General features: G+C 67.6%; 204 protein-coding genes, 1 tRNA gene and 1 pseudogene (2 of these 206 cut by a window edge). 99 read left to right on the plus strand and 107 right to left on the minus strand.

Annotated elements, in window-relative coordinates; genetic code table 11:
- From PcP3B5_RS26625 to PcP3B5_RS26660, 8 genes are all read left to right on the plus strand, one after another.
- On the plus strand, nt 1-1,113 hold the 3' portion of the coding sequence (locus PcP3B5_RS26625) for an FAD-dependent oxidoreductase (RefSeq protein ID WP_061562830.1). It extends 168 nt beyond the left edge of the window; only the last 1,113 of its 1,281 coding nucleotides appear in the window; the start codon falls outside the window, past its left edge; it ends in the stop codon at nt 1,111-1,113.
- The gene (locus PcP3B5_RS26630) at nt 1,110-1,550 is read left to right on the plus strand and encodes a flavodoxin domain-containing protein (RefSeq protein ID WP_043318658.1); all 441 of its coding nucleotides are present in this window, start codon (nt 1,110-1,112) and stop codon (nt 1,548-1,550) included. Before PcP3B5_RS26625 ends, PcP3B5_RS26630 begins: the two co-directional genes overlap by 4 nt.
- Before the next feature lie 10 nt (nt 1,551-1,560).
- Nucleotides 1,561-2,283 carry a type 1 glutamine amidotransferase gene (locus tag PcP3B5_RS26635; protein ID WP_061562831.1) on the plus strand — a complete coding sequence of 241 codons (723 nt, stop codon included), beginning with the start codon at nt 1,561-1,563 and terminating at the stop codon, nt 2,281-2,283.
- Nucleotides 2,284-2,404: 121 nt separating this feature from the next.
- A complete protein-coding gene (locus PcP3B5_RS26640) occupies nt 2,405-3,778 on the plus strand; it encodes a glutamine synthetase family protein (protein WP_061562832.1) in 1,374 nt (457 codons plus the stop codon).
- Nucleotides 3,775-4,467: a substrate-binding periplasmic protein gene (locus PcP3B5_RS26645; protein ID WP_061562833.1), complete on the plus strand. Its 693-nt coding sequence runs from the start codon at nt 3,775-3,777 to the stop codon at nt 4,465-4,467. The genes PcP3B5_RS26640 and PcP3B5_RS26645 overlap by 4 nt, the downstream gene beginning before the upstream one ends.
- Before the next feature lie 153 nt (nt 4,468-4,620).
- Entirely contained in the window at nt 4,621-5,370 is a 750-nt protein-coding gene (locus PcP3B5_RS26650) for a FadR/GntR family transcriptional regulator (protein WP_061562834.1), read from the plus strand.
- 336 nt (nt 5,371-5,706) lie between these two features.
- Nucleotides 5,707-6,450 (plus strand): cache domain-containing protein, encoded by a 744-nt coding sequence (locus PcP3B5_RS26655; protein WP_009613135.1) that lies wholly within the window; start codon nt 5,707-5,709, stop codon nt 6,448-6,450.
- Nucleotides 6,451-6,800: 350 nt separating this feature from the next.
- Nucleotides 6,801-8,288 carry an APC family permease gene (locus PcP3B5_RS26660; RefSeq protein WP_061562835.1) on the plus strand — a complete coding sequence of 496 codons (1,488 nt, stop codon included), beginning with the start codon at nt 6,801-6,803 and terminating at the stop codon, nt 8,286-8,288.
- Between the two features lie 255 nt (nt 8,289-8,543).
- On the opposite strand, the gene yjiA is transcribed toward PcP3B5_RS26660, so the two are convergent.
- From yjiA to PcP3B5_RS26675, 3 genes are all read right to left on the minus strand, one after another.
- Entirely contained in the window at nt 8,544-9,524 is a 981-nt protein-coding gene (gene yjiA, locus PcP3B5_RS26665) for a GTPase (protein ID WP_043268876.1), read from the minus strand.
- A 75-nt stretch (nt 9,525-9,599) separates the two neighbouring features.
- Nucleotides 9,600-9,803, minus strand: a complete 204-nt coding sequence (locus tag PcP3B5_RS26670; protein WP_009613138.1) for a YbdD/YjiX family protein — start codon at nt 9,801-9,803, stop codon at nt 9,600-9,602.
- A 15-nt stretch (nt 9,804-9,818) separates the two neighbouring features.
- Entirely contained in the window at nt 9,819-11,885 is a 2,067-nt protein-coding gene (locus PcP3B5_RS26675; protein ID WP_058070081.1) for a carbon starvation CstA family protein, read from the minus strand.
- A 412-nt stretch (nt 11,886-12,297) separates the two neighbouring features.
- On the opposite strand from PcP3B5_RS26675, the gene PcP3B5_RS26680 reads away from it, so the two are divergent.
- The gene (locus PcP3B5_RS26680; protein ID WP_009613140.1) at nt 12,298-12,669 is read left to right on the plus strand and encodes a PilZ domain-containing protein; all 372 of its coding nucleotides are present in this window, start codon (nt 12,298-12,300) and stop codon (nt 12,667-12,669) included.
- A gap of 557 nt (nt 12,670-13,226) precedes the next feature.
- On the opposite strand, the gene radA is transcribed toward PcP3B5_RS26680, so the two are convergent.
- The 3 genes from radA to PcP3B5_RS26695 form a co-directional block, all read right to left on the minus strand.
- A complete protein-coding gene (radA, locus tag PcP3B5_RS26685; RefSeq protein ID WP_058070082.1) occupies nt 13,227-14,600 on the minus strand; it encodes a DNA repair protein RadA in 1,374 nt (457 codons plus the stop codon).
- Between the two features lie 95 nt (nt 14,601-14,695).
- Nucleotides 14,696-14,938, minus strand: a complete 243-nt coding sequence (locus PcP3B5_RS26690) for a hypothetical protein (RefSeq protein WP_043268874.1) — start codon at nt 14,936-14,938, stop codon at nt 14,696-14,698.
- 77 nt (nt 14,939-15,015) lie between these two features.
- Nucleotides 15,016-15,258, minus strand: coding sequence for an HP1242/YdcH family protein (locus PcP3B5_RS26695; RefSeq protein WP_009613144.1), 243 nt, complete (start codon nt 15,256-15,258; stop codon nt 15,016-15,018).
- Between the two features lie 190 nt (nt 15,259-15,448).
- Between PcP3B5_RS26695 and mscL the strand changes: the two genes are divergently transcribed.
- Nucleotides 15,449-15,862, plus strand: a complete 414-nt coding sequence (gene mscL, locus PcP3B5_RS26700; RefSeq protein ID WP_043268871.1) for a large-conductance mechanosensitive channel protein MscL — start codon at nt 15,449-15,451, stop codon at nt 15,860-15,862.
- 17 nt (nt 15,863-15,879) lie between these two features.
- Here mscL and PcP3B5_RS26705 read toward each other — a convergent pair whose 3' ends face one another.
- On the minus strand, nt 15,880-17,433 hold the full coding sequence (locus PcP3B5_RS26705) for a TerC family protein (protein ID WP_058070083.1): 1,554 nt from the start codon (nt 17,431-17,433) through the stop codon (nt 15,880-15,882).
- Nucleotides 17,434-17,624: 191 nt separating this feature from the next.
- Nucleotides 17,625-18,401: a ferredoxin--NADP reductase gene (locus PcP3B5_RS26710; RefSeq protein ID WP_061562836.1), complete on the minus strand. Its 777-nt coding sequence runs from the start codon at nt 18,399-18,401 to the stop codon at nt 17,625-17,627.
- A gap of 128 nt (nt 18,402-18,529) precedes the next feature.
- Here PcP3B5_RS26710 and PcP3B5_RS26715 point away from each other — a divergent pair, with 128 nt between their 5' ends.
- The 3 genes from PcP3B5_RS26715 (at nt 18,530) to PcP3B5_RS26725 (ending at nt 20,404) form a co-directional block, all read left to right on the plus strand.
- A complete protein-coding gene (locus PcP3B5_RS26715) occupies nt 18,530-19,654 on the plus strand; it encodes a methyltransferase (protein ID WP_061563339.1) in 1,125 nt (374 codons plus the stop codon).
- A gap of 82 nt (nt 19,655-19,736) precedes the next feature.
- Nucleotides 19,737-19,997 (plus strand): antitoxin, encoded by a 261-nt coding sequence (locus tag PcP3B5_RS26720; protein WP_009613156.1) that lies wholly within the window; start codon nt 19,737-19,739, stop codon nt 19,995-19,997.
- The gene (locus PcP3B5_RS26725; RefSeq protein ID WP_061562837.1) at nt 19,994-20,404 is read left to right on the plus strand and encodes a type II toxin-antitoxin system VapC family toxin; all 411 of its coding nucleotides are present in this window, start codon (nt 19,994-19,996) and stop codon (nt 20,402-20,404) included. The genes PcP3B5_RS26720 and PcP3B5_RS26725 overlap by 4 nt, the downstream gene beginning before the upstream one ends.
- A gap of 609 nt (nt 20,405-21,013) precedes the next feature.
- Here PcP3B5_RS26725 and PcP3B5_RS26730 read toward each other — a convergent pair.
- From PcP3B5_RS26730 to PcP3B5_RS26750, 5 genes are read right to left on the minus strand one after another with little or no spacing between them, the layout of a single operon-like run.
- Entirely contained in the window at nt 21,014-21,589 is a 576-nt protein-coding gene (locus tag PcP3B5_RS26730; RefSeq protein WP_061562838.1) for a nucleotidyltransferase family protein, read from the minus strand.
- Nucleotides 21,586-22,554, minus strand: a complete 969-nt coding sequence (locus PcP3B5_RS26735) for an XdhC family protein (RefSeq protein WP_061562839.1) — start codon at nt 22,552-22,554, stop codon at nt 21,586-21,588. Before PcP3B5_RS26735 ends, PcP3B5_RS26730 begins: the two co-directional genes overlap by 4 nt.
- Before the next feature lies 1 nt (nt 22,555).
- Nucleotides 22,556-23,791, minus strand: a complete 1,236-nt coding sequence (locus PcP3B5_RS26740) for a c-type cytochrome (protein ID WP_061562840.1) — start codon at nt 23,789-23,791, stop codon at nt 22,556-22,558.
- Nucleotides 23,792-23,793: 2 nt separating this feature from the next.
- The gene (locus tag PcP3B5_RS26745; protein ID WP_009613171.1) at nt 23,794-24,327 is read right to left on the minus strand and encodes a (2Fe-2S)-binding protein; all 534 of its coding nucleotides are present in this window, start codon (nt 24,325-24,327) and stop codon (nt 23,794-23,796) included.
- Nucleotides 24,320-27,151 (minus strand): xanthine dehydrogenase family protein molybdopterin-binding subunit, encoded by a 2,832-nt coding sequence (locus tag PcP3B5_RS26750; protein ID WP_061562841.1) that lies wholly within the window; start codon nt 27,149-27,151, stop codon nt 24,320-24,322. The genes PcP3B5_RS26745 and PcP3B5_RS26750 overlap by 8 nt, the downstream gene beginning before the upstream one ends.
- Before the next feature lie 301 nt (nt 27,152-27,452).
- On the opposite strand from PcP3B5_RS26750, the gene PcP3B5_RS26755 reads away from it, so the two are divergent.
- Nucleotides 27,453-28,664, plus strand: a complete 1,212-nt coding sequence (locus PcP3B5_RS26755) for an MFS transporter (RefSeq protein ID WP_061562842.1) — start codon at nt 27,453-27,455, stop codon at nt 28,662-28,664.
- A 376-nt stretch (nt 28,665-29,040) separates the two neighbouring features.
- Here PcP3B5_RS26755 and PcP3B5_RS26760 read toward each other — a convergent pair whose 3' ends face one another.
- From PcP3B5_RS26760 to PcP3B5_RS26770, 3 genes are read right to left on the minus strand one after another with little or no spacing between them, the layout of a single operon-like run.
- Entirely contained in the window at nt 29,041-29,187 is a 147-nt protein-coding gene (locus PcP3B5_RS26760) for a DUF2474 domain-containing protein (RefSeq protein WP_009613174.1), read from the minus strand.
- Nucleotides 29,188-29,197: 10 nt separating this feature from the next.
- Entirely contained in the window at nt 29,198-30,205 is a 1,008-nt protein-coding gene (gene cydB / locus PcP3B5_RS26765) for a cytochrome d ubiquinol oxidase subunit II (RefSeq protein WP_043318694.1), read from the minus strand.
- A gap of 2 nt (nt 30,206-30,207) precedes the next feature.
- Entirely contained in the window at nt 30,208-31,644 is a 1,437-nt protein-coding gene (locus PcP3B5_RS26770; RefSeq protein ID WP_058488316.1) for a cytochrome ubiquinol oxidase subunit I, read from the minus strand.
- A gap of 426 nt (nt 31,645-32,070) precedes the next feature.
- On the opposite strand from PcP3B5_RS26770, the gene PcP3B5_RS26775 reads away from it, so the two are divergent.
- The 9 genes from PcP3B5_RS26775 to PcP3B5_RS26815 all read left to right on the plus strand — a co-directional run bounded on the left by PcP3B5_RS26775 (nt 32,071) and on the right by PcP3B5_RS26815 (nt 42,718).
- On the plus strand, nt 32,071-32,850 hold the full coding sequence (locus PcP3B5_RS26775; protein ID WP_061562843.1) for a MetQ/NlpA family ABC transporter substrate-binding protein: 780 nt from the start codon (nt 32,071-32,073) through the stop codon (nt 32,848-32,850).
- A gap of 90 nt (nt 32,851-32,940) precedes the next feature.
- On the plus strand, nt 32,941-33,837 hold the full coding sequence (locus PcP3B5_RS26780) for a sigma 54-interacting transcriptional regulator (RefSeq protein ID WP_061562844.1): 897 nt from the start codon (nt 32,941-32,943) through the stop codon (nt 33,835-33,837).
- 755 nt (nt 33,838-34,592) lie between these two features.
- A complete protein-coding gene (gene betT, locus PcP3B5_RS26785; protein WP_058073012.1) occupies nt 34,593-36,548 on the plus strand; it encodes a choline BCCT transporter BetT in 1,956 nt (651 codons plus the stop codon).
- Nucleotides 36,549-36,676: 128 nt separating this feature from the next.
- On the plus strand, nt 36,677-37,183 hold the full coding sequence (locus tag PcP3B5_RS26790; RefSeq protein WP_043268844.1) for a sigma-70 family RNA polymerase sigma factor: 507 nt from the start codon (nt 36,677-36,679) through the stop codon (nt 37,181-37,183).
- On the plus strand, nt 37,180-38,148 hold the full coding sequence (locus PcP3B5_RS26795) for a FecR domain-containing protein (RefSeq protein ID WP_061562845.1): 969 nt from the start codon (nt 37,180-37,182) through the stop codon (nt 38,146-38,148). The genes PcP3B5_RS26790 and PcP3B5_RS26795 overlap by 4 nt, the downstream gene beginning before the upstream one ends.
- Nucleotides 38,149-38,249: 101 nt before the next feature.
- The gene (locus PcP3B5_RS26800) at nt 38,250-40,661 is read left to right on the plus strand and encodes a TonB-dependent receptor (RefSeq protein ID WP_061562846.1); all 2,412 of its coding nucleotides are present in this window, start codon (nt 38,250-38,252) and stop codon (nt 40,659-40,661) included.
- A 7-nt stretch (nt 40,662-40,668) separates the two neighbouring features.
- Nucleotides 40,669-41,817, plus strand: a complete 1,149-nt coding sequence (locus PcP3B5_RS26805; RefSeq protein ID WP_061562847.1) for a PepSY-associated TM helix domain-containing protein — start codon at nt 40,669-40,671, stop codon at nt 41,815-41,817.
- A complete protein-coding gene (locus PcP3B5_RS26810) occupies nt 41,814-41,996 on the plus strand; it encodes a hypothetical protein (protein WP_061562848.1) in 183 nt (60 codons plus the stop codon). Before PcP3B5_RS26805 ends, PcP3B5_RS26810 begins: the two co-directional genes overlap by 4 nt.
- Entirely contained in the window at nt 41,993-42,718 is a 726-nt protein-coding gene (locus PcP3B5_RS26815; protein ID WP_061562849.1) for a DUF6796 family protein, read from the plus strand. The genes PcP3B5_RS26810 and PcP3B5_RS26815 overlap by 4 nt, the downstream gene beginning before the upstream one ends.
- On the opposite strand, the gene PcP3B5_RS26820 is transcribed toward PcP3B5_RS26815, so the two are convergent.
- From PcP3B5_RS26820 to PcP3B5_RS26895, 16 genes are all read right to left on the minus strand, one after another.
- Nucleotides 42,706-43,071: a type II toxin-antitoxin system VapC family toxin gene (locus PcP3B5_RS26820; RefSeq protein WP_043268833.1), complete on the minus strand. Its 366-nt coding sequence runs from the start codon at nt 43,069-43,071 to the stop codon at nt 42,706-42,708. The genes PcP3B5_RS26815 and PcP3B5_RS26820 overlap by 13 nt on opposite strands.
- Nucleotides 43,065-43,280 carry a ribbon-helix-helix domain-containing protein gene (locus PcP3B5_RS26825; RefSeq protein WP_009613188.1) on the minus strand — a complete coding sequence of 72 codons (216 nt, stop codon included), beginning with the start codon at nt 43,278-43,280 and terminating at the stop codon, nt 43,065-43,067. The genes PcP3B5_RS26820 and PcP3B5_RS26825 overlap by 7 nt, the downstream gene beginning before the upstream one ends.
- A gap of 68 nt (nt 43,281-43,348) precedes the next feature.
- The gene (locus PcP3B5_RS26830; protein WP_061562850.1) at nt 43,349-45,373 is read right to left on the minus strand and encodes an OPT family oligopeptide transporter; all 2,025 of its coding nucleotides are present in this window, start codon (nt 45,371-45,373) and stop codon (nt 43,349-43,351) included.
- Nucleotides 45,374-45,498: 125 nt separating this feature from the next.
- Nucleotides 45,499-46,335 carry a taurine dioxygenase gene (gene tauD / locus PcP3B5_RS26835; protein WP_043268829.1) on the minus strand — a complete coding sequence of 279 codons (837 nt, stop codon included), beginning with the start codon at nt 46,333-46,335 and terminating at the stop codon, nt 45,499-45,501.
- Nucleotides 46,336-46,522: 187 nt separating this feature from the next.
- The gene (locus PcP3B5_RS26840; protein WP_061562851.1) at nt 46,523-47,341 is read right to left on the minus strand and encodes an ABC transporter permease subunit; all 819 of its coding nucleotides are present in this window, start codon (nt 47,339-47,341) and stop codon (nt 46,523-46,525) included.
- Nucleotides 47,331-48,122, minus strand: coding sequence for a taurine ABC transporter ATP-binding protein (locus PcP3B5_RS26845; protein WP_043318713.1), 792 nt, complete (start codon nt 48,120-48,122; stop codon nt 47,331-47,333). Before PcP3B5_RS26845 ends, PcP3B5_RS26840 begins: the two co-directional genes overlap by 11 nt.
- A gap of 191 nt (nt 48,123-48,313) precedes the next feature.
- Complete coding sequence (gene tauA / locus PcP3B5_RS26850) at nt 48,314-49,324, minus strand: taurine ABC transporter substrate-binding protein (RefSeq protein ID WP_061562852.1); 1,011 nt, start codon at nt 49,322-49,324, stop codon at nt 48,314-48,316.
- Nucleotides 49,325-49,404: 80 nt separating this feature from the next.
- Nucleotides 49,405-50,376: an aliphatic sulfonate ABC transporter substrate-binding protein gene (locus PcP3B5_RS26855; RefSeq protein ID WP_009613194.1), complete on the minus strand. Its 972-nt coding sequence runs from the start codon at nt 50,374-50,376 to the stop codon at nt 49,405-49,407.
- A gap of 176 nt (nt 50,377-50,552) precedes the next feature.
- The gene (locus PcP3B5_RS26860) at nt 50,553-51,455 is read right to left on the minus strand and encodes an acyl-CoA dehydrogenase family protein (protein WP_061562853.1); all 903 of its coding nucleotides are present in this window, start codon (nt 51,453-51,455) and stop codon (nt 50,553-50,555) included.
- Between the two features lie 177 nt (nt 51,456-51,632).
- Nucleotides 51,633-52,595 carry an ABC transporter substrate-binding protein gene (locus tag PcP3B5_RS26865; RefSeq protein WP_061562854.1) on the minus strand — a complete coding sequence of 321 codons (963 nt, stop codon included), beginning with the start codon at nt 52,593-52,595 and terminating at the stop codon, nt 51,633-51,635.
- An 11-nt stretch (nt 52,596-52,606) separates the two neighbouring features.
- The gene (locus tag PcP3B5_RS26870; protein WP_009613198.1) at nt 52,607-53,593 is read right to left on the minus strand and encodes an aliphatic sulfonate ABC transporter substrate-binding protein; all 987 of its coding nucleotides are present in this window, start codon (nt 53,591-53,593) and stop codon (nt 52,607-52,609) included.
- A 112-nt stretch (nt 53,594-53,705) separates the two neighbouring features.
- Nucleotides 53,706-54,857 carry an acyl-CoA dehydrogenase family protein gene (locus PcP3B5_RS26875; protein ID WP_061562855.1) on the minus strand — a complete coding sequence of 384 codons (1,152 nt, stop codon included), beginning with the start codon at nt 54,855-54,857 and terminating at the stop codon, nt 53,706-53,708.
- A gap of 4 nt (nt 54,858-54,861) precedes the next feature.
- Nucleotides 54,862-55,944 carry an LLM class flavin-dependent oxidoreductase gene (locus PcP3B5_RS26880; protein ID WP_058488300.1) on the minus strand — a complete coding sequence of 361 codons (1,083 nt, stop codon included), beginning with the start codon at nt 55,942-55,944 and terminating at the stop codon, nt 54,862-54,864.
- A gap of 17 nt (nt 55,945-55,961) precedes the next feature.
- Complete coding sequence (locus PcP3B5_RS26885) at nt 55,962-56,906, minus strand: ABC transporter substrate-binding protein (protein WP_061562856.1); 945 nt, start codon at nt 56,904-56,906, stop codon at nt 55,962-55,964.
- 12 nt (nt 56,907-56,918) lie between these two features.
- Entirely contained in the window at nt 56,919-57,986 is a 1,068-nt protein-coding gene (locus PcP3B5_RS26890) for an LLM class flavin-dependent oxidoreductase (protein ID WP_082816421.1), read from the minus strand.
- A gap of 531 nt (nt 57,987-58,517) precedes the next feature.
- The gene (locus PcP3B5_RS26895) at nt 58,518-59,414 is read right to left on the minus strand and encodes a LysR family transcriptional regulator (protein ID WP_061562858.1); all 897 of its coding nucleotides are present in this window, start codon (nt 59,412-59,414) and stop codon (nt 58,518-58,520) included.
- 113 nt (nt 59,415-59,527) lie between these two features.
- On the opposite strand from PcP3B5_RS26895, the gene PcP3B5_RS26900 reads away from it, so the two are divergent.
- From PcP3B5_RS26900 to PcP3B5_RS26910, 3 genes are all read left to right on the plus strand, one after another.
- On the plus strand, nt 59,528-60,133 hold the full coding sequence (locus PcP3B5_RS26900) for a 3-mercaptopropionate dioxygenase (protein WP_061562859.1): 606 nt from the start codon (nt 59,528-59,530) through the stop codon (nt 60,131-60,133).
- Nucleotides 60,130-61,713 carry a rhodanese-related sulfurtransferase gene (locus PcP3B5_RS26905; protein WP_061562860.1) on the plus strand — a complete coding sequence of 528 codons (1,584 nt, stop codon included), beginning with the start codon at nt 60,130-60,132 and terminating at the stop codon, nt 61,711-61,713. The genes PcP3B5_RS26900 and PcP3B5_RS26905 overlap by 4 nt, the downstream gene beginning before the upstream one ends.
- A 120-nt stretch (nt 61,714-61,833) precedes the next feature.
- Nucleotides 61,834-62,085 carry a hypothetical protein gene (locus tag PcP3B5_RS26910; protein WP_061562861.1) on the plus strand — a complete coding sequence of 84 codons (252 nt, stop codon included), beginning with the start codon at nt 61,834-61,836 and terminating at the stop codon, nt 62,083-62,085.
- A gap of 6 nt (nt 62,086-62,091) precedes the next feature.
- On the opposite strand, the gene yedA is transcribed toward PcP3B5_RS26910, so the two are convergent.
- Nucleotides 62,092-62,979, minus strand: coding sequence for a drug/metabolite exporter YedA (gene yedA, locus PcP3B5_RS26915; RefSeq protein WP_061563340.1), 888 nt, complete (start codon nt 62,977-62,979; stop codon nt 62,092-62,094).
- A gap of 167 nt (nt 62,980-63,146) precedes the next feature.
- Between yedA and PcP3B5_RS26920 the strand changes: the two genes are divergently transcribed.
- Nucleotides 63,147-63,593 (plus strand): Lrp/AsnC family transcriptional regulator, encoded by a 447-nt coding sequence (locus PcP3B5_RS26920; protein ID WP_009613218.1) that lies wholly within the window; start codon nt 63,147-63,149, stop codon nt 63,591-63,593.
- A gap of 437 nt (nt 63,594-64,030) precedes the next feature.
- Here PcP3B5_RS26920 and PcP3B5_RS26925 read toward each other — a convergent pair whose 3' ends face one another.
- Nucleotides 64,031-65,311 (minus strand): acetyl-CoA C-acetyltransferase, encoded by a 1,281-nt coding sequence (locus PcP3B5_RS26925; RefSeq protein WP_061562862.1) that lies wholly within the window; start codon nt 65,309-65,311, stop codon nt 64,031-64,033.
- A 167-nt stretch (nt 65,312-65,478) separates the two neighbouring features.
- Here PcP3B5_RS26925 and PcP3B5_RS26930 point away from each other — a divergent pair, with 167 nt between their 5' ends.
- The gene (locus PcP3B5_RS26930) at nt 65,479-66,834 is read left to right on the plus strand and encodes a 3-oxoacyl-ACP reductase (protein ID WP_061562863.1); all 1,356 of its coding nucleotides are present in this window, start codon (nt 65,479-65,481) and stop codon (nt 66,832-66,834) included.
- Nucleotides 66,835-67,172: 338 nt separating this feature from the next.
- Here PcP3B5_RS26930 and PcP3B5_RS26935 read toward each other — a convergent pair whose 3' ends face one another.
- Complete coding sequence (locus PcP3B5_RS26935) at nt 67,173-68,165, minus strand: AraC family transcriptional regulator (protein WP_043268798.1); 993 nt, start codon at nt 68,163-68,165, stop codon at nt 67,173-67,175.
- 212 nt (nt 68,166-68,377) lie between these two features.
- On the opposite strand from PcP3B5_RS26935, the gene PcP3B5_RS26940 reads away from it, so the two are divergent.
- The 9 genes from PcP3B5_RS26940 to PcP3B5_RS26980 all read left to right on the plus strand — a co-directional run bounded on the left by PcP3B5_RS26940 (nt 68,378) and on the right by PcP3B5_RS26980 (nt 73,253).
- A complete protein-coding gene (locus tag PcP3B5_RS26940) occupies nt 68,378-69,235 on the plus strand; it encodes a MaoC family dehydratase (RefSeq protein WP_061562864.1) in 858 nt (285 codons plus the stop codon).
- Between the two features lie 48 nt (nt 69,236-69,283).
- The gene (locus PcP3B5_RS26945) at nt 69,284-69,592 is read left to right on the plus strand and encodes a MazG-like family protein (protein WP_061562865.1); all 309 of its coding nucleotides are present in this window, start codon (nt 69,284-69,286) and stop codon (nt 69,590-69,592) included.
- Nucleotides 69,585-70,337, plus strand: a complete 753-nt coding sequence (locus tag PcP3B5_RS26950; RefSeq protein WP_061562866.1) for a methyltransferase — start codon at nt 69,585-69,587, stop codon at nt 70,335-70,337. Before PcP3B5_RS26945 ends, PcP3B5_RS26950 begins: the two co-directional genes overlap by 8 nt.
- 58 nt (nt 70,338-70,395) lie before the next feature.
- Nucleotides 70,396-70,986 (plus strand): DUF4136 domain-containing protein, encoded by a 591-nt coding sequence (locus PcP3B5_RS26955; protein WP_061562867.1) that lies wholly within the window; start codon nt 70,396-70,398, stop codon nt 70,984-70,986.
- A gap of 120 nt (nt 70,987-71,106) precedes the next feature.
- Nucleotides 71,107-71,670, plus strand: a complete 564-nt coding sequence (locus PcP3B5_RS26960) for a DUF4136 domain-containing protein (protein ID WP_061563341.1) — start codon at nt 71,107-71,109, stop codon at nt 71,668-71,670.
- Entirely contained in the window at nt 71,667-72,152 is a 486-nt protein-coding gene (locus PcP3B5_RS26965; RefSeq protein ID WP_061562868.1) for a GNAT family N-acetyltransferase, read from the plus strand. Before PcP3B5_RS26960 ends, PcP3B5_RS26965 begins: the two co-directional genes overlap by 4 nt.
- Nucleotides 72,139-72,513, plus strand: coding sequence for a DsrE family protein (locus tag PcP3B5_RS26970; protein ID WP_043268786.1), 375 nt, complete (start codon nt 72,139-72,141; stop codon nt 72,511-72,513). Before PcP3B5_RS26965 ends, PcP3B5_RS26970 begins: the two co-directional genes overlap by 14 nt.
- A complete protein-coding gene (locus tag PcP3B5_RS26975) occupies nt 72,510-72,974 on the plus strand; it encodes a glycine cleavage system protein H (RefSeq protein ID WP_061562869.1) in 465 nt (154 codons plus the stop codon). Before PcP3B5_RS26970 ends, PcP3B5_RS26975 begins: the two co-directional genes overlap by 4 nt.
- Nucleotides 72,975-73,046: 72 nt before the next feature.
- Nucleotides 73,047-73,253 (plus strand): hypothetical protein, encoded by a 207-nt coding sequence (locus PcP3B5_RS26980; protein WP_009613244.1) that lies wholly within the window; start codon nt 73,047-73,049, stop codon nt 73,251-73,253.
- Between the two features lie 7 nt (nt 73,254-73,260).
- On the opposite strand, the gene PcP3B5_RS26985 is transcribed toward PcP3B5_RS26980, so the two are convergent.
- Nucleotides 73,261-74,886, minus strand: a complete 1,626-nt coding sequence (locus tag PcP3B5_RS26985) for a methyl-accepting chemotaxis protein (protein WP_009613245.1) — start codon at nt 74,884-74,886, stop codon at nt 73,261-73,263.
- 191 nt (nt 74,887-75,077) lie between these two features.
- Here PcP3B5_RS26985 and PcP3B5_RS26990 point away from each other — a divergent pair, with 191 nt between their 5' ends.
- From PcP3B5_RS26990 to PcP3B5_RS31220, 4 genes are all read left to right on the plus strand, one after another.
- Nucleotides 75,078-75,752 (plus strand): M15 family metallopeptidase, encoded by a 675-nt coding sequence (locus PcP3B5_RS26990; protein ID WP_061562870.1) that lies wholly within the window; start codon nt 75,078-75,080, stop codon nt 75,750-75,752.
- A 171-nt stretch (nt 75,753-75,923) separates the two neighbouring features.
- Nucleotides 75,924-76,100 (plus strand): hypothetical protein, encoded by a 177-nt coding sequence (locus tag PcP3B5_RS31900; RefSeq protein ID WP_160336950.1) that lies wholly within the window; start codon nt 75,924-75,926, stop codon nt 76,098-76,100.
- A gap of 64 nt (nt 76,101-76,164) precedes the next feature.
- Nucleotides 76,165-76,761 (plus strand): GrpB family protein, encoded by a 597-nt coding sequence (locus tag PcP3B5_RS26995; protein ID WP_061562871.1) that lies wholly within the window; start codon nt 76,165-76,167, stop codon nt 76,759-76,761.
- A gap of 131 nt (nt 76,762-76,892) precedes the next feature.
- Nucleotides 76,893-77,222, plus strand: coding sequence for an excalibur calcium-binding domain-containing protein (locus PcP3B5_RS31220; protein ID WP_082816422.1), 330 nt, complete (start codon nt 76,893-76,895; stop codon nt 77,220-77,222).
- A 125-nt stretch (nt 77,223-77,347) separates the two neighbouring features.
- Here the strand turns inward: PcP3B5_RS31220 and PcP3B5_RS27005 are convergent, their stop codons facing one another.
- Nucleotides 77,348-77,644: a hypothetical protein gene (locus tag PcP3B5_RS27005; RefSeq protein ID WP_061562873.1), complete on the minus strand. Its 297-nt coding sequence runs from the start codon at nt 77,642-77,644 to the stop codon at nt 77,348-77,350.
- Nucleotides 77,645-77,824: 180 nt separating this feature from the next.
- On the opposite strand from PcP3B5_RS27005, the gene PcP3B5_RS27010 reads away from it, so the two are divergent.
- Nucleotides 77,825-78,082 (plus strand): hypothetical protein, encoded by a 258-nt coding sequence (locus tag PcP3B5_RS27010; RefSeq protein ID WP_024128108.1) that lies wholly within the window; start codon nt 77,825-77,827, stop codon nt 78,080-78,082.
- Nucleotides 78,083-78,116: 34 nt separating this feature from the next.
- Here the strand turns inward: PcP3B5_RS27010 and PcP3B5_RS27015 are convergent.
- From PcP3B5_RS27015 to PcP3B5_RS27055, 8 genes are all read right to left on the minus strand, one after another.
- Nucleotides 78,117-78,212 (minus strand) — tRNA-Sec (locus PcP3B5_RS27015).
- Between the two features lie 82 nt (nt 78,213-78,294).
- The gene (gene selB, locus PcP3B5_RS27020; protein ID WP_061562874.1) at nt 78,295-80,220 is read right to left on the minus strand and encodes a selenocysteine-specific translation elongation factor; all 1,926 of its coding nucleotides are present in this window, start codon (nt 80,218-80,220) and stop codon (nt 78,295-78,297) included.
- Nucleotides 80,217-81,623: an L-seryl-tRNA(Sec) selenium transferase gene (selA, locus tag PcP3B5_RS27025; protein WP_061562875.1), complete on the minus strand. Its 1,407-nt coding sequence runs from the start codon at nt 81,621-81,623 to the stop codon at nt 80,217-80,219. Before selA ends, selB begins: the two co-directional genes overlap by 4 nt.
- A 95-nt stretch (nt 81,624-81,718) precedes the next feature.
- Nucleotides 81,719-82,651, minus strand: coding sequence for a formate dehydrogenase accessory protein FdhE (gene fdhE, locus PcP3B5_RS27030; protein WP_061562876.1), 933 nt, complete (start codon nt 82,649-82,651; stop codon nt 81,719-81,721).
- A gap of 185 nt (nt 82,652-82,836) precedes the next feature.
- Complete coding sequence (locus PcP3B5_RS27035; protein ID WP_009613255.1) at nt 82,837-83,463, minus strand: formate dehydrogenase subunit gamma; 627 nt, start codon at nt 83,461-83,463, stop codon at nt 82,837-82,839.
- 81 nt (nt 83,464-83,544) lie between these two features.
- Entirely contained in the window at nt 83,545-84,477 is a 933-nt protein-coding gene (fdxH, locus tag PcP3B5_RS27040) for a formate dehydrogenase subunit beta (RefSeq protein WP_043318779.1), read from the minus strand.
- Entirely contained in the window at nt 84,474-87,569 is a 3,096-nt protein-coding gene (gene fdnG, locus PcP3B5_RS27045) for a formate dehydrogenase-N subunit alpha (protein ID WP_145923950.1), read from the minus strand. The genes fdxH and fdnG overlap by 4 nt, the downstream gene beginning before the upstream one ends.
- A gap of 170 nt (nt 87,570-87,739) precedes the next feature.
- Nucleotides 87,740-87,934 (minus strand): hypothetical protein, encoded by a 195-nt coding sequence (locus PcP3B5_RS27055; RefSeq protein ID WP_043318783.1) that lies wholly within the window; start codon nt 87,932-87,934, stop codon nt 87,740-87,742.
- A gap of 198 nt (nt 87,935-88,132) precedes the next feature.
- Between PcP3B5_RS27055 and PcP3B5_RS27060 the strand changes: the two genes are divergently transcribed.
- From PcP3B5_RS27060 to PcP3B5_RS27070, 3 genes are all read left to right on the plus strand, one after another.
- Complete coding sequence (locus tag PcP3B5_RS27060) at nt 88,133-90,160, plus strand: NADPH-dependent 2,4-dienoyl-CoA reductase (protein WP_061562878.1); 2,028 nt, start codon at nt 88,133-88,135, stop codon at nt 90,158-90,160.
- Nucleotides 90,161-90,497: 337 nt separating this feature from the next.
- Nucleotides 90,498-90,776: a type II toxin-antitoxin system RelE/ParE family toxin gene (locus PcP3B5_RS27065; RefSeq protein WP_061562879.1), complete on the plus strand. Its 279-nt coding sequence runs from the start codon at nt 90,498-90,500 to the stop codon at nt 90,774-90,776.
- 14 nt (nt 90,777-90,790) lie between these two features.
- Nucleotides 90,791-91,078 (plus strand): HigA family addiction module antitoxin, encoded by a 288-nt coding sequence (locus tag PcP3B5_RS27070; protein WP_009613269.1) that lies wholly within the window; start codon nt 90,791-90,793, stop codon nt 91,076-91,078.
- Between the two features lie 248 nt (nt 91,079-91,326).
- Here PcP3B5_RS27070 and PcP3B5_RS27075 read toward each other — a convergent pair whose 3' ends face one another.
- Nucleotides 91,327-91,761 carry an SRPBCC family protein gene (locus PcP3B5_RS27075; protein ID WP_058071708.1) on the minus strand — a complete coding sequence of 145 codons (435 nt, stop codon included), beginning with the start codon at nt 91,759-91,761 and terminating at the stop codon, nt 91,327-91,329.
- An 89-nt stretch (nt 91,762-91,850) separates the two neighbouring features.
- On the opposite strand from PcP3B5_RS27075, the gene PcP3B5_RS27080 reads away from it, so the two are divergent.
- The 5 genes from PcP3B5_RS27080 to PcP3B5_RS27100 all read left to right on the plus strand — a co-directional run bounded on the left by PcP3B5_RS27080 (nt 91,851) and on the right by PcP3B5_RS27100 (nt 96,158).
- Nucleotides 91,851-92,300, plus strand: a complete 450-nt coding sequence (locus PcP3B5_RS27080) for a DMT family transporter (RefSeq protein WP_009613271.1) — start codon at nt 91,851-91,853, stop codon at nt 92,298-92,300.
- Nucleotides 92,301-92,455: 155 nt separating this feature from the next.
- The gene (locus PcP3B5_RS27085) at nt 92,456-93,700 is read left to right on the plus strand and encodes a DUF1835 domain-containing protein (RefSeq protein ID WP_061562880.1); all 1,245 of its coding nucleotides are present in this window, start codon (nt 92,456-92,458) and stop codon (nt 93,698-93,700) included.
- Nucleotides 93,701-93,783: 83 nt separating this feature from the next.
- On the plus strand, nt 93,784-94,185 hold the full coding sequence (locus PcP3B5_RS27090) for a YkgJ family cysteine cluster protein (RefSeq protein WP_024128110.1): 402 nt from the start codon (nt 93,784-93,786) through the stop codon (nt 94,183-94,185).
- Between the two features lie 52 nt (nt 94,186-94,237).
- Nucleotides 94,238-95,587, plus strand: coding sequence for an MATE family efflux transporter (locus PcP3B5_RS27095; protein ID WP_061562881.1), 1,350 nt, complete (start codon nt 94,238-94,240; stop codon nt 95,585-95,587).
- Nucleotides 95,588-95,699: 112 nt separating this feature from the next.
- Nucleotides 95,700-96,158, plus strand: a complete 459-nt coding sequence (locus PcP3B5_RS27100) for a DUF2214 family protein (protein WP_043268746.1) — start codon at nt 95,700-95,702, stop codon at nt 96,156-96,158.
- Here PcP3B5_RS27100 and PcP3B5_RS27105 read toward each other — a convergent pair.
- Nucleotides 96,155-96,988, minus strand: coding sequence for an arylamine N-acetyltransferase family protein (locus tag PcP3B5_RS27105; RefSeq protein ID WP_061562882.1), 834 nt, complete (start codon nt 96,986-96,988; stop codon nt 96,155-96,157). The genes PcP3B5_RS27100 and PcP3B5_RS27105 overlap by 4 nt on opposite strands.
- The gene (locus PcP3B5_RS27110; protein WP_043318800.1) at nt 96,985-97,728 is read right to left on the minus strand and encodes an NAD-dependent epimerase/dehydratase family protein; all 744 of its coding nucleotides are present in this window, start codon (nt 97,726-97,728) and stop codon (nt 96,985-96,987) included. Before PcP3B5_RS27110 ends, PcP3B5_RS27105 begins: the two co-directional genes overlap by 4 nt.
- A gap of 185 nt (nt 97,729-97,913) precedes the next feature.
- Between PcP3B5_RS27110 and PcP3B5_RS27115 the strand changes: the two genes are divergently transcribed.
- Nucleotides 97,914-98,474: an NADPH-dependent FMN reductase gene (locus tag PcP3B5_RS27115; RefSeq protein WP_061562883.1), complete on the plus strand. Its 561-nt coding sequence runs from the start codon at nt 97,914-97,916 to the stop codon at nt 98,472-98,474.
- Between the two features lie 653 nt (nt 98,475-99,127).
- Here the strand turns inward: PcP3B5_RS27115 and PcP3B5_RS27120 are convergent.
- Nucleotides 99,128-99,430, minus strand: a complete 303-nt coding sequence (locus tag PcP3B5_RS27120) for a chaperone modulator CbpM (protein ID WP_061562884.1) — start codon at nt 99,428-99,430, stop codon at nt 99,128-99,130.
- The gene (gene cbpA / locus PcP3B5_RS27125) at nt 99,427-100,377 is read right to left on the minus strand and encodes a curved DNA-binding protein (RefSeq protein ID WP_061562885.1); all 951 of its coding nucleotides are present in this window, start codon (nt 100,375-100,377) and stop codon (nt 99,427-99,429) included. The genes PcP3B5_RS27120 and cbpA overlap by 4 nt, the downstream gene beginning before the upstream one ends.
- Before the next feature lie 124 nt (nt 100,378-100,501).
- Here cbpA and pdxR point away from each other — a divergent pair, with 124 nt between their 5' ends.
- The gene (gene pdxR / locus PcP3B5_RS27130) at nt 100,502-101,920 is read left to right on the plus strand and encodes a MocR-like pyridoxine biosynthesis transcription factor PdxR (protein WP_061562886.1); all 1,419 of its coding nucleotides are present in this window, start codon (nt 100,502-100,504) and stop codon (nt 101,918-101,920) included.
- 144 nt (nt 101,921-102,064) lie between these two features.
- Here the strand turns inward: pdxR and speA are convergent, their stop codons facing one another.
- The 4 genes from speA to PcP3B5_RS27150 form a co-directional block, all read right to left on the minus strand.
- Entirely contained in the window at nt 102,065-103,978 is a 1,914-nt protein-coding gene (gene speA, locus PcP3B5_RS27135; RefSeq protein ID WP_043318807.1) for an arginine decarboxylase, read from the minus strand.
- A 229-nt stretch (nt 103,979-104,207) separates the two neighbouring features.
- A complete protein-coding gene (locus PcP3B5_RS27140) occupies nt 104,208-104,579 on the minus strand; it encodes a translation initiation factor Sui1 (RefSeq protein WP_043268734.1) in 372 nt (123 codons plus the stop codon).
- A 512-nt stretch (nt 104,580-105,091) separates the two neighbouring features.
- Complete coding sequence (locus PcP3B5_RS27145) at nt 105,092-105,631, minus strand: NUDIX hydrolase (protein ID WP_061562887.1); 540 nt, start codon at nt 105,629-105,631, stop codon at nt 105,092-105,094.
- Entirely contained in the window at nt 105,631-106,698 is a 1,068-nt protein-coding gene (locus tag PcP3B5_RS27150) for a DUF2333 family protein (protein ID WP_061562888.1), read from the minus strand. Before PcP3B5_RS27150 ends, PcP3B5_RS27145 begins: the two co-directional genes overlap by 1 nt.
- A gap of 249 nt (nt 106,699-106,947) precedes the next feature.
- On the opposite strand from PcP3B5_RS27150, the gene PcP3B5_RS27155 reads away from it, so the two are divergent.
- The gene (locus PcP3B5_RS27155; protein WP_061562889.1) at nt 106,948-108,561 is read left to right on the plus strand and encodes a GGDEF domain-containing response regulator; all 1,614 of its coding nucleotides are present in this window, start codon (nt 106,948-106,950) and stop codon (nt 108,559-108,561) included.
- A 187-nt stretch (nt 108,562-108,748) separates the two neighbouring features.
- On the opposite strand, the gene speB is transcribed toward PcP3B5_RS27155, so the two are convergent.
- Nucleotides 108,749-109,711, minus strand: coding sequence for an agmatinase (speB, locus tag PcP3B5_RS27160; protein WP_061562890.1), 963 nt, complete (start codon nt 109,709-109,711; stop codon nt 108,749-108,751).
- Between the two features lie 67 nt (nt 109,712-109,778).
- Nucleotides 109,779-110,876, minus strand: coding sequence for a polyamine ABC transporter substrate-binding protein (locus tag PcP3B5_RS27165; protein WP_082816424.1), 1,098 nt, complete (start codon nt 110,874-110,876; stop codon nt 109,779-109,781).
- A 109-nt stretch (nt 110,877-110,985) separates the two neighbouring features.
- Here PcP3B5_RS27165 and PcP3B5_RS27170 point away from each other — a divergent pair, with 109 nt between their 5' ends.
- The 24 genes from PcP3B5_RS27170 (at nt 110,986) to PcP3B5_RS27285 (ending at nt 140,297) form a co-directional block, all read left to right on the plus strand.
- A complete protein-coding gene (locus PcP3B5_RS27170) occupies nt 110,986-111,894 on the plus strand; it encodes a LysR family transcriptional regulator (protein WP_061562891.1) in 909 nt (302 codons plus the stop codon).
- A gap of 133 nt (nt 111,895-112,027) precedes the next feature.
- Entirely contained in the window at nt 112,028-113,884 is a 1,857-nt protein-coding gene (locus PcP3B5_RS27175) for a protein-disulfide reductase DsbD (RefSeq protein WP_061562892.1), read from the plus strand.
- Between the two features lie 141 nt (nt 113,885-114,025).
- Complete coding sequence (aroQ, locus tag PcP3B5_RS27180; protein ID WP_009613296.1) at nt 114,026-114,469, plus strand: type II 3-dehydroquinate dehydratase; 444 nt, start codon at nt 114,026-114,028, stop codon at nt 114,467-114,469.
- 25 nt (nt 114,470-114,494) lie between these two features.
- Nucleotides 114,495-114,965 (plus strand): acetyl-CoA carboxylase biotin carboxyl carrier protein, encoded by a 471-nt coding sequence (gene accB / locus PcP3B5_RS27185; protein ID WP_009613297.1) that lies wholly within the window; start codon nt 114,495-114,497, stop codon nt 114,963-114,965.
- 17 nt (nt 114,966-114,982) lie between these two features.
- On the plus strand, nt 114,983-116,329 hold the full coding sequence (gene accC, locus PcP3B5_RS27190) for an acetyl-CoA carboxylase biotin carboxylase subunit (RefSeq protein ID WP_009613299.1): 1,347 nt from the start codon (nt 114,983-114,985) through the stop codon (nt 116,327-116,329).
- Between the two features lie 108 nt (nt 116,330-116,437).
- Complete coding sequence (gene prmA / locus PcP3B5_RS27195; protein ID WP_058073233.1) at nt 116,438-117,316, plus strand: 50S ribosomal protein L11 methyltransferase; 879 nt, start codon at nt 116,438-116,440, stop codon at nt 117,314-117,316.
- 75 nt (nt 117,317-117,391) lie between these two features.
- Nucleotides 117,392-118,888 carry a DUF3426 domain-containing protein gene (locus PcP3B5_RS27200; protein WP_061562893.1) on the plus strand — a complete coding sequence of 499 codons (1,497 nt, stop codon included), beginning with the start codon at nt 117,392-117,394 and terminating at the stop codon, nt 118,886-118,888.
- Nucleotides 118,889-119,115: 227 nt separating this feature from the next.
- On the plus strand, nt 119,116-120,114 hold the full coding sequence (gene dusB / locus PcP3B5_RS27205; protein WP_009613304.1) for a tRNA dihydrouridine synthase DusB: 999 nt from the start codon (nt 119,116-119,118) through the stop codon (nt 120,112-120,114).
- Nucleotides 120,111-120,431 (plus strand): DNA-binding transcriptional regulator Fis, encoded by a 321-nt coding sequence (gene fis, locus PcP3B5_RS27210; protein WP_009613305.1) that lies wholly within the window; start codon nt 120,111-120,113, stop codon nt 120,429-120,431. Before dusB ends, fis begins: the two co-directional genes overlap by 4 nt.
- A gap of 97 nt (nt 120,432-120,528) precedes the next feature.
- Nucleotides 120,529-122,136 carry a bifunctional phosphoribosylaminoimidazolecarboxamide formyltransferase/IMP cyclohydrolase gene (gene purH / locus PcP3B5_RS27215; RefSeq protein WP_061562894.1) on the plus strand — a complete coding sequence of 536 codons (1,608 nt, stop codon included), beginning with the start codon at nt 120,529-120,531 and terminating at the stop codon, nt 122,134-122,136.
- Nucleotides 122,137-122,226: 90 nt separating this feature from the next.
- Entirely contained in the window at nt 122,227-123,516 is a 1,290-nt protein-coding gene (gene purD, locus PcP3B5_RS27220) for a phosphoribosylamine--glycine ligase (RefSeq protein ID WP_061562895.1), read from the plus strand.
- Nucleotides 123,517-123,663: 147 nt separating this feature from the next.
- A complete protein-coding gene (locus PcP3B5_RS27225; protein ID WP_058488258.1) occupies nt 123,664-126,468 on the plus strand; it encodes a hybrid sensor histidine kinase/response regulator in 2,805 nt (934 codons plus the stop codon).
- A gap of 516 nt (nt 126,469-126,984) precedes the next feature.
- Nucleotides 126,985-127,581: a MarC family protein gene (locus tag PcP3B5_RS27230; RefSeq protein ID WP_061562896.1), complete on the plus strand. Its 597-nt coding sequence runs from the start codon at nt 126,985-126,987 to the stop codon at nt 127,579-127,581.
- A 273-nt stretch (nt 127,582-127,854) separates the two neighbouring features.
- Nucleotides 127,855-129,105, plus strand: a complete 1,251-nt coding sequence (gene urtA / locus PcP3B5_RS27235; protein ID WP_061562897.1) for an urea ABC transporter substrate-binding protein — start codon at nt 127,855-127,857, stop codon at nt 129,103-129,105.
- A 138-nt stretch (nt 129,106-129,243) separates the two neighbouring features.
- Entirely contained in the window at nt 129,244-130,833 is a 1,590-nt protein-coding gene (gene urtB / locus PcP3B5_RS27240; RefSeq protein WP_061562898.1) for an urea ABC transporter permease subunit UrtB, read from the plus strand.
- A gap of 121 nt (nt 130,834-130,954) precedes the next feature.
- Nucleotides 130,955-132,034, plus strand: a complete 1,080-nt coding sequence (gene urtC, locus PcP3B5_RS27245; RefSeq protein ID WP_061562899.1) for an urea ABC transporter permease subunit UrtC — start codon at nt 130,955-130,957, stop codon at nt 132,032-132,034.
- Complete coding sequence (gene urtD, locus PcP3B5_RS27250) at nt 132,031-132,876, plus strand: urea ABC transporter ATP-binding protein UrtD (RefSeq protein ID WP_145923951.1); 846 nt, start codon at nt 132,031-132,033, stop codon at nt 132,874-132,876. The genes urtC and urtD overlap by 4 nt, the downstream gene beginning before the upstream one ends.
- 90 nt (nt 132,877-132,966) lie before the next feature.
- Entirely contained in the window at nt 132,967-133,665 is a 699-nt protein-coding gene (gene urtE / locus PcP3B5_RS27255; RefSeq protein WP_061562901.1) for an urea ABC transporter ATP-binding subunit UrtE, read from the plus strand.
- Nucleotides 133,666-133,985: 320 nt separating this feature from the next.
- Nucleotides 133,986-134,819 (plus strand): urease accessory protein UreD, encoded by an 834-nt coding sequence (locus tag PcP3B5_RS27260; protein WP_061562902.1) that lies wholly within the window; start codon nt 133,986-133,988, stop codon nt 134,817-134,819.
- A 1-nt stretch (nt 134,820) separates the two neighbouring features.
- Nucleotides 134,821-135,123: an urease subunit gamma gene (locus tag PcP3B5_RS27265; protein WP_043268703.1), complete on the plus strand. Its 303-nt coding sequence runs from the start codon at nt 134,821-134,823 to the stop codon at nt 135,121-135,123.
- Nucleotides 135,124-135,166: 43 nt separating this feature from the next.
- A complete protein-coding gene (locus PcP3B5_RS27270; protein WP_061562903.1) occupies nt 135,167-135,673 on the plus strand; it encodes a GNAT family N-acetyltransferase in 507 nt (168 codons plus the stop codon).
- A 149-nt stretch (nt 135,674-135,822) separates the two neighbouring features.
- Nucleotides 135,823-136,128 (plus strand): urease subunit beta, encoded by a 306-nt coding sequence (locus tag PcP3B5_RS27275; RefSeq protein ID WP_061562904.1) that lies wholly within the window; start codon nt 135,823-135,825, stop codon nt 136,126-136,128.
- Nucleotides 136,129-136,333: 205 nt separating this feature from the next.
- Nucleotides 136,334-138,034, plus strand: coding sequence for an urease subunit alpha (ureC, locus tag PcP3B5_RS27280; protein ID WP_061562905.1), 1,701 nt, complete (start codon nt 136,334-136,336; stop codon nt 138,032-138,034).
- Nucleotides 138,035-139,049: 1,015 nt separating this feature from the next.
- On the plus strand, nt 139,050-140,297 hold the full coding sequence (locus PcP3B5_RS27285) for a substrate-binding protein (protein ID WP_061562906.1): 1,248 nt from the start codon (nt 139,050-139,052) through the stop codon (nt 140,295-140,297).
- Nucleotides 140,298-140,303: 6 nt separating this feature from the next.
- On the opposite strand, the gene PcP3B5_RS27290 is transcribed toward PcP3B5_RS27285, so the two are convergent.
- Nucleotides 140,304-140,567, minus strand: a complete 264-nt coding sequence (locus tag PcP3B5_RS27290; protein ID WP_009613342.1) for a DksA/TraR family C4-type zinc finger protein — start codon at nt 140,565-140,567, stop codon at nt 140,304-140,306.
- Nucleotides 140,568-140,723: 156 nt separating this feature from the next.
- Here PcP3B5_RS27290 and PcP3B5_RS27295 point away from each other — a divergent pair, with 156 nt between their 5' ends.
- A complete protein-coding gene (locus tag PcP3B5_RS27295) occupies nt 140,724-141,395 on the plus strand; it encodes a hypothetical protein (RefSeq protein ID WP_061562907.1) in 672 nt (223 codons plus the stop codon).
- 99 nt (nt 141,396-141,494) lie between these two features.
- Entirely contained in the window at nt 141,495-142,151 is a 657-nt protein-coding gene (locus tag PcP3B5_RS27300; protein ID WP_009613345.1) for a hypothetical protein, read from the plus strand.
- 6 nt (nt 142,152-142,157) lie between these two features.
- On the opposite strand, the gene PcP3B5_RS27305 is transcribed toward PcP3B5_RS27300, so the two are convergent.
- Nucleotides 142,158-143,021, minus strand: a complete 864-nt coding sequence (locus PcP3B5_RS27305) for an isocitrate lyase/PEP mutase family protein (RefSeq protein ID WP_009613347.1) — start codon at nt 143,019-143,021, stop codon at nt 142,158-142,160.
- 217 nt (nt 143,022-143,238) lie between these two features.
- On the opposite strand from PcP3B5_RS27305, the gene PcP3B5_RS27310 reads away from it, so the two are divergent.
- Complete coding sequence (locus tag PcP3B5_RS27310; RefSeq protein ID WP_061562908.1) at nt 143,239-144,504, plus strand: Hsp70 family protein; 1,266 nt, start codon at nt 143,239-143,241, stop codon at nt 144,502-144,504.
- Between the two features lie 1,297 nt (nt 144,505-145,801).
- Nucleotides 145,802-146,152 (plus strand): osmotically-inducible lipoprotein OsmE, encoded by a 351-nt coding sequence (gene osmE, locus PcP3B5_RS27315; protein ID WP_061562909.1) that lies wholly within the window; start codon nt 145,802-145,804, stop codon nt 146,150-146,152.
- A 16-nt stretch (nt 146,153-146,168) separates the two neighbouring features.
- Here the strand turns inward: osmE and PcP3B5_RS27320 are convergent, their stop codons facing one another.
- On the minus strand, nt 146,169-146,423 hold the full coding sequence (locus PcP3B5_RS27320; protein ID WP_043268683.1) for a hypothetical protein: 255 nt from the start codon (nt 146,421-146,423) through the stop codon (nt 146,169-146,171).
- A gap of 112 nt (nt 146,424-146,535) precedes the next feature.
- Here PcP3B5_RS27320 and PcP3B5_RS27325 point away from each other — a divergent pair, with 112 nt between their 5' ends.
- Entirely contained in the window at nt 146,536-146,991 is a 456-nt protein-coding gene (locus PcP3B5_RS27325; RefSeq protein ID WP_061562910.1) for a GyrI-like domain-containing protein, read from the plus strand.
- A 1-nt stretch (nt 146,992) separates the two neighbouring features.
- Here PcP3B5_RS27325 and PcP3B5_RS27330 read toward each other — a convergent pair whose 3' ends face one another.
- Nucleotides 146,993-149,065, minus strand: a complete 2,073-nt coding sequence (locus PcP3B5_RS27330; protein ID WP_061562911.1) for an AsmA family protein — start codon at nt 149,063-149,065, stop codon at nt 146,993-146,995.
- Between the two features lie 497 nt (nt 149,066-149,562).
- Here PcP3B5_RS27330 and PcP3B5_RS27335 point away from each other — a divergent pair, with 497 nt between their 5' ends.
- Nucleotides 149,563-150,069: a hypothetical protein gene (locus PcP3B5_RS27335; protein WP_058071143.1), complete on the plus strand. Its 507-nt coding sequence runs from the start codon at nt 149,563-149,565 to the stop codon at nt 150,067-150,069.
- A gap of 69 nt (nt 150,070-150,138) precedes the next feature.
- Here PcP3B5_RS27335 and PcP3B5_RS27340 read toward each other — a convergent pair whose 3' ends face one another.
- Nucleotides 150,139-151,440 (minus strand): MFS transporter, encoded by a 1,302-nt coding sequence (locus tag PcP3B5_RS27340; protein WP_009613359.1) that lies wholly within the window; start codon nt 151,438-151,440, stop codon nt 150,139-150,141.
- A 252-nt stretch (nt 151,441-151,692) separates the two neighbouring features.
- Here PcP3B5_RS27340 and PcP3B5_RS27345 point away from each other — a divergent pair, with 252 nt between their 5' ends.
- The 3 genes and pseudogenes from PcP3B5_RS27345 to PcP3B5_RS32685 all read left to right on the plus strand — a co-directional run bounded on the left by PcP3B5_RS27345 (nt 151,693) and on the right by PcP3B5_RS32685 (nt 154,030).
- Nucleotides 151,693-151,938, plus strand: a complete 246-nt coding sequence (locus PcP3B5_RS27345) for a DUF6868 family protein (protein ID WP_009613362.1) — start codon at nt 151,693-151,695, stop codon at nt 151,936-151,938.
- 307 nt (nt 151,939-152,245) lie between these two features.
- A pseudogene (locus tag PcP3B5_RS32680) lies at nt 152,246-153,175 on the plus strand (methyl-accepting chemotaxis protein); the annotation flags it as partial.
- Nucleotides 153,167-154,030, plus strand: coding sequence for a methyl-accepting chemotaxis protein (locus tag PcP3B5_RS32685; protein ID WP_372242282.1), 864 nt, complete (start codon nt 153,167-153,169; stop codon nt 154,028-154,030). The pseudogene PcP3B5_RS32680 and the gene PcP3B5_RS32685, both read left to right, overlap by 9 nt.
- A gap of 112 nt (nt 154,031-154,142) precedes the next feature.
- On the opposite strand, the gene PcP3B5_RS27355 is transcribed toward PcP3B5_RS32685, so the two are convergent.
- The 3 genes from PcP3B5_RS27355 to PcP3B5_RS27365 are packed head-to-tail and all read right to left on the minus strand — an operon-like array spanning nt 154,143 to nt 155,881.
- Nucleotides 154,143-154,802: a DUF799 domain-containing protein gene (locus PcP3B5_RS27355; RefSeq protein WP_009613365.1), complete on the minus strand. Its 660-nt coding sequence runs from the start codon at nt 154,800-154,802 to the stop codon at nt 154,143-154,145.
- Entirely contained in the window at nt 154,802-155,173 is a 372-nt protein-coding gene (locus tag PcP3B5_RS27360; protein WP_061563343.1) for a DUF4810 domain-containing protein, read from the minus strand. The genes PcP3B5_RS27355 and PcP3B5_RS27360 overlap by 1 nt, the downstream gene beginning before the upstream one ends.
- A 30-nt stretch (nt 155,174-155,203) precedes the next feature.
- A complete protein-coding gene (locus tag PcP3B5_RS27365; RefSeq protein WP_009613369.1) occupies nt 155,204-155,881 on the minus strand; it encodes a CsgG/HfaB family protein in 678 nt (225 codons plus the stop codon).
- A 577-nt stretch (nt 155,882-156,458) separates the two neighbouring features.
- Between PcP3B5_RS27365 and PcP3B5_RS27370 the strand changes: the two genes are divergently transcribed.
- Together PcP3B5_RS27370 and PcP3B5_RS27375 are read left to right on the plus strand one after the other, a co-directional pair.
- Nucleotides 156,459-157,994, plus strand: coding sequence for a hypothetical protein (locus PcP3B5_RS27370; RefSeq protein WP_061562913.1), 1,536 nt, complete (start codon nt 156,459-156,461; stop codon nt 157,992-157,994).
- 350 nt (nt 157,995-158,344) lie between these two features.
- A complete protein-coding gene (locus PcP3B5_RS27375) occupies nt 158,345-158,797 on the plus strand; it encodes a BRO-N domain-containing protein (RefSeq protein ID WP_061562914.1) in 453 nt (150 codons plus the stop codon).
- A 102-nt stretch (nt 158,798-158,899) separates the two neighbouring features.
- On the opposite strand, the gene imm45 is transcribed toward PcP3B5_RS27375, so the two are convergent.
- The 17 genes from imm45 to PcP3B5_RS27420 all read right to left on the minus strand — a co-directional run bounded on the left by imm45 (nt 158,900) and on the right by PcP3B5_RS27420 (nt 183,021).
- Nucleotides 158,900-159,229, minus strand: a complete 330-nt coding sequence (gene imm45 / locus PcP3B5_RS31720) for an Imm45 family immunity protein (protein WP_070065543.1) — start codon at nt 159,227-159,229, stop codon at nt 158,900-158,902.
- A 137-nt stretch (nt 159,230-159,366) separates the two neighbouring features.
- Nucleotides 159,367-160,239 (minus strand): PoNe immunity protein domain-containing protein, encoded by an 873-nt coding sequence (locus PcP3B5_RS31225; protein WP_082816425.1) that lies wholly within the window; start codon nt 160,237-160,239, stop codon nt 159,367-159,369.
- A gap of 153 nt (nt 160,240-160,392) precedes the next feature.
- Nucleotides 160,393-160,749 carry a hypothetical protein gene (locus PcP3B5_RS27380; protein ID WP_061562915.1) on the minus strand — a complete coding sequence of 119 codons (357 nt, stop codon included), beginning with the start codon at nt 160,747-160,749 and terminating at the stop codon, nt 160,393-160,395.
- 107 nt (nt 160,750-160,856) lie between these two features.
- Nucleotides 160,857-161,423 carry a hypothetical protein gene (locus PcP3B5_RS31725; RefSeq protein ID WP_141766015.1) on the minus strand — a complete coding sequence of 189 codons (567 nt, stop codon included), beginning with the start codon at nt 161,421-161,423 and terminating at the stop codon, nt 160,857-160,859.
- 199 nt (nt 161,424-161,622) lie between these two features.
- Nucleotides 161,623-162,126, minus strand: a complete 504-nt coding sequence (locus tag PcP3B5_RS31730; protein WP_145923953.1) for a hypothetical protein — start codon at nt 162,124-162,126, stop codon at nt 161,623-161,625.
- Nucleotides 162,127-162,312: 186 nt separating this feature from the next.
- The gene (locus tag PcP3B5_RS31735; RefSeq protein ID WP_070065517.1) at nt 162,313-162,657 is read right to left on the minus strand and encodes a hypothetical protein; all 345 of its coding nucleotides are present in this window, start codon (nt 162,655-162,657) and stop codon (nt 162,313-162,315) included.
- 358 nt (nt 162,658-163,015) lie between these two features.
- Nucleotides 163,016-163,423, minus strand: coding sequence for a hypothetical protein (locus PcP3B5_RS31740; protein WP_145923954.1), 408 nt, complete (start codon nt 163,421-163,423; stop codon nt 163,016-163,018).
- A gap of 817 nt (nt 163,424-164,240) precedes the next feature.
- Nucleotides 164,241-165,653 (minus strand): hypothetical protein, encoded by a 1,413-nt coding sequence (locus PcP3B5_RS27390; RefSeq protein WP_061562916.1) that lies wholly within the window; start codon nt 165,651-165,653, stop codon nt 164,241-164,243.
- 164 nt (nt 165,654-165,817) lie between these two features.
- Nucleotides 165,818-166,297 (minus strand): hypothetical protein, encoded by a 480-nt coding sequence (locus PcP3B5_RS27395; protein WP_061562917.1) that lies wholly within the window; start codon nt 166,295-166,297, stop codon nt 165,818-165,820.
- Between the two features lie 603 nt (nt 166,298-166,900).
- Nucleotides 166,901-167,164 (minus strand): globin family protein, encoded by a 264-nt coding sequence (locus tag PcP3B5_RS27400; RefSeq protein WP_061562918.1) that lies wholly within the window; start codon nt 167,162-167,164, stop codon nt 166,901-166,903.
- Nucleotides 167,165-167,968: 804 nt separating this feature from the next.
- Nucleotides 167,969-168,403 carry a WapI family immunity protein gene (locus tag PcP3B5_RS31745; RefSeq protein ID WP_418338182.1) on the minus strand — a complete coding sequence of 145 codons (435 nt, stop codon included), beginning with the start codon at nt 168,401-168,403 and terminating at the stop codon, nt 167,969-167,971.
- Nucleotides 168,404-168,566: 163 nt separating this feature from the next.
- A complete protein-coding gene (locus PcP3B5_RS31235; RefSeq protein WP_082816427.1) occupies nt 168,567-168,887 on the minus strand; it encodes a colicin immunity protein in 321 nt (106 codons plus the stop codon).
- Between the two features lie 669 nt (nt 168,888-169,556).
- Nucleotides 169,557-170,117 (minus strand): hypothetical protein, encoded by a 561-nt coding sequence (locus tag PcP3B5_RS31750; protein WP_145923956.1) that lies wholly within the window; start codon nt 170,115-170,117, stop codon nt 169,557-169,559.
- Entirely contained in the window at nt 170,086-179,001 is an 8,916-nt protein-coding gene (locus PcP3B5_RS27405) for a two-partner secretion domain-containing protein (RefSeq protein ID WP_061562919.1), read from the minus strand. Before PcP3B5_RS27405 ends, PcP3B5_RS31750 begins: the two co-directional genes overlap by 32 nt.
- A gap of 28 nt (nt 179,002-179,029) precedes the next feature.
- Nucleotides 179,030-180,727 (minus strand): ShlB/FhaC/HecB family hemolysin secretion/activation protein, encoded by a 1,698-nt coding sequence (locus PcP3B5_RS27410; protein WP_061562920.1) that lies wholly within the window; start codon nt 180,725-180,727, stop codon nt 179,030-179,032.
- 113 nt (nt 180,728-180,840) lie between these two features.
- Entirely contained in the window at nt 180,841-181,905 is a 1,065-nt protein-coding gene (locus PcP3B5_RS27415; protein WP_061562921.1) for a fatty acid desaturase family protein, read from the minus strand.
- An 18-nt stretch (nt 181,906-181,923) separates the two neighbouring features.
- Nucleotides 181,924-183,021, minus strand: a complete 1,098-nt coding sequence (locus PcP3B5_RS27420; RefSeq protein ID WP_061562922.1) for a flavin reductase family protein — start codon at nt 183,019-183,021, stop codon at nt 181,924-181,926.
- 147 nt (nt 183,022-183,168) lie between these two features.
- Between PcP3B5_RS27420 and PcP3B5_RS27425 the strand changes: the two genes are divergently transcribed.
- The 5 genes from PcP3B5_RS27425 (at nt 183,169) to PcP3B5_RS27445 (ending at nt 186,690) form a co-directional block, all read left to right on the plus strand.
- Nucleotides 183,169-183,804, plus strand: coding sequence for a TetR family transcriptional regulator (locus PcP3B5_RS27425; protein ID WP_043316582.1), 636 nt, complete (start codon nt 183,169-183,171; stop codon nt 183,802-183,804).
- A gap of 491 nt (nt 183,805-184,295) precedes the next feature.
- On the plus strand, nt 184,296-184,796 hold the full coding sequence (ureE, locus tag PcP3B5_RS27430; RefSeq protein ID WP_058488236.1) for an urease accessory protein UreE: 501 nt from the start codon (nt 184,296-184,298) through the stop codon (nt 184,794-184,796).
- A complete protein-coding gene (locus tag PcP3B5_RS27435) occupies nt 184,793-185,467 on the plus strand; it encodes an urease accessory protein UreF (protein ID WP_061562923.1) in 675 nt (224 codons plus the stop codon). The genes ureE and PcP3B5_RS27435 overlap by 4 nt, the downstream gene beginning before the upstream one ends.
- An 11-nt stretch (nt 185,468-185,478) precedes the next feature.
- Nucleotides 185,479-186,093, plus strand: coding sequence for an urease accessory protein UreG (gene ureG / locus PcP3B5_RS27440; RefSeq protein WP_061562924.1), 615 nt, complete (start codon nt 185,479-185,481; stop codon nt 186,091-186,093).
- A gap of 24 nt (nt 186,094-186,117) precedes the next feature.
- A complete protein-coding gene (locus tag PcP3B5_RS27445; protein ID WP_061562925.1) occupies nt 186,118-186,690 on the plus strand; it encodes a HupE/UreJ family protein in 573 nt (190 codons plus the stop codon).
- Between the two features lie 254 nt (nt 186,691-186,944).
- Here the strand turns inward: PcP3B5_RS27445 and PcP3B5_RS27450 are convergent, their stop codons facing one another.
- The 5 genes from PcP3B5_RS27450 to mdlC form a co-directional block, all read right to left on the minus strand.
- Nucleotides 186,945-188,195: an OprD family porin gene (locus tag PcP3B5_RS27450; RefSeq protein ID WP_061562926.1), complete on the minus strand. Its 1,251-nt coding sequence runs from the start codon at nt 188,193-188,195 to the stop codon at nt 186,945-186,947.
- A gap of 96 nt (nt 188,196-188,291) precedes the next feature.
- Complete coding sequence (locus tag PcP3B5_RS27455) at nt 188,292-189,767, minus strand: aldehyde dehydrogenase family protein (RefSeq protein ID WP_061562927.1); 1,476 nt, start codon at nt 189,765-189,767, stop codon at nt 188,292-188,294.
- 25 nt (nt 189,768-189,792) lie between these two features.
- Entirely contained in the window at nt 189,793-190,761 is a 969-nt protein-coding gene (locus PcP3B5_RS27460; RefSeq protein ID WP_061562928.1) for a ketopantoate reductase family protein, read from the minus strand.
- 28 nt (nt 190,762-190,789) lie between these two features.
- Entirely contained in the window at nt 190,790-192,181 is a 1,392-nt protein-coding gene (locus tag PcP3B5_RS27465) for an MFS transporter (protein WP_061562929.1), read from the minus strand.
- 59 nt (nt 192,182-192,240) lie between these two features.
- On the minus strand, nt 192,241-193,827 hold the full coding sequence (gene mdlC, locus PcP3B5_RS27470; RefSeq protein WP_061562930.1) for a benzoylformate decarboxylase: 1,587 nt from the start codon (nt 193,825-193,827) through the stop codon (nt 192,241-192,243).
- 109 nt (nt 193,828-193,936) lie between these two features.
- On the opposite strand from mdlC, the gene PcP3B5_RS27475 reads away from it, so the two are divergent.
- Nucleotides 193,937-194,833, plus strand: coding sequence for a LysR family transcriptional regulator (locus tag PcP3B5_RS27475; RefSeq protein WP_061562931.1), 897 nt, complete (start codon nt 193,937-193,939; stop codon nt 194,831-194,833).
- 7 nt (nt 194,834-194,840) lie between these two features.
- Here PcP3B5_RS27475 and PcP3B5_RS27480 read toward each other — a convergent pair whose 3' ends face one another.
- Nucleotides 194,841-196,166 (minus strand): MFS transporter, encoded by a 1,326-nt coding sequence (locus PcP3B5_RS27480; protein ID WP_061562932.1) that lies wholly within the window; start codon nt 196,164-196,166, stop codon nt 194,841-194,843.
- A 336-nt stretch (nt 196,167-196,502) separates the two neighbouring features.
- Here PcP3B5_RS27480 and PcP3B5_RS27485 point away from each other — a divergent pair, with 336 nt between their 5' ends.
- Together PcP3B5_RS27485 and PcP3B5_RS27490 are read left to right on the plus strand one after the other, a co-directional pair.
- Complete coding sequence (locus PcP3B5_RS27485) at nt 196,503-197,561, plus strand: aromatic ring-hydroxylating oxygenase subunit alpha (RefSeq protein WP_061562933.1); 1,059 nt, start codon at nt 196,503-196,505, stop codon at nt 197,559-197,561.
- A 51-nt stretch (nt 197,562-197,612) separates the two neighbouring features.
- The gene (locus PcP3B5_RS27490; protein ID WP_061562934.1) at nt 197,613-198,557 is read left to right on the plus strand and encodes a PDR/VanB family oxidoreductase; all 945 of its coding nucleotides are present in this window, start codon (nt 197,613-197,615) and stop codon (nt 198,555-198,557) included.
- 303 nt (nt 198,558-198,860) lie between these two features.
- Here the strand turns inward: PcP3B5_RS27490 and PcP3B5_RS27495 are convergent, their stop codons facing one another.
- From PcP3B5_RS27495 to amaB, 10 genes are all read right to left on the minus strand, one after another.
- Nucleotides 198,861-199,589, minus strand: coding sequence for a GntR family transcriptional regulator (locus PcP3B5_RS27495; RefSeq protein WP_061562935.1), 729 nt, complete (start codon nt 199,587-199,589; stop codon nt 198,861-198,863).
- 388 nt (nt 199,590-199,977) lie between these two features.
- Nucleotides 199,978-200,739, minus strand: a complete 762-nt coding sequence (locus tag PcP3B5_RS27500) for an SDR family oxidoreductase (protein ID WP_061562936.1) — start codon at nt 200,737-200,739, stop codon at nt 199,978-199,980.
- 357 nt (nt 200,740-201,096) lie between these two features.
- On the minus strand, nt 201,097-202,029 hold the full coding sequence (gene lhpI, locus PcP3B5_RS27505) for a bifunctional Delta(1)-pyrroline-2-carboxylate/Delta(1)-piperideine-2-carboxylate reductase (RefSeq protein ID WP_061562937.1): 933 nt from the start codon (nt 202,027-202,029) through the stop codon (nt 201,097-201,099).
- Between the two features lie 78 nt (nt 202,030-202,107).
- The gene (locus tag PcP3B5_RS27510) at nt 202,108-202,824 is read right to left on the minus strand and encodes an ABC transporter ATP-binding protein (protein WP_058071166.1); all 717 of its coding nucleotides are present in this window, start codon (nt 202,822-202,824) and stop codon (nt 202,108-202,110) included.
- Nucleotides 202,821-203,693 carry an ATP-binding cassette domain-containing protein gene (locus PcP3B5_RS27515; protein WP_009613407.1) on the minus strand — a complete coding sequence of 291 codons (873 nt, stop codon included), beginning with the start codon at nt 203,691-203,693 and terminating at the stop codon, nt 202,821-202,823. The genes PcP3B5_RS27510 and PcP3B5_RS27515 overlap by 4 nt, the downstream gene beginning before the upstream one ends.
- A complete protein-coding gene (gene livM / locus PcP3B5_RS27520) occupies nt 203,690-204,979 on the minus strand; it encodes a high-affinity branched-chain amino acid ABC transporter permease LivM (RefSeq protein ID WP_061562938.1) in 1,290 nt (429 codons plus the stop codon). The genes PcP3B5_RS27515 and livM overlap by 4 nt, the downstream gene beginning before the upstream one ends.
- 2 nt (nt 204,980-204,981) lie before the next feature.
- Nucleotides 204,982-205,896: an ABC transporter permease subunit gene (locus tag PcP3B5_RS27525; protein ID WP_009613409.1), complete on the minus strand. Its 915-nt coding sequence runs from the start codon at nt 205,894-205,896 to the stop codon at nt 204,982-204,984.
- A 143-nt stretch (nt 205,897-206,039) separates the two neighbouring features.
- Nucleotides 206,040-207,176 (minus strand): branched-chain amino acid ABC transporter substrate-binding protein, encoded by a 1,137-nt coding sequence (locus tag PcP3B5_RS27530; protein ID WP_009613410.1) that lies wholly within the window; start codon nt 207,174-207,176, stop codon nt 206,040-206,042.
- A 387-nt stretch (nt 207,177-207,563) separates the two neighbouring features.
- Entirely contained in the window at nt 207,564-208,847 is a 1,284-nt protein-coding gene (amaA, locus tag PcP3B5_RS27535) for an L-pipecolate oxidase (RefSeq protein WP_061562939.1), read from the minus strand.
- A 156-nt stretch (nt 208,848-209,003) separates the two neighbouring features.
- Entirely contained in the window at nt 209,004-210,494 is a 1,491-nt protein-coding gene (amaB, locus tag PcP3B5_RS27540; RefSeq protein ID WP_061562940.1) for an L-piperidine-6-carboxylate dehydrogenase, read from the minus strand.
- Between the two features lie 170 nt (nt 210,495-210,664).
- Between amaB and PcP3B5_RS27545 the strand changes: the two genes are divergently transcribed.
- On the plus strand, nt 210,665-211,561 hold the full coding sequence (locus tag PcP3B5_RS27545; RefSeq protein WP_061562941.1) for a LysR family transcriptional regulator: 897 nt from the start codon (nt 210,665-210,667) through the stop codon (nt 211,559-211,561).
- 99 nt (nt 211,562-211,660) lie between these two features.
- A complete protein-coding gene (nadE, locus tag PcP3B5_RS27550) occupies nt 211,661-212,488 on the plus strand; it encodes an ammonia-dependent NAD(+) synthetase (protein WP_009613414.1) in 828 nt (275 codons plus the stop codon).
- 1,007 nt (nt 212,489-213,495) lie between these two features.
- On the opposite strand, the gene trhA is transcribed toward nadE, so the two are convergent.
- Together trhA and azu are read right to left on the minus strand one after the other, a co-directional pair.
- Complete coding sequence (gene trhA / locus PcP3B5_RS27555) at nt 213,496-214,128, minus strand: PAQR family membrane homeostasis protein TrhA (protein ID WP_043268620.1); 633 nt, start codon at nt 214,126-214,128, stop codon at nt 213,496-213,498.
- 104 nt (nt 214,129-214,232) lie between these two features.
- On the minus strand, nt 214,233-214,679 hold the full coding sequence (gene azu / locus PcP3B5_RS27560) for an azurin (RefSeq protein ID WP_009613416.1): 447 nt from the start codon (nt 214,677-214,679) through the stop codon (nt 214,233-214,235).
- 374 nt (nt 214,680-215,053) lie between these two features.
- Here azu and PcP3B5_RS27565 point away from each other — a divergent pair, with 374 nt between their 5' ends.
- Nucleotides 215,054-215,641: an LOG family protein gene (locus tag PcP3B5_RS27565; protein ID WP_009613417.1), complete on the plus strand. Its 588-nt coding sequence runs from the start codon at nt 215,054-215,056 to the stop codon at nt 215,639-215,641.
- Here the strand turns inward: PcP3B5_RS27565 and PcP3B5_RS27570 are convergent.
- From PcP3B5_RS27570 to PcP3B5_RS27605, 8 genes are all read right to left on the minus strand, one after another.
- Entirely contained in the window at nt 215,638-216,033 is a 396-nt protein-coding gene (locus PcP3B5_RS27570) for a type IV pilin protein (RefSeq protein ID WP_058488217.1), read from the minus strand. The genes PcP3B5_RS27565 and PcP3B5_RS27570 overlap by 4 nt on opposite strands.
- Nucleotides 216,030-219,689 carry a pilus assembly protein gene (locus tag PcP3B5_RS27575; RefSeq protein ID WP_061562942.1) on the minus strand — a complete coding sequence of 1,220 codons (3,660 nt, stop codon included), beginning with the start codon at nt 219,687-219,689 and terminating at the stop codon, nt 216,030-216,032. The genes PcP3B5_RS27570 and PcP3B5_RS27575 overlap by 4 nt, the downstream gene beginning before the upstream one ends.
- 9 nt (nt 219,690-219,698) lie before the next feature.
- A complete protein-coding gene (locus PcP3B5_RS27580) occupies nt 219,699-220,283 on the minus strand; it encodes a pilus assembly PilX family protein (protein WP_058488215.1) in 585 nt (194 codons plus the stop codon).
- Nucleotides 220,280-221,038, minus strand: coding sequence for a PilW family protein (locus PcP3B5_RS27585; RefSeq protein WP_009613424.1), 759 nt, complete (start codon nt 221,036-221,038; stop codon nt 220,280-220,282). The genes PcP3B5_RS27580 and PcP3B5_RS27585 overlap by 4 nt, the downstream gene beginning before the upstream one ends.
- A 1-nt stretch (nt 221,039) precedes the next feature.
- A complete protein-coding gene (gene pilV, locus PcP3B5_RS27590) occupies nt 221,040-221,573 on the minus strand; it encodes a type IV pilus modification protein PilV (RefSeq protein ID WP_061562943.1) in 534 nt (177 codons plus the stop codon).
- Nucleotides 221,570-222,034 carry a GspH/FimT family pseudopilin gene (locus PcP3B5_RS27595; protein WP_061562944.1) on the minus strand — a complete coding sequence of 155 codons (465 nt, stop codon included), beginning with the start codon at nt 222,032-222,034 and terminating at the stop codon, nt 221,570-221,572. Before PcP3B5_RS27595 ends, pilV begins: the two co-directional genes overlap by 4 nt.
- Before the next feature lie 277 nt (nt 222,035-222,311).
- The gene (locus tag PcP3B5_RS27600; protein ID WP_009613430.1) at nt 222,312-223,163 is read right to left on the minus strand and encodes a mechanosensitive ion channel family protein; all 852 of its coding nucleotides are present in this window, start codon (nt 223,161-223,163) and stop codon (nt 222,312-222,314) included.
- Nucleotides 223,164-223,927: 764 nt separating this feature from the next.
- On the minus strand, nt 223,928-224,444 hold the 3' portion of the coding sequence (locus PcP3B5_RS27605; protein ID WP_145923957.1) for a transglutaminase family protein. It continues 413 nt past the right edge of the window; the window shows 517 of its 930 coding nt (coding positions 414-930); its start codon lies off the right edge, out of view; the stop codon is at nt 223,928-223,930.

The following is a 224,444-nucleotide window of genomic DNA, read 5'->3' on the forward strand; positions in this document are numbered from 1 at the left end:
GCGGTGTGCCGGCAGTTCGAGCGGCTGTTCGAGCGCGAAGGCGTGGCATTCCTCGGCAACCTGGAGATCGGCCGCGACCTGTCCCTGGAGCAATTGCGCGAGGCCTTCGACCTGGTGGTGCTCGCCACCGGCCTGTACGGCGACCGCCGCCTGGGCATCCCCGGCGACGAGCTGCCCGGCGTCTACGGCTCCGGCCGCGTCACCCGGCTGTTCAACGGCCACCCGGACGAACAGGGCTTCGCCCCGGCGTTCGGCCGCCGCGTGGCCATCGTCGGCAACGGCAACGTGGCCATCGACGTGCTGCGCCTGCTGGCCAAGTCGGCCGAGGACTTCGCCGGCTCCGACATCGCCGAGGCGCCGCTGCAGGCGCTGCTGGCCGAAGGCGTGGAGCGCATCGACATCCTCGGCCGCTCGCCCGCCGCCCAGGCCCGCTTCGACCCGGTGATGCTGCGCGAGCTGGGCAAGCTGGCCGGGGTGCGCATCCGCATCGAGGACCTGCCGCCGGCAGACGCCCCCTGTGCCGACGCCACCGAGCAGGCGCGCCTGGACGTGCTGCGCGCGCTGGCCGCCCAGGAGCAGCCGGCAGCCGGCCGCGAACTGGTCTTCCACTTCGGTTGGACACCCCAGGCCATCCACGGCGCCGCAAGCGTCGAAGCCCTGGAACTGCGCCACGCCGACGGCCGCGAACTGCGCCTGGAGGTGGACAGCCTGGTCAGCGCCATCGGCTTCGAGGAAGCGGCCGAGGGTCTGCTGCAACGCGACGCCCTGCTGGGCGCCAGCGCCGACCTCGAACGTGGCCGCCTGGACCACGGCCTCTACTGCGTCGGCTGGCTGCGCCGCGGCCCGCGCGGGACCATCCCGGAAAACCGCCAGGACGCCCGCCTGGTCGCCGAGGCCATGGTCGCCGACCAGCAGGCCGCGCCGCGCAGCGGCCGCCCCGGCCTCGCCGCCCTGCCCGCCGGGCTGCGCGAACGTGCCGTCGGCTACCCGCAGTGGCAGCGCATCGACCACGCCGAAACCCGGGCCGCCGCCCCCGGCCGCGTGCGCCGCAAGATCACCGACCGCGCCGGCATGCTCGCCATCGCCCGCAGCCCCCAGGAGAACCCCGCATGAACATCCTCATCCTCTTCGGCACCGAGACCGGCAACGCCGAGATGGTCGCCGACGACCTCGCCGACGCCCTGGGCGCCGACTACCCCACCCAGGTCCGCGACATGGCCGCCTTCGACCCGGCCACGCTGAACCCGCAGGACTTCCACGTCATCGTCTGCTCCACCTACGGCGACGGCGAGCTACCCAACAGCGCCCAGCCCTTCCACGCCGCGCTGCAGGGCCAGCGCCCGGACCTGGCCGGCCTGCGCTTCGCCACCTTCGGCCTGGGCGACAGCTTCTACGAGACCTTCAACCGCGGCAGCCGGATCATCGCCGACGCCCTGGTGGAGCTGGGCGCGCAGCAGGTCGGCGAACACGGCCAGCACGACGCCTCCAGCGGCGAGCTGCCCGGCGACGCGGCGCTGGCCTGGGCCAAGGGCCTGCTCGGGCAGATCTGAGGAGAACGCCATGCGCCTGTGCATCATCGAAAACGGTGTGATCCCCGAGGACCTGCAGGCCGAGTTCGGCAGCTACCCGGCGATGATCGAAAGCTGGCTGGCCCCGGCGCTGCCCGAGGCGGACTTCACCTACGTCTCGGCGGTGCGCGGCGAGCCGCTGCCCGAGGCCACCGCCTTCGACGGCTACCTGCTGACCGGCTCGCGCCATAGCTGCTACGAACACAGCCCCTGGATGCTGCATCTGGTCGCCCTGCTGCGGCGCCTACGCAGCCTGCGCCGGCCGGTGTTCGGCATCTGCTTCGGGCACCAGATCATGGCCGACGCCTTCGACGGCCGCACCACCCGCGCCGAGGTCGGCTGGGGCGTCGGCGCCCAGGCCTACCGGTACGACGCCGAGGGCCTGGAGGACGCGGCCACCCTGGTGTTCCATCAGGACCAGGTCAGCAGCCTGCCGCCGCAGGCGCGGGTGGCCGGCGGCTCCGCGCATTGCCCGCACGGCGTGCTGGAGTACGCCTTCCCGGCGCGCTCGGTGCAGTTCCACCCGGAGTTCACCGCCGGCTACCTGGCCGCCCTGCTCGACCGCTACGGCAACGGCCTGCTGCCGGCGGACGTCACCGCGCGGGCCTGGGAATCGCTGCGGCAGCTGAGCCCGGACAACCGGCAGATCGCCCGCTGGGCTGCCGCCTTCTTCCGCGAACACGCCCGCCCGGTCTGTTCCCCGTTCATCCCCTAGCCCGGCGCTTCGCAGAGAGGTTCCGTTCTTCGCCACAAAACATATAAACACAGTTTACAAATTTAAATTCATCCGCCATCGCAGCGTGCCTTGCCTGCCGCTGCCCGAGGAGAACCCCGAAATGACAGCGCTCGATCTACACAAGGAATACAACACCAGCTCCGCCGTCGCCCAGGACCTCGCCGCGCGCATCCGCGAATCCGGCGTGGAGTACCTGTACTACCAGGTGGTCACCCTCAGCGGCCGCGTGCTGGCCAAGGTGGTGCCGGCCAAGCACCTGCTGCGCAACCTGGAGAAGGGCGTGCAGTTCCACCGCACCGCGCTCTCCGACCTGCAGAGCACCCGCGCCGGCGTGCTGCTCGGTGGCGGCGCCCAGGCCGCGGAATTCACCGCCATCCCCGACGTCAGCAGCTTCAACGTGCTGCCCTGGGACAAGTCCATCGGCAGCTTCTTCTGCCGTCTGTACGAGCCCGACCACCGCCAGGAAGTGGCCGGCCAGGTGCTCGCCACCGACGCCCGCGGCCTGCTGATCGACAGCCACAAGGCCTTCACCGCCGACACCGGGCTGAGCCTGAAGACCGGCTGCGAGCCGGAGATGACCTGGTTCGGCGACAAGCTGGAGGTCAAGGTGCGCCCCGGCGCCAGCCCGGCCTACCACCTGGGCAACCTGGAGACCATGCGGCCGATCTTCCAGCGCGTGATGCAGTACGCCGGCGCCATGGGCCTGGACATGATCGAGGGCGACTACGAGGACCCGGGCCAGCTCGAACTGAACTGGATGTTCGACGACTGCCACCTCACCGCCGACCGCCTGGTGACCTACCGCCTGATCTGCCGCCAGGTGGCCAACGAGTTCGGCGTGCGCGCCAGCTTCATGCCCAAGCCCACCACCGGCAGCATGGGCAGCGGCTGCCACCACAACTTCAGCCTGTGGCGCGGCGAGCAGAACGTGCTGGCCGAAGCCGGCCGCCGCGAACTGCACCTGACCGACACCGGCCGCCACGCCCTCGGTGGCCTGCTGGCCCACGCCCCCGGCTCGATGCTGGTGATGGCCTCCACCGTGAACTCCTACAAGCGCTTCTGGGACGCCGGCCTGTTCGCCCCCAACCGCCTGAACTGGGGCATGGACAACAAGACCTGCACCGTGCGCCTGTCGGCCAACGGCCGCCTGGAATACAAGCTGCCCGACGCCAGCGTGAACCCCTACCTGTCGCACACCCTGCTGCTGGCCGGCATCCGCGACGGCCTGGAAAACCGCACCGACCCGGGCGCCCCGGACAACAGCGACAGCATCCCCGTGGCCCGCGAGAACGTGCGCATGCCGATGACCCTCGGCGAAGCCGTGCAGGCCTTCGACGAAGACGCCGTGGTGCGCGGCGCGCTGCCGCCGGCGATGGCCGAGCTGTACCGCGACCTCAAGGCCGACGAATGGGCGCGCTATTGCTCCATCGTCACCGAGTGGGAAGCCAAGATGTACATGGACTACCTGCCATGAGCGGCGTACTGCGCGTTCTCTGCGCCGACCTGCCGGCCCCGCCGCTGTTCCACAAGGACGCCGAGGGCTACCGCCACGGCTACGAGTCCGACGTCGCCCGCGCCCTGGCCAGGCGCCTGGGCCGCGAAGCGCAGTTCGTCTACCGCAACTGGGCGGACTTCTACCCGGCGCTGCAGGCCGGCGACGCCGATATCCTGCTGTGCGGCCAGGGCATCTCCAACTACCGCCTGACCCTCGCCGACTTCACCGCGCCCTACGCGGTGTTCGACGAGGCCGTGATGGTGCTGCGCGGCAGCCTGGTGCGCAGCCCGGCGGACCTGGTCGGCAAGCGCGTCGGGGCGATCGCCAACAGCCTCAACATGGCCCTGGCGGAAACCTTCGAAGGCTGCATCACCGTGCCCTTCGGCGGCGACACCGACGACGTGCTCGGCGACATGGTCCGGGCCCTGCGCGAAGGCCATATCGACGCCCTGGTGGACGACGACGTGGCGCTGGTGCCGCTGGCCGAGGAGCCCGACCTGGCCATCGGATTCAGCGTGCCCACCCACAACCGCTGGGGCATCGCGGTGAAGCGCGGCCAGGGGCCGTGGCTGGACGAGGTGGACAGCGCCCTGGCGGCGCTGAAGGCAGACGGCGAACTGCAACGCATCTGGCAACGGTGGATGCCGAGCCTGGCCTACCCGTTCTGACACAACTCGCGGCAATCGGCCGCCCCTTTGGGGCGGCCGCTTTCTACATTGAACTCTGAGTATGAGGTTATACTGCGCCAGCCCCTCACCCCCTCCGGCCCTTACAGGAGTTCTGGCTCCGGCGCCCAGCACCCGCCGCGGCTGCAACGCAGTATGAATGGATCCTCACCCACCGCTCCCGGCCCGTTCATCCGCCTGCGCCAGGAAGGCCGCACCGAAGAGGTCGTGCGCCGGCTGATGGACGCCATCGACCTCGGCCTGTTCGCCGAGGGCCAGCAACTGCCCAGCGAGACCGAGTTGGCCATGCAGTTCGGCGTGGCCACCGTGACCCTCCGCGAAGCCCTGGCCTACCTGCGCCAGCGCGGCGTCATCGAGACCCGCCGCGGGCGCAACGGCGGCAGCTTCATCCGCGCCATCGAGGAAATCCCCGCCGAGATCGTCTTGAGCCGCCTCGACGAGCTGAGCACCATCGACCTGCGCGACCTCTGCGACGAACACATCGCCATTTCCGGCACCGCCGCCCGCCTGGCCGCCCGCCGCGCCTCCCGCGAGCACCACCAGCACCTGGCGCAGTACATAGAGACCCTGGGCAAGGCCGGTACCCGCCACGAACGCCGCCGCGCCGACGCGCGCTTCCACATCGAGATAGCGGTGGCCTCGCAGTCGGTGCGCCTCACCCACGCGGAAATCCGCCTGCAGGCGGAGATCGGCGAGCTGCTCTGGCTACCGGTGCCCGGCGCGCCCGGCGTGGAAACCATCCAGCAGGAGCACACGGCGATCCGCGAGGCGATAGTCGCCGGCGACCCGAACCTGGCCGGCGCCCTGGTCGAGGCCCACGTCAACCGCGGCATCAAGCGCCTGATCGACATGAAGCTGGAACTCCTGGCCCAGGAAGCGCCCTAGGCCGAACGGCCCCACGCAGGAGCGCGCCCTGCGCGTGTATCGCGGACAAGGTCCGCTCCTACGGTTCCAGGAAACACGGCTTTTCGTAGGATGGTGTTGAGCGAAGCGATACCCATCGCCAAGGCAGCATTCACAGCTCAACCCACCCTACGTGGAAGTCGACTGCGTACACCTGTAAGCGGGCCCTGCCCGCGATTCGCGCGCAGGGCGCGCTCCTACAGGTGGATTCGGAGCCAATTGGCACAACCCTTGCCCTGTTTTTCCCGTGCAAACCTCTGATTTAGGATTTTTATCCGCCGGAGGTCCGTTTCCCCTTAGAACAAGAGACTCCAGGCCATGGCGAGCGCAGTGTGTGAAACCCCGTTGGACGAGTGCGCCCAGCGCATCGACGTGTCGATCAGTAACATCTTTGCCCAGATCGACACCCTGGCCAACGCCATCGACAGCATCTGGCGCGAGGCCGACGGCAGGCCCGTGGATTCCGCCGACCTGGCCAGCCTGCGGCCGCTGATCGAAGGCTGCCTGACGCAGCCCGGCGCCTGCCTGCAGGGCTGTGGCGTGGTGCTGCAGCCGGGCGTGCTGCGCGACAAGGAGATGTACCTGGAGTGGCGCCAGCTGGGCGCCGGCGGGCGCACCGTGCCGCTGAGCCTGAACTTCAACCGGCGCAGCGAGAACTTCTACGACTACTGCGCCATGCCCTGGTTCGCCATCCCGCGCGACAGCGGGCGCAGCAGCGTGGTCGGTCCCTACGTCGACCTCTACGGCCAGGACATGTACATCCTCACCTTCTCCCGCCCGCTGCTGCTGGAGGGGCGCTTCCTCGGCGTGGCCGCCGCGGACATCGCGCTGAACCGCTTCGAGCGGGTGGTCACCGCCAAGCTCATGCGCCTGGAGCACGAGGCGCTGATCCTCAGCGGCGAGGGCCGGGTGGTGGCGGCCAACACCGCCAATTTCATCGCCGGCGAGATAGCCAGCCTGGGGCTGGCCAGCGATACCCGCTGCCAGCGCGCCAACCTGGCCGAGCAGTCCGCGCACTGGACCCTGGTGCAACTGCCGGAGAAGCGCCACCGCGCAGCCTGAGCCCGCCAGTGCTCCCGAAGGGAGCAATGCGGCGTTACTCCGCCCCATTTTCGTCCCCCGCCGGGGCGCTGCGCTGCCCTGGCGGCCCCGTCGCCCGGGCCGTTGCGCGCAAGAGCCCGCCGCTCTAGCTCCAGCCTTCCCCCCCTCCAGCGCAGAGCGCCCAACAAAACATTTTAAATCATATGTAATATGGCATAGGCTGTGCTTGCTCCACGCAGGCGGCTGCCGCTGTTACCCAGGCACGGCCGCCCCGGTTTTCACCGCTGCCGCCACACGCCGTGGGCAGCGGGCTCCCAGTCCCGATCCATCTGTTCAATGCCGACGTGCATAGCCATACAGGAACAATAACGATGAACAGTCCGATCCAACCCGGCATCGCCCCGGTCGACCGCGACGCGGAACAGCTCCGCGCGCTGGGCTATTCCTCCAACTTCGAACGCAGCATGAGCCTGTGGCAGAACTTCGCCCTGGGCTTCACCTACCTGTCGCCGGTGGTCGGCGTGTACAGCATCTTCGGCCTGTGCCTGGCCGCCGGCGGGCCGCCGATGTTCTGGTCGTACCTGCTGGTGGGCCTGGGGCAGATGCTGGTGTGCCTGATCTTCTGCGAAGTGGTCTCGCAGTTCCCGATCTCCGGCGGCGTGTACCCCTGGGCCCGACGCCTGGTGGGCAAGCGCTGGGCGTGGATGGTCGGCTGGATCTACTCGGTGTCGCTGTGCGTGACCATCGCCGCGGTGGCCCTGGGCGCCGGCCCCTACGTCGCCACGCTGCTCGGCTTCGAGGCCGACCCGGCGACCAACACCCTGATCGGCCTGAGCCTGACGCTGGTCGCCACCCTGCTCAACCTCAGCGGCACCAGGCTGCTGGCGCGGGTGGCCATGTTCGGCTTCCTCTGCGAGCTGATCGGCGCCATCGTCATCGGCGGCTACCTGCTGATCTTCGAACGCCACCAGCCGATCTCGGTGCTGTTCAACACCTTCGACATCCGCATCGACGGCGCCTACTGGCCGGCGTTCCTCACCGCCTCCCTGGCCGGCATGTTCCTCTACTACGGCTTCGAGGCCTGCGGCGACGTCGCCGAGGAAACCCCGAACCCCAGCCGGCGCATTCCCAAGGCCATGCGCATGACCATCTGGATCGGCGGCGGCGCCTCGATGTTCGCTGCCCTGGCGCTGATCCTCGCGGTGCCGGACATCGGCGCGGTGATCTCCGGCGCCGACAAGGACCCGATGAGCACCATCTTCGACGGCGCCTTCGGCCCGCTCGGCGCGCGCCTGGTGATGCTGGTGATCCTGGTGTCGTTCGTCTCCTGCGTGCTCAGCCTGCAGGCCGCCGCCAGCCGCCTGCTGTACTCCTACGCCCGCGACGAGATGGTCATGGGCAGCCGCCTGCTGCAGCGCCTGTCGCCCAACACCCACGTGCCCACCGCGGCCCTGGTGGTGTGCGGGGTGATTCCGGCGATCATCGTGTGCATCGGCTTCTACCTGCAGAACGCCATCGGCACCGTGGTCAGCTTCGCCGCCATCGGCATCTACCTGGCCTTCCAGATGATCGTCGGCGCCGCCCTGTTCGCCCGCCTGCGCGGCTGGAAGCCCAGCGGCGCCTTCACCCTGGGCAAGTGGGGCTGGCCGGTGAACATCGCCGCCCAGGTCTACGGCCTGCTGGCGATCATCAACATGTCCTGGCCGCGCACGCCGGACGCGCCCTGGTACATCAACTACGGGATCATCCTGGTGGGCAGCATCGTGATCGCCGTGGGGCTGGTGTACATGACGGTGTTCAAGCCCTACGACAAGGGCACGGCGCCGGCTGGGGACGCCTGGAAGCTGGCTCGGCATTGAGGCCTGGCCTGAAGAAGAACGCCCGGTGAATGCCGGGCGTTTCTTTTTGAAGAGGGGTCAAGGGCTGGGGAGAGGGAGCAACTGTCTGCGCCGAGGCGTTTTTCGTAGGATGGGTTGAGCTTGCGAAACCCATGCGGTTGCGCTGATGGGTATCGCTTCGCTCAACGCCATCCTACGAAAAGCCATGCTCGCTCATGCGGTAGGAGACTTTGTCCGCGATTGGGCCCACCGGCCACGCCGGATGCGCCCCGCCGCTCACCCCACGATCGCCTCGAACCCCTGGCGGATCTGCTCCTCCGGCAGGTTGTCGCCGATGAACACGATCACGCTCTCGCGCGCGTCATCGCCCCAGGGCGTGTCCCAGTCGAAGCCGTACAGCCGCAGCACGCCCTGGAACACCAGGCGGCGCTCCTCGCCCTGGATGTTCAGCACGCCCTTGTAGCGCAACAGCGAGTTGCCGTGCCATTGCAGCAGGTCGTCCATGAACTCGCTCAGGCGCTCGATGTTCAGCGGCTTGTCGCTGCGCAGCACCAGGGTGCGGATGCGGTCGTCGCTGGCCGCCACCGGGCGCAGCGGCTGCAGCGGGCGCAGGCCGAGGTCGGCGTTGAGGTTGAAGCCGCGCACGTCGAGCAGGCGTTCCAGTTCGATGCGGCCGTGGTCCACCGGGTACAGCTCGGCGCGCCGGTTGATGCGCTGCAGGCGCTCGGCCAGGGCCTGGTACTGCTCGGCGCTGACCAGGTCGCGCTTGCTCACCAGGATGCGGTCGCCGAAGCCGACCTGGGCCTGGGCGATGGCTTCCTGCAGGTGGCGGTCGGCGTTGGCGGCATCCACCAGGGTGATGATGCCGTCGAGCAGGTAGCGCTCGCGCAGCGTCTCGTCGACGAAGAAGGTCTGCGCCACCGGCGCCGGGTCGGCCAGGCCCGTGCATTCGATCACCAGGCGGTCGAAGGCGATCTCGCCGCTGTCGCGCTGCTCCAGCAGCAGGTACAGCGAACGCTCCAGGTCGTTGTTGATGGTGCAGCAGACGCAGCCGTTGGACAGCGTCATGACCTGCGCCGGGGCATCGCCCAGCAGCTGGCCGTCGATGGGGGCGTCGCTGAATTCGTTCTCGATCACCGCGATCTTCAGGCCGTGCTCGGCCTGCAGGATGTGGCGCAACAGGGTGGTCTTGCCGGCGCCGAGGAAGCCGGTGAGCACAGTCACCGGAATCTGCGCGGGCACTACGGAATCACTCATGGGAACCATCCGGGCAGGAAAATGAAAACGGGCCGCTCGCTGGCGGCCCGTCCGTTTATACACCCATCCGCGGCTTCAGCAGCAACGGATCGGTCGCCCCTTGCCGCCGCCGTAGCGTGCCTCCTGGCGTTCGCGGAAGAACTCCTTGTAGCTCATCACCGGCTTGTCCGGGTGCTTGTTGCGCATGTGCTCGACATAGGTGTCGTAGTCGGGCATGCCCACCAGCATCCTGGCGGCCTGCCCGAGGTACTTGCCCATGCGGCTGAGGTCATTGAACACGTGTCACCTCCTGCCTCAGGCCTCGGGAATGGGCTGGAACGGCGCTTCCTTGTCGGTGCGCTCCTTCTTGGTCCAGGCCTTGGCGCCGACCTTGATGGAGTACACCAGCACGCTGAACACCACCAGCAGGAACAGCACGGTGAGGCCGGCGTTGATGTAGGCGTTGAGCATCACCGTCTTGACCTGGGCGAGGTCCTTGGCCGGGGCCAGGACCTGGCCGGCGTCCAGCGCGGCGCCGTACTTCTGCGCCAGGGCGACGAAGCCCACCGCCGGGTTGCCGTCGAAGATCTTGATCAGGCCCGCGGCGCTGGTGCAGATCAGCAGCCAGGCCGCCGGCAGCGCGGTGACCCACACGTACTGCTGGCGCTTCATCTTGATCAGCACCACGGTGGCGAGCATCAGGGCGATGCCGGCGAGCATCTGGTTGGAGATGCCGAACAGCGGCCACAGGGTGTTGATGCCGCCCAGCGGGTCGACCACGCCCTGGTACAGCAGCCAGCCCCACAGCGCCACGCAGCCGCCGGTGCCGACGATGTTGGCGCCCCAGGAGTCGGTCTTCTTCAGCGACGGGACGAAGTTGCCCAGCAGGTCCTGCAGCATGAAGCGCCCGGCGCGGGTGCCGGCGTCCACCGCGGTGAGGATGAACAGCGCCTCGAAGAGGATCGCGAAGTGGTACCAGAAGGCCATGGTGTTCTCGCCCGGCAGCACCTGGTGGAGGATGTGGGCGATGCCCACGGCCAGGGTCGGGGCGCCGCCGGCGCGGGCCAGGATGGTGGTCTCGCCGATGTCCTTGGCGGTCTGGGTGAGTATTTCCGGGGTGATGGCGAAGCCCCAGCCGCTGACGGTCGCGGCCACCGCGGCGACGTCGGTGCCGACCACCGCCGGCGGGCTGTTCATGGCGAAGTAGATGCCCGGCTCGATCACCGAGGCGGCGACCATGGCCATGATCGCCACGAAGGATTCCATCAGCATGCCGCCGTAGCCGATGTAGCGGGCGTCGGGCTCGCGGTTGAGCAGCTTGGGCGTGGTGCCCGAGGAGATCAGCGCGTGGAAGCCGGACACGGCGCCACAGGCGATGGTGATGAACAGGAAGGGGAACAGGCTGCCCTTCCACACCGGGCCGGTGCCGTCGGTGAACTGCGTCAGAGCCGGCATCTTCAGCTCCGGCATGACGATCAGGATGCCGATGGCCAGGGCGACGATGGTGCCGATCTTCAGGAAGGTCGACAGGTAGTCGCGCGGGGCCAGCAGCAGCCACACCGGCAGCACCGAGGCGATGGCGCCGTAGCCGATCAGCATCCAGACGATCTGCACGCCGTGGAAGGTGAACACCGGCGCCCATTCGGGGCTGGCCGCGACCTGCCCGCCGAGCCAGATGGAGCCCAGCAGCAGGGCCACGCCGACCACCGAGATCTCGCCGATGCGGCCCGGGCGGATGTAGCGCATGTACACGCCCATGAGGATCGCGATCGGGATGGTGGCCATCACCGTGAACATGCCCCAGGGGCTTTCCGCCAGGGCTTTCACCACGATCAGGGCAAGCACCGCGAGGATGATGATCATGATCAGGAACGCGCCGAACAGGGCGATGGTCCCCGCCACCTGCCCCATTTCCTCGCGCACCAGTTCACCCAGCGAGCGCCCGTTGCGGCGGCTGGAGATGAACAGGATCATGAAGTCCTGCACCGCGCCGGCCAGGACCACCCCGGCGATCAGCCAGAGGGTGCCGGGCAGGTAGCCCATCTGCGCGGCGAGCACCGGGCCCACCAGCGGGCCGGCGCCGGCGATGGCGGCGAAGTGGTGACCGAAGAGGATGTGCTTGTTGGTCGGGACGTAGTCCAGGCCGTCGTTGTTGAGCACCGCGGGGGTGGCTCGGTTGGGGTCCAGTTGCATCACCTTCTCGGCGATGAACAGGCTGTAGTAGCGGTAGGCGACCAGGTAGATGGCGACCGCCGCTACCACGATCCACAGGGCATTGATGGCTTCGCCGCGGCGAAGCGCCACGACTCCTAAGGCACATGCTCCGACTATCGCCACGATCGCCCAGGCGATGTGACGTAGCAGGCTGTTGTTATTGTTCATGGCGATGCTTCCGACTGTTGAAGGGCGAGAATTCGCAGGAAAAATTCTAGTCCTTTCCGGCGAGTCATTCATACGACCTTAGTCTAGAGCCGTTGCAACGATATTGCTGCCTGAAAAGGGGCGGTCTGGTGTCGCGGCCAGCGCCGCGCAGACCGCTCTGCGTCGAGGGTTTGCGCGCGGGCCGGCGCGGGCTGGGAAGCTCAGGCGGGTTGCTTGGTGTAACGCGCCAGAACTCCGAGCCCCTTTCCCGGAATCTTGTTGTCCATGCTCCGCTGCGCCTTGGTTTGATGGGGAACCGCCCTAGCAGCTTTGGCGACGCCCGGACGGCTGTCAAACCGCCGGCCGGCGATGCGACGGGCGACAGGGGCTTGGCTATAGTGAGGCGAACGCAAATCGGCCGGAGAGCCCACCCATGAGTGACGATCACGCTGAACGACGGCGCTTCAGCCGCATCGCCTTCGACGCCAGCACCGAGGTCGCCCAGGACGGCCAGCGCTGGAAGGCCGAATTGCAAGACCTGTCGCTGCAGGGCCTGCTGGTGACCCGCCCGCCGGGCTGGAACGGCGACCCGGGCAAGCCCTTCGAGGTGCGCATCTACCTGGGCTTCGACGCCAACATCTACATGGAGGCGGACCTGGCCTGGGAACGCGAGGGCCTGCTGGGCTTCATCTGCCGGCACATCGACCTGGACTCCATCAGCCACCTGCGCCGCCTGGTGGAACTCAACCTGGGCGACGCGAGCCTGCTGGAGCGCGAGCTGACGGCGCTGGGGGAACAGGCGTAGGGCGTACAACCGTTCGCGGTTGTACGCCGTTTGACCCAGGGTATGGCCCGCGCCCAGGTCAGCCTCGGGGCTGCCGGGAATCACGGTTAACCGGCGGATAACGTCGAACGTTATCCGCCCTACGCCGCCCCACCCACGCCATTCCAATGTAGGAGCGCGCCCTACGCGCGATTCGCGGGCAGGGCCCGCTCCTACAAGGTTGCCGGGGAGCACGGCATTCCTCCCCCGTAGGAGCGGACCTTGTCCGCGATAGCCGGAACTATCGGCGCGATTCGCGGATGAGATCCGCTCCTACGCCGCCCCACCCACGCCATTCCCCTGTAGGAGCGCGCCCTGCGCGCGAATCGCGGGCAGGGCCCGCTCCTACAGGTTGCCGGGGAGCACGGCATTCCTCCCCCGTAGGAGCGGACCTTGTCCGCGATAGCCGGAACTATCGGCGCGATTCGCGGATGAGATCCGCCTACGCTGCCCCACCTGCGCCATTCCCCTGTAGGAGCGCGCCCTGCGCGCGAATCGCGGGCAGGGCCCGCTCCTACCGTATGGGCGGGCGGTGCGCGCTATTCGAACAACGCATCCAGCGCCTGCTCCAGGCGCGTCACCGGGATCACCTGCAGTCCCGGCGGGGCCTCCTTCGGGGCGTTGCCCTGGGGCACGATGGCGCGCTTGAAGCCGTGCTTGGCGGCTTCCTTCAGGCGTTCCTGGCCGCTGGGCACCGGGCGCACCTCGCCGGACAGGCCGACCTCGCCGAACACCAGCAGCTGGTGATCCAGCGGCCGGTTGCGCAGGCTGGACATCACCGCCGCCATCAGCGCCAGGTCCGACGCGGTTTCCAGCACCTTCACCCCGCCCACCACGTTGAGGAACACGTCCTGGTCGTAGGTGGGGATGCCGCCGTGGCGGTGCAGCACCGCCAGCAGCATGGCCAGGCGGTTCTGGTCCAGGCCCAGGGTGACGCGCCGCGGGTTGGCCAGGTGGCTGGTGTCGACCAGCGCCTGCACCTCCACCAGCATCGGCCGCGAGCCTTCCCAGGTGGCCATGACCACGCTGCCGGGCACCGATTCCTGGGCGCGGGTGAGGAAGATCGCCGAAGGGTTGGAGACCTCCTTCAGGCCACGGTCGGTCATGGCGAACACGCCCAGTTCGTTGACCGCGCCGAAGCGGTTCTTCACCGCCCGCAGCAGGCGCAGGCGGCCGTCGGACTCGCCCTCGAAATACAGCACGGTGTCAACCATGTGCTCCAGCACCCGCGGGCCGGCCAGGGCGCCTTCCTTGGTGACGTGGCCGACCAGGAAGATCGCCGTGCCGCTCTGCTTGGCGAAGCGCACCAGCAACGCGGCGCTCTCGCGCACCTGGGCGACGCCGCCGGGGGCCGATTGCAGCTGTTCGGTGAAGATGGTCTGGATGGAGTCGATCACCATCACCTTGGGCTGCTCGTGGCGAGCAGTGGCGATGATGCTTTCTATGCAGGTCTCGGTCATGACCTTGAGCTTGTCTTCCGGCAGGCCCAGGCGCCGCGCGCGCATGGCCACCTGCTGCTGCGACTCTTCGCCGGTGACGTAGAGCGCGGGCATGCGGTTGGCGATGCTGCACAGAGTCTGCAGGAGGATGGTCGACTTGCCGATGCCGGGGTCGCCGCCGATGAGCACCACGGAGCCGTCCACCAGGCCGCCGCCGAGGACGCGGTCGAGTTCGTTGGAGGCGGTGCTGAAGCGCGGCATCTCCTCGACGCTGACTTCCGCCAGGGTCTTGATGTTGGCCTGCTGCCCGGCCCAGCCGCCGCGTCCGGAACTGCCGGAGCCGCCGGTAGGCGTGGTGTCGAGAACGGTCTCCACCAGGGTGTTCCAGGCGCCGCAGTCGGCGCACTGGCCGGCCCATTTGGGGAAGGTGGCGCCGCACTCGGTGCAGCCGTACATGCGCTTGGCCTTGGCCATGGGCGGACTCCGTCGAAGACAAAGCCCGCATCATAGCGGTTCGCGCCTGGCGCTTCAGCCCGCTGCGACAGTGGCCGACGGATACGGCCGAAGGATCAGCCCGCCAGCAGGCGGTACTGGCTCTCCATGTCGTAGCGCAGGCCTTCGCGGCGCATGATCAGCGCGGCCAGGGTGCCGTCCGGACGCTCGATGCCCTCCTCCACCCGGCTGATGCGCTGGTCCAGCAATTCGTACTGCAGTTTCAGACGTACCAGACGCTCCTGGGCCCGGTGCGGATCGAACGAGGTCTTGGCCTGCTTGCGGAGGGTCTTGCCGAGGGGACGCTGCTCTTTACGCATGGCTGATCACCAGCAGTAGAAAAAGTTGTCCGAAGACTACGCCCGACCTCGGCGAGCTCCCTTGATATCGATCAAGCTCAGCTTGAACGCTGCAGCAGCTCGGCGATCTCGTCCTTCAGGGCGACGCGCTGCAGCTTGAGGTTGTTCAGGGCCAGGTCATCCAGCGGCTCGCGGCCGTCCTCGATGTCGTAGATGCGCCGGTCCAGCTCCTCGTAGGTGCCGGCCAGGCGGGTGAAATGGCTGTTCTCGCCGATGAGCTTGGCGATCTTGGCGCGCTGATCGGGAAACTCACGGGCCAGGGGATGGTGCTCCAGCGGCATGGCGGTCCTCCTTACTGCGTGGGTGGATGATTCCCTTCAGCCTAGACCACCACCGAATTTCGCCCAGCGCCGCCGGTCATGCCGGAACTTTTGCGCTGGCGGCTGTCCATGCCGGCTCGGGGGAGTGTTCAACACCGGCGCGGCCGCTAAACTCCCCCCTGTCCCCTCTATCCCTACAAGGAGTCTGTGCATGAGTCTGCTTAGCGAGTTCAAGGCCTTTGCCGTCAAAGGCAACGTGGTCGACATGGCCGTCGGTATCATCATCGGCGCCGCCTTCGGCAAGATCGTCTCGTCCTTCGTCGGCGACGTGATCATGCCGCCGATCGGCCTGCTGATCGGCGGGGTCGACTTCTCCGACCTGGCCATCACCCTCAAGGCCGCCCAGGGCGACGCTCCGGCGGTGGTGCTGGCCTACGGCAAATTCATCCAGACCTGCCTGGACTTCCTGATCGTCGCCTTCGCCATCTTCATGGGCGTGAAGGCCATCAACCGGCTCAAGCGCGAAGAGGCCGCCGCCCCCGAGGCACCGCCGGCGCCGACGCCCCAGGAAGTGCTGCTGACCGAGATCCGCGACCTGCTGAAGAACCAGCAGAACCGCAGCTGAGCCGGCCCCGCGCGCCGTCAGGCGGCGCGCGGCGGCTGCAGCAGCAGGCGCTCGACGCGCCGCTCCTTCACCTCCAGCACCCGCAGGCGCCAGCCGCGGTGCTCCAGTTCGTCACCGGCCGCTGGCAGGCGGTCCAGCAGGTGCAGCGCCAGGCCGCCCAGGGTGCGGCAATCCTCCGGCGCCTGGCCGCGGAAGCCGATGCGTTCGGCCAGCAGCGCCAGGGTGGTGGCGCCGCGCACGCGCCAGCCATCGCTGCCCTTCTCGATGTCCGGGCCGGTCATCTCGCTGGCGTCCGGCAGTTCGCCGGCGATCGCCTGGAGGATGTCGGTCAGCGTCAGCAGGCCCTCGAAACCGCCGAACTCGTTGACCACGAAAGCCACGTGGGTCGAGGCCTGGCGCATCTGCTCCAGGGCGCCGAGCACGCTGCAGCTGTCCGGCAGGTTCAGCGGCGCCCGCAGCAGCGGCTCGATGTCCGGCTGGCGGCCGGCGAGGATGGCCTTCAGCAGTTCCTTCTTGTGCACGTAGCCCAGCGGCTCGTCGACCTGGCCGGCGCGGATCACCAGCAGGCGCGAGTAGGGCGAATCCAGCAGCACCTGGCGCGTCTGAGCGGCATCGGCGTCCAGGTCGATGCGGTGTACCTCGGTGCGTTCGGTCATCACCGAGCGGATGGAACGCTCGGCCAGCTCCAGCACGCCGCTGATGAGCACCCGCTCGCGGCGGTCGAAGGGCGCGTCGGCCGGCTCTTCGCCCAGCATGTCGGCGATTTCCTCGCCCACCTCGTCGGCCTCCACCTTGCCGCCCAGCAGGCGCAGCACCGCGTAGCGCGTGCGCTCGCGCGGGCCGCGGCTGCCCTGCAGGCTGCGCCGGCGGCGCCAGCGCACCGCCTGGTTGGCCAGCTCGATGAGGATCGAGAAGCCGATGGCGGCGTACAGGTAGCCCTTCGGGATGTGCAAGCCCAGGCCCTCGGCGGTGAGGCTGAAGCCGATCATCATGAGGAAGCCCAGGCACAGCATGATCACCGTGGGGTGGGCGTTGACGAAGGCGGTCAGCGGCTTGCTGGCGACCATCATCAGGGCCATGGAGAAGACCACCGCGATCATCATCACTTCCAGTTGCTCGACCATGCCCACGGCGGTGATCACCGCGTCCAGGGAGAACACCGCGTCGAGCACCACGATCTGCGCCACCACCGGCCAGAACGCGGCGTAGACGCGCGGGCCGCCAGCCTTGTGCACGCGGCCTTCCAGGCGCTCGTGCAGTTCCAGGGTGGCCTTGAACAGCAGGAACAGGCCACCGAACAGCATGATCAGGTCACGCCCGGAGAAGGCCTTGTCGAACACCTCGAACAGCGGTTCGGTGAGGGTCACCAGCCAGGAGATGCTGGCCAGCAGGCCCAGGCGCATCAGCAGCGCCAGCGACAGGCCGATCAGCCGGGCGCGGTCGCGCAGCTGCGGCGGCAGCTTGTCGGCGAGGATGGCGATGAACACCAGGTTGTCGATGCCCAGCACCAGCTCCAGCAGGATCAGGGTGAGCAGGCCGAGCCAGGCCGTAGGGTCCAGGAGCCACTCCATGGTCAGCTCCAGGGCGCGCGCAGGGGCGCGGCGAGGGTGTGGGGGAAGAAGGTATTACCGAAGGGGTCGTCGGCCGCCGGGGGCGGCTCGCTCGTGTGGCAGTCCATGGGGGTCCAGGGGCTATGGATGGACGGCCATCCTAAGGGCAAAGACGCCCGCCCCTTAAGCGGGCAATCTTTTCCAAATCTTGCCTACCAGTAGTTCTCCACGGCGATCTGCCCGGGCTTGCGCGTCAGCGCCAGGCTCATGCCGCGGGTCTTCAGCGCCGTGCGGGTGTCCTCGATCATCTGCGGGTTGCCGCAGAGCATCACCCGCGAATGCTCGGGGGTGAGTTCCAGGCCGGCGGCGCGTTCCAGCTCGCCGTTCTCGATCAGCGTGGTGATGCGCGCGCCCAGGCAACCGGGCACCTGCTCGCGGGTCACCACCGGGATGAACTGCAGCTTGTGCGCGTGCTCGGCCAGGTAGTCGCGCCCGGCCAGGCCGGCGATCAGCTCGCGGTACGCCAGCTCCTTTTCCTCGCGGGCGCTGTAGACCAGCTTGATGGTCTCGAAGCGCTCCCACACCTCGAAGTCCTGGAGGATCGACAGGAAGGGCGCAAGCCCGGTGCCGGTGGCCAGCAGCCAGAGGTCGCGGCCGTCGGGGAAGCGGTCGAGGGTGAGGAAGCCGAAGGCCTGGCGGTCGACCAGCAGCTGGTCGCCCTCGCGCAGGCGGCTCAGCTCGCTGGTGAACTCCCCGCCCGGCACCACGATGGAGAAGAACTCCAGGTGCTCGTCGTGGGGCGCCGAGACCATCGAATAGGCGCGCCAGACGATGCTGCCGCTGGGCTTGTACACGCCCAGGCGGGCGAACTGCCCGGCGCGGAAGCGAAAGCCCGCGTCGCGGGTGGTGCGCAGGGTGAACAGGCTGGGGGTCAGCGTCTGCACGTCGAGCAGCGTCTGACGGGTGAACTTCTCTTCGCTGGCGGTCATACTCCGCTCCCGATCCAATCTCTGCCTACAGTTTCTCCCATCGCAAGAGCGAGAAACACCGTCAGATATCAGGGCCTTTGCCGCAAACCGCGGCGGGCCTGACCTGGCGCAACGAAAAAGCGATGCCCATGCCGACCTTCCACACGCCCTTCGCCGAACTCGACCTGATCCGCCAGCCGGAGCAACGCAACGACCCGCTGCAAGCCTTCGACGCCGCCGACGAATACCTGCTGCGCCAGGTGGCCGCCGACGGCCTGGCCGGCGATTGCCGGGTGCTGGTGCTCAACGATGCCTTCGGCGCCCTGGCCGCGGGCCTGGCCGGGCACGCGCAGGTGACCAGCAGCGGCGACTCCTTCCTCGCCGCCCTGGCCCTGGGCAAGAACCTGGCGCGCAACGGCCTGGCGGAGGACGCGGTGGCCTTCGTGCCGGCCAGCGAAACCCCGGCGGGCCCCTTCGACCTGGTGCTGCTGCGGGTGCCCAAGACCCTGGCCCTGCTGGAGGAACAGCTGATCCGCCTGCACGGCCGCCTGGCGCCGGGCGCGCGGGTGATCGCCGGGGCCATGGTCAAGCACCTGCCGCGCGCCGCCGGCGACCTGCTGGAGAAATACATCGGCCCGGTGCAGGCCTCGCTGGCCGAAAAGAAGGCCCGCCTGCTATTCGCCACGCCTGTGGATAAAGCTCCGGTCGCCTCGCCCTACCCCACCCGCTACACGCTGGACGAGCCGAAGCTGGAACTGCTCAACCACGCCAACGTGTTCTGCCGCGAAGGCCTGGACATCGGCACCCGCGCCTTCCTCCCGCACCTGCCGCGCGGCCTGGGCCACGCGCGGGTGGCGGACCTGGGCTGCGGCAACGGCGTGCTCGCCATCGCCAGCGCCCTGGCCAACCCGGAGGCCCACTACAGCCTGGTGGACGAATCCTTCATGGCTGTGCAGTCGGCCCGCGAGAACTGGCGCGCTGCCCTGGGCGAACGCGAGGCGGAATTCCGCGCCGCCGACGGCCTGGCCGGGCAGCCGGCGGACTCGCTGGACGTGGTGCTGTGCAACCCGCCCTTCCACCAGCAGCAGGTGGTCGGCGACTTCCTCGCCTGGCGCATGTTCCAGCAGGCCCGCCACGCGCTGGTCAGCGGCGGCCAGCTGTGGATAGTCGGCAATCGCCACCTGGGCTACCACGCCAAGCTCAAGCGCCTGTTCCGCGGCGTCGAACAGGTGGCGGCGAACCCGAAGTTCGTGGTGCTCAAAGCGAGCAAGTAGGACCGACGGTCATTGCCTTCCGCAGGGCGACGGCGCAGGATACACACATAGCTGTACACACATATCTGTGGAGGCCCTTGCCATGTCTTCGCCCACACTCCCCAGCCGCGTCTTCATGAACGGCAACAGCCAGGCGGTGCGCATTCCCCAGGAGTTCCGCCTGGACGCCAGCCGCGTGGAAATCCGCCGCCAGGCCAATGGCGACCTGGTCATCCACCCGCTGCCCGAGGACCGCGGCGAGGCGTTGCTGCAGGCGCTGTCCGGCTTCGACGACGAGTTCATCGAAGCACTGGAAGAAGGGCAGCGCGAACAGCCGCCGATGCAGGAGCGGGAAGAGCTGTGAAATACCTGCTCGACACCAACATCCTCATCTACCTGCTGAAGAACCGCCCGGAATCCGTGGCCCGACGGGTCAACGCCCTGCCCGCCGACGCCGGCCTGTGCATGTCCTTCTTCACCTACGCCGAACTGCTCAAGGGCGCCGAACGCAGCACCCGGCGCAGCGAGGTCCTGCGCCAGCTGGAGCGCCTGACGCGCCAGGTGACGGTGGTCTACGACGGCACTCCGCGCCTGTGCGAGCACTACGCGACGCAGTTCACCCGCCTAAAGCTGGCCGGCACGCCGATCGGCGCCAACGACCTGAGGATCGCCTGCCACGCCCTGGCGCTGGAGGCGACCCTGGTGACGCACAACACTCGCGAGTTCGAACGCATCGACGGGCTGAGCCTGGAAGATTGGGCGGCCGAGTAGGGCATCGCGGATGGAGTCCGCTGCTACGCGGCCCCAACCGCGCCGCTCCCCTGTAGGAGCGCGCCCTGCGCGCGAATCGCGGGCAGGGCCCGCTACAAGTTACCGGGAGGCACGGTATTCCTCCCCCGTAGGGACCTTGTCCGCGATAGCCGGACGTATCGGCGCGTTTCGCGGATGAGATCCGCTCCTACGCTGCCCCAGCCGCGCCATTCCCCTGTAGGAGCGCGCCCTGCGCGCGAATCGCGGGCAGGGCCCGCTCCTACAAGTTGCCGGGGAGCACGGTATGCCCCCGTAGCGGACCTTGTCCGCGATAGCCGGACGTATCGGCGCGGATCGCGGATGAGATCCGCCTACGCCGCCCCACCCGCGCCACGCCCCTGTAGGAGCGCGCCCTGCGCGCGAATCGCGGGCAGGGCCCGCTACAAGTTGCCGGGGAGCACGGTATGCCTCCCCCGTAGGAGCGGACCTTGTCCGCGATAGCCGGACGTATCGGCGCGGTTCGCGGATGAGATCCGCTCCTACGCTGCCCCAGCTGCGGCATTCCCTTGTAGGAGCGAGCTTGCTCGCGAACCATGCCGTGCCTGTAGCGGTTCGCGAGCAAGCTCGCTCCTACGAAGAGCCGGGTGTTAGGGCCGCGGGGGTGTCTACGTCGCGCAGGACGCCGGGGTCGTTCACGTCGATGGGTTGCCAGGCTTCGCAGTGGGCTTGCAGCACCGCGCGGGCGCCTTCGTCGCCTTGCAGGGCGCGGAGTTCCGGCCAGAAGGCTCGGCCGAAGAGGACCGGGTGGCCGCGTTGGCCTTGGTGCTGGGGGAAGACGATGCGCTGTTCGCTGGCCTGCGAAGCCAGCAGGCGCAGGGTTTGCGGGGCTATCCAGGGCATGTCGGCGAGCAGGATCGCGACGCTGGTGGCCGGGTTGTCGGCCAGCGCGGCGACGCCGGCGGCGAGGCTGTGGCCCAGGCCGGATTCCGCCTCCGCGCAGCGCACGATGGAGATATCCACAGGTACGCCAAGCGCCGCCGCATCATCCTCCGGGCGCAGCACCACGCAGACCTCGTCGAACGCCTCGCAGGCATTGGCCAGGCTAGCCGCCAGCAAACCACGGCCATCGGCCAGGCGCGCCTGGCGCTTGTCGGCGCCGAAGCGCCGGCCGAAGCCGGCCGCCAGCAGCAGCGCGACGGTCGTCACAGGCTTTCGCGCTCGATGCCGCTGCGGGTGCGGAGGATGTCGGCGAGCACCGCCAGGGCGATTTCCGCCGGGGTCTTGCTGCCCAGGTTGAGGCCGATGGGCGCGTGGATGCGCGCCAGCTCCGTCTCGCCCAGGCCGCCGACGCGCTCCAGGCGTTCCATGCGCCTGGCCGAGGTGGTGCGCGAGCCCATCACGCCGATGTAGAAGGCCTCGGTGCGCACCGCTTCGAGCATCGCCAGGTCGTCGATCTTCGGGTCGTGGGTCAGCGCCACCACCGCCGTGTCCGCATGGCAGCCGCCGTTGGCGATGAAGATCGACGGCAGCTCGCGGCGAATCTCGATGCCGTCCAGCTCCACGCCATCCAGCGCTTCCTCGCGCGGATCGCAGAGGATCACTTCAAAGCCCAGGCCCTTGCCGAACTCGGCGCAGGCATGGGCCACGCTGGAATAGCCGGCCAGCAGCAGGCGCTGGGCCGCGCCGACGCGCAGCTGCACCGTGCCGGCGTCGCGTTCCACCCGGGGGCCGTGGCTGTGGTCGTCGTTCAGGCTGCGCGCGCCGCTGGCCAGGTCCACCCGGCGCAGCAGGCGGCGCTGGCCGAGCAGCGCCGCTTCCAGTTCGCGCAGGTGCGCCTGGACTTCGCAGTCCGGCGCCAGGTTTTCCACCAGCACGTCGAGGATGCCGCCGCAGGGCAGGCGGATGTTGCTGCGCTCGTCGCCTTCGCCGTAGCGCACCACCTTCACCGGCTCGGCGAACTCCCCGGCGGCCACGCGCTCGAGGAAGTCATCCTCGACGCAGCCGCCGGACAGCGAGCCCACCCACTGCCCGCCCTGGTTCACCGCCAGCAGCGAGCCCGGCGCGCGCGGCGCCGAGCCGTAGGTGAAGAGCACGGTGCAGAGCCAGACACGCTGGCCCTCGCGGGACCAGCGCAGCGCCTGGCGGATCACTTGCAGATCGAGATGTTGCACTTCACATCGCCTTGCCGGCATGGACCGGCACACCATCGGACTTCAGTTGCGCAACCGCCTTGGCGTCGAGGTCGCCAGGCAGACCACCCCAGCTTTGACGCAGGTAGTTGAGCAGATCGGTGAGTTGCGCGTCATCCAGTTTATCCGCGAAGCCGGGCATCGGCTGCATGCGTTCGAAGCCGCCGAACTGCTGTTCGCCGATGCCGTCGACGATCACCCGCAGCAGGTTGCGCGAGTCGGCCAGGCGCAGGGTGGTGTTGCCCTGCATGGCCACGGCGATGTGCGGCTTGCCCTCGCCTTCGGTGCCGTGGCAGCCGGCGCAGACGTTGAGGTACTGCTGGCGGCCGCGCTTGGCGCTGGCGGACAGCTGTGGATAAGCCACCGCCTGCACCGCCCTGGCCGCCGGCGGCTGGTCGCCCAGCAGGTAGCTGGCCATGGCCTGCAGGTCGGCGCTGTCCAGGTGCTGGGTGCTGTGGTGCAGCACCGGGAACATCTCGTTGAACATGCTGCCCTGGGCGCTCATGCCGTGCTCCAGGAAGGCCGACAGATCGGCGTGATTCCAGCCGCGCGCGGCCAGGTCCCCGGGCAGCAGGCTGGGCGCCAGGTAGCCGTTGAGCAGGGCGCCGGACAGGCGCTTGTCCTGCTGCAGCGCGCCGATGGCGTTGCGCGGGGTGTGGCATTCGCCGCAGTGGCCGAGCACTTCCACCAGGTACTGGCCGCGCTGCCAGGGCTCGCTCTTGCCCTCGGCGCTCTGCAGCTGGACGCTCTTGCCGTACAGCAGGTTCCAGCCCGAGAGCCCCGCGCGCACGTTGAACGGGAAGCTCAGCGCGGTCTCGGGCGCGGCGCGGTGCACCGGCTCGACGGTCATCAGGTAGGCGTGGATGGCGTCGGAATCCTCGCGCCTGATCAGGTGGTACGAGGTGTAGGGCATCGCCGGGTAAAGGTTGGCGCCGTCCTTGCGCTTGCCCTCGGTGAGGGCGGCGAAGAAGTCGTCGGCGCTGTAGTTGCCGATGCCGTAGTCCTTGTCCGGGGTGATGTTGCTGCCGTAGATGGTGCCGAACGGCGAGGCGATCGGCAGGCCGCCGGCGAAGGGCGCGCCGCCCGCCGCGGTGTGGCAGGCCATGCAGTCGGCGGCGCGGGCCAGGTACTCGCCGCGCTTGACCAGGTCGGCGTTGGCGGCCTGGGCGCCGGCGACCAGGCCCGCACTCAGCAGCAGGCCGGTTAGCAGTCGAGCCATGCTCAGCCCTCCTTGACCAGGCCGAGGTCGCTGAGGACCTCGGCGGTGGCGTTGTAGTAGCGCACGTAACCGGTACAGCGGCAGATGTGGTGGCCGAGGCTGGCCTCGATCGCCGACTCCAGCTCGCTTTTCTTCAGCGGCTGGCGCTGGGCCTTTTCCACCAGCACGGTGGCGGCGTTGACGAAGCCCGGCGCGCAGTAGCTGCACTGGAAGGCGAAGCGCTCGACGAACTTCTGCTGGATCGGGTTCAGCTCGCTCACCTGGCCCTGCGCATCGCGCTTGGCGTGGCCTTCGATGGTGCGCACCTTCTTGCCGTCGAACCAGTTGGCGCCGGTGATGCAGGTGCGCACTTCCTCGCTGGTGCCGTCGGGGTTGTCGACGATCACCACGCAGGCGTGGCAGATGCCCTGGCCGCAGCCCAGGCGCGAGCCGGTGAGGTTCTGGTATTCGTGCAGGTAGTCGATCATCGGCAGGTCTTCGGGGACCTCGACCGGGCCGACGCCTTGACCGTTGAGGGTCAGCTGGAGCTTAGCCATTGAGGGCCTCCTTGATGCGGGCGGGGGTGGCGGGCAGGTCGCGGACGCGCTTGCCGATGGCGTGGGCGATGGCGTTGCCCACGGCGCCGGCGATGGGGATCATCACCACTTCGGCGATGCCCTTGGACGGGTCGCTGGGCGACAGCGGCGGGAGGATCTCCGAGGTCTGCTGCCACACCGCCACGTCCTTGGCGTGCGGCAGGCGGTAGCGGTTGAAGTTCCAGTCGCCCTCGGCCGGGCCGCCCTCGTGCAGCGGCATTTCCTCCAGCAGCGCGTGGCCCAGACCCATGGCGGTGCCGCCCTCGATCTGGCCCTTGACCAGCTCCGGCACCAGCACCCGGCCGCACTCGACCCAGGAGTGGTGGTTGAGCACCTGCACCTCGTGGCTGCCCTTGTTGACCTTCAGCTCCACCAGGGTGGCCACCGGGCTGTAGTAGGTGACCGCGGCGTTGTTCAGCTGCACCGGCGGGTAGTTCACGTTCCTGCGGTCCAGCAGGTGGAAACCGGCGCTGGTCATCTGCGCCTTCTTCGCCTGCGGCGCGCCGTCGCCGTACTTCACCGCCAGGCCGTCCAGCGGCAGGCGCTCGCTGACGCCGTCGATGCTGAACTCGCACTCGGCCCAGCTCCAGCGGTTGAAGGCGTGCACCGTGGCGCCGGTGACCAGGCCGCGCTCGTGGGCGCGTTTGGCCAGCACGGCGAAGGGCAGCGGCTGCATGCCGTTGGCGGTGAGTTCGCCGTTCACCCAGTGGGCGTCCTCGCGGCGCACCACGTAGGGGTTGGCCTGGCCGCCGTAGGGGCCCTGGCGCCAGATTTCCAGGGCCGCCGGCCACAGGCCGTGGTTGAACAGCACGCGCGCCGCCTCGCGGGTGGCGTGGCTGAAGTAGTAGGCCGAGTTGGTGGCCGAGGACGCCGAGGCGTACTTGCCCACCCAGCGCGGGTTGCGCAGCTTCTCGTCCTGGGTGGCCTGACTCATGGTGTAGGGGTCTTCGCCGCTGAGCAGCTGCAGCTCCGGCCACTGCGTCTCGGCGGTCTTCACCTCGTCCGCCGGGCGGCCGAGGAAGTCGGCGGCCACCAGGGCCTGGGAGGTGGACATGCCGGTGCCGATCTCGATGCCGATGTGGCGCAGCTGGATGCGCCCTTCGGCGTCGAACTCCAGGCTGGCCATGGGCGCCTCGGAGCCGGTGCCGAAGTCCTTCTGGCAGATGGCGAAGCCGACGCCGTACCAGTTGTCCGGGTCCTGCGCGTCGAACTGCTGCTTGCGCTCGGCGCGGTTCTTCCACACCTCGTGGGCGGCGGCCTTGTCGAGGATCTCGTGCAGGCGCAGGGCGCCGGCGGGCACCGCGCCCTGGGTGTTCTTCATGCCCGAGACCAGCGCGTTGCGCCGGCGCAGTTCGATGGGGTCGACGCCCAGGCGCTCGGCGATCTCGTCCACCATCATCTCGGTGGAAGCCATGCTCTGCAGGGTGCCGTAGCCGCGCATGGAGCCGGCCTCGACGCCGCGCGAATGGTAGGCGGTGGCCTGCAGGTCGCTCTGCGGCATGTAGTAGATGGACTGCGCGGCGGTGGCGCCCACGGCGGCCACCGAGGCGCTGTAGTTGGCGCGGCCGCCGCCGTCCAGGCTCATCTCGGCGCGGAAGATGCGGAAGCCCAGGTCCTTCTTGTCCACCGCCAGTTGGTAATGGATGTCGAAGGCGTGGCGCTTGATGCCGCTCTGGAACTGCTCGTAGCGGTCGTTGGCCAGGCGCACTGGCACGCCTTCGCCGTACAGCGCGGCGAGGGCCGCGTAGTAGACGAAGATGTTGTGGTCCTTGGAGCCGTAGCCGACGGTGTAGCCGGGGTGGATGTTCAGCGTGGCCAGGCCGAAGCGCGACGGCGCGATCATGTGCACCGTCTCGTAGGCGGCCTCGAACGGGCACTGGCTGGCGACCACGAAGTGCAGGGTCTTGCTGGCCGGGTCGTACCAGCCGTTGCCGTTGTCCGGTTCCAGCGCGGCGGGCTCGATGGACGGCGTCCTGTAGCGCTCGTCGAAGACCAGCCAGTCGGCCGGCGGGTTGTCCACCTGGTCCTTGATCTTCTGCGCGTAGAACAGGCCCTGCTCGGTGAGGTTGCCGTGCTGGCTGGGCTGCTGGTCCCACACCGGCTTGCGGTTGCGGATCATCGGGAAGAGGATCGAGGCCTTGAGGCTGGAGAACTCGTCCTCGTCGGCCGAGGTCTTCCCGCCCACCCGCACGTAGCGGAAGCTGCCGTAGGGGTCGCCCTGGTACAGCGGCGCCTGGGCGCCGTAGCGGATAGCCTTGTCGTTGAACTTCAGCTTGAGCTTGGCCCGGCGGAAGCGCTCGAAGTCATGCCAGATGAGGATGGCCACCGGGTGGCCGATGAACATCGGCACCTTGCCGGTAGGCAGCAGCGGGTCCGGCCCGTGGGCCTCGGGGAAGGCGATGCCGTCTTTGGCCAGGTCCTCGGCGGTGACGATGCGGTCCGGCTGCAGGTCGTCGCCCAGCCAGGCGAGGTCGTAGCCTTCGTAGATACGGTCGGCCTTGAGCGTCTTCAGCAGCATGGCGTGGCCCTGCTGCTGCGGCCAGCCGGGCATGTCTTTCGCGCGGATGTCACGGGCGAACACCTTGTTGCCGCAGACCTTGGAAATGGCGTCGTTGCGCAAGCGCACCTTGCCGTCATGGCCGAGCCACTGCTCGGCCGGCACCGTCACGCTCTTCTCCATCAAGGCAGCGAAAGCCCGGCTGCCCAGCGGCGCCAGGGTGACGCTCACGCCGGCGATCAGACCGCCCTGGAGGAAGGCGCGCCGGGAGATATCACGGTTGGACATGGATCATCCTCTGGGCGGTGCACTACCCGCCCATGTCGTTATGGAGTTCTGGAACCGGCGGAACCGAGGCGTGGAACGGCGCGACGACGGCGTTGCGGGCCGCGTCGTCCTACGGAAAATCCTGACCGATACGTCAACTTTACCCAAATCGCACGCCTCAGGCAAAAGTTAAGCAGGGCGGTCAGCGAACCGAATGCGCCGTGGCCGTCCACTCGTCTGAAGGAAAATGCCTACCGAATTTGTTACGGCGTGCTACGCTCACCGGCCTTTGCTTAGCTCCCTAACCAGTCGTCCGCGCACCATGTCCGCCGAAGCCACCTCGCTGCTCCGCCACCGTCCCTTCCTCGCCTTCTGGCTCGCCCGCGTGTGCACCGCCAGTGGTTTCCAGATGCTTACCGTGGCCATCGGCTGGCACATGTACGAGCTGACCCACAACGTGCTCGACCTCGGCCTGGTGGGCCTGGTGGAGTTCCTGCCGCGGGTGCTGTTCATGCTGCACACCGGGCACGTCGCCGACCGCTACGACCGGCGCAAGGTCGCCGCCCTGTGCCAGGTGGCCCAGGGCCTGGTGGCGCTGGCCCTGGTGCTGGGCGCCAGCACCGGCAGCGTGACCCGCGAGATGATCTTCGTGCTGGCCTTCCTGCTCGGCAGCGCGCGCTCCTTCGAGATGCCGACCACCCAGGCCCTGCTGCCGAACATCGTGCCCAGCGCCCTCTTCCCCCGCGCGGTGGCGGCCTCGGCCTCGGCCATGCAGGCGGCGACCATCGCCGCGCCGGCCCTGGGCGGCCTGCTCTACGCCTTCGGCGCCTTCTGGGTGTACGCGCCGACCACGCTGCTGTACTTCATGGCCTGCGCGCTGTCGCTGAGCCTGCAGGTGCGCCGGCAGAACGGCATCCAGGGCAAGGCCAGCCTGGCCTCGCTGATGGCCGGCATCCATTTCATCCGCAGCCGCCCGGACATCTTCGGCGCCATCTCCCTGGACCTGTTCGCCGTGCTGCTGGGCGGCGCCACCGCGCTGCTGCCGGTGTTCGCCAAGGACATCCTGCTCACCGGCCCCTGGGGCCTGGGCCTGCTGCGCTCGGCACCGGCGCTGGGCGCGCTGCTGATGTCGTTCTGGCTGGCGCGCTTCCCCATCGAGCGCAACGTCGGGCGCATCATGTTCCTGGCGGTGGGCATCTTCGGCGTGGCGACCATCGCCTTCGGCCTGTCCACCTCCTTCTGGCTGTCCCTGGGCGTGCTGGTGGTGCTGGGCGCGGCGGACATGATCAGCATGGTGATCCGCGGCGCCTTCGTGCAGCTGGAAACCCCGGACGAGATGCGCGGCCGCGTCAGCGCGGTGAACGGGCTGTTCATCGGCGCCAGCAACCAGCTCGGCGAGTTCGAGTCGGGGCTGACGGCGCATTGGTTCGGCACGGTGCCGGCGGTGGTCATCGGCGGCGTGGGGACGCTGGTTGTGACCGGGGCGTGGATGAGGCTGTTTCCGACGTTGGCGAAGAGGGACAAGCTGCACTGAGGCGCTCTTCGTAGGAGCGAGCTTGCTCGCGAACGGCGTTTCCCTGTCGCTACAGCGCCTGAGGTTGACTCCGCTCCCTCTCCCTAACCCTCTCCCTGAAGGGAGAGGGGACCGTTGGGCAGAGTCGGGCGTTCTGGAGTTAGCCGGCAGGTATGGTGTTTCCGGCGGAAACCATATCGTTCTCGGCACGGACTAGCCCCCTCTCCCTTCAGGGAGAGGGCTGGGAAGAGGGCGCTCTGAAACCCGAACTCCAGAATCGCCGGGGAACTCTGTTCGCGAGCAAGCTCGCTCCTACGAAAAGCCCAAAAGCCCCCCAATAAAAAAGCCCCCGCCAAAGCGAGGGCTACAGGCGCCCGAAGGCGCCCAAGTGGGAGTCTCAGTGCGGCGTCCCCAACCCCGCCGCATTCATCAACAGGCGCATCAGCCACGCCGCCACGCCCAGCGCAGCGACGCTGCCCGCCCAGATCAGCACCAGCCAGCCCAGGCGCTTGTACAGCGGTGCCTTCACGGTTTGCGGTTTCATCGCCCGGCCCTCAGTGGTAGCCATCGCCGTGCTTCACCTTGCCGCGGAACACGTAGTAGCTCCAGGCGGTGTAGCCGAGGATGAAGGGGATGATGAACAGCGCGCCCACCAGCATGAAGCCCTGGCTCTGCGGCGGCGCCGAGGCGGCCTGGATGCTCACCCCCGGCGGGATGATGTTCGGCCACAGGCTGATGCCCAGGCCGCTGTAGCCGAGGAAGATCAGCACCAGGGTGAGCACGAAGGGCAGCGCGTTGTCGTTGCGCGCCACCGAGCGCAGCAGGGCGTAGAAGGTCAGCAGCACCAGCAGCGGCACCGGGGCGAACCAGAACAGGTTGGGCAGGCTGAACCAGCGCTGGGCGATCTCGGCGTGGGCCAGCGGCGTCCACAGGCTGACGATGCCGATCACCGCCAGCAGCACCAGCGCCAATGGCCGCGCCAGGTCGTGCATGCGTTCCTGCAGCTTGCCCTCGGTCTTCATGATCAGCCAGGTGCAGCCCAGCAGGCTGTAGGCCACGATCAGGCCCAGGCCGCAGAACAGCGGGAAGGGCGCCAGCCAGGCCAGCGAGTCGCCGGCGTACTGCCCGTCGACCACCGGCAGGCCCTCGATGAAGGCGCCCAGCGCCACACCCTGGAAGAAGGTCGCCGCCAGCGAGCCGCCGATGAAGGCCTTGTCCCAGATGTGCCGCTTGTGCGCCTTGGCCTTGAAGCGGAACTCGAAGGCCACGCCGCGGAAGATCAGCCCCACCAGCATCAGCACCAGCGGCAGGTACAGCGCCGAGAGCACCACCGAATAGGCCATCGGGAAGGCGCCGAACAGCCCCGCGCCGCCCAGCACCAGCCAGGTCTCGTTGCCGTCCCACACCGGCGCCACCGTGTTCATCATCACGTCGCGGTCGCGCTCGTCCTTGAAGAACGGGTAGAGCATGCCGATGCCGAGGTCGAAGCCGTCCATCACCACGTACATCATCACGCCGAAGATGATGATCACCGCCCAGATCAGCGGAAGGTCGATACCCATGCTCAGTTCCTCCCCGCCGGGTGGTCGTCATCCTCGTCGAAGCCCTCGGCGGTGGCCGACAGCGGCCGCGCCGCGGTGCGCTGGCGACCGGCGCCGCCCTCGTTGTGCTCGCGGCCCTCGTCGGTGACCGGGCCCTTGCGCACCAGGCGCATCATGTAGCCGATGCCCACGCCGAACAGCGAGAAATACACCAGCACGAACATCACCAGGGTCAGGCTCATCTGCAGGGTGCTGTGGTTGGACACGCCGTCGGCGGTGCGCATCAGCCCGTAGACCACCCAGGGCTGGCGGCCGACCTCGGTGGTGAACCAGCCGGCGAGCAGCGCCAGCAGCCCCGAGGGGCCCATCCACAGCACCAGGCGCAGGAAGGCGCGGTTGCGGTACAGCCCCTCGCGCCAGCGCAGCCACAGGCTCCAGACGCCGACCAGGATCATCAGCATGCCCAGGCCGGCCATGATGCGGAACGACCAGAAGACGATGGTGGAGTTGGGCCGGTCCTCGCGCGGGAAGTCCTTCAGCGCCGGGATCGGCTCGGTCAGGCTGTGGCGCAGGATCAGGCTGCCGAGCACCGGGATCTCGACCTTGAAGCGGGTTTCCTCGCGCTGCATGTCCGGCCAGCCGAACAGGATCAGCGGCGTCGGGCCGCCTTCGGCGTTGTCCCAGTGGCCTTCGATGGCGGCGATCTTCGCCGGCTGGTGCTCCAGGGTGTTCAGCCCGTGGGCGTCGCCGATCATGGCCTGGATGGGCGCTACCAGCAGCGCCATCCACATGGCCATGGAGAGCATCTTGCGGATCGCCGGGTTGTCGCGCCCGCGCAGCAGGTGCCAGGCCGCCGAGGCGCCGACGAAGAAGGCGGTGGCGAGGAAGGCGGCTATGGACATGTGCAGCAGGCGGTAGGGGAAGGACGGGTTGAAGATCACCGCCAGCCAGTCCACCGGGATCACCCGCCCGTCGACGATCTCGAAGCCCTGCGGGGTCTGCATCCAGCTGTTGGAGGCGAGAATCCAGAAGGTCGACATCAGCGTGCCCAGGGCCACCATCACCGTGGCGAAGAAGTGCAGGCCCGGGCCGACGCGGTTCCAGCCGAACAGCATCACGCCGAGAAAGCCCGCCTCGAGGAAGAACGCGGTGAGCACCTCGTAGGTCAGCAAGGGCCCGGTGATGCTCCCGGCGTAGGCAGAGAAATGGCTCCAGTTGGTGCCGAACTGGTAGGCCATCACCAACCCGGAGACCACGCCCATGCCGAAGTTCACCGCGAATATCTTCGACCAGAAGTGATAGAGGTCGCGGTAGACCTCCTGGCCGCTCTTCAGCCACAGCCCTTCGAGCACGGCCAGGTAACTGGCCAGACCGATGGTGATGGCGGGGAAGATGATGTGGAAGGAGACGGTAAAGGCGAACTGCATACGCGCCAGTTCCAACGCCTCTAGACCCAACATGACGTTTCCTCTTCAGGGTGACGCCCGTCGTCGCACGCAGCGGGCAACTCGCCGGCCCACGGGAGCCGACAGTTTCAGTGGTGATCCTGGAATCGGATTCTTGTTCGGGCCGGCGGACCTGTGGTCGCGGCGGTACGCCAAGCAAAGACTAGCAGGGCGTGCATTGACGCAGCTCAAGAAAGCCCGTCGATGGTACCCCCGCCCCCGGAAAATGCCGCCGTGGCGGGTTGCCGCGCGGCAGCTTGCCTCAGTCTGAATATGAATTTCAGTCATATAAAAATGAATAAATAATATTTTAATGGAATAAAAAATCCCGGTAGCTTTCGCTCCAACGGCGCCCGCAGAGGCGCCGGAGCCAACCCCCGCCGCCCGCGTCGCCGCCACGAGCGCGACCTGCCCGGCACGCTGCCCTACAAGGACGCCGTCATGAAGAAACTGCTGCTCATCACTGCCCTCGCCGCCGCCTTCAGCGCCTCGGTCAACGCCAACGAGAAACTGGTGGTGGCCGCCACTCCGGTGCCCCACGCGGAAATCCTCGAGCTGATCAAGCCGACCCTGGCCAAGGAAGGGGTGGACCTGGAGGTCAAGGTCTTCACCGACTACGTGCAGCCCAACGTGCAGGTGGCCGAGAAGCGCCTGGACGCCAACTACTTCCAGACCAAGCCGTACCTGGACAACTTCAACAAGGGCAAGGGCACCAACCTGGTCACCGTGACCGGCGTGCACGTCGAGCCCTTCGGCGGCTACTCGAAGAAGTACAAGTCCCTGGCCGAGCTGCCCGACGGCGCCACCGTGGCCCTGCCCAACGAGGGCAGCAACAGCGGCCGCGCCCTGCTCCTGCTGCAGAAGGCCGGCGTCATCAAGCTGAAGGACCCGCACAACGCCCTGGCCACGCCGAAAGACATCGCCGAGAACCCCAGGCACCTGAAGTTCAAGGAGCTGGAATCGGCCCTGCTGCCGCGCGTGCTGGACCAGGTCGACCTGGACCTGATCAACACCAACTACGCCCTGGAAGCCAAGCTCAACCCGGTGAAGGACGCCCTGATCCTCGAAGACCGCAACTCGCCCTACGTGAACTACCTGGTGGCGCGCCCGGACAACAAGGACAGCGACGCCCTGAAGAAACTCTCCGCGGCCCTGACCAGCCCGGAAGTGAAGGCCTTCATCGAGAAGAAATACGACGGCGCGGTGATCCCCGCCTTCTGATCGATGCCCAGCCGGCGGCGCCGCGCAGCGCCGCCCATCCCCCACGCCGGTGAGCATCCGCACCGGCGTTTTCATTTCGAGATCGCGCAGATGAAAGTCCCCCAACCGCTGCTGACCTTCCCCGACGCCGACAAGAGCCCGCTGAGCATCCGCGCCAAGGCGCTGGTGTTCTTCGACCCGCGTTCGCACCAGGTGCGCGACGAGGTCGAGCGCCTGGCCCCGGGCCTGCAGCCGGTGCTGATCCGCGGCGAGACCGGCACCGGCAAGGAACTGCTGGCCCGGCACATCCACCGCGCCAGCGAGCGCCCCGGGCTGTTCGTCGCGGTCAGCTGCAGCGCGCTGAGCCGCAACTTCGCCGAGGCCGAGCTGTTCGGCTACGCCCCCGGCGCCCACAACGGCCCGGTGGGCAGCCGCGCCGGCTGGCTGGGCTCGGCCAACGGCGGCACCCTGTACCTGGACGAGATCGCCGACCTGCCGCTGGCCTTGCAGGAAAAACTCCTGCGCGTGCTGCAGGAACGCGAAGTGCTGCGCGTCGGCGCCCGCGAGCCGATCCCGGTGGACGTGCGCCTGGTGGTGGCCACCAGCATCGACCTGGGCCAGGCGGTGGCGGCCGGCAAGTTCCTAGAGCCGCTGCGGCAATACCTGGTGGACGGCGACCTGGAACTGCCGCCGCTGCGCCAGCGCATCGGCGACATCCTGCCATTGGCCGAATACTTCCTCGGCATCCACGCCCAGCGCCTGGACCTGCCGGTGCCGCACATCGGCGAAGCGACCCAGGCGGCGCTGGAAGCCTACCCCTGGCCGGGCAACATCCGCGAGCTGGAGAACGTCATCCACTTCGCCCTGCTGGTCAGCCCGGGCGCGGAAATCCAGCCGCAGCACCTGAACCTGCCCGAAGCCGCGCCGGCGGACCTGCGCCAGCTGCTGCGCCGGCCCGGCGTGCGCGAACAGTTGCGCGCGTTATTGGAAGAAGACCCGCTCCCGTAACACCGAGCTGCTCTTCTGCTCGCCTGCAATGTAGGAGCAACTGTCTTGCAAGCCGCACCAGAGTGCTTTTCGTAGGATGGGTTGAGCTTGCGAAACCCATGCGGTTGCGCTGATGGGTATCGCTTCGCTCAACACCATCCTACGAAAAGCCATGCGCGCTCCTGCAAGGAGCTCGGCCCCCGCGAAAAATCGGCCCCGCGCCCCGAACATCCGCGAAAAGCGACGAATGGTCGCAGTGAAACGATTCGCCTACCCCGCCGCCGGCAGCAGGGAATCCTGATGGAAAGGTCAAAAACAGGAATTTCTCTGACATTTACATAAAAAAGCAGCCTCATCGACCACACCGATACCGATCATCAGGCGCATCAACTTCTTTTTGTCATGAAGATCAGGGAAAATGGCTGTCAGGCAGTCGGGACCCAATTTCCCCGGCGCCTTTGGAGACTATCGTGACCAGCTTTGCCGCTCTTGCCAGCTTTTTCGCCGCCACCGCTTTCCTCAACGTACCTCAGCAGGTCGATCCGGAACGCCGTGAAGTCCGCCGCGTGAAGCGCCGCCGCAAGTAAAGCAGTACCCGCTCCGCTCGGCCCCCGCACGGGGCCGGCGGCGGGACCATCGGTCCCGAGGATTGGCCCTGGCCCGGCCTTTCGTGTTTATATTGATTGGTTGATCAATTAAAAACACGAGGAACCCCGCCCGTTTTGTCCGCCGTTCCCTCCCCCTCCGTCACCGCGCCACCCATCCCCGCCATGCGCATGAACCCACCGGTCTTCTACGGTGCGGCAGCGCTGATCCTGTTGTTCGTCGCCCTGGTCATCGGCTTTCCCGCCGAGGCCGGCCAATGGCTGCTCGACGCCCAGGCCTGGGCCGCCGCCAACGTCGGCTGGTACTACCTGCTGGCGATGACGCTGTACCTGATCTTCGTGGTGGTCACCGCGCTTTCCGGCTACGGGAAGATCAAGCTCGGTGCCGACCACGACGAGCCGGAATTCAGCTACCTGTCCTGGGCCGGCATGCTGTTCGCCGCGGGCATCAGCATCACCCTGTTCTTCTTCTGCGTGTCCGAGCCGCTGACGCACTTCCTGCAGCCGCCCCAGGGCGCGGCCGGCGGCGCCGAGGCCGCGCGCCAGGCCATGCAGCTGCTGTTCCTGCACTGGGGCCTGCACGGCTGGGGCGTGTTCGCCCTGGTGGCCATGGCCTTGGCCTACTTCGCCTACCGCCACAACCTGCCGCTGGCGCTGCGCTCGGCGCTGTACCCGCTGATCGGCAAGCGCATCAACGGGCCCATCGGCTACACCGTGGACTGCTTCGGCATCGTCGCCACCGTGTTCGGCCTGGGTGCGGACATGGGCTTCGGCGTGCTGCAGCTCAACGCCGGGCTCGACTACCTGTTCGGCGTGGCCCACAGCCACCCGGTGCAGATGACGCTGATCGCCCTGATGATGGGCGCAGCCATCGCCGTGGCGGTGTCCGGCGTGGACAAGGGCATCCGCCTGCTGTCCGACATCAACATGCTGCTGGCCTGCGGCCTGCTGCTGTTCGTGCTGTTCGCCGGGCCCACCCAGCACCTGCTCAACACCCTGGTGCAGAACATCGGCGACTACCTGGGCGCGTTGCCGACCAAGAGCTTCGACCTCTACGCCTATGGCGAGGGCGGCGACTGGCTGGGCGGCTGGACGGTGTTCTACTGGGCCTGGTGGATCGCCTGGGCGCCCTTCGTCGGCCTGTTCATCGCGCGCATCTCCCGCGGGCGGACCATCCGCGAATTCGTCTTCGGCGTGCTGTTCATCCCCCTGGGCTTCACCCTGGCGTGGATGTCGATCTTCGGCAACAGCGCCCTGGACCAGGTGCTCAACCACGGCGCCGTCGAACTCGGCCGGGTGGCCGTGGCGGAGCCGCAGATGGCGCTCTACCAGCTGCTGCAGGACTACCCCGGCAGCCGCGCGCTGATCGCCGTGACCGTGCTGGTCAGCTTCGTGTTCTTCGTCACCTCGGCCGACTCCGGCACCGTGGTGCTCTCCACCCTCTCCGCCCGCGGCGGCAGCGCCGACGACGACGGGCCCAAGTGGCTGCGGGTGTTCTGGGGCCTGGCCACCGCGCTGGTCACCGGCGGCCTGCTGTTCGCCGGCAGCATCGACGCGCTCAAATCAGCGGTGGTGCTCACCTCGCTGCCCTTCTCGCTGATCCTGCTGCTGATGATGTGGGGCCTGCACAAGGCCTTCTACCTCGAATCCCAGCGCCAGCGCGCGCGCAGCCACTCCCTGGCGCCGCCGCTGGCGGCCAAGGCCGGCGGCTGGAAGCGGCGCATCTCCCAGGCCGTGCACTTCCCCACCCGCGACGAGGTGTACCGCTTCCTGGCGGACGTGGTCAGCCCGGCGATGGCCGAGGTCGCGGAGGTGTTCCGCGACAAGGGTCTGCAGGTGGACGCCGACCTCGACCCGGGCAACCTGGAGCTGAGCCTGGAGATCGGCCACGGCGAGCAGCACCCGTTCTACTACCAGGTATCGATGCGCGGCTACTTCACGCCGTCCTTCGCCCGCGCCGGCATGGGCGGCCTGCACCTGAAGAACCGCCGCTACTTCCGCGCCGAGGTGCACCTGGCCGAGGGCAGCCAGGACTACGACCTGATGGGCTACGGCAAGGAGCAGATCATCAACGACATGCTCGACCAGTACGAGCGGCATCTGCAGTTCCTGCATCTGGTCCGCTGAGAAGCCGTCTACGATCCGCCATGCGTCGGCATGGCTGCGTAGACAGTTTCCAGACGCGACCAAGGGAGGCCTGGAAATAGGCAATTGATAGTGATTATCATTGGCCATTATTTTTCCAGGCCATTCCCATGTCGGCGACCGTCCTCGACCCACAGCACGCCCTGCGCGACCTCTACAGCGAGCACCACGGCTGGCTGCACGGCTGGCTGCGGCGCCGCCTGGGCAACGCCTGCGATGCCGCCGACCTGGCCCAGGACACCTTCGTCCGCGTGCTGCGCGCGCGCAACGCCAGCGAAATCCGCGAGCCGCGCGACTACCTGGCCACCGTCGCCCGCGGCCTGATGGTCGACCACTTTCGCCGCCGCGCGCTGGAACAGGCCTACCTGGAAGCCCTGGCCAGCCTGCCGGAAGACGAGCAGCCCTCGCCGGAGACCCAGGCCCTGCTGTTCGAGGCGCTGATGGAGATCGACCGCCTGCTCGACGGCCTGGGCGCCAAGGTCAAGCGCAGCTTCCTGCTGGCCCAGGTGGAAGGCCTGACCTACGCCGAGATCGCCGAGCGCCAGGGCATTTCCCTGCGCACGGTGAACAACCACATGGCCAAGGCCATGGAACACTGCTGCCTGATGCTGCCATGAGCACCGCCACTCCCAGCGAGACCGAGCGCCAGGCCATCCGCGCCGCGGCCCAGTGGTACGCGCGCCTCTACTCCGGCCAGGCCAGCGATGCCGACCGCAACGCCTGGCAGCACTGGTACGCCGCCAGCGCCGAACACCAGCACGCCTGGGCCCGGGTGGAGCAGGTGCGCCAGCAGTTCGCCCGGGTGCCGGGGCAACTGGCCGGGCCGACGCTGGGCGCCCGCGCGCTGTCGCGCCGGCAGATGCTCGGCGGCCTGGGCAGCCTCGCCCTGGGCCTGCCCCTGGCCTGGCTGGCCTGGCGCGACACGCCCTGGCAGGCCTGGCTGGCCGACTACCGCAGCGCAGTCGGTGAACGCCACGAAGTCACCCTGGCCGACGGCTCCTCGCTGACGCTCAACACCGACAGCGCGGTGGACGTGCTCTTCGACCCCCGACAACGCCTGCTGCGCCTGTTGCGCGGGGAAATCTTCGTCAGCACCGCGCCGGACCCCAGCGGCAGCGCGCGGCCCTTCCGCGTGGAGACGCCGCAGGGGCGCATCCTCGCCCTGGGCACCCGCTTCAGCGTGCGCCTGCTCGACGGCCGCACCCGCGTCGCCGTGCTCGACAAGGCCGTGGAAGTCCGCCCCCAGGCCGCGCCGCAGCGCAGCCGCATCCTGCACGGCGGCGAGCAGCTCGACCTCGACGCGCTGGAACTCGGCCAATTGCGGCACAACGACGCCAACACCGCGGCCTGGCTGGCCGGCAGCCTGATCGCAGTGGACCGCCCGCTGGGCGAGCTGCTGGAGGAACTCTCGCGCTACCGCAACGGCGTGCTGCATTGTGACCCGCAGGTGGCCGGCCTGAAGGTCTCCGGCAACTTCCCCATCGGCGACACCGACCTGGCCCTGGCCGCTCTGGAATCCGGCTTCGACCTGCGCATCGTGCGCCATACGCGCTTCTGGATCAGCGTGCAGCCACGCGCCTGAACGCCGGGGGCGAAAAAAATCCGCCCGCCCTTGCACTTTTTTCCGCCCTCGCCCGGCCCCCTCTTATTCCGGGCCATCTGGCCCAACTTGGGGGAGCTTGCATGAACCGCTACACCGCCCCGGCGCCGACCACCGGCAGCCGCTCGTTGCACAAACCGCTGGCCCTGGCCATCGCCCTGGCCCTGGGCGCCGGCGCGCTCGCCGCCACCACGGCCCAAGCCGCGGAAGCCGCGCGCTACGACATCGCCGCCGGCCCGCTGGCCGAGGTGCTCGGGCGCTTCGCCAGCGCCGCCGGGGTGGCCCTGTCGTTCGACGCCGCGCAACTGCGCGGCCGCCAGTCCACTGGCCTGCACGGCAGCTACGACGTCACCGGCGGCTTCAGCGCGCTGCTCGCCGGCAGCGGCCTGGAAGCCGAGCCCCAGGCCAACGGCAGCTACGTGCTGCGGCCACTGCCCACCGACGGCGCCGTGGCCCTGTCGGCCAGCACCATCACCGCCAGCCTCGGCGCCGAGACGCTGCCGCCCGCCTATGCCGGCGGCCAGGTGGCCAGCGGCGCGCGCCTGGGCATGCTGGGCAACGCCGACCTCATGGACACGCCCTTCAGCGTCACCAGCTACACCGCGCAGACCATCGAGGCGCAGCAGGCGCGCAGCGTCGCCGACCTGCTGGTGGCCAACGACCCGTCGGTGCGGGTGGTCGGCGGCCGCGGCGACCTGGTGGACACCTACGTCATCCGCGGCTTCAACGTGAACAACGCCGACGTCGCCCTCAACGGCCTGTACGGCGTGCTGCCCTACTGGCGGGTGCCGATCGAGTTCGCCGAGCGCGTCGAAGTGCTCAAGGGCCCCACCGCCCTGCTCGGCGGCATGTCCCCCGGCGGCAGCGTCGGCGGCACCATCAACCTGGTGCCCAAGCGCGCCGAGGACCAGCCGCTGAACCGCGTCAGCCTGGACTGGACCGACCGCTCCCAGGTCGGCACCCACCTGGACATCGGCCGCCGCTTCGGCGAGGGCAACGCCTTCGGCGTGCGCTTCAACGGCGTGTACCGCAACGGCGACACCGCCATCGACCACCAGAGCCGCGAGTTCCCGCTGATGTCCCTGGCCCTGGACTTCCGCGGCGAGCGCCTGCGCCTGTCCAGCGACCTGCTGTACCAGAAGGAAAGCCTGGAAGGCGTGGTGCGCCCGGTGATCACCGGCACCGCCACCAGCATCCCCCACGCGCCGGACTCCAAGACGCGCTTCGGCCTGCGCGATTCCTACCTGGACCAGGAGGACTACTCCCTGGTCAACCGCGGCGAGTACGACCTCAGCGACCACCTCACCGCCTTCGCCAGCGTCGGCGGACGGCAGAGCAACTACGAGACCATCGCCGCCAACAGCATCCTCAACGGCAACCAGGGCGACATCATCAACGGCCTGGCGCGCCAGCGCGCCGACCGCCGCACCTACTCCGGCGAGGCCGGCCTGCGCGGCGACTTCGACACCGGCGCGGTGCGCCACGACTGGACCTTCAGCGCCAACCGCCTGCACGAGCGCGTGGGCATGGTCTACGTGTTCACCGGCATACAGCCGGGCAGCCTCTACGAGACCTCGCCGCACACGCCGATCCCGGACTTCTCCAGCCTCGACGGCGGCATCCCCAAGACCAACGAAACCGACCTTTCCGGCGTGGCCCTGGCCGACAAGCTGTCGATCCTCGACGAGCGCGTGCAGTTCACCGCCGGCGTGCGCCGGCAGACGGTGCAGTCCAAGGACTACGACCCGTCCAGCGGGGCGCGCACCAACAAGTACGACGAGCACGCCTGGACGCCGATGTTCAGCCTGCTGGTCAAGCCGCTGGACGAGCTGTCGCTGTACGCCAACTACATCCAGGGCCTGAGCCAGGGCGACACCCCGCCCTCCACCGCGGCCAACGCCGGCCAGGCGCTGGCGCCGTACAAGGCCGAGCAGTACGAGGTCGGCGCCAAGTACGAACTGGGCAGCTTCACCACCACCCTGGCGCTGTTCGAGATCAAGAAGCCCAACGCCTTCCTCGACGCCGACAACGTGTTCCGCGCCGACGGCGAGCAGCGCAACCGCGGCATCGAGCTGAGCCTGTTCGGCGAACTGACCGACAACCTGCGCGTGCTGGCCGGCGCCACCTACATCAAGGCCGAGCAGAGCAAGACCGCCAACCCCGCCAGCGAAGGCCAGGACGCCCCCGGCGTGCCGCGGCGCCAGGCCAACCTGGGGCTGAGCTGGGACACCCCGTTCGTCCGGGGGCTGACCCTCGACGGCCGCTGGATCTATACCGGCGCGGCCTACCTGGACACCACCAACGACCTCAAGGTCCCGCACTGGAACCGCGTCGACGTCGGCGCCAGCTATGCCTTCCAGGTCGCCGGCAAGCCGCTGGTGGCGCGGGCCAACCTTGAGAACCTGCTGGCCAAGGACTACTGGACCGCGTCCAACGGCTACATGACCGTCAGCTCGCCGCGCACCCTGTCGCTGTCGCTGACCGCGGACTTCTGAGGCGCCCATGACCGCGAAAGCCCTGCGCACCTGGTACCTGGTGCACAAGTGGACCAGCCTGGTGTCCACGCTGTTCCTCCTGCTGCTGTGCCTGACCGGCCTGCCGCTGATCTTCCACGAGGAGATCGAGCACTACCTGGAACCGCACCCGGAGCTCAAGCCGCTGACCGCCGAGTCGCCGCGCATCGACTACGACGACGTGGTGGCCCGCGCCCTGGCCGCGCGCCCGGGCGAGGTGGTGCGCTTCGTGGTGTTCGACCCCGACGAGCCGCTGGGCGCGGTGATCACCGCGCCCAGCCTGGTGCCGCCGCCTGAGATCGGCCACGTACAGCCGTTCGACGCGCGCACCGGCGAGTTCTTCGACCCGGAGCCGCCGCCCGGCGGCTTCATGTACCTGATGCTCAAGCTGCACACCGACCTGTTCATGGGCCTGCCCGGCTACCTGTTCCTCGGCTTCATGGGGCTGCTGCTGGTGGCCTCGCTGGTATCCGGGGTGGTGGTCTACACGCCCTTCATGCGCAAGCTCGACTTCGCCGCGGTGCGCACCAGGCGCAGCCGCCGGGTGAAGTGGCTGGACCTGCACAACATGCTGGGCATCGTCACCCTGGCCTGGGTGCTGGTGGTGGGCGCCACCGGGGTGATCAACACCCTGGCGCTGCCGATCCTCATGCTCTGGCGCAGCGACCAGCTGGCCGACATGACCGCGCCCTACCGCGACGCGCCGCCCATGGCCGACAACGGCTCGCTGCACAAGGCGCTGCAGACCGCCCAGGCGGCGGCACCGGACATGACCATGAGCTTCATCGGCTTCCCCGGCACCCAGTTCAGCAGCCAGCACCACTACGCGGTGTTCATGCACGGCGCCACGCCGCTGACCAAGCGCCTACTCAAGCCGGCCCTGGTGGACGCGCAGACCGGCGAGCTGACCGACATCCGCGAGATGCCGCTGTACGTGAAGACGCTGTTCCTCTCGCAGCCGCTGCACTTCGGCGACTACGGCGGGCTGCCGCTGAAGATCGTCTGGACGCTGCTCGACCTGGTGGCCATCGTCGTGCTCGGCAGCGGCCTGTACCTGTGGTTCGCCCGGCGCAAGACCCAGGAGAAACGCCTGGCCGACCTGCAGGCCGGGCACCTGGCCGCGGAGGGCGAGGCATGAAGCGCAACCTGTGGAGGGTGTTCCGCTGGCCCCTGGCGCTGGCCGTGCTCAGCCTGGTGGGGCTGATTTCCGCGCTGGTCGGCGACGGCCCCTGGGACGCGCTGTCCTGGTTCGCCCTGGGCATTCCCCTGGCGGTGATCCTGGCGGCGCTGGCCCGCGCCCGCAGGCCGTCGCCATGAACCCGATCTATGGCGACCGCGCCCTGCGCCTGTGCGGCTACGCCGGACTGCTGGCCGCGGTGTTCTGGATGATCGGCGACGCCGGCCTGCTCGGCGCCCGGGCCAACCTCGCCGACTACCCGCCGCTGCAGGGCTACCTGGCGCGGATCAGCTTCGAAGGCCTGGACTACATGCTGCCCAACAGCGAGCCGCGCCTGGCCTTCGGCGCCCTGGTGGCGGTGCTGGCCATGCCGCTGTACCTGCTCGGCGCCTGGCACTGGTTCCTGGTCGCCCGCGGCCGGGGCTGGATGGCCTGGACGCTGTTCGCCCTGCTGGTCTGCGGCAACGCCTACTCGCCGCTGGGCCACGCCGCCTTCTACCACCTGGGGATGGTCTACAAGACCCTCCTGCTGGTGCCGGCGGACGCCCACCCGGCGCTGCTGGCGCTGGGCGAGCAGTTCCACCGCCTGCTGATGATCGCCTGGGTGGCGGCAGTGGGCGGTCTGGTGGCCGGGCTGGGCGTGCTCACCCTGGCCATCGCCTGCGGGCGCACGCGCCTGCCGCGCAGCAGCGCGCTGCTGCTCAACCCGCTGAGCCTGGGGGTGCTGGGCCACTTCGTCCCCGCCGTGCTACCGGAGCCGCTGGGCACCTGGCTGCGCGGCGCCGGCATCAACATCGGCTGGTTCGTCGCCTACGCCTTCTCCAGCCTGTGGTTCGCCCGGCGCGGGGCTCAGAGCCGGTAGGGCAGGCGCACGCCGGCGTCGTCGACGGGGAAGTCCCTGGTGTTGCGGGTGACCAGCAGGCGCCCCTGCACTTCGGCGCTGGCCTTGATGATGGCGTCCGGCAGCTTCACCCGCAGCGCCTGGCGCACCGCCACGGCGCGCTCGGCGACGGGCGCGTCGAGCGGCACCAGGGCGAAGCTGTCGAGGAAGGCGCGGGTGGCCGCGGCGGTGGCGGGCGTGGCGCCGATCATCACCTCCATCCAGGTGACGATGCTGATGGCGGGGTCATCGTAGCGGCGCAACTCGTCGCGGGCCTGCTCGTGGCCGTTGAGGTAGTCGATGAGGATGTTGGTGTCGAACAGCGCCTTCACCATTCCTCGCGCACCTTCTCCTGGTAGGCCAGGCCGTCGCCGGCGCTGCCGTTCCACAGGCCGAAGGCGGCCTCGGCATCCTGTCGGCGGTGCCGGACCAGATACTCGGCGACCGCCTCGCGGATCAGCGCGGCGCGCGATTGCTGCTGTTGCTCGCCCAGGGCATTGAGCGCTTCGAGATGTTCGGCGGGGATGTCGACCAGGGTACGCATGGCGCCCTCCATATGTGATATCGATAACATATATCACACATCCCCGATCGACCAAGCCTGCGTTTGTATCAGCGTTTGCCCAGCACCTGGCGGTGGAACAGCACGCAGACCACCACGAACACCAGCAGCCCCAGCCACTGCGCGCTGTCCTCGAAGCCGGCGCCGACCAGCGCCAGGGGCGCGTCCTTGCCGCTGGTGCCGATCAGCGCGGCGAGCAGGATGCCCATCAGGCTCTCGCCGACGATCAGCCCCGAAGCCAGCAGCACGCCGCGGCGGCGCGGCAGGTCGGCGTACTTCTCCTCGTCCACCCCGGCGGCCTGGGCGCGCTTCTTCAGCGCGCTTTCCAGCAGCCAGGCGAGCACCGCGCCCACCACCAGGGTCATGCCGATGGTCGGCGGCAGGTAGATGCCCAGGCCCACGGCCAGCACCGGCAGGCTGGCCTTGCCGGTGCGGCGCAGGAGCACGTCGACGAGGATCAGGGCGATGCCCAGGGCCACGCCGATGAGGATCATGTTCCAGTTCAGCGCGTTATGGAAAATCCCGCTGGCGATGGCGGTCATCAACGTCGCCTGGGGCGCGGCCAGGGCCGCGCCGGGGTCCATGCCCTCGCGCGGCAGGGCGCCGGTGAAACCGTAGGCGTTGTACAGCAGCTCCAGCACCGGCGGGATCACCAGCGCGCCCACCAGGCAGCCGACGATCAGCGCCACCTGCTGGCGCCAGGGCGTGGCGCCGACCAGGTAGCCGGTCTTGAGGTCCTGCAGGTTGTCGTTGGAAATGGCGGCGATGGCCAGCACCACCGAGGTGGTGAACAGCGCCAGGGCGATCGCCAGCTTGCCGCCCTCGCGGTCGAGGAAGCCGGTCTCCAGCGAGCCGACGCCGAGGATCAGCAGCGACACCAGGATCACCGCGATGATGCCGATGCCGGAGATCGGGCTGCTGGAGGAACCCACCAGGCCGGCCATGTAGCCGCAGGCGGCGGCGATCAGGAAGCCGAAGAAGAAGGCGAACACCACGCAGGTGGCCACCAGGCCCCAGAAGGCGAAACCGGCGAGGTCCGGCGCGGCCTGGCCGAGGAAATAGGCGAAGACCACGAACAGCGCCACCAGCAGGACCGCGGCGATGGCCAGGATCCAGGCCGCCGGCATGTCGCGCTCGGTGCGCAGGTCGCTGGCCTCGACGCGTCCGCTGATGGCGCCGAGCGAGGCCCAGACGCCCTGCACCATGGGCTTGAACAGGGTGGCCAGGGTCCAGAGCGCGGCTACGCCTATGGTGCCGGCGCCGAGGAAGCGCACCTGGCTGCTCCACAGCTTGCTGGCCAGCTCCGGCAGGCTCTGCCCGGCGGCCAGGGTGCTGTTCACGGTGAGCAACGGCACCGCCACGCCCCAGGCGATCACCACGCCGATGAGGATGGCGATGCCGGCGGTGATGCCCATCAGGTAGCCGGCACCCACCAGCGCCAGGGAGAAACCGGTGGACAGGCGGAAGGCCGCCTGGCCGGCAGTGAGCCAGAAGCTGAAGCCCTCGGCCAGCAGCTTGAAGCCGCTGCTGAACAGGCTGAACAGCGCCGCCACCAGGCCGCCGGCGAGGATGTCGCGCAGGCCCGGCTTGCTGCCGTCGCCGGCCTGCGGGTGTTCCTCGTCATGGCTGCCGACACGGAGGATTTCCGCCGCCGCCACGCCCTCGGGGTACGGCAGGCTGCTCTGCACCACCATCACCCGGCGCAGCGGGATGGTGTAGAGCACCCCGAGGATGCCGCCGATGGAACAGATGGCCGCGGTCTGCCAGAACGGGAAGCCGGCCCAGTAGCCGATCATCAGCAGCCCCGGGAGGATGAAGATGATCGACGACAGGGTGCCGGCGGCCGAGGCCTGGGTCTGCACCATGTTGTTCTCCAGGATGTTCGAGCCGGAGAAGTAGCGCAGCACCGCCATGGAGATCACCGCGGCGGGGATCGAGGAGGCGAACGTCAGCCCGACCTTCAGGCCCAGGTAGACGTTGGAGGCGGTGAAGACGACGGTGATGAGGGCGCCGAGGATGAGCCCGCGCAGGGTCAGTTCGGCCAGGTTCGATTCGTCCGGAATCCGTTCGAGCATGGAAGGAAGTCTCTGAAAGGCAACCTGCCAAGCTTAGGCCAGAGCGGCGCGCGCGCCCACGTCACCGAATGTCGCCCAGGCGACGCCCCCCGCTTTTCGTAGGAGCGAGGGTTGGCGTGCGGGGGTCAGAACGGCTTGTCGCCGAGGATGGTCGCGCGGTGCATCACCCGGCGCTGCGGGCGGTAGTCGTCCACCGCGTAGTGCTGGGTCACGCGGTTGTCCCAGAAGGCCACGTCGTTCTCGCGCCAGCGCCAGCGCACGGTGAACTCCGGGCGGGCGACGTGGGCGAACAGCAGGTCGAGGATGGCCCGGCTCTCGGCCGCCGACAGCTCGTTGATGCGGGTGGTGAAGCCGTCGCTGACGAACAGCGCCTTGCGCCCGGTGACCGGGTGGGTGCGGATCACCGGGTGCGAGCGCGGCGGGTTCTTCTTGCGCGCCTCCTCCAGCCGCGCCAGGTCGGCGTCGGTGGCGCCGAAGCGTTCCTGGGGGAAGGACTTGCTGATGTCGTGGGTGGCGGTCAGGCCGTCGAGCAGGCGCTGCAAGGGTTTGGACAGCGCCTCGAAAGCGGCGATGCCGCTGGCCCAGAGGGTGTCGCCACCGTAGGGCGGCAGTTGCTTGGCAGCCAGCACCGCGCCCAGGGCCGGGGTTTCCAGGAAGGTCACGTCGGTGTGCCAGATGGCGTTGTCGCGCACGTCGGTGACGGCGGTGTCGAGCACGATCACCTCGCGCTGCTCGGGCACGCTGGGGTAGATCGGGTGGATGTGCAGGTCGCCGAAGCGCGCGGCGAAGGCGGCCTGCTGCGAAGGAGTCAGCGGCTGGTCGCGGAAGAACAGCACCTGGTGGGTGAGCAGGGCCTGCTCGATGGCCTGCTGCTGGGCGTCGTCCAGCGGCTGGCGCAGGTCGATGCCGGAGACTACGGCGCCCAGGGCGGGGCTGAGGGGGGCCAGGGTCAGGGTGGTCATTTCTTTTCTCTCTTGAGTTCTGTGCGGGGAAGAGCACCCTCTCCCCAGCCCTCTCCCGCAAGCGGGAGAGGGAGCCGTTCGGTGTATTCGTCGAGCGCCGAGCTAGCCGGCAGCTCCGATCAGTCCCCTCTCCCTTCAGGGAGAGGGTTAGGGGGAGGGGCTCTTGCTCTTACCCCAGCTCCAGGCCCTACTCCCAGGAAGCAAACCGCCCCTGCAACCAGCGCAAGCCCACCTCGAAGCTCAACGCGATCCCGGCGATCAGCAGAATCCCCAGCACCACCACATCGGTCGCCAGGAACTGTGCCGCCGACTGCACCATGAAGCCCAGCCCGCGGTTGGCGGCGATCAGCTCGGCGGCGACCAGGGTCGACCAGCCCACGCCCAGGGCGATGCGCAGGCCGGTGAGGACTTCCGGCAGGGCGCTGGGCAGCACCACGTGGCGCACCACCTGCCAGCGGTTGGCGCCCAGGCAGCGCACCGCCTGGATGCGCGACTTGTCCACGCGGCGCACGCCGGCGGCGGTGGCGATCAGCAGCGGGGCGAACAGCGCGAGGTAAATCAGCAGCACCTTGGACAGCTCGCCGATGCCGAACCAGATGACGATCAGCGGCAGGTAGGCCAGCGGCGGGATCGGCCGGTAGAACTCCACCAGCGGGTCGAGCGCGGCGCCCACCAGCGGGTTGAGGCCCATGAGGATGCCCAGCGGAATCGCCGTGAGCACCGCCGCGCCGAGTGCCAGCAGCACGCGCAGCAGGCTGGTGCCGATGTGCTGCCACAGCGTGGCGTCGACGTAGCCTTCGGCGAGCACCCGCTGCAGGGCTTCGTAGAGTTGTTCGGGGGCCGGCAGGAACAGGGTATCGACCCAGCCGAAATGGGTGGCGAACCACCAGAGCGCGGCGAGTGCGGCGATGCTCCCGGCGGCGGCCCAGCGCCGCGCGTCGCGCGGGCGGGCAGGCTTGGCGCGACGGCGGGCGGGCAGCTTGGCGCTGAGGGTGTCAGTGGGCATGTTCGGCCTCCGGCTCTTCGAGGAACTCATCCAACAACTCTTGACGCAGGCGGCCGAACTCCGGGTCGGCCTTGATCGAGCGCACCGGCTCGCCGGCCGCGTAGCGCCGCGCGAAGTCCGGGCGCAGGCGCTTGACGATGCGCGCCGGCGGGCCGTCCATGACCACCAGGTCGGTGGCCAGGAACAGCGCCTCGTCGACGCTGTGGGTGATCAGGAACAGGCCCTTGCCGGTCTTGCGCCAGAGGTCCAGGGTGAGCACCTGCATGCGCTCGCGGGTCAGCGCGTCGAGGGCGCCGAAGGGCTCGTCCAGCAGCAGGAAGTCCGGCTCCACCGCCAGCGCGCGGGCCAGGCCCAGGCGCTGGCGCTGGCCGCCGGAAAGCTGCGAGACGCGGTAATGCGCGTGCTCCTGCAGGCCCACCAGGGCCAGCACCGCGCGGGCGCGGGCCTCGCGCTCGGCGCGGCCCAGGCCGCGGATGCGCAGCCCCAGGGCGACGTTGTCGAGGGCATCCAGCCAGGGCATCAGGGCGTCGTCCTGGAACACCACGCCACGCTCGCCGCCGGGGCCTTCGAGAGTCCGGCCGTCGATCTGCACGCGGCCGCGGTCGGGCTTCTGGAACCCGGCCAGGACGTTGAGCAGCGTGGACTTGCCGCAGCCCGAAGGGCCCAGCACCACCAGGGACTCGCCCTTGGCCACGTCCAGGGTCAGCTCATGCAGCACGCGCCGGGTCTGGCCATGCTGCTGGAAAGAAAGGCTCACGGCCTCGGCCGTCAGACGGCTCATGTTTCTGCCCTCCGCAGGGTAAGAAGTGGCTCGCTGGAGCACCCTCTCCCCCCGCCCTCTCCCGCAAGCGGGAGAGGGGGCTACCCGTGCCATCCCCGGGAATCGGTGCCCAGGCCTGGCGACGGACGGCTCCCTCTCCCTTCGGGGAGAGGGCTGGGGAGAGGGACTCTTCAGCGGGCTTCCCAGTACTCTCAGCGCTGCCCCACCTGCACGCTCTCCGCCTGGCGCACGTACTCCGCGCTGACGTAGGGCGAGTAATCCTTGAGCACCGAAGGCACGCGCTTCTGCTCCTTCAGGAATGCCGCGGTCCCGGCGATGTCCTTGGCGGTACCGCCGCCCAGCAGCGCGCTGGAAAGCTGCTCCTTGGTCTCGGGGAAGGCGCTGCCGGCCAGCAGCTCCGGCACGTCCTCAGGCGCCGCGCCGGTCAGCCGGGCGATCTTCTTCGCCTGCTCGGAATCGGCGGTCCACTGGGCCTTGTGCGCGTTGTAGTCGGCGAAGGAATCGAGGGTCACGCGGGCGAACTTGGCCAGCACCTCCGGGTGCTTCTCGGCGAAGTCCTTGCGCGCCACCCAGACCTCGAAGGTCGGCGCGCCCCATTTGCCCACTTCCGCGGCGTCGGTCAGCACCTTGCCGCTCTTCTTGATCTCGCCCAGGGCCGGCGACCAGACGAAGGCGCCGTCGATGTCGCCACGGCGCCAGGCGGCGGCGATCTCGGTGGGGTTGAGGTTGACGATCTTCACCTTGGCGGGGTCGATCTTCCAGTGCTTGAGCGCGCCCAGCAGGCTGTAGTGCGAGGTGGAGACGAAGGGCGTGGCGATGGTCTTGCCGACCAGGTCCTCGGGCTTCTCGATCCTGCTGCCGTTGCGCACCACCAGGGCCTCGGCCGCGTTGATCTGCGCGGTGACGATGAAGGCCACGATCGGCAGGCCGCGCGAGGTGGCGGCGGCCAGCGGGCTGGAACCCAGGTTGCCGAGCTGCACGTCGCCCGAGGCGATGGCGGCGACCACTTCCGGGCCGCTGTTGAAGCGGCGCCAGTCGAGCTTCTCGCCGATGGCTTTCTCGTAGGTGCCGTCGGCCTGCGGGACCTTGGTCGGGTCCACGCCGGTCTGGTAGCCGAGGGTGATGTCGGCCTGGGCGATGCCGGCGACGCCGGCCAGGGCGAGCGCGGCCAGCAGGCGGCGCGGGGCGAAGGTGCGTTTCATGGGGTGCTCCTGGAAATGCATTCGGGGCGGCCGGCCGGGCCGTGACGGGCCGCCCCTCGCGGAGCGGCGGGAAATTCGCTTCAGTTGCGCGCCAGGTCCGGCTGCCACACCTGCACGGCGCGGGCGTCCACCGGCTTGGGCAGCAGGCCCTCGGCGTAGAAGGCATCGGCGATACGCTGCTGCTCGTCGAGGCCGTCGGCGCGCACCGGCTGCACGTCGTAGCTGCGGCGGGCGTTGGCCTGCTCCACGGTGGCGGCGTCGAGGTTGCCCCACAGCGGGCCGAGCAGCCTGGCCGCGTCGGCCGGGTGTTGCTTCACCCAGCGCCCGGTCTTCTGCAGTTCGGCGAAGACCTGCCCGAGCACTTGCGGGTGGGCCTTGGCGTAGTCGCTGGAGGCCAGGTAGTAACGCTGGTAGCTGGCCAGGCCCTGGCCGTCGGCGAGCACGCGGGCGTGCTGCTGGCGCTGGGCGCTGGCGACGTAGGGGTCCCAGGTCACCCAGGCGTCCACCTTGTGGTTCTCGAAGGCGGCGCGGCCGTCGGCGGGGGTCAGGTAGGCCGGCTGGATGTCGGAGAACTTCAGGCCGGCCTTGGCCAATGCGGCGATCAGCAGGTAGTGGCTGCCGGCGGCCTTGGTCACGGCCACGCGCTTGCCCTTGAGGTCGGCCAGGGATTTCAGCGGCGAATCCTCCGGCACCAGGATCGACTGCGCAGTGGGCGACGGCGTCTCGCGGGCGAAGTAGGTCAGCTGCGCGCCGGCGGCCTGGGCGAACACCGGCACGGTGTCGGCGACGTCGGCGGACAGGTCGACGTTGCCGACGTTGAGCGATTCGAGCAGCGGCAGGCCGCTGGGGAACTCATGCCAGGACACCTTGATGCCCTGCTTGCCCAGCTCGCGCTCCAGGGTGCCCTGGGCTTTGACTATGGTCAGCAGGGTGGAGGACTTCTGGAAACCGATGCGCAGGGTGCCTTCGGCGTGCGCGCCCAGGGCGCCCAGCAGGGCGGCGGAGGCGGCGAGGCCGACGGCGAAACGGCGCAGGAACGGGCTGCGGGACATGGGTACGGCTCCTCGGGTACGGGGCGGCCGCCTGCAGAGCGAGGACGGACCACTGGACTGGTGTCAGGTGTTCTGGATGAGTCCGGTGGTCCGGTGAAGCAGAGATTACAGGCATAAAAAATCAGAAATAAATAATTTTTAGTTCTTAACTAATACCGCGCGGATTCATCCCGCCATCAGTGCGCAGCCCCCAGCAGCCGGGCCCTCACGCCCTCCGCGCGGAGGCTGGCCTGGGCCGCCTGGCGGGCCACCGCCAGGGCCTGGGCGGCGAGGTTGGCGAAGTGGCTGGCGCGGCCGAAGGCCAGCGCCGCGCCCGCCTCGATGTCCTCGTCCAGCTGCCGGGCGGCCTGCTCGCTGAGCACCAGGCCCAGGCCGAGCAGCCGCGACAGCTCCGAGGCCTCGGGCAGGTCCAGGTTGTCCGCGGCCTGCAACGCCAGGCCCAGGGCGACGTTGGCCTGCAGCAGTTGCGCCAGGCCGTCGCCGAGCACACGCCGCGGCGTGGCCGCCAGGCCCGGCGGCAGCAGGATGTCCTCCGGGTGCAGGCGCAGGCCCTGGCAGTGGGCGCCGGCGCGCAGCGCAAGGCCCGCCCGCGCGCTGGGCAGCGCGGCCAGCAGGAAGTCGCCGCTGGGCGCGTGCCAGGCGCGCAGCAGCAGCCAGTCGGCCGCCTCGGCGGTGAAGGCATCCCACTGCGCGCCGTTGACGCGGAAGCCGCCGCGCAGGTGTTCCTCGGCCCGCAGCAGTTGGCCATCGTCCTCGCCCAGGGCGCCCCACAGCGGCTCGCGCAGCAGGCTCAGGTGCAACAGGCGCTGCAGCTGTTCGCGGCTGCCGAGCAGGCGCACGCGGGTCAGTTGCAGGTGGTGCACGGCGAACAGCCGGGCCAGGCCGCCGTCGCGCTCGCAGAGGTCGCGCAGAACCTGCAGGACCTCGCGCCAGGGGCTGCCGGCGCCGCCCAGCTGGGCCGGCAGCGACAGCCGCAGCAACCCGGACTCGCGCAGGGCGCGGGCCCAGGCGACGGGCCCGGCGACGGCGGGCTGGGGGAACGGCTCGGCGGGAGCCAGCCGGGGCGGGGCGACGCTCATGGGCACCTCGGGACGACGGGATCAGTGCCTGGGCGAATGGCGCGCGGGAAGACTGAAGCGAAGGGGCTCGGCGGCGCCCCGTTGCGCCGCGCACAAGGCGCGGCCGGGGCGGCACTTAGAACCATATCCAAGCAGTGCGGCAAGGTTAAATAACCTTTTTGCCTTAGCTGAGAACCGTCAGGGCTGCCGTTGGCCAACGGCCGGCCCCTGCTCCACCGCGAAGCCCGCGGCGAAGGTCGGCTGCACGTCCAGGCGCTGCGGGATCAGCCCATGGACCTGATAGAAGTCCGCGGTCTCCTGCTGCTGGGCGAGGGTCTGGGCGTCCAGCGCCTGCCAGCGCAGTTGCCGGCGCTCGAACTGCAGGCGCGCGGCGTCCTCGGGGAAGCCGATGATCTTCGCCAGGCTGCGCGAATACTCGTCCAGGTGCGCGTAGGCCCAGCGCTGGGCGCCGGCCAGGCGTTGCAGGTAGTCCTGCAGGGCGGCGCGTTTCGCCGGGTCGGCCAGGGCGCTGTCGGTGGCGGCCAGGAAGCTGTTGCCAGCCCACAGGCCACGGCCGTTGACCAGCACCCGCGCCTTGTCGGCGGTTTCCGAGAGCGCGGTGTAGGGCTCCCAGGTCGCCCAGGCGTCCACCGAGCCGTTGGCCAGGGCCATCTTCGCGTCCACCGGGCCGAGGAAGCGCAGTTCCACGTCCTTCTCGCTCAGGCCTGCCGAAGCCAACGCCTTGAGCGCCACGAAGTGGCCGATGGAGCCGCGCCCGGTGGCGATGCGCTTGCCCTTGAGGTCCGCCGCCGAATGCAGCGGCGAGTCGCCGCGGACGATCACGGCGGTGCCGTAGGGGTCGGACTTGTCCACCGCGATGGCCTTCACCTGGGCGCCGGCGGCCAGGGCGAAGAGCAGGGGCGCATCGCCGATGATGCCGGCATCCACCGCGCCGGCGTTGAGCGCTTCGGCCAGGGGCGCAGCGGCGGGGAATTCGAACCACTGGATGTCGTAGGCCAGGCCCTTGAGCGCACCGGCGGCGTCCAGCTGGGCACGCATGTTGCCCTTCTGGTCGGCCAGGCGCAGGGTCACGCGCTCGGCGGCGAGGGCCTGGCCGGCGGCCAGGCACAGCAGCAGGAACAGGCTGAGGATCTTGCGCATGGCGAGGCTCCTCAACGCTGGCCGACGGTAAGGTCGGCGGGTAGCTGGCGGGCCACTTCGGCGGCGCCGGCGGACAGGCTGAAATCGAACGCCGGGGCGACGTCCAGCGCCTTGGGCAGCACGCCCTCGCCGTGGAAGAAGTCGGCGGCCTTCTGCAGCGTGGCGGCGATGTTCGCATCGAACACGACGGGGCTGATGCGCGCCTCGCCCACCCAGCGGCGCGTCACCTCCCGGGGCATGTTCAGGTCCTTGGCCAGCGCCGCGGCGAAGGCGTCCGGATGCTGCAGGGCCCAGACCTGGGCGCGCGCCAGGCGCGTCAGCAGGTCGCTGATGGCGGCCTTCTTGCCGGCGATGGCGGCGTCGCTGGCCAGGGCGTAGGAGTAGCCGGTCATGATGCCGTCGCCGTTGTCGATCACCCGCGCCTGGTCGAGCAGCACGGCGCTGGAGGTGTAGGGCTCCCAGGGCACCCAGGCGTCCACCGAGCCGCGCACCAGGGCGGCGCGGCCGTCCACCGGGCCGAGGAAGGAGAAGGTCACATCCTCGGGCTTGAGCCCGGCGCGGCGCAGCGCGCCCAGGGCCATGAAGTGGCCCCAGCCGCCGCGGTTGACGGCGATGCGCTTGCCCTTGAGCTCGGCCACCGAGTGGATCGGCGAATCCTTGCCCACCACCAGCGCCACGGTCGCCGGGTTGAAGTGCCAGGCGCCCACGGCCTTGAGCGGCGCGCCGGCGGCGTAGACGAAGAGGAACGGGATGTCGCCGGTGAAGCCGATGTCCAGGGCGCCGGCGTTCAGCGCTTCGAGCACCGGGGCGCCGGAGGGGAAGGCGGACATCTCCAGCTTGTACGGCAGGTTGTCCAGCTCGCCGGAGGCGCGCAGCGAGGCGTAGCGGTCGCCCTTCACGTCGCCCAGGCGCAGGGTGACGGGTTCGGCGGCGCTGGCGGCGCCGGCCAGCAAGGTCGCGGCCAGCAGGCCGGCGAAAACACGCAGGGTTCGTTTCATGGGGCAATCTCCAGGCGGCTTCGCACGGAAGCCAGGGGTTGTCTTGGGGCTATCCGTTCCGCCGGTGCGGTCGCCGATATTGCCGTCGTTGTTGTCGGGTGATCGCGCGGGCTCAGGGACTCAGCGCCGCCCTCCCCGCCGCGATCCAGACGCTGTCCTTCTGCGGGGTGTGCACGCGCCCGCAGAGCACGTCGCGATAGTGGCGCTGCAGCGGGTTGTGCCGGCTCAGGCCGTGGTTGCCGCTCAGCTCCAGGGCCTTCTCGACCACCGCCACCGCGTTGTCGGTGACGGCGACCTTGATCAGCCCCGCCTCGCTGGCGCTCAGCCGCTCGCGGCAGGCGGCGTCGAGCAGCAGGCGGTTCTGCAGCAGCAGGCCGTCGATGGCGCCCAGCGCTTCCTGCACCCGCGGCAGGCTGGCCAGGGGCGCGCCGAGGCTGGCCGGCACGCGCTCGCGCAGCCAGCCCAGCAGCCAGTCGCGGGCGGCACCGGCGATGCCGTCGTAGAGCGCGCCGAGCAGCGCCGCGCTGGCCTGGGCGAAGTCGCGCAGCACGGCTTCGTCCGGCGCCGGCGGCTGGTCGTGGGGGTAGAGGCCGACGGCGTGTTCCAGCGGCACCGGCACCTCTTCGAAGATCACCTCGTGGCTGCCGGTGGCGCGCATACCCAGGTGGTCCCAGCTTTCCAGGATGCGGATGCCGGGGCTGTCGCGGCGCACCAGCCAGGCGCCCACGCGCGGCGTCGGCTCGTCGCTGCGCGCCCACACCGCCAGCCAGGTCAGCCCGGGAATGCCGGTGGTGTAGAGCTTGTGCCCGGACAGCCGCCAGCACTCGCCGTCACGCCGCGCCACGGTTTGCGGCAGGCCGCCGCGCGAGGGCGAGCCCAGCTCCGGCTCCACCCGCAGGCTGTTGATCAGCGCGCCCTGCTCCAGCGCCTCGCGGGCCACGCGGCGCTTCAGCGCTTCGGGCCAGCCGGGGTTGTCCGCCAGGCGCCGCAGGTGCAGGTACTGCATGCACAGCACCAGCGCGGTGGAGGGTTCGCCACGGGCCACGGCGCCGACCACCCGGCGCAGTTCGCCGAGGTCGGCGCCGGGGCCGCCGAGCGCCTGCGGCAGGGCCAGGCCGAGCAGGCCGTGGTGTTGCAACAGGGCGAGGTTGGCGTGGGGAAAGTCGCCGCTGCGGTCGTAGGCCTCGGCGCTCTCGGCCAGTTGCCGGGTGAGCGCCGGCAGCAGGTCGTTGAGCGCCAGCGATGGGCTCTGCAAGTTGCTCATGGGCTCAGGCCGTGGCACGCCGGCGCTCGCGCTCGGCGACCTTGGCGCGGGTCAGCGGGATCAGCTCGCGGCCGTATTCCACGGCGTCGTTGAGCGGGTCGAAACCGCGGATGAGGATGCTGCGCACGCCCAGGTCGTAGTAGGCCAGCAGCGCATCGGCGACCTGCTCCGGGGTGCCGACCAGCGCGGTGGAGTTGTGCCCGCCGCCGACCAGCTTGGCGATGCCGGTCCACAGGCGTTCGTCGACGCGGTCGCCCTGCTCCACCGCCTTGAGCAGGCGCTGGGCGCCGACGCTCTGCGGCTTGCCCTTGGGGAAGCCGGCCTCGCCCAGGCGCTGGCTGGCAGTCGCGCGGATCGCCTCGGCCCTGGCCCAGGCCTCCTCCTCGGTGCGCCCGAGAATGGGCCGGAACGACAGGCTGAACTCCACCTCGCGGCCGTTCTGCCGCGCCTGCTCGCGCACCGCGGCGATGGTCTCGGCGGCCTGGGCCAGGGGCTCGCCCCAGAGCATGAACACGTCGGCCTGCCTGCCGGCGACCTTCAGCGCCGCCTCCGAGGAGCCGCCGAAATACACCGGGATGTGCGGCTTCTGCTGCGGGCGGATGGCCGAGAAGGCCTGTTCCACGCGGTAGTGCTCGCCGTGGAAGTCGAAGGGCTCGGCGCTGGTCCAGGTGCGCTTGAGCACCTCGATGAACTCGTCGCTGCGGGCGTAGCGCTGGTCGTGGTCGAGGTAGTCGCCGTCCTTGCGCTGGTCGGCGTCGCTGCCGCCGCTGATGATATGCACCGCCAGGCGCCCGTCGAGCAGGTGCTCGAGGGTCGCCAGCTTGCGCGCGGCCAGGGTCGGGGCGACGAAGCCGGGGCGGTGCGCCAGCAGGAAGTTGATCCTGGAGGTGGCCAGGCCGGCGGTGGCGGCCACCAGGAAGCCATCCGGCTGATCGGACCAGTAGCCGACCAGGATGCGGTCGAAGCCGGCCTCCTCGTGGGCGCGGGCGAAGGCGGCGATGTACTGCTTGTCGAGGATCGGGCCGGCCGGGGCGATGGTCTCGGAGGCCAGGCGGTGGCCGATCATGCCGAGGAACTGGATGCTCATGGGGTTGCGTCCTGTGCTCAGTGGAAGGCGTTGGCGAAGGAGGGGTCGATCACGCTGGCGGTGTCGAAGGCCTTGGGCAGCGCGCCGGTCTGCAGCAGGAAGTCGGCGGTGCCCTGGTAGTCGGCGGCGGCCTGGGCGTCCACCGGGCCGACGCTCATGCCGGCCTGGCCGATCCAGTGGCGCGACACGGCCGGGTCGAGGTTGGCCTTCTTCGCCCAGATATCGGCGTACTGCTCCTTGTGCGCCTCGACCCAGGCCCGGGCCTTCTGCAGGCGGCCGAGGAAGTCGGCGATCTGTGCGCGCTTGGGTTCGATGGAGGCGGCGTTGGCGGCGATGCTCGACAGCCCCGGCATCAGGTCGCGGGCGGTGAGGATCGGGCGCGCGCCGGAGAACAGGATCTGCTGCGAGATGTACGGTTCCCACACCGGGAAGGCGTCGATACTGCCGCGCGGCAGGGCGGCGGCGGCGTCGATGGGCATCAGCTTGACGAAGTCGACGTAGTCGCTGGGCAGGCTGGCCTTCTCCAGCGCGCGCAGGGTCAGTTGCTGGCTCCAGGCGCCGGGCCAGTAGGCGACCTTCTTGCCCTTGAGGTCGGCGATGCTCTGCACCGGCGAGTCCTTGGGCACCAGCAGGGCGATGGTGTCGGGGTTCTGCCGCGACACGCCGATGAGCTTCACCGGCGCGCCCTTGGCGGCCAGGAAGATGAAGCCGGAATCGCCGAGGAAGCCCAGGTCCAGCGCGCCGGCCTGCAGCCCTTCGGCCACGGGCGCGGCGGACTGGAAGTGCTTCCAGTCGACCGTGTAGGGCGCGTCTTCGAGCACCCCGGAGGCCTCCATGGAGGCGCGCACGTTGTAGTAGTTCTGGTCGCCCACGCGCAGCGTCGGCAGGTCGGCGGCCTGGGCCAGGGGCGCGCCCAGCAGCAGCGCGGCGAAGATGGCGCGCAGGCGTCGTTTCAGGTTCATCGGTGGGGCTCCTCAGCCGGCGCGGCGCAGTTGCGGCAGGCGGGCGATGTGGTCGTGGATGGCGGGAATCAGGCCCTGGCCGTAGCGCACGGCGTCGCCGAGCGGGTCGAAGCCACGGATCAGGAAGGTGGAAACGCCCAGGCGGTAGTACTCGCCCAGGGCGGCGGCGACCTGCTCGGGGGTGCCGACCAGGGCGGTGGAGTTCCAGCGCGCGCCGGTCAGCCGGGCCACGCCGGTCCACAGCCGGGTGTCGAGCACCTCGCCCTGCTGCGCGGCGGCCAGCAGGCGCTGCGAGCCGACGTTCTGCGGCTGGTGGTCGTGCAGCTGCAGGCCCAGGCGCGCGCGGTTCTCGCGCACCTGTTCGAGCACCTCGGCGGCGCGTTTCCAGGCGGCCTCCTCGGTGTCGGCGACTATCGGCCGGAACGACACCGAGAAGCGCGGCTCACGGCCCTGGGCGTTGGCGGCGGCGCGCACCCGGCGGATGTGGCCATCGACGGCGGCCAGCGGCTCGCCCCAGAGCATGTAGGTGTCGGCGTGCCTGGCAGCGACCTCGATGGCGGCGTCGGAGGAGCCGCTGAAGTAGATCGGGATATGCGGCTTCTGCCGCGGGCGCACGGCCGGCGAGGCGCCCTGGAAGCGGTAGAACTCGCCGGCGAAGTCCACCGGGGCCTCGGCGGTCCAGATACGCCGCAGGGCGTCGAGGTATTCGTCGGTGCGGGCGTAGCGGCGGTCGTGGTCGAGGTAGTCGCCGTCGCGCGCCAGGTCTTCGTCGTTACCGCCGCTGACCACGTTCAGGGCCAGGCGGCCGTCGCTGAACTGGTCGAGGGTGGCCAACTGGCGCGCGGCCAGCGGCGGCGCGATCACTCCCGGCCGGTAGGCCAACAGGATGCCCAGGCGCCGGGTGGCGGCGGCGACGAAGGAACTGACCACGGCGCCCTCGGCGGCATTGCTGAAGTAGCCCACCAGCACGCGGTCGAAGCCGGCGTCCTCATGGGCCTGGGCGAAACGCCGGACGAAACCGGCGTCCACCGCCTCCCCCAGCGGCTGGTCCACCTCGGAACTCGGGGTGGCGGTGATCATGCCGAGAATTTCCACGCTCACTGTGTTGCCCTCGCCTGGGCCGCTGCATAAGGGCGGCGGCTTTCGTTATAAGAAAAACGTCTTGATGGACGTTGTTCTTAGAAGCTATAGGCAAGCACTTCATGATGGAAATTCATTTTTTGCATATTCTAATATGCTAATTACGCATATTCAGGATTGGGCAAGTTGCGCAGGGGAGGTTTTTTGCTTTTGTAGGAGCGAGCTTGCTCGCGAACAGAGTTTCCCGGTCATGCCGGTGTCAGGCATGAGAGCGCCCTCTCCCTAACCCTCTCCCTGAAGGGAGAGGGGACCGTTGGGCAGAAACGGGTATTACGGAGTCAGCCGGAAACTCTGGCGTATCCGGCGAACATCAGGCTTGCAGCCGGCACGGACAAGCCCCCTCTCCCTTCAGGGCGGGGCGCGCAGCCGAGGGCTGGGGAGAGGGGACAGAGTCGACCTGAGACGACAGCGCTGCCGGGAGAGTCTGTTCGCGAGCAAGCTCGCTCCTACAGGGGGGTGAATGAGTAAGACTCACCCCACCCGCATATCCAACCCTTCAGCCACCGCATCGCCGAACAACCGCGCCGGCGCCTCCAGGTTGCCCAGCAAGCGCGGCCGCACCAGCCAGAGCTGGATCAGCGGCTGGAAATCCTCCAGTTGCAACACCCGCAGCTGCTCCCGATAACGGCTGCGCGCAAGAGCCGGCGCCGGCACCAACCCGAGGCCACGCCCCTCGGCAACCAGGCCCAGCTGCAACTCGCTGCCAAAGGTCTCCAGGTTCAGCTGCAAGCCCAACCCCTGGTCGGCCAGGGCGCGCTGCAGGCCGGCGCGGAAGCCGCAGCCGTCGGGGTTGAGCACCCAGCCGTGCTGGTAGCAGTCGAGCAGGCGGCGGGCCTGCACGTCGCTGTCGCGGGCGACCACCACGCACAGTTCCACGCGGCCCAGCGGCGTGGCACCGAGGTCGTCGGGGAACACCTTGCTCGGCGGGAACAACACTACCGCCGCGTCCAGCTCGGCGTTCTCCAGCCGCGCCAGCAGGTGGCTGCCCCAGCCGCTGCTGACCTGGGCGCGCAGCTCCGGGTACTCGCCGGCCAGGCGCCGCAGCGCTTCCAGCAGCACCACCTCGCCGATGCTCTGCGGCACGCCCAGGCGCAGCACGCCGCTGGGCGCGGTGTCGCTGGCCACCAGTTCGCGCAGCCCGTCCACCTCGCGCAGCACCCGGCGGCACTGCTCGTAGACGCGCAGGCCGGCGGCGGTGGGCTTGAGCGGCTTGGTGTTGCGGTCCAGCAGTTCCACGCCCAGGGCTTCCTCCAGGCTCTGCACCCGGCGGGTGATGGCCGACTGCGTCAGGCCCAGGCTCTCGGCGGCCTGGCTCAGGGAGGCATTGCGGATCACCGCGACGAAGGCGTCGATGTCGTCGATCTTCATGGGGCTGGCACCAATTGCATTTCTCGCATATTAGCTTAGATTCAAAATGCATTTCAGGAATAAAAACGCGTTTGCTACCGTACAGCCAGAACCTTCCGGAGTGAATACGCCGCATGTCCGCCCCCCTGCGTCTCGACCGCCTGCGCCAGTTCATCGGCGACCTGGCCAGCCTGCTCGACGAGCATCCCGACGAAGCCACCCTGCTCGCCCGCGCCCGCCCCCTGCTGGCCAAGCTGGTGCGCCATGACGACTGGCTGCCCGAGGCCTGCGCCCAGCCCGACGCGCAGCGCTACCAGCAGTACCTGCTGCACGCCGACTCGCAGCAGCGCTTCTCGGTGGTCAGCTTCGTCTGGGGCCCGGGCCAGCGCACGCCGGTGCACGACCACCGCGTCTGGGGCCTGATCGGCATGCTGCGCGGCGCCGAGTACTCGCAGCCCTTCGCCTTCGCCGCCGACGGCAGCCTGCAGACGGCCGGCGCGGCGCTGCGCCTGGAGCCGGGCGAGGTGGAGGCGGTGTCGCCGCGCATCGGCGACATCCACCAGGTCAGCAACGCCTTCGCCGACCGGCCGTCCATCAGCATCCACGTCTACGGCGCCAACATCGGCGCGGTGCGGCGTGCCGTCTATACCGCCGAGGGTGAAGAGAAGCCCTTCATCTCCGGCTATTCCAACAGCCAGTTGCCCAATATCTGGGACCTGTCGAAAGAGAACCCCGCATGAGCCAGATCGCCCGCCGTACCTTCCACGACCTCCGCGCCGCCCTCCTCGCCCGCCGCGAGCTGGCGCTGCTCGACGTGCGCGAGGAAGACCCCTTCGCCCAGGCGCACCCGCTGTTCGCCGCCAACCTGCCGCTGTCGAAGCTGGAGCTGGAGGTCTACGCCCGCGTGCCGCGCCGCGATACGCCGGTCACCGTCTACGACGACGGCGAAGGCCTGGCCGAAGTCGCCGCGCAGCGCCTGCTGGCGCTGGGCTACAGCGACGTGGCCGTGCTCGACGGCGGCCTGGCCGGCTGGCGCGCTGCCGGCGGCGAGCTGTTCAAGGACGTCAACGTGCCGAGCAAGGCCTTCGGCGAACTGGTGGAGGCCGAGCGCCACACCCCGTCGCTGGCCGCCGAGGAAGTGCAGGCCCTGCTCGATGCCAAGGCCGACGTGGTGGTGCTCGACGCCCGCCGCTTCGACGAATACCAGACCATGAGCATCCCCGGCGGCATCAGCGTGCCCGGCGCCGAGCTGGTGCTGCGCGTCGCCGAGCTGGCACCCGACCCGGCCACCCGCGTCATCGTCAACTGCGCCGGGCGCACCCGCAGCATCATCGGCACCCAGTCGCTGGTGAACGCCGGCATCGCCAACCCGGTGTCGGCGCTGCGCAACGGCACCATCGGCTGGACCCTCGCCGGCCAGCAGCTGGAACACGGCCAGGCGCGGCGCTTCGGCGAAGTCTCCGCCGCCACCCGCGCAGCCGCCGCCCAGCGCGCCCGCGCCGTGGCCGACCGCGCGCGGGTGGCGCGCATCGACCTGGCCGGCCTGCGCCAGTGGCAGGCCGAAGGTGCGCGCACCACCTACCTGTTCGACGTGCGCACCGCGGAGGAATACGAGGCCGGCCACCTGCCCGGCTCGCGCTCCACTCCCGGCGGCCAGCTGGTGCAGGAGACCGACCACGTCGCCAGCGTGCGCGGCGCGCGCCTGGTGCTGGTGGACGACGACGGCGCGCGCGCCAACATGAGCGCTTCCTGGCTGGCGCAGATGGGCTGGGAGGTGGCGGTGCTGGACGGCCTGTCCGCCGCCGACTTCAGCGAGCGAGGCGCCTGGGCCGCGCCGCTGCCGCAGCAGCCGCAGGCCGAGACCATCGCCCCGCAGATATTGGCCGAGTGGCTGCGCGAGCCGGGCACCCGGGTGCTCGACTTCACCGCCAGCGCCAACTACGTGAAACGCCACATTCCCGGCGCCGCCTGGGCCCTGCGCAGCCAGCTGAAAGAAGCGCTGGCGCAGCTGGGCACGGCCGAGCGCTACGTGCTCACCTGCGGCAGCAGCCTGCTGGCGCGCTTCGCCGTGCCGGAAGTGCAGGCCCTGAGCGGCAAGCCGGTGTTCCTGCTCGAAGGCGGCACCGCCGCCTGGGTCGCCGCGGGGCTGCCCACCGAGGAAGGCGAGAGCCTGCTCGCCGCGCCGCGCATCGACCGCTACCGCCGTCCCTACGAGGGCACCGACAACCCGCGCGAGGCCATGCAGGGCTATCTGGACTGGGAATTCGGCCTGGTCGAGCAGCTCGGCCGTGATGGCACCCACGGCTTTTTCGTCATCTGAAAGCCCGCCATTTCGCGACGTCTGTCGGTGAGTGGCGAAAAAATGACCACCTGTCGGCTGTCCGGGAAAGTGATGGGAATTTTGACGTTCTGGGGTGTCTTAGCCTGCAGAGGTGCCACCATGAACGTCACCCACCGCTACGCCATCCACTACCGCCTGCGCGAACAGCCGCGCCGGCTGATCCACGAGTGGTCCGAGGAACCCAACGAATTCCTCGCCCTGCTCCAGGTGCTGCTGCACCTGGCGCAGGAGACCGGCGAAGACCCCACCGGGCTGACCGACGCGCCGCTGGACCCCAACCTGATCCCCAACCTGCGGCACAGCGCCGACCGCGTCGGCGTCAGCCGCGTGCGCATCGTCCCGATCGACTGAGCCGACTCAGGCCGCCTCGCGCCGCCGCCACTGCGGCAGGCTGATCAACAGCACCGCCCCGATGATCACCGCCATCGCCAGCGCCTCCGGCCAGCCGATGTGCTCGCCGGCGAACGCCACCCCGAGCAGCACGGCCACCGCCGGGTTGACGAAGGCATAGCTGGTGGCCGCCGCCGGGCGCACGTTGGCCAGCAGGTAGACGTAGGCGCTGAAGGCGATGATCGAACCGAACACCACCAGGTAGCCCAGCGCCAGCCAGCCGCGCACATCCGGCATCTGCTGCAGGTGCTCGCCGGAAAGCTGGCTGCCCAGCAGCAGCGCGGCGCCGCCCACCAGCATCTCCAAGGCACTGGCCATGGGCCCGGCCGGCAGGTCCAGGCGCCGGCTCCACACCGAACCGAAGGCCCAGGCCGCGGCGGCGAAGAGAATCAGCGCGGCGCCCGCCGGGCTACCCTGCAGGTTGGAACCGAGGTTGAGCAGCACGATGCCGCACAGCCCAAGGCCGATGCCGCTCCACTCCAGCAGGCTGTTGCGCTGGCCGAACAGGCGCGCGAACACCAACGCGAACAGCGGCACCGTGGCCACCCCCAGGGCGGCCACGCCCGAAGCCACGCCCCAGTGCTCGGCCACCGTCACCCCGCCGTTGCCACAGCTGAGCAGGAGCACGCCGATGGCCCCGGCATTCAGCCACTGCCGCCCGCTGGGCAGCGGCGCGCCGCGGTACAGCGCCCAGGCCAGCAGCAGCGTCCCGGCGATGACGAAGCGGCAGCCGGCCATGAGCATCGGCGGCCAGCTTTCCACGCCGATGCGGATCACCAGGTAGGTCGAGCCCCAGATGAAGTAGAGGGCGAAGAAGGCGGCGATCAGCGTCAGCGAAACGCGGGCTTTGGGCATGGGCATGACAGACATGGCAGAGGGCTCGACAAGTGGGTCGTAGCGCCTCATTTTATTAAGTGCTTTCGGGCCTTATAAGGCACAGAAAACGCATTATCTGGCGGAACACTTTTCTTTCGATGGATTTTCAAACGCAAAGCCGTCGATTCGACAGACGAGAGAAACCGATGGACAAATACGACCGCGCACTGCTCGCCGCCCTGCTGGAAAACGGCCGCCTGTCCTTCGCCGAACTGGCCCGGCGCATCAACCTCTCGCCCCCGGCAGTGGCCGACCGCGTGGCGCGCCTGGAGGCCGACGGCGTGATCACCGGCTACCACGCCAGCGTAGACCTGACCAAGCTCGGCCGCCCGATCCAGTGCCTGATCGAACTGCGCCTGAACGACCACCGCGGCGCCCTGCAACTGCAACGCCTGACGGAAATCCCCCAGGTGCTCGACTGCTACCGGGTGACCGGCGAATCCTGCGTGATGCTGCGGGTGACGGTGACCAGCACCGCCGAGCTGGAAGAACTGATCGACCAGTTGGCCCAGCACGGGGCGAGCAAGACTTCGCTGGTGCTGTCCACGGCGCTGGATGGGCGGGTGCATCCGGCGATGTTGCAGGGGGGATGAAAGGCTGGAGGCTGGAGGCTTTTCGTATTTCGTAGGAGCGAGCTTGCTCGCGAACAGCCTCCCGGCAGCGCTGTCGCCTCAGGTCGATTCCGTCCCCTCTCCCCAGCCCTCTCCCTGAAGGGAGAGGGAGCTTGTCCATGCCGAGAGGAGGAATGGTTCCAGCTGGAAGCCGCCGGGACTGCCGGCTGACTCAGAAATACCCAACTCTGCCCAACGGTCCCCTCTCCCTTCAGGGAGAGGGTTAGGGAGAGGGCGCTCTAAAGCCCACCTCCCAAGCCCGCCGGCAAGCACCATTCGCGAGCAAGCTCGCTCCTACGAAAAGCCAAAGCCCCCACCCTGCGCGCAAAAAAAGAGGCGGCACCGCTCGCACGGCACCGCCTTAAGTCACGGAGTTGCTGTTACATCGTGGGCCGGCCACAGCCGCCCGATGTATTGGATTACTTTTCCACGATCGCGGTCACACCTTGCCCGCCCGCCGCGCAAATCGAGATCAGCCCGCGCCCTTTCCCGGCCGCGTCCAGCAGCTTGGCCAGGTTGGCGACTATGCGACCGCCGGTGGCGGCGAAGGGATGGCCGGCGGCCAGGGAGCTGCCCTTGACGTTGAGCTTGCTGCGGTCGATCGAGCCCAGCGGCGCGTCCAGGCCGAGGCGGGTCTTGCAGTACTCGGCGTCCTCCCAGGCCTTGAGGGTGCACAACACCTGGGCGGCGAAGGCCTCGTGGATCTCGTAGTAGTCGAAGTCCTGCAGGCTCAGACCGTTGCGCGCCAGCAGCCGCGGCACGGCGTACACCGGGGCCATCAGCAGGCCTTCTGCGCCTTCGCCGACGAAGTTCACCGCCGCCGCCTCGCCGTCACGGAAGTACGCCAGGATCGGCAGGCCGCGCGCCTTGGCCCAGTCCTCGCTGGCCAGCAGCACCACCGAGGCGCCGTCGGTCAGCGGGGTGGAGTTGGCCGCCGTGAGGGTGCCGCGCGGGCCCTTCTCGAACACCGGCTTGAGGGTGCCGAGCTTCTCCAGGTTGATGTCCGGGCGCAGGTTCTGGTCGCGGGTCAGGCCGCGGAACGGCGTCATCAGGTCGTTCTGCCAACCTTCGGCGTAGGCCGCTGCCAGCTTGATGTGGCTTTCGTAGGCGAGTTTGTCCTGCTCATCGCGGGGAATCTGCCAGGTCTGCGCCATCAGCTCGCAGTGCTCGCCCATGGACAGCCCGGTGCGCGGCTCGCCGTTCTTCGGGATGTGCGGCAGCAGGTGGCGCGGGCGGATCTTCAGCAGGCTCTTGAGCTTGTCGCCGTTGGACTTGCCGCGGTTGGCCTCCAGCAGGATGCGCCGCAGCCCCTCGTTGACGCCGATGGGCGCGTCGGAGGTGGTGTCCACGCCGCCGGCGATGCCGCAGTCGATCTGCCCCAGGGCGATCTTGTTGGCCACCAGGATCGCCGCCTCAAGGCCCGTGCCGCAGGCCTGCTGGACGTCGTAGGCCGGAGTTTCCGGGGCCAGGCGGGTGCCCAGCACGCATTCGCGAGTGAGGTTGAAGTCCCGCGAGTGCTTGAGCACCGCGCCGGCCACCACCTCGCCCAGGCGCTCGCCGTGCAGGTTGTAGCGCTCGATCAGGCCGTCGAGGGCGCAGGTCAGCATCTCCTGGTTGCTCGCCGTGGCGTAGACGGTGTTGGAGCGGGCGAAGGGAATACGGTTGCCGCCGACGATGGCGACCCGTCGGGTCTGGGTCATGCAAGGCTCCTTGCGGGCTGAGCGGGTTCTGGCGCACAGGCTAACCTTAGCCGGTCCCGTCGCATTGGCCGCCCCGCCATGGCGCAGGTCAGCGCGGTCAATTGCGCGGAACCGGTGCCTGCGTAGAGTGGTCGGCACTTCGAGTATCCGTGCAGGAGCCCCCGTCCATGACCGATCGCTACATCGCCTTCGCCAACTCCAACGTCGGCCGCCGCCTGGTCGGCGCCTTCGGCCTGCCCGCGCCGGTACGCCTGGAACGCTGGAGCGCCGGGCGCACCCGGCCGGTGGACGGCGCCCTGTTGCTGGGCGGGACGGGCAACCTGGGCGAGGCCGTGCTGGGCTTCAGCCAGCGCCTGACCGACGCCGTCTACGCCGCCGTGGAAGGCCAGTACGGCCTGCCGCGCTGGACCGCCGAGCACGGCCCGAAGCTCAAGGCGATGGTGTTCGACGCCAGCGGCCTCACCGGCTTCGAGCAACTGATCGAACTGCGCGACTTCTTCCAGGCCGCGCTCAAGGGCCTGGACCTGTGCCCCCACGTGGTCATCCTCGGGCACGCCCCGGAATCGCTGAAAGACCCCATCGCCGCCAGCGTGCAGCGCAGCCTGGAGGGCTTCAGCCGCTCCCTGGGCAAGGAGATCCGCCGCGGCGGCAACGTGCAGTTGCTGTACGTCGGCAAGGGCGCGGAAGACCAGCTCGAAGGCGCCCTGCGCTTCTTCCTCTCGCCCAAGAGCGCCTACGTGTCCGGCCAGGTGATCCGCCTTTCCGCCTACGCCGGCCAGGTGCAGGACTGGAGCCGCCCGCTGGTGGGCAAGCGCGCCCTGGTCACCGGCGCGGCCCGCGGCATTGGCGCGGCCATCGCCGAAACCCTGGCCCGCGACGGCGCCGAGGTGGTGCTGCTGGACGTGCCGCCGGCCAAGGACGCCCTCGACGCCCTGGCCGCGCGCCTGGGCGGCAAGGGCGTGGCCCTGGACATCTGCGCGCCGGATGCCGGCGAGAAGCTGGTGGAGGCGCTGCCCGAGGGCGTGGACATCGTGGTGCACAACGCCGGCATCACCCGCGACAAGACCGTGGCGAAGATGAGCGAGGCGTTCTGGAACTCGGTGATCGACGTCAACCTCAAGGCCCCGCAGGTGCTCACCCAGGCCCTGCTCGACGCCGGCAAGCTGCGCGACGACGGCCGCGTGGTGCTGCTGGCCTCCATCAGCGGCATCGCCGGCAACCTCGGGCAGACCAACTACGCGGTGAGCAAGGCCGGCCTGATCGGCCTGGCCCAGGCCTGGGCCCCGGCCCTGGGCAAGAAGGGCATCAGCATCAACGCGGTGGCCCCGGGCTTCATCGAAACGCAGATGACCGCGGCCATTCCCCTGACCATCCGCGAGGCCGGCCGGCGCATGAACTCCATGGGCCAGGGCGGCCTGCCCCAGGACGTGGCCGAGGCCGTGGCCTGGTTCGCCCAGCCGGGCAGCGGGGCGGTGAGCGGGCAGGTGTTGAGGGTGTGTGGGCAGAGTTTGCTTGGGGCTTGAGGGTGGCTCTGCCGGGGGCGGTCGCGGGTAAGTCTTATGGTGTTTCCAGGTGGTCTGGGTGTTTCGGTTTGATTCCGCCCCTCTCCCTAACCCTCTCCCTGAAGGGAGAGGGGACCGTTGGGCAGGGTTTGATGTTATAGCGTTAGCCGGCTAGCACAGAGGTTTCCGGCGGAAACCATCACCTTTCTCGGCACGGACTAGCCCCCTCTCCCTTCAGGGAGAGGGCTGGGGAGAGGGCGCTCTTCAGGGCAAGCACCGCAGCCACCGGCAGAACAGCGTTCGCGAGCAAGCTCGCTCCTACGAAAAGCCATGCCCTCCCGTCGCGAGGTTCGTCCCTCTCAAACCTTCCCGCGCTTGCGAAACTCCACCGGCGTCTCCCCCACCCAGCGCTTGAAGGCGCGGTAGAAGGTGCTCGGCTCTGAGAAGCCGGTACGCTCGACGATCACCTCGATACGCTCGTCGGTCTTCAGCAGCAGCTCCTTGGCCAACCGGCAACGGTAGTCGGTGACCAGGTCGTTGAAGCGCACCCCGGCCATGGCCAGGCGTTCGCGCAGGCGCCGGGCCGGCATGTCCAGGCGTGCGGCGACCTGCTCCAGGGTGGCGCCGCCGTCCACCAGCAGCTCGCCGATCAGCTCGCGCACCTTGCGCACCAGGTCCAGGCGTTCCACCTCGGCCAGTTGCCGGCGCGCCAGCGACTCGTGCATGCGCAGCAGCTCCGGCGCGGCGTGGCGCGAGGGCTTGTCCAGCACCGCGGCGTCGAAGACCAGGGCGTAGCGCTCGGCGCCCAGGCGCACCGGGCAGCCGTAGACCTGTCGATAACGTTCGGCAGGGGCGCCCTCGCCGTGCATCAGCTCCACCTCATGGGGCCGGAAGTCGCCCTCGGTGAGCGCGTGGAACAGGCGGATCACCGCGCCGGCGAGCATTTCCGGGAAGTGCCGGTTGGTCCCGGCGCTGTGGCCGAGCAGCAGCACGGCGCGCTCGCCCTCCACTTCCAGGCGGGCGTTGAGTGTGTCGGAGAGCAGGCGCACATAGCGCAGTGCGTGGCGCAGGCCCTCGCCGAAGGTGGCGCTGGAGAGGAACAGGTATTCCAGCAGCAGGCCGTGGAAGGCCGGCAGGTGCCCGGCCAGGTACAGGCCGACGTGCTCCTCGCCGCATTCCTCGGCGGCGGCCTTCCAGAACAGGTTCTGCGCGCTATGCGGGAAGCGCCCGGCCGGCAGGGCGCCCGGCGGCAGGCCAACCCGGGCGAGCACACGGTCGGGATCGCTGCCGCTGGCGCGCAGCGCGTCGATCACCGGGCGCATCAGCGCCACATCGTCGGTCAGATCGTGCATGGTATTTATTCTGGTTATCCATGAAGCGGGCCCATCTTAGGCAGCTTTCCTACCGCCTCTCAAGTAACACGCCATGGCAGCGGTCGAATTATCCACAAGCCCCATGCCAGAGCCGCCGATTGACCGGCCTGCCGCCACGCCGCCCCGCCCCGGCCAATGCCCGGCCGGGCCCGGCGGCTAAGCTGAAGGCAATACCGCTCAGGAGATTCCGAATGCCCAAAGACTGGCTGGACCTGTCCGCCCCACCCGCCCTGCCCGGCCTGTTCCTGCGCGCCGCCGTGCGCCGCGGCCTGCGCGGCCGCAGCCTGCCCACCCGCGGCGTGCGGGCGCCGGTGATGGTCGACGCCCGGAACCTGGAGCACTACCGCCAGGTGTGCGGCTTCAGGAACGACCACCTGCTGCCGCCGACCTACCCGCACATCCTCGCCTTCGGCCTGCAGATGGGCCTGCTCACCGACGCCCGCTTCCCCTTCCCGCTGCTGGGCCTGGTGCACCTGGAGAACCGTATCAGCGTGTTGCGCCCCCTCGGCGGCCTGGGCCCGTTCCAGGCCAGCGTGCGGGTGGCCGACCTGCAGCCCCACGACAAGGGCGTGACCTTCAGCCTGATCACCCAGCTGCACGACCAGCTCGGCCTGCTCTGGGAAGGCGACAGCCGCCTGCTGTTCCGCGGCATGCGCCTGGAAGGCACGCCGCCGGAACGCGAGGAGCAGCCCGAGCTGCCGCTGGAACAGATCGACCACTGGCAATGCCCGGCGGACATCGGCCGGCGCTATGCCCGCGTGGCCGGCGACTACAACCCCATCCACCTGTCGGCGGCCAGCGCCAGGCTGTTCGGCTTCCCCCGCGCCATCGCCCATGGCCTGTGGAACAAGGCGCGCAGCCTGGCGGCCCTGGGCGAGCGCCTGCCGGCGGCCGGCTACCAGGTGGAAGTGCGCTTCCAGAAGCCGGTGCTGCTGCCCTCCAGCGTCACCCTGCTGGCCAGCGAGGTGGCCCCGGCCGGGCAGTTCGCCCTGCGCGGCGAGGACGGCCTGCCGCACATGGCCGGCGCCTGGAAACCGCTCGACGCTTGATGCGGCGCCGCTGAAGCCGGAAGCTATGGGGCTCCCAAGGAGCCCCCGATGAACCTCGACGAACTCACCGCGCGCCTGCACGCGATCCGCGACCACAACGACTGGAAGCGCTTCCACAGCCCGAAGAACCTGGCCATGGCCGCCAGCGTGGAAATGGCCGAGCTGGTGGAAATCTTCCAGTGGCTGAGCGAGGACGAGTCGCGCCAGCTGCCCGCCGACAAGCTCGCCCACGCCGGCCAGGAGGTCGGCGACATCGTCCTCTACCTGCTGCTGCTCTGCGCCGAACTGGGCCTGGACATGGACCAGGCGGTGCGCGCCAAGCTGGCCGACAGCGAAAGGCGCTTCGTGCATGGCTGACCGGCATTTCGACGAACTGGCCACGCGCTTCGCCGAGAAGATCTACGGCGGCGCCAAGGGCGCCATTCGCCTGGCCGTGCTGCAGGCCGACCTGGCCGAAGCGCTGCCCGAGCGCCCGCTGCGCGTGCTCGACATAGGCGCCGGCCTGGGCCACATGGCGCTGTGGCTGGCCGAGCGCGGCCACCAGGTGACCCTCGCCGACCCCGCCGCGCCCATGCTCGAAGGCGCCCGCCAGCGCTTCGCCGAGGCCGGCCGCGCGGCCACCTTCATCGAGGCGCCCTGGCAGGCGCTGCTCGGCCAGCTCGACGAACCCTACGACCTGGTGCTGTGCCACGCCGTGCTGGAATGGCTGGCCGAGCCCCAGGCCATCCTCCCCGTGCTGCACCAGCTGACCGCCCGCGACGGCTGGCTGTCGCTGGCCTTCTACAACCGCGACGCGCTCATCTACCGCAACCTGCTCAAGGGCCACTTCCGCAAGCTGCGCAAGCAGCGCTTCGCCGGCGAAGGCCAGAGCCTGACGCCGCAGCAGCCGCTGGACCCGCGCGAACTGGAAGCGGCCATGACGGATGCCTGGAACATCGAGGCGCGCAGCGGCGTGCGGGTGTTCCACGACTACATGCCGCAGGAATTCCAGCACAAGGCCGAGCCCCTGGACCTGGTGGAAATGGAACTGGCCTACCGCCGCCACCCGGCCTTCGCCGGCCTGGGCCGCTACCTGCACTGGCTGTGCCGCCCGCGCGAATAGGTGCACAATCGCCCCATCACCGTCGTCGCCAGCGCCCCGGCGCAGGCGGGAGCCCCGCATGTCGCCACGCCTGATCCTGCTGCCGCTGCTCGCCGCGCTGGCCGCCTGCCAGAGCCACAACCCCTACACCAGCCAGTCGCTACCGCCGCCCCCGGTGCCAGCCCAGGCCAGCGCCCCGGGCTTCGACCCCGGCGCCTACCCGGCCGCGCCGCCGGACTACGGCCGCTACCGCTCGTGGAACTGGACCGGCGCGCCCAGCGGCGCCACCACCTACGGCAGCTCGCTGCAGGACGCGGTCAGCGAAGGCCTCGACCAGGTCGGCCTGCGCCCGGCGCGCCCCGGCGCCACGCCGGACCTGCGCGTGAGCGCGCGGGTCAGCAGCGAGCAGCGCACCCGCCAGGTCACCGACTACTACGGCGGCGGCTACTACGGCGGCTGGAACGATCCCTGGTACGGCGCCTCCATCCCGGTGACGCGGACCTACATAGTGCAGGTCAACGTGGTGCGTATCGAGCTGTACGACGCCCGCGACAACCACGCCGTCTGGGTGGCCTCGGCCGAATACCAGCCCAGCGGCAACCAGAGCGAACAGGCCCGCGGGCTGCGCGAAGCGGTGCGCAAGGCGCTGTCGGGCTACCCGCCGCACTGAGGCGCTTGTCCGGCTTTGCTGCCAGAAAACTGCGGAATAGGGCCGTTTCGAGGCATTCCGCCACTTGCCTTTACGCACGCGCTGAGCTTCGATGAAGACTCTGCCTGGAGTATGCCGATCATGATCCGCCGTCTGTTGTTGCTGGGCCTGCTGCTGGGCCTGGCCGCCTGTGAGACCGTCAACCTCAGCCGCGACTACGATTCCAGCCGCGACTTCGCCGCGTACCGCAGCTGGGCCTGGGCGCAGCCGGCCTTCGAATACCGCCCGGACGACCCGCGCATCAAGAGCGACCTCACCGAGCAGCGCATCCGCTCGGCGGTGGCCGACCAGCTCGACCAGCGCGGCCTGCGCCCGACCCAGGGCAGCGCCGCGCCCGACGTGACGGTGCGCGCCTACCTGATCGTCGACCAGCGCCAGGACCAGGTCACCACCTACACCGGCGGCTACTGGAACGGTTATTGGGGCGGCTACTGGGGCGGCCCGGCGATGGCCGAGTCGCGCACAGTGACCTACAAGGTCGCCACCATCCAGGTCGACCTGCTCGACGGCAAGGACGGCAAATTGGTGTGGCGCGGCAGCGGCGAGCAGATCATGCGCAGCAGCCCGCCGACCCCGGCCGAGCGTGAAGCGGCGATCCGCGAGACCGTGCAGAAGGTCCTCGCCCAGTACCCGCCGCGCGGATGAGCCTGCAGCATCGCCCCGTGGAAGCCGGCGACCTCGCCGAGGTGGCCGGCTTCGTGCGTAGCGCCGACGAACTCTTCTACGCCTACCCCAAGGCCCGCTGGCCGTTCGGCGTCGAACAGCTGGCCGCCGCCGTGGCCGAGCGCCGCGCCAGCACCCTGGCTCTGCTCGACGGCCGCGCCGCCGGCTTCGCCAACTTCTACCAGAGCCTGCCCGGCGAGTACTGCGCGCTGGGCAACATGATGGTCGCGCCCTGGGCCCGCGGGCACGGCGTGGCGCGCTACCTGATCGGCGTCATGGAAGACCTCGCCCGGCGCGACTACGCTGCACCGCTGATGAAAATCTCCTGCTTCAACGACAACGCCGGCGGCCTGCTGCTCTACGCCGGCCTGGGCTATCGCCCGGTGGGCATCGTCGAGCGCCAGGCGCCGGACGGCCGCCGCGTGGCCCTGGTGCAGATGGAGAAAGCCCTTGAACCGGCCTGATATCCAGCGCGTGCTGATCATCGTCAGCAGCGGCCCGAGCACCCCGGCGCGCTGCGCCGCGCCCTTCTACACCGCCACCCTGTTGGCCTGCATGGACGCCGAGGTGACGCTCTTCCTCAGCGGCGAAGGCGTGCAGCTGGCGCGCCAGGACGTGGTGGACAACCTCTACGCCGCCCCTGGCGGCGAACCGCTCAGCCACTTCATCCAGCAGGCCAAGGAAGCCGGCGCGCGCCTGCTGATGTGCCGCGCCCCCGGCGTGCCCATCGACGAAAGCGCGCTGATCGGCGAAATCGACGAAATCGCCAGCGGCGGCGAACTGGCGCGGATGATCCTCGAATACGACCGGGTGCTGACCCTGTGAAACTGCACGGCCTGGAGTTCCCCGACGACCTGCTCTACGCCCCGGACTACAACCTGTGGCTGCGCGAAGAAGCCGACGGCGCCGTGACCCTCGGCCTGAGCGCCTATGGCTGCGCGCTCTACGGGCAGATCTTCGCCTTCACCCCCAAGCGCGATGGCTGGCACATCGAGCGCGACCGCAGCTTCGGCGTAGTGGAATTCGCCAAGGCCGCCTCCTCGGCGCGCTGCCCGCTGGCCGGCACCCTGCTGGTGAGCAACGAGGAAGTGCAGCGCCGCCCAGGGCTGATCAACCTCGACTGCTACGGCGAAGGCTGGATGGTGCGCCTGCGCCCGGACGACTGGGCCTCCGCCAAGGCCGGCTTCGTCAGCGGCCAGGCGGCGCTGGAGGCCTTCGCCGAACGCATGCGCCTGGATGCCTTCGACCCCGAAGGCAACGACGTCCAGGCCCTGCGCCGCGACTGAGCTTAAGCCAGCCATAAGCTTCGCCGGCCTAGGCTGTGCGATCCGCAAGCTCCCCCACAGAAGGAGTCCACCATGCCCCGGCTTCCCGCGCTCGTCCTCGCCCTGCTCGCCCTCTCCGGCTGTGCCGGGCAGAGCAGCTACAACCTCGGCGCCATCGAGTCGCCGGTGAAGGAATCCTTCGGCCTCGACGACGTCGAACGGCAGCCCATGATGGGCGCGCAGTTCCAGCAACAGGGCGGCTTCTCGTCCCAGCAGCAGCGCCTGCTGATGGGCCAGTGAGGCAGTCCTAGTCCACCCGGAAGCCCGCCAGCTGCTGCTGTTGCTCGACCGCCAGGCGGGCCAGCTCCAGGCTCGCCGCGGCGCTCTGCTCGGCGTTCTCCACCACGCTCTGGATGCTGTCGTTGAGCTGGGTGATGTTCTGGCTGATCTCATGGGCCACCGCCGTCTGCTCCTCGGTGGCGGTGGAAATCTGCGCGTTGCCGTCGGCGATGCGGTCGATGGCATTGGCGATGTGCCGCAGCGCCTCGCCGGATTCGCGCGAATGCCGCACGCTGTCCCCGGCCCGCTCGCGGGACTCCTGCATCACGCCCACCGCCTGGCGCGCGCCGCTCTGCAGCGAATCGATCATGCCGCGGATCGACTCGGTGGCCTTCTGCGTGTTGCTCGCCAGGCTGCGCACCTCGTCGGCCACCACGGCGAACCCGCGCCCGGCCTCGCCGGCCCGCGCCGCCTCGATGGCGGCGTTGAGCGCCAGCAGGTTGGTCTGCTCGGCGATGCTCTGGATCACCCCCAGCACGCTGCCGATCTCGTCGCTCTGGCTGTGCAGGCGGTCGATCACCTCGGCGCTCTCCTGCACCGCCTGCGACAGACGCTCGATGGCGCCCAGGTTGGCCTCCACCAGCTCGGTGCCCTGGTGCGCCTCGCGGCGCACGTCCTCGGCCACCCGCGCCATGTCCAGGGCGTTCTCCGCCACCTGCTGCACCGCGGCGCTCATCTCGTGCACGGCGGTGGCGACCATGGCGGTCTGGTCGCCCTGGCCGTTGGCGGCATCGCTGACCTGGGCGCTGATGGCGCTCATCTCCTCCGACGCGCTGGCCAGCTGCACCGAGGCGCCGCCCAGGTGGCGGATCAGCCGCTGGAAGTGTTCGAGCATGGTGTTGAAGGCCTGGGCGGTCTGCGCCAGCTCGTCGCGGCCCACGGCCTCGGCGCGCAGGCTCAGGTCGGAATTGCGCTGCACCGTGGCGATGGTCCGGCCCAATTGTTCCAGCGGGCGGTTGATCGAGCGGCTGACCAGCAGGCTGAACAGCAGCATGCCGACCAGCACCACCACGGCGATGGCCACGAAGCTGGCCTTCATCGCCTGGTAACGCGCGGTGGAGGCCTGGCTCAGCCTTTCGCCCTCGCGGACCTGCAGCTGGGCCAGTTCCTCCAGCGCATCCCCCAGCGGGTCGAAGGCCGCATACAGGCGCCGGATGAAGCTGGCGTCGCTCTCGCCGCGCAGGCTGCCGTCGGTCTGTTCCTGCAGCGTGTCCACCAGCTTGTCCACCGCGGCCATGCGCGCGCGGATGCCGGCCACCATCTGCTGCTCGGCATCGGTCATCTTGCTGTCCTGCACCAGGCGCCAGGAGTCCGCGATGGTCTTGCGCGCCTCGCCGATGGCGCCGCGCAAGACGTCCACGTCGATCACCCCGGAGCGGTACTTGTGCAGCGCATCCACCATGTTCACCGCATAGGCGTTGGAGATCAGGTTGAGCCGGTTCACCGGGCGCATGCGGTCGTTGAACAGCTCGTCGAAATCATCGTTGAGCTGGTCGGCGTTGTACGCCGCCAGCGCCATCACCCCGGCCAGCACCAGCAGGGGCAGGAACGCCAGCGACAGCAGGCGGGTACGTACGCGGATCTGGTTGAGCATCGCATCTCTCCTGGGCTGCTCGAACTCGTGCGCGGACCGCACAACCGCGATCCGCTCGTCTCGGCGAATGGATCGGCCCGCCAGGGGGTAACTGGACCTGAGGATTAAGTAGGAAAAATCCCGCCATTTAGAGAGATGCGTCGCAGGAAAGGGCTGCTAGGGTGAAAGAAACCCCACGCCCGGGAGGCCGGATGCTCCGCCACGCCCTCGCCCTGCTCCTGCTGCTGGCCAGCCTCGGCGCCAACGCCGACCAGCCGGCGCAACCCGGCTTCGTCTACCTCGACCAGGTGCTGCAGCACGCCCATTACGAAGCGCGCTACTACAGCGGCGACAACTTCGTCGGCAGCCGCATCGACGGCTACGAAAGCCCACGGGTGATCCTCACGAAGGAAGCGGCCACGGCCCTGGCCGAAGTGGAGCGCGACGTCGCCCTCAGCGGCCTGCAACTGAAACTCTTCGACGGCTACCGCCCGCAACGCGCCGTGGCCCACTTCCAGCGCTGGGCCGCGGACCTGGCCGACACCCGCACCAAGGACCGCTACTACCCGCACCTGGACAAGGCGGCGCTGTTCCGCGACGGCTACATCGCCAGGAAATCCGCCCACTGCCGCGGCAGCACCGTGGACCTCACCCTGGTCGACGCCAGCACCGGCCAGGAACTGGACATGGGCAGCCACTTCGACTTCTTCGGCCCCATCTCCCACCACGGCACCAACCTGATCAGCGTGCAACAGACGCGCAACCGCGAAACCCTGCGCAGCGCCATGCAACGCCACGGCTTCGAACCCTACGCCAACGAGTGGTGGCACTACACGCTGAAGCAGGAGCCGTATCCCAACACCGCCTTCGACTTCCCCGTGAAATAGCCTGCCAGCTTTTCGTAGGAGCGAGGGGGACGCCTAGTTCTTGCTCGCGAACGTGTTATCCGCTGATTGCGGAGTTGAGGCGGTTCGCGAGCGAGCTCGCTCCTACAAGAGCATGGCCAACCCGCCCACCTCAGGAATAGGCTCAGCCCAAACCTGCAAACGGGAAGACCCATGAGCACCGTCGACGACCAGACCAACCCACACGCCAGCGATCAAAGGACGCAAGACCGCCATCGCTTGCGAAACCGCCTTCTGGCCGGCGCCGAATCCGCTCCCACAGAGCACGCCGATGCGGCCTTCTTCGAGCACCAGCGCAACCGAATCAAGGAACAGAGGAAGAAGCCCTAACAACGACGATGAACCTGCGCACCGGCCCGAACGTCGAACGACAGCCTCTCAGCCAGGACACCCCATGACCCAGCCCCCCACCTTCGACGGCCAACGCTGGAGCAACGCCGAAGCCGACCGCATCGAATTGGCCGAAGCCAACCCGGACTGGCCCCGGCGCTTCGCCGAGGAAGCCGACGCCATCGCCAGCGCCCTGGCCCTACCCGGCCTGAAGATCGAACACTTCGGCAGCACGGCGGTGCCCGGCCTGAAGGCCAAGCCGATCATCGACATCCTCCTGCTGCCCCCGCCCGACGCCGACTGGCAAAGCCTGGTCGCCCCGCTGGAAGCCCTCGGCTACCAATACTGGCGCGACAACCCTGCGCCGCAGCGGATGTTCTTCGTCAAGGGCATGCCACCCCGGGGCCAGGGCAGAACCCACCACGTCCACGTCATGAACCTGGCCGACGCCAACCGCCACCTGATCTTCCGCAACTGGTTGCGCAACCATCCACAGGACGCAGCCGAATACCAACGCCTCAAGGAACAACTGGCAGAACGCTTCCCCACCGACCGCGAGGCCTACACGCAAGGCAAGGACGAGCTGGTGGCCCGGATACTGGGCAAGGCCCTGCAAGAGGGCCGCGACTCAGGTGGATCGGTACAGGGAGCCAGGACGTAGGATGGGTTGAGCGCCAGCGATACCCATGCGGTCGATGATGGGTATCGCTGCGCTCAACGCCATCCTACGTGGTGCAATGCCTGCGGGTTCGCCACTAGAATCCGCCCATCCCCCAGGACTCGGTGAACCTCATGAAGAAATGGATTCTGCTGATCGCCCTCGCCCTGCTCGCCTGGCAGTACATGGACAACCCGTCCTGGCAGAACCATTTCTCCCGCTCAAAGCCAGCTCCGATGAGCGTCGCGGAAGATACCGACGAACCGACCACCGACCTGATGCCGCCGGCGGCAAACACCACACCCGCCAGCCCTGCTCTCAATGTCCGCTGCGATGGCCGCAAGTACTGCTCGCAAATGACCTCCTGCGCCGAGGCCAAGGCGTTTCTACGCAGTTGTCCGGGGATGAAGATGGATGGGGACGGGGATGGGATTCCCTGCGAGGAACAGTGGTGCAGGATGTAGCGTGATTGGGCCGGGCAACCAACGCCAGGCCGGGGCGTGAACCCACGCCGCCAATGATGGGTATCGCTGCGCTCAACGCCATCCTACGGGTGCGACAGCCAGACGTTCGTTCCCAGCCGGCTTCCTTACGAGTCGGATGAGTCCGCGCGCGCCCCAGGAGAGGAGCTTCGATCAGCCCCCTCCTCTTCATAGCCAGGGCTCGTCTGGCCAATCTCTGGCATTACCTCCCCCGTCAAAATCCACCAGCGAAACTGAGGAAATACCTTGGCGATGGCCAGGATTTCCTCTTCCTTGATCTCCCGGTTTTTCGAAGGGTTCTTCAGGTTGCTCCAGGTGTACCGGCTAATGCCTGTCATTTCCTCAAGCTTGGGGAGGCGTATGTCTGTCCACGAGAGAATGGTTATGACGCGCTCTTTGATCATAAGAAATTCATCTATATAAGCTATAGCCAAAATGACTCAAGCCAAATAAGATCAATTTCGACTAGAGCTAAATTGACTCGAGTTAAATCAAAACACCACCTTGCATAGTGCAGTAAAGGCTGAGCATGTGGAAGTACTCACAGCCTGGTCGCACTAGGCATCTCACGGATGAAATTCGCGATGATCAAATTCGACGCTTCTACTGCCATGGCTATGTTGGGCAAGACCATCGATGTGGACGTTCCCCTGCACGAGGCACCCTACCGGGAAAGCTACCGCGTGCGCATCGTAGGGGTAGCACTGACGCTGGAGGATGAACGCCCCTACTTCCTGGTCCGCGATCCAAAAGACCCACGACGTTTTCCGGAAGAGCTGTTATGGAGCGATATCCACAGCCTGCAGGTAATCGACGACAAGGCGACAGCCAGCGAAACCTGAAAGTTATCGCAGCAAAGACAGAAGTGGAGGGAAGTGGCGGAAGGCAGTGAGAGTCGAACTCACCCAGGAACGGCTGCCGTCCCCCACCGGGTTTGAAGCCCGGCCACGCCACCGGGCGTGATTGCCTTCCGTGTTGGCTTGCGCCTTTGCGCCAGAGAGTGGCGCTTGGATGTTGCCATCTTTGTGTCGACGCTGGCCACAGCCTGCGGTTGTCATATCTCCGAATTTTCCGTGGCCTGCAGCGCCAACGCCGAATCCTCCCGAACCCTCCGCTCATTGCCGAACCGCCGGGTAAAGCCGATGCGGTCGAAGTATTCCAGTAGCTGGATGCTGCGCTTGCGGCCTATGCCGATGCGGTCGCGGAAGGCGGCGGCGCGGATCAGGCCTTGTTCGGTGTGGAGTTGCAGGGCTTGTCGGGCCAGTTGGCGGAGGGTTTCGTCGGGGTAGAACAGGTCTTTCACCACTTGGTGCAGTTGGCCGAGGCGGGCGAGTTTGCGTAGCAGCAGGCGCATGGCGGCTTCGTCGACTTGCAGTTCGCGGGCCAGGTCGCGGGTCCACGGCGGGTCGTAGGCGCCGGCTTGCAGCAGGGGGCGGATGCGTTCGCGCAGGGCTTCGTCTTCGGCGCCCAGTTGCACGCGGTGGTCCGGCAGGTGCAGCCAGGGGCCGCTGCTTTCCACGGTCTGGCTGGCCAGGGTCTGTTCCAGCAGGGCGATGAAGATCGGGCGTTCCAGTTGCGCGAAGGCGTAGCGGCGCAGGCGGTCGCGGTCGGGGCCGAGTTCGTCGGGTTGTTCGACGTGGAAGCGGGCCAGGGCTTGCAGCAGTTGTTCGCCCAGGGCGTGCCAGCGTTCGGCGGTGAACAGGCGCGGGCCGCCACGGGTGGGGATTTCCAGCAGTTCGGCAGGCAGTCGCCAGCTTGCCCGGGGGCGGTTGAATTGGCGGGCCAGCAGTTTGGGGTCCAGGCCGTTGTCGGCGTGTTGCAGCAGCACCGGCAGGGCCTGTTCCAGGCCTTCGCCGCGCAGGGCCTGGAGTTGTGCCAGGCGTTCGGGGCTGCGGCGGTTGCGGGCCGGGGCGAAGGGGTCGAGCACGCGGCCGCCGCCGAGGGTGCGCTGGGCGGATTGGTCGCGCAGCACCAGGCGGTCGCCGTGCACGGTTTGCACGGGAGCGTTCAGCACGAGCTGCGCGAAGGCTCTTTCGCCCGGCGCCAGGCGTTCGTCTTCCAGCAGGGCGACGCGGCCGGTGACGTCCTGGGCGCCCAGGTGCACGTGCAGCGGCGTCCAGTGGGCCAGGGCGCGGGGTTCGCCGGGGAGCAGCTGCAGGTCGATGTCGATGCGGGTGGTGGGCGCGTGCAGTTCCGGCGTCAGCAGCCAGTCGCCGCGTTTCACCTGGTCCGGGCCCAGGCGTTCGCCGGCGATGTTGACCGCCACCCGCTGGCCGGCGTGGGCCTGTTCGGCGGCGCGGTTCTGGGCGTGCAGGCCGCGCACGCGCACCGGGCGGCCGGCGTTGCCGAGAAGGAGTTCGTCGCCCACCTTCACGCTGCCGGAGAAGGCCGTGCCGGTGACCACCAGGCCGGCGCCGCTGACGCTGAAGGCGCGGTCCACGGCCAGGCGGAAGCCGCCCTGGCTGGAGCGCTCATGGACCTCGCGGGCAGCCGTGGCCAGGGCCTGGCGCAGGGCGTCCACGCCCTCCCCCGTGACGCTGGAAACCGGGTAGACCGGCGCGCCGGCCAGCGGCCCCGCGGCCAGCAGGCTTTCCACTTCGGCGCGGGCCTCGGCCAGGCGCTGCGGGCTGACGCGGTCGGCCTTGCTCAGGGCCACCAGGGCCCGGGGGATGCCGAGCAGTTCGACGATGGCCAGGTGTTCGCGGGTCTGCGGCATCACGCCGTCGTCGGCGGCCACCACCAGCAGCACCAGGTCGATGCCGCTGGCGCCGGCCAGCATGTTGTGGACGAAGCGTTCGTGGCCGGGCACGTCGATGAAGCCGGTCAGCGCGCCGTCGCCGAGGTCGGCGTAGACGTAGCCCAGGTCGATGGTGATGCCGCGTTCGCGCTCGGCCGGGCGGCGGTCGCCTTCCACGCCGGTGAGGGCCCGCAGCAGGGCGGTCTTGCCGTGGTCGATGTGCCCGGCGGTGCCGACGATCAAGCCTCGCCCTCCGCCAGCAGCGGCAGTTGCGCGAGGAAGGCGGCCTCGTCGTCGAGCTGGCGCAGGTCGAGCCACAGGGTGTCGTCGTCGATGCGCCCGAGCACCGGGATCGGCAGGCTGCGCAGGCGTTCTTCCAGCTCGCGCAGGGCGCGGCCACGCAGGCGTTTGTTGCTTTGCGGGCGCAGGGCCAGGGCGGCGCTGGGCAGGCGTGCCACCGGCTGGGCGCCGCTGCCGATCATGCCCAGAGCGGCTTCCGCGCTCACCGCCCAGCCGGCGCCCAGTTGCGCGGCGAGCAGCGGCGCCAGGCGCGCGGCCTGGGCCTGGATGTCGGCCTGCGGGCGGCTGAGCAGGCGCAGGGTGGTGAGGCGTTCGGCCAGGCGGTCGGGGTCGCGGTACAGGCCGAGCACGGCTTCCAGAGCGGCGAGGGTCAGCTTGTCCACGCGCAGGGCGCGCTTGAGCGGGTTCTTCTTGATCCGCCCGATCAGTTCCCTGCTGCCGAGGATGAGCCCGGCCTGGGGGCCGCCGAGGAGTTTGTCGCCGCTGAAGGTGACGATGTCGGCGCCGTCCTTCAGGGCTTCCTGCACGGTCGGTTCCTTGGGCAGGCCCCAGCGCGTCAGGTCCACCAGGGTGCCGCTGCCCAGGTCTTCCAGCAGCGGCAGGCCGTGGGCGTGGGCGATGCCGGCGAGGTCGCCGGTGGCGACGCTGGCGGTGAAGCCCTGCACGCTGTAGTTGCTGGTGTGCACGCGCATGAGCAGGCCCGAGCGCGGGCCGATGGCGGCTTCGTAGTCCTTGGCGTGGGTGCGGTTGGTGGTGCCGACCTCGACCAGTTTCACCCCGGCGCGGGCCATGATGTCGGGGATGCGGAAGGCGCCGCCGATCTCGATCAGTTCGCCGCGGGAGATGATGCCTTCCTTGCGCGCGCCCAGGCTGTTGAGCGCCAGCAGCACGGCGGCGGCATTGTTGTTGACCACGGTGACCGCCTCGGCGCCGGTCAATTCGCGGATCAGCCCGGTGATGAGGTCGTCGCGGTCGCCGCGCTTGCCGCTGGCCAGGTCGAATTCCAGGTTCAGCGGGTAGCGCGCGGCCATTATGATGGCTTCGATGGCTTCGTCCGGCAGCAGGGCGCGGCCGAGGTTGGTGTGCAGCACGGTGCCGGTGAGGTTGAACACCCGGCGCACGCGGCTGGCGTGGTGCGCGGCCAGGCGTTCGCCGGCGCGGCCGGCGAGCACCGCTTCGCTCAGTTCCACGGCGGCGAGCTGGCCGTGGCGGGCCGGCTCGCGCAGTTCGTCGAGCAGGTCGCGCAGGGTGCCGAGCAGGGCTTCGCGGCCGTAGCGCTGTTGCAGGGGTGCGCAGGCCGGGCTGCGCAGCAGGCGGTCGATGGAGGGCAGGCGGGCGGAGGTCATGCGCGGTCCTGTCTGGTGCTTCGAGGGTTGGGGAGGCGATGGGTATCGTCGCGGGCTCCTCAACCCATCCTACGGGGGTCTGGATGCAGTCTAGGTCAGTCTGCGTCGCCGGGGGACAGCAGCAGGTTGGGCGCGCTGCGCAGGTAGCCTTCCTCGGCCAGGCGGATGTCCAGGGCCAGGCTGGCGAGGTCGTCGGCCTGGGGCTCGGCGGCTTCGTCGTGCTCCAGGTAGCACTGCTTGAGGTAGGCCTGGCAGTTGGGGCAGACCTCGGCGCGCAGCGGGGCGTGGATGACCTCGCGGTCGTCGTGCTGCTGGGACAGGTAGAACAGGCCCTTGCTCTGCCGGCAGTGGCTGCACTTGATGCGCACGTAGTGCCACTGGCAGGAGCACAGCGAGCAGGCCAGGTAGCGCAGGCCGTTGTACTTGCCGCGGTTGTGGATGACGCCGGCCACCGGCGGCGAGCCGCAGGCCGGGCAGAGGGTCTGTTCCTCGCGCTCGCTGAGCAGGCCTTCGGGCAGGCGCAGCAGCCAGTGGCTGAAGGCGACCTGCAGGGTGGCGCCGAGGAAGGGCACCAGGGCCGCCGGCAGCAGGTCGAACTGGCCGTTGAGCAGGGCCAGGGCCCAGGCCTTGCGCTGGCCGGCGTCGGCCTTGCGCAGTTGTTGCAGGGCATCGGCGATGGGGCTGGCGGGGCTGGTGGCGAAGGCCTGCAGCAGCGGGTCGAGCAGCGCCAGCCAGGCGCCTTCGCGCACCAGCACTTCGAAGCCCAGCGGCGGCATGCCGTGCTCGACGCTGCGGCGCAGGGCGGCTTCGTCGGGCATGGGCAGCGGTGGCGGGTTGTCGAGCAGGTGCTGCTGGATGTCGCAGAGTTCGGCCAGCAGGTTCAGGTAGTCGCCCAGGGGGTGGCTTTCGGCGAGCTGGCGCAGGCGCTGGCCGCGCTGGGTGAAGAGTTGCGGCGAGGGCAGCTTGAGGAAGGGGGGGATGTTGGCGGCGGCTTCGATCTGGCCGGGTTCGAGGATTTGGCCTGGCACGCAGGACTCCTTGGTCGGTGGTTTCAGGGATGGGGCGAATCGTCTGGATCAGCCGCCTTTCCCTCTCCCTGGCCCTCTCCCTGAAGGGAGAGGGGATTGTTCGGTGCATGGGTTGGATTACTGTGCTCGTCCCATTGATGGGTATCGCTGCGCTCAACGCCATCCTACGGGGGGTGTGGGCCCGGTCAGTGGCCCTCGCCCTTGTCCACGCTTTTCAGCCAGGCGGCGTGGTGCTTGCGCGCCCAGGCGCGGCTGACCCAACCATAGAGCATCGCGCCCATGGAGCCCTTGACCCAGATGCCGGCGTAGATGTGCACGATGATGCTGCTGATCAGCACGAAGGCGGCGAAGGCATGCAGCAGCGCGGACAGGCGGATGACCTCGATGCCGAACCAGGCGCTGAAATACTGGCGCCAGATCACCAGGCCGGTCGCCAGCAACACCAGCATGCACAGCAGCAGGGTCCAGAACAGCAGCTTCTGCCCGGCGTTGTAGCGGCCCACCGCGGGGAGGTTCTCCTCGTGGTTGCCGACCACGTCGCGCCACTGCTTCAGCCACTGCACGTCGCTGCGGTCGAGCAGGTTGTGGTGGGCGAAGCGCAGCACCAGGCCGAGGAAGAACACGAACATCGCCAGCCCCAGGAAGGGGTGCAGGATGCGCGTCCAGGGCCCGCCGCCGAACAGGCTGCTGAGCCAGAACAGCGCCGGGTGGAACAGCGCCAGCCCCGACAGGCCGGCGAGGATGAAGAAGATCGCCACCAGCCAGTGGTTGCTGCGCTCGTTGGCGGTATAGCGTTGGATGTCTTTTTTCATGCTGGGCTCCTCTGAGGGCCGACGAGCGCCCTCTCCCCATCCCTCTCCCCGAAGGGAGAGGGGGCTGTTCGGTGCATGGGCTCAACGCGGGTCGCGCGGGTCATAGCGGTGCACCGAAGGGTCGACCTTGTGTACCGGCGCCTCCGGGTCCGGCCCCGGCTGCTCGTCCTCTTCCGTGCGGTTGGGGCCGATGCGGGTGTAGTGGAAGAACCCGGCGAGCACCACCGCGCCCATGGCCAGCAGGCCCAGCGGCTTGGTGATGCCCTTCCACAGGCTGACCAGCGGGCTGATGGCCGGCTTGTCGGGCAGGCCGGCGTACAGCGAGGGCTGGTCGTTGTGGTGCAGCACGTACATCACGTGGGTGCCGCCGACGCCTTCGGGGTCATACAGCCCGGCGTGCTCGAAGCCGCGCGACTTGAGGTCCTCGATGCGTTCGGCGGCGTGCTCCTTCATGGCGTCCTTGGTGCCGAAGACGATGGCGCCGGTGGGGCAGGTCTTTACGCAGGCCGGCTCCATGCCCACGCTCACGCGGTCGGAACACAGGGTGCACTTGTAGGCTTTGTGGTCCTTCTGCGAGATGCGCGGGATGTTGAACGGGCAGCCGGTGATGCAGTAGCCGCAGCCGATGCAGTGGTCCTGGTTGAAGTCGACGATGCCGTTGGCGTACTTCACGATCGCCCCCGGGCTCGGGCAGGCCTTCAGGCAGCCCGGCTCGGCGCAGTGCATGCAGCCGTCCTTGCGGATCAGCCATTCGAGGTTGCCGTTGGGGTTCTCGTGCTCGGTGAAGCGCATCACCGTCCAGGAATCGGCCGTCAGGTCCAGCGGGTTGTCGTACACCCCGTGGTTGTGGCCCACCTCGTCGCGCAGCTCGTTCCATTCCGAGCAGGCCACCTGGCAGGCCTTGCAGCCGATGCACTTGGACACGTCGATGAGCTTGGCCACTTCCTGCTGGTTGCGCACCGAGGGCATCGGCGTGGTGGTGGCCGAACGGGCACTGATGTCTTGCGTGCTCATGCCTCACCTCCGCTGATTTTCTCGACGTTGACCAGGAACGACTTGAACTCCGGCGTCTGCGTGTTCCCGTCGCCGACGAAGGGCGTCAGGGTGTTGGTCAGGTAGCCGTTGCGCGCCACCCCGGCGAAGCCCCAGTGCAGCGGGATGCCGACGTGGTGCACGGTCTTGCCGTCGACCTGCAGCGGGCGGATGCGCTTGGTCACCACCGCCACCGCCTTGATGTAGCCGCGGTTGGAGGAGACCTTCACGCGGTCGCCGGCAGCGATCCCCAGTTCCTTGGCCAGTACCTCGCCGATTTCCACGAACTGCTCCGGCTGGGTGATCGCGTTCAGCCGGCAATGCTTGGTCCAGAAGTGGAAGTGCTCGGTGAGGCGGTAGGTGGTGGCCGCGTAGGGGAACTCGTCGGCCTTGCCGAAGACTTCCATGTCGTTCTTGAACACCCGCGCGGCCGGGTTGCTGGTGGCCTTGGGGTTGTCCCTGTGCAGCGGGTTGATGCCGATGGGCGTCTCGAACGGCTCGTAGTGCTCGGGGAAGGGTCCCTCGGCCATCTTGTCCACGGCGAAGAAGCGCGCCACCCCCTCGGGGTTCATGATGAACGGGTTCATGCCCGCTTCCGGCGGCACGTCGGGCTTGTAGTCGGGCACGTCGGTGCCGCCCCAGGCCTTGCCGTTCCACCACACCAGGCGTTTCTTCACCGGGTCCCACGGCTTGCCGGCAAGGTCGGCCGAGGCGCGGTTGTAGAGGATGCGCCGGTTGGCCGGCCAGGCCCAGGCCCAGCCGAGGGTCTGGCCCATGGCGTAGGGGTCGGCGTTGTCGCGGCGGGCCATCTGGTTGCCCTGCTGCGTCCAGGAACCGGCGAAGATCCAGCAGCCGCTGGCGGTGCTGCCATCGTCGCGCAGCAACGCGAAGCCGGGCAACTGCTCGCCGGCCTTGGCCAGGACCATGCCGTTCTTCGGGTCCACCAGGTCGGCCAGGGCCTTGCCGTTGTATTCCTTGGCCAGCTCCTCGGGGCTCGGGTCGTCCGGGCGCTGGTAGGGCCAGTCGAGGCCGAGGATGGCGTCGGGGAACTTGCCGCCCTCCTTCGCGTACAGCGTGCGCAGGCGGTGGTACAGCCCGGCCATGATGGCGATGTCCGGCCGTGCCTGGCCCGGCGGCTCGCCGCCCTTCCAGTGCCACTGCAGCCAGCGCCCGGAGTTGACGATGGAGCCGTCCTCCTCGGCGAAGCAGGTGGTGGGCAGGCGGATCACCGTGGTCTGGATCGACTTGGTGTCGACGTCGTTGAAGTCGCCGGCGTTGCGCCAGAACTCCGAGGTCTCGGTGGCCAGCGGGTCCATGATCACCAGCCACTTGAGCTTGGCCAGCGCGGCGCCGACCTTGCCCTTGTTGGGGAACGAGGCGATGGGGTTGAAGCCCTGGCAGAAGTACCCGTTGACCTTGCCCTGGTACATCATGTCGAACACCCGCAGCACGTCGTAGCCGGCGCCGGGCATGTCGAGCTTGGGCAGCCAGTCGTAGCACCAGTTGTTCTCGGCCGTGGCGGCCTTGCCGAACCAGGACTTCATCAGGCTGACGTGGAACTTGCTGTAGTTCTGCCAGTAGGACAGTTGCCCCGGGCGCAGCGGCTTGCTGGTGCGCTTGGCGATGTAGGCGGCGTAGTCCTGCTCGGCGTCCATGGCCAGGGTCAGGTAGCCCGGCAGCAGGTTGGAGAGCAGCCCCAGGTCGGTCAGGCCCTGGATGTTGGAGTGGCCGCGCAGGGCGTTGATGCCGCCGCCGGGCATGCCGATGTTGCCCAGCAGCAGCTGCACCATGGCGCCGGTGCGGATCATCTGCGCGCCCACCGAGTGCTGCGTCCAGCCCAGGGCGTACATGATGGTCATGGCCTTGCCGGGCGCCGAGGTCTCGGCGATCTCGGCCCAGACCTTGAGCATCATGTCCTTGGGCGTGCCGCAGATGTTGCTGACCACGTCCGGCGTGTAGCGGCTGTAGTGCTGGCGCATCAGGTTGAACACGCAGCGCGGGTGCTGCAGCGTCGGGTCGACCTTGGCGAAGCCGTCCTCGCCGCGCTCGTAGTTCCACGCGGACTTGTCCGGGTAGCTGCGCTTCTCGGCGTCGTAGCCGTTGAACAGGCCGTCCTCGAAGCCGAAGCCTTCCTGCACGATGAAGGCGGCGTCGGTGTAGTGCTCGACGTATTCCTTCTGGTACTTGCCGTTCTCGATCAGGTAGCTGATCAGGCCGCCGAGGAAGGCGATGTCCGTCCCCGTGCGGATGGGCGCGTAGTAGTCGGCCACCGAGGCCGAGCGGGTGAAGCGCGGGTCCACCACCAGCAGGCGCGCCTTGTTGTGCGCCTTGGCCTCGGTCACCCATTTGAAGCCGCAGGGGTGCGCCTCGGCCGCGTTGCCGCCCATGATGAGGATCAGATCGGCATTCTTGATGTCGGTCCAGTGGTTGGTCATGGCTCCACGGCCAAACGTCGGGGCAAGACTTGCCACCGTCGGGCCGTGTCAGACACGCGCTTGGTTATCGAACCCCAGGATGCCGAGGGAACGCACCACCTTGTGGGTGATGTAGCCCGCTTCGTTGGAAGACGCCGAGGCGGCCAGGAAGCCGGTGGTCAGCCAGCGGTTCACCGTCTGGCCCTGCTCGTTCTTCTCGATGAAGTTGGCGTCGCGGTCGTCCTTCATCAACCGGGCGATGCGGTCCAGCGCCTCGTCCCATTCGATGCGCTTCCACTCGCTGGAGCCGGGCTCGCGGATCTGCGGGTACTTCAGGCGGTTGGGGCTGTGGACGAAGTCCAGCAGGCCCGCGCCTTTCGGGCAGAGGGTGCCGCGGTTGACCGGATGGTCGCCGTCGCCCTCGATGTGGATGATGTTCTGGGTGACGTTCTTGGCCGCGTCGCCCTGGCTGTACATGAGGATGCCGCAGCCTACCGAGCAATAGGTGCAGGTGTTGCGCGTCTCGGTGGTGCGTTCGAGCTTGAAGTGGCGGATCTGTTCGGCAAAGGCCTCCGGGGGCGTCATGCCGAGGGCCGCAAGGCTTGATCCTCCAAGGCCGACGGCGGCGACCTTGAAGAATTGCCGACGGTTCATATCCATCGTGCGTCTCCTGATCAGGCAAAGGGCGCCCAGTACCTGGCCAGGCGCCTCTGTTTAAAAGATAGCCAACCTGGCGCATTGCGCCAGGCAGCGCCAGCAGGCGCGGCCGAGCACTCTGCCTGAAAAGGCCGAGACGCTTCCCTGACCCAGGTCAGCCCACGCCGGCCTGCTCAGCGGAAATAAAGCAGTACCTGCAAATCGGTACGCGAGGGGTAGGAACAGATCAGTTGGCCGTCGTCGCCCAGGCAGGAGGGCTGCAGGTCCTGGTTGACGCTCTCGTGCAGGCCCAGCAGGAACAGGCCCAGCAGCGCGGCTAGCAGATAGTGGCGGTAGTGCCGCAGGTGCTTTCTTCTTGTGCTGTTCATGACAACCTCCCGAGGAAGCCGGTCAGGGAACCGGGGGCGGCGAAAGCTGCCGCCCCACCGTTCCAGTGTGTGCCCGCTGCGCCAGCTGTCAAGCCGCGGCGGCTTGGCCCAAATGCCCGGCGCAGCCGTCAGCCGGGCCGTTCACCGGCGCCGCGCAACTTCCTATGGTGCACTCATCGCCCTGCCGACGAAGCCAGCATGCACGCCACCGACGCCAGCCCCTACCCTCACCTGCTCGCCCCGCTGCGGATCGGCCCGCTGCAGCTGCGCAACCGCGTGGTCATGGGCTCCATGCACACCGGCCTGGAGGACCGCCTGTGGGACTTCGGCAAGCTCGCCGCCTACTACCGCGAGCGCGCCCGCGGCGGCGTGGGGCTGATCATCACCGGCGGCTTCGCGCCCAACCGCGAGGGCTGGCTGCTGCCGCTGGGCAGCGACCTGACCGGCAGCCTGCAGGTGCCGGCGCACCGCCGCCTGACCCAGGCGGTGCACGCCGAGGGCGGGCGCATCCTGCTGCAGATCCTCCACGCCGGGCGCTACGGCTATCACCCGCTGGTGGTCTCGGCCTCGCCGCTCAAGTCGCCGATCAGTTGGTTCGCCCCGCGCGAGCTGTCCGAGCGCGGCATCGCCCGCACCATCGCCGCCTTCGGCCGCTGCGCGCGCCTGGCCCGCGCCGCCGGCTACGACGGGGTGGAAATCATGGGCAGCGAGGGCTACCTGCTGAACCAGTTCCTCTGCCCGCGCGGCAACCGCCGCCGGGACCGCTGGGGCGGCAGCCTGGAGAACCGCATGCGCCTGGCGCTGGAGATCGTCCGGCGCATCCGCCGCGCGGCGGGCGAGCGCTTCGTCATCGGCTTCCGCCTGTCGCTGCTCGACCTGGTGGAAGGCGGCAATACCTGGGACGAGGTACGCCAGGTGGCGCTGGCGCTGCAGGAGGCCGGCGTGGATGTGCTCAACAGCGGCTTCGGCTGGCACGAGTCGCGGGTGCCGACCATCGTCACCTCGGTGCCGCGCGCGGCCTTCGCCGAGGTGACCGCGCGCCTGCGCCGCGAACTGCGCATCCCGCTCATCGCCAGCAACCGCATCAACACCCCGGAGCTGGCCGAGGCGCTGCTCGCCAGCGGCCAGGCCGACCTGGTGTCCCTGGCCCGGCCGCTGCTGGCCGACCCGCAGTTCGTGCAGAAGGCCGCCGCCGGCCAGCCCGGGCGCATCAACACCTGCATCGCCTGCAACCAGGCCTGCCTCGACCACGCCTTCGCCAACCGCCGCGCCAGTTGCCTGGTCAACCCGCGCGCCGCCCACGAGACCGAGCTGCGCTACCGCAAGGCGCGCCAGCCCAAGCGCATCGCGGTGATCGGCGCCGGCCCCGCGGGGCTCTCGGCGGCCTGCGTGGCGGCCGAGCGCGGCCACCGCGTCAGCCTGTTCGAGGCCGGCGGCGCGATCGGCGGGCAGTTCAACCTGGCCCGGCGCATCCCCGGCAAGGAAGAGTTCGGCGAAACCCTGCGCTACTTCGCCGTGCGCCTGGCCGAGCTGGGCGTGGACCTGCACTTGAACCGGCGCATCGCCCGAGGCGAACTGCAAGGGCAGTTCGACGAGGTGATAGTCGCCACCGGCATCCGCCCGCGCCGGCTGCAGCTGCCGGGCATCGAGCATCCCAAAGTGCTCGGCTACCTCGACGTGCTGAACGGCGCGCCGGTGGGCCGGAAGGTGGCGCTGATCGGCGCCGGCGGCATCGGCTTCGACGTCGCCAGCTTCCTGCTCGCCGAACGCGAAGGCCCACAGCCGCTGGGCCAGTGGCTGGGCGAATGGGGCATCGACCTGGACAACAGCACGCCGGGCGGGCTGCGCAGGCCCACGCCGATCACGCCGAAACGCCAGCTCTGGCTGCTGCAGCGCAAACCGGGCACGCCCGGCGCCGGCCTGGGCAAGACCAGCGGCTGGGTCCACCGCGCCCACCTGAGGCACCACCAGGTGCAAATGCTGGGCGGCGTGGAATACCTGCGCATCGACGACGCCGGCCTGCACATCCGCGTGGACGGCCGCGAACAGTGCCTGGCGGTGGACAACGTGGTGATCTGCGCCGGCCAGGAACCGCTGCTGGAACTGCACCCCACCCAGGCCGCGGAGAACCTGCGCCACCACATCATCGGCGGCGCCCGCCTGGCGCGGGAGCTGGATGCCAAGCGGGCGATCCGGGAGGGGGCCGAGTTGGGGGCGCGGTTGTGAGGGGGGGTGTTTCGTTGGGGGGGGCTTGGTGCGGTTCCGAAGAGCGCCCTCTCCCTAACCCTCTCCCTGAAGGGAGAGGGGACCGTTCGGCGCGCTTGGCTGTTCTGGAGTCAGCCGGCAACACCGAAAGCTTCCGACGGAAACCTTGCCTTCCCTCGGCACGGACAAGCCCCCTCTCCCTTCAGGGAGAGGGCTGGGGAGAGGGAACGGTGGTCAGCGTAATGCCAATACACCCGGCAACCCCCATTCGCGAGCAAGCTCGCTCCTACGAGAAGCGGCGCCATCCTACAAGCATCTCGGCTCAGGAAGCTGTAATCTGTTAGATTACAGTCCGGCGATGATCAGGAGCTTCCGCCACAAGGGCCTGCGTGCCCTATACCTGCATGGGGATCATCGCGGCGTCAGGGTTGACCATGTGTCCAGGCTGCTGCGCATCCTTGCTGCCCTGGATGCCGCCAAGGACCCCAGGGAAATGGACCTGCCCGGTTATCGCCTGCACGGGCTGAAAGGCACGCTGCGGGGCTACTGGTCCGTCAGCGTCTCCGGCAACTGGCGGGTGATCTTCCGCTTCGAAGGCACCGACGCGGAACTGCTGGACTACCTCGACTACCACTGAGCGGAGGGCTCGCCATGGCCATGCACAACCCACCCCACCCGGGCGAAATCCTGCGCGAGGATGTTTTGCCGGCCCTGTGCCTGTCGGTCACTGCGCTGGCCACGCACCTGGGTTTCAGCCGGCCGCACCTGTCCAAGGTGCTGCATGGCCGCGCGCCCATCAGCGCCGACCTGGCCTGGCGCCTGGAACAGGCCGGCCTGTCCAGCGCCCGGCACTGGCTGGCGATGCAGGCCGCCTACGACCTCTGGCAGGTCAGCCAGCAACCCCATCCGCCGATCCCCCGGCTGCAGGCGGTGGCGTAAAGAGGGAAATCCCGTAGGAACAATTATCTGCCGGCTGCACCAGGTGCATTTCGTAGGATGGGTTGAGCCTGCGAAACCCATGCGGTCACGGTGATGGGTATCGCTTCGCTCAACCCATCCTACAGGCTACGAAAAGCAGTGGCGCCTACAAGTGGCGTAGGGCGTATAACCGTTCGCGGTTATACGCCGCCTGACCTTGGCCCCAAACACGCTCCGCGTTCAACCTCGAAGCGCCCGCCCCCCGGACCTCACGGCGAAAACCCCATCGGCCAAGGCAGCTCCTCCGACTCCAGCAACGCCTTGATTGCCCCCAGGTCCTTCGCCACCCACTGCGAATCGCGTTCGAAGGCGGTGTCGTCCATCGCCGGCTGGCGCAGCAGGGTCAGCAGCAGTTCGCAGCCGTCGCCGTTGGCGATCAGGCGCAGGGGGATGTGGATGGGCGGTGCATCTTCCGGCAGCACGTCGTGGTCCAGCACGCCGAACGGGTTGCGTGGCGAGAAGCGCACCCGCAGCGGCCCCTGGGGCGTCTGCGCCAGCCAGTGGTCGGCGTCCAGCGGTTCGATGGCGCTGCACAGGCCCGAGGCCCAGCGCGGGAAGTTGCGCGGTTCGGCGAGGAAGTCGTAGGCCACCTGCCAGGGGCGCTCGATGCGCACGGCCAGGGTGCGGGAAGCGGAGGTGCCCATGGTTTCTCTCCTGGGAAGCGGGAGCGCTGCTCCGGTCTGGTGCATACTAGCCGGCTGTCCTTTTCGCTTCGACTGCCAAGGAGTACCCCATGCCCACGCCACCCTGGTGGATGTTCGTCCTGCCGCTGATCGCCGGTACCTGCCTGCCGCTGCAGGCGGGCATCAACGGCCAGTTGGCCAAGCAGGTGTCCAGCGTGCTGGCCGCCGCGCTGATCTCCTTCTTCGTCGGCACCCTCGGCCTGCTGGTGCTGACACTCGCCAACCGCGAGTTCCCCGGCGTGCCGGCGCTGCGCTCGCTGCACTGGTGGCACTGGTGCGGCGGTTTCCTCGGCATGTTCTTCATCTTCATCGCCGCCTTCGCCGCGCCGCGGGTCGGCGCCCTGCTGTTCATGGTGCTGGTGCTGGCCGGCCAGTTGGGCATGGCCATGGCCCTCGACCACTTCGGCTGGGCCGGCTTCAGGGAGAACCCCATCAGCGCCCTGAAGTTGGCCGGCATCGCCGCCATCGGCGTGGGCATCTGGCTGATCCGCAAGGGCTGAGCCCCGGCATTGCCCGGCGCGGGCGCCGCCGCTATAGTCGGGCGGCGGCGTCCACCACGCCACCGGTCCGCGGAAAGGGTTCGCCCAGGTGCTGCATCCGCCGACTTCCCATACGACTCCGGCCCGACAGCGGACCCGGCCCGACAGGAGCTCGTATGTCCCCGACTTCCGGCCAAGACGGCCGCATCGACCTCGACCGCCAACGCCAGCACGCCAAGGCCCTGCTGCGCGACCTGCGCGCCGGCCAGGCGCAAGCCCTGCAACGCCTCCACGCCCAGGCCCCGCACGGCCTCGGCCACCCGCCGCGGTTGGCCGACTGCCAATGGCTGCTGGCGCGGGAACTGGGCTTCGCCAGTTGGCCGAAGCTCAAGGCCCACGTCGAGGCCATCACCTTCGCCGCGCGCCACCCGGACTTCGCCAGCGGCGACGAAGCCGCCTGCCTGCACCTGCGCTGCGGCAACGATATCGCCCACAGCCTGGAACTGGCCGGCTTCCGCGGCGAGTTCCGCATGTTCGCCGACCCGTTGAGCATGGGCCCCGTGCCGGCGCTGCCGGAAGAAAGCTTCCGCCAGCTGCGCGCAGCCTTCGTCAGCCAGGCTTTCGACATTCCCGCGGCCGACGCCCTGCGCCGCACCCGGGACGAATACGCCCTGCTCGACCGACTCCCCGAGCGCCAACGGGTGGTGCTCTGGTGCGAGGCCGATGCCTACGACCAGTTGTTCCTGATCCGCGTGCTCGCCGGCCTGCCGCGCTTGCCCGAGCGCCTGGAGCTGATCGAGACCGACCGGGTGCCCGGCGTGCAGCGCTTCATCGGCATCGGCCAACTGGCCCCCGACCTGCTCGCCTGGCTCTGGCCGCAGCGCCAGCCGCTGGGCGAAGAGGCCCTGCTGCTGGCCCGCGAAGCCTGGGACGCCTACCGCCAGCCCTCGCCACAGGCCTGGGCTGTGCTGGCCGGCAAACCGACACCGGCGCTGCCGCTGCTGGGCAACGCCCTGCGCCGCCAGTTGCAGGAACTGCCCGGCGCGCGCGACGGCCTGTCGCTGACCGAGCGCCTGAGCCTGGGCATAGTCGCCGAGCGCGGCGAGCTGCCCCTGGGCCGGGTGTTCGCCGAGCTGATGACGCACCGCGAACCGTTGCCCTACCTGGGCGACCTGATGTTCCACGTGCTGATGCGCCCGCTGATCGACAGCCCCACCCCGCTGCTGGTCGAAGCCGAGCCGCAGCTGCCCTGGGCGCAGCGCCCGGTGCGCCTCACCGCGCTGGGCCGCCAGGTGCTGGCCGGCGAGCGCCACGGCCTGGACCAGCTGGCCGGCGAGCGCTGGGTCGGCGGTGTGCGCCTGCGCCCGGGGCAACCGCACTGGACGCTGGACGACGGCCTGCAACCGCGTTGGCGCGGCTGAGCCGGCTTTTCGTCGAAAGGGCGCGCAATCCGCCAGCCAGGCCACTATGATTGCGCGCCCCCGCAACGCACCGTGCCGCCGCCATGAGAAAACCGCCGCTGATCGCCAACGCCGAACTCGACCGCCTGGAAACCTGGGCCAAGTACAGCTCGGGCCTGTGCCGCGACTGCCACGCCACCTGCTGCACCATGCCGGTGGAAGTGCGCATCGGCGACCTCATCCGCCTGGGCGTGGTGGACGAGTTCGAACGCGAGGAGCCAGCCAAGAACATCGCCAAGCGCCTGAGCAAGGAAGGCCTGGTCGAGCGCTTCAACCAGAAGAGCGGCATCTTCACCCTCACCCGCAGCAGCAACGGCGACTGCCTGTACCTGGACCGCAAGACGCGCCTGTGCACCGTCTACGCCAAGCGCCCGGACACCTGCCGCAACCACCCGCAGGTGGGCCCGCGCCCGGGCTACTGCGCCTACCGCAAGCGGCAGGCGTAAGGCCGCGGGCGCTCCGGCCCCGCTATACTGCGGCGCTGTTGCGGAGCCTTGCATGAACCCACTGAGCGACGCCTGGCGCGATCGCCCGACCCACCGAAGGGTCTGGGCGCTGGCCGCGCCGATGATCCTGTCCAACGTATCCGTGCCGCTGGTGACCCTGGTCGACAGCGCGGTCATCGGCCACCTGCCCCACGCCCATCAGCTGGGCGCGGTGGCTGTGGGCGGCAGCCTGTACACCCTGCTGGTGGGCGTGCTCGGCTTCCTGCGCATGGGCACCACCGGCTTCGCCGCCCAAGCCGCAGGGCGCGGCGACGGCGGCGCGCTGCGGCGCATCCTCGGCCAGGGCCTGCTGCTGGCGATGGGCCTGGCCTTGCTGCTGGGTCTGCTGGCGCTGCCGCTGACACCCGTGGCCATGGGCCTGATGAACGCCTCGCCGGAACTCGACGGCCTGGCCCGGCAGTTCTTCCACATCCGCCTGTTCGGCCTGCCCGCGGCCCTGGCCAGCTACGCGCTGATCGGCTGGCTGCTGGGCACGCAGAACGCCCGCGGGCCGTTGGCCATCCTGCTGACCACCAACCTGGTGAACATTGCCCTGGAGCTGCTTTTCGTGCTCGGCCTGGGCTGGGGCGTGGCCGGCGCCGCGCAGGCCTCGGTGATCGCCGAGTGGAGCGGCGCGGCCCTCGGCCTGTGGCTGGCCCGCGGCGCGCTGGGGCGCTTCCCCGGCGTGCCGGACTGGCGCCGCCTGCGCCGCTGGGTGAGCTGGGCGCCGCTGCTGATGGTCAACCGCGACATCTTCATCCGCAGCCTGGCGCTGCAGGGCGTGTTCTTCCTGGTGACCGTGCAGGGCGCGCGCCTGGGCGACGCCACGGTGGCGGCCAACGCCCTGCTGCTCAACGGCCTGATGATCACCTCCTACGCCCTCGACGGCCTGGCCCACGCGGTGGAGGCCCTGTGCGGCCATGCCATCGGCAGCGGCGACCGGCGCACACTGCGCCGCTCGCTGCTGGTGGCCTGCGGCTGGTCTCTGCTGGCCAGCCTGGCCTTCGTGCTGTTCTTCGGCAGCGCCGGGCACCTGTTCATCGCCCTGCAGAGCGACATCCCCGAGGTGCGCGCGGTGGCCGACCAGTACCTGCCGTACCTCGCCGTGCTGCCGCTGATCGGCATGTGGAGCTACCTGCTGGACGGGCTGTTCATCGGCGCCACCCGCGCCCGCGAGATGCGCAACGCCATGCTCCTGGCCTGCGCCGTGAGCCTGCCGCTGGGCTGGCTGCTGCAGCCGCTGGGCAACCACGGGCTGTGGCTGGCGTTCCTCAGCTTCATGCTGCTGCGCGGGCTGATCCTCGCCGCCTACGCCTGGCGCCTGACGCGCCGCGACGCCTGGGTCGGCCTGCCCTCGGCGTGACTGGCAGGCGCCGCCGCCGCGCTCTAAAGTGCCAGGCGGCGCCCACGATAGCGCCGAGCACAACGAAGCCGTGGCGCAGACCACGGCCCACGCCTGACAAGGAACCGACGACATGGCTTCAGCCCTGGTTGCCTACCTGCACTTCATCTCCATCTTCGTGATGTTCGCCCTGCTGGTGCTGGAGCACCGCCTGTTCCAGCTGCCGCTGGACGCCAGGCGCGCCCGCAGCCTGGTGATCATCGACCTGGCCTACGGCGCCAGCGCCGGCGTCGTGCTGCTCAGCGGCATCGCCCGCACCCTGTGGTTCGCCAAGGGCCTGGACTACTACCTGCACAACGCCGCCTTCCACGCCCTGGTCGGCCTGTTCGTGCTGGTGGCGCTGCTGTCCATCTACCCGACGCTGACCTTCCTCAACTGGCGCAACGCGCTCAAGGCCGGCCAGGCCCCGCAGGTCGGCGAGGCCCAGGGCCGGCGGGTGACGCTGGTGATCCGCATCGAGCTGCTGGCGATGCTGATCCTGCCGCTGCTGGCCAGCCTGATGGCCCACGGCATCGGCATGACCGGCAGCTAGAGCAGCCGCGCCAGAGGCTCGCGCAGGGCCTCGGCGGTGGCCGGCGGCAGGCGCAGCTGGAAGCGCCCGCGCAGCACCTCGATCAGCTCGTCCACGTCGAGGATTCGCCGCTGCTCGGCGTTGCCCTTGGCATCGCGCCAGCCGAACTGGCCGTCGAGCAGGGTCAGGCGCCTGTCGCCCTCGCTGAGCGCTACCCGCAGGCTCTTGCGGAACACGCTGTCCGGGTGCGTCGAGGTGTACCAGTTGCGCGGCAGGTAATCGACCCAGTGCTGCGCTTGCAGGGTGAAGCGGTACAGCGCCTGCCAGCCGCTGGCGGCGTGCAGCGCCAGTTCCAGTTCGTCGCCGTCGTGGGGCGCGATGCGCCAGCCGCCGGGCAGTTCCTCGCCGATCACCAGCGGCAGCGGCCGTGGCGGATTGGCGCCGCCGAAGCCGACGTCCGCCAGGTAGGGCCCCTCGTCCAGCTCGATGCGCAGCAGCAGGTGGCTCTGCTGGGTGCGCTCGACCTCCGCCGGCATGCCCCAGCGCACCCGCGCCACCAGCAGGCTGATGCGGTAGCCGAGGCTGGCCAGCAGCCGGGCAAACAGGCTGTTCAGTTCGAAGCAGTAGCCGCCGCGGCCACCCTCGACGACCTTGGCGAAGACCGCCTCCGGCTCGATGGCGACGGGCCGCGCCAGCAGCACGTCGAGGTTCTCGAAGGGCAGGTGGTGCAGCGCCGCGTCGACCAGGCGTTCCAGCGTCTGCAAGGTCGCGGCCGGCGGCTGCGGCGGCAGGCCGAGGCGCGCCAGGCAGGCCTGCAGTTGCTGCGGGGTGAAGGGAGTGAGTGGCGTCATGGGGTTTCTCCTCGGGCCAGGCGGAAGCCCGGCTGCCAGCCGAGCCGGTGGCGCGCCAGCGCGGTGCTGACCTCGGTGTCCTGCTCCGCCAGGTTGTAGCACCCGGGCGCGCCCCACTCCAGCGCCAGCAGCGCGGCGCGGGCGGCGTCGTCGACGTGCAGGGCCAGGCGCGGGTCGGGTTCGTCGCAGCCGGTGCCCGGGCCGTACAGGCGCCCGTAGCGCAGCACCAGGCCTTCCAGCGGCGCGGCGCCGAGCACGGCGTTCTCCAGCGCGGCGACGCCGCCGACGCTGATGGCGCGCGGGCCTTCGGCCGCCAGGTCGAGCGGCTGCCGCTCCTGGTGCGGCAAGGGCCCCGGCGCATAGGCCCAGGCGATGCTCTGCGCCACCAGCCGCTGCGCCCCGGCGGCGCGGGCGGCGGCCACCAGGTTGGCGGTGCCCTCGCGGCGCACCCGGGCATTGCGCGGCGCGGCCTCGGCCATGCGCGCCGGGTCCAGGCCGGGCGGCAGGTCGGTGAGCTGGTGCAGCACCCACTGCGGGCGGAACTCCAGCATGGCGCGCGTCAGCGCCGCGCCATCGAAGACGTCCAGCACCTGCGCCTCGGCGCCGGCCGCGCGCAGGGCCTCGGCCCGCGCCGGCTCACGGCTGCACGCCAGCACCCGGTAGCCGCGCGCCAGCAGCATGGGCAGCAGGCGCTTGCCCACGGCGCCGGTGGCGCCGGCGAAGAAGATTCTCGTGCACATGTTCGACCTCGTCTGGAGAGTGGATGGGGCCACTCTAGGGGCGTCATGGCACAGTCGACAGAGCCAAGAATCGATTAAAAGCCTGGGACATGGCCTCGCGACCGATCCGCGCAGCGCTCCCGCGAATGCCACATTTCTCGTCTATAACGAAGGTTCCCGACTTCCCTCGCCACAAGGAAACGCCCATGAGCAAAGTCTTCGACGTCGCCGTGCTGGTCGGCAGCCTGCGCAAGGAATCCCTCAACCGCAAGGTGGCCCTGGCCCTGGCCGAGCGGGCCCCGGCGAACCTGAAGCTGGAGATCGTCGAGATCGGCCAACTGCCGCTGTACAACGAGGACCTGGACGGCGACAACGCCCCGGCCGCCTACGCGCCCTTCCGCGAGCGCATCCGCCGCGCCGACGCGGTGCTGTTCGTCACCCCGGAATACAACCGCTCGATGCCGGCGGCGCTGAAGAACGCCATCGACGTGGGCTCGCGCCCCTACGGCAAGAGCGCCTGGGGCGGCAAGCCGGGCGGCGTGGTCAGCGTCTCGCCGGGGGCCATCGGCGGCTTCGGCGCCAACCATGCGCTGCGCCAGTCCCTGGTGTTCCTCGACGTGCCCTGCATGCAGCAGCCGGAAACCTACCTGGGCGGCGCCGGCAGCTTCTTCGACGCCGCCGGCAAGGCCAACGACCAGGTCGGGCCCTTCCTGCAGACCATCATCGACAGCTACGCCCGCTGGGTGGAGAAGATCGCCGGAGCCTGAGGCCCGCGCCGAGCCGCTCCGAAGAGCATCATTCTCCTCGTAACGCGTCATCGTTCCAGGGCAACGGTGTGCCTTCCTGCCCACGAAATCGCGCGCAGGGCGCGCTCCTACATTGGAATGGCGCGGGTGGGGTTGCGTAGGAGCGGATCTCATCCGCGATCCGCGCCGGGATATCCGGCTATCGCGGACAAGGTCCGCTCCTACGGGGAGAAACACCGTGCTTCCCGGCAACCTGTAGGAGCGGGCCCTGCCCGCGATTTCGCGCGCAGGGCGCGCTCCTACATTGGAATGGTGCGGGTGGGGCAGCGTAGGAGCGGATCTCATCCGCGATCCGCGCCGGGATATCCGGCTATCGCGGACAAGGTCTCCTACGGGGAGAAACACCGTGCTTCCCGGCAACCTGTAGGAGCGGGCCCTGCCCGCGATTTCGCGCGCAGGGCGCGCTCCTACATTGGAATGGCGCGGGTGGGGCAGCGTAGGAGCGGATCTCATCCGCGATCCGCGCCGATACCTCCGGCTATCGCGGACAAGGTCCGCTCCTACGGGGAGAAACACCGTGCTTTCCGGCAACCTGTAGGAGCGGGCCCTGCCCGCGATTTCGCGCGCAGGGCGCGCTCCTACATGGGGAATGTAGGGCGGACTCCCCCGCCCCTTCACTCCTCCTCGTAACGCGCCAACCGCTGGCGCAGGCGGGCGTTCTCTCTGCGCAGCTGCTCCACCTCGTCGAGCAGGCGCAGGGCCAGGGCGATGCCCGGCCAGTCCACCTCGAACTCGCGTTGCAGGCGCACCGCGCGGCGCACCAGGGTCAGCGACTCGACGCTGAACAGCCAGGTGTCGCCCCGCCGTTCCAGGGGCTCGACGATGCCGACCTCGACTATCTCCAGCAGCGTCTCGCGCGGCAGCCGCGCGCCCTCGCAGAGCTCTTCCAGCTCCAGGCTCAGCAGTATCTCGCTCATGGCCGTTTACCCCACTGGCTGCGTGGATCGAAGGCCGCGCGGGCGGCCAGTTCTTCCCAGTGCTTGCGCGTCTCGCCCTCGGGCGCGCCCTTGGGCATCACCACCTTGAGCACCGCGTAGAGGTCGCCGGCAGGGTCCTCGCCCTTGCCGGCCAGGCCCTTGCCGCGGATGCGCAGGCGCTGGCCGCTCTGGCTGCCCGGCGGCACGCTGAGGGCGATGCGGCCGTTCAGGGTGGGCACCTCGATCTTGGCCCCCAGCGCCGCTTCCCAGGGCGCCAGCGGCACGCTGAGGACGAGGTCGCGGCCGTCGACGTCGAACAGCGGGTGCGGCGCCAGGCGGATGACCAGGTAGAGGTCGCCGGCCGGCGCGCCGCCGATGCCGGGCGCGCCTTGGCCCTTCAGGCGGATGCGCTCGCCGTCCACCACGCCCGGGGGAATGCGCACCTTCAGCGTCTTCTCCACGTCGGGCAGGCGCCGGCCCTGCTCGTCGTAGCTGGGCAGGCCGAAGCGGATCGGCTGCGGCTCGCCGGACTGGCTCTCCTCCAGGAACAACGGCACCTCCAGCTCGATGTCGCGGCCGCGTCTTTCCCGCCGGCGGTGCCCCTGCGGGCCGGCATGGGCGCCGAAGATCGACTCGAAGAAGTCGGAGAAGTCCTGCTCCTGGAAATGCTCGGCGCCCTCGAAGCCGCCGGACGGCTGCCAGCCCGGCGGCGCTTCGAAGCGGCCGCTCTGCTGGTACTGGCGCAACTGGTCGTACTCGGCGCGCTTCTCGGGGCTCTTGAGCACCTCGTAGGCCTCGGAGACTTCCTTGAAGTGCGCTTCGGCGTCCGCCTCCTTGCTGACGTCGGGGTGGTATTTGCGCGCCAGTTTGCGGTAGGCGGTCTTGATCGCCTTTTCGTCGGCGTCCGGCGCCACGCCCAGCGCCGCGTAGTAATCCTTGAAGTCCATCGCCTTGCTGCTCCCGGGTCTGGAACTGCAAGCCTAGTCGCTGGCGCGGCACTCGTCCGCTCGCGACGGCTGATCCGCGTCATGGCATAGTCATTTATCCACAAAGCCCGCAGCGAACCAGGCCATGACCGAGCCCCTCGCCCTGCGCCTGGACCCCGGCCTGGCGCAGCCGATCTACCGCCAGCTCTACGAGCGCATCCGCGAGGCCATCGCCCGCGGCACCCTGCGCCCGGGCGAGCGGGGGCCGCCGGTGCGCGGCCTGGCCAGCGAGCTGGGCGTGGCCCGCGGCACCGTGGAGCTGGCCTACCAGTTGCTGACCAGCGAAGGCTACCTGCTGGCCCGCGGCCCGGCGGGCACAGTGGTTTCGCCGCAGTTGGCCGGGCGCAACGCCGAACGCCCGGCGCGCCTGGCGCCGCAGCCCGAGCAGGTGTTGCCCGGGCTGATCGCCCACGGCCCGCAGGTGCTGCCGCTGCAACTCGGCCTGCCGGCGCTGGACGCCTTCCCCAAGGCACTGTGGTCGCGCCTGGCCGGGCGCCGCCTGCGCCACACCGCCGAGGTCGAACTGGCCTACCCCGACCCTTGCGGCTACGCCCCGCTGCGCGAGGCGCTGGCCGGTTACCTCAGCGTGTCCCGCGGGATCGCCTGCGAACCGGCGCAGGTGCTGATCTGCGCCGGCTACCAGGGCGCCCTGGACCTGGTCAGCCGCACCCTGCTGCAGCCGGGCGATGCCTTCTGGCACGAGGACCCCGGCTACCCGCGCGGGCGCCAGCTGATGGCAGCAGCCGGCGCCCGGCCGGTCGCGGTGCCGGTGGACGGCGACGGCCTGTGCGTGGAACAGGGCCTGCGCCGCGCGCCCGACGCCCGCTTCGCCCTGGTCACGCCCTCGCAGCAGAGCCCCACCGGCGTGGCCCTGAGCCTGCCACGGCGCCTGGCCCTGCTGGACTGGGCGGCCCAGGCCGGGGCCTGGATAGTGGAAGACGACTACGACAGCGAATATCGCTATGCCGGCTTCCCGCTGCCGGCGCTCAAGAGCCTGGACCGCCAGGGCCGCGTGCTCTACGCCGGGACCTTCAGCAAGGTGCTGTGCCCGGCCCTGCGCCTGGGCTACCTGGTGGTGCCGCCGCCGTTGCTGGAGCGCTTCGTGCGCAGCCAGCAGACCTTCGCCAACGGCTGCGCCGAGCTGCAGCAGGCGACGCTGTGCGACTTCATCACGGAAGGCCACTTCGCCCGCCACCTCAAGCGCACCCGCACGCTCTACGCGCAGCGCCGGCAACTGTTGCGCACGGCCCTGGAGCGGCACCTGGGCGAACGCATGAAATTCGCCGAGCTGCCCGGCGGCCTGCACCTGATCGGCCGGATCGACGGCGACGACAAGGCCATCGCCGCCCGCGCAAGGGAAGCCGGCCTGGGCTTGCAGGCGCTGAACAATTGGTGTGTGGAGGCGCGCCAGGAACCGGCGCTGGTGATGAGCTTCACCAATGTGAAGGACGAAAGGCAGGCAGCCGAATTGGCCAGGCGCGTGGCGCAGGTGATGGAGACGTAGGATGGGTTGAGCGAAGCGATACCCATCACCATGACCCGATGGGTTTCGCAGGCTCAACCCATCCTACGAAGAGCACCACGTCGGCGGGGTAACGGCGTATAACCGCGAACGGTTATACGCCCTACGAAGAGCAGGCCGTGCCGGTCAGGACGACAGGTAGGCCGAGCGCGTCAGGCCCAGGCGCAGCGCGTCGAGGAACTGGGTGCGCTCGCGGGCGGTGAGCTTGGCGCCGGCCACCTTGTCGCGGTAATGGGTCATCAGTTCCTCGGGCGACAGGTGCACGTAGCGCAGCATGTCCTCGATGGTGTCGTGGGTCTCGATGCCGGCGTGGTGGAAACTGCCGTCGGCGTTCTGGTAGACGTTCACCGAGTCGGTGTCGCCGAACAGGTTGTGCATGTCGCCGAGGATTTCCTGGTAGGCGCCGACCAGGAACACGCCGATCAGGTAGTCCTCGCCCTCCTTCACGTCGTGCACCGGCAGGCTGGTCTCGATGCTCTGCTCGTCGACGTACTGGGTGATCTTGCCGTCGGAGTCGCAGGTCAGGTCCTGCAGCACCGCGCGGCGGTCCGGTTCCTCGCCCAGGCGGTGGATCGGCAGGATCGGCAGCACCTGGCCGATGGCCCAGGTGTCGGGCAGGCTCTGGAACACCGAGAAGTTGCAGATGTATTTGTCGGCGAGCTTGTCGTTGAGCTCGTCGAGCACCTGGCGGTGCGAGCGCTGGCGGGCCTTGAGCTGGTTGTGCAGGCGCCGGCAGATGGCGAAGTAGCACTGCTCGGCCAGGGCCTTCTGGGCCAGGCTGATCTTGCCCTCGGCGTACTGGCTGGCGGCGTCGCTCATGTAGTGGGTGGCGCGCCAGTAGGTCTCGGTGACCATCTCGGCGTCGGTCGGGCCGAGCAGGTCGGCCAGGTACTGGACGATCTCCGGCTGCTCGGCGAGGTCGGTGATCTTCGGCAGCTCGTCGTTGTGCCGCTCGACATCGGTGACCTGGGTGATCAGCACCGCGTGGTGCGCGGTCAGCGCGCGGCCGCTCTCGGAGAAGATGTGCGGGTGCGGCAGGCCCTGGGCGTCGCAGAACTCCTTGAGCATGCCCACCACCACGCCGGCGTAGTCGTCGATGTCGTAGTTGATCGAGCTGGCGTTGCGCGAGTGGGTGCCGTCGTAGTCCACGCCCAGGCCGCCGCCGACGTCCACGTGGTCCACCGGCAGGCCGAGGGCGCGCAGCTCGCCGTAGTAGCGGATGGCTTCCTTGAAGCCGTGCTGGTAGTCGGCCAGGTTGGCGATCTGCGAGCCCATGTGGAAGTGCAGCAGGCGCACGCCCTGGTCCAGCCCGGCCTGGCGGAAGCGCTCGACCACCGACAGCAGCTGCGCGGCGGAAAGGCCGAACTTGGCCTTCTCGCCGCCGGTGTCGGCCCACTTCGAGGAGGCCAGCGAGGACAGCCGCACGCGCAGGCCGACCTGCGGCAGTACGCCGACGTGCTCGGCCTCCTCGATCACCAGTTGCACCTCGGACTCCTTCTCGATGACGATGAAGACGTTGTGCCCGAGCTTCTGCCCCATCAGCGCCAGCTTGATGAACTCGCGGTCCTTGTAGCCGTTGCAGACGATGGTCCCGCCCTTGGGCGCCAGCGCCAGCACCGCCATCAGCTCCGGCTTGGAGCCGGCTTCCAGGCCGATGGAGACGTTCTGGGTGGCGATGATGCTTTCCACCACCGCTTCCTGCTGGTTGACCTTGATCGGGTAGAGCGCGGTGTAGCGGCTGCCGTACTCCAGGCGCGCGATGTTGGCATCGAAGGCGCCGGTCAGCTTGCGCACGCGGTCCTGCAGGATGTCCGGGAAGCGCACCAGCAGCGGCAGCGACAGGCCCGCCTCGCGCAGTTGGCCGACCAGCGCATGCAGATCGATCGGCTGGGCGTCGGCGCCCTGCGGGCGCACCTCGACGTTGCCGGCGTCGTTGATCGCGAAATAGCCGGCGCCCCAATGGCGGATACCGTAGATGCTGCGGCTGTCCGCCACCGTCCAGTTGCTGCCGTCGTCTTTGCGGGTCCGTCTTGCGGCCATGCGCGGGTGTCTCCTGAAAAGAAAGTCGAGCGCCCGGCGCGGGTAGCGCGCGGACGCAACAAGCCTAAACGTCGGGTATGACGTTGCCGTGTTGACCGCCATCTCTGGCGGTAGTTTAGGAAAGCGTGGCGAACTCGCGAGCGCGCATCTCCCATCTAGGGAACGGGCTGGCCGGCATGCCGGCGCCATGCGCCGCTGCCTAACCCGTTCCCTGCAGGGGAGAGACGAATCAGCCGCCGGATTTCTTAGCCTTGAAGCCGCGCTTGGCCAACTCTTCGAGGAGCAGCTCGACGTGGTCGCCCTGGATCTCGATGACGCCGTCCTTCAACGCGCCGCCGGTGCCGCAGCGCTTCTTCAGCGCCGTGGCCAGTTCCTTGAGGGCGTCTTCGGCCAGGGGCACGCCGCTGACCGTGGTCACGGTCTTGCCGCCGCGGCCCTTGGTCTCGCGGCGCACACGGGCGATGCCGTCGCCGGCCGGGATCACGGACTGCTTGCAGATGCAGGCGCCAACGGGCTGGTTGCAGTCCGGGCAATGCCGGCCCGCATCGGTGGAGTAGACGAGCCCGCCGAGGGCGGACAGGGAGGATGCTTTCTTGACCACCGGGCGTTTTCCCCAGGATTGGCCTCTAAGGGCCAGGTCAACGAATGATCGGCTGGCGCCGACCGCGACGCCCCACTCAGGCAGGGGCTGCGCATTCCCGCCGGAGGACCCGAGCGGAAAGGTCGCGCAATTTACCAGCATTGGAGGCAAATGCTAAGGGTGGAAATGCGTCATTGATCGGCGGATTGGCGACATGCCTGAAAAGCACCCTCACCCCGGCCCTCTCCCGCAAGCGGGAGAGGGAGTCCGCGCCGGAGACTACGCACTTCGCCGAACCTTCGGAGTGGATGCATAAACCTCGGTACGCCCATGGCACAGTTTCGCCGCCCATTCAGGACAGTCCCTTCTCCCGCAAGCGGGAGAGGGAGTCCGCGCCGGACGCACCGAGCACTGCTGCTGTTATGGAGTGGATGCATGGGCAATGGCATGCAAGAGGCACAGACCGCACGCCCACTCGGGACAGTCCCCTCTCCCGCTTGCGGGAGAGGGTTAGGGTGAGGGGCTCTTGCTCTTTAAAGCTGCCCCAGGAACAACCGCAAAGCCTGCAAAGAGTCCGGACAGTACAAAGCCCCAGAGGTAGCCTCCTCCAGCGCCACAGCCGGCTCGACGAACCGCGCCTCCAGCACCTCCTCCGGCTGCAGCCTCAACGGCCCATCCCAGATCGCGGAAAACACCGCGCACCACAGCCGATTGCCCGGCTCGTCGAAAAAGAAGGTGCCATGCTCGCGCAACTCCACGCCGGCCACGCCCAGCTCTTCTTCCAACTCCCGGCCGGCCGACAGCGCATAGCTCTCGCTGGCCTGCACCATGCCGCCGGCGGCGGCGTCCCAGTAGCCCGGGTACACCGCCTTGCTCAGGCTGCGACGGTGCACGCAGAGCTGCCCGGCGCCGTTGAACAGCAGGATGAAGGTGCCGCGGCCGATCAGCCCGCCCTCGCGCAGCTGGGCGCGCGGCAGCTCGCCCAGCAACTGGTCGCGCTCGTCGACCCAGGCGATCAGTTCCCGGTCCGAGGCCAGCCGGTGGGCGGCCTCGGCGGCGCTGACGAGGTCCATCAGCCCTGCGCCAGCAGTTGCCGCAGATCGATGATCGCGGCGTTGGCCCGGGAAATGTAGTTGGCCATCACCAGCGAATGGTTGGCCAGCACGCCGAAACCGCTGCCGTTGAGCACCATCGGGCTCCACAGCGCTTCCTGGGTGGCTTCCAGCTCACGGATGATCTGCCGCACGCTGACGGTGGCGTTCTTCTTCGCCAGCACGTCGGCGAAGTCGACCTCGATGGCGCGCAGGATGTGCGACAGCGCCCAGGCCTGGCCGCGGGCCTCGTAGAACACGTTGTCGATCTGCAGCCAGGGGGTTTCCTGCACTTCCTCGTCGACCTGCGGCGCCTGCCCCGGCGCCAGCGCCGAGGCGGTCTTGATGTTGGTGTTCAGCTTGACCCGCCCGACGCTGGCGGACAGGCGCTGGGACAGCGAGCCCAGGCGGGTGGAAACGTCGCCCAGCCAGTTGTTCAGGCTGTCGGCGCGGGCGTAGAACTGCGCGTTGGGCTGCTCGGCGGAGAGGCGCGCCAGGTAGCGGTCCAGGGACTTGATGCCCTCGGCGTACTCCGATTCGGAAGACGGCAGCGCCCAGCTCTTGTTGTCGAAGTTGAAGCGCGGCTCGGCGCGGGCCAGGTCGGCGTCCTCGGTGGACTGCGACTGCGAGCGGGCGAAGTCCTTGCGCAGCGCGCGGGACAGGTCGCGGGTCTGCACCAGCACGCCGTATTCCCAGCTGGGCATGTTGTCCAGCCACAGGCCCGGCGGGAAGATGTCGTTGGACAGGTAGCCGCCCGGCTTGTTCAGCAGGGTGCCGACCACTTCCTTGAGGGTTTCCACGGTGGTATAGCCCACCACCATCTGCCGCCCGGCGCGCTCGGCGGCCTGCTGCGCATGCTGCTGCACGGGGAACAGGTCCGGCTCGCGGCTCCAGTACCAGCCGACCAGGGCGGCGACCACCAGGTAGGCGCCCAGCAGCCCGCCGACCACGCGCACCAGCCAGGGCCCGCCGAAGTAGGCGCGCACATCGTCAACCCTGTCGTCGACGCGCTCGCGCACCGAGCCGCCGCGATTCTTCCAGTTCCACATGGCAAAGTCCTTGGTTCGACCTAACGGAAAAAGGTTGGACCGCAGGCCCCGCCACAGGTGCCGGGCGATGCCGCGATCCAGGCGCACTAGCATGCCGCAGTCGGCGCCCGAAGGGCAGCCTACCCTCTGCATGGCACGCCTGGCGATCCTTGACCGACATCACTGGAATTGCCAGCGGCAAATGGTAGCATGGTGCCATCATCGCTCTGGCGACCCCGCCACCGCGTCAGCCCTCACAAGAAGCGCGCCATGACCGAGCACGACGATCCCACCCGCGATCGCTTGAAACACCATTTTGCCCAGCGGGTGATCCACCAGGCCCGGCACGTGCTGGAGATCTGGCAGCAGCTCAGCCGCTCGGAATGGACCGCCAGCGGCATGGCCGACCTGCGCGAGGCCGTCCTGCGCCTGCAGCGCTACGCCGAGCGCTTCGAGCAGGCCGAGCACGCCCAGCTGGCCGCCGCCATCGGCGCCGGGCTGGACGCCGTGGCGGGCAACCGCGGGCGCCTGTCCAGCGAGCGGATCAACGAGTTCGCCCAATTGATGCTGCGCCTGTCGCGCACCGGCCTGCGCCATGGCGACCAGCTCGAACACACCCAGCTGCCGCCGCTGCGCAAGCCGGTCTACCTGGCCCTGCAGGACGCCGAGCGCGCCGAGCGCCTGGCCCAGCAGCTGGAGTTCTTCGGCGTCCACGCGCAGCTGTGCGAGCACGCCGCGGCCTTCCGCGCGGCCATGGCCGAACGCCACCCGGCGGCGCTGCTGATGGACGTCGACTTCGCCGGCGCGGGCCTCGGCCTGGCCCTGGCCGAGGAAGTGCAGGCGGGCCTGGCGCACAAGCTGCCGGTGCTGTTCTTCAGCCACGAGGACACCGACACCCCCACCCGCCTGGCCGCGGCCCGCGCCGGCGGCCAGGAGTTCTTCAGCGGCACCCTGGACGCCTCCGGGGTGCTGGAAAAGATCGAGATGCTCACCCGCGTCGCCCACTACGACCCCTTCCGCGTGCTCATCGTCGACGACTCGCGGGCCCAGGCGGCACACACCGAGATGGTCCTCAACGGCGCCGGCATCGTCACCCGCGCGCTCACCGCGCCGCTGTCGGTGATGGCCGAGCTGGCCGAGTTCCAGCCGGACCTGATCATCCTCGACATGTACATGCCCGAATGCCTGGGCACCGAGCTGGCCAAGGTGATCCGCCAGCACGAGCGCCACGTCAGCGTGCCGATCATCTACCTGTCGGCCGAGGACGATCTGGACAAGCAGCTCGACGCCATGAGCGAGGGCGGCGACGACTTCCTCACCAAGCCGATCAAGCCGCGCCACCTGATCGCCACCGTGCGCAACCGCGCAGCGCGGGCGCGCAGCCTCAAGGCGCGCATGGTGCGCGACAGCCTCACCGGGCTGTACAACCACACCCACACCCTGCAGTTGCTGGAAGACGCCAGCTACCGCGCGCGCCGCGAAGGCCAGCCGCTGGCCTTCGCCATGCTCGACATCGACCACTTCAAGAAGGTCAACGACAGCTACGGCCCCCCCATGGGCGACCGGGTGATCAAGAGCCTGGCGCTGTTCCTCAAGCAGCGCCTGCGCAAGACCGACCACATCGGCCGCTACGGCGGCGAGGAGTTCGCCGTGGTGCTGCCGGACACCGACAGCGTGGCGGCGCACAAGGTGCTGGAGGAAATCCGCCAGCGCTTCGCCGAAATCCGTTACCCGGCCAAGCCCGCCGACCTGGCCTGCACCTTCAGTTGCGGCATCGCCCAGCTGGGCGCGGACGAAGACGCCACCGTCCTGGCCCGCCGCGCCGACGAGGCGCTGTACCGCGCCAAGCACGGCGGGCGCAATCGCGTCGAGGTGTTCGCCTGATCCCGCGGATCGGCGGATAACGCCGGGGGTGGGCTCGGCGTAGGGCGGATAACCGTTCGCGGTTATCCGCCGCTTGACCTTGGCCATGCCCCGCTCGGTGATGGGCACGAAACGCCGTTGAAGAGCGCGCCAGGTCCAACCACGACGCCCCGTAAAATGGGTTTCCCGCGCCTACCGGGCCATCCCATCAACGCTCGCCCAGTTTGTGCCGCGCCGCGTACAGGCAAACCATCTCCATCGCCAGGGTCGCGCCGGCCAGGGCGGTGATCTCGGCGCTGTCGTAGGGCGGCGCGACTTCCACCACGTCCATGCCCACCAGGTTGATGCCACGCAGCGCGCGGAGGATTTCCAGCGCCTGGTGCGAACTGAGCCCGCCGCAGACCGGCGTGCCGGTGCCCGGCGCGAAGGCCGGGTCGAGGCAGTCGATATCGAAGGTCAGGTACACCGGGTTGTCCCCCACCCGCGCGCGGATGCGTTCGGCGATGGCCTGCGGCGAGTGGCGGTGCACCTCTCGGGCATCCAGCACCTGGAAGCCCATCACATCGTCGTTGGTGGTGCGCAGGCCGACCTGCACCGAACGCGCCGGGTCCACCAGCCCCTCACGGGCGGCATGGTAGAACATGGTGCCGTGGTCGATGCGCTGGCAGTCCTCGTCCGGCCAGGTGTCGCTGTGGGCGTCGAAGTGGATCAGCGACAGCGGACCGTGCTGCTTCGCGTGGGCCTTGAGCAGCGGGTAGCTGATGAAGTGGTCGCCGCCCAGGGTCAGCAGCGCGCAGCCGGCATCGAGGATGCGCGCGGCGTGGGCCTCGATGGCTGCCGGGGTTTCCTGCGGCACGCCGTGGTCGAAGGAGCAGTCGCCGTAGTCGATCACCGCCAGGTGGTCGAAGGGGTCGAACTCCCAGGGGAAGTGCCGGGCCCAGGCCATCTGCACCGAGGCGGCGCGGATCGCCCGCGGCCCGAAGCGGCTGCCGGGGCGGTTGGTGGTGGCGGTGTCGAAGGGCACGCCGCTCACCACCAGGTCGACGCCGCGCAGGTCGCGGCTGTAGCGGCGGCGCATGAAGCTGGTGATGCCGGCATAGGTGGATTCGGCGGCGGTGCCATACAGGCTGTCGCGGGTGATGGCCTGGTCGTTGTCGTGGGCTTGATCCATGGTGTCCTCATCATCGGTGTTTTTTGGGTGTGTCCTGAAAGCTCGGTGCCTGCGGTTCCACCCTCGCTCAGGAGCGGGTGCGGAACGCCGACCACAGCCGCGTCCGCTCGCGCTGCTGCTTCAAGGTCAGCAACTGCTCGCCGAACAGCTTCCGGCGCATGGCCGGCGCCGGGTAGATGTCCGGGTCGCTGGCCACATCGGCATTGAGCAGCGGCGTGGCCTTGCGGTTGGCATTGGCGAAGTACAGGGTGTTGGTCAGCTCGGCGATGGCGTCCGGGCGCAGCATGAAGTCGATGAAGGCGCGCGCTTCCTGCGGGTGCGGCGCGTCCACCGGGATGGCCATGGTGTCGAACCAGATCAGCGTGCCTTCCCTGGGTATCCGGTAGATCACCTCGAATGGCTTGTTCGCCTGCCTGGCCTGCGCGGCGCCCATCAGCGCGTCGCCGGTGTAGGTCAGCGCGAGGCACAGCGTGCCGTTGGCCAGGTCGTTGATGTGCTTGCCGCTGGCGATGTAGCGCACGTTGGACTGCAGCTTCTCGAGCAACTGGCGGACCTGGGCCAGGTCGGCCGCGTCGGTGCTGTAGGGCGGCTTGCCCAGGTAGTTGAGCGCCACGCTGATCACCTCCTGGGGCGAGTCGATCAGCGAGATGCCGCAGTCGGCCAGGCGGCTGGCGTATTCGGGCTTGAACAGCAGGTCGAGGCTGTCCAGCGGCGCGTCGGGGATGCGCTTGAGCACTTCGTCCTTGTTGATCGCCAGGCCCACGGTGCCCCAGGTGTAGGGCACGCCGTAGCGGTTGCCCGGATCGATGGCGGCCAGCTTGGCCAGCAGTTCCGGGTCGAGGTTGGCGAAGTTCTTCAGCTGCGCGTCGTCCACCGGCTGCACGGCCTTGGCCTGGATGGCGCGGGCCAGCCCGCTGCTGGCGGGGAAGACCACGTCGTAGCCGCTGCGGCCGGTCATCAGCTTGCTGTCGAGCACCTCGGCGCTGTCGAAGGTGTCGTATTTGACGCGGATGCCGGTTTCCTGCTGGAAGCGCTGCAAGGCTTCGGCGCCGACGTAATCCGCCCAGTTGTACAGGTTGAGCACCCGCTCCTGCGCCTGCAGGGGCATGGCCAGGGCCGCGAGCAGGGCCGCAAGGGAAGCCCAGGGAAACACACGCATGATCATCGCCTCGGGGTTGTTGTGGTTATGGGGCGAGCATGGGGCGGGCTTTACTTTGTAAAAATACAAAGTTAATTACTTTGGCATTGCATTTTGGCAATGTTTGGAGACAGCCATGCTCAGCCAGTTGCGCGACCTCGACCTGCAGTTGCTGCGCCTGTTCGTCACCGTGGTGGAATGCGGCGGCTTCAGCGCGGCGCAGGGCGAGTTGGGCCTGAGCCAGCCGAGCATCAGCATCCAGATGGCCAAGCTGGAGACGCGCCTGGGCTACCGCCTGTGCGAGCGCGGCAAGGGCGGCTTCCGCCTGACGCCTAAGGGCGAGCACCTGCTGCAATCGACGCGGCGGCTGTTCGTCGCCATCGAGGGCTTCCGCGACGAGGCGCGCGGCGTGGCCGACAAGCTGCTGGGCGAGGTGCGCATCGGCCTTTCGGAAAGTCTCGAAGAAAGCGTCGTCGCGCGACTGTCCGAGGCGATCCGCCGCTTCCGCCAGCGCAACGAGGCGGTCAGCCTGGAGCTGCTCACCGCCACGCCCGCCGAACTGGAGCGCCTGTTACTGCAGGACCGGCTGCACCTGGCGGTCGGCTACTTCGCCGGCACCCAGGCGGCGCTGGAGCATCACCCCCTGTTCATCGAATCCCAGGGCCTGTATTGCGGCGCGGGCCACCCGGCCTTCGAGCAAAGGAAGCCGACCCGCGACGCCCTGGCCGACGCCGACCAGGTGCTGCACCCCTACCGCTTCATCGCCGCCGACGAACCGCTGCAGACCGGCCGCAGCAGCGCGCGCTGCGAACAGGTGGACGGCAGCCTGGCGTTCATCCTCTCCGGCGCGCACATCGGCTACCTGCCCCGGCATGTCGCGCAACCCTGGATCGAGCGCGGCCAGTTGCGCGAGCTGCTGCCGGGTGAACTGGGCTTCGAGGTGGCCTTCAGCCTGACCCGCCACCGTGGCCGCCACCCCGGCGACGCCGAACAGGCCTTCGTCAGCGACCTGCTGGGGGCGTTCGGCCAGCACGCGGCCGATTGACGCGGCAGCAACGCGGGAACCAGGACTCGCAGGCGAAGTCCCACAGCCTCGATCACTTCTTGTGACAGCTCCTCGGGCCGCATCGGAAGCTTTCCGCTATCATGCCGCCACCCAGAAAGTCCGCGAGAGTTCCATGCGCCGCCTGCTGACCCTGCTCCTGTTCCTGGTCGCCCTGCCCGCCACGGCCGGCCTGTTCGACAAGCCGGCCCCCGCCGCCCCCGGTTTCAGTACCGCGGCGCCGGCCGAGGGCAAGTTCCTCCCGGTGGCCGAGGCCTTCCGCCTGAGCGTCGAGGACAGCGACAGCCAGCAGGTGCTGCTGCGCTTCGTCAACGCCGAGGGCTACTACCTCTACCGGCACCGCATGAAGTTCCAGGTCGAGCCGGCCGAGGTCAGCCTCGGCGACGTGCAGCTGCCGCCGGGCAAGGCCCACCACGACGACTACTTCGGCGACTCCCAGGTCTACTACGCCATCACCGACGTCAAGGTGCCGCTGAACAACCCGCAGAAGCTGCCCTACCGCCTCACCGTCACCTACCAGGGCTGCGCCGACAAGGGCCTGTGCTACGCCCCGGAAACCGCCCAGGTGCAGGTTTCCGCCGCGGGCGTCGCCAGCCTCGGCGCCAAGCCCGCCGCCGCCGGCAAGGCGGCCGTGGCCTCCGGCGAGCCGGCGGTGGTCGACGACCTGCTGGCGCTGCTCAAGGGCGAAGGCAGCGGCAAGATCAAGAAGCTCGACCGCGGCCTGCTGATCGCCTTCCTCGCCGGCCTGACGCTGACCTTCACCCCCTGCGTGCTGCCGATGCTGCCGATCCTCTCCGGCGTGGTCCTGCGCGGGCGCCCGGGCGGCATGCGCGGCTTCACCCTGTCGCTGGCCTACGTGCTGCCGATGGCGGTGTGCTACGCCGTGCTCGGCGCGCTGATGGGGCTGTTCGGCGCCAAGCTCAACCTGCAGGCGATGTTGCAGTCGCCCTGGGTGCTGGTGCCCTTCGCGGCCTTCTTCGTGGCCTTCGCCATCGCCATGTTCGGCATCTTCGAGCTGCGCCTGCCGGGCTTTGTGCGCGAGCGCCTGGACCGCATGGCGGCCGACACCCGCGGCGGCTCCATCGCCGGCGCGGCCACCCTGGGCGTGCTTTCCAGCCTGCTGGTCTCGCCCTGCGTCTCGGCGCCCCTGGCCGGCCTGCTGCTGTACATCGGCAGCACCGGCGACGCCCTCGGCGGCGGCCTGCTGCTGTTCGCCCTGGGCCTGGGCATGGGCACCCCGCTGGTGATCTTCGGCGCCGGCGGCGGCGCCGTGCTGCCGAAATCCGGGGCCTGGATGACCGGCGTGCGCAACTTCTTCGGCGTGCTGCTGCTGGCGGTGGCCATCTGGCTGCTCGAGCGGGTGCTCTCCGGCCCGGTGAGCCTGGCCCTGTGGGGCGCCCTGGCCGGCGGCGTGGCCATCGCCCTGGGCACCCTGGAACTGGTGAACAAGACGCCGCTGCAACGCGGCGCCCAGCTGCTCGGCCTGATGTTCCTGGTCTACGCCCTGGCGGCCTGGGCCGGCGCCCTGCGCGGCGAGTCCGACCCGCTGCACCCGCTGGGCCGCTCCGAACCCTCCAGCCATGCCGGCCCGCCCAGCTCGACGCCCGGCCAGTGGCAGAACCTGACCACCCCGGCGCAGCTCGACACCGCCCTGGCCCAGGCCAGCGCCGCCGGCCGGCCGGTGCTGCTGGACTGGTACGCCGACTGGTGCATCAGCTGCAAGATCATCGAGCGCCAGGTGCTGCCGGACGCGGCAGTGCAGGCGCAACTGGCCGGCTACCAGTTGCTGCGCTTCGACATGACCGACAGCACCGCCGAGCAGCGCGCCCTGCTCGACCGCTACAACCTCTTCGGCCCGCCGGCGCTGCTGCTGTTCGACGCGGGCGGCCAGGAGCACAGCGACCTGCGCATCGTCGGCGAGACCAACGCGGCCACCCTGGCCGCGCATCTGCAACAGGCCGGCGCGCGCTAGAGCGCGCCTCATATTTCTGCAGCAATCATCAGGCAACATGCCGACATCTACCGCAAAACCGGCATGACTGGACAGTCACGCCCGGTTTCCGGCATAGTCCCGGCCAATTTCCAATCCGCGCGACGAGAGAACAACAAGCCGATGGCCACCCTACTGGTCCTGCACGGGCCCAACCTGAACCTGCTCGGCACCCGCGAACCCGGCGTCTACGGCTCGGTCACCCTCGAGCAGATCAACCAGGACCTGGAGCGCCGCGCCCGCGAGGCCGGCCATCACCTGATGTACCTGCAGAGCAACGCCGAGTACGAACTGATCGAGCGCATCCACGCCGCGCGCGGCGAAGGCGTGGACTTCATCCTCATCAATCCGGCGGCTTTCACGCATACGAGTGTCGCGCTACGTGACGCGTTGCTCGCGGTGAGCATCCCATTCATCGAAGTGCACCTGTCCAACGTGCACAAACGTGAACCTTTCCGGCATCACTCCTACTTCTCCGACGTGGCAGTAGGGGTGATCTGCGGCCTGGGGGCCACAGGCTACCGCCTGGCCCTGGAGTCCGCCCTCGAACAACTTGAACGCCCGTGACCATCACCTGGGAGTGCGAACGCTAATGGACATCCGTAAAGTCAAGAAACTGATCGAACTGCTCGAAGAATCCGGCATCGACGAGCTGGAAATCCGCGAAGGCGAAGAATCGGTGCGCATCAGCCGCCACAGCAAGACCGCCGCCCAGCCGATCTACGCTGCCGCCCCGGCCTACGCGCCCGCCCCCGCTGCCGCCCCGGCCCCAGTGGCCGCTGCCGCCGCACCGGCCGCCGAAGCCGCGCCGGCCGCCGCCAAGCTCAACGGCAACGTGGTCCGCTCGCCGATGGTCGGTACCTTCTACCGCTCGCCCTCGCCGACCGCCGCGCCCTTCGTCGAAGTCGGCCAGAGCGTGAAGAAAGGCGACATCCTGTGCATCGTCGAAGCCATGAAGATGATGAACCACATCGAGGCTGAAACCAGCGGCGTCATCGAGCAGGTCCTGGTCGAAAGCGGCCAGCCGGTCGAGTACGACCAGCCGCTGTTCACCATCGTCTAAGCCGCGGGGAACCTGCGATGTTGGATAAAGTACTGATCGCCAACCGCGGCGAGATCGCCCTGCGCATCCTGCGCGCCTGCAAGGAGCTGGGCATCAAGACGGTCGCGGTGCACTCCACTGCCGACCGCGAGCTGATGCACCTGTCGCTGGCCGACGAGGCCGTGTGCATCGGCCCGGCCCCGGCCGGCCAGTCCTACCTGCACATCCCGGCGATCATCGCCGCCGCCGAAGTCACCGGCGCCAACGGCATCCACCCGGGCTACGGCTTCCTCGCCGAGAACGCCGACTTCGCCGAGCAGGTCGAACGCTCCGGCTTCACCTTCATTGGCCCCAGCGCCGACGTGATCCGCCTGATGGGCGACAAGGTCTCGGCCAAGGACGCCATGAAGAAAGCCGGCGTGCCCACCGTGCCGGGCTCCGACGGCCCGCTGCCGGAAGACGAGGAAACCGCCCTGGCCATCGCCCGCGAAGTGGGCTACCCGGTCATCATCAAGGCCGCCGGCGGCGGCGGTGGCCGCGGCATGCGCGTGGTGCACAGCGAGGAAGAGCTGATCAAGTCGGCCAAGCTGACCCGCACCGAGGCCGGCGCCGCCTTCGGCAACTCCATGGTCTACCTGGAGAAGTTCCTGACCAACCCGCGCCACGTGGAAGTCCAGGTGCTCTCCGACGGCCAGGGCAACGCCATCCACCTGGGCGACCGCGACTGCTCGCTGCAGCGCCGCCACCAGAAGGTGCTGGAAGAAGCCCCCGCGCCGGGCATCGACGAGAAGGCCCGCGCGGAAGTCCTCGAACGCTGCGTTCGCGCCTGCGTCGAGATCGGCTACCGTGGCGCCGGCACCTTCGAGTTCCTCTACGAGAACGGCCGCTTCTACTTCATCGAGATGAACACCCGCGTGCAGGTGGAGCATCCGGTGTCGGAGATGGTCACCGGCATCGACATCGTCAAGGAAATGCTGCGCATCGCCTCCGGCCAGAAGCTCTCGGTACGCCAGGAGGACGTGGTGATCCGCGGCCATGCCCTGGAATGCCGGATCAACGCCGAGGACCCGAAGAACTTCATGCCCAGCCCGGGCACCGTGAAGCACTTCCACGCCCCCGGCGGCAACGGCGTGCGCGTCGACTCGCACCTGTACAGCGGCTACACCGTGCCGCCGAACTACGACTCGCTGGTCGGCAAGCTGATCACCTACGGCAAGGACCGCGACGAGGCCCTGGCGCGCATGCGCAATGCCCTGGACGAGCTGATCGTCGACGGCATCAAGACCAACATCGACCTGCACAAGGACCTGGTCCGCGACAAGGAATTCTGCAAGGGCGGTGTGAACATCCATTACCTGGAAAAGAAACTCGGCATGAGTCACTGAGCCCACGCCGATAAAAGCGCTGGAGGCTGGAAGGCTGGACGAAAAAGCGGATAATCCCGCCCTTCGTCCGGCCTTCCAGCCTTCAGCCGTTTTCTCACGAGGTTTTTTATGCCCTGGGTTCAAGTCCGCCTCGCCATCACCCCGGAACAGGCGCCCACCTACGAAGACGCCCTGCTGGAAGTCGGCGCCGTCTCGGTGACCTTCATGGACGCCGAGGACCAGCCGATCTTCGAGCCGGACCTGGGCACCACCCCGCTGTGGACCCACACCCACCTGCTGGCGCTGTTCGAGGACGGCACCGACGAGGCCGCGCTGCTGGCGCACCTGCAGCTGCTGACCGGCGGCGAACTGCCCCAGCACCAGGTCGAAATCGTCGAAGACCAGGACTGGGAACGCAGCTGGATGGACAACTTCAAGCCGATGCGCTTCGGCCGCCGCCTGTGGATCGTCCCCAGCTGGCACGAGGCGCCGGAGCCGGAGGCGGTGAACCTGCTGCTCGACCCGGGCCTGGCCTTCGGCACCGGCACCCACCCGACCACCGCGCTGTGCCTGGAATGGCTGGACGGCCAGGAACTGGCCGGCGATACCGTGCTGGACTTCGGCTGCGGCTCGGGCATCCTCGCCATCGCCGCGCTGCTGCTGGGCGCGAAGCGGGCGCTGGGCACCGACATCGACCCGCAGGCCCTGGAGGCCTCGCGCGACAACGCCACGCGCAACGGCATCGACCCGGCGCTGTTCCCGGTCTACCTGCCCGCCGATCTGCCCGCCGGGCAGGCCGACGTGGTGGTGGCGAACATTCTCGCCGGTCCCCTGGTCTCACTGGCAGGCCAGCTGACTTCCCTGGTCAAGCCCGGCGGCCGCTTGGCCCTGTCGGGCATCCTCGCCGAGCAGGCCGAGGAAGTGCGCGCCGCCTACGCCGACGCCTTCGAGCTGGAGCCCACCGCCGAGCGCGAAGGCTGGGTACGCATCAGCGGCCGCCGCCGCTGAACCCTGGTGGCGGCCAACTGCCCGCACGCCGAGGCTTGAGTTAGACTAAGCGACCGTTTATCGCCGGACCGCCGCATGAGCGCCAGTTTCATCACACAGTGCCCGCATTGCCTCACCAGTTTCCGCGTCAACCAGGCGCAGCTGGGTGCGGCCAATGGCGCTGTGCGCTGCGGCGCCTGCCTCAAGGTGTTCAACGCCCCGCAACATATGCTGGGCGGCACCGCGCGCTCCGGCGGCGAGCCCATCCAGCCGCCGGCTGCGGCCCCGAAACCCGCAGCGCCGAGCGAGCCCCCGCGCCCCGTCCCGGCGCCCGGCGTCGCCACCCTCGGCTGGCCGCTGGCGCCGCACAGTGCGCGACCGTCCGCCGACAGCACGGTAGCCCCGGCCGCCACCCCCATGCCGGCCCCGAGCCAGCCACCGGCGCCCGCCCCGGCACCGGCCAGGCCGGCGCAAGAAGCCGCCGTAGCGGCCAAGCCCGCCGACGATACCCTGTGGATCCACGACGATCTGGACCTGGACAGCCTCAACCTCGATGAAGAGCTGGCCAAGCTCGACGAATTCGAGCTGTCCCAGGAATTCCGCGAACTGCAGGCCGCGCCCAAGCCGGCCGAGGCCCTGCTGGGCAACCGCCCGTCGGCGCGCGACCCGCATGACGAACGCTGGGCCGAGGCCCTGCTGCGCGACGAGGAACGCCAGGCGAGCGAAGGCGGCCGCCAGGAACCGAGCCTGGGCCGCATCGACGAAGAGCCCGAGCAGCCCCCCGTCGCGCCGCCGCAACCGCAGAGCGCGCCGGTCGAAGAGCCGGCCGTGGCCGCCGCGGCCGCAGAAGAGGAAGACGACGACCTGCCGAGCTTCAGCGCCCGCCGCGACGACGAGCCGCTGGAAACCGAAGCCGAGCCGGACGAGGAACCCGAGGCCGAGCCCCCGCTGGCGGAACGCGAGACGCCCCGCCTGGGCGCGCCGCTGGACGACGAGGACGAAGAGGCAGACGACAAGGCCCCGCGCCGCCCCGACCCGGGCCTGGGCGAGGCCGCCCTGCACGACCTCAGCGACGAGCCGCTGCAACTGGACTGGCAGAAGCCCAAGAGCCGCTGGGGCTGGCGCCTGCTCTGGCTGCTGCTGATCCTCCTGGCCCTGGCCGGCCTGGGCGGCCAGTACGTGGCCTACCACTTCGACGAACTGGCCCGCGAGGACGCCTACCGCCCCTGGTTCGCCGAACTCTGCCCGCAACTGGGCTGCAGCCTGCCGTTGAAGGTCGACGTCGAGCAGATCCGCAGCAGCAACCTGGTGGTGCGCAGCCACCCGGACTTCAGCGGCGCCCTGGTGGTGGACGCGATCATCTACAACCGCGCCAGCTTCTCCCAGCCCTTCCCGCTGCTGGAACTGCGCTTCGCCGACCTCAACGGCCAGTTGATCGCCAGCCGCAGCTTCAAGCCCAGCGAATACCTGGGCGGCGAGCTGGCCGGGCAGAGCGAGATGCCGCCGCAGACGCCGATCCACGTGTCGCTGGACATCCTCGACCCGGGCCCCAAGGCGGTCAACTACAGCCTCAGCTTCCATTCTCCGGAGTGACCGGCGCGTAGCGCAGAACCCCGCGCAGCGCCAGTTCCGCTCGTCTTCCAACCCCAGGCAATAAGCCGGCGGCTGTTCAGAATTTATCCAAAATCGCCTTTATCCGGTCATCGAGAGCGGGTATCATGCCCTCCCTTTTTTGCAAGCACCGGTGGCCTCTCGCCGACCCTCCCCGAGTCCTCGACCCGCGGGAGCGTGCAGCGATTGCGCCCCATAACAGGGAAGCGATGTCGGTGGTTCGCATCGGCTCTTACACACTGCCCAACAGACTGATCCTGGCTCCCATGGCCGGCGTCACCGATCGCCCGTTCCGCCAGCTGTGCCGCCGCCTCGGCGCCGGCATGGTGGTCTCGGAGATGGTCACCAGCGACGTGCGCCTGTGGAACAGCCGCAAGTCGCGCCTGCGCCTGGTGCACGACGGCGAGGACCAGCCGCGTTCGGTGCAGATAGCCGGCGGCGACCCGCAGATGCTCGCCGAGGCCGCCCGCGCCAACGTCGAGCTGGGCGCGCAGATCATCGACATCAACATGGGCTGCCCGGCCAAGAAGGTCTGCAACAAGGCCGCCGGCTCCGCGCTGCTGCGCGACGAGAAGCTGGTGGCCGAGATCCTCGAAGCCGTGGTGGCCGCCGTCGAAGTGCCGGTGACGCTGAAGATCCGCACCGGCTGGGACCGCGACAACCGCAACGGCGTGAACGTCGCGCGCATCGCCGAGCAGTCGGGCATCCAGGCCCTGGCCGTGCACGGCCGCACCCGCGCCGACCTGTACACCGGCGACGCCGAATACGAAACCATCGCCGCGATCAAGCAGGCGGTGTCCATCCCGGTGTTCGCCAATGGCGACATCACCTCGCCGCAGAAGGCCCGCCAGGTGCTCCAGCACACCGGCGCCGACGCCTTGCTGATCGGCCGCGCCGCCCAGGGCCGGCCGTGGATATTCCGTGAGATCGAGCACTACCTGAGCACCGGCGAGACCTTGCCGGCGCCGTCCCTGGCCGAGGTGGAAAGCATTTTGCTGGAGCACCTGGCCGCCTTGCATGCCTTCTATGGGGAAGAGCTGGGTGTCCGCATCGCCCGCAAGCACGTGGGCTGGTACCTGGCGACGTTACCGGGGGCGGCGGAGTTCCGCGCCCAGTTCAATCGTTTGCAGAACACGGATGCACAGAGCGCCAGCGTCAGGCAGTTCTTCGCCGAGCGCCATGACAACGGAAAAGGGGTGGCCGCATGACAACGATGACCGAGACTTTAGTGAGTGGAATGACACCCGTGAGCGACAACGCGAACCTCAAACAGCACCTGAACACGCCGACGCAGGAAGGCCATACCCTGCGCGACAGCGTCGAGAAGGCACTGCGCAACTACTTCGCCCACCTCGATGGGCAGCCGGTCACGGACGTGTACAACATGGTGCTCTGCGAAGTGGAGGCACCGCTGCTGGAAACCGTGATGGACCACGTGAAGGGTAACCAGACCAAGGCGTCGGAGCTGCTCGGCCTGAACCGCGGCACCCTGCGCAAGAAGCTCAAGCAGTACGACCTCCTCTAAAAGCCGCTGGAGGCTAAAGGCTGAAGGCCGGACGAAAAAGCGCCCCTCGTCCAGCCTCCAGCCTCCAGCGCTCTTATCCTCATCAGATGGAACCGTTATGACCGACCACTCCCTCCGCCTGCCCATCCGCCGCGCGCTGATCAGCGTCTCCGACAAGACCGGCGTCGTCGACTTCGCCCGCGAGCTGGTCGCCCTCGGCGTGGAGATCCTCTCCACCGGCGGCACCTACAAGCTGCTCAAGGACAACGCCATCGCCGCCGTGGAAGTGGCCGACTACACCGGCTTCCCGGAAATGATGGACGGCCGCGTCAAGACCCTGCACCCGAAGGTGCACGGCGGCATCCTCGGCCGTCGCGACATCGACGGCGCGGTGATGGCCGAGCACGGCATCAAGCCGATCGACCTGGTGGCGGTCAACCTGTACCCCTTCGAGGCCACCGTGGCCAAGCCCGACTGCGACCTGCCGACCGCCATCGAGAACATCGACATCGGCGGCCCGACCATGGTCCGCAGCGCCGCGAAGAACCACAAGGACGTCGCCATCGTGGTCAACGCGGCTGACTACGCCGGCGTGGTCGCGGCCCTGAAGGCCGGCGGCCTGACCTACGCCCAGCGCTTCGACCTGGCCCTGAAGGCCTTCGAGCACACCGCCGCCTACGACGGCATGATCGCCAACTACCTGGGCACCATCGACCAGGCCCGCGACACCCTCTCCACCGAAGGCCGCGGCGCCTTCCCGCGCACCTTCAACAGCCAGTTCATCAAGGCCCAGGAAATGCGCTACGGCGAGAACCCGCACCAGAGCGCGGCCTTCTACGTCGAGGCGAAGAAGGGCGAGGCCAGCGTCTCCACCGCCGTGCAGCTGCAGGGCAAGGAACTGTCGTTCAACAACGTGGCCGACACCGACGCCGCGCTGGAGTGCGTGAAGAGCTTCGTCAAGCCGGCCTGCGTCATCGTCAAGCACGCCAACCCGTGCGGCGTGGCCGTGGTCCCGGAGAACGAGGGCGGCATCCGCAAGGCCTACGACCTGGCCTACGCCACCGACACCGAGTCGGCCTTCGGCGGCATCATCGCCTTCAACCGCGAGCTGGACGGCGACACCGCCCAGGCCATCGTCGAGCGCCAGTTCGTCGAAGTCATCATCGCCCCGAAAGTCTCCGCCGCCGCCCGCGCCGTGGTCGCCGCCAAGGCCAACGTGCGCCTGCTGGAATGCGGCGAGTGGCCGGCCGAGCGCGCCCCGGGCTGGGACTTCAAGCGCGTCAACGGCGGCCTGCTGGTACAGAGCCGCGACATCGGCATGATTACCGAGGCGGACCTGAAGATCGTCACCCAGCGCGCGCCCAGCGAGCAGGAAATCCACGACCTGATCTTCGCCTGGAAAGTGGCCAAGTTCGTCAAGTCCAACGCCATCGTCTACGCCAGGCACCGCCAGACCGTGGGCGTCGGCGCCGGCCAGATGAGCCGCGTCAACTCCGCACGCATCGCCGCCATCAAGGCCGAGCACGCCGGCCTGGAAGTGAAAGGCGCGGTCATGGCCTCGGACGCCTTCTTCCCGTTCCGCGACGGCATCGACAACGCGGCCAAGGCCGGCATCACCGCGGTGATCCAGCCGGGCGGCTCGATGCGTGACAACGAAGTCATCGCGGCGGCCGACGAAGCCGGCATCGCCATGGTGTTCACCGGGATGCGCCATTTCAGGCACTAAAAGCTGGAAGCCTGTAGCTGGAAGCCTGAAGCCCGACCGCTTCCAGCTTCCAGCTTCCAGCTTCCAGCTCTCAGACGAGAGCTATCGAATATGAATGTACTGATCATCGGCAGCGGCGGTCGCGAACACGCCCTGGCCTGGAAGGTCGCCCAGGACCCGCGCGTGGCGAAGGTCTTCGTCGCCCCGGGCAACGCCGGCACCGCCACCGAGCCCAAGTGCGAGAACGTCGCCATCGACGTGCTGGCCCTGGAGCAACTGGCCGACTTCGCCGCGAAGAACGTGCAACTGACCATCGTCGGCCCAGAAGCACCGCTGGTCGCCGGCGTGGTCGACCTGTTCCGTTCGCGCGGCCTGGACATCTTCGGCCCGACCAAGGGCGCGGCCCAGCTGGAAGGCTCCAAGGCCTTCACCAAGGACTTCCTGGCCCGCCACAAGATCCCCACCGCCGACTACCGGAACTTCACCGAAGTCGAGCCGGCCCAGGCCTACCTGAAGGAGAAAGGCGCGCCCATCGTGATCAAGGCCGACGGCCTGGCCGCGGGCAAGGGCGTGATCGTCGCCATGACCCTGGAAGAAGCCGAGGAAGCCGTGCGCGACATGCTCGCCGGCAACGCCTTCGGCGACGCCGGTTCGCGCGTGGTGATCGAGGAGTTCCTCGACGGCGAGGAGGCCAGCTTCATCGTCATGGTCGACGGCCAGAACGTGCTGCCCATGGCCACCAGCCAGGACCACAAGCGCGTCGGCGACGCCGACACTGGCCCCAACACCGGCGGCATGGGCGCCTACTCGCCGGCCCCGGTGGTCACCCCCCAGGTGCACCAGCGGGTGATGGACGAAGTCATCTACCCGACCGTGCGCGGCATGGCCGAGGAAGGCAACGTCTACACCGGCTTCCTCTACGCCGGCCTGATGATCGACAAGAGCGGCGCGCCCAAGGTCATCGAGTTCAACTGCCGCTTCGGCGACCCCGAGACGCAGCCAATCATGGTGCGCCTGGAAAGCTCCCTGGTGCTGCTGGTCGAGGCCGCCCTGGCCAAGGCGCTGGACAAGGTCGAGGCCACCTGGGACCCGCGCCCCACCGTGGGCGTGGTGCTGGCCGCCGGCGGCTACCCGGGCGACTACGCCAAGGGCGACGTCATCGAAGGCCTGGCCGAAGCCGCCAAGCTCGACGGCAAGGTGTTCCATGCCGGCACCGCGCTGAAGGACGGCCAGGTCGTCACCTCCGGCGGCCGCGTGCTCTGCGCCACCGCCATCGGCCCGAGCGTGTCCTCGGCGCAGCAGCAGGCCTACCGCCTGGCGGAGCAGATCCGCTGGAACGGCTGCTTCTACCGCAAGGACATCGGCTACCGCGCCATCGCCCGCGAACGCGGCGAAAGCTAAAAGGCCGGCGGGCGCAGGGGCTGAGCCGCCTTTGCGCCCGTTTTTCCGACCTGCGGTCGGCAGGCGGCCACGTGCGGGCCCGGGTGGATTTCGGGGCCGTCGGCACTTGGCTATAATCCGGCCACTCTCCACCGAAGGGAATTCGCCGTGCGCCGGCTCTGGAACGCCACAGGACTTCTGGTCTGCCTGCTGCTGACGGCCCTGCTCGTAGGCCCGGGCCTCGTCCAGGCGCAGGATGCCGACGGCTGGTCGCAGTTGCACGACGGCGAAGGCCGCCTGCAGTTGCAGGACGTCCTCTCCGCACGCCTGCGCCCGCTGTTCAGCCCCCTCGACATCGAAGACCTGCACGCCCCCGCCGGCCCCGGCGCCATCTGGCTGCACTACCGCCTACCGGCCAGCGACGCGCCGCGCCAGCTGCGCCTGTTCTCGCCGAGCCTGGACAGCCTGCAGCTCTACCTGCTGCACGGCTCGCAGCTGCTGGAAGAGCGCCAGGCCGGCAACCTCTATCCCGGCCAGCGCCCGCTGCTCAACAGCGACATCCTGCTGCCGCTGCGCAGCAGCCCCGAAGTCCTCGACCTCTACCTGCGCCTGAGCTCCAGCCAGAGCCTGCGCCCCACCATCAGCCTGGAAAGCGCCGAATACCCCGCCGGCCAGCAGCGCCCGCTGCAGTTCGGCATCCTCCTCGGCTGCCTGGGCATGCTGCTGCTCTACAACCTGGTGCGCTTCGCCTACAACCGCGTGCTCAGCGGCCTGTGGCTGGCCGGGGTGCACGCCGGGCTGCTGCTGGCCTGCCTGACGCTGTTCGGCCTGCTCAGCCCCTGGTACGGCACGCACCAGACCTGGCAGCCGCTGACCGCCCAGCTGGCCCTGCTGCTGGTGCTGTTCTGCGCCCTGGGCTACACCGCCAGCTTCTTCCACGGCCAGTCGCCGCGCCGCCCCCTGGGCCGCCTGCTGGCGCTGGGCAGCCTCGGCCTGCTGGGCCTCGGCGCGCTGCTGCACCTGGCCCTGGACATCCCCACCGGCGAGCTGCTCTACGGCCTGGTGGCGATCACCAGCCTGGGCATGTTCCTCATCGCCGCCTACTACATGCGCCACGGCTACCGCCCGGCCCGGCTGTTCGTCATCGCCATGGGCGTGTTCGTCAGCGCCTGGCTGCTGAGCCTGCCGGCCCTGCTCGGCTACGTGCCCACGCGCAGCGACTGGCTCGGCAGCGCGCTGCTGGGGCTGACCGCGGCGGCCGGCTTCCTGCTCAGCCTGGCCCTGGCCGAGCGCCAGCGCCAACTGCAGCAGGAGAGCTTCGACGCCAGCCGCAAGCGCGCCGCCAGCAGCGCCGAGCTCAAGGCCAAGGGCGAGTTCCTGGCGAAGATCAGCCACGAAATCCGCACCCCCATGAACGGCGTGCTGGGCATGACCGAGCTGCTGCTCGGCACCCCGCTGTCGGCCAAGCAGCGCGACTACGTGCAGACCATCCACAGCGCCGGCAACGAGCTGCTGGCGCTGATCAACGAAATCCTCGACATCTCCAAGCTGGAGTCCGGGCAGATCGAGCTGGACGAGGTGCAGTTCGACCTGGGCGCGCTGATCGAGGACTGCCTGGCGATCTTCCGGGTGCGCGCCGAGCAGCAGAAGATCGAGCTGATCAGCTTCACCCAGCCGCAGGTGCCACGGGTGATCAGCGGCGACCCGACGCGCCTGCGCCAGGTGCTGCTGAGCCTGCTGGACAACGCCTTCAAGCAGACCGAGGAAGGCGAGATCCTCCTGGTGGTGGCCCTCGACGGCCCGCCGGGCAAGACGCGCCTGCGCATCGCCGTGCAGGACAGCGGCCGCCCGCTGGACCCCAACGACCGCCAGGCCCTGCTCACCGCCGAGCTGCACAGCCGCGACTTCCTCTCCGCCACCCGCCTGAGCAGCCGCCTGGGCCTGGTGATCGCGCGCCAGCTGATCCAGCTGATGTCCGGCCAACTGGGCATCGAAAGCGGCCTGGACAGCGGTGGCGACAGCGGCAACACCCTGTGGCTGAGCCTGCCGCTGGACCAGGACATGCTCGAACACCCCACCGCCGACCTCGACAGCCCGCTGCAGGGCGCGCGCCTGCTGGTGGTGGACGACAACCAGACCTGCCGCAAGGTGGTGGTGCAGCAGTGCAGCGTCTGGGGCATGAACGTCAGCGCCGTGGCTTCCGGCAAGGAAGCCCTGGCCCTGCTGCGGACCAAGGCGCACCTGCGCGAATACTTCGACGTGGTCCTGCTCGACCAGGACATGCCCGGCATGACCGGCATGCAGTTGGCGACCAAGATCCAGGAAGACCCCAACCTCAACCACGACATCCTGCTGATCATGCTCACCGGCATCAGCAACGCGCCGAGCAAGATCATCGCCCGCAACGCCGGGATCAAGCGCATCCTGGCCAAGCCGGTGGCCGGCTACACGCTCAAGGCCACCCTCGCCGACGAACTGGCCCAGCGCGGCCCCAGCGGCGTGACCAACTACCTGCCGGCGGCCGCCGAACCCGCGCCGCTGAGCCCGCCCAGCGACTTCCGCGTGCTGGTGGCCGAGGACAACAGCATCTCCACCAAGGTCATCCGCGGCATGCTCGGCAAGCTCGACCTGCAGCCGGACACCGCCAGCAACGGCGAGGAAGCCCTGGCCGCGATGAAGGCCACCCAGTACGACCTGGTGCTGATGGACTGCGAGATGCCGGTGCTCGACGGCTTCTCCGCCACCGAGCGCCTGCGCGCCTGGGAAGCCAGCGAACACCGCCCGCACACCCCGGTGGTGGCGCTCACCGCGCACATCCTCAGCGAACACAAGGAACGCGCCCGCCTGGTCGGCATGGACGGGCACATGGCCAAGCCGGTGGAACTGTCGCAACTGCGCGAACTGGTGGCCTACTGGGTAGCCGAACGCGAACGCCGCCTGCGCCAGCAGAGCGACGCGGCGCTGCCGTCCTGAGGCCCATCACGGCCCCGAGGTGCTTTTCGTAGGATGGGTTGAGCTTGCGATACCCATGCGGTTGCGGTGATGGGTATCGCTCCGCTCAACCGCATCCTACGGGCGTTGTGTCTGCCGGAAGGTGTAGGAGCGAGCTTGCTCGCGAAGGGCGTTTCCCGGTGGCTGCGGTGTTTCGGGTTGACCCCGCCCCTCTCCCTAACCCTCTCCCTGAAGGGAGAGGGGACCGTTGGGCAGGGCTGGGTGTTCTGGCGTCAGCCGGCAACGCCAAAGGTTTCCGGCTGAAACCATCACTTCTCTCGGCGCGGACAAGCCCCCTCTCCCTTCAGGGAGAGGGCTGGGGAGAGGGGAAAGGAGCCGAGCCAATACACCGACATCACCGGTGAACACCCTTCGCGAGCAAGCTCGCTCCTACAATAAAACCCCCACCAAAACCCGCCCCCAGGCAATGACCGCCGCCCACCCCGCCCGCTATGCTTCAGCCCCAGCAGAGCCATCTCACCCGGACGAGATCCCCCCATGCATGTGCTGTTCAGCGTGTACCTGAAGATGCTGGTGCTCTACAGCCCCTTCTTCGTGCTTTCCTGCTTCATCAGCCTCAGCCGCGGCTTCGCCCCGCGCGACCGCAAGCACATGGCCTGGCGCGTGGCCCTGGCGGCGCTGGTCGCCAGCGTGCTGCTGTACCTGTTCGGGCGCTACATCTTCACCCTCTTCGGCATCACCGCCGACGCCTTCCGCATTGGCGCCGGCAGCGTGCTGTTCATCTCCGCCCTGGGCATGGCCCAGGGGCGCTCGGCGGTGCAGAGCGACAACGTGCAGCAGGACGTCACCATCGTCCCGCTGACCATCCCCATCACCGTCGGCCCCGGCACCATAGGCGCGCTGCTGGTGATGGGCGTCGGCCAGCACTGGGAGGACAAGCTGCTGGCGCTGCTGGCGATCGTCCTCGCCTGCCTCACCCTCGGCGTCACCCTCTTCCTGTCCGACCGCATCGAACGCATCCTCGGCGAGCAGGGCCTGCAGATCGTCAGCCGGCTGATGGGCCTGTTCGTCTGCGCGCTGGCCGCGCAGATCATCATGACCGGCGTGCGCGGCTACTTCCTGCCCACCCCCTGAGACCGGCGTCACATAGCGGCGCGCCCCAATTGGGGGCGAATCGTCCGTGCGCCCCCTCGGCGCACCAGAATGGCGCCGCGAAAACCCCGAGCGAAACGGCAAAAAACGCCGCGCAAGCCCTCTGGCACAGGGCTTTGCGCTGCTTGGCACGGATGCTGCGATAGACCTCCCGACCCGCAGGGGTCCCCTACCCATTTCGGGAGGCTGCACAGGCGACGGCCCAGAATCCGCCCGGCACCCTCCCAGGTACTGGAAGCCAAGGAGGCTGCCGCGATGAAACGTCGTCCCCTGTTGAAAAGCACCCTGGCGGTGAGCGCGCTGCTGCTCACCGGCCTGTTCCCCTTCGGCTCCCAGGCCGCCGAGACCATCAAGGTCGGCATCCTGCATTCGCTGTCCGGCACCATGGCCATCTCCGAGACCTCGCTCAAGGACATGGCGCTGATGACCATCGACGAAATCAACGCCAAAGGCGGGGTGAACGGCAAGAAGCTGGAGCCGGTGGTGGTCGACCCGGCGTCGAACTGGCCGCTGTTCGCCGAGAAGGCCCGCCAGTTGCTGACCCAGGACAAGGTCGCGGTGGTCTTCGGCTGCTGGACCAGCGTCTCGCGCAAATCCGTGCTGCCGGTGTTCGAGGAACTCAACGGCCTGCTGTTCTACCCGGTGCAGTACGAGGGCGAGGAAATGTCGCCCAACGTCTTCTACACCGGCGCCGCGCCGAACCAGCAGGCCATTCCCGCGGTGGAATACCTGATGAGCGAGGACGGCGGCGCCGCCAAGCGCTTCTTCCTGCTCGGCACCGACTACGTCTACCCGCGCACCACCAACAAGATCCTGCGCGCCTTCCTGCACAGCAAGGGCGTGGCCGACAAGGACATCCAGGAGGTCTACACGCCGTTCGGCCACAGCGACTACCAGACCATCGTCGCCGACATCAAGAAGTTCTCCGCCGGCGGCAAGACCGCGGTGATCTCCACCGTCAACGGCGACTCCAACGTGCCCTTCTACAAGGAACTGGCCAACCAGGGCCTGGAAGCCACCGAAGTGCCGGTGGTGGCCTTCTCGGTGGGCGAGGAAGAACTGCGCGGCATCGACACCAGGCCGCTGGTGGGCAACCTCGCGGCGTGGAACTACTTCGAGTCGGTGAAGAACCCGCAGAACGAGAAGTTCGTCGCCGACTGGAAGGCCTACGCCAAGGCGAAGAACCTGCCGAACTACGCCACCGCCGTGACCAACGACCCGATGGAAGCCACCTACGTCGGCATCCACATGTGGGCCCAGGCCGTGGAGAAGGCCGGCAGCACCGACGTCGGCAAGGTCCGCGAAGCCATGGGCGGGCAGACCTTCAAGGCGCCCTCGGGCTTCACCCTGACCATGGACAAGACCAACCACCACCTGCACAAGCCGGTGATGATCGGCGAAATCCAGGACGACGGGCAGTTCAACGTGGTCTGGAAAACCCCCGAGCCGATCCGCGCCCAGCCCTGGAGCCCGTTCATCCCGGGCAACGACAAGAAGCCGGACTGAGTTGAAAAAAGCTGGAAGCTGGAAGCTGGAAGCTGGAAGCTGAAAGCCAAAAGCGACGCGGTCTCGCTTCTAGCTTCTAGCTTCTAGCTTCTAGCTTCCAGCTTCCAGCCTCCAGCCTCCAACCAACGAAAAAACCCCATGCCCCCACCCGCCCTTATCCGTCTAATCCGAGCCTGCGCCCTGGCGCTGGCCACCCTCCTCGCCCTGCCCGCGCAGGCCGGCCCGGCGCAGGACTTCGCCGCCGCCGACAACGCCGGCCGCGCCACGCTGCTCGAACACTGGGCCGCCGCCCCCGAGGCCGAGCGCCTGCCGCTGCTCGAAGCCATCCAGGCCGGGCGCTTCGCCGTCGACGCGCAGAACCATGCCTTCCTCCTCGGCGACGACAAGCACTACCGCGCCGCCGAAGGCGACGCCCCGCCCGCCGGCGAGCCCGACAAGCTGCGCCTGAACAACCGCCTGCGCGGCCTGCTCAACACCGCCCTGGCCAGCCACCAGTTGGTGGCGCAGGACCCGACGCTGCGCCTGGAAGCCGCGCGCCAGTTGCAGAAGACCGCCAAGCCCGCGCAGCGCGAACTGCTCGCCCAGCGCACCGGTGCGGAAACCGACGACAAGGTGAAAGCCGCCCTGCAGCTAGCCCTGGCCAACCTGCAACTGGCCGACACCGACCCGCAGGTACGCCTGGCCGCCGTGCGCCTGCTCGGCGACTCCGGCGACCCGCTGGCCCTCACCCGCCTGCAGAACCTGCTCGACCCGGCCGTGGAGGCCGACCAACAGGTGCGCACCGCCGCCGCCACCAGCCTGGCCCAGGTCAAGCGCCGGCTCATGGTCGGCGACCTGCTCGGCCAGGCCTTCAGCGGCCTGTCGCTGGGCTCCATCCTGCTGCTGGCGGCCCTGGGCCTGGCCATCACCTACGGCCTGCTCGGAGTCATCAACATGGCCCATGGCGAGATGCTGATGCTCGGCGCCTACTCCACCTACGTGGTGCAGTCGCTGCTGCAACGCTTCGCCCCCGGCCTGCTGGAGTACTACCCGCTGCTGGCCCTGCCGGTGGCCTTCGGCGTCACCGCGGCCATCGGCATGGCCCTGGAACGCACGGTGATCCGCCACCTCTACGGCCGCCCCCTGGAAACCCTGCTGGCCACCTGGGGCATCAGCCTGGTGCTGATCCAGCTGGTGCGCGTGCTGTTCGGCGCGCAGAACGTCGAGGTGGCCAACCCGGCCTGGCTGTCCGGCGGCGTCCAGCTGCTGCCGAACCTGGTGCTGCCGTGGAACCGCATCGTCATCATCGGCTTCGCCCTGTTCGTGCTGGCGCTCACCTGGCTGCTGCTCAACCGCACGCGGCTGGGCCTGAACGTCCGCGCTGTGACGCAGAACCGCAACATGGCGGCCTGCTGCGGCGTGCCCACCGGGCGCGTGGACATGCTCGCCTTCGGCCTCGGCTCGGGCATCGCCGGGCTCGGCGGGGTGGCCCTGTCGCAGGTCGGCAACGTCGGCCCGGACCTGGGCCAGAGCTACATCATCGACTCCTTCCTGGTGGTGGTGCTCGGCGGCGTCGGCCAACTGGCCGGCAGCGTCTGCGCGGCCTTCGGCCTGGGCGTGGCGAACAAGATCCTCGAACCGCAGATAGGCGCGGTGCTGGGCAAGATCCTGATCCTGGCGCTGATCATCCTGTTCATCCAGAAACGCCCCCAGGGGCTGTTCGCCCTGAAAGGGAGGGTCATCGATTGATGAAAACGCCAATGCCCGAACCAGCTGCTCTTCGTAGGAGCGAGCTTGCTCGCGAACGACTTCGCAGCGGGGATTGTTCGCGAGCAAGCTCGCTCCTACAGGAATCGAGGGAGATCTGCCCGTGAACCAACCACTCACCGTGACGGCCGCGCAGAAGGCCGGCCCGCGAGTCACCGCCGGCATCGTCGGCGCGGCCCTCGTCGCGCTGCTGATCCTGCCGCTGCTGCACCTGCTGCCCGAGACCAGCGCCCTGCACCTGTCGGCCTACGGCCTGACGCTGACCGGCAAGATCCTCTGCTACGCCATAGTCGCGCTGGCCCTGGACCTGGTCTGGGGCTACGCCGGCCTGCTGTCCCTCGGCCACGGCCTGTTCTTCGCCCTGGGCGGCTACGCCATGGGCATGTACCTGATGCGCGAGGCGGCCGGCGACGGCCTGCCGGCGTTCATGACCTTCCTGTCGTGGAACGAGTTGCCCTGGTACTGGGCCGGCACCCAGCACTTCCTCTGGGCCCTGTGCCTGGTGGTGCTGGCGCCGGGGCTGCTGGCCTTCTTGTTCGGTTTCTTCGCCTTCCGCTCGCGGATCAAGGGCGTGTACTTCTCGATCATGACCCAGGCCCTGACCTTCGCCGGCATGCTGCTGTTCTTCCGCAACGAGACCGGCTTCGGCGGCAACAACGGCTTCACCAACTTCCGCAGCATCCTGGGCTTTTCGATCACCGCGCCGGGCACCCGCGCCGCGCTGTTCCTGGCCATCGTCCTGCTGCTGGCGGCCAGCCTGGCGCTGGGCTTCGCCCTGGCACGGAGCAAGTTCGGCCGGGTGCTCACCGCCCTGCGCGACGCCGAGAACCGCCTGATGTTCTGCGGCTACGACCCGCGCGGCTACAAGCTGTTCGTCTGGACCCTGAGCGCGGTGCTCTGCGGCCTGGCCGGCGCCCTGTTCGTGCCGCTGGTGGGCATCGTCAACCCCAGCGAGATGTCGCCGACCAACTCCATCGAAGCCGCCGTGTGGGTGGCCCTGGGCGGGCGCGGCACGCTGCTCGGCCCGCTGCTCGGCGCCGGCGTGGTGAACGGCGCCAAGAGCTGGTTCACCGTGGCCTTCCCGGAGTACTGGCTGTTCTTCCTCGGCGCCCTGTTCATCGTCGTCACCCTGTACCTGCCGCGGGGCATCCTCGGGCTGATCAAGCGGGAGAAAGCGCAATGAGAGCCGTCCCCCACCTGATGCTGGAACCGGCCTTCGACCCCAGCGGCACGGGCCGCGACGCCGTCGGCCTGGGCGCCAGCGCAAGCCAAGGCCTGGACGTGCGCCACGGCACCATCCTCACCCTGGAAGACATCAACGTCAGCTTCGACGGCTTCCGCGCCCTGCGCGACCTGACGCTGTACATCGGCGTGGGCGAGCTGCGCTGCATCATCGGCCCCAACGGCGCGGGCAAGACCACGCTGATGGACGTGATCACCGGCAAGACCCGCCCCGACAGCGGCAAGGCGTACTTCGGCGAGACCTACGACCTGCAGCGCATGAGCGAGGTGGAAATCGCCCAGGCCGGCATCGGCCGCAAGTTCCAGAAGCCCACGGTGTTCGAGGCGCTCTCGGTGTTCGAGAACCTGGAGCTGGCGCAGAAGGCCGACAAGTCGGTATGGGCCAGTCTGCGCGCGAAGCTCAGCGGCGAGCAGAGGGACCGCATCGAGGAGGTGCTGACCACCATCCGCCTGCGCGAATCGCGCAACCGCCCGGCCGGCCTGCTCTCCCACGGCCAGAAGCAGTTCCTGGAGATCGGCATGCTGCTGGTGCAGGAGCCGCAACTGCTGCTGCTCGACGAACCGGTGGCGGGCATGACCGACGCCGAAACCGAATTCACCGCCGAACTCTTCAAGTCCCTCGCCGGCCAGCACTCGCTGATGGTGGTGGAGCACGACATGGGCTTCGTCGGCAGCATCGCCGACCACGTCAGCGTGCTGCACCAGGGCCACGTGCTGGCCGAGGGCTCGCTGGAAGAAGTGCAGGCGAACGAGCAGGTGATCGAGGTTTATCTGGGACGCTGAGCTTGAAGCCGAAAGCCAGAAGCTGGAAGCCGGAGCCGCTCTGCTTCCAGCTTCCGGCCTCAGGCTTCCAGCGCTGAAAAGGAAAACGACATGCTACAAGTCAGCCAACTACATCAGTTCTACGGCGGCAGCCACATCCTCCGCGGCCTGTCGTTCGACGCGAAGATCGGCGAAGTCACCTGCCTGCTCGGGCGCAACGGCGTGGGCAAGACCACCCTGCTGCGCTGCCTGATGGGCCTGGTGCCGGCGCGCGAGGGCAGCGTCAGCTGGGAGGGCAAGGCCATCACCGGCTTCAGGCCGCACCAGCGGGTGCACGCCGGCATCGCCTACGTGCCCCAGGGCCGCGAAATCTTCCCGCGGCTGAGCGTGGAGGAGAACCTGCTGATGGGCCTGTCCCGCTTCGGCGCCAGGGAAGCGAAGCAGGTGCCGGAATTCATCTACGAACTCTTCCCGGTGCTGCGCGAGATGAAGCAGCGCCGCGGCGGCGATCTCTCCGGCGGCCAGCAGCAACAGCTGGCCATCGGCCGCGCCCTGGCCAGCCGCCCGCGCCTGCTGATCCTCGACGAGCCCACCGAAGGCATCCAGCCCTCGGTGATCAAGGAGATCGGCGCGGTGATCCGCAAGCTCGCCGAGCGCGGCGACATGGCCATACTGCTGGTGGAACAGTTCTACGACTTCGCCGCCGAACTGGCCGACCAGTACCTGGTGATGGCCCGCGGCGAGATCGTCCAGCAGGGCCGCGGCGCGGACATGGAAAGCGAAGGGGTACGCGGGTTGGTGGCCATCTGACGTAGGGCGCATAACGCCTCCGGCGTTATCCGCCGTTTGACCTTGGCCCCAGGCCGCTCGGTGTCGACCTGGGCACCACCCAGGCCGACTTCGGAGCGGCCAGGGAGATGGGTGTATCGGCGGATAACCGCGAACGGTTATTCGCCCTACGCCCCATGATGGTGCATGGCGCGTTCCAACGCACCGCAATCGCGCCCATAGCTGACCACTCGGACAACCCATCCCCCGCTGCCGCCCAGGCTTGCCAGGCCCACGCACTATCCTGGCGCAGAAGGCACGCCAATTGCTCTACCCAGGGCAACCCCAGCAGAACACGCACCATGAACGCACCCGCCGCCCTCTTCCACCCCGCCTGGCACGCCGAGCTGGAGCTGGCCTATGCCCGCGTCGGCGACGGCACGCGGCCGGTCACGCGGCGCCACCTGGGGCCGCTGCGGGTGCAGAAGCACCTGTACGCCGAGGGCCCGCAGGTCTGCCAGCACATCGTGGTGCACCCGCCCGGCGGCATCGCCGGCGGCGACACCCTCGCCCTCGACATCCACGCCGGCCCCGGCGCCTGGGCCCAGCTCACCAGCCCCGGCGCGGCCAAGTGGTACCGCGCCGCCACGCCGGCCAGCCAGCGCCTGCGCATCCGCGTCGAGGCCGGCGCCACCCTGGAATGGCTGCCCCAGGAAACCATCGTCTTCTCCGGCGCCCGGGCCGAACTGCACACCGACATCGACCTGCAGGACGACGCCCGCCTGTTCTACTGGGACGTGGTCGCCCTCGGCCGCCCCGCCGCCGGCGAGCGCTTCGACCAGGGCCGCTTCGCCGCCATCCTGGACATCCGCCGCGACGGCCGCCGCCTGTGGCACGAACGCCAGCGCATCGACGGCGGCGAGCGCCTGCTGGACTCGCCCATCGGCCTGGCCGGGCAGCCGGTCATGGCCACGCTGATCGCCAGCGGGCAGATCGACGCCGCGTTGCTGGAAGCCTGCCGCGCGCTACCCTGCCAGGGTCGCGGCAACCTCACCCAGCTGCCCGGCCTGCTGGTCGCCCGCTGCCTGGCCGCCGAGGCGCTGCACGCCCGCGCCTGGCTCATCGAACTCTGGCGCGCGCTGCGGCCCGCGCTGCTCGGCCGCGAGGCCGTCCCCCCCAGAATCTGGAGCACCTGAGATGGACTTGACGCCCCGCGAGAAAGACAAGCTGCTGATCTTCACCGCCGGCCTGGTGGCCGAACGGCGCCTGGCCCGCGGCCTGAAGCTGAACCACCCGGAAGCCATCGCGCTGATCTCCGCCGCCCTGCTCGAAGGCGCCCGCGACGGCCGCACGGTGGCCGAGCTGATGCACTATGGCACCACCCTGCTCAGCCGCGAGCAGGTGATGGAAGGCGTGCCGGAGATGATCCCGGAGATCCAGGTGGAAGCCACCTTCCCCGACGGCACCAAGCTGGTCACCGTGCACCAGCCCATCGCCTGATGAGCGGCCGCTTTCGAACGAACCTGCCTGAAGGAACACCGCAATGCTGATCCGCGACGCCCACCCAGCCGACCTCGGCGCCCTGCGCGACATCTACAACGACGCCGTGCTCAACACCACCGCGATCTGGAACGAGGTCGCCATCGATCTCGACAACCGCCGCGCCTGGCTGGAGCTGCGCGCCCAGCAGGGCTTCCCGGTGCTGGTCGCCGAAGACGCCGGCGAAGTGGTGGGCTACGCCAGCTACGGCCCCTGGCGCACCTTCGACGGCTTCCGCGAAACCGTCGAGCACTCGGTGTACGTGCGCGCCGACCAGCGCGGCAAGGGCGTGGGCCCGCAACTGATGCAAGCGCTGGTCGACCGCGCCCGCGCCCAGGGCCTGCACGTGATGGTGGCGGCCATCGAGAGCGGCAACGCCGCCTCCATCCGCCTGCACGAACGCCTGGGCTTCGCCACCACCGGGCAGATGCCGCAGGTGGGCCAGAAGTTCGGCCGCTGGCTCGACCTGACCTTCATGCAACTGATCCTCGATGCGCGGGATACGCCCTGACAAAAGACGAGAAAAGCCGCTGGAGGCTGGACGAGGGAGCCGCTTTTTCGTCCAGCCTTCAGCCTTCAGCCTCCAGCGAATCGAGGGAAGCTGCGCATGAAAAACAGTCGTCAACCCCACACCGACAGGTTCGGCCTCAGGAGCCCCCCATGATCCCTGGCGAATACGACGTCCAGCCCGGCGAGATCGAACTCAACGCCGGCCGCCGCACCCTGGCCCTGACCGTGGCCAACGGCGGCGACCGGCCGATCCAGGTCGGCTCGCACTACCACTTCTACGAGACCAACGACGCCCTGCAGTTCGACCGCGAAGCGGCCCGCGGCATGCGCCTGAACATCCCCGCCGGCACCGCGGTGCGCTTCGAGCCGGGGCAGAGCCGCGAGGTGGAGTTGGTGGAGCTGGCTGGCGAGCGCCGCGTGTTCGGCTTCGCCGGGCGGGTGATGGGCGCGCTTTGAGATTGATGCAAGCAAGAGAACCCTCTCCCCCGCCCTCTCCCTGAAGGGAGAGGGAGCTGTCCGTGCCGGCTGACGCCAAGGTTTCATCCTGCACCGAACGGTCCCCTCTCCCTTCAGGGAGAGGGTTAGGGAGAGGGCGCGTGGTTGAGCCCCGTGCCGAAGGCTCAGGAAAAGTACCAAATGCCCTGGCCGCCAAGGAGCCGCAATGAAGATCAGCAGACAAGCCTACGCCGACATGTTCGGCCCCACCGTCGGCGACCGCGTGCGCCTGGCCGACACCGAGCTGTGGATCGAGGTGGAGCAGGACTTCACCGTCTACGGCGAGGAAGTGAAGTTCGGCGGCGGCAAGGTCATCCGCGACGGCATGGGCCAGGGCCAGCTGCCGGCGGCCGGGGTGGTCGACACCGTCATCACCAACGCGCTGATCCTCGACCACTGGGGCATCGTCAAGGCCGACGTGGGCCTCAAGGACGGGCGCATCCAGGCCATCGGCAAGGCCGGCAACCCGGACATCCAGCCCGGCGTGAACATCGCCCTGGGCGCCAGCACCGAAGTCATCGCCGGCGAGGGTATGATCCTCACCGCCGGCGGCATCGACACGCACATCCACTTCATCTGCCCGCAGCAGATCGAAGAAGCGTTGATGAGCGGCGTCACCACCATGATCGGCGGCGGCACCGGGCCTGCCACCGGCACCAACGCCACCACCTGCACCTCCGGGCCCTGGCACCTGGCGCGCATGCTCCAGGCCGCCGACGCCTTCCCGATGAACATCGGCTTCACCGGCAAGGGCAACGCCAGCCTGCCGCTGCCGCTGGAGGAACAGGTGCGCGCCGGCGCCATCGGCCTGAAGCTGCACGAGGACTGGGGCACCACCCCGGCGGCCATCGACAACTGCCTGAGCGTGGCCGACCGCCTCGACGTGCAGGTGGCCATCCACACCGACACCCTCAACGAATCCGGCTTCGTCGAAACCACCCTGGCCGCCTTCAAGGGCCGCACCATCCACACCTACCACACCGAAGGCGCCGGCGGCGGCCACGCGCCGGACATCATCCGCGCCTGCGGCTTCGCCAACGTGCTGCCCAGCTCCACCAACCCGACGCGGCCGTTCACCCGCAACACCATCGACGAGCACCTGGACATGCTCATGGTCTGCCACCACCTGGACCCGAGCATCGCCGAGGACGTGGCCTTCGCCGAATCGCGCATCCGCCGCGAGACCATCGCCGCCGAGGACATCCTCCACGACCTCGGCGCCTTCAGCATGATCAGCTCCGACAGCCAGGCCATGGGCCGCGTCGGCGAAGTGATCACGCGCACCTGGCAGACCGCCGACAAGATGAAGAAGCAGCGCGGCGCCCTGCCCGGCGACGGCGCGCGCAACGACAACTTCCGCGCCAAGCGCTACATCGCCAAATACACCATCAACCCGGCGATCACCCATGGCGTCAGCCACGAAGTGGGCAGCATCGAAGTGGGCAAGCTGGCCGACCTGGTGCTCTGGCGCCCGGCCTTCTTCGGCGTGAAGCCGAGCCTGATCCTCAAGGGCGGCGCCATCGCCGCCAGCCTGATGGGCGACGCCAACGCCTCCATCCCCACCCCGCAGCCGGTGCACTACCGGCCGATGTTCGCCAGCTTCGGCGGCAGCCGCCATTCCACCAGCCTGACCTTCCTCAGCCAGGCCGCCTGGGAAGCCGGCCTGCACGCCCGCCTGGGCCTGCACAAGGCCATCGGCGTGGTGCAGGGCTGCCGCACGGTGCACAAGACCGACCTGATCCACAACGCCTACCTGCCGCACATCGAGGTGGACCCGCAGAACTACCAGGTACGCGCCGACGGCCAACTGCTATGGTGCGAACCGGCCGAAGTGCTGCCCATGGCGCAGCGTTACTTCCTGTTCTGAGAACACCCTCGTAGGATGGTGTTGAGCGAAGCGATACCCATCACCGCCACCGCATGGGTTTCGCAGGCTCAACCCATCCTACGAAGAGCACCTCGGCGCAGCCTGCAAGACAGTCGCGCCTATGCCACAGGCGAGCACGGCGTCTCGGTACACCACGCCATTCCCCTGTAGGAGCGCGCCCTGCGCGCGATTCGCGGGCAGGGCGCGCTTACGTTCCAGGAAGCACGGCTTTTCGTAGGATGGTGTTGAGCGAAGCGATACCCATCACCGCCACCGCATGGGTTTCGCAAGCTCAACCCATCCTACGAAGAGCACCTCGGCGCGGCCTGCAAGACAGTCGCACCTACGCCACAAGCGAGCACGGCGTCTCGGTACACCACGCCATTCCCCTGGGAGCGCGCCCTGCGCGCGATTCGCGGGCAGGGCCCGCTTACGTTCCAGGAAGCACGGCTTTTCGTAGGATGGCGTTGAGCGAAGCGATACCCATCAGCGCAACCGCATGGGTTTCGCAAGCTCAACACCATCCTACGAAGAGCACCTCGGCGCAGCCTGCAAGACAGTCGCACCTACGCCACAAGCGAGCACGGCGTCTCGGTACACCACACCATTCCCCTGGGAGCGCGCCCTGCGCGCGATTCGCGGGCAGGGCCCGCTTACGTTCCAGGAAGCACGGCTTTTCGTAGGATGGTGTTGAGCGAAGCGATACCCATCAGCGCAACCGCATGGGTTTCGCAAGCTCAACCCATCCTACGAAGAGCACCTCGGCGCAGCCTGCAAGACAGTCGCACCTACGCCACAAGCGAGCACGGCGTCTCGGTACACCACCCCATTCCCCTGTAGGAGCGCGCCCTGCGCGCGATTCGCGGGCAGGGCCCGCTCCTACAGGCGGCTGAAATCCCCCGGGGAAATTCAGAAGACCTCCCCCACCGGCACCGCTTCGCATTTCCCCCCGGAGTCCACCCCCTACGCTGGCAGGGCCTCTGTGCCCGTCCCTCCAGAACAACAAGGACTCCCGATGAAACGACTGACCGCCACCCTGGCCCTGGCGCTGGGCCTGTGCGCCTGCGCCCAGGCCGCCGATCCCATCACCCTGGGCCTCAACTACCCCCGCACCGGCAGCTACCAGAACGAAGGCCGCGACCAGATGCGCGGCGCCCTGCTGGCCATCGACGAAATCAACGCCGGCGGCGGCGTGCTCGGCCGCTCGCTGCGGCTGTCCAGCCACGACAGCGCCTCGCGCTCGAAGAAGGCCGTGGCCAACGTCGACAAGCTGGCCGACGAGGGCGCCGCCATGCTCTTCGGCGGCGCCTCCAGCGCCGTGGCCATCGCCGCCGGCAAGCGCGCCGCCGAGCGCGGGCTGCTGTACTTCGGCGCCGTCACCTACTCCAACGACACCACCGGCAAGGACGGCCACCGCTACATGTTCCGCGAGGGCATCAGCGCCTGGATGAGCGCCCGGGTGCTGGGCCAGTACCTGGCGCAGAAGCACCCGGGCAGCCGCTACTTCTACGTCACCTCCGACTACACCTGGGGCCACACCACCGAAGCCTCGCTGCGCCAGGCCACCGGCACGCAGGACGGCGCCCAGCACCCCGGTCGGCGCATTCCCTTCCCCGCCGTCGGCCTTGCGCACTACCGCGACAGCCTCACCCAGGCGGCCGCCAGCGACGTCCAGGTGCTGGTCCTGGTGCTGTTCGGCCGCGACCTGGAGCGGGCCATGCGGGTGGCCCACGACCTCGGCCTGACCAGGCGCATGCAGATAGTCGCGCCCAACCTCACCCTGAACGTGATCGAGCAGGCCGGGCCGAGCGTGATGGAGGGCGTGATCGGCACCGAGCCCTGGACCTGGCGCGTGCCGGAACTGGAGAACAGCGCCCGCGGCAAGGCCTTCGTCAACGACTACGTGAAGCGCTACCAGAAGTACCCGTCCAGCTCCGCCGCCTCGGCCTACGGCATCGTCTACCAGTGGGCGGACGCCGTGCGGCGCGCCAACAGCCTGGACAGCGAGGCGCTGATCAGGGCCCTGGAAGGCCACCGCTACGCCCTGCTCAAGGGCGAGCAGTACTGGCGCGCGTTCGACCACCAGAACGTGCAGCGCATCTATGCGGTGAAAGTGAAGCCGCGCAGCGAGGTGCTGAAGGACCCGCTGAAGCAGGACTACTTCGAGATCATCCACCAGCTCGACGGCGACCAGGCCGCGCCCAGCCTCGACGAGTGGAAGGCGGAAAGGCGCGCCGCCGGCAAGCCCCCGCTGCTGCAGTGAGGCGCCTCAGCGCAGCTGGCTGTCCTTGCTGCCGCGCCGGTTGTAGCCGGCGAAGGCCGCCTGCTCGTCGTGGGCGGCCTGGCAGTTCACGCACAGACGCACGCCGGGCACGGCCTTGCGCCGCGCCTCGGGAATGGGCGCATCGCACTCCTCGCAATGCGTCAGGCTCTCGCCGCGGGGCAACTGCCTGCGCGCCCGGGCGACTGCGTCCTCGATGGTGCTGTCGATCTGTTCCTGCACCGCGCCGTCGTTCGCCCAACCACTGGCCATGGCAACCTCCGATCAAACTTTGTACAGATTGCAGATATTGGCGCCCCGGCGGCCGATTGCAAGGGCGAAAACGCGGCGGGGTGCGCTGAAAAGCCCCTTCCCCGGGCGCCGCGCAACGAGAACAATAGCGCGCTTTCCCGCCATGGATGTTCCCCGATGCGAATCCTCCCGTCTCCTCTGCGCCACTGCCTGCCGCTGGCCCTCTGCGCCCTGCTCGGCGGCCAGGCCCAGGCCGCCGAGGCCCCCGGAATAGAAGCCGACCTGGTCGACGCCAACCGCTACCTGCTGCTGTACAGCGCCACCGCCGACGAGCGCTTCCTCGACCGCCTGGACGCCACCGGCAAGCACCTGCAGGCGGCCCTTGCGCAACGCCAGGATGCCACCACGCTGCGCACACTCTGGGCCAGCTACGAGCAGGGCCGCCAGCAGATGCTGGCCGAGCACGCCGCCCGCAAGCTCGACCAGAACGGCGAGATGGCCCGCAGCCTGAAGCTGGCCGAGCCCCTGGACGCCTACCTGCAGGCCCACCCCCTGGCCACCCCGGGCCTGGCCGACGACCTGCGCAGCCGCGCCCTGCTCACCGCCCGCCTGGCCAACCTGCAGAAGGTCGACGGCCCGCGCGCCGAGGCCGAGGCGGCGAACGTCAAGGCCCTGGACGAGCGCATCCAGCAGCGCATCGACGCCCTGGCGAAGAGCGACCCGGCCCTGCACGACGAACTGGACAAGCGCTGGCGCTACCTGCAGGTCAGCCAGCGCAACGGCCAGCAGTTGCTCTACCCCTTCAACGCGCAGATCGAGGCCATGCTCGGCAAACTGGCCGGCGCCTGACGGGGACGCGGAGGCGGTCTACCGCAGCTTCGGAATCGTCCGATATCCGGCGCCGGGAGGGCCGCCAAGAATGGCGGCTCCATCGCCAGGAGCCGCCCCATGCACCGCCTCGTCCTTTCCCTGCTGCTGAGCCTGCTGGCCAGCCTGCCGACCGCGGCCCTGGCCGATGACTTCGACGCCACCCTGCAGGCCGCGCAGCGCTACCTGCTGCTCTACAGCGCCACGGGGGACGAACGCTTCCTCAAGCGCCTGGAACGGCTCGACGAGGCCTTCCAGGGCCAGGTCGCCGAACAGCACAACGGCGAGACGCTGCAGGACATCTGGTCGCTCTACGGCGAAACGGTGGCGCAGGTGGAAAGCGGCTACGAACAGAGCGGCCCGGCGCTGCGCCAGGCGCTGGCCCAGGCCCTGGAAGTCTCGGCGCTGCTGCAGGAATTCCGCCTCCAGCCCGGCGCCGCGCCGGGGGATGCGACCCTGGCGGCCAACCTGCAGCGCCTGGCCCTGCTGCAGGCCAAGCGGGCCAACCACCGCCTGCTGGGGGAAGACACCGACACCCTGCGCGAGGCCATCGCCAACCTGCAGCAGACCATCGAGACGCAGTTCGCCGCCCTCCCGGCCAGCGTCGAAGGCGAAGCGATGCGCGCCCGCTGGCGCTACCTGCGGCTGACCGAGCGCCCGGCCGGCACCCTGCTCTACCCGTTCAACGCCCAGGTCGAGTACCTGCTGGAGAAGCTCGGCGAGAACGGGGAAGCCTGAAAGGCCCTACTCCTTCACTTCCATGTATTCCCTGGCGAAGATCTGGTACTCCTCCGGCAGGGTGTACTTCTTCGCCAGCTCCGAGGCTGTCAGGTCGGACGCATCCACGCCGCGCTGCTCGCGCAGGCAGTCGTAGGTCGCCTTGATGGCGGCGAAGTAGGCGGCATGGCCGTCCACCACGATGCGCACGCCGAGCTTGGCCAGGCGCTTGTCGTCGTGCAGCTTCGGGTTGCCGTAGGACACCAGCATCAGCGGCACGCTCAGGTGCCGGGCGATGGCCTCCAGGTGCTCGAAGTCGCGGATGCCGACCATGCAGATGCCGTCGGCGCCGGCGGCCTGGTAGGCCAGGGTGCGGCGGATCACGTCGTCCACCTCGATCACCTCGGCGTTGGTCCGCGCGATGATCGCCATCTCCTGGTCCACCCGCGCCTCCAGCGCCGCGCGGATCTTGCCCACGCCCTCCTCCACCGGGATCAGGTCGGTGGACTTGCGGCCGAACTGCGCCGGCAACAGGGTGTCCTCGATGGTCAGCGCGGCCACGCCGGCGCGCTCCAGCTCGACGATGGTGCGCATCACGTTCAGCGCGTTGCCGTAGCCGTGGTCGGCGTCGGCAATCACCGGCAGGCGCGCCACGCGGCCGATGCGGGTGGCCTGCTCGACGAACTCGCTGAGGGTGATGAGGGCGAAGTCGGGCGCCGCGAGCACTTGTAGCGAAGCTACAGAACCACCCAGGATGCCGACCTCGAAGCCGAGGTCACCGGCGATGCGCGCCGACATCGGGTCGAACACCGATGCCGTGTGGTAGCAGGAGGAAGAGTTCAGCAACGCCCGGAAACTCTGGCGTAGCTCGTGGTGGGAGGCTCTGTGCATGGCGGGATCCAACTGCGACCTGGAAGTGGGAAAGGGTTCTGCGGAATCGGCAAACTCATGTAGCAAAACTACAGGATGGCAAATGTAGCAAAACTACAAGGCCTTCCCAAGCACTCTATAACCTCCACCGTCCAGCGGCACATGAGCCGATAGTCGAGCAGGCCGAGGCGCACTCGCGTAAACTGCGCGGCCGTTTTTTTCGCCGGACCTTTCCGCCATGCTGCACTCCACTGACGCCCGCGCCCTGGGCATCGACTTCGGCACCTCCAACTCCACCGTCGGCTGGTGGCGCCCCGGGATGGAACCGCTGATCGCACTGGAAGACGGCAAGATCACCCTGCCCTCGGTGGTCTTCTTCAACACCGAGGAACGCCGCCCGGTCTACGGCCGCCAGGCCCTGGGCGAATACCTGGAAGGCTACGAGGGGCGACTGATGCGCTCGCTGAAAAGCCTGCTCGGCTCGCCCCTGCTCAAGAGCGAGACCACGGTGCTGGGCAGCGCCCTGCCGTTCAAGGACCTGCTCGGGCTGTTCATCGGCGAGCTGAAGAAGCGCGCCGAGGTAGTCGCCGGCCGCGAGTTCGAGGCCGTGGTGCTGGGCCGCCCGGTGTTCTTCGTCGACGACGATCCCGAGGCCGACCGCGAAGCCCAGGACACCCTGGTGGCGGTGGCGCAGAAACTCGGCTTCAAGGACATCTCCTTCCAGTACGAGCCCCTGGCCGCGGCCTTCGACTACGAGCGCGGCATCGACCGCGAGGAACTGGTGCTGATCGTCGACATCGGCGGCGGCACCTCGGACTTCTCCCTGGTGCGCCTGGCCCCGGAACGCCGCGAGCAGGCCGAGCGCCAGGCCGACATCCTGGCCACCGGCGGCGTGCACATCGGCGGCACCGACTTCGACAAGCAGCTCAGCCTGCAGGGCGTGATGCCGCTGTTCGGCTACGGCAGCCGGATGAAGTCCGACGCGCTGATGCCCACCAGCTACCACCTGAACCTGGCCACCTGGCACACCATCAACGCGGTGTACGCGCAGAAGTCGCAGCTGGCGCTGAAGAACATGCGCTACGACATCGTCGACGGCACCGGCATCGACCGCCTGTTCCGCTTGATCGAACAGCGCGCCGGGCACTGGCTGGCGATGCAGGTGGAAGCCAGCAAGATAGAACTGAGCGACAGCCAGCGCCGCGACATCGACCTGGCGCGCATCGAACCGGGCCTGGTGGCCGAACTGACCCGCGAACTGTTCGAGGGCGCGATAGAGCCGCAGCTGGAGCGCGTGCGCGCAGGCATCGGCAACCTGCTGGGCGACGCCGACATCGACCCGGACAAGGTCGACACCGTGTTCTTCACCGGCGGCTCCAGCGGCGTCCCGGCCCTGCGCCAGAGCGTGGCCGCCATGCTGCCCAACGCCCGCCACGTCGATGGCGACCGCTTCGGCGGCATCGGTAGCGGTCTGGCTATCGAGGCGAAAAAGCGCTACGGCTGAGAGGCAGGCTTTTCGTAGGAGCGAGCTTGCTCGCGAATCGTGCCTACCGGGGACTTTGGGGGGTGGCCTGTAGAGCGCCCTCTCCCTAACCCTCTCCCTGAAGGGAGAGGGGACCGTTCGGAGTGCGCTGATGTTTCGGCATTAGCCGGCTAGCACGGAGATTACCGACTGAAACCAATCTTCCTCTCGGCACGGACAAGCCCCCTCTCCCTTCAGGGAGAGGGCTGGGGAGAGGGAACGCGCTCAGGTCCAGCTCAAGAGCAATCGGGAAACTCCGTTCGCGAGCAAGCTCGCTCCTACAAAAACAATCACCCCGACACCGCCTGTACCCGAGCCAACGCAGCGTGCCGGCCCTGCGCCGGAGCGTGGCGGCCATGCAACCCAACACTCGCCACGTCGATGGCGACCGCTGAGGCGAAGAAGCGCTACGGCAGAGAGGCAGGCTCTTCGTAGGAGCGAGCTTGCTCGCGAACCGTGCCTACCGGGGACTTTGGGGGGTGGGCTGTAGAGCGCCCTCTCCCTAACCCTCTCCCTGAAGGGAGAGGGGACCGTTCGGAGTGCGCTGATGTTTCGGCATTAGCCGGCTAGCACGGAGATTGCCGACTGAAACCAATCTTCCTCTCGGCACGGACTAGCCCCCTCTCCCTTCAGGGAGAGGGCTGGGGAGAGGGAACGCGCTCAGGTCCAGCTCAAGAGCAATCGGGAAACTCCGTTCGCGAGCAAGCTCGCTCCTACAAAAACAATCACCCCGACACCGCCTGTACCCGAGCCAACGCAGCGTGCCGGCCCTGCGCCGGAGCGTGCCGGCCATGCAACCCAACACTCGCCACGTCGATGGCGACCGCTGAGGCGAAGAAGCGCTACGGCAGAGAGGCAGGCTCTTCGTAGGAGCGAGCTTGCTCGCGAACCGTGCCTACCGGGGACTTTGGGGGGTGGGCTGTAGAGCGCCCTCTCCCTAACCCTCTCCCTGAAGGGAGAGGGGACCGTTCGGAGTGCGCTGATGTTTCGGCATTAGCCGGCTAGCACGGAGATTACCGACTGAAACCAATCTTCCTCTCGGCACGGACAAGCCCCCTCTCCCTTCAGGGAGAGGGCTGGGGAGAGGGAACGCGCTCAGGTCCAGCTCAAGAGCAATCGGGAAACTCCGTTCGCGAGCAAGCTCGCTCCTACAAGTCCCCCACCGTTCGCGGTTATACGCCACCGCCCCAAGCCCCATCCCCCAGTTTTTTCGAACTCCCCTCCCCGCCCCCGACTCGAAACAGCACCACCCACAGGTCCGAGCCGACAAGGAGGCCCCATGTACCGGCAAGCCCTGCTGACCGCCACCGCCCTGGCCCTGCTCGCGGGCTGTTCCCATGAATCCACCCGGGTGCAGAACCCAGTCAACCTGGTGACCTACCGCGACGCGCCGCTGGTGCGCGACGTGCACGACGGCATGAGCAAGGACGAGGTGCTGCGCGTCGGCGGCCCGCCGTCCAGCAGCCAGGCGCGGGCGTACAAGACTGGTAGCTGCAACAGCTACATCCTCAACAAGGACGGCCGCGAGCAGCCCTACTACGTGACCTTCGACGACCAGGGCAAAGTCGACGGGACCGGCTTCCTCAGTTGTTCCGAACGCGACCGCCACGACCGCGACGCGCATCCCTGAGGCCGGCGGGCGGCGCTCAGCTGAGCGCCGCCACCAGCTCGGCCTTGGTCATCCGCCAGCGCCCGCGCACGCCTGCGCGGGTCGCGCGCGCCAGCAACTCCTTGCGCGTCATGCCCAGCAACTTCTCGGTGGCCGGCTTGCTGCGCCGGGCGAGCCTGGCCAGGGCGTCCACCTCTTCCGGGCTCAGGCCCAGCTTCCCATAATGCGCCTGAACGTGCGCCCGCTGCTTCTCGTGGCGCGCCGTGTGGCCCTGCGTACCGTTGCGAGGCATGGCAATCTCCTTCTGCAAAAGGGGAACAGAGCAATGGACCGGGCGTTGCGAAAAATATTCAGCCTTTGTCGCTGCCGTCTATCATGCGAGCAGGAAAATAGGAGAGGACCTCATGAAACACCGCATCGTCGAATTGCCCGCCTTCAGCGTGGTGGGCCTGGAATACCGTGGCGACGGCCAGGACGGCAGCATCGGCCAGCTCTGGCAGCGCTTCCTGCCGCGCGAGCACGAGGTCGCCGCGCAGGCCGACGACCGCAGCGCCTATGGCATCTGCGCCCAGGCCGCCGGCGGCGTCTTCCACTACATTGCCGGCCTGCCGGTCGCACCGGGCACCGCGATCCCCGAAGGCATGGTGAAGTTCGAAGTGCCGGCGCAGAAGTACGCCGTGTTCACTCATATCGGGCCGGTGGAAGGCATCGCCGACAGCTTCCAGCGCATCCATGCCGAGCTGCTGCCCCAGCGCGGGCTGGAGCCGCGCCACGCGCCGTCCTTCGAGCGCTACACCGAGCGCTTCCACGGGCCGGACGACGCCACCTCGGAAACCGACCTGTACATCCCCGTCTACTGACTCAGCGCTTCGGCGCCCGGGCCGGCTGCTTCATCTGCGCCAGCAGGGCGGCGCACTGGTTGTCCTCGCTCTTGCTCGGCGCGATCAGCGCCAGCAGCCCGGCCGCCGGCCCCGCCGCCACGCCCAGGGCGACCATGCCGGCGCCGCGGGCGATCAGCGGGCCGGCGTGGACCCCGGCCTTCGGGTTCTTGAAGGTGCCCTGCACGTACAGCGGCGAGCGCAACGAGAACAGCCGCACGCCCTTGCTGTGGGGAATGATATCCAGGTCCAGCTGCTCGGTGGCGAAGTTGCTGGTGCCCTCGACGTTGATGATGGCGTTCTCGGTATCGAAGGCGAAGATCCGCGGCTGGGCCAGGCCCTTGCTGATGCCGACGTCGGCCGCCGCGCAGTTGATCTTCACGTCGTCGTCGCCGAACAGCTTGGCCACCAGGTAGTTGCCGACGTTCAGCCCGGCGATTTCCATCAGCCCCTTGCTGATCCGCCCGTCGTTGATCAGCAGCTTGAGCTCGCCGTTGGCGCCGCCGAGGATGGCCGCCACCGAGTTGCCGGTGCCGCTCAGGGCGGCGTCGCCGTTGAGTTCGCCGAAGCTGGTCTGCATGGGCGCGAAGCTGGGGAACAGCTGCTTCAGCTTGAAGCCGCGGGCCTGCAGCTGCACCCGGCTCTGCATCGGCGCCTTGCCGCCGTCCAGGCGGATCTGCGCGGTCAGGCTGCCGCCGGCCACGCCGAAGCGCAGCGGGTCCAGGCGCAGCAGGCCGTTCTCCAGGCGCAGGTGGGTCTGCAGGTCGCTGATCGGCAGTTTGTCGCTGTGGACGATGCGCTTGCCGGCGAACTCCACGTCGGCGTCCATGGCGCGCCAGCGCTCGGTGCGGAACTCCTCCACCGGCAGCACCTTGTCCGCCGGCTGGCGGGTGCTCTGGCCGCGCGCCTGCTTCTGCGCGTTGCTGTCGGCGCCGATCAGCGGGCCGAGGTCGGCCATGCGCAGCTGCTCGGAGGTCAGCTTGCCGCTGAGCCGCGGCCGCGGCTGGCCGTTGACGAAGGTCAGGCTGCCGTGCAGGTCGCTCTCGCCGACCTTGCCGTTGAAATTCTGGTACTCGAAGCGCGCGCCGGCCGGCTCGTGCAGCTGCGCGCGCAGGCGGCCGTCGGTGGAATAGGCCGGGGTGTCCGGCAGGGTCACGCCGGTCAGCGGGTAGAGGTTGGCCATGCTGTTGCCGGCCAGCTTCAGGCGCAGGTCCAGGGCGCCGAGGTGCAGCGGATCGGTAAGGGTGCCGACCACCGCGGCGCGGGTGTCGCCCACCTTCACCTCGGCCTGCAGCGGGAACGGCCGGCTGGCGTCCTCCAGGGCCAGCACGCCGCCCACCTTGCCCTCGCCGGCCAGCGGCAGGCCCTTGTAGGTGCCGCGCACCTTCCAGCCGAACACGTAGTCCTGGGTGGCCGCCGCCTGCTCGCCGCCCAGCGCCTTGCCGGCCAACTGGGCGAAGGGCACCGGCTTGCCGAGGCTGTCCACCAGCACTTCCAGGCGCGTCTTCAGGGTCTGGTCGTCGAAACCCACGCGGCCCTTGTCGAAGCCGATCTCGCCGATGGCCAGGGACCAGGGCGTGGGCTCCTCGGGCTGCCCCTCTTCCTTGGGCGGCAGGGTGAAGGTCCAGTTGGCGCGGCCATCGGCCAGGCGCAGCAGGTCGGCGCTGGGCTGCGTCAGGCGCACCTGCGGGATCACCACCTGGCGCCACAGCAGCGGCAGCGGCGAAAGGCGGAACTCCACGTGCTTGAGGCTGGCGAACTCGGCCGCGCGGGTCTTGCCCTGCGCCCAGTCGGGGTTGCCCAGGGTGATGTCGCTGGCGGCGAAGTGCGGCCAGGGCACCCAGGCGCGCCAGCCGCCCTCCTCCGGCTCGCGCTGCCAGAGCACCTGCAGCTCGCCGTTGATGGCGAAGGGGCGGCCGATGGCGGCGGAGACCTTGTCGTTGATCAACGGCCGCACGCGGTTCCAGTCGAAGGTGGCGATGAACGCCAGCGCCGCCACCAGCAGGGTGAGCAGGCCGGCAAGGCTGAACAGGCAGATTTTTGCGCCGCGCGTCATGCAGAACTCCTTGTCGCCGCGTCGGTTGGGTGCGCCCAGGCAGGCTCTTCTACCGGGTTGGACCGCAGGGCGCCGGCGAAATGCCGGAAAAATCGCCGGGGCGGAAAATCGAACGCTTCCCCACCGTAGCACGCCACCCCGGCCGCACGCCGGTATCCGCGCATCGATGCAAGCCGACGCCATGCCCCCAGAAACAGGCGCAACCGCTCTGGCATGCGGCTTAGCGAGCGACCGGGCCGCTTGCGGCGATAGCCCTGGCCTTTTGCGCTGGTAGATTCATCTAATCGACAGATATTAACAATTACGTCGATACGCCCCATCGAGACCATTGATAGAAGTCAATATTCACAATCAATTAATTGTTTTTAAAGGAATAAATCAAACATCATCGGCATCGATAACGACAATTGCCCGGCTTCGTTTTCAAATCGATAATCCAGATTGGATACTGGCTCCGTGTCCAGAACAACACCCCTTTCCTCCAGGAGCCACACATCATGAAACGCACTCTCACCTTCGGTTTCGCCCTTTCCCTGATCGCCGCCAACCTCGCCTTCGCCGCCCCGCAAGTGGCCGAGAACGGTTCCTCCTACAGCGTCGACCGTCTGCACCAGCAAATGCAGGCCCGCGTCGCCGAGAACGGCAGCGGCCAGACCATCGACCGTCTGCACAAGCAACTGAGCGAGCAGGTCCGCGTTTCGGAAAACGGCAGCAGCCAGACCATCGATCGCCTGCACAAGCAAATGGGTGAAGAAGCCCGCGTGGCCGAGAACGGCAGCAGCCGCACCATCGACCGCCTGCACCAGCAGATGGGTGAAGAGGCTCGCGTAGCCGAGAACGGCAGCTCCAACACCATCGACCGTCTGCACAAGCAAATGGGTAGCGAAGAAGCCCGCGTGGCCGAGAACGGCAGCAGCCACACCATCGACCGTCTGCACGGCGCCATGAGCGTTGCCGAATCCGGTGGCGACACCGTCTTCAACGCCCACTTCCGTCAGGTCTGAAGCCACGCGCAGTACACCGCAAGGTGAAAGAAAAGCCCGGTATTCGCCGGGCTTTCTCATGTCTGCGGGTCAGCTCGCCTGGTCGGGCGAACCGTCGGAGCGGCCGATGCTCGGCGGCGCCTCCACCACCAGCTCTTCCGGCACCTCTTCCACTCGCGGGTCGAGGGTGGCGGCCATGGGGCTGACGGTGTCGGGCATGGCCACGTGGTGCAGCGGCGCCTCGTCGACGCGGTGGATGCCGGTGACGCGCCGCGGCTGCACCCAGAAGATCAGCACCAGCGCATAGGCCGACACCAGCATGTAGAACATGCCCGGGCCGAAGTGGCTCATCAGCGCGCCAGCGAACAGCGGACCGATGCACGCGCCCACCCCGTAGGTGGTCAGCAGCATGGCCGAGAGCGCCACGCGTCGCGGCTGCTCGACGTGGTCGTTGGCCAGGGCCACCGCCAGCGGGTAGAGGGTGAACAGCAGCATGCCGGTGACGAAGCCGTTGGCCAGCAGCGCCCAGTACGGCAACTGGATCAGCCCCCACATCGGCGCGGCGGCCACGCACAGCAACAGCGCGTTGCCGCGGATCAGCCAGCTGCGGTTGACGCGGTCCGACAGCCAACCCAGCGGCCACTGCGCGCAGAAGCCAGCGACGATGCACATGCCGACGAACAGGCTCGACTGCGAGGTGTCCAGCCCGTTGCGGTTGGCGTACACCGGCGCCAGGCCGTAGAAGGCGCCGACCATCAGGCCGGCGACGAAGATGGTGCCCAGCGACTGCGGCACGCGCTTCCAGAAGAAGCCGATCTCCAGCGGCGCCGCCACCAGCTTGGCCGGGTGCACGCGGCGCGTCAGCGCCAGCGGGATCAGGCAGGCGGAAAAGCAGATCGCCACCAGCAGCAGCGGCTTGTAGTCCAGCGCCGGGCTCGCCGCCAGCAGGCCCTGGCCGAGCACCAGGCCGAGGTCCACCGCCACCATGTAGCCGGCGAACACCTTGCCGCGCTGGTGCCCTTCGGCCTGCTCGTTGAGCCAGCTCTCGATCACCATGTACTGGTTCATCATCACCGCGCCCATCACGAAGCGCAGCGCCACCCAGACCGCCAGGGTGTCGATGAGCGCGTGCAGCAGCACGATCACCGTGGCCAGGCCCGCGCAGGCCACGTAGGAACGGATGTGGCCGAAGCCGGCGATCAGCTTGTGGCCGAACTTGCCGCCGCAGACCAGGCCGAAATAGTAGGCCGCCATCAGGCCGCCGACCCACAGGTCGCCGGCGCCCTCGGCGGTCAGGCGCAGGCCCATGTAAGTGGTGAACAGGCCGGAGCCGGCCAGCATCAGGAGGGTGGCGGTGTAGAGCGCGGGGAAGGTGACGAGCGGGCTGAACATGGGGCTACCTCGCCGGGCGACGCTGCGCACGGCGGACGAGAGGACCTGGGAGAGGGGCCGGGAAACCACGGGCGCAGCGGGGCGACCACCACCGCGCGGGAACCGGCCGCGGGCCACGCCGCAAAGCCGCGGCACGGCAGTGGCGCATTATCCACGGCGGCCGGCCGCCCCGCCATTGGCCGCGACGTTCGGCGAGTGCCGGAACCGTCCGACATAGACGCCCTCGAATGAAAAAACGCCCGGGAGATCGCCATGAACGTCAGAGACCCGCAGGAATTCCTGCTCTGGTGCACCCTGCTCAACTACGCCGTGCTGCTGCTCTGGTTCGGCGCCTTCAGCCTCGCCCACGACGGCCTGTACCGCCTGCACAAGCACTGGTTCGGCCTGGGCCGGGAAGCCTTCGACGCCCTGCACTACGGCGGCATGGCCATCTACAAGATCGGCGTGCTGCTGTTCAACCTGGTGCCGCTGCTGGCGTTGTGGATAACCGGGGGCTGACCGTCCCCGGAACGGCGCGCCGCGTTTCTGGCGTCAGATTTTTCTTACTTTTCCTACGGTTCCACCATGCCCTGCCGATAACTCCTCCCTGGCGCGGTGCGCCTTGCCATGGCCTCGACAAGAACAATCTCCGAATGGCCTGCCTTCACCGAACCTTCTTTGGAGATCGTCAATGCATAGCTGGATATCCAACCTGAGCGTGAACCTCAAGTTGGCCCTCGGCTTCGGCGTGGTCCTGGCGTTTACCGCCATCCTCGCCGTGGTCAGCTGGGTCGGCCTGGGCTCGCTGATCGACCGCAGCAACTGGATGAGCGACATCACCGAGCTCAACGCCCGCCTCACCAAGCTGCGCATCACCCGCCTGCAATACATGATCGCCGACGGCGGCGAGCAGGAAGCCGGCGCCGTCATGAGCGCCCTGGGCGAATTCAAGGCCCACCAGCAGAAGCTGCGCGGCTACTTCGTCAGCCCCGAGAACGTGCGCATGCTCGACCAACTGGGCGGCGTCATCGCCGACTACGAGAAATCCCTGGCCGCCATGCGCAGCGGCTACCAGAACGCCAACGCCACCCGCCGCGCCCTGGAAGGCGAGGCCGCCCGCGCCGGCGAGCTGACCGCGCAGTTGCAGGAAGACGTGCTCAAGGCCCCGGCCGACGAAGAACGCGCCGCCCGCTACCAGGCCATCAGCCGCACCCGCGAGGACCTGCTGCAGGCCCGCTACGACGTGCGCGACTACCTGGCCACCGCCCTGTCCCGCGATGGCGACGGCGTCACCCGCCACCTGGACGAAAGCCTCGCCAGCCTGCCGGCGCTGGAAAACACCCTCGGCCCCGACCTGACGGCCCGCGTGCAGCAACTGGGCGCGGCGTTGCGCGGCTACCGCGAGGGCGTGCAGGCCCTGCGGGCGAACATGGCCGCCATCGTCCAGGCGCGCAAGGAAATGACCACCCAGGGCCAGGACATCGTCAAGCTCAGCGAATCCCTCTACCAGTTGCAACTGGACCGCCGCGACATCGAAAGCGCCCGCGCCCGCAACCTGCAGGTGCTCTTCACCCTGCTGGCCCTGGTGCTGGGCGGCCTGGCCGCGCTGGTCATCACCCGGCAGATCACCCGCCCGCTGCACGCCACCATGGAAGTGGTCGACCGCATCGCCGCCGGCGACCTGTCCCGCGACATCCAGGTCGAGCGCCGCGACGAACTCGGCCGCCTGCAACAGAGCATGCAGCGCATGAGCCACAGCCTGCGCGACCTGATCGGCGGCATCCGCGATGGCGTGACGCAGATCGCCAGCGCCGCCGAGCAGCTTTCGGCGGTCACCGAGCAGACCAGCGCCGGCGCCAACAGCCAGAAGGTGGAAACCGACCAGGTGGCCACCGCCATGCACGAGATGTCCGCCACCGTGCAGGAAGTGGCGCGCAACGCCGAGCAGGCCTCCCAGGCCGCCTCCGCCGCCGACCGCGAAGCCCACGACGGCGACCGCGTGGTGAACCAGGCCGTGGAACAGATCGAGCGCCTGGCCGAGGAAGTGGAACGCTCCGCCGACGCCATGCAGCGCCTGGAACAGGAAAGCGAGAAGATCGGCAAGGTCATGGACGTGATCAAATCAGTGGCCGAGCAGACCAACCTGCTGGCCCTCAACGCCGCCATCGAAGCCGCCCGCGCCGGCGAGGCCGGCCGCGGCTTCGCCGTGGTGGCCGACGAAGTCCGCGCCCTGGCCCAGCGCACCCAGCAGTCCACCGAAGAGATCGAAGCCCTGGTCGCCGGCCTGCAGAGCGGCACCCGCCAGGTCTCCAGCGTCATGCTCGGCAGCCGCGAACTGACCGCCAGCAGCGTGGCCCTGAGCCGCCAGGCCGGCGAATCCCTGGGCAGCATCACCCGCACCGTGTCGAACATCCAGGCGATGAACCAGCAGATCGCCACAGCGGCCGAGGAACAAAGCGCCGTGGCCGAGGAAATCAGCCGCAGCGTGGTGAGCGTGCGCGACGTGTCCGAACAGACCGCCGCGGCCAGCGAGGAAGTCGCCGCCTCCAGCGTGGAACTGGCGCGCCTGGGCGGGCAGTTGCAGACGCTGGTGAGCCACTTCCGCGTCTGATCGGAATCGTCTGATTCCCCCGCCAGGCCCGCCTGGCGAAAGCTGGGCAGGCCCTTGCTGAGGGCGGATGGGTCATGGCAGGGACGCCGTCCCCGTCCTTACAGCCGGCAGATCAGTCGGTGCCGTACTTCGGCGAACGCGGGCCGTACAACAGCGCACCCGGCCGCCCGGCGGACAGCAGGCGCTGGCTGGCGACACCGGCGATGGGGTAGCCGGCATCGTCCTGGGCGCTGCTGATGATCTGCTTGACCGCCGCGGTGATCAGCATGCCCAGCAGGCCGCCGTTGTTATTGCTGCTGCCCTCCTCGCTGGAGGCGGTGGCGCTTCCCGTCCACAGCGTGGTGCCGGTCTTCAGGTCCACCAGCTTGGCCCCGGCGGTCACCACGGTCGCGCTGCTCAGCACCATGTAGCTGGTGCCGTACTGCGTCACGGTGATGTATAGGGCCGCATCCGCACCGAAGATTTCCTGCAGCTTCGCCGGGGACACCGCATGGATGTCCGCCGGGGTGGAGAGGCCGTTCTGGCGGAACGTCTCGGCCACCAGCGCCACCGGCAGCACGTAGTACCCGGCCTCGGCGAGCGGGAAGGTCACCTGCGAGAGCATGCTGTAGGTCGCCTTCACGTCCGGCGAGTCGTTCAGCGGCGGCAGCACCAGGATCGAACGCGGCCGGGCCTGCTTGTAGGCCGAGTAGTCGACGGTCTTCTGCGGCGCGCAACCGGCGAGCAGCGCCAGCGCGAACAGGGCCAGCAGGGTCTTGATCGGGTTCCACATCACTTGCTACCTCCCTGCCTTGCGTTCTTCAGCAGAAAATCCATGTAGGCCGACGACTCCGGGAACAACGCCTTCTCGGTATTGAACTGCTGGACCATCTGGTCGTCCTTGCCCAGGCTCGAATACAGCAGGCCCAGTTGCGCGTGATAGCCCGGCGGAACATGGCCGTCGGTGGCGGCGATCTTCTGCAGGTCGCGCTCCAGCGCCTCGGCCTGCGCCTCCTTCGCCTCGGTGGTGAAATAGTCGTGAACCTGGGACTGGTAGCTTTCCCACTGGTACAGCGTCTTCGGCGAGGAACACCCGGCAAGCGACGCCACGCCTGCGCACACCAGCGCCACCAGGCAGCCCCTGGAAACAAAGTTCTTACCCATGAACATCACTACTCCCTGCTTTTCTTCGGGTTATCGGGCCGGGTTCCAGGCGCCGCTGTCCACCGCGTTCACCAGCTTGTTCACCGCCTCGCGCATGGCCAGGTCCAGGACCTTGCCGTTGAGCGTGGAGTCATAGCTGGCGGTGCCGCCGAAGCCGATGATCTCGCGGTTCGACAGCTCGTACTCGCCCGCCCCCTGCGAGGAATAGACGACCTCGGAAGTGCTGATGTTGACGATGTTCAGCGCGACCTTGGCATAGGCCACCTGGGTCTTGCCGCGCCCGAGGATGCCGAACAACTGGCGGTCGCCGACTTCCTTGCGGCCGAACTCGGTGACGTCGCCGGTCACCACGTAGTCGGCGCCCTTGAGCTGCTGGGCCTGGCCCTTGATCGCGGCTTCCTGCTGGATCTCGCTCATGTTGTCGCGGTCCAGCACGTTGAAGCGGTTGGTCTGCTGCAGATGGGTGATCAGGATGGTCTTGGCCTGGCCGCCAAGGCGGTCGACGCCATCGGAGAAAATCCCCCGCATGTAGCTGGAGCGGTTATCGAACTTGCCCACCGCGATGGGCGAACGCACGCCGGAATACGGCTTGTTGACGCTCTCCACCTGCTGCACCGGCAGCGCCCTGGAGCTTTCCGTGGCACAACCGCCGACCGTCAGCAGGGCGGCGGACGCCACGCCCAACAACAAGCCCCGGGACATTTTCATCTTCACACTGCATTCCCCCTCGGAAATCCAATAAACAGGGCCGCCAGCCAATGCCGACGGCCGACCTCTCAATGGCCAGGCAATGCCATAGAGCCACCATGGCAACCGGAGCCACGATGGGCCCGGGCACCCGACGCGCACGGCGGAACCCATGCGCGCAGGCATGCGAGGAAGGAAAGTTCGAGCACGGGAAACGCAGCCGCTACAGGACGTACCGGCGTGAACGGCAGGAAGAGGCGAGACAAGGCCTGGCATCCAGCCTGTGGGAATGAACTGCATCCCGTCGATCCTTCGAAAACATCTTGTTACCTGGCCGCGCCATTAAAACACAAGCATTGAGCCACCACCCATACCACCTACGTGGAATCAGAAGTGCCTCAAGAAATCCTCTTCGCGCAGTGGACGGAACCGCGGCTCCAGCACGGCGCTCCTGGCCCTGGCGAGCACATCGGCGCGCAACAGTCCATGCAAAAAGCCCTTTCCCCAGCGTTTTTCAGATGCGTCCTAAACCCATCGCATAGCGAAGCAAGCAGTCTCCGGGCAAGTTCTGGAGAACCGCAACCTAGAGCCTTCCGCGATGAAAACGCAGTCGAACGACGCCACCCGGCGCCCCGATGTTGCCTACCTGGCAACCCGGACACGAGCCCTCTACCACCGCCTGGTCGACCTGGATTCCGCACGCCTGCCGCCAGCCACACGCCTCAAGCAACTGGAGCGTTCGCGAGCGGAAGTCTTCGACCTGGGGCACAACCTCGCCGAACTGCTCGGCGACCGACGGGGCAGCACCGAGCGACGGCGGGCGGACAAGGCGGCGCAACTCATCGCCGCCCTGCACCGTCGGCTGATCCAGGGCTACTGGGCCCTGGCCCGGGGCGAATGCACCGAGGCGCAACTCAAGGCACTGCTCTTGCAGCGCACGCTGCGCAGCGCCCAGGAAATCCACTTCAGCGCCCTGCTCAACGGCCAGGAGGCGCCGGCCGGTTTCTGGCGCCTGCTCCATCGCCTCTACGCCAAGGCCCGGCAGGCGTCGCTGCAGGACATCGACGTGAAGGACCCGGAAATCCCGGAAGCCCGCAGCCAAAGCATCAGCCGCGGCTACCTCGGCGCCCTGCTGCTGGCAAGCTCGGCCCCCCTGCAGATGCCCGGGGAAGCCTTGCAGGTGCTGATCGAATCCCTGGAAACGCTCGCCTCGACGGCCCGCCTGGGCAATGCCCGCGACACCGACCGCTGGATCATCGCCAGCGACCGCGACCAAGCGTTCCTCGACATCGACAAGGCGCCCGCCACCGAGGGCCAGCTGGCGCTGCAACTGGACGAAGCGATCAAGGTGATGCAGCACTTCAAGGGCCTCGGCGGCGCCAAAGAGGGGTTCGACCTCAAGGACCACCTGCTGCGCAGCTGGCGCGGCCAGCCGCCCGGCGCCGACTGGGAAGCCTGCCACGGCTTCGGCGCACTCCTGGAGCACCTGGGCGCCGGCAAGGACGAGGCCGCCCTGGACGCCCGCCACTTCGCCCTCCAGGCCAAGGCGCAGGACGTCTGGGCAATCCACAGCGACGGCCGGGCCGGGCTCGACGAAGAAGTGCCGCACCTGGAACCCATCGAATTCAAATCCCCCAGCGAAAGCGCCGCCGAACGGCCCCCGGTCATAGCGCTGAGCCAGGTCACGCCCCTTTCCAACGGCGTATCCGCGCTCTGGAGCAACGGCGAACCCCCACCGCCCAAGGCCGGCGACCTGCTCGGCATCCGCCCCGGCTCCGAAGCGCCCTGGCAACTGGCGCGCGTCGACAGGGCAACCCCGGCAGGCAACGGCCAAGCCCAGCTGACCCTCGCCTGGCTCTCGAAACACCCCCGCGCCTGCCGCATCACCCTGCGCAGCAAACTGCAGGAAAGCGCCCCGCGCAACGCCCTGCTGCTGGACGACGCCGGCACGACACGCATCCTCTGCCCCACGCTGCCGCTGGCCAGCGGCAAGAAGCTGCTGGTGGAAGAGGCTGAAAGCCGCTACATCGCCCTGCTCGGCGAGGCGCTGGACAGCGAAGCGGAACCGGCCTGCTTCAGGTTGCAGCGCCTGGACATCGAGGTGGAGGCAGAGCCGGCTGGCAGCCCGGGATAAATCCGCCGCCTTGTCGCCGAGGCCCGTCCTACAGGGAATTTCGGAAATTATCCGTCTTCCGCCGCTCCAGCGACCTGCCTATCCTGCCCCGGCCACGGTCAGTCCCGTGGCCGGGTTTGACAGTCCGACGAATAGGCGCGATGCGCCAGAAGGTGCAGGCGAAAACGGCGAACGTTTTCGCAGGCTCCCGCACACCTGCAGTTTTCTGCTGCAATCCTCCATGGCGGATCGTGCGGGGGAGACCTTCGGGTCTGCCGGTTCCTATTCCCGGTCTGTCACCTCCGCACGGTCCGCCTCCATTCGACTGACAGCGGATGGCGGCGGCTCCTCAATGGAATAGGAGTCCGACAATGCACGACGCATACACCCCAACCACCTTCATTCGCCACGGCCGCCCCCTGCGCGGCGTGATGATCGACAACCAACCCTGGTTCGCCGCCCAGGACCTCGCCCGCCTCCTCGGCATCGGCTACCCCCAGCGCTTCCACTACCGCTTCCGCCCCCACGAAACCCGCCGCATCCACGTCCGCTACGCCACCGACAGCGAAGAACCGCTAGACATGATCAACGAAGCCGGCCTCTACAAGGCCCTGATCCGCTTCGGCCACCCGGAAAGCCAGCACCTGGACCAATGGCTGAGCCGCGAAGTCATCCCCACCCTGCGCGACCGACACACCCCCGACGACCACACCCCCCGCCGCGTACTGATGAGCTGGCAGGCACGCCGGGTGATGTTGCTGGATTGGCAAGGGGAGCTGTGGGTGCCGCTGGAGGAGATGCCGAGGTTGATGCTGGATCGGTGAGGGGCAGGTGCGGCTATTTACTGGTTCAGGAAAAAAGAGACAGGCTTATTTTGTGAGGATAGGAAAATAAGTCTGTTTCCTTTTCGCTCCCTTTCAGCTCCGCTAACCCTTCGGCAATGAAGCTGGCGCTGGAAACCTAGCACAATAGACGTCTCCGACATCAACCCCAGGAAAGAACCAGCGCTGCCAATTCTCGATAACCCATCTTTTTTTAAGGCACCTTCCTTCGGTACTTTCAACTGGGAAAATTGCCAAATACATACCCGCCTTCTGCCCTGAGACAATCAGCCCTCCCATTCCCCTGTTCCGGTCCAGCGGGTCAAATACAATAATATCCACATATTCCTCATACAACCCACCTGATGGAGATCTAATTACAACACCCCTTGCTATTAGATCATCAAAATCAGAGAGCCTTTTCCACTCATCCATCATCTAGTCCTCAAATGGTAAGAGCCAGAAGAATCCTCCTGATTCCTGCAAAATGGGGACAGATTTATTTTCATCACTCTAGTCCTGCCCATCAGATCAGTTTTAGAGTAAAAAATAAATCCACCCCCTTTTACTTTCTATTTACTTAACAACCTCGACCACCAGCTTCTCCTAGGCTCGTCGCGAGCTGGATGTGTGGATGGACCATCCGGACGCAGCAAATCTCCAGGATAATACTCATGTCCTATGCACAAGGAGTCGTCAATACCAAAGGCCTTTACTGCCGCCACTGCTTCGATGCACCAGCGCCCGAAATAGCTCCCCTTTTCCAATGGATGTTTTTCCGGATCACCATAGATGTACCAGTAAGGTTCAACACTGGGAGTCTTGCGACTTTTAGGCGCCGGCCGCTTAAGCTCCGGATACCAGTGGTCGATAAAATCTCGCAATAATCCAGCCTGCCTCTCTCGAGGTGCATCAATGGCCTTGAGCAGCCTCGCATAGGGTTTCGCATGTAATAGTACCGTCCCAATTTTTCGCTCAGGCTGGCGGCTAGCAATAATGCGATCCAGCAGTATGTCTTCGCCCTCTCCATCAATAAGCTTTAGTAAACGTCGCCATTGCACATCAGGAACGCCCAAGGCTAGTGCCAATCCTACAAGCCAGAAGCACCAATTATAGTGATTAAGATTTGAAAGCCTAAAATCCCAGTCTCGACAAGTAGCAATCTTGTGCTCATGGCACACTTCACCAGCAAGCTTGTTTGATAACCCCCAGTTATCCAAGACCTTTGGGAAATACTGAGAAAGCTCACATATGGGGTCACCTCGCGAATAACGACGAAGTGTTAGCCGAAGATACCTTTCCGCCAGATTAAAAACAAACTGCGGCTCATAAACTGGATTCTGGCTTGGCGAGGAAATCAATACCGAATTATCAGCCACTACCCCCAGGTCAAATTCAACCCTTGAATTCCAGTACGAAAGATCACCAACAGCACACCGAATCACTGTTGCGCTCCTATCAAGTTAGCCTGAGAGGAAAGAGCAAAAGGCTCGCAAATAGGCAGATGGCTTATTTTTATCATTTCAACCCTACCCGTCCAGCCAGCTTCAAACCAGAAAAACAGCCCCTTTCTTCTTAGCACTAGAAATAGGGCTTGCCTATTCTTCATCCCAGAAATTACCAGGAGGTGCATATTCACCATCTTTCAAAATCGCGCACCAACCAAAATTAGTATAAAACATTTCAAGGTCAATAACTTTATAGGTATCAATTCCAATTTTCCTCAGTGTAATCAGGCCATTTGCATAGTGTGTATATTCACCCCCACCTCCTGCAACTGCTCTTAACTCCAACTCTCTTCGATCCCAATCACAGACAAATCCGGATGATGCGGGAACAGTATCTGAAAAAGAAATCTCAAACTCTTTAGACACTTTACACAAGCAAGGAATTCGGCTTTGCCTAAGCAACTGTTCAGCTCTCATATCTTGTGGGAATCTTATAACCAGCTTCATTTAAGAGAACTCTTTCAAAAAAGGGGACAGATTTATTTATCACACCCTAATCCTGCCCAGTCAGCCAGCTTTAGAGTAGGAAAAATAAATCTGCCCCCTTTTCGTTTCTATTCAACCTTCGACTCATATACACTTAGAAGCCTCTCCATATAGTCTTTTTTAAAAACCCCTTGCCTAACCTGCCTTTCCAAATACTCTCTCCCCACAAAATAATCCCCTCTCAGCTTCTTCAAAATTCCATTTAACCCTTCCATCCAAACAAAAACACCAAACTCCTCTAGCATCTCTATATACAAAGCCCAATCAGCAGTATCTGAAAAAGCAATTACTCTTGCTCGCCCACCCTCAAATATGTGCTTCTCATATGATGAAACCAGAACATCCAAGTACTTGGATGCATCATCAAGAACATCCATATCGATAACGCCGGAGACCTCATGACCACCGTCTTCGAGCACTAGGACAAAGCAGAAGAAAATTTTCGTCGCACCTAATCCTCGGGAAATAGAAAAAAGGTCGCGCAGAAAGTCATCCTCATAAAGAACCTCTCTTTCCACAATGTTCGCCCCAGCTTTCTTAATCTTGAAAACATACTCTGGCAATAACTTTGAAGAATCTACAAGACGGGACAACAAAGCTTCAAATTTCTCAACCACTCTAACCACCGAAATCATGGAATCTCAAAAATTACCTCACCAAAAGAGACAAATTTATTTTCATCACTCTAACCTTTTCGCCAGATCAGCCTTAGAGCAGGAAAAATAAATTTATCCCCTTTCCGGCGTCAACTCTAGAAGAAGCTAACCGTTTCCTTTCTGCTATTTCCGCTTATTTCTAGATCGCCTCGCGCTTAGAACAAAAATATAACCATCACTATTTCCCGCGCTCTATCCCCAGAAACTTAAGTCCTCCTGTCAATAACTGTCTCTCAAGTGAATCAGCCACCAAGATACCCTCTTCATATTCTTCCAAATTATCTGAAAGCCAGCTTTCACCATCCCTAACCAAACAAAACTTAACTACCGCCCCAAACTCATCACAAGAAATAATAGCTTGAAGCTTCCTACAACCTGTCCCTTCAGCCCCCCGCCAACTCTCAAATAGAGCTTCCACAAATAGGCAGGCCTGTAAAACAAAATCCGAAGCCACATAGTCGTCTATGTGAATTGAATTGATGAAGCATTCATAACCAGTCCTATCTGGAAAACTATCTAAACGAGAATTTCCGCCTCTGGTTTTAAGGGCGGCCAAGAATGCGCATCCATCATCTATAACAAATCCACCAGCAAGCAGATCGAGTAAACTTCCAGCGAGAGACTCTTCCCCCCGACTGATACCTCCCACCACCTCTTTGAATTTTTTATTTGCCGCTATCAAAGTGACTATCCCAAATACTTTTCCATACCTTTAACTATATAGCCCGACTAAGTCGCCCACCATCCAGAAGCTTGTTTACAGACCTCACGAAAAAGGACACATTTATTTTCATTACTCTAATCTTGCCCTCAGATCAGATTTAGAACAGGAAAAAGTAAATCCGCCCCCTTTTTGGTCACTTTTTAACTAAACTCCCGACAGAAAGTCACTATACCTTGCTGGCAAGACATACCCCTCTGGGATTGAAGGCCATGATTTTTGCCCATTGACCAAGAGCATATCATCTATCAAATCCTGATAAAGACCTGAGATATTTAGCGCAGAAACTCTAACTCTAGTTAAGGCACACTGCATTGCGACTTTATCATCCACCTCGACCGTTCTTCTAAATAGAGCTACGGCCAATCGAAAATCCTCTAAATAACCTTCATACCTTCTAGCAACATTTGACACATTTAAGCCTTCCGCGATACCACTTTCGAAACTTGTTCTCAACAGCAGTTTCTCTAGAGTTATAATGCTTTCAATCATTTCGACCTCCTTCCTAGAAAAAGGGATAAATTTATTTTTCCTACTCTAATTTCGCCCCGCCGGCCCCTCGCCTCTCAATTTGCAAGCCTGTCAGGTGCTCCACTCCAGTCGAATAATTCAGGGCCGGTTAGCAGGTTGAAGAAGGCGTAAGCGTCCGTATTCGATGTATACCGACGGGCGCGCTGCTGTTGATGAATGACGGCCTGGCGCCTAGGATTCATCTGGGCTGCTCCTTGGGCGCGGTGTGTGTTCGCAACTATCACCGTAGACCAAGAGCAGCCTTTCTTTTCTGGATCAATCAGTTAGCGCTTAAGTAAGAGCCATTCAAATCTGCTCCTTTTTATTTTGGAGCCTTTCGCTAGATGGAAACTATTCGAAATATAGATGGAAGTTTCAAACACAAAACCTCGACCCATTCGTTCTGCGTCAAAATTGCCACATGTTTTATTTGGTCTCGCGGATAGATCCCGCAGCTTTGCCCATTAAACCAGTCTAGAAACTCAGAATTCTCTACAAGTACAACTGGCCCCACAGGGCCATCAACCTCATCAGCTGTCCAAGTTGTACACAGATAAGAACCCTCGTCCATGCTGCGTTGAGCTAGAGGAGTACCCTCAAAATTAATTTCTATTTTTTGCGCATCTTCCTGCGAAAACTCGGCCACCAATATCCGATATCCTTTTCTATCATAATATAAGCCAACAAAATCCAGCCGTTCAGGAAGCACAAATTCCGTTGGAAATCTTCTATGAATACGCGTTCCCATAGCATCAATACCTAATCTTTACCGACTCACTTGGATACGAGAAAAAGGGGAAAGCTTTATTTAAATCGCTTTTCGATTTCTTATTTCCGGTCAAGATCAGCATTCCCTGTTCTACACATACCTAATTTGAACCAAGTCTTATGCCTTACTCAACCTTAGCCTTTCCTATCTTAGCAACTACTTTTGCACCAGTTAAACCTCTACCAAAACAGCCTCCCTCAATAAATCCATGGATTTTCCATCATGCATAAAGAGACAACTCTCGGCTTCCAACACACTAAATCCACAATTCCCACAATTAAAATAGACACCAACACAAATATCAGAAGCGCACTTAAGCCTATATTCAAACACCGAAAATACACACTCCCCCAAATACCTATCAAGAAGATTCACTTCCCGAACAGGATAGGCAAACTCATCATTAATATCACACAAATCTAGGAGTTTCGGCTCAACTGCCTCGCTATGATAAAGAGCCACCCCCTCACCAATTGTGAGCGAAAACCATCTAGAGCCCAAGGTCTTAAAAAACAAAACCAAACAGGCACACACCAAATCCCCACTCATATAGAAGGATCTAACCCTGAACCCGCTGAATTCTTTACCTAGAAAATCCATCACCATAGACCAAATTAAAATTTAGAAGACTTCTCAGGGATCAATGTATCAAATTCATACTTCCCACCTGGCAAAACTCTCAAGCTAACAGTGCTGTTTGTTTTAGCGCTGTAGACATGAATCAAATCATAATCACCTCGAACAGAATCCTTCGAAATCACCTCACTCACAGAAGTAATATTCGAAAGAGCATCTCTCACTGCTGCCTTTGCCTGCTCAACACCAGTCTTGCTTTTTTCAAACGGCAATCGTCCTTGACCAATTTTTCACCTAGCTTTCTATTCAGATTTTGAGTCTGTGATGCGATGCAATCATCAACCCCACCAAGGTCGGGGGCCTTCATGCTCCCTTTTGCACCATCCTGCCCATTCTCATTAATCATAGCCCCAGGGCGAAGCGACGGATCTGTCTCCGCAGGTGTCGTCATGCTTGAACCACTCGGCTCCACAGTCCGACTATCACCGGTGCTAGCTGGCAGTTCAACCTTCCCACCTGCACCGTAACCATTGCTATCCGGAGTCGATGCTCCTCGCTCCGGAATCGGGAAGATGAATTTACCCAGTTCCCCCTTGTGGATTGGGAACCCATCCGTACCCAACAGATCGGCCAGGTTTTCGAGCCGGCGTCGCTCGGAATCGGAAAGCTTTGCCAGTGCATCAGCCGGTTTCTGCTGATACTCGGGGTTATTGGCGATTACCTCTCCACCAACCAGCACACCAACCAGCACACCAACCAGCAGTACGACTGCCACGGCGCCAATAGCCTGGGCAAAACTGGCACTTCCCGACGGCCCTCCCGGACCTTGGAGTTGCCTCAGGAGATCAAGGGCTTCGTTAGCCGCTGCGGGGTCCTGGCGAGCCAGGTCTGCCAAGCGGTTGGCCACCAACTGCCCGGGCTCGGTGCCTGCAGCGTCCCCCATTTGATATTGGAAGAGCTTCCGCGCCGCATCGCTCCGCTCGTCAGGTGAGCCATTGAGCATTTCATTGCGAGCCTGGGCACGCTGCCTTACCTCATAGACTTCATGTGCATACTCCGCGGCCTCTCCCACCTTCTCTACGGAGTTGGAGCTGATGTAGAGATCTTCCTCGCGCTTCTTGTCCTTGGTGATTTCCTGGGCCCTATCGGGGTCGCGGTTCAATCCCGAGAGATCCTGATCAGGGTTGTCGCGCACGACTATCTCACCAGCACCTCCCGTGGCGCGGTTGATCTGTTCGCGGTCACGCGAGCTGTACTGCCCCTGAAGAATCAGGTTCGATGCTTTGCCCTCGTCATTGCGCACCAAGGGTTTGCCGTCGGCACCTTTTCCGGCGAAGGAGCCTCCGAAGCTAATGTCGTAGCTCTTGTAGTGGTCCTTGTCGCGGATGTCGCTGTAGCCAAGCGTACCGGTATCGAGTAGCAGGTTGCCGTTGCCGGCAGTCACGACGGCGCCATCGATCTGGGTATGCTGGCCGGTGTGGATGTCGACCTGGTTACGCCCTTCCAGGCGAGTCTGCTCGCTGACCCACTGGCTGGCCCCCTTGGTCTCGCCTAGACCGATATTGAGACCGCCGCCACCACCAAGGCTGAGCGAACCGCCAAGGCTACGGGTGACGCTACGTTCGTTGATCACGTCGCCGGTCTAGAAAAGAGAAAAGGAGATTTATTTCTCACACCCTAATCCTGCCCAGTCAGCCAGCTTTAGAGTAGGAAAAATAAATCCCCTTTTCGGTCTACCGCAAAATTGTTAACTTAGCCAACCTATGAGGAAAATTGCAACGCTTTTCGCCCTGTAATTTAGAATTTCTCAATGAGCGACATAACAAGCGAATAAAAATACCCACGCCCCACAATCACATCAATATAAATATTTTCATCTTCATCAAATACAAAAAACCGCTCCTCCGCGTCAGATTGCACAAGGCCAACCCCCCAGCCATCCAGCAAGTAAGGGATCGAATAAAAGAATATTCTTCCAATATCCTCCTCCCCTATATTTAAAAATCTATACCTCTCGCACCTCTTATCTTCATACTCATAAAGAACGCAATACCATATCTGCGCCAACTCTTTAGAAGAGAACCCCAGCAACGCAGGATAGTAGCGCCGATCACGGTCCTTACACCCATAAAGCCAAGCGTTCTTCATCGAAGCCAGATCGTAATCCCAGCTCTCAGGACCTATGCGCTGCCCTTTAGCCAATAAATACAATTCACCAACACCATTCCCCAGTGAAAGAAACTCAAATGCTAAATTATCAACATCCCCAATCACCATGGTGATTTACTCCCTTTAGCCTTAAATCCAAACACTTTCAGAACCTGAGGATGCATATCTTTCTGCTTTAGCGGATTTCTAGAATCCCCTGTACTTCCGGCCCAATGTACAGTTCCATCTCCACTTTCAAAATATCTGTAAATTGACTGCCCATCCGTACTAACCCCCCACCAAGCATTCCCTATCTTAACGGCGCTCTTATATGCATCAGCATAGTCCGATGGTTGAACTCCAGCACTAGGTCTAAACCCATCTCCTCCCGGAACATATTTAGGGTTGGTCACCAATGTAGGCTTCTCTTCATTATAGACATTCCCCAACCCCGGCATGCTTTCCGCCGGAGTACTCGTACTCCATCCACCCGACTCATCAATCCGACTGCCACCGGTACTGACCGGCAGCTCAACCTTCCCACCCGCACCATATCCAGAACTCCCCGGATCAGCCTTATCTGGTCCATTGTCTGCCGGATACCCCAACGGACGCAGAGGACCCAGATCAGCAATAGGCAGCGTGGTAATGCTACCGTGCTGAAAGGCGACCCCGGATTAAGCAGCAGTAGATAGACCGCCAGCCTCTGCACCTCCTCGCGCACGCTTGCACTCAGTTGCGGCGCACCTTCTGCCAGGCTTCCTGGCCTTGAGGCGTGGAGGCAATCAATGCCGCACCGAGCGCCATGGCTAAGGGGACTTCTAGAATCTGCGCGAAGTCCTGCTTGCCTCCTTGGGATTGCGCCAACAAGCGCTGCATGACATCCATTGCCTGGGCGGCTTGCTGCGGGTTTTGCTCCGCCAGCGCGCCGATCTGGTCGGCTAACCCCTGCCTAACATCCGTCGGAAGGCGGCCACCACCATAGCAGTCGAGCAAGCGGCCTGCCGCGTCATGCTTCTCCTGGACACTGTCAACTTAACTCAATTGATTTCAACTACCCCTCGCCATCGCACAAAATAACGACCGTACCGTACGGACAATCTAGAGTTATTACCCTGTCCTTGTACTCATCATCAACAATTCCGGTTGCCTTACGAGTAGGGCTTTCAAATCTAATCTCTAGAAAGTAGCCCTCCCCATTAGCTTGATTTGGCAAGGCATCTTTATCCCCTTGCTCAGACAAGATTTTTTGAATTTCCTCAATATGAATTGACGCCATAAGCCCTCCGCGAACTCAAGGCAACGGAACAAAATCGCCTTCTCCTTAGACACTTTGCATAAGCAAGGAATCCGGCTTTGCCTAAGCAATTGCTCAGTTCTCATATCTTGCGGGAATTTTATAACAAGCTTCATTTAAGAGCACACCTTGGAACAACAACCTCACCCGAAAAATTCTTCTCGAAAGTATTTACAGGACTAAAATACTGCATACCATGGACCGAAAAGGATCTATTTCTCACACCCGAATTCCGCCCAGTCAGCCACTTTTATAGCAGGAAAAATAAACCTGAGCCCCTTCTCGCACCAAGAAGTTGCCTTGCACTGTAAATGCTATCTATGGCTCCAGCCTGCCACTTGCTTTATCTCTATGGCCTTCAAGGGCTGAAGCGTCAATCAACGCCGGGAATCAGACTGTCACCGTAAACCAAGAGCGGTCTTTCTTTTTTAATCAATCAGTCAGCACCTAAGTAAGTTCCATTCAAATCCCCTTTCAAGCAACCCATTCCTTCCGAGAAGCTCTCAATGCCTTACTGGGAACCTCTCAATCAGCATATCAACATCTCTTATTAATCGCTTCAAATCGCCATCAAAGACCTTAAAGCTCAGCACAAACTCAGAATCAACCCCATATCGATATTTACCCCCTAACGGATGAAAGCCAAAGTCTAAAACAATATCAATAACTCCAGACTCCCCAGCCAAAAAACCAATCTCCCCCTCGGTAAACCTCAGCTGACTCCCAGATACCCAGCAACAACTAAGATCTTGAAGCCATTCTTTCAAAGCAAGCAACTCAAAGGTTCTAAGGCAAGCATCAGTGGCACACCAATATAGCTCCCCAACCCGCGCAGCCATCTTAACAATCAACCAGTTGGAGTCATAAATATCTTTAGAGTAGGACTCCTGATATTCAGCCACGTCAAAATAAAAATAGGTATTAGCACCTTTGATCATTGGCACTATTACTCCTCTTCGATCATCGTACATGAAACGTAGAACTGCTATCCGTATGCTCGACCTCAAAAAGGGAACGGATTTATTTTCACCACTCTAGTCCTAGCTACCGAAACAGCTTCAGAGTAGAAAAATAAATCTGCTCCTTTCGTCACTCGCCAAATCAAAACTTACTCACAGTAACGATAAAGGTGTCATGCTGAAAACTTTCACTCTTAATAAAACCTGCAGCAGACCTATTAATTTTCTCCGCACTAACCTTATCTACCGAGGAGTCTGCCCCATCCCAGATACAATCCAGACGCGCTTCAAATCCAGGATTATGCCAAATACCACCTTCAATTCGAGAAACAATCAACCCATGACTGATAGCCTGCTCGCATACAGAGATAGCTGCGGCTACCGTCATTTTCATCACAACACTCCCATTAAGCGCGAAAAAATCATCAGCAGACTCATATTGCCTTAGCGAATCAATGTTCATATCTTTACTTCCAATTTATCCTAGCGTCTGGGCGATCCGGAGCTGAATCCTTACTGCGCGATCAGCCGCTCGCTGCGCTGCTTGGCCTCCGATGCCTGGTCGTTGTATCAGGCTGACTATGAGCAGCTAGGCAGGCGACAATAGTTGAGACGCTGAAAATCCCAGGCAGAGACCGGGGATTTTTATGCATTAGGGATGGTCTGAAAAAGCCCCTACTCGAAAAATGCGCCCCAGTAGCCACGCGGCTTACAGGCCTGCAAACTCGAAAAGGCAGGCTTTTTCAGAGTTTCCTTAGCAGGTTGAAGAAGGCGTAAGCGTCCGTATTCGATGTATGCCGACGGGCGCGCTGCTGTTGATGAATGACGGCTTGGGGCCTAGGATTCATCTGGGCTGCTCCTTGGGCTCGGTGTGTGTTCGCAACTATCACCGTAGACCAAGAGCAGCCTTTCTTTTCTGAATCAATCGCTTAGCGCTTAAGTAAGTGCCATTCAAATCTGTCCCCTTTTCGGTCAATGTTTTGCAGATTTGCCGCTCGCTATTGTTGCTGGCCTCCAATGCACAGTCGTTGTATCAGGCCGAGCATGAACGGCGAAGGTTCGGGCGGTAGGGCGCGACAGCAGCAGAAGCAAAAAGCCTCGGCAATGCCGGGGCTATTTGTTGGCATAGAGCTTATCGAAGAGACCAATCGTGTATGGATATGAACTGAATGGTTTGCTCGGGAGCATGTTCTAGAGATGCTCTATAGTCCGTTATAAAACTAACTCCCTCCAAGATTTTCCCACCAGCCTCAAGAAGAAAGTCATCATCCATATCATTGAATATAATATCGAAACTCGCCTCAAGAGATCGTAACCGATCCCCCGGTCTCACCCCAGCGAAGCTTCCACCATACCCACGACCAACACATACCCTATACAACTTCAAATTTTCCTCGAACTCTAGAGAAACCACATTATTCATATAGACAAGTGATTTAACTATCGTATAAGGGCCACCGGGAAATCCACACTTTGAGACCACGCCCATCCAGCCGATATTTGAGGAAATCCTCTGATCAAGCGCGGAGTCTTTGTCGTACCACTCAACAACTCCGATTAACTCCTCAACCGTATCAAAGCACTCGCCAACTTTAAACCCAGCTGCGCATTTAGAGGGGGTCAACTCCGCCATTAAATCAGGAACAAATATTGTCATTGAATTAATCCCACGTTTTCCACTGACCACCCTCATATTTCAATCGGTTACCGGCAGCATCAAAATACTGCTGATAACTAGTAATCGTCCCTGGCTTAAAACCCGACGCCGGATCAATCACTCTAACTTCCGTTCCATCCTTGTATGTCAACTTGTAATACGGCGCTTCATGTACTCCACCGCCAGGATGAACTTGGACTTCTTTAACTGTTGCATGTCCTTCAACGGTGAATGCCTGAGCCTTACCTGAAGCACTAGATGTTGCCGGCTTTGGCGTAAGAGTCGCGCCATCAAGGGTCAACGACTGCTTAACATCTGCAACTGACTTACCCCACATACTCGACGGCGATTCAGCAATGTTTCGCGGAATCCCAGCTTGTGCGGCTAAATCATCTCTCAGACCAACACGCCCAGCCGCCGAAGTAGCTGGCACCTCAGCCGCCTCAGCCCCTTTTGGCAGTTTAGTCTCAACCTTACCAGCAATCTCCTCGCCAAACGCTCTAATCGCACCTGAGGTGGTCTCGGCGCCGGTTTTCGTGCCACTGCCCAAACCAACCAACCCGGCAGGATTGATACCGAATGGGTTGAATCCTTGTTGATCCAGGTACTGGCCGAGCTGGGTCAGGGCCGTGGAGTCGCCACGCCATGCAGCCTGTCCGACTTGATCGGCCACGCGCGGCCCCGCACTCGACCACTCGTTGATGTTATTGCGTAGGAACTCGTCGGTAATGCCGGTATTGTCGCTTTCCCACAGCGTCTTCAAGGCTTGGGAACCGGCATCCAGCTCATCCCGAATGGCCGCGCAATCGGTGGTGCAGGCGGCTAGTCGAGCGCTGTTGGCCGCATCGCGGAGCCGGAACTCCTCTCGTACCTGATCGCAATTACCCTTCGCTTTGCAGTTCTGCAGGGCGTGTTCCAGGTCATCCACATCCTTGTGGTTCAGGAAGTTGTACTGCGTGGCATTCTCTGCCACCCACTTCCCGGTGTTCAGGTCGTCGATGTCGGCGTCTTTCTGCGTCGCGGCGGCCAGCACGCCCACCAACTGCGAGGTCATGGTCAGCAGATTCTGGTCGCCGCTGACCCAGGTGTTGAGCTGATCCACCAGGGCCTCGTTGGCACCACCAGCCAGTGCCCCGGTCTTGAAATCGCCACCACTGGCCTCGGCAAGCAGACCGCCGACCATGGCGTGAATCATGACCTTCTGGATGCTACCGTCGGCGTAGACACCCTTGGTGTAGTCGCCCACGGCATTGAAGCTGGCGGCGGCGAGCGAGGTGTACAGAGTGCTTTGAAGGGCATCGCCTAGGCTGCCGCCCTGGCCAAGGATTTTGCTCAGGCCCAGGGCGGTGCCGTTCTGCAGCGCCTGTTTGGCGGCAAATTGGCCGAGGCCCTGGAAGGAACCGAGGGTAACGCTGGGATCGCTGAAGACGATTTTTCCGGTGATTGGGTCGGTGGAAGTCCCGGTCCAATCGCCGAAGTAGCCCTCCGTCAGTCCGGCGGTGATGCCGGCAATGGCGTAGCCCTTGAGCGCATCGCTGGAGGTGGTGTCTTTGAGGACATCGCCCAGGTTGCCGCGGTTGTTGATGAAGCTGGCCGCAGCGTTAGTGGCGGCGCCGGTAGCGATAGCGGCTGCACCCGTGCCACCCAGCGCGCCCAACGCCGCAGGACCAACCGTGGCAGCCATGACGATGGCCAACGCCAGCATGGTGCCCTGACCCAAACCGGAGTTGCTGTAGCTGTACGAGTCGTGGAACTCCTTAACCGCCCGCCAATCCACACCCCCCCTCTGCTCAGCTTCCTTCAGCCAGGCCAGGTTCGGATCGGCCTTCACCATCGCATCAATGGCCTGGCTGACGGACTGCTGATCAAGGTGCTTGTAGTCGATCTTCAGACCATCAACGGCCTTGATGGTGATGCTTCCGTTGGCGATCAGCTCGCTCTGGCGCAGGGTCTCGTCGGTTTTTCCCTTGCCCTTGGCGGACTGCCAGGCGAGGTTGCTCTTGCTCTTCTCGTGGCTTTCCTGGTGCAGGTCCTTGACCGCTTCGAAGGTCACGCTGCCGCCGCTGACGATGGCGATGTCGTTGCCGCTTTCGAGCTTCGCGCCCTGGTATTTCTGGTCGCCGCCGCTGAGCAGGGTGATGTCGGTGCCGGCACTGATCTGGCTGCCCACCGCCTTCACGTCGGTGACTTCGTCGCGCTTGAAGCTCTTGCTGCCGAAGCTGCCCTTTTTCTTCTTCTCGTATAGCGAGTAGTCGCTGTCGTTTTCCGCCAGCAGTTCGATCTTGTCGCCGGCCACCAGGTAGGCTTCGTTGCCCGCGCCGATCTTGCTGGACTTGAGGGTGATGTTTTCCCCGGCGCTGACCAGCACATCACCACCGGCATTCAGTGTGGTGGACTGCTGGTGGACATGGTCCTCCTGCGCGGTGACTTTCTTGGTCTTGCTGTAGCTATGGCTCTCATCCGCCGCCGAAGCCAGCGTCACGTCCCGCCCGGCGCTGAGCGCCGCATTGCGCGCGGCGTCGAGGCTACTCGCCACCGCGGTCAGGTCGCGGCCGGCGCTGATGTCCAAATCGCGACCGGCACTGACCTCGGCCCCCAGTTGCTGGATGGTCTGGCTGTAGGAGCGGCTGCCGTTGACCTGGCCGTTCTCTACCTGCACGGCGCTGATATTGACGTCGCGCCCGGCGTTCAGCAGCAGGTCGTTGCCGGCCTTGAGTGCGCCACCGAGGTTGCCGATGTCGCGCCCGGCGCTGATGTCGAGGTTGCCGGCCGCTTCGATGCGCGCGGCACTGTCGGCGAAACTGGCGGTCCAGTTGCGGTTGCCCTGGGCGCTGTCGATACGGGTGACGCTGCGTTCGTTGATCACGTCGCCGGTCAGCGCGGTGAGGCTGACGTCGCGCCCCTTGAGGATGCCGCCGGCGGTGTTGCGGATGCTGTCGGTGGCCAGCAGGTCGAGGCGGTTGCCGGCCTCCGCCAGGCCGCTGTTGGTGATGTTCGCCGCGGTGGCGTTGAGGTTGTTGCTGGCGCGCAGGGTGCCGGCGTTGTTCAGTTCGCCGCCGCTGATCAGGCTCACGTCCTGGCCCTGGATCAGCGCGCCGTTGGGCGCCAGGCGGTTGTCGGCCTGGGCCAGGTAGAGCACCGGCACCAGCACGTGCTCGCCATTCACCACGGCGTCTTCCAGCCAGACGATGTCGTGGGTCAGCGCCGCCACCTGTTCGGCGGTCAGGCCCACACCCACCGTCAGGTTGAGGCTGTCCTTGTAGGCGATGGCGTTGTCCATCAGGTACTTGAACAGAGCCTCGTCGCTGGCCATGCCGTCGATGAAGCGCTGGCCGGTGCGGGCCACCACCGCCTGCTGGATCAGGCGTTGTTCATAGAGACCGTCACCCAGGCGCTTCTGCGCCTGGTCCGGATCGTAGCCGAGCAGGCCCAGCAGGTAGTCGGAGCTGAGGAAGCTCTTCAGGCTGGTCAGCTCGGGATTGGTCTCGATCAGGTACTTGTGGCTGTTGCTCGGCGTGGTGCTGCTGGGCAGCCCCTGCACGCGCGGGATGTTCAGGCCGGAATCGGACTGGGCGCTACTGGCCCCGGCCAGCGCCGGGTCGCTGGCACCCTGTACGCTGCCGGCGGCCCCGCCGCTACCGGCTTCGCCGCTGAGGCGGAACAGGCCATTCTGACCTTGCGGCAGGCTGAAGCCCGGCAGCGCGATGGGGTTGACCTGCTGCTGGGCGAGGTCCGGCGGCAGTTGGGCATTGATCGGCACCACGGTGCTCACCGGGCTGGCGCCGACGGCGGTGTCGCCGGTCTTCTGGCCCGGGTTGACGTAGGTGTAGTTGTTGCGGATGACGCTGTTGTTGATCGGGTTGCTGGCGCTGATGCTGACGTTGCCGGCGGCCTGGATGATGCCGGCGTAGGTCTGGTCGCCACTGTTGAGCTGCGTCACCGAGCCGAACTGCGGCAGGTCACGCTCGGTTCGGGCGATGAAATGGCTCATCGCGTCGGCCAGGCCGGCTGGATCGTTGATGTAGTCCGGGCTTTCGTACCAGTACTTGTCGGTGAAGGCGTTGGCCTCGTTCACCCAGCTGGACATGTTGCTCGTGCGCTGAGAGACGAATACGCGGAAGGTCTCGGTCTCGCCGGTAACCACGCCCTGGTTGGTCAGGTTGGCGACAGTGGCGTAGAGGTTCTGCCCGGCGCTGATCACGCTGCTGGCGTTGTTCAGGGTGTCGCCGCTGATGTTCAGGTCGCCGCCGGCGCTGATGGAGGATGCGGCACTGGCCTGCAACACCTCGAGCTTGTCGCGCTCGGTGATCTCCCATACGCCGTTCCGCTTGCCGGAGCAGTCGGCGATGCTGTCGTTGAGGTACTTATAGCAGTTCACCTCGACGATCTTGGCGGTGTACTTGCCGGCATCGTTGACCACCAGCACCACACGCTGGTTGTTCAGCGCGGCGACGTTCAGGCGCATGTCGCCCACGCTCTCCAGGTTGGCGGAGAGGTTGTCCAGGCGCGCCGCGCGGTTGCCGGCGTCGTCCGCCGCCAGGTCCAGCGCGCCGAGGCTGTATACGTCGGCCTCGCGGTTGGTGAAGCTGCCCACGCGCAGCGCCATGTCACCGCCGCTGAAGATCAGGCCGTTCTGGTTGAGCAGGTTGCTCGCCACCAGGCGCAGGTTGGCGGCGCTGCCGAGGGTGCCGTAGTTGTTCAGGTTGGCTGCGCTGACTTGCAGGCCCGCCGCAGAGGTGAGCCGGCCACTGTTGTCGAGGGTGCCGCTGCTGCTGACGCGGGTGCTGCCGCCGCCGGCGATGCTGGCCGAAGCGCCCAGGCCGATGTAACCGGCGCCCAGGGTCAGGTCGCCCAGGCTGCTGAGGCGGCCGTTGCCGGTGTAGCTGCCGCTCAGGTTGAGGTCGAGGCTGCCGTCGCTGGCGATCAGGCCATTGTTGGTCCAGTTGCCGCCACTGCCGTTGAAGCTCTGCGCGGCGAGCAACTGGCCGCCGCTGTCCTGGTTCAGGCTGCCGACGTTCAGGGTCAGGCTGCGCGCCTGGATGATGCTGTTGTTGGTCCAGTTGGCGGCCTGGTAGCTGAGGCTGCCGTTGGTGGTGAAGCTGCCACCGGCCAGGCCGGCCTGGGCCAGGTCGATACCGAAGCTGCCAGTGCCGACATGCAGCACGCTGCCGCCGCCGTTCTGCAGGGCGCCGGCCTGCAGGCTGAAGTCCTGGGCGGCGGTTTCGATGCGGCCGAGGTTGTTGTCCAGCAGGCCGGCACTGCTCACTCGGGTACTGCCGTCCTGGCCGAGGGCGCGGATGGCGCCTACCACGTTGTCGATGCTGGCCGCGGACAGGTCGAGGCTGCCGCTGCTTTCGACCAGGCCGAAGCGGTTATTCAGCGCGCCGGCCAGACTGAAGTCGATATCGCCCGCGCCTATCTTGCCGCCCTGACCCAGGGCGGCGCCCTGGTTGAGCAACTGGTTGCCGGTGACGCTCAGCAATTCGCCGGCGTAGAGGCCGCCACCGCGGTTGTCGAGGTCGCTGGTGACGATGGTGTTGTTGCCGCTGACCGCCGAAAGGTGGCCATTGCGGTTGTCGATGCCGCCTGTGGCCTGCACGTCGAGCGATTGCGCCTGGGTGATGCCGGCGTTGTTGCTGAACCCGCCAGTGACCAGTTTCAGCCAGCCGGCGGCGCTGTCGAGGACGCCGCCAGTGCCGTTATCCAGGCTGGCGCTGCGCAGGTCGAGGTTGCCGGCCTGGCTGGTGATGCGCCCGCCCTGGTTGCCGGCGGCGCCTTGGATGCGCAGGGTGGTGCCGAGTTGGCCCTGCAGGGTGCCGGCGGCGTTGTCGAGGCTGGCGGCGCCGATGTCGAGCTTGCCGGTCTTGCTGTAGATCAGGCCGTCCTGGCCGTTGAGCAGGTCGCCGCTGAGGCTGAGGTTGAGGGCGTCCTGGCTGGCCACGGTGCCGCCGGCGCTGTTGTCGAAGCGCCCGGCCAGGACCTTGAGCAGGCCCTGGCTGACCAGTTGCCCGCCACGGTTGTCGACGCTGCCGGCGCTGAGGTCCAGCGGGCCGGCGCTGGCCAGCTTGGCGTTCGGTCCCAGGTTCAGCAGCGCGCCGAGCAGGTCCAGGCGCAGGGCTCCGCTGCTGGCCAGGCTGCCACCGCTGTTGTCCAGGCTGGTGGCGTCGAGCTGCATGCCGTTGGCGTTGATCTCCCCGCCGCGGTTGTCCAGCGCGGCGCCGCTGCCGGTCAGTTCGCCCTGGGCGCTGATCAGGCCGCCATTGCGGTTGTCGAGGTCGCCGGCGAGGGTCAGGCCGAGGTCGCCCTGGGTGGAGAGGATGCCGCCGGCGTTGTTCAGGCTGCCGGCTGCCAGGCTCAGCTTGCCCTGGCTGACCAGCGCGCCCTGGTCGTGGTTGTCGAGCACGCCGCTGAGCGTGACGTCGAGGGTGCCGTTGCGGCTGGAAAGCGTGCCGCTGGCGCTGTTGTCCAGGCTTGCGGCGTTCACCGCCAGCGCCTGCCAGCCCGAGAGCAGGCCCTGGTTGGCATTGCGCAGGTGGGCCGCGTCGAGGCTAAGCTGCCCGGCACTGATGATGCCGCCCTGGTCGCCGTTGTCGACGTCGCCGCTGGCGTTCAGGGCAAAGCCCTGGTTGCTGGAGATTTCCCCACCGCGGTTGTCGAGGTTGCCCAGGCCGTTGACCTGCAGCGCGCCGGCGGCGCTGAGCAGGCCGCCGCGGTTGTCGAAGTCGCCATGCTGGCCGTTGCTGCCCAGGTCGATACGCACGTTGCCTTCGCCGATCAGCTTCGCCTGTTGCTGGATCAGCCGGGCCACGGTCAGTTGCAGGTCGCCCTTGGCGGAGACTTCGCCGCCGCCGATGGCCTCGAATTGCCCGGCGCGCAGGTCGAGGGCGCCCTGGCTGGTGATCAGGCCACCGGGCTGGCCGGCGGCACGGGTGCCGTTGCGGATGTCGCCGGCATGCAGCGATAGGCCCTGCTGGCCACTGAGCACGCCGTCGCGGTTGTCGAGGTCGGCGGTGCTGGCATCGAGGCGGCCCTGGGCGAGGATCTGCCCACCACGGTTGTCGCTGGCGCCACTGTCCAGTTGCAGGTTGTCGTTGCTGGAGAGCAGGCCGCCCTGGTTGTCCAGGCTGCCGGCCATGACGTCGAGCGTGCCGCTGGCGACCAGGGCGCCGTCGCCGTGGTTGTCCAGCGCGCCACGGACGTTCACCCGCAGGTTGCCGCTGCTGGCCAGGGTGCCGCCGTCACTGTTGTCGAGGCTTTCGAGGTCCAGTTGCAGGCCGGCCTTGCCGCTGGCCACGCCCTGGGTACTGTTGTCCAGCTTGCCGCCAGAAACGCTCAGAACGGCATCGCTGACCAGCCGCCCGCCGCGGTTGTCCACGGCACCGGCCTGCACGCCCAGCGCGCCCTTGGCCGAGAGCAGGCCGTCGGCATGGTTGTCCAGCTTCTGGCTGACCTTGGCCTGCAGCATGCCGTTGCTGACCAGGGTGCCCTGGCCGCTGTTGTCGAGGCTGGCGAGGTCGAAGCTCAGCGCCTGGCCGGCACTGAACAGGCCGAGGCGGTTGTCGAGGTCGCCGCCGCTGACCTGGAGGCTGGCGGCGCCGGCCTGGCCGTTGCGGTTGTCCAGGCGCTGCGCCGCGAGCGTCAGGTTGCCGTCGGCCAGCAGGCGGCCCTGGCGGTTGTCGAGGGTGTTGGCCGTGAGGTTCGCGTTGCCGCCCTTGATGGCGCCGCCCTGGTTGTCCAGGGTGCCGGCGACCTTCGCTTGCAGGTTGCGGCTGGCAAGCACGGTGCCGGCGTTGCGCAGGTTCTGGGCGTCGATGGCCATGTCACCGCGGGCGTTGCGGCTGTTGTCGGCGTTGACGCCGGCCTCGATCACGCCGCTGTTGCTGAGCTGGCTGGCCTTCAGTTCGATGGACGAGCCCGCCGCCAGGCTCTGCGCATTGCTCAACGCACCGCTGGCCTGCACGCTGGCACTGCCCCCGGCATAGGCCGGGCCGTTCAGCGCCACGTCCTGGCCTTTCAGCGCCAGGTCCCCGCTGGCCGCCACCTGGGCCAGTTCCAGCTTGCCGTTGGCGTCGATGCGGATGTCGCCGGCGCTGGCCGCCATGTTGCCGGCCAGTTTCACGCCCACGCCCTGTTCGGTACCGACCAGGCGGATGGTGTTGGCGTACATGCCGCCGAGGGCGGAGCTGTCGATGGCCAGTTGCGGTTTGGCGCTGCCGTCGTCGGGCTTGGCGGTGGCGGCGAGACTTTCCGCATCCACCGTGTTGCGGCCGGCCACCACGGTGAGTTGCTTGGCGTACAGGTCGGCGTTGAGCTTGGCGCTGCGGGTGATCAGCTCGAACTGGTCGAGGTTGCTGGCGTTGAGCCCGGCGCCTTCGATGGCGATTTCGCCGCCATCCACGTCGTAGCCCTGCAGGCGTTCGCCGGCCAGGATCGGCTTGCCGGTGGTGAGGGTGGCGCGCGGGGTGTTGATGAAGCCGCAGCCGTTGCAGGTGATGCCGTGGGGGTTGGCGACTATGACGTGGGCGCCCTGCCCCGCCACTTCGGTGTAGCCCTTGAGCTGCGAGGGATTGGCCCCGGTGACTTCGTTGAGGATCTTCTGCGCCGCCTGGCCCTTGAGGTTGGGGTTGCCGATGATGATTCCGCCCAGCTGGGTGCTGGCGGTCTTGCCGGTGGCGTTGTTGAGGATCAGGCCCTGCTGGCCAACGTTGTAGTCGCTGAATTTATTGTGCGAGAGGCCGCTGCCGTTGGGCGTGGCGATGTTGACGATGGGTACGCCGTTGCCCGCCGCGCCGATCTGCGTGTTGCCGCCGGCGGCCGCGTCCACCGCCAGTTGGGCGGCGGCTGCGACTATCGGATTGAGGAACAGAAGGCCGGCCAGGGCGCTGGCGATGGCTTGGTAGAAGGGGCGGCGGATGTCCATGTCCTGGGGTCTCCGTGGTGTTGCGGCGTCAGAAGAACAGGTCGACGCGGAAGTAGACCGGGTGTTCGCGTTTGTCGATCACGCTGGGCCGCTCCAGGGAGCGGGCGAAGCTCAGGGTCGCGGCCAGGTACTGGCCGCGGGCGTTGAACTCCAGCGCGTGGCCGCTCAGGCGGCCGTGCAGTTCGGGGTTGTAGCGGTCGTGCGCGATGGCGCCGAAGTCGTAGCCGTAGCCCACGCCGTACTCCTGCAGCCAGGGCTGCAGCGCCACCCAGGTCACCGGGCGGCGCCAGCGCAGCTGGTTGCGCCAGTAGTAGCCGCTGTCGCCGGACAGGCTCTGGTCCTTGAATCCGCGCACCGAGTTGAGCCCGCCGAGGCTGATGCGCTGCGGGCTGTAGAGCACGTCTTCGCTCTTCTGCGCGGTGGCCAGGGCGTCGAAGCTGAAGTTCTCGCCCCACAGCTGGAAGGGCTGCAGGTAGCTCAGGGTGAGGGTGTACTTGTCGTAGCGGGCGTGGGGCTGGTAGGGCTGCGGGTCGTGCTCGCCCTGGGCGCCGAGCGCGCCTATGCCCTGCTGCCAGCCGGCGTCGAGGTTGACGAAGGCGCTGCCGATGCGCCGGCCATGGTTGAAGCCCAGTTGGCCCTCGGTGATGCGGCTGCTGGAGACGTCGAGCTTCTCGTCGTCGATGTAGTTGTTCGAGCGCACGTGGGCCAGGCCGAAGTTGACCGCGGTCTTGCTCAGGCTGTCGCGGTGCAGCACGCGCTCGGCGCCGAACTGGTGGGAGCGGCTGTCGCCGTCGAGCTTGAAGGCGAAGCCGCTGCCGTCGTTGCGGGTGCGGTAGTAGCTCTGGTTGTAGCTGTAGCTGAAGGTCCACCAGCCGTAGGGCAGGCTGTAGAACAGGCCCTGGTTGTCGGAGTGCTTCCAGTGGTCGCTGACTACGTCTTCGGCCACGCGCAGGCCGAGCTGGTCGGCCAGGCCCAGCGGGCTGTCCCAGTCCAGGCCCAGGCCGGCCTGCTGCTCGCCGCTGCTGCGGTCGCCGTTGTTGTCGCGGAAGGCCGAGACGCGCCAGGGCTTGCCGCGCTCGCCGGCCAGTTGCACGCGGCTGCCGCCGACCTGCTCGCCGGGCACCAACTCCACTTGCGCGTGGCGCGAGGGCAGGCGGTTGACCTGGTCCACCAGCTGTTCCAGCTCGCGCAGGTCGAGCACCTCGCCGGTCTTGCCGGGGAAGCCCATGGCCAGTTCGCGCGGGCTGGCCACGGCGGAGTCGTCGAAGCCTTCCAGGCGGCCTTCGACCACGATGATCTTCAGCGCGCCGCCGGAAAGGTCCTGCTGCGGCAGGTAGGCGCGGGTGGTGACGAAGCCGCGGGCCAGGTAGTGGTCGGTAATGGCCTTGAGCAGCGCGTTGAGCTGGGCCACGCCCAGGCACTGGCCGCGGTAGGGCGCCAGCAGGCGCTCGCGGCTGGCGGCGCCGAGGTGCCCGGCGCCTTCCAGGGTGATGTCGCGTATGTCGAAGCAGCGCGTGTCGGCGGGCTGCTCGGCAGGGGCCTGCGGCGCGGCCTTGCCGGGCAGCTGCTGCAGTTCCTCCAGGCGCTTCTGCTGTTCGCGCAGCAGCTGCTCCTGGCGGTCGCGTTGCAGGTCGCGGTCGCCGGGGGTGGTCAGCGGCGCGGCGGAAACATCCAGAACGACGGCCAGGGCCAGGCCCAGCGTCCAGTAATGGGGAATGGACTTCATCCCTTCGATCCCTCGACTACGACATCCGGTTACAAAACCGGGCCGATTAAATCATGGCCAATTGATGTTGAGGGAGTGTCATTCGGCGACTGGTTTCTCTTTTAGGACTATTCCTATGAAGCCGGCAGGCGGTGAACCCAGATGCGCCGCAGTACCGCGGCGAATTGCCGCGACAGGCGCCCGCTGTTGTAGTGCTGGCCATAGCGCTCGGCTATCTGCCGCACTTCGCGGGCCAGTTCGGCGTAGCGGCGCGCCGGCAGGTCGGGGAACAGGTGGTGCTCGATCTGGTGACTGAGGTTACCGGTGAGCAGGTGCAGCAGCGGCCCGCCCTCCAGGTTGCTGGAGCCGCGCAGCTGGCGCAGGTACCAGTGGCCGCGGCTCTCGCCCTGCAGCACGCTGGCCGGGAACACCACGGCCTTCTCGGTGAAGTGGCCGCAGAAGATCACCGTGAAGGTCCACAGGTTGCGCAGCAGGTTGGCCACGAGGTTGCCGCAGAACACCGCCCAGAAGCCGCCTGTCAGCAGGCCCAATAGGGGGAAGGCGAGGTAGTCCCTGGCCCATTGGCGGCCGAGCTTGGCGTTGAACCGGCGCAGCAGCGGGCGCAGTTCGTCCTTGCCCAGGCGGCCCTTGAAGTACTGGTCCAGGCGCAGGTGCTGGATGGCCACGGCGTACTGGAAGAGCACGGCCTGAATCGCCACCCACAGCGGCTGCCAGCGGTAGAAGGGCTTCCACTTCTGCTCGGGGAACAGGCGCACCACGCCGTAGCCGATGTCGTCGTCCTTGCCCAGGACGTTGGTGTAGGTGTGGTGGATGTGGTTGTGGGTGTGCCGCCAGAAGTCGGAGGGGCCGGCGATGTCCCATTCGTACTGGCGCCCGGCGAATTCCGGGTCGTTCATCCAGTCGTACTGGCCGTGCATGACGTTGTGGCCCAGCTCCATGTTTTCGAGGACCTTGCCCAGGGCCAGGAGCAGGCTGCCGAGCAGCCAGGTGGGCACGGACCAGCCGCACAGCAGCAGCGCGCGGCCGGCCCAGCAGCAGGCGCGCACGGCGCTGCGCACGCGGCGGATGTAGCGGGCGTCGGCGCCGCCGAGGTCGTCCAGGGTGCGTTGGCGCAGGGCGTCCAGTTCGGCGCCGAAGGCGGCCAGCTCGGCCGGGGTGAGGTCGCGGTCTTCGCGCATGCTAGGGTTCCGGGGAGGCTAGAGGTCGAGGCTGACGTCGCCCTGCGGGGCGCTGACGCACAGGCGGATGGGTTGCTGCGGCTCGCTGTGCAGCGCGCCGCTGCGCAGGTCGCGCACGCTGCCGGCGAGCAGGGTGCAGGTGCAGCTGGCGCAGATGCCCTGGCGGCAGCCGTGGGTCGGGCGCAAGCCGGCGGCCTCGGCCTGTTCCAGCAGGCTGCGCTGGTTGTCGCCGGCCACCTGGCGGCCGCTGCGGGCGAAGTGCAGGTGGACCTCGCGCGGGGCCTCGTCGGTGGCCCAGGCGGGCGCGCTGAAGGCTTCCCATTGCAGGCTGGCGGCGCGGGGTTCGAGCTGGTCGCGCACGGCGCCGACGAAGCCGGCCGGGCCACAGGCCAGCACGTGCCCGGCGGGCAGGCCCTGCAGGTGTTCGGCGTGGAAGCGCCCGCGCAGTTCGCCGGCCTGCGCCGCGCCGCCGCTGATGGCCCAGCGCGGGTGGAAGTTGGGGTACTCGCGGGCCAGGGCCTGCAGGTGCTCGACGAAAGCGCGCTGGCTGCGTTCGCGCACGTAGTGCAGCAGCGTCACCGGGCCGCGGTAGCCGTCGGCCAAGGCCTGGCGCAGCAGGCCGAGCAAGGGCGTCAGGCCGCTGCCGGCGGCCAGCAGCAGCACGCCGCGTTCGTCCTGCGGCCAGTGCAGCTCGCCGCCCGGCGCGCCCAGTTCCAGCACGTCGCCGACGCACAGCCGGCCCAGCAGCAGCGGCGAGACCCGCCCGCCGGGCTGCAGCTTCACCGCGATCTCCAGGCAGCCGTCCTCCTCGGCGATCAGGCTGTAGCTGCGCCCCAGGCGCACGCCGTCGTGCTCAATGAACAGCTGCAGGTGCTGGCCCGGCCGCGCGCCGCGCCAGTTGGCATTGGGCCGCAGGCGCAGGGCGAGCATGTCGTCGGCCACCCACTGGCGGCCTTCGACGCGGGCGAACACCCGGTTCAGCGCCCAGGCCGGGTTGAGCATGGCCAGCACGGCATCGACGTCGGCCTCGCGCAGCCAGCGCTGGCGCACCAGTGCGCGCAAGGGGCCGAGCAGCGGGCGCAGGGCTCGCAGCCAGGTCAGGGGAAGCAGGGACATGCATGGCATCCAGACAGTAAACACCTGTTCACTAAACTGGCACGCCGCCACTTTTCAGTCAACAGTCGTTCACTGAAGTGGCCGGCGCAGTCGCCGATTTCCCCGGCCATTTGCTAGAGTGCCGGGGCCCCTGCCATGGAAGCCCCGATGTCCTCTCCCCGCGCCGAACAGAAACAGCAGACCCGCCAGGCCCTGATGGACGCCGCGCGCGGCCTGATGGACAGCGGCCGCGGCTTCGGCAGCCTGAGCCTGCGCGAGGTGGCGCGCGCGGCGGGCATAGTCCCGGCCGGGTTCTACCGGCACTTCGCCGATATGGACGCCCTGGGCCTGGCCCTGGTGGCCGACGTCGACGAGACCTTCCGCCAGACCCTGCGCGCGGTGCGGCGCAACGAGTTCGAGCTGGGCGGGGTGATCGAGGCCTCGGTGCGCATCTTCCTCGACGCGGTGAGCGCCAACCGCACCCAGTTCCTGTTCCTGGCCCGCGAGCAGTACGGCGGCTCGCTGCAAATCCGCCAGGCCATCGGCACCCTGCGCCAGCGCATCACCGACGACCTGGCGGCGGACCTGGCATTGCTCAACAAGCTGCCGCACCTGCAGGTGCAGGACCTCGACGTGCTCGCCGACCTGGTGGTGAAGACGGTGTTCGCCACCCTGCCCGAGCTGATCGACGCGCCGGCCGAGGCGCTGCCGGCGCACCTGACGCCGGAGGCCAAGGTTACCCAGCAGCTGCGTTTCATCATGATTGGTGCCAAGCACTGGCTGGGGATCGGGGCAAGGGGCTGAGGCTGGGGCTTCCTTGTAGGAGCGAGGGGGACGCCTAGTCCTTGCTCGCGAACGGGGTTTCCCGGCACTTCGGTGCCAAGACTGAGAGCGCCCTCTCCCTAACCCTCTCCCTGAAGGGAGAGGGGACCGTTCGGAGTGCTCGGTTGCTTCGGCGTTAGCCGGCTTGTACCGATTACCCGGCTAACACCAAATCCTTTCTCGGCACGGACTAGCCCCCTCTCCCTTCAGGGAGAGGGCTGGGGAGAGGGGACGGAGCCAAACCGAAATACCCAGGCCGCCTGGAAACTCCCTTCGCGAGCAAGCTCGCTCCTACCAACCCCCCTCATTCCGCCCCACATCGGTGCGCACCATTCCCGTGCGCACCAGCAACGCGCACGCGCACCATTGCTGACCACTCGGACAACCCGCCCAGCCCCCGCCATTGCAGGCCGCGCCCGCCCCTGGCAAGGCCCTTGCTGTAGCTCGGCCATTGCCTACTGCCGGACACCGCCATGCTGGTCATCCACCAACGCATCGAGCCCCGCGAGCGCTGGGACGCCGAACTGCACCTGAACTACGAGGCGCGCAGCAAGAGCCGCCTGCGCTGCTACAGCCGCGATGGCGAGGACGTCGGCCTGTTCCTCGAACGCGGCCAGCCGCCGCTGGCGGACGGCGACTGCCTGCTGGCCAACGACGGCCGCGTGGTGCGCGTGTGCGCCGCGCCCGAGCAACTGATGCACGTGACCTGCGCCAGCCCGCGCGAGCTGAACCGCGCCGCCTACCACCTGGGCAACCGCCACGTGGCGCTGCAGGTGGGCGAAGGCTGGCTGCGCCTGCTCGACGACTATGTGCTCAGGGCCATGCTCGACCAGCTCGGCGCCACGGTGCAGAGCATCGAGGCGCCGTTCCAGCCCGAGCACGGCGCCTATGGCGGCGGCCATCACCATTCGCACCACGGCGAGGCGGAGTTCAACTACGCGCCGAAGCTGCACCAGTTCGGAGTGCGCAAGTGACCGGCACAGGCCTCTGGCCGTTGCTGCGCCTCGCCAGCCCGCAGTTGCCCATCGGCGGCTACAGCTATTCCCAGGGCCTGGAAGCCGCCCTGGAGCACGGCCTGGTGAGCGATGCCGACAGCGCCTTCGCCTGGCTGGCCGACCAGTTGCAACTGAACCTGGCGCGCTTCGAGGGGCCGCTGCTGGCCGAGCTGCTGCGCGCCGCGCTGGCTGCCGACTGGGCCGCGCTAAGCGATGCCGCCGAACGCCACCGCGCCAGCCGCGAAACCCGCGAGTTGGCCCTGGAAAGCCGGCAGATGGGCTTTTCCCTGGCGCAACTGCTGGAGGCCCTGCCCGAGCTGGACGAAGCGGCCCGCGCCTGGCTCGCCGAGCAGCCGGAACCCTCGCTGGCCGCCACCTGGGCGCTGGCCGCGCGGGCCTGGGGCCTGGACGTGGAGCAGGCCCTGGCCGCCTGGCTGTGGAGCTGGGCCGAGAACCAGCTCGCGGTGCTGATGAAGGCCCTGCCCCTGGGCCAGCTGGCCGCGCAGAAGCTCACCTCGCGCCTGCTCCCCGAACTCGAACGCGCCTGCGCCGCCGCGCTGGCGGAGGACGCGCCCGGCGGCGCGCCCTTCGGCCTGGCCCTGGCGAGCATGCTCCACGAAACGCAATACAGCCGTCTGTTCCGTTCCTAGGAGAACCCCGCATGAACTCCCAACCCCTGCGCGTCGGCATCGGCGGCCCGGTGGGCTCCGGCAAGACCGCCCTGACCCTGGCGCTGTGCCACGCCCTGCGCGAGCGCTACAACCTGGCCGTGGTGACCAACGACATCTACACCCAGGAAGACGCCCAGTTCCTGGTGCGCAACCAGGCCCTGGCGCCGGAGCGGATCATCGGCGTGGAAACCGGCGGCTGCCCGCACACGGCGATCCGCGAGGACGCCTCGATCAACCTGGAGGCGGTGGACCAGCTCAACCGCCGCTTCCCGGGCCTGGAGCTGATCCTGGTGGAGTCCGGCGGCGACAACCTCTCGGCCACCTTCAGCCCCGAGCTGTCGGACCTGACGCTGTACGTGATCGACGTTTCCGCCGGCGACAAGATCCCGCGCAAGGGCGGCCCGGGCATCTGCAAGTCCGACCTGCTGGTGATCAACAAGATCGACCTGGCGCCAATGGTCGGCGCCTCGCTGGAAGTGATGGCGCGCGACGCGAAGAAGATGCGCGGCGAGCGGCCCTTCGTGTTCAGCAACCAGAAGACCGGCCAGGGGCTGGACGAAATCATCGCCTTCATCGAACGCCAGGGGCTGCTGAGCGCGGCCTGAAGAACACCCCACAAGGAGTCCCCCATGTCCCTGCGCAAAAGCCTCTGCGCCCTGGCGCTGTGCCTCGCCCCGGCCCTCGCCTTCGCCCACCCTGGCCACGGCGAGCACGGCCTGGCCGCCGGCGTGCTGCACCCGCTGACCGGCCTCGACCACCTGCTGGCGATGTTCGCCGTCGGCCTCTGGGCCGCCCAGCAACGGGGCGCGGCGCGCCTGGCGCTGCCCTGCACCTTCGTCGGCGCCATGCTGCTTGGCGGCCTGCTCGGCTTCGACGGCGTGCAACTGCCCTTCGTCGAGACCGGCATCGCCGCCTCGGTGCTCGCCCTGGGCCTGTGCGTAGCCCTGGCGGTGCGCCCGCCGCTGCCGCTGGCCATGGCCGTGACCGCGCTCTTCGCCCTGGCCCACGGCATCGCCCACGGCCTGGAGCTGCCGGAGCTCTCCAGCCCCTGGGCCTATGCTGCGGGCTTCGTCTGCGCCACTGCTGCGCTGCATGCCGCGGGCTATGCGCTGGTGCGCTTCCTGCCGCAGGCCGCGGCGCCGTTGGTGCGCGTGGCGGGTTTGGCCTCGGCGGGTGCCGGGGTGTGGTTGCTGGCGGGTTGATCGCGAATCCGGATTGAGAATCGCGGACGGAGTCCGCTCCTACGGGGGAGGAATACCGCGCCTCCCAGCAACCTGTAGGAGCGGGCCCTGCCCGCGATTCGCGCGCAGGGCGCGCTCCTACATGGGAATGAGCATGGGACTGAGCCAAGGTGCTCTTCGTAGGATGGGTTGAGCTTGCGAAACCCATGCGGTCACGGTGATGGGTATCGCTTCGCTCAACGCCATCCTACGACGGCGCTATACGCACCGCCCCGTCAGAGCGAAATGGGGTAGTTGAAGATCACCCGCGTCTGGTCGAAATCGCTGTTGAAGCTGCGCCGGTTGCTGCCATGGTTGACGCGCACGTTGAGCTTCTTCAGCGGCCCGCTCTGCACCGTGTAGCCCAGCTCCAGGTCACGCTCCCATTCCTTGCCGCCGCTGCCGGCCTTGGTGGTGGCGTTGTCGCCCTTGCCGTAGCGCACCATGCTCACCAGGCCGGGCACGCCCATCGCGGCGAAGTCGTAGTCGTAGCGCAGCTGCCAGGAGCGTTCGTCCTCGTTGGTGAAGTTGCCGTTGAACATGTCGTTGCCCATGGTCCTGCCGCTGCTGCCGTAGACCGACTGCCAGCCACCCTCGCCGCCGACCTTCTGCAGGCCGAGGTAGAGGGTATGCCCGCCATGGTTGGCCGAGAGCAGCGCGTAGGCGGTGTGGCTGTCGATGTCGCCGGCCAGGGCGCGGCCGTCGTCGCGGTCGAAGAACAGGCCGAGGTTGGCGCCCAGCACCCAGTCGCCCACCGGCTGCTTGTGCAGCAGGTTGAAGTAGCGCTGGGTGTAGATGTCCTCCAGCTGCGCGTACCAGGCGCCGACCAGGGTGCGCTGGTCGTTGAAGCGGTATTCGCCGCCGGCATAGTTGAAGGCATCGGATTTCGACGTCGGCGCCGACCAGGACGACAGGTCCTGCATGTCCGCCGAATTGCGCAGGCTGACCTGGTCGTAGCGCCCGCCGTACAGGCTCACCCCGGCCCACTCGCGGGACACCAGCGCCGCGCCGCGGAAGGTCTGCGGCAGCAGGCGGCCATCGTCGTAGCGCAGCACCGGCACGTCCGGCAGCATTTCGCCGATCTTCAGCTCGCTGGCCGACAGCCGTAGCTTGGCCGCCACCGCCACGCGCCCGTATTCGTCGGCGGCCTTGCCGTCGTCATGTACCGGCAGCAGTTCCGAGCCGCTCTGCTCGCGGCTGCTGTTCAGCTTCACGCCATACAGGCCCATGGCATCCACGCCGAAGCCCAGCGGCCCGCGGGTGTAGCCGGAGCTGAACTTGAGGATGAAGCCCTGGGCCCATTCGTTGATCAGGCTCTTGCCGGCGCTGTGGTCGCGGAAGTCGCGGTTGAACGCGTAGTTGCGCAGCACCAGGTCGGTGCGCGAATCCTCGAAGAAGCCGCCCTCCTCGGCCAGTGCGGGCGCGCACAACAGCGGCAGGGCCACGCAGGCAAGGGACGGCAATACGGCGGTGTGACGGTTTTGCATTGTTATTGTTCTCCGTTTTTTTCGGGGTGCAGCGGCCCGCGGCGCGTCCGTGTGAGCGCGCCGTGGGCGGGGTGGGTGGCAGAACCGGCTAGGCGATCAGAACGGGTAGCGGCGCGCCTCCCGTTGCACGCTCACCCAGTGGTCGCGGGTGAATTCGTCTATCGCCCAGTCGCCGTTGAAGCGGCCCAGGCCGGAGTTCTTCTCGCCGCCGAAGGGCGCGTTGGCCTCGTCGTTGACCGGGATGTCGTTCACGTGGGTCATGCCCGCGCGGACCTTGCGGGCGAAGGCCACGCCGCGCTCCAGGTCGCGGCTGAACACGGCGCTGGAAAGGCCGTACTCGCTGGCGTTGGCCAGCTCCAGGGCGTGGGCTTCGTCGCGGGCGCGCAGCAGGCCGATCAGCGGGCCGAAGATTTCGTCGCGGGCGATCTCCATGTCCGGGCCGACCTCGCCATAGACATGGGGCGCCAGCAGTTGGCCCTGCACGCCGCCTTCGTACAGCGGCCTGGCGCCTTCGCGGCGGGCCAGGGCGACCTTCTCCAGCAGGCCTTCGAGCTGGCGGGCGTTGATGATCGGGCCGATGGCGGTCTCCAGCGACTGCGGGTCGCCGACCTTCACCTGCTTCACGCGCTCGACGAAGCGTTCGGCGAAGGCGTCGTACAGCGCGTCGACCACGATGATGCGGTTGATCGCCATGCAGATCTGCCCCTGGTGCAGGAACTTGCCGAACACCGCGGCGTTCACCGCCTGCTCCAGGTCGGCGTCCTCCAGCACCACGAAGGGGCTGTTGCCGCCCAGCTCCAGGGCCACGTGCTTGAGGTGCGCGCCGCCGCTGGCGATGCGCCCGATGTTGCGCCCCACCGGGGTGGAACCGGTGAAGGTCACCAGGCCCGGCACCGGGTGCTCGACGAAGGCGTCGCCGATCTCGCTGCCGGCGCCGACCACCACGCCGAGCACCCCGGCCGGCAACCCGGCCTCCTCGAAGATGCGCGCCAGCAGCAGGCCGCCGCACACCGGGGTGTCGCTGGCCGGCTTGACCACCACCGCGTTGCCCAGCGCCAGGGCCGGGGCCAGCGAGCGCTGGGTGAGGTGCAGCGGGAAGTTCCACGGGCTGATGACGCCGACCACGCCGATGGCGCTGCGGTACACGCGGCTTTCCTTGCCGGGGATATTGGAGTCGACGATGCGCCCGTGCACGCGGCTGGGGAAGGACGCCGACTCCAGGGTGATGCCCCGCGCCGCGCCCCATTCCAGGGTGGCCTTCAGGCGGGTGCTGCCGGACTCGCGGACGATCCAGTCGATGATCTCCTCGCGGCGCCGGTCGAACACCTCCACCACCCGGTGGAGCAGCGCGGCGCGTTCCGCCGGCGGCAGCGCGGCCCAGGCCGGCTGCGCTTCGGCGGCCTTGCGGTAGGTGGCGTCCAGGTCCTCGCGGCTGGCCTGGAGGATTTCCGCCAGCAGGCTGCCGTCGTAGGGGTTGCTGTCGCGCAGCACCTTGCCGGCGCTGCCGGTGCGCCATTCGCCGGCGAGGGGTTGCAGGTGGAAGTCGGTGTAGGGGGTGTTGGCATCGCTCATGACAAAGCTCCTTGAAAGATGGGGTTCATACCAAGGGTCCGCTCGCGGCGGCGGCTTCGCGGGCGCGCGCCTCCACCAGGCGCAACAGCCCGAGCAGCATTTCCGTGCGCGGCACGGCGATGCCCGCCCGCCGCGCGCGAGCCACCACTTCGCCGTTGATCGAACCGATCTCCGTGGGCCGCCCCGCCAGCACGTCCTGCAGCATCGAGGGCTTGTGCGTGCGGTGCTGGGCGATGGCGTCGGCCACGCTCGCCAGGCAGTGCCGGGGGTCCACGGCAATGCCCTCGGCGCGGGCCACGGCCAGCACCTCCTGCGCCACGGCGCAGGCCAGTTCGGGGCCTTGCGGCACGGCCGCCAGTTGCCCCACCGCGCAACCGGTGACGGCGCACAGGCTGTTCAGCGCGGCGTTGAACGCGACCTTCTCCCAGATCGCCGCCCACACGTCCGCATCCGCCACGCAGCGCAGGCCCGCCGCATCCAGCACGGCCGCGACCTCCGCGCAGGCCGGGCGTTCGACACCGTCCGCCGAGAAGACCCGCACCACGCCGAGGCCGTGGGACTCGACATGGCCGGGGCCGTGCAGGTCTGCGGGCCAGGTGGTCATGCCGATCAACACCTGCTCCGGCGCGACGTGGCGGCACAGCGTCTCGGCGTTGCCCAGGCCGTTCTGCAGCGACAGCACCCGCGTGTGCCCGCCGATATGCTGCGCTACGCTGGCCAAGGCCTGCTCGGTGTGCAGGGTCTTGGTGAACACCAGCAACAGATCCGGGTGCCCGCTGGCCTGTTCCGGGCGGCAGGCCGCCAGCCCTCGGATGCGCCGGTCGCCGCTGTCGGTGACCAGGCGCAGGCCCTGTTCGCGGATGGCCGCCAGGTGCGCATCGTTGATGTCCAGCAGGGTCACCCGCCGGCCGCTTTCGGCCAGCAGGCCGCCGAACAGCGAGCCCATGGCGCCGGCGCCAAGGATGCTGACGTGGGTAATGCTGCATTCGCTCATCGGATCGACCTCCCGCTCGTGAGCCGTTTCAAGACAGCCCCGGCGCGCGCCGGGGAATGTGCCGGCGCACCAGCATCAGGGCGATCATCGCCGCCACCATCACCGTGCCCAGCAGCGTCAGGTAGCCGTGCGCGCCGCTCAGGGTGATGACGCTGGCCCCGGCGAAGGCGCTGAGGATCGCGCCCAGGCGGCCGAAGGCCAGGGCCGAGGCGGTGCCGGTCGCCCGCACGCCGGTGGGGTAGATGAAGGCGCACAGGGCATAGAGCGTGGACTGCACGGCATTCACGAACAGGCCGTGCACGCCGAAGCCGAAGATCAGCAGGCTGGCATGCTGGTTCACGTCCACCAGTTGCATGGCGAAGGCGCTGGCGGCGCCGCCCAGGCAGCACAGCAGCAGCGGCCAGTAGGAACCCCAGCGGGTCATGGCCACGGCGCAGACCAGCGCGCCTATCACGCCGCCCAGGTTGTAGGCGGTCAGCCCGGAACCGGCCACGGCCAGCGACAGGCCTTCGGCCTGGAGCATGGTCGGCAGCCAGCTGAAGGCGCTGTAGACGGCGGTCAGGCACATGAAGAAGGCCACCCAGACGGCAACGGTGTCACGCCCGTAGCCGAGGTCGAACAGGGCGCGGAAGCCGGCGCGTTTCTCCCGCGCCTGTTCCAGCGAATCGGTGTAGCGCGCGCCCTCGGGCATGGGCCGCTGCATGCGCCCGAGCAGGCGGCCCAGTTCGCCCCAGCGCTGCGGCCGGCGCGCCAGGAAGCGCGGCGACTCCGGCAGCGTCGCCAGCAGCAGGAAGCCCAGCACCAGCGGCAGCGCGCCGCCGGCGAAGAACAGCGTGCGCCAGCCGTACAGCGGCAGGATGTGCGAAGCGAAGAAGCCCGCCAGCATGCCGCCCTGGGGCACGCAGACGATGGTCGCGGTCACCGCCAGGGTGCGCCGCCGCGCCGGGGTGAATTCGGCGGTCATGGTGGTGGCGCTGGGCAGCGCGCCGCCGATGCCCAGCCCGGCGACGAAGCGCAGCAGCGCCACCGTCAGGGCATCCGGGGCCAGGCCGATGGCGCAGGTCGCCGAGCCGAACACGAAGACGCTGGCGATGACTGCCATGCGCCTCCCGAAGCGGTCGGCGAACAGGCCGGCGCAGGCGCTGCCGATGCCCATGCCGATCAGCCCGGCGGCCACCGCCGGGGCGAAGGCCTCGCGGCTGATGCCCCACTCGGCGATCATCATCGGGATGGCGAAGCCGATGAGCTGGCCGTCGAAGCCGTCCAGCACGATGGACAGCGCGGCCAGCAGCACCACGACCTTCTGCATCCGGGTGAAGGGGCCTTCGTCCAGCAGGGTACCGATGTCGGCGCTGGCCGCAGGGCGGTTCGAGTGCCGGCCGGCAGCCTCCAGCGTCTCACTGACGGTAGTCGTATTCATATCCACCTCGTTCTTATTGTTGTGGCGTGGCCGCGAGCTGCGGTCGGTAAGTCGGGCCCTCAGGGCTCGATGGTCAGGGTGGGCACCTCGATCAGCACCGGCTCGTCGCCGGCCAGGGCGCGGGCCAGTTCCGCGCGCAGGCTGGCGGCGTCGGCGGCCTGCACCGAGCGCACGCCGTAGCCGCGGCCGAGCTGGCAGAAGTCCAGGCCGGGCACGTCCAGGCCGGGGGCGTCGGGCACGTCGAGCACCCCGGCGAACCAGCGCAGCGCGCCGTAGGTGCCGTTCTTGAGGATGATGAACACCGCCGGGACGCGGTATTGCGCGGCGGTCCAGAGGGCGGTGATGCCGTAGTTGGCCGAGCCGTCGCCGATGATGCCGATCACCCTGCGCTGCGGTTGCGCCAACTGCACGCCGACCGCCGCCGGCAGGCCGAAGCCCAGGCCGCCGGCGGCCGGGAAGAAGTAGCTGCCCGGCTCGCGCATCTGCACGCGCTGCCAGAAGGCGCTCACGGTGGAGGTGGATTCCTTGACGAAGATGGCGTCGTCCGGGGCCAGCTCGTCGATCACGTCGAACACGGTTTCCGGGTGCAGCGGGCCCGCTTCGGCGGCGCGCGGCGCCGGGCGCGGCAGGGCTTCGGGCATCGGCCGCGCGCTGGGGCGAACCGACTCCACCAGGGCTTCGAGGGTGAGGAAGATGTCGCCGACCAGGGCATCGCCCATGGGCGCGCGGGCGGCCTCGCCGGGGTCGCAGGTGATGTGCACCAGCTCGGCGCCGGCGGGCAGGTAGTCGCCCGGGGCGAACTGGTGGTAGCGGAACACCGGGGCGCCCACCACCAGGATCAGGTCGTGCCCGGCGAGCCGTTGCGAGATCCCGGCGATGGCCGCCGGCAGCACGCCACGGAAGCACGGGTGGCGCGTGGGGAACGGGCAGCGCGAGGCAGACGGTGCGACCCAGGCCAGCATGCGCAGCTTCTCCGCCAGTTGCACGGCCAGCGGGTTGGCGCGGGCACCGTCGACGTCCGGCCCCAGCACCAGCACCGGGTTGCGCGCCCGCGACAGGCGCCCGGCCAGCTCGCCCAGTTGCGCCGGCGAAGGCAGCCCGGCGCTGGCCACGTTGCGCGCGGCCAGGTGCTCGACGCCGGCCGGCGCCGGCTGCGCCCAGTCGTCGTAGGGAATCGACAGGTACACCGGGGCCTTGGGCGCCAGGTTCGCCATGTGGATGGCCTGGCTCAGCGCGCGCGGCACGTCCTGGGCGCAGGCCGGCTCGGCGCTCCATTTCACCAGCGGCTTGGGCAGTTGCGGCGCCTCGACGTTGGCCAGCATGGCCTCCACGCCGATCATCGAGCGCACCTGCTGGCCGGCGCTGATCACCAGCGGGCTGTGGCTGTACCAGGCGTTGGTCAGCGCGCCCATGCCGTTGCCGGTGCCGGCGGCGGCGTGCAGGTTGACGAAGGCCGGCTTGCCGCTGGCCAGGGCGAAGCCGTCGGCCATGCCGACCACCGCACCTTCGTGCAGGCCGAGGATGTAGCGGAAGTCCGCGGGGAAGTCCTTGAGGAACGGCAGCTCGTTGGAACCGGGGTTGCCGAAGATGGTGGTCAGGCCGTGGCGACGGAGGATGTCGTAGGAGGCGCAATGGACGGTTTTCATGCTGGCCCTTCAGGCTCGTTCTTGGGTTTGCGCTACTCTCGCAGCGGCCTGATAATCGATCAAATCGATAGTCTTTCTATCGAAAATAAAAACCATCTATGTGACTGCCATGGCCCAGATCGACCTCAACCTGATCCGCACCTTCGTCACCCTCTACGAGGCCGGCAGCGTGACGGCCGCCGCCGAGCGCCTGTTCGTCACCCAGCCTTCGGTGAGCTACGCCCTGGCGCGGCTGCGCGAGCTGTTCGACGATCCGCTGTTCAGCCGCAGCCGCGACGGCATCCAGCCGACCTTCGTCGCCGAGCAGCTGTACGCCACCCTGCGCGAGGCGCTGACGCGCATCGAGGGCGCGGTGCAGAGCACCCGCCAGTTCGACCCGGCCACCACCGAGCGGCGCTTCCGCATCGCCCTGTCGGACCTGGGCGAGCTGGGCTTCCTGCCGCTGATCCTGGCGCGGCTGAACCGCGAGGCGCCGCTGGCCGAGGTGGAAGTGCTGCCGCTGCAGGTCGACGAGGTGGGCGACTGGCTGGCCAGCGGCAAGGTGGACACCGCCATCTGCCGCCAGGCGGTGCCCGGCAGCCGCAGCCGGGTGCTGATCCAGGAGCGCTACGTGTGCCTGCTCAGCGCCGACCACCCGCGCATCGGCGAACGCCTGGAGCTGGCCGGCTACCTCGCCGAACGCCATGTGGTGGTGACGCGCACCTCCGGCCACGGCATCGCCGAGGACGTGCTCCAGGCGATGAAGCTGGAGCGCCGCATCGCCCTGCGCGTGCCGCACTTCTCGGTGCTGCCGAAGATCATCCCCGGCACCGACCTGCTGACCATCCTGCCGGCGCAGATCGCCCGCATGTTCGTCGCCGAGGGCGGGCTGAAGATGCTCGAGCTGCCCTTCGCCGTGCCGGCGTTCGAGGTGTCCCTGCACTGGCGCGCGAGCAGCGAGCAGTCGGCGGCGCTGGAGTGGTTCCGCAACGCCATCGCCGACGCGATCCTCCAAGGGCAGCATTGAGGCGCCCTCAGTGCGCGGCCAGCGGCTCGCCGGCCGGCGCCGCCGGGCGCAGGCCCAGCAGCACCAGGGCGGCGGCGACGAAGACCACGGCGAACACGCCGTACAGGTGCAGCGGTTGCCAGCCGTCGTCCAGCAGCAGCCCGGCCACGGTGGGCGAGAGAATGGCGCCCAGGCGCCCCACGCCGATCGCCCAGCCCACCCCGGTGGCGCGCACGCCGGCCGGGTAGATCAGCGGCGACAGCGCGTAGAGCCCGGCGATGCAGCCGTTGGCGAACAGCCCGATGAACAGCCCCAGGCCGAGCGCGGCGGCCAGTGACGAGGCCGAGCCGAGGAACAGCACCATCAGCGCGGCGGTGACCAGCATGAAGCCCTGCAGCACCCGCGCCAGCGGCACGCGCGCCGAGAGCGCGCCGACCAGGGCCGCGCCGAAGATGCCGCCGATGCTCAGCAGCACGCCGCCGGTGATGCCCTGCTGCGCGGTGAGGCCGGCGGCGGTGAGCAGCTTGGGCGTCCAGCTCATGATGAAGTAGAAGCCGAACATGGCGAGGAAGAACAGCAGCCAGATCAGCAGCGTCGAGCGGCGCAGCGTGGGGGCCAGCAGCTGCAGCATCGCCACGCCGGAGGCTTGGCGCGAGCGGGCTTCGGGCAGCGCATCCAGGCTCTGCAGGCCCAGGCGCCGGGCCAGGCCGTTGACCCGCGCCAGGGCGTTGGCCGGGCGGCGGGCGAGGAGGAAGTCCAGGGATTCGGGCAGGCCCGCCAGCACCAGCGGGATGGCCGCCAGGGAGATCAGGCCGCCGGCCAGGAACACCGAGCGCCAGCCCCAGTGGCCGATCAGCCACACCGCCAGCAGCCCGCCGAAGGTGGCGCCCAGGGCGTAGCCGGTGGACTGCAGGCTGACCGCCAAGGGGCGCCAGCGGCGGTTGGCATATTCGGCGGCGATCACGTTGCTGCTGGCGAGGATGCCGCCGATGCCAAGGCCGGTGAAGCCACGCAGCAGGGCCAGTTGCGTCGGGCTCTGGGCCAGGGCCGAGAACAGCATGCCGAGGCCGCACAGCAGCAGGCAGAAGAGGATCAGCGGGCGGCGCCCGAAGCGGTCGGCGCGCGGGGCGATGAACAGCGAGCCGGCGGCCATGCCGAACAGCCCGGCGCTGAGCAGCAGGCCGACCTGGGCGCCGTTCAGGCTCCACTCGGCGGAGACCGAGGCGGCGGTGAAGGCCATCACCAGCACGTCGAAGCCGTCGATCATGTTGAGCAGGATGCAGATGCCGATGGCCGTCCACTGGAAGCGGTTCATCGGGCCCTGGTCGAGGGCATGGCGCAGGTCACGATTCATGGGCGCACCTCCGGCAGACGGAGGTTCGGGGCTGGGCGCACGGCATGGCGGGTTCCTCTTGTTCTTGTTGTGGAGGCTTGGTTGGCGCACACCCTGGCAGCGGTGGATCCCGAGCACAAGCCCCCATTGGATCCCAAAATCACGGAATGGGCTGGCGGAAACCACAGATCCCACAGCCTTTACGACATTAAGATCCAGATTTTACGGAGCCTTCAGCTTGAATTCGGAATTCGTTCGGTTATCGAACTGATTATTTTTCGACCACCACGGTTGACAGGTTTTCCGCTCGAAGCCAACCATTGGATCCAATAAAAACCACAAGATGAGGATCGCCCCATGTTCCCGAAGAACGCCTGGTACGTCGCCTGCACCCCCGACGAGATCGCCGACAAGCCCCTGGGCCGGCAGGTCTGCGGCGAGAAGATGGTCTTCTATCGCGGCCCCGAAGGCCGCGTGGCGGCACTGGAGGACTTCTGTCCGCACCGCGGCGCGCCGCTGTCGCTGGGCTTCGTCGAGGACGGCAAGCTGATCTGCGGCTACCACGGCCTGGCCATGGGCTGCGAAGGCCACACCGAGTCCATGCCCGGCCAGCGCGTGCGCGGCTTCCCGGCGATCCGCAAGTTCGCCGTGGAAGAGCGCTACGGCTTCATCTGGGTGTGGCCGGGCGATGCCGCGCAGGCCGACCCGGCGCTGATCCACCACCTGGAATGGGCCGACAACCCGGACTGGGCCTACGGCGGCGGCCTGTATCACATCCAGTGCGACTACCGGCTGATGATCGACAACCTCATGGACCTCACCCACGAGACCTACGTGCACGCCAACAGCATCGGCCAGAAGGAGATCGACGAAGCCGCGCCGAAAACCCGCGTGGAAGGCGAGGAAGTGATCACCGAGCGGCATATGCAGAACGTCATGGCCCCGCCCTTCTGGCGCCTGGCCCTGCGCGGCAACGGCCTGGCCGACGACGTGCCGGTGGACCGCTGGCAGATCTGCCGCTTCACCCCGCCCAGCCACGTGCTGATCGAAGTGGGCGTGGCCCACGCCGGCCACGGCGGCTACCACGCCCCGGCGCAGCACAAGGCGGCGAGCATCGTGGTCGACTTCATCACCCCCGAGACAGAGACCTCCATCTGGTACTTCTGGGGCATGGCGCGCAACTTCCAGCCGCAGGACGCGGCGCTCACCGCGACCATCCGCGAGGGCCAGGGGAAGATTTTCGGCGAGGACCTGGAGATGCTCGAACAGCAGCAGCAGAACCTGCTGCGCCACCCGCAACGGCAGTTGTTGAAGCTGAACATCGACGCCGGCGGCGTGCAGTCGCGGCGCATCCTCGAACGCCTCTGCGCGGCCGAGCAACAGCAACCCGCCGCCGCGCTCATCGCCAGCGCCTGAGCCCCATCCAAGAGCCGGCCCGCGAGGCCGGCCAAGCGTGAGACCGCCACCGTGCTAGACGTCGTCATCACCCGCGTGCAGCGGGAAACCCCGGACATCCTCAGCCTCGAACTGGCCCGCGCCGACGCAGGCCCCCTGCCCGCCTTCAGCGCCGGCGCGCACATCGACCTGCACCTGCCGGGTGGGCTGGTGCGCCAGTACTCACTGTGCAACGCGCCGGAGGAAACCCACCGCTACCGCATCGCCGTGCTGCGTTGCGCCGACTCGCGCGGCGGCTCCCGCGCGGTGCACGAACTGCAGGCCGGGCAGCCGCTGCGCATCGGCGAACCACGCAACCTCTTCCCCCTCGCCGAAGGCCCGGGGCGGCGCCTGCTGCTGGCCGGCGGCATCGGCATCACCCCGCTGCTGAGCATGGCCGAGCAGCTTTCGCGCAGCGGCGCCGACTTCGAACTGCACTACTGCGCCCGCTCGGCGCAGCAGGCGGCCTTCGTCGAGTACCTGGCGCAGTCCGCCTTCGCCACCCGCGTGCATTGCCACTTCGATAACGGCGAGCCGGCGCGGCGCCTGGACGTGGCGACGTTGCTGGCGGCGCAGGCGGGCGATGCGCAGTTGTACACCTGCGGCCCGGCGGGCTTCATGGAGCACGTGCTGGACAGTGCGCGTGCCCTGGGCTGGGACGAGTCGCGCCTGCACCGTGAGTACTTCGGCGCCGAGCCGGACGTGGGCGGCGAAGCCTTCGAGGTGCAGTTGGCGAGCAGTGGCCAGGTGGTGCGTGTGGAGGATGGGCAGAGTGTGGTGGAAGCGCTGCGGTGCGTCGGGGTAGAGGTGCAGGTGGCGTGCGAGCAGGGTATCTGCGGTACCTGTCTGACGCGGGTCTTGGAAGGGGTGCCGGAGCATCGTGACCAGTACCTGACCGAGGACGAGCAGGCTGCCAATGATCAGTTCACGCCTTGCTGCTCGCGGTCGCGGAGTGCGCGGTTGGTGTTGGATCTGTAGGGGCGGTTTTGCTTGCGAATGGAGTTTCCCGGCGATTCCTCTGCGTTGGTTTGACTCCGCTCCCTCTCCCTAACCCTCTCCCTGAAGGGAGAGGGGACCGTTCGGAGTGTGCTGATGTTTCGGCGTCAGCCGGCTTGTACCGATTACCCGGCTGACACCAAATCCTTTCTCGGCACGGACAAGTCCCCTCTCCCTTCAGGGAGAGGGTTAGGGAGAGGGCGCTCTTCGGCCAGGCACAATGGTGAAGCCCGTTCGCGAGCAAGCTCGCTCCTACGAAAAGCATCTCGGCACCGCTGGTTGGTCCTACGACCGCTCTCTTTCCCCCGCTACGGACTTCTTCAACACCGCCACCCCCTCGCGCTGGGGATGGAAATACTCGGCGTAGCGCAGGGTAGCGTTGGCATGCTCACGCATGATCGCCTCGGCGCGCGCGCCCTGGCCGTTGACCAGGGCGTCGTAGGCGGCGTGGTGCTGCATGTGGGCGAAGTTGAAGCGCTGGTATTCGCGGGGCAGGTTGTCGCGGTCCACCGCCAGCGAGCTGACCGAGGCGAACGGCAGGTGGTCGTTGCGCGCCAGGGCCTCGGCGATGGCGCGGTTGCCGCTGGCCTCGATGATCGCCTGGTGAAAGCGCATGTTGAGGCTGTGGTAGGCCTCCAGGTCCTCGGGCAGCACATGGCCCTTTGCGAAGATGCGGTCACCTTCGTCCAGGCACTGCTGGAGCTGCGCCCGCGTCTCTTCGGAAACTCCCCGCTCAGCCGCCTGGCGCGCCGCCAGTCCTTCCAGCACGCCGCGTACCTCGACGGCACCGGCGATGTCGTCCTCGGTGACCTCGCGCACCGTGTAGCCACGGTTACCGGCCTTGACCAGCAGCCCTTCCTGCTCCAGCACGCGCAACGCCATGCGCACCGGCATGCGCGAAACCTGCAGGCGCTCCGCGGTGGGAATCTCGACGATGCGCTCGCCGGCGGCCAGCTCGCCGGAGGCGATCATCTTGCGCAGTTCAGCCAGCACGCGTTGGCCTGGTTTGCTCATCGAGGGGGCTCTTGTGGCGGGGAGAGTCGGGGGATGATAGCGCGGTGTGGTGCTTTTCGTAGGAGCGAGCTTGCTCGCGAATGGAGTTCCCCGGCAGCTGCGCAGCTGGCCCCAACCTCAGTCCCCTCTCCCCAGCCCTCGGCTGCGCGCCCCGCCCTGAAGGGAGAGGGGGCTTGTCCGTGCCGAGAAGGAATTTGGTGTTAGCCGGGTAATCGGTACGAGCCGGCTGACGCCGAAACATCAGCACACTCCGAACGGTCCCCTCTCCCTTCAGGGAGAGGGTTAGGGAGAGGGAGCGGAGTCAAGCCAACGCAGAGGAATCGCCGGGATACTCCGTTCGCGAGCAAGAACTAGGCGTCCCCCTCGCTCCTACAAGAGCCCGCGCTCCTCACCCCTTGCGATGCACCGAGAACCCCGCCCAGGCCTGGCTCACCGGCATGATCTCCAGGCTGTTGATGTTGATGTGCGGCGGCTGGTTGACGATCCAGTGGATGGTCTCGGCAATGTCTTCGGGCTGCAGTGCCTCGGTGCCGGCGTAGGTCTTGTCGTAGCGCGCCTGGTCGCCGCCGAAGCGCACCAGGGAGAACTCGCTTTCGCACAGGCCCGGTTCCAGGTTGCTGACGCGCACGCCGGTGCCCTGCAGGTCGCAGCGCAGGCTCAGGGAGAACTGTTCGACGAAGGCCTTGGTGGCGCCGTAGACGTGGCTGCCGGGGTACGGCCACTGGCCGGCCACCGAGCCGAGGTTGAGGATGCTGGCGCCGCGGCCGTGGGCGATCAGCCGGGGCAGCAGCAGGCGGGTGCAGTACATCAGGCCCTTGATGTTGGTGTCGACCATGGTGTCCCAGTCGTCCAGGTCGCACTCCTGCGCCGGGTCCGCGCCCAGGGCCAGGCCGGCGTTGTTGACCAGCGCGCGCAGCTTGTCGAAGCCGGCCGGCAGGTTGTCCACGGCGCGGGCCACGGCGGCGCGGTCGCGCACGTCGAGGGTGAGCGGCAGGACTTCGGCCTGGGCGGACAGTTCCTTGGCCAGGGCCTGCAAGCGGTCTTCGCGGCGGCCGGTGATCACCAGCGACCAGCCGTCGCGGGCGAAACGGCGGGCGCAGGCTTCGCCGAAGCCGGAGGTGGCGCCGGTAATGAACAGGGTGGGAGTCATGGGCCAATTCCTCTGCTGGCGGTTTTTCTGTCGGACTTCGCAGGATAGCAGCCCTGCCCCGCCAGCCAGCGCTACAGCGGCCGTCCACAATGGCCGAACAGTTCGGCAGGCGCCCAGGGACGCGGGACGGAGAGGTTTTCCCCCAGGTTTTCCACAGGCTGCTCCACAGCCGGCAGCGGTTTTCGGCAATGCCTGGCGAGCGCCTGCCACGGGCGCAGCAGCCCAGATGTTTCGCGGCTTGCGCCATGCCCCTGGTCAGTATTCAGGCAGTGCCGCGCAAGCCACGGCGTGCCTGGGCCGGGAGCAGCTTTCCCAAGCTTATCCACAGCTTGCCCAACAGATTCCGTGGACAACCCGCTAGCCGCCGTGCTCCACCAGCAGGCGCGCGGCGATCAGGTCTTCCAGGGCGTAGCCGACCGATTTGAACAGGGTGATTTCCTGGTCGTCGCGGCGCAGCCCGCGGCCCTGCAGCAGGTCGCCGAGCTGGGTGTGGATGGCCGATTCGGCGATGGCGCCCTCGGCCAGGGGGATCAGCAGGTCGCCGGCTTCCTCCAGCGCGCCTTCGCGGGTATCGACGACGATGCGCGCGCGGCGCACGGCTTCGCTGTCGGTCTCGCGCATGCTCGGCAGGAAGGCGCCGACCAGGTCGAGGTGGGTGCCCGGGCGCAGCCATTCGCCGCGCACCAGCGGCTCGCGGGAGGTGGTCACGCAGCTGATGGTGTCGGCCGCGGCCACGCCTGCGGCGAGGTCTTCGCAGGCGCGCACCGGGTAGCCTTCGCCGGCCAGGCGCTCGACCAGCGCGGCGACCTTGGACGGATGCCGGCCCCAGATGGCGACGTCGGTGTAGTCACGCACCGCGCAATGGGCGCGCACCATGTGCGGCGCCAGGGTGCCGCTGCCGACGATGAGCAGGCGCTCGGCGTCGCGCCGGGCCAGGTGGTCCGCCGCCAGGGCCGAGGTACAGGCGGTGCGCCGGGCGGTGAGTTCGGAGGCTTCGAGCAGCGCCAGCGGGCGGCCGTCGACGCCGTCGAACAGGCAGAACAGCGCGGCCACCGCCGGCAGGCCGCGCGCGCCGTTGCCGGGGAACACGGTGACCAGCTTGACGCCGATGTCCTGCCCCGGGCGCCACACCGGCATGGTCAGCAGCGTGGCGTTATCGGGCAGCGCATGGCAGCCGCGCACCGGCGCCTCGCAGGTGCCGGCCAGGCCCTGGCGCAGGGCCTCGATCAGTTGTGGATAAGCCAGGCGCTCGGCGACGTCGGCGTTGGTGAGGAAACGGACATCGTGCATGGAGACTCCCCATAAAGTCAGGCGAGCCCTTGTAGGAGCGAGGCGTCACCCTCGCTCCTACGAAGAGCAGATGTGCGGTCAGTGCCCACCCAGATAGGCGTCGCGCACCTCCTGGTTGCCCAGCAGTTCCGCGCCCGTGCCGCTCATGCGGATCTCGCCGTTGACCATCACGTAACCGCGGTCGGAGAGCCTGAGGGCGTGGTTGGCGTTCTGCTCGACGAGGAACAGCGTCATGCCGGTCTGCGCCAGTTCGCGCAGCGTCTGGAAGATCTGCTTGACCACGATGGGCGCCAGGCCCAGGGAGGGTTCGTCGAGCAGCAGCAGCTTGGGCCGGCTCATCAGCGCGCGGGCGATGGCGAGCATCTGCTGCTCGCCGCCGGACATGGTCATGGCGCGCTGGTTGCGCCGCTCCTTCAGCCGCGGGAAGAGGTCGAACATGCGCTGCATGTCTTCCTGGGCGTGGTCCATGCCGATGGGGATGGTGCCCATCAGCAGGTTCTCCTCCACGCTCATGTCGGGGAACACCCGGCGCCCTTCCGGCGACTGCGCGATGCCGTTGGAGGCCACGTAGTGCGCCGAGCGCCGGGCGATGTCCTGGCCGCGGTAGAGAATCTGCCCGGCGGCCGCGCGCGGCTGGCCGAAGATGGACATCAGCAGGGTGGACTTGCCGGCGCCGTTGGCGCCGATCAGCGCCACCGTCTCGCCTTCGCCCACGGTCAGGGAAACCTTCTTCAGCGCCTGGATCGGCCCGTAGAACACATCCACATCACGGAATTCCAGAATCGGCGCCGTCATGCGACCTCCTCTTCGTCTGCGCCCAGGTAGGCGGCGATCACCTTGTCGTTGCTGCGGATCTCCGCCGGCAGGCCGCGGGCGATCACGTCGCCGTGGTCGAGCACGATGATGTGGTCGGAGATGTTCATCACCATGCCCATGTCGTGCTCGATGAGCAGCACGGTGATGCCGTGGTGGTCGCGCAGGAAGCGGATGATCCGGCTCAGGGCCTGGGTCTCGGCCGGGTTGAGGCCGGCGGCCGGTTCGTCCAGGCAGATGATTTCCGGGCGCGTGCACATGGCCCGGGCGATCTCCAGGCGGCGCTGCTGGCCGTAGGACATCTCGCCGGCCAGGCGGTTGGCGCAGTCCACCAGGTCGACCACTTCCAGCCAGTAGAAGGCGTGGTCCAGCGCGTCGCTTTCCGCGCGGCGGTAGCCGGGGGTGTTGAGGATGCCGGAAACCAGGTTGCGGTTGACGTACATGTGCTGCGCCACCAGCAGGTTCTCCACCACCGACATTTCGCGGAACAGGCGGATGTTCTGGAAGGTGCGCGCCAGCCCCGCGCGGTTCACCAGGTGGGTACCGCCGAACATCTTGTAGTACACGCGGCTGCCGAACTGCGCCGGGTTGACGAAGTCGCCGGCCTGGAACGGTTGGCCGAGGATCTTGATGACGTCGGTGGTAGTGCCCTGGGTGTTGAGCAGGATCTTCCCGCCGGTGGCCTTGTAGAAGCCGGTCAGGCAGTTGAACACCGTGGTCTTGCCGGCGCCGTTGGGGCCGATCAGCGCGGTGATGGAGCCGCGCTCCACGTCCAGGTTGACGTCGTTGAGCGCCTTGATGCCGCCGAAGTGCATCATCAGGTGCTCGACGCTGAGAATCTTGTCGCTCATGGCGCCACCCCCTTGCGCTTGGCGAAGCCCCGGCGGTTGATGCGGATCAGCCCGCGCGGGCGCCAGATCATCATCAGCACCATGAGCATGCCGAACAGCAGCACGCGGTAGTCGGCGAAGCTGCGCAGCAGTTCCGGCGTCACCGTCAGCACGAAGGCGGCGATCACCACCCCGAGGGTCGAGCCCATGCCGCCGAGCACGACGATGGCGAGGATCAGCGCCGACTCGAAGAAGGTGAACGACGACGGGTTGACGAAGCCCTGGTAGCTGGCGAAGAACACCCCGGCCAGGCCCGCGGTGGAGGCCCCGAGCATGAACGCCGAGAGCTTGACCAGCACGTGGTTCAGGCCCAGCGAGCGGCAGGCGATCTCGTCCTCGCGCAGCGCTTCCCAGGCGCGGCCCACCGGCATGCGCGTCAGCCGGTGCTTGACGTACAGCACCAGCAGCACCACCAGGAACAGCACCGCGTAGATGAAGATGAACTTGAGGTTCTGGTTGTAATCGATGCCGAGGAACTCGTGGATCGGCGTGCCGCCCTCCTTGGCGCGGCGGCCGAACTCCAGGCCGAAGAAGGTCGGCGCCGGCACCTGCATGCCGTTCGGGCCGCCGGTGAAGGACAGCCAGTTGTTCAGCACCAGGCGGATGATCTCGCCGAAGCCCAGGGTCACGATGGCCAGGTAGTCGCCGTGCATGCGCAACACCGGGAAGCCCAGTAGCGCCCCGGCCATGGCCGCGGTGATGGCGGCCAGCGGCAGCACCGTCCAGAAGCCCAGGCCCAGGTACTGGTAGCCCAGCGCCAGGCCGTAGGCGCCGATGGCGTAGAAGGCCACGTAGCCCAGGTCGAGCAGCCCGGCCAGGCCCACCACTATGTTCAGGCCCAGGCCCAGCAGCACGTAGATCAGCCCGAGGATGACCACGGTGAGCAGGTACTTGTTGGCGAAGAACGGCAGCGCCACGGCGGCCACCACCAGCAGCGGGATGATCCAGCGCAGGCGCGTCTTGTAGCCCGGCGGCAGCACCTGGATGCCGGAGTCGGAGCCCTCGAAGCGGTCGAGCACGCGGCTGCCGACGGCGGTCTGCAGGAACAGGCTGAGCACCAGGCGCCCGGCCATGACCGCGCCGACCATCCAGGCCAGGCGCACCGGTTGCAGGTTGAAGCTGTAGCCGTCGAGCACGATGCCAACGATGGGGCCGAACACGATGAGGGCGACCAGGCCGGCCAGGACGGTGTCCACCAGGCTCTGCTTGAGGTCGATGCGCGGGGCGGAAGCGGTTGCGGTAGCCATGCTCACACCTTCGATACCTGGGGCCGGCCCAGGAGTCCTTGCGGTCGGAAGATGAGGATGGTCACCAGCAGCCCGAAGGCGAACACGTCCTTGTAGTCGGTGTTGACCATGCCGGAGAACTGCGCCTCGGCCACGCCCAGGATGAGGCCGCCGAGCATGGCCCCGGGCAGCGAGCCGATGCCGCCGAGCACCGCGGCGGTGAACGCCTTGATGCCGATGATGAAGCCGGCGTAGAAGTCGAAGGTGCCGTAGTTCATGGTGATCAGCACGCCGGCCAGCGCGGCCATGGCGGCGCCGATGACGAACACGTAGGAGATCACCCGGTCGGTGTTGATGCCCAGGATCGAGGCCATCTTGCGGTCCTGCTGGGTGGCACGGCACATGCGCCCGAGCTTGGTGTACTGGATCACGTAGGTGAGCACGGCCATGCCGGCGAAGGAGGCCAGCAGGATGAACAGCTTGGTGTAGGTCAGCTGCACCCAGCCATCGCCGATGTGCAGCTTGAAGGCGCCTTCGAGCAGCGTCGGCACGCCCTGCTGGCGCGGGCCCTGGGCCAGCTGCACGTAGTTCTGCAGGATCAGCGACATGCCGATGGCGCTGATCAGCGGCGCCAGGCGTGTGGAGTTGCGCAGCGGCTTGTAGGCGATGCGCTCGATCACCCAGCCGTACACGCCGGTGACCAGGATGGTGAAGATCAGCGTGCCGAGGATCAGCAGCGGGAAGGAATGCAGGCCGAAGAAGGCCAGCAGCGCCAGGCCGATGGCGGAAAGGTAGGCCGAGACCATGTAAACCTCGCCGTGGGCGAAGTTGATCATGCCGATGATGCCGTAGACCATCGTGTAACCGATGGCGATCAGGCCGTAGACCGACCCGAGGGTCAGCCCGTTGATCATTTGCTGGAGAAAGATGCCGTCCACGATTGGATACTCACGCAAGCGGGGCAGGAAAAGGCTGACGCGGCGCGCCTGATGCGGCTCGTGACCGCCAGCGGGCGACGTCGACCTGCGGGGATGCCGGCGCCGCTCGTGGCGGCGCCGGCAGGCGGCGCGTCAGGCCGGGATCACTTCTTGAAAGCGTCCAGCTGGTGGTACTTGCCCTTGTCGTCCCATTCGTAGACCACGTAGTCGGAGACTTTCAGATCGCCCTTCTGGTCCCACTCCTTCTTGCCCATCACGGTCTGTACCGGGTGCGACTTCAGCCACTTGGCAGCGGCCGCCGGGTCGGTCTTGCCGGCGCCGTTGAAGCCGGCCGCCAGGGCCTGCACCGAGGCGTAGGCGTAGAGGGTGTAGCCCTCGGGCTCGAAGCCGCCGGCGCGGAACTTCTCGACCACCGCCTTGCCGTCGGGGATCAGCCGCGGGTCGGCGCCGAAGGTCATCAGCACACCCTTGACGTACTGCGGGCCGCCGGCGGTGGTGACCAGTTCGTCGGTGACGATGCCGTCGTCGGACATGAACTTGGCGGTCAGGCCCTGTTCGCGCATCTGCCGCACCAGCGGGCCGGCCTCGGGGTGCAGGCCGCCGAAGTAGACGACCTCGGCGCCGGAGGCGCGGATCTTGGTAACCAGGGCGTTGAAGTCCTTCTCGCCGCGGGTCAGGCCTTCGTACAGCACCTCCTTCACGCCGCGCTTGTTCAGCTGCGCGCGGGTGGCGTCGGCCAGGCCCTGGCCGTAGGTGTCCTTGTCGTGGATGACCGCGACCTTCTTGGCCTTGAGCACGTCGACGATGTAGTCGCCGGCGACGATGCCCTGCTGGTCGTCGCGGCCGCACATGCGGAACATGCCGGAGAGGCCGCGCTCGGTAACCTGCGGGTTGGTCGAGCCGGGGGTGATGGCGATGATGCCGGCCTCGTCGTAGACCTCGGAGGCGGGGATGGTGGAGGAGGAGCAGAAGTGGCCGACCACCGCCACCGCCTTGTCTTCGTCGACCAGGCGGTTGGCCACGGCCACGGCCTGTTTCGGTTCGCAGGCGTCGTCCGCCTTCACCAGCTTGATCTTCTCGCCGTTGACGCCGCCGGCGGCGTTGATGTCCTCGGCGGCCTGGGTCGCTCCGCGCCAGTATTGCTCGCCGAAGGAGGCGTTGGCCCCGGTGTGCGGGCCGGCGACGCCGATCACGACGTCGGCCTGGGCGAGAGAAGTCATGCCCATCGCGGCGGTTACCGCCAGGGCCAGAAAGCCTTTTCTGAAAATCTTCTGCGACATGGAGTTTTGCTCCTGAGGTTTTTGTGGTGACGCGCGAAACAACAGATGTTGGCGATTAGCCAACAGCAAGCCGCGTGCCATCCGTTTTTGTTATTCGAAAAGTCGGACAGCAGAACCGGCCAGGGCCGGCAGAAAACAGCTTTTGGCGTGTGCAACCCCCAAAAACAAAAGGTGCAACCCAAACATCCAATGGGCGCAACCGTCCATCCCGCGAGCTGGCACAACCAGCAGCCAACGGGCGCAACCCGAGCGGTAACCATCGCTGTCACCTAACTGCACATTCTCGGTGCGCGCCCATCGAGGTAACGCACCAAAAAGGCTAGACCAAAGTGCAGAAGGGGCCAGACGAGGCGGACGGGGCCGGGCGCCCCCGTCCCGGGCGCGCCGCTAGATCACCACGCGCAGGCACTGCCCGGCGTGGTAGAGCGAGAAGCCCGCCTCGTACAGGCAGCTGCGCAGGCCCGCCGCGGAAACCTCCTCCAGCGGCCGCAGGGGCATGGGCAGGGCGCTGGCCTCGCCGCGCAGCAGGAAGTCGGCGAAGGCCTTGCCCACCACAGTGCCGGTGGTCACCCCGCGGCCGTTGTAGCCGCTCATGGCGAGCAGCCCCGGCGCCGGCTCGAACAGGCGCATCAGGTGGTCGGGGGTGAAGTCGATGCAGCCGGTCCAGGTGAATTCCCAGTCCACCTTGCCCAGCCGCGGGAAGTAGTGCTGCTGGATGCGGTCGGCCCAGCTGCGGATGAACCATTCCGGCTTGCCGGTGCCCTTGCCCAGGCTACCGAGCAGCAGGCGGCCGTCGGCGTCGCGGCGGATGCTGCTGAGCACCTGGCGGGTGTCCCAGGAGCCCTGGCCGCCGGGCAGGATGCGCGCGGCCTCGGCGCCCTCCAGCGGGCGCGAGGCGACCTGGTAGTAGTAGCCGGGGAAGAAGGTGCGGCGCAGTTGCGTCCACTCGCCCTCGGTGTAGGCGCTGGAGGCGATCACCACCTTCTGCGCCAGCACGCTGCCCTCGCCGGTGATGACGCGCCAGGCAGCGCCCTCGCACTCCAGCGCGGTCACCGCCGAGTTGTGGTACAGCCCGCCGCCCAGCTCGACCACGGCGCGGGCCAGGCCGCTGACGTAGGCCATGGGGTTGAGGGTGCCGGCGCGGCGGTCGAGCAGCGCGCCGGCGATCCGCTCGGTGCCGCAGGCCTCGGCGCAGGCCGCGCCGGTGAGCAGCTCGACCGGGGCGCCGCGGCGCTGCCATTGCTCGCAGCGGCTGCGCAGGTCGTCCAGGCCGCGCTGGTTGTGGGCCATGTGCAGGGTGCCCTCGCGGCGCGCCTGGCAATCGATGGCGTACTTGTCGATCAGCGAGAAGACCAGCGAGGGCGCCGCGCCGAGCATGCGGTTGAGGCGCGAGCCGACCTCCTGGCCCATGCCCGCCTCGATCTCGTCCGGCGGAATCCACAGGCCGGCATTGACCAGCCCGACGTTGCGCCCGGCGCCGCCATGGCCGGTGCGATGGGCCTCCAGCACACAGACGCTGCGCCCCGCCTCCAGCAGGTGCAGGGCCGCGGAGAGCCCGGTGAAGCCGGCGCCGACGACGCACACGTCGGCCTCGTGTTCCCCCAGCAGCGACGGCGCCTGCGGCCGCTCGGGGGTCAGGTGTTCCCACAGACACTCTTGGCGAAGCGACATCCGCTGATCCTTGTACAAGGAGCTGCAAGCGGCAAGCGGCAAGCTCCAAGAAAGAGCCTGCCGCCCCACCCACAGCTAGAAGTCACACCCTGGTCTTGCGCTTTCAGCTTGCAGCTTGCAGCTTGCAGCTTGCAGCTTGCAGCTTGCAGCTTGCAGCTAATCGAACACTATGCCCTGGGCCAACGGCAACTCCCGCGACCAGTTCACGGTGTTGGTCTGCCGGCGCATGTAGGCCTTCCAGGCGTCGGAGCCGGACTCGCGGCCGCCGCCGGTTTCCTTCTCGCCGCCGAAGGCGCCGCCGATTTCCGCGCCGCTGGGGCCGATGTTGACGTTGGCGATGCCGCAGTCGCTGCCGATCGCCGACATGAAGGCTTCCGCCTCGCGCACGTCGGTGGTGAACACGCAGGACGACAGGCCCTGGGGCACGGCGTTGTTCAGCGCCACCGCCTCGTCGAAGTCCTTGTAGGGGATCACGTAGAGGATCGGGGCGAAGGTCTCGCTGCGCACCACGTCGCTCTGCTCGGGCATCTCGACGATGGCCGGGGAGACGTAGAAGGCCTCGGGGAACTGGTCTTGCAGCTGGCGCTCGCCGCCGAACACCGTGCCGCCCTCGCCGCGCGCCTGCTCCAGCGCGCCCTGCATGGCCAGGAAGCTGCGCTCGTCGATCAGCGGGCCGACCAGGTTGCCCTGCAGCGGGTGGCCGATGCGCACTTTCGAATACGCGGCCTTCAGGCGCGCGACCATCTCGTCCTTCACCGACTCGTGGGCGATCAGCCGGCGCAGCGTGGTGCAGCGCTGCCCGGCGGTGCCCACGGCGCTGAACAGGATGGCGCGCACGGCCATGTCCAGGTCGGCGCTGGGGGCCAGGATCATGGCGTTGTTGCCGCCCAGTTCGAGGATGCTGCGGCCGAAGCGTGCGGCGACGCGCGGGCCCACTTCGCGGCCCATGCGGGTGCTGCCGGTGGCGCTGACCAGGGCCACGCGCGGGTCGTCCACCAGGGCCTCGCCGGCGGCGCGGTCGCCGATCAGCACCTGGCTGAGGCAGGCCGGGGCGTCGCCGAACTGCGCCAGGGCCTTGTCGAACAGGGCCTGGCAGGCCAGCGCGGTGAGCGGCGTCTTCTCCGACGGCTTCCACACCACCGGGTTGCCGCACACCAGGGCCAGCGCGGTGTTCCACGACCACACGGCGACCGGGAAGTTGAAGGCGCTGATGACGCCAACCACGCCCAGCGGCTGCCAGGTCTCGCGCATGTGGTGGCCGGGGCGCTCGGAGGCGATGGTCAGGCCGTAGAGCTGGCGCGACAGGCCGACGGCGAAGTCGCAGATGTCGATCATCTCCTGCACTTCGCCCTGGCCTTCCTGGGTGATCTTGCCGGCCTCCCAGGACACCAGCTCGCCCAGCTCGGTCTTGTGTGCGCGCAGCTGCTCGCCGAACAGCCGCACCAGTTCGCCGCGGCGCGGCGCCGGCACCGCGCGCCAGGCGGCGAAGGCCTGGGCCGCGCGGCCGATCTTCTGCTCCACTTCGGCGGCGCTTTCCAGGCGCACGGCGCCCAGGCGGCTGCCGTCGATGGGGCTGTGGATGACATGGTCGCCGTTGGAGTAGAGGGAGGAATCGACTCCCAGTTTCTCGAGCAGTGCGGAAATCATCGCGTCTCCTGAGCCAGTCGGTTAAGCCATTGGAATGCAAGCAGTAATAACCGGCTTGCAGGCGGCCAACAAACGACGTTTCCTATGCACATCATTCCGTAAATTCATGCCAGGGGTGGCTGCGCGTCGGCGGAGCCGCCCTACCGGCATTCACAGAGCCGATCACGACGATGCTCAACAAACGCCACCTGCCCTCCATGACCGCCCTGCAGTGCTTCGAGGCCGTGGCCCGGCACCTGAGCTTCACCCGCGCCTCGGAGGAGCTGGCGCTGACCCAGAGCGCGGTGAGCAAGCAGGTGGCGCAGCTGGAGGAGATGCTCCAGCACCTGCTGTTCCGCCGCGTGCGCCGGCGCCTGCAACTGACCCCGGCGGGCGAGCTGTACCTGCAGGAGGTGCGCAAGATCCTCAGCCAGGTGGAGCTGTCCACCCGCTACCTGCTGTCCTATGGCGGCGAGACCGAGGTGCTGCGCGTGTCCACCCCGCCCACTTTCGGTGCGCGTTGGCTGATCCCGCTGCTCAACGGCTGGCGCCATCGCCACCCGAACATCCACCTGGACCTGCGCCAGGAACTGGAGCCCGACGACCTGCTGCACTCGCGCTGCGACGTGGCTTTCTTCTTCGGCCCCGGCACCCTGCCCGGCGCCGAGTGCCTGCACCTGTTCGGCGAGGAAATGCTGCCGGTGTGCTCGCCGGCGCTCCTCCCGGCGCAGCCGCTGGAGGACCCGCTGCAGCTGGACGAGCTGGTGCTGCTGCAGAACGCCACCCGCCCGGAGGCCTGGCACGAGTGGTTCGCCAGCCTCGACCGGCGCAGCGAGCACAGCTTCCACGGGCCGCGCTTCGACACCTTCTACATGTGCATCCGCGCCGCCCAGGCCGGCTGCGGCGTGGCCCTGCTGCCGCGCTTCCTGGTGGAGGAGGAGCTGGCCGAAGGCAAGCTGGTGGTCGCCTGGCCGCACAGCCTGCAGAGCCGCAGCGCCTACTACCTGGCCTACCCGGAGCAGGCCGCGGCGGTGCCCAAGGTGCGCGCCTTCGTCGAGTGGATCGGCGAGCACCTGGAGCGGCCCTGAAGCGCCCGCGACCATCCGGGCATCGCCCGGCACGCCGTGTGCTGGTATTTTTTCCGCATCCGACGGGCCGCGCCCGTCCACAACCGGACAGAGAAGCCCATGAAAACCATCCAAGACGACATCGCCAAGGACCTCAACGTGCAGCGGCCCTTCGCCACCGAGGCCGACGTGCAGGCGGAAATCCAGCGCCGCATCCGCTTCATCCAGGACTGCCTGCGCGAGTCGGGCACCAGGACCCTGGTGCTGGGCATCAGCGGCGGTGTCGACTCCCTCACCGCCGGCATGCTCTGCCAGCGCGCCGTGGAAGGCCTGCGCGAGGAAACCGGCAACCCGGACTACCGCTTCATCGCCGTGCGCCTGCCCTACAACGTGCAGGGCGACGAGTCCGACGCCCAGGCGGCGGTGGACTGCATCGCCCCGGACGAGCGCCACACGGTGAACATCGGCCCGGCGGTCCAGGCCCTGGCCGAGCAGACCCGCGCCCTCGACGGCCTGCCCGCCGCCACCGTGGACTTCGCCCTGGGCAACACCAAGGCGCGCATGCGCATGGTCGCCCAGTACACCATCGCCAACGCCCGCCAGGGCCTGGTGGTGGGCACCGACCACGCTGCCGAGGCGGTGATGGGCTTCTTCACCAAGTTCGGCGACGGCGCCTGCGACATCGCCCCGCTGACCGGCCTGGTGAAGCACCAGGTACGCACCATCGCCCGCACCCTGGGCGCCCCGGAATTCCTCGTGGAAAAAGTGCCCACCGCCGACCTCGAAGACCTCGCCCCCGGCAAGCCGGACGAACACGCCCACGGCGTGACCTACCAGGAGATCGACGCCTTCCTGCACGGCCAGCCGGTCAGCCCGGAGGCCTTCGAGATCATCAAGCGCACCTACGAGAAGACCCACCACAAGCGGCAGCTGCCGAAGGCGCCGTGAGGGCGCCTTGCGCCATCGCCTGTTGGCGCAACTGTCTTGCAAGCCGCGCCGGGGCGCTTTTCGTAGGATGGGTTGAGCTTGCGAAACCCATCGGGCCATGCTGATGGGTATCGCTTCGCTCAACACCATCCTACGGGTCTCGTGCTTGCCGGAGGGGGTAGCGGACCTTGTCCGCGATAGCCGGAACCTCCGGCGCGATTCGCGGATGAGATCCGCTTCTACGCTGCCCCACCCGCGCCATTCCATGTAGGAGCGCGCCCTGCGCGCGATTTCGCGGGCAGGGCCCGCTCCTACAGATTGCCGGAAGGCACGGTATTCCTACCCCCGTAGGAGCGGACCTTGTCCGCGATAGCCGGACATCCCGGCGCGTTTCGCGGATGAGATCCGCTCCTACGCTGCCCCACCCGCGCCATTCCATGTAGGAGCGCGCCCTGCGCGCGATTTCGCGGGCAGGGCCCGCTACAGGTTGCCGGGAGGCACGGTATTCCTCCCCCGTAGGAGCGGACCTTGTCCGCGATTAGCCGGAACCTCCGGCGCGATTCGCGGATGAGATCCGCTCCTACGCTGCCCCACCCGCGCCATTCCATGTAGGAGCGCGCCCTGCGCGCGATTTCGCGGGCAGGGCCCGCTCCTACAGATTGCCGGGAGGCACGGTATTCCTCCCCCCGTAGGAGCGGACCTTGTCCGCGATTAGCCGGAACCTCCGGCGCGATTCGCGGATGAGATCCGCTCCTACGCTGCCCCACCTGCGCCATTCCCCTGTAGGAGCGCGCCCTGCGCGCGATTTCGCGGGCAGGGCCCGCTCCTACAGGTTGCCGGGAGGCACGGTATTCCTCCCCCGTAGGAGCGGACCTTGTCCGCGATTAGCCGGAACCTCCGGCGCGATTCGCGGATGAGATCCGCTCCTACGCTGCCCCACCCGCGCCATTCCCCTGTAGGAGCGCGCCCTGCGCGCGAATCGCGGGCAGGGCCCGCTACAGGTTGCCGGGAGGCACGATATTCCGCTTCTATGCCACCCGCGCCGGCAGCACGTACTGCCACACCGCGATGAAGTGCAGCAGGCTGCCGGCGATCACGAACAGGTGCCAGATGCCGTGCCAGTGGCGGAAGCGCTCGTCGTAGGCGAAGAACAGGATGCCGATGGTGTAGCTGGCCCCGCCGGCCACCAGCCAGGCCAGGCCGCCCGGGCCGAGGGCGCGGTACAGCGGGCCCAGGGCGATCAGCACGATCCAGCCCATCACCGCGTAGATGACGATGGACAGCACCCGCGCCTCGGAGCGCGGCTTGAGTTCCTGCAGCATGCCCAGCACCGCCAGGCTCCAGACGATGCCGAACAGCGTCCAGCCCCAGGCGCCCTTGAGGCTCACCAGGCAGAAGGGCGTGTAGCTGCCGGCGATCAGCAGGTAGATCGACAGGTGGTCGAGCTTGCGCAGGATCGCCTTGGCCCGCCCGCGCACGCTGTGGTAGGTGGTGGAGACGCTGTAGAGCAGCAGCAGGCTGCCGCTGTAGACCGAGACGCCGACTATCTTCAGCGCATCGCCGAGCAGGCTGCTGGCGATCACCAGCCAGGTGCCGCCCACCAGCGCCGCCACGGCGCCGAGCAGGTGGGTCCAGGCATTGAATCGTTCACCGTGGTACACGTTCTTCCCCCCTGACGCGACCCAGGCACGGCGGGTCGCCTACCAGGATAAGTTAAAACGAAAAAGCCCAGCTGCAAGCCGGGCTTTCGTACGAAGCGACGAACTCACTTCAGAGCGAGGGTGCCCTTCATCATTGCCGAGTGGCCCGGGAAGCTGCAGAAGAACATGTACTGCTCGCCTTCCTTCAGCTTGGAGACGTCGAAGCTCACCGAGTCTTTCTCGCCGGAGCCGATGATCTTGGTGTGGGCGATCACGCGGGTATCGCCGTCCTTCAGGTAGTTCTTGTCCAGGCCGGCGGCCATGCCGTCGGCGACCACGCCCTGCATGTCGGCGGCGGTGGTCAGCACCCAGTTGTGGCCCATGACGTTCTTCGGCAGGGCGCCGGGGTGGGACAGGTTCACGGTGAAGGTCTTGCAGCTCTTGTCCACGCTGATGGCGTTGGTGTTGAACTGCATCTGGTCGTTGCCTTGAATGTCCACCGAGCATTCGGCAGCCAGCAGCGGGGCGCTGAACAGACCGAGCAGGGTGACAGCAGCGAGTTTGTGGAACATACGAGCCTCCTGGGCAGGTTGGGCGGAGAATCCGGAACGGCAGACTGCCCGATAGTCGGGCGGCGCCTGCTGATCCAGGTCAATTCGGTGCGGGCGGCGCCATAGTCTTGCCAGCATGCAGTTCTATCAGGCTGATACGAACTTTCAACGAGGCAAATTAGCGCGCCCCGTCCAGCATAGACCGTCACGGATGCCTGACGGAGAGCGTCGCCATGCACGACAAATCGGATACAAACATGTATACAATTTTTCAGCAAGTCCTCGCGTGCTATGCCCAGGGCGCTTACGGCGGCTAGGTCGGCCATGGCGGCTTGGAGCGCGGACACGCAGCAGTTACTCTGACGACCGTTTTGACGGTCACGGAGTTCCAGACAATGACCTTGCGTTCCATCTGCGTATTCTGCGGCGCCAGCCCCGGTGCCAGCCCCATTTACCGCGAAGCGGCCGAGAGCCTCGGCCGGCACATCGCCGAGCGCGGCCTGCGCCTGGTCTATGGCGGCGGCGCCGTGGGCCTGATGGGCATGGTGGCCGATGCCGCCCTGGCCGCCGGCGGCGAGGTGGTGGGGATCATCCCGCAGAGCCTGAAGGAGGCGGAAATCGGCCACAAGGGCCTGAGCCGCCTGGAGGTGGTCGACGGCATGCACGCGCGCAAGGCGCGCATGGCCGAGCTGAGCGACGCCTTCATCGCCCTGCCCGGCGGCCTGGGCACCCTAGAGGAGCTCTTCGAGGTCTGGACCTGGGGCCAACTGGGCTACCACGCCAAGCCCCTGGGCCTGCTGGAAGTGAACGGCTTCTACGACCCGCTGCTGAGCTTCCTCGACCACCTGGTACAGGAGCGCTTCGTCCGTGCGGAACACCGCCAGATGCTGCAGCGCGGCGCCACCCCGGCCGAACTGATCGACGCCCTGCAGGCCTGGAAGCCCCTGGCCGCGCCCAAGTGGGTCGACCGCGCGCCGACCTAGCGCCAGCACTCGCTGGTGGCCGGGCTGCGCTGGCCCAGGGCGTTGAGCGTCAGGGTGCCGCAGCGGGGATCGTTGCGTTGCGGCTCGACCTCCAGCAGGTAGCCGCCATCGCCATCTTCGCCGGCCGACAGCGTCAGGACGTAGCGCCCATTGCGCGAGGTCGCCTGCAGGCCGAGAGAGGCGATATCGGCATCGGCCACCACATAGCGGCGGTTCTGCGCGAAGAATCGTTCCTGGCGCGCCGCCGCCTCCATCAGCAGGGCCTGGCCTTCGGCGCGGTCGGAGCGCCGCGCGTATTCCACGTAGCTGGGATAGGCGACGCTGGCGAGGATGCCGACGATGACCACGACGATCATCAGCTCCAGCAGGCTGAAGCCGTTCTGCCCGCTCATTCCGATGCCTCCATCTGGCGCCAGCTCTGCCGGCCCGGGCGGATGCCGTCGTAGAAACGCACCGCCCCTTCGCTGCCGTGGGCGACACCCAGGCCGCTGGACAGGTCGAAGCCGAGGGACGCCCCGCCCAGGCCGCCGGGCAACAGCACACCGGCGACCTTGTTGCCTTCGACACGGTCCCGCGCATCGACCACGCCGTCGTTGTTGTAGTCCAGCGCGTCCGTCAGCGGCGCCCCGCCAGTCAGGGGGTTGAGCGCCAGCAGCCAGGTGCTGACGCCATCCTGGCAGGGGTCGGCGTTCGGCGTCAGGGTGGCGAACAAGGCCAGCCGGCCGCTGCTGGCCGGGTCGGCGACGACCTGCTCGCCGGTCTTCGGCAGGTCCAGCAGCCAGCCATGCACGCCGTTGCCGGCCGAGCCGGGCTTCTGCGCAGCGGGCGCCCAGGCCAGCGGGTTGCTGCTGAGGCTTCGGTAGCTGTCGGTGGCCTTGGTGAACTTCTGGGCCTGCAGCCTGTTGCGCGTCACCGTCGAGTCGTTGCCGCCCTGCTCTCCCGCGGCCAGCCTGTCCCAGATGCCGTAGAGGCTCATCGCCCGGCTGGTGTCGGCCTCGGCGTCGTGGACCTCGAAGTACTTGCCGGTTCCCAGCAGCGCCAGCACGCCCTGGCCCGAGGGATGGCGGACCAGCCAGGGCGCCGCGGTGATGGGCTGGACATTGTTGGAGGCGTCGCGGGCGCGGAACAGCGGCCGTCCGGCCAGCCCGACCCGGTAGTCCGCGGCGCCGGCGGAATCGGGACCGCCATATCCGCCCTGGCTGCCGGCCTTGTAGAGGTCGAAGCGCCAGAGGTTGCCGAGCAGGTCGCCGGCGTAGGCGTGGTCGACGATGCCGTCGCCGTCCATGTCCGCGGCGCGGGGGCTGGACAGGCCGTTGGCGGCATCGCCGCCCTGGCTCACGTTGAGTTCGCGCAGCAGCGAGCCGGTGGCGATGTCGATCAGGTAGAGCACCGCCATGTCCTGCAGGCCGTCGTAGCCGTTGGCCGCCAGCACCGCCCACTGGCCGCTGTGCAGGCGGGTGATGACCGGGCGCGCCAGGGTATGGCCGAGGCGTGCGAACGGGCCGGCGCCGCCTTCGATCTCCCAGAGCAGCTTCGGCTGCTGCGGGTCGGTGACGTCCAGGGCGAAGAGCGCGCGGCCGCCGGCGCCGAGGCCGCCGACCAGCACGGTGCGCCAGGCGCCGTCGAAGAACACGTCTTCGGCGACCAGGGGGCCGTCCACCAGGTAGCGATGCTCCGCAATGGTGTAGCGCGGATCGGTCAACCGGTACATGCCGGCCAGGGCGGGACGGGGCACGAAGGCGAAGACCTCTTCGCCGGTCTCGGCGTCGAAGGCGTGCAGCATGCCGTCGTTGGCGCCGACGTAGATCATGCTGCGCCGCGAGGCCTGCGCCGCCTTGAATTCGCTGTAGGCGTCGTCCCTGCTGCTCAGGCCGTCATTGTCGGGGCTTTCCAGGCGGTCGCGCGGCAGCGCCGGGCGGGACGGCGCCGTCACCAGCAGCGGCGCCGAGTTGACGATGTCGCCGAGCAGCCCGCCGCGCACGCGGAACTCGCTCCCTTCGAGGTCGCGCTTGCCGGCCAGGTACTGCACGCGCGCTTCGCCGCGGGAGTCCTGGTCGCCGGAGAGCGTCTGGTTGAAGACGCGCCGCTGCCCGCTGTCGAGGTTGCTCCAGGCGAAGTCCACCAGGCTCTTGCCCTTGCCCATGAGTACCCGCCGCGGGTTCTTGCGCGCGTCGAGCAGCGCCTTGGCGCTCCACAGCTGCTGCCGGCCGGCGTTCGCCGGTTGCAGGTACTTGACCAGGTCGCCGCTCCAGTCCTCGCTGGAGAAGGAGGCGACGTAGACATGCGCCTGGTCCTTCACCTCGCCGGCCGCCACCGCCGGTCGCGCCGCCGAGGCCGCACGGTTGACGATGCGCGAGAGGATGCTGGCGAAGGCGTCGACCATCTGCTGCGGGTCCTCGGCGCTGAAGAACTCGCCGCGGGAGTTGATCGCCGCGTGCCAGAGGTCGTAGACGTTGTTTTCATGATCGGAGCTCGCTGGCGGCCAGGCGATGCTGCCATTGGCCAGGCCCTGGTAGCCGGCCCCCTCGAAGGTGCCGCCGGACCATTGCGGGCTGAGCAGCGAGTGCCCCAGGCCCAGGCCCATGGTGAAAGTCACCAGGTGCTGCCAGGTCGCCGGGTTGTTGCGCGGGTCCCAGTATTGCCGGGTGGCATCCGCCTGGGCGAAGGGAACGTAGGGCTTCAGCTCGTTGGCAAGGTCCGTGCGCGCATCGGTGGCCCAGTAGTGGAAGGCCAGGTCGGCCAGGGTGTTCTTCGCCCCGTCCTTGAAGGGCGAGCGGGCCGCATAGTGAGCGCCGTCCGGCAACGTCCTGCCACTACCATCGACGTTGCCGCCCACCGAGCCCGCCCTGCCGTTCCACAGCCCATCGGTCATCATCAGGTGATAGCTGGGGCGACAGGTGAATTTCGGCTCTTTCTTGCCGCCGGGCTCGAAGTCGTAGGCTGGGCCGTCCTCGTCGGCGATGAATTTGCCGGCCCGGTCCAGCGCCTGGCGCAGAGGCGTACCGCCGCTGAACCTGACGCTCGACAGCCAGTGGAAGAAATCCGCGCGGTGCTTCTTGGCGAATGGACGAAACGGGTTGCCGCCGCTGTAGCTGATGCCGTTGCACCCCCACTGCCCGTCGAGCTGGCTGCAGCCGTTCAAATCCTGCCAGGTCAGCCGGATGGACTCGGGCAGGCTGTTGAAGGCCAGGTTGGCGGCGCTCTGGGTGGCCAGGGCGCGGTTGCGGTAGAAGGCGTACCAGATGGCGAAGTTCTCCCGTTCGTCCTCGCCGTTCGGGCCGGAGTTCGCGCCGACCTTGACCAGTTTGTAGCACTTGTCGTCGGTCGAGGACGCCGAGCAGCCGCTCAGGCTCGCGTCGAACCTGTAGTAGTAGGCCGGCACACCATGCTGGGTAAGGTCCACCGTGGAGGTGCCCGCGAACAAATCGTAACTACAGGGAACCCACCTGCCGTTGAGATGCCCATCGCACGAGAACCACCCCGTGCGCTTGATCTCCAGCCTAAGGCCGGGAGCGAGGTCACCATCCCAGGTCTGCCCGGTGGACAGCGAAGCGCTGCGCTTGAAGTCGCTTTCGGGATTCTTCGTCTGCTCGAGATCGCTCGACGAATCCGGAGAATAACGCCAGGTCACCCGGTACTCATTGGCCAGGTCGATCGTCTCGCGTCTTTCATCGAAGCCGTTACGCCTGACCTGGGTGAAATCGAAGCCACCGCCCTGGCTGACGGGGTATTCGCGCACCGTCAGTCGACCGTTGCTGAAGGTGACCTGCTTCGGCACCCGGTAGGTCAGTTGGGGGTTGTAGTACATCGGGTTGTAGCTGGCCGCCTTGGCCCGACGACTATCGGCGTGCTTACCGATGGCATCGGGAACGTAAGCCATGTGCATGCTGCCGGAACTGTCCATCGTCAGGATCAGGTTCGGCGCCACCGTCTGGCTGAGGAACAGCGGCTGCTGGCTGATGTGCAGCTTATCGGCGCTCGCCGGCATGGCCAGCCAGGCCGCTGCCAGGCCGAGGAAGAGACGGGGGTAGTGGCGGCGAAGGCTCATCGGTTTTCCTCAGTTCACGTAGCGCCGGGCGAAGACCGATTGCAGGAGCACCGGCGTGCGCCCGTCATCGCTCCCGGCATAGACGTCGGCGTAGTAGTAGTCGGTGCGCAGCTGCGGCTCGTCGAGGTTGCCCAGGTTCAGGCCGTCGCCATCGCTGGCGAAGTAGGCGGCGTGCTGGCGCAGCGTCCGGTCGAAGCCGCTCTGGCCGTCGGCGCCGCGGTAGTCGATGGCGTTCTGCGCCTTTCCCCACCACGCACCCGGATCGCTGCTCCAGCTCCACTGCCAGGCGCCCTGCTCGTCGACGCGCCGCACGCTGTCCACCTGCAGCACGCAGAGGCCCTGGCGCCCGGCGCAACTGGCGCCGCGCAGGTCGTCGCTGCCGGCGATATCCGCCAGGCGCCGCTCGACGTTGCGCAAGGCCGATTCGGCCGCGTTGAAGGCGCGCACCTGTTCCGCGCGGTTGCCGGCCAGGCGGAACTCCAACTGGCTGGCGGAGATGCCGGACAGGGCCAGCACGGTCATCAGCAGCAGCATGACCAGCGCCACGACGAGCACGGCGCCGCCCTGGGCCGTTGCGCTTGCACGGACATTCATGGCTTCAGGTTCCTCTGGGCGATGGCGGCGAAGGCGATCTGCAACGGACGGGTGTCGCTGGCGGCGATGGCGGGGGCTCGGCCACTCAGCGCCTGCCAGTCGTTGCGCACCCCGCTGACGATGCCGTCGCCCTGGCCGCCCTTGCCGGCGAACAGCAGGTACAGGCCGACCTGCTGTACTTGCTCGGTGCTGTCGGCCAGCGGCTGGAAGCTGAAATCCACCATGTCCTCGACCAGCACGCTGGCGGAACCGGGGCCGCTTCCCCCTTCGACGAAGGAAGTGCAAGTCAGCTTTCCGGCGTTGCTGTCCAGCGCCAGGTGGGCGACCACGTTGAGCGGTTTCGTCGAGAAAGGCAGCGACGCGCCGCTGCAGTCCGCCTCTTGCGCCTCCAGGCCACGCTGGTAGCGCACGCACAAGGCCGCGCTCCTGTTGCCCTGGGCCAGGGCCAGCGTCTGCCCGGCGGCGAAAGCCGGACAGCCATGGACGGCTCCCCGTGCCGGGAAGGCTTCCTCGGCTATTTGCGCCTGGGGCCTGGCCCGGTAGCCGGCGCGTGCCACCAGGCGCTCGATGGAGTGGGTGGCGAAACGGGCATTGCCCTGGTTGGCCAGTTGGCCGAACTGGAACTGGGCGTGGCGCTTCTGGTCGAGGAACAACTGGGTGACACCGATGATCAGCACGCTGCCGAGCAGCAGCGCCACCATCAGTTCGACCAGCGACAGGCCCCGCTGGCCATGCTGCAGATGGGAGGCCCTCATTTCACAGCTCCGCGCGCAGCACGTAGCTGCACACGCCCCCGTCGCACATTTTCGAACGCTTGTCGGCCCAGGCGACGCGGATCATCACCAGGGAACCGGCGTCGGAACAGGCTTCGCCCGAAGCGCTGCGGCAGACCGCGAACTCCTTCGTCAGGAGGTCCGCGGTCACCGGCAGCAAGCGCTCGATCCGGCCACGCCAGCAGCCGAGGTCGGCGGTCGCGACGCCGTCGCCACCGCTACCGCGCTGCCGTGTCCCGCAGTTGTCTGGTATGGCTGGAAAGGCGGACTTCTCGGCCTTGAAATACTTCGACTCGCCGTTCAACTGCCCCGTCGCGTCGAGCACCGCGTCGCGGTTGCTGCGCATCATCTCCAGCAGGTCGTGGGCGAGCATCACCGCGTTGCCCTGCAGGATGGCCGCCTGGGTGTTCTGCACCGCCTGCGACTGCAGGGCGAGCATGCCCAGGCCGCCCACCGTCAGCACCAGCAGCGCCACCAGCACCTCGATCAGGCCGACGCCCGCGCATGCGGCCCTCATGAGCAGCCTCCGCTGGCCGGCAAGGCTATCTGCCCGCTGGCGAGAATGCGGATGCGCTGGCAGGTCGCGCCGTCCACGGCCGGGCAGATGCTGATGCAGGTCGCGTTGCCGCCCAGGCGCCCATCGGCGCGGAAGACGATGCTGTTAGCAGCGCTGGCCAGGACGACGGCGTCACGCAGCGCCACCTGCCGCAGGCTGGTGCTGCCGGCCGTCACCGTCAGAGTCCCGCGCCAGGTACTGCCCTGGGCCGGCTTCAGTGTGACGGAGCGCCCGCGGCTGGCCGCCTCGCTGCGGGTATAGAGCAGCAGCGCATACAGCTCCTGGGCGGCGCCCTGCACCTGCTGGCTGCGTACCAGTTGGGTGAAGCCAGGCACCGCGATGGCGAGGGTGATGGCCAGCACGGCCAGGGTGACGAGCAGCTCGATCAGGCTGAAAGCGGCGAAACGGGAATGGCGTGACATCGGGCCCCCGGGCGATGAAGACGGCGACCGGCGCGGGAAGCGTCGGTCGAGGTCCACCCAGGGTGCGCTTGTCGACGGGGGGAATATGCAGGATGAATCGCCAGCTTCAGCGGGCCTCCCCACTCGGGAGAAGGTGAAATTTCCTATGGCGGCAGGAAAGCTCCTGCGCGCTCACCGGCTGTCGAGGATTGGCGACCGCCCATCCCCAACGGCGTAGGAAAACGCATTCGGAAGCACCAGGGGCACCCTTGCGGTGCCTCTGTGTGTGGCGTGGCGATCAGTTGGCGGATTGCTGCTGCACGATGATGGTCTGCGCCGGCATCGGCGCTGGGAAGCCGGTACCCAGGGCTTCCCTGATGGTGCGGTTGGTGTCGAAGTAGACCTGCCAGTAGTTGTCGTTGTGGCAGTACGGGCGCACCGCCAGCACCGGGCCGACCAGGTTGAACTCGAGGATCTCCACCTCCACCGGTGGCTCGTCGAGCACGTTGGGGATCTGCGCGATGCGCTCCTTGAGCAGGGCCGTGGCGGCCGCGTAGTCGGCGGCGCCGGACAGCTGGGCCTTGAGTTCGACGCGGCGGAAGGGGTTGTGGCTGTAGTTCTGGATGGTGTCGCCGAAGACCTTGTTGTTGCCCACCAGGGTCAGCACGTTATCCGGGGTGTTGATGGCGGTGGAGAACAGGCCGATCTCCTTGACCGTGCCGGTGACGCCGGCGGCGGTGATGAAATCGCCGACCTTGAACGGCCGCAGGACGATGATGAAGCCGCCGGCGGCGAGGTTTGCCAGCAGCCCCGACCAGGCCATGCCGATGGCCACGCCGGCCGCGGCGATCAGCGCCGCCAGGCTGGTGGTCTGCACGCCGAAGTAGCCGAGGATGCCGATCACCAGGACGATGTTGAGGGTCACGGTGATGAAGGAGCCGACGTAGCGCAGCAGCGTCGGGTCGACGCTCTGCCGGGCCAGGGCCCGCTCGACCATGCCCACCGCCAGGCCGATCAGCCAGCGGCCGATCACCCAGAAGGCGATGGCGGCGAGGATCTTGATGCCGAAGGCCAGGGCGTACTGCTGCACCAGCGACCAGATTTCGTTGAACTTCTCCGTACCCACGTTGACGATGTTCGTGTCGCCCATGGCCTGGCCCATCCGTTGATTGGGAAATGACCAGGGAAAAGCTAGCACGCCGTTTGCGGCTTGCCCGGCGGGCGGGGTTGCCAGGAGCAACTAACTTGCCGGCTGCGCAGAGGCGCTTTTCGTAGGATGGGTTGAGCTTGCGAAACCCATGCGGCCTTGGTGATGGGTATCGCTTCGCTCAACCCATCCTACGACGGCGTTCTCCTGCACCACCCTCACCCCACCCCTCTCCCGCAAGCGGGAGAGGGGGCTGTCCTGAGCGGGCGGGGAATCCGGGGTCGTCCTGGTACACCTGGTTATCCCCCGTCGCTCCCGCGAACTCGCTTGCGCTGGGCTGAGGGGGAATAACCCGGTGTTTCGTTCTCTGGAAACCTGCAGTGCGCGAGGACCATTCCCATGTAGGAGCGCGCCCTGCGCGCGATTTCGCGGGCAGGGCCCGCTCCTACAGGCTGACGCCGAACTTCCAGCCCACGCCGAACGGCTCCCTCTTCCTCCGGGAGAGGGCTGGGGTGAGGGAACGGAGTCAACCGGACACGCAGCAGCCACCCGCAAGCACCGTTCGCGAGCAAGCTCGCTCCTACAGGCTGACGCCGAACCTCCAGCCCACGCCGAACGGCCCCCTCTCCCTCCGGGAGAGGGCTGGGGTGAGGGAGCGGAGTCAACCGGACACATAGCAGCCACCCGCAAGCACCGTTCGCGAGCAAGAACTAGGCGTCCCCCTCGATCCTACGGAGAGCACCTCGGAGCCTGGCCGTGTTGCTCCGTCACACCGCCAATTCCCAATGCGGCATCACCGTCACCCGCACTTCCGGGTCGTGGCTGCCGCCGCCGAGGATCACCCCGCGCAGCGGCGAGACGTCGGCGAAGTCGCGGCCCCAGGCCAGGGTGATGTGTTCCAGGGCCGGGAGGATGTTGTTGGTGGGGTCGAAGTCCACCCAGCCGTTGGCCGGGCAGTACAGCGAGACCCAGGCGTGGGAGGCGTCGGCGCCGATCAGGCGGGGCTGGCCGGGTGGCGGGCGGGTCAGCAGGTAGCCGCTGACGTAGCGTGCCGCCAGGCCGCGCGAGCGCAGGCAGGCGAGCATCAGGTGGGCGAAGTCCTGGCACACGCCGCGGCGGCGCGCCAGCACTTCGGTCAGGGGCGTCGCCACCTGGGTGGCTTCGGCGTCGAAGGCGAATTCGTCGAAGATTTTCTGCATCAGCGCCGCGGCGCCTTCCAGCAGCGGCCGGCCGGCGGGGAAGCAGTCGGCGGCGAATTCGGCGAACTGGCGCTTGATGCGCACG

This window comes from Pseudomonas citronellolis (genome assembly GCF_001586155.1).
GTDB lineage: Bacteria > Pseudomonadota > Gammaproteobacteria > Pseudomonadales > Pseudomonadaceae > Pseudomonas > Pseudomonas citronellolis.

Excerpts from the sequence above, each read along its gene's own strand:
- PcP3B5_RS26630 (WP_043318658.1), top strand. The coding sequence starts at position 1,110 with ATGAACATCCTCATCCTCTTCGGCACCGAGACCGGCAACGCCGAGATG.
- PcP3B5_RS26635 (WP_061562831.1), top strand. The coding sequence starts at position 1,561 with ATGCGCCTGTGCATCATCGAAAACGGTGTGATCCCCGAGGACCTGCAG.
- PcP3B5_RS26640 (WP_061562832.1), top strand. The coding sequence starts at position 2,405 with ATGACAGCGCTCGATCTACACAAGGAATACAACACCAGCTCCGCCGTC.
- PcP3B5_RS26645 (WP_061562833.1), top strand. The coding sequence starts at position 3,775 with ATGAGCGGCGTACTGCGCGTTCTCTGCGCCGACCTGCCGGCCCCGCCG.
- PcP3B5_RS26650 (WP_061562834.1), top strand. The coding sequence starts at position 4,621 with ATGAATGGATCCTCACCCACCGCTCCCGGCCCGTTCATCCGCCTGCGC.
- PcP3B5_RS26655 (WP_009613135.1), top strand. The coding sequence starts at position 5,707 with ATGGCGAGCGCAGTGTGTGAAACCCCGTTGGACGAGTGCGCCCAGCGC.
- PcP3B5_RS26660 (WP_061562835.1), top strand. The coding sequence starts at position 6,801 with ATGAACAGTCCGATCCAACCCGGCATCGCCCCGGTCGACCGCGACGCG.
- yjiA (WP_043268876.1), bottom strand. The coding sequence starts at position 9,524 with ATGAGTGATTCCGTAGTGCCCGCGCAGATTCCGGTGACTGTGCTCACC.
- PcP3B5_RS26675 (WP_058070081.1), bottom strand. The coding sequence starts at position 11,885 with ATGAACAATAACAACAGCCTGCTACGTCACATCGCCTGGGCGATCGTG.
- PcP3B5_RS26680 (WP_009613140.1), top strand. The coding sequence starts at position 12,298 with ATGAGTGACGATCACGCTGAACGACGGCGCTTCAGCCGCATCGCCTTC.
- radA (WP_058070082.1), bottom strand. The coding sequence starts at position 14,600 with ATGGCCAAGGCCAAGCGCATGTACGGCTGCACCGAGTGCGGCGCCACC.
- PcP3B5_RS26690 (WP_043268874.1), bottom strand. The coding sequence starts at position 14,938 with ATGCGTAAAGAGCAGCGTCCCCTCGGCAAGACCCTCCGCAAGCAGGCC.
- PcP3B5_RS26695 (WP_009613144.1), bottom strand. The coding sequence starts at position 15,258 with ATGCCGCTGGAGCACCATCCCCTGGCCCGTGAGTTTCCCGATCAGCGC.
- mscL (WP_043268871.1), top strand. The coding sequence starts at position 15,449 with ATGAGTCTGCTTAGCGAGTTCAAGGCCTTTGCCGTCAAAGGCAACGTG.
- PcP3B5_RS26705 (WP_058070083.1), bottom strand. The coding sequence starts at position 17,433 with ATGGAGTGGCTCCTGGACCCTACGGCCTGGCTCGGCCTGCTCACCCTG.
- PcP3B5_RS26710 (WP_061562836.1), bottom strand. The coding sequence starts at position 18,401 with ATGACCGCCAGCGAAGAGAAGTTCACCCGTCAGACGCTGCTCGACGTG.
- PcP3B5_RS26715 (WP_061563339.1), top strand. The coding sequence starts at position 18,530 with ATGCCGACCTTCCACACGCCCTTCGCCGAACTCGACCTGATCCGCCAG.
- PcP3B5_RS26720 (WP_009613156.1), top strand. The coding sequence starts at position 19,737 with ATGTCTTCGCCCACACTCCCCAGCCGCGTCTTCATGAACGGCAACAGC.
- PcP3B5_RS26740 (WP_061562840.1), bottom strand. The coding sequence starts at position 23,791 with ATGGCTCGACTGCTAACCGGCCTGCTGCTGAGTGCGGGCCTGGTCGCC.
- PcP3B5_RS26745 (WP_009613171.1), bottom strand. The coding sequence starts at position 24,327 with ATGGCTAAGCTCCAGCTGACCCTCAACGGTCAAGGCGTCGGCCCGGTC.
- PcP3B5_RS26750 (WP_061562841.1), bottom strand. The coding sequence starts at position 27,151 with ATGTCCAACCGTGATATCTCCCGGCGCGCCTTCCTCCAGGGCGGTCTG.
- PcP3B5_RS26755 (WP_061562842.1), top strand. The coding sequence starts at position 27,453 with ATGTCCGCCGAAGCCACCTCGCTGCTCCGCCACCGTCCCTTCCTCGCC.
- PcP3B5_RS26760 (WP_009613174.1), bottom strand. The coding sequence starts at position 29,187 with ATGAAACCGCAAACCGTGAAGGCACCGCTGTACAAGCGCCTGGGCTGG.
- cydB (WP_043318694.1), bottom strand. The coding sequence starts at position 30,205 with ATGGGTATCGACCTTCCGCTGATCTGGGCGGTGATCATCATCTTCGGC.
- PcP3B5_RS26770 (WP_058488316.1), bottom strand. The coding sequence starts at position 31,644 with ATGTTGGGTCTAGAGGCGTTGGAACTGGCGCGTATGCAGTTCGCCTTT.
- PcP3B5_RS26775 (WP_061562843.1), top strand. The coding sequence starts at position 32,071 with ATGAAGAAACTGCTGCTCATCACTGCCCTCGCCGCCGCCTTCAGCGCC.
- PcP3B5_RS26780 (WP_061562844.1), top strand. The coding sequence starts at position 32,941 with ATGAAAGTCCCCCAACCGCTGCTGACCTTCCCCGACGCCGACAAGAGC.
- betT (WP_058073012.1), top strand. The coding sequence starts at position 34,593 with ATGAACCCACCGGTCTTCTACGGTGCGGCAGCGCTGATCCTGTTGTTC.
- PcP3B5_RS26790 (WP_043268844.1), top strand. The coding sequence starts at position 36,677 with ATGTCGGCGACCGTCCTCGACCCACAGCACGCCCTGCGCGACCTCTAC.
- PcP3B5_RS26795 (WP_061562845.1), top strand. The coding sequence starts at position 37,180 with ATGAGCACCGCCACTCCCAGCGAGACCGAGCGCCAGGCCATCCGCGCC.
- PcP3B5_RS26800 (WP_061562846.1), top strand. The coding sequence starts at position 38,250 with ATGAACCGCTACACCGCCCCGGCGCCGACCACCGGCAGCCGCTCGTTG.
- PcP3B5_RS26805 (WP_061562847.1), top strand. The coding sequence starts at position 40,669 with ATGACCGCGAAAGCCCTGCGCACCTGGTACCTGGTGCACAAGTGGACC.
- PcP3B5_RS26810 (WP_061562848.1), top strand. The coding sequence starts at position 41,814 with ATGAAGCGCAACCTGTGGAGGGTGTTCCGCTGGCCCCTGGCGCTGGCC.
- PcP3B5_RS26815 (WP_061562849.1), top strand. The coding sequence starts at position 41,993 with ATGAACCCGATCTATGGCGACCGCGCCCTGCGCCTGTGCGGCTACGCC.
- PcP3B5_RS26820 (WP_043268833.1), bottom strand. The coding sequence starts at position 43,071 with ATGGTGAAGGCGCTGTTCGACACCAACATCCTCATCGACTACCTCAAC.
- PcP3B5_RS26825 (WP_009613188.1), bottom strand. The coding sequence starts at position 43,280 with ATGCGTACCCTGGTCGACATCCCCGCCGAACATCTCGAAGCGCTCAAT.
- PcP3B5_RS26830 (WP_061562850.1), bottom strand. The coding sequence starts at position 45,373 with ATGCTCGAACGGATTCCGGACGAATCGAACCTGGCCGAACTGACCCTG.
- tauD (WP_043268829.1), bottom strand. The coding sequence starts at position 46,335 with ATGACCACCCTGACCCTGGCCCCCCTCAGCCCCGCCCTGGGCGCCGTA.
- PcP3B5_RS26840 (WP_061562851.1), bottom strand. The coding sequence starts at position 47,341 with ATGCCCACTGACACCCTCAGCGCCAAGCTGCCCGCCCGCCGTCGCGCC.
- PcP3B5_RS26845 (WP_043318713.1), bottom strand. The coding sequence starts at position 48,122 with ATGAGCCGTCTGACGGCCGAGGCCGTGAGCCTTTCTTTCCAGCAGCAT.
- tauA (WP_061562852.1), bottom strand. The coding sequence starts at position 49,324 with ATGAAACGCACCTTCGCCCCGCGCCGCCTGCTGGCCGCGCTCGCCCTG.
- PcP3B5_RS26855 (WP_009613194.1), bottom strand. The coding sequence starts at position 50,376 with ATGTCCCGCAGCCCGTTCCTGCGCCGTTTCGCCGTCGGCCTCGCCGCC.
- PcP3B5_RS26860 (WP_061562853.1), bottom strand. The coding sequence starts at position 51,455 with ATGAGCGTCGCCCCGCCCCGGCTGGCTCCCGCCGAGCCGTTCCCCCAG.
- PcP3B5_RS26865 (WP_061562854.1), bottom strand. The coding sequence starts at position 52,595 with ATGCGCAAGATCCTCAGCCTGTTCCTGCTGCTGTGCCTGGCCGCCGGC.
- PcP3B5_RS26870 (WP_009613198.1), bottom strand. The coding sequence starts at position 53,593 with ATGAAACGAACCCTGCGTGTTTTCGCCGGCCTGCTGGCCGCGACCTTG.
- PcP3B5_RS26875 (WP_061562855.1), bottom strand. The coding sequence starts at position 54,857 with ATGAGCAACTTGCAGAGCCCATCGCTGGCGCTCAACGACCTGCTGCCG.
- PcP3B5_RS26880 (WP_058488300.1), bottom strand. The coding sequence starts at position 55,944 with ATGAGCATCCAGTTCCTCGGCATGATCGGCCACCGCCTGGCCTCCGAG.
- PcP3B5_RS26885 (WP_061562856.1), bottom strand. The coding sequence starts at position 56,906 with ATGAACCTGAAACGACGCCTGCGCGCCATCTTCGCCGCGCTGCTGCTG.
- PcP3B5_RS26890 (WP_082816421.1), bottom strand. The coding sequence starts at position 57,986 with ATGATCACCGCCACCCCGAGTTCCGAGGTGGACCAGCCGCTGGGGGAG.
- PcP3B5_RS26895 (WP_061562858.1), bottom strand. The coding sequence starts at position 59,414 with ATGAAGATCGACGACATCGACGCCTTCGTCGCGGTGATCCGCAATGCC.
- PcP3B5_RS26900 (WP_061562859.1), top strand. The coding sequence starts at position 59,528 with ATGTCCGCCCCCCTGCGTCTCGACCGCCTGCGCCAGTTCATCGGCGAC.
- PcP3B5_RS26905 (WP_061562860.1), top strand. The coding sequence starts at position 60,130 with ATGAGCCAGATCGCCCGCCGTACCTTCCACGACCTCCGCGCCGCCCTC.
- PcP3B5_RS26910 (WP_061562861.1), top strand. The coding sequence starts at position 61,834 with ATGAACGTCACCCACCGCTACGCCATCCACTACCGCCTGCGCGAACAG.
- yedA (WP_061563340.1), bottom strand. The coding sequence starts at position 62,979 with ATGCCCAAAGCCCGCGTTTCGCTGACGCTGATCGCCGCCTTCTTCGCC.
- PcP3B5_RS26920 (WP_009613218.1), top strand. The coding sequence starts at position 63,147 with ATGGACAAATACGACCGCGCACTGCTCGCCGCCCTGCTGGAAAACGGC.
- PcP3B5_RS26925 (WP_061562862.1), bottom strand. The coding sequence starts at position 65,311 with ATGACCCAGACCCGACGGGTCGCCATCGTCGGCGGCAACCGTATTCCC.
- PcP3B5_RS26930 (WP_061562863.1), top strand. The coding sequence starts at position 65,479 with ATGACCGATCGCTACATCGCCTTCGCCAACTCCAACGTCGGCCGCCGC.
- PcP3B5_RS26935 (WP_043268798.1), bottom strand. The coding sequence starts at position 68,165 with ATGCACGATCTGACCGACGATGTGGCGCTGATGCGCCCGGTGATCGAC.
- PcP3B5_RS26940 (WP_061562864.1), top strand. The coding sequence starts at position 68,378 with ATGCCCAAAGACTGGCTGGACCTGTCCGCCCCACCCGCCCTGCCCGGC.
- PcP3B5_RS26945 (WP_061562865.1), top strand. The coding sequence starts at position 69,284 with ATGAACCTCGACGAACTCACCGCGCGCCTGCACGCGATCCGCGACCAC.
- PcP3B5_RS26950 (WP_061562866.1), top strand. The coding sequence starts at position 69,585 with ATGGCTGACCGGCATTTCGACGAACTGGCCACGCGCTTCGCCGAGAAG.
- PcP3B5_RS26955 (WP_061562867.1), top strand. The coding sequence starts at position 70,396 with ATGTCGCCACGCCTGATCCTGCTGCCGCTGCTCGCCGCGCTGGCCGCC.
- PcP3B5_RS26960 (WP_061563341.1), top strand. The coding sequence starts at position 71,107 with ATGATCCGCCGTCTGTTGTTGCTGGGCCTGCTGCTGGGCCTGGCCGCC.
- PcP3B5_RS26965 (WP_061562868.1), top strand. The coding sequence starts at position 71,667 with ATGAGCCTGCAGCATCGCCCCGTGGAAGCCGGCGACCTCGCCGAGGTG.
- PcP3B5_RS26980 (WP_009613244.1), top strand. The coding sequence starts at position 73,047 with ATGCCCCGGCTTCCCGCGCTCGTCCTCGCCCTGCTCGCCCTCTCCGGC.
- PcP3B5_RS26985 (WP_009613245.1), bottom strand. The coding sequence starts at position 74,886 with ATGCTCAACCAGATCCGCGTACGTACCCGCCTGCTGTCGCTGGCGTTC.
- PcP3B5_RS26990 (WP_061562870.1), top strand. The coding sequence starts at position 75,078 with ATGCTCCGCCACGCCCTCGCCCTGCTCCTGCTGCTGGCCAGCCTCGGC.
- PcP3B5_RS31900 (WP_160336950.1), top strand. The coding sequence starts at position 75,924 with ATGAGCACCGTCGACGACCAGACCAACCCACACGCCAGCGATCAAAGG.
- PcP3B5_RS26995 (WP_061562871.1), top strand. The coding sequence starts at position 76,165 with ATGACCCAGCCCCCCACCTTCGACGGCCAACGCTGGAGCAACGCCGAA.
- PcP3B5_RS31220 (WP_082816422.1), top strand. The coding sequence starts at position 76,893 with ATGAAGAAATGGATTCTGCTGATCGCCCTCGCCCTGCTCGCCTGGCAG.
- PcP3B5_RS27005 (WP_061562873.1), bottom strand. The coding sequence starts at position 77,644 with ATGATCAAAGAGCGCGTCATAACCATTCTCTCGTGGACAGACATACGC.
- PcP3B5_RS27010 (WP_024128108.1), top strand. The coding sequence starts at position 77,825 with ATGATCAAATTCGACGCTTCTACTGCCATGGCTATGTTGGGCAAGACC.
- selA (WP_061562875.1), bottom strand. The coding sequence starts at position 81,623 with ATGACCTCCGCCCGCCTGCCCTCCATCGACCGCCTGCTGCGCAGCCCG.
- PcP3B5_RS27035 (WP_009613255.1), bottom strand. The coding sequence starts at position 83,463 with ATGAAAAAAGACATCCAACGCTATACCGCCAACGAGCGCAGCAACCAC.
- fdxH (WP_043318779.1), bottom strand. The coding sequence starts at position 84,477 with ATGAGCACGCAAGACATCAGTGCCCGTTCGGCCACCACCACGCCGATG.
- PcP3B5_RS27055 (WP_043318783.1), bottom strand. The coding sequence starts at position 87,934 with ATGAACAGCACAAGAAGAAAGCACCTGCGGCACTACCGCCACTATCTG.
- PcP3B5_RS27060 (WP_061562878.1), top strand. The coding sequence starts at position 88,133 with ATGCACGCCACCGACGCCAGCCCCTACCCTCACCTGCTCGCCCCGCTG.
- PcP3B5_RS27065 (WP_061562879.1), top strand. The coding sequence starts at position 90,498 with ATGATCAGGAGCTTCCGCCACAAGGGCCTGCGTGCCCTATACCTGCAT.
- PcP3B5_RS27070 (WP_009613269.1), top strand. The coding sequence starts at position 90,791 with ATGGCCATGCACAACCCACCCCACCCGGGCGAAATCCTGCGCGAGGAT.
- PcP3B5_RS27075 (WP_058071708.1), bottom strand. The coding sequence starts at position 91,761 with ATGGGCACCTCCGCTTCCCGCACCCTGGCCGTGCGCATCGAGCGCCCC.
- PcP3B5_RS27080 (WP_009613271.1), top strand. The coding sequence starts at position 91,851 with ATGCCCACGCCACCCTGGTGGATGTTCGTCCTGCCGCTGATCGCCGGT.
- PcP3B5_RS27085 (WP_061562880.1), top strand. The coding sequence starts at position 92,456 with ATGTCCCCGACTTCCGGCCAAGACGGCCGCATCGACCTCGACCGCCAA.
- PcP3B5_RS27090 (WP_024128110.1), top strand. The coding sequence starts at position 93,784 with ATGAGAAAACCGCCGCTGATCGCCAACGCCGAACTCGACCGCCTGGAA.
- PcP3B5_RS27095 (WP_061562881.1), top strand. The coding sequence starts at position 94,238 with ATGAACCCACTGAGCGACGCCTGGCGCGATCGCCCGACCCACCGAAGG.
- PcP3B5_RS27100 (WP_043268746.1), top strand. The coding sequence starts at position 95,700 with ATGGCTTCAGCCCTGGTTGCCTACCTGCACTTCATCTCCATCTTCGTG.
- PcP3B5_RS27105 (WP_061562882.1), bottom strand. The coding sequence starts at position 96,988 with ATGACGCCACTCACTCCCTTCACCCCGCAGCAACTGCAGGCCTGCCTG.
- PcP3B5_RS27110 (WP_043318800.1), bottom strand. The coding sequence starts at position 97,728 with ATGTGCACGAGAATCTTCTTCGCCGGCGCCACCGGCGCCGTGGGCAAG.
- PcP3B5_RS27115 (WP_061562883.1), top strand. The coding sequence starts at position 97,914 with ATGAGCAAAGTCTTCGACGTCGCCGTGCTGGTCGGCAGCCTGCGCAAG.
- PcP3B5_RS27120 (WP_061562884.1), bottom strand. The coding sequence starts at position 99,430 with ATGAGCGAGATACTGCTGAGCCTGGAGCTGGAAGAGCTCTGCGAGGGC.
- cbpA (WP_061562885.1), bottom strand. The coding sequence starts at position 100,377 with ATGGACTTCAAGGATTACTACGCGGCGCTGGGCGTGGCGCCGGACGCC.
- pdxR (WP_061562886.1), top strand. The coding sequence starts at position 100,502 with ATGACCGAGCCCCTCGCCCTGCGCCTGGACCCCGGCCTGGCGCAGCCG.
- speA (WP_043318807.1), bottom strand. The coding sequence starts at position 103,978 with ATGGCCGCAAGACGGACCCGCAAAGACGACGGCAGCAACTGGACGGTG.
- PcP3B5_RS27145 (WP_061562887.1), bottom strand. The coding sequence starts at position 105,631 with ATGGACCTCGTCAGCGCCGCCGAGGCCGCCCACCGGCTGGCCTCGGAC.
- PcP3B5_RS27150 (WP_061562888.1), bottom strand. The coding sequence starts at position 106,698 with ATGTGGAACTGGAAGAATCGCGGCGGCTCGGTGCGCGAGCGCGTCGAC.
- PcP3B5_RS27155 (WP_061562889.1), top strand. The coding sequence starts at position 106,948 with ATGACCGAGCACGACGATCCCACCCGCGATCGCTTGAAACACCATTTT.
- speB (WP_061562890.1), bottom strand. The coding sequence starts at position 109,711 with ATGGATCAAGCCCACGACAACGACCAGGCCATCACCCGCGACAGCCTG.
- PcP3B5_RS27165 (WP_082816424.1), bottom strand. The coding sequence starts at position 110,876 with ATGATCATGCGTGTGTTTCCCTGGGCTTCCCTTGCGGCCCTGCTCGCG.
- PcP3B5_RS27170 (WP_061562891.1), top strand. The coding sequence starts at position 110,986 with ATGCTCAGCCAGTTGCGCGACCTCGACCTGCAGTTGCTGCGCCTGTTC.
- PcP3B5_RS27175 (WP_061562892.1), top strand. The coding sequence starts at position 112,028 with ATGCGCCGCCTGCTGACCCTGCTCCTGTTCCTGGTCGCCCTGCCCGCC.
- aroQ (WP_009613296.1), top strand. The coding sequence starts at position 114,026 with ATGGCCACCCTACTGGTCCTGCACGGGCCCAACCTGAACCTGCTCGGC.
- accB (WP_009613297.1), top strand. The coding sequence starts at position 114,495 with ATGGACATCCGTAAAGTCAAGAAACTGATCGAACTGCTCGAAGAATCC.
- accC (WP_009613299.1), top strand. The coding sequence starts at position 114,983 with ATGTTGGATAAAGTACTGATCGCCAACCGCGGCGAGATCGCCCTGCGC.
- prmA (WP_058073233.1), top strand. The coding sequence starts at position 116,438 with ATGCCCTGGGTTCAAGTCCGCCTCGCCATCACCCCGGAACAGGCGCCC.
- PcP3B5_RS27200 (WP_061562893.1), top strand. The coding sequence starts at position 117,392 with ATGAGCGCCAGTTTCATCACACAGTGCCCGCATTGCCTCACCAGTTTC.
- dusB (WP_009613304.1), top strand. The coding sequence starts at position 119,116 with ATGTCGGTGGTTCGCATCGGCTCTTACACACTGCCCAACAGACTGATC.
- fis (WP_009613305.1), top strand. The coding sequence starts at position 120,111 with ATGACAACGATGACCGAGACTTTAGTGAGTGGAATGACACCCGTGAGC.
- purH (WP_061562894.1), top strand. The coding sequence starts at position 120,529 with ATGACCGACCACTCCCTCCGCCTGCCCATCCGCCGCGCGCTGATCAGC.
- purD (WP_061562895.1), top strand. The coding sequence starts at position 122,227 with ATGAATGTACTGATCATCGGCAGCGGCGGTCGCGAACACGCCCTGGCC.
- PcP3B5_RS27230 (WP_061562896.1), top strand. The coding sequence starts at position 126,985 with ATGCATGTGCTGTTCAGCGTGTACCTGAAGATGCTGGTGCTCTACAGC.
- urtA (WP_061562897.1), top strand. The coding sequence starts at position 127,855 with ATGAAACGTCGTCCCCTGTTGAAAAGCACCCTGGCGGTGAGCGCGCTG.
- urtB (WP_061562898.1), top strand. The coding sequence starts at position 129,244 with ATGCCCCCACCCGCCCTTATCCGTCTAATCCGAGCCTGCGCCCTGGCG.
- urtD (WP_145923951.1), top strand. The coding sequence starts at position 132,031 with ATGAGAGCCGTCCCCCACCTGATGCTGGAACCGGCCTTCGACCCCAGC.
- urtE (WP_061562901.1), top strand. The coding sequence starts at position 132,967 with ATGCTACAAGTCAGCCAACTACATCAGTTCTACGGCGGCAGCCACATC.
- PcP3B5_RS27260 (WP_061562902.1), top strand. The coding sequence starts at position 133,986 with ATGAACGCACCCGCCGCCCTCTTCCACCCCGCCTGGCACGCCGAGCTG.
- PcP3B5_RS27265 (WP_043268703.1), top strand. The coding sequence starts at position 134,821 with ATGGACTTGACGCCCCGCGAGAAAGACAAGCTGCTGATCTTCACCGCC.
- PcP3B5_RS27270 (WP_061562903.1), top strand. The coding sequence starts at position 135,167 with ATGCTGATCCGCGACGCCCACCCAGCCGACCTCGGCGCCCTGCGCGAC.
- PcP3B5_RS27275 (WP_061562904.1), top strand. The coding sequence starts at position 135,823 with ATGATCCCTGGCGAATACGACGTCCAGCCCGGCGAGATCGAACTCAAC.
- ureC (WP_061562905.1), top strand. The coding sequence starts at position 136,334 with ATGAAGATCAGCAGACAAGCCTACGCCGACATGTTCGGCCCCACCGTC.
- PcP3B5_RS27285 (WP_061562906.1), top strand. The coding sequence starts at position 139,050 with ATGAAACGACTGACCGCCACCCTGGCCCTGGCGCTGGGCCTGTGCGCC.
- PcP3B5_RS27290 (WP_009613342.1), bottom strand. The coding sequence starts at position 140,567 with ATGGCCAGTGGTTGGGCGAACGACGGCGCGGTGCAGGAACAGATCGAC.
- PcP3B5_RS27295 (WP_061562907.1), top strand. The coding sequence starts at position 140,724 with ATGCGAATCCTCCCGTCTCCTCTGCGCCACTGCCTGCCGCTGGCCCTC.
- PcP3B5_RS27300 (WP_009613345.1), top strand. The coding sequence starts at position 141,495 with ATGCACCGCCTCGTCCTTTCCCTGCTGCTGAGCCTGCTGGCCAGCCTG.
- PcP3B5_RS27305 (WP_009613347.1), bottom strand. The coding sequence starts at position 143,021 with ATGCACAGAGCCTCCCACCACGAGCTACGCCAGAGTTTCCGGGCGTTG.
- PcP3B5_RS27310 (WP_061562908.1), top strand. The coding sequence starts at position 143,239 with ATGCTGCACTCCACTGACGCCCGCGCCCTGGGCATCGACTTCGGCACC.
- osmE (WP_061562909.1), top strand. The coding sequence starts at position 145,802 with ATGTACCGGCAAGCCCTGCTGACCGCCACCGCCCTGGCCCTGCTCGCG.
- PcP3B5_RS27320 (WP_043268683.1), bottom strand. The coding sequence starts at position 146,423 with ATGCCTCGCAACGGTACGCAGGGCCACACGGCGCGCCACGAGAAGCAG.
- PcP3B5_RS27325 (WP_061562910.1), top strand. The coding sequence starts at position 146,536 with ATGAAACACCGCATCGTCGAATTGCCCGCCTTCAGCGTGGTGGGCCTG.
- PcP3B5_RS27330 (WP_061562911.1), bottom strand. The coding sequence starts at position 149,065 with ATGACGCGCGGCGCAAAAATCTGCCTGTTCAGCCTTGCCGGCCTGCTC.
- PcP3B5_RS27335 (WP_058071143.1), top strand. The coding sequence starts at position 149,563 with ATGAAACGCACTCTCACCTTCGGTTTCGCCCTTTCCCTGATCGCCGCC.
- PcP3B5_RS27340 (WP_009613359.1), bottom strand. The coding sequence starts at position 151,440 with ATGTTCAGCCCGCTCGTCACCTTCCCCGCGCTCTACACCGCCACCCTC.
- PcP3B5_RS27345 (WP_009613362.1), top strand. The coding sequence starts at position 151,693 with ATGAACGTCAGAGACCCGCAGGAATTCCTGCTCTGGTGCACCCTGCTC.
- PcP3B5_RS32685 (WP_372242282.1), top strand. The coding sequence starts at position 153,167 with ATGAGCCACAGCCTGCGCGACCTGATCGGCGGCATCCGCGATGGCGTG.
- PcP3B5_RS27355 (WP_009613365.1), bottom strand. The coding sequence starts at position 154,802 with ATGTGGAACCCGATCAAGACCCTGCTGGCCCTGTTCGCGCTGGCGCTG.
- PcP3B5_RS27360 (WP_061563343.1), bottom strand. The coding sequence starts at position 155,173 with ATGGGTAAGAACTTTGTTTCCAGGGGCTGCCTGGTGGCGCTGGTGTGC.
- PcP3B5_RS27365 (WP_009613369.1), bottom strand. The coding sequence starts at position 155,881 with ATGAAAATGTCCCGGGGCTTGTTGTTGGGCGTGGCGTCCGCCGCCCTG.
- PcP3B5_RS27370 (WP_061562913.1), top strand. The coding sequence starts at position 156,459 with ATGAAAACGCAGTCGAACGACGCCACCCGGCGCCCCGATGTTGCCTAC.
- PcP3B5_RS27375 (WP_061562914.1), top strand. The coding sequence starts at position 158,345 with ATGCACGACGCATACACCCCAACCACCTTCATTCGCCACGGCCGCCCC.
- imm45 (WP_070065543.1), bottom strand. The coding sequence starts at position 159,229 with ATGGATGAGTGGAAAAGGCTCTCTGATTTTGATGATCTAATAGCAAGG.
- PcP3B5_RS27380 (WP_061562915.1), bottom strand. The coding sequence starts at position 160,749 with ATGAAGCTGGTTATAAGATTCCCACAAGATATGAGAGCTGAACAGTTG.
- PcP3B5_RS31725 (WP_141766015.1), bottom strand. The coding sequence starts at position 161,423 with ATGATTTCGGTGGTTAGAGTGGTTGAGAAATTTGAAGCTTTGTTGTCC.
- PcP3B5_RS31735 (WP_070065517.1), bottom strand. The coding sequence starts at position 162,657 with ATGATTGAAAGCATTATAACTCTAGAGAAACTGCTGTTGAGAACAAGT.
- PcP3B5_RS31740 (WP_145923954.1), bottom strand. The coding sequence starts at position 163,423 with ATGGGAACGCGTATTCATAGAAGATTTCCAACGGAATTTGTGCTTCCT.
- PcP3B5_RS27395 (WP_061562917.1), bottom strand. The coding sequence starts at position 166,297 with ATGGTGATTGGGGATGTTGATAATTTAGCATTTGAGTTTCTTTCACTG.
- PcP3B5_RS31745 (WP_418338182.1), bottom strand. The coding sequence starts at position 168,403 with ATGATCAAAGGTGCTAATACCTATTTTTATTTTGACGTGGCTGAATAT.
- PcP3B5_RS31235 (WP_082816427.1), bottom strand. The coding sequence starts at position 168,887 with ATGAACATTGATTCGCTAAGGCAATATGAGTCTGCTGATGATTTTTTC.
- PcP3B5_RS31750 (WP_145923956.1), bottom strand. The coding sequence starts at position 170,117 with ATGAGGGTGGTCAGTGGAAAACGTGGGATTAATTCAATGACAATATTT.
- PcP3B5_RS27405 (WP_061562919.1), bottom strand. The coding sequence starts at position 179,001 with ATGGACATCCGCCGCCCCTTCTACCAAGCCATCGCCAGCGCCCTGGCC.
- PcP3B5_RS27410 (WP_061562920.1), bottom strand. The coding sequence starts at position 180,727 with ATGAAGTCCATTCCCCATTACTGGACGCTGGGCCTGGCCCTGGCCGTC.
- PcP3B5_RS27415 (WP_061562921.1), bottom strand. The coding sequence starts at position 181,905 with ATGCGCGAAGACCGCGACCTCACCCCGGCCGAGCTGGCCGCCTTCGGC.
- PcP3B5_RS27420 (WP_061562922.1), bottom strand. The coding sequence starts at position 183,021 with ATGTCCCTGCTTCCCCTGACCTGGCTGCGAGCCCTGCGCCCGCTGCTC.
- PcP3B5_RS27425 (WP_043316582.1), top strand. The coding sequence starts at position 183,169 with ATGTCCTCTCCCCGCGCCGAACAGAAACAGCAGACCCGCCAGGCCCTG.
- ureE (WP_058488236.1), top strand. The coding sequence starts at position 184,296 with ATGCTGGTCATCCACCAACGCATCGAGCCCCGCGAGCGCTGGGACGCC.
- ureG (WP_061562924.1), top strand. The coding sequence starts at position 185,479 with ATGAACTCCCAACCCCTGCGCGTCGGCATCGGCGGCCCGGTGGGCTCC.
- PcP3B5_RS27445 (WP_061562925.1), top strand. The coding sequence starts at position 186,118 with ATGTCCCTGCGCAAAAGCCTCTGCGCCCTGGCGCTGTGCCTCGCCCCG.
- PcP3B5_RS27450 (WP_061562926.1), bottom strand. The coding sequence starts at position 188,195 with ATGCAAAACCGTCACACCGCCGTATTGCCGTCCCTTGCCTGCGTGGCC.
- PcP3B5_RS27455 (WP_061562927.1), bottom strand. The coding sequence starts at position 189,767 with ATGAGCGATGCCAACACCCCCTACACCGACTTCCACCTGCAACCCCTC.
- PcP3B5_RS27460 (WP_061562928.1), bottom strand. The coding sequence starts at position 190,761 with ATGAGCGAATGCAGCATTACCCACGTCAGCATCCTTGGCGCCGGCGCC.
- PcP3B5_RS27465 (WP_061562929.1), bottom strand. The coding sequence starts at position 192,181 with ATGAATACGACTACCGTCAGTGAGACGCTGGAGGCTGCCGGCCGGCAC.
- mdlC (WP_061562930.1), bottom strand. The coding sequence starts at position 193,827 with ATGAAAACCGTCCATTGCGCCTCCTACGACATCCTCCGTCGCCACGGC.
- PcP3B5_RS27475 (WP_061562931.1), top strand. The coding sequence starts at position 193,937 with ATGGCCCAGATCGACCTCAACCTGATCCGCACCTTCGTCACCCTCTAC.
- PcP3B5_RS27480 (WP_061562932.1), bottom strand. The coding sequence starts at position 196,166 with ATGAATCGTGACCTGCGCCATGCCCTCGACCAGGGCCCGATGAACCGC.
- PcP3B5_RS27485 (WP_061562933.1), top strand. The coding sequence starts at position 196,503 with ATGTTCCCGAAGAACGCCTGGTACGTCGCCTGCACCCCCGACGAGATC.
- PcP3B5_RS27495 (WP_061562935.1), bottom strand. The coding sequence starts at position 199,589 with ATGAGCAAACCAGGCCAACGCGTGCTGGCTGAACTGCGCAAGATGATC.
- PcP3B5_RS27500 (WP_061562936.1), bottom strand. The coding sequence starts at position 200,739 with ATGACTCCCACCCTGTTCATTACCGGCGCCACCTCCGGCTTCGGCGAA.
- lhpI (WP_061562937.1), bottom strand. The coding sequence starts at position 202,029 with ATGCACGATGTCCGTTTCCTCACCAACGCCGACGTCGCCGAGCGCCTG.
- PcP3B5_RS27510 (WP_058071166.1), bottom strand. The coding sequence starts at position 202,824 with ATGACGGCGCCGATTCTGGAATTCCGTGATGTGGATGTGTTCTACGGG.
- PcP3B5_RS27515 (WP_009613407.1), bottom strand. The coding sequence starts at position 203,693 with ATGAGCGACAAGATTCTCAGCGTCGAGCACCTGATGATGCACTTCGGC.
- livM (WP_061562938.1), bottom strand. The coding sequence starts at position 204,979 with ATGGCTACCGCAACCGCTTCCGCCCCGCGCATCGACCTCAAGCAGAGC.
- PcP3B5_RS27530 (WP_009613410.1), bottom strand. The coding sequence starts at position 207,176 with ATGTCGCAGAAGATTTTCAGAAAAGGCTTTCTGGCCCTGGCGGTAACC.
- amaA (WP_061562939.1), bottom strand. The coding sequence starts at position 208,847 with ATGTCGCTTCGCCAAGAGTGTCTGTGGGAACACCTGACCCCCGAGCGG.
- amaB (WP_061562940.1), bottom strand. The coding sequence starts at position 210,494 with ATGATTTCCGCACTGCTCGAGAAACTGGGAGTCGATTCCTCCCTCTAC.
- PcP3B5_RS27545 (WP_061562941.1), top strand. The coding sequence starts at position 210,665 with ATGCTCAACAAACGCCACCTGCCCTCCATGACCGCCCTGCAGTGCTTC.
- nadE (WP_009613414.1), top strand. The coding sequence starts at position 211,661 with ATGAAAACCATCCAAGACGACATCGCCAAGGACCTCAACGTGCAGCGG.
- azu (WP_009613416.1), bottom strand. The coding sequence starts at position 214,679 with ATGTTCCACAAACTCGCTGCTGTCACCCTGCTCGGTCTGTTCAGCGCC.
- PcP3B5_RS27565 (WP_009613417.1), top strand. The coding sequence starts at position 215,054 with ATGACCTTGCGTTCCATCTGCGTATTCTGCGGCGCCAGCCCCGGTGCC.
- PcP3B5_RS27570 (WP_058488217.1), bottom strand. The coding sequence starts at position 216,033 with ATGAGCGGGCAGAACGGCTTCAGCCTGCTGGAGCTGATGATCGTCGTG.
- PcP3B5_RS27575 (WP_061562942.1), bottom strand. The coding sequence starts at position 219,689 with ATGAGCCTTCGCCGCCACTACCCCCGTCTCTTCCTCGGCCTGGCAGCG.
- PcP3B5_RS27580 (WP_058488215.1), bottom strand. The coding sequence starts at position 220,283 with ATGAATGTCCGTGCAAGCGCAACGGCCCAGGGCGGCGCCGTGCTCGTC.
- PcP3B5_RS27585 (WP_009613424.1), bottom strand. The coding sequence starts at position 221,038 with ATGAGGGCCTCCCATCTGCAGCATGGCCAGCGGGGCCTGTCGCTGGTC.
- pilV (WP_061562943.1), bottom strand. The coding sequence starts at position 221,573 with ATGAGGGCCGCATGCGCGGGCGTCGGCCTGATCGAGGTGCTGGTGGCG.
- PcP3B5_RS27595 (WP_061562944.1), bottom strand. The coding sequence starts at position 222,034 with ATGTCACGCCATTCCCGTTTCGCCGCTTTCAGCCTGATCGAGCTGCTC.
- PcP3B5_RS27600 (WP_009613430.1), bottom strand. The coding sequence starts at position 223,163 with ATGGGCGACACGAACATCGTCAACGTGGGTACGGAGAAGTTCAACGAA.